Source organism: Aureimonas sp. AU22 (assembly GCF_001463745.1).
Classification (GTDB): domain Bacteria; phylum Pseudomonadota; class Alphaproteobacteria; order Rhizobiales; family Rhizobiaceae; genus Aureimonas.
Genome location: NZ_BBWJ01000044.1, coordinates 1 through 189,514 on the forward strand (window position 1 = coordinate 1; position 189,514 = coordinate 189,514).

Below are 189,514 nucleotides of genomic sequence, written 5' to 3' on the forward strand. Positions count from 1 at the left end.
GGGGGCGACCGGGCGGGTGGTCAACAGGGAAAATGCGGAAAAGTTCAAAAAAACCGAGAAAGGCGCTCGGCGACCCCCGGCGGGGCTGCGGAGCGGTGTTCAGCCGCGGTGAGAGCCCCTCTCCGCTTCCCCGTTGGTCCAGCCTTCCATCGTCTCCGCTACGAAGTCCCCAAAACGCCCATGTTCGATCGTTTCGCGGGCCCCTGCCATCAGGTGCTGGTAGTAGGCGAGGTTGTTCCAGGTGAGCAGCATGGCGCCCAGAGCCTCCTGCGTTCGCACGAGATGGTGGAGGTAGGCTCGCGAATAGTCCCGAGACGCCGGGCAGTCCGAACGGTCGTCCAGCGGGGACGCATCCTCGGCATGACGGGCGTTCTTGAGGTTGATCCGCCCGTGCCGGGTAAAGGCCAGGCCGTGGCGCCCTGCCCGCGTGGGCATGACACAGTCGAACATGTCGACCCCGCGCATGACGGACTGGAGGATGTCGTCCGGTGTTCCGACGCCCATCAGATAGCGCGGCTTGTCCCGCGGAAGAACGGGAACTGTCTCGCCCAGCATTGCCAGCATGACATCCTGCGGCTCGCCGACCGCAAGCCCTCCGATGGCATAGCCCTTCAGGTTCATTTCGCGCAGGCGTTCTGCCGACCGGACACGTAGATCCGCATCGTCGCCTCCCTGGACGATGCCGAACATCGCCTTTCCCGGCTGATCGCCAAAGGCCACCGCGCAGCGCTCTGCCCAGCGAAGCGAGAGCTCCATCGCTCTCTCGATTTCGGGCCGTTCCGCTGGAAGGCGGATGCACTCGTCGAGCTGCATCTGGATGTCGCTGTCGAGGAGACCCTGGATCTCGATCGAACGCTCGGGCGTGAGTTCATGCACCGAGCCGTCGATATGCGATCGGAACGTGACGCCCTTTTCCGACATCTTTCGCAAGCTCGCCAGGGACATGACCTGAAAGCCGCCGGAGTCGGTGAGGATCGGGTAGGGCCAACGTGCGAACTCGTGCAGACCACCGAGACGTCCGACGCGTTCGGCGCCGGGACGCAGCATCAGATGGTAGGTGTTGCCGAGGATGATATCGGATCCGAGGTCTCGCACCTGATCGAGATACATGGCCTTCACCGTCGCGGCGGTGCCCACGGGCATGAAGGCCGGAGTGCGAACCGTCCCACGCGGCATCGTGATCGTGCCGCGACGGGCCTTGCCGTCGGTCGCGGACACTTCGAAGGAAAAGTCGGTCAAGCGGTTCGCTCCAGAAGACACGCGTCCCCGTAGGAATAGAAACGGTAGCCGTCGCGGATGGCATGGTCGTACGCGGCCCGCATTCGGTCGAGGCCGCTGAACGCAGACACAAGCATGAACAGCGTCGAGCGCGGCAGGTGGAAATTGGTCATCAGCCCGTCGACCGCGCGAAACGCGTAACCCGGGGTGATGAAGATGTCCGTTGCATCCGCAAAGGGTTCGATACGACCCGTCTTCCGGGCCGCGCTCTCGAGAAGCCGCAGCGACGTCGTTCCGACGGCCACGATGCGGCGCCCTTCGTCCCGAGCCGTTTGCAGCCGCATCGCGGTGTCCGGGGTGACGACCCCGATCTCGCTGTGCATCCGATGCTCGGACGTATCCTCGGCCTTCACGGGCAGGAAGGTTCCCGCCCCGACATGCAAGGTTACGTACTCCTGTGCGATCCCGCGCGCAGAGAGCCCGGCGAGGAGATCCGGCGTGAAGTGGAGACCGGCCGTCGGTGCGGCGACCGCGCCGTCTTCGCGAGCGAACACGGTCTGGTAGTCCCGCAGATCCGCCTCGTCGACGGCACGCTTCGAGGCGATATAAGGCGGCAGGGGGAGGCGGCCGACGGCGGCGATCGCCGCGTCGAGCGCGGGCCCGCTCGCGGAGAACACGAGTTCGATCTCACCACCCTCCCCCTTCGCGACGACATCCGCACGGAGCGGCGCGGTGGCGTCGGACGAGAAAGCGAACTCGATCGCATCTCCGACCTTGATGCGCTTGCCGGGGCGCATGAAAGCCATCCAGCGGTCGATCGCAACGCGCATGTGCAGCGTTGCGTCCACGTCGATGCGCGAGGCGCCTTGCGACGTCTGGCGGACGCGCTGGCCCGAAAGTTGGGCGGGAATGACCCTGGTGTCGTTGAAGACCAGGACGTCGCCCTCGCGCAGGAGGCCCGGAAGGTCTCCAACACGGTGGTCCTCGAAAGGGCCGGCGGCGCCGACACGCAAAAGCTTGGCCGATTCGCGCGGAAGAGCGGGCCGCAGCGCGATCCGCTCTTCCGGAAGTTCGAAGTCGAAGAGATCGACCTGCACGGTGCTGCGATCAGACGTCCGCGGCGACGCGCATGGTGGTGATCGAGTCGGGGTCGCGGACAGGCTCGCCGCGCTTGATCTTGTCGACGGCATCCATGCCCTCGATGACCTCGCCCCAGACCGAGTACTGCCGGTCCAGCCAGGGGGCGCGCTCGAAGCAGATGAAGAACTGCGAGTTCGCGCTGTTCGGGTTGGCAGTGCGCGCGGCCGAAACCGTTCCGCGCTTGTGGGACTCGGCGGAGAACTCGGCCTTGAGGTCCGGCTTGTCCGAACCACCCGTGCCAGTCCCCGTCGGGTCGCCGGTCTGTGCCATGAAGCCGTCGATCACGCGATGGAACACGACGCCGTCGTAGAACCCTTCGCGGGCCAGTTCCTTCACCCGAGCTACGTGACCGGGCGCCAGATCAGGGCGCAGCTTGATCACGACCTGTCCCTTCGTCGTTTCCAGAACCAGCGTGTTTTCGGGATCCTCGAAGGCCATGAGCCGTCTCCTTGTGAATGAATAGGGGCGATCCGACTGGATCGGCCCGCCCGTCTGCTTCGCTGAATGAATGAAGCGTCTTGCAGTTGCAAGACGAATGTCAGCGGGTCTCGACCTTCACCATCTTGTCGGGGTTCTCGACGGTGCCGTTGTTGGCCTCGTCACCCTTCTTGATCTTGTCGACCACATCCATGCCCTTGGTCACTTCGCCGACCACTGTGTACTGGCCATTCAGGAAGTCGCCGTCGGCGAGCATGATGAAGAATTGCGAGTTGGCGGAGTTGGGGTCCTGCGACCGCGCCATGCCGACTGTACCGCGCTTGAAGGGCGTGTCGGTGAACTCCGCCTTCAGGTCCGGCTTGTCCGAGCCACCCATGCCCGTGCCGGTCGGATCACCGGTCTGCGCCATGAATCCGTCGATGACGCGGTGGAAGACGACGCCGTTGTAGAACCCTTCCTTCGCCAGCGCCTCGATCTGCTCGACATGCTTGGGCGCGAGGTCGGGTCGGAGCTTGATGTCGATCTCGCCCTTGTTGGTTTCGACCACCAGCGTGTCGCCGGCCCCGGCGGTCTGCGCGTGCGCGGGTGACAGCGCCGAGATTGCGACGGCGGCAAGGAGGCCGAGGGTCGGAAGAACTTTCATCGTCGAACTCCGGACAGCTTTCATGAAGCGGAAAGCCTGCGTTTCAGGGCGGCGGCGACGTGCTCCGGAACGAAGGAGGATACGTCCCCACCCATCTTGGCGATCTGGCGGACCAATGTGGCCGTAATGGGCCTCGTGCTGGGCGAAGCAGGCAGGAACACCGTGGTCAGGTCGGGCATGAGGACGCCGTTCATCCCGGCCATCTGCATCTCGTAGTCGAAATCCGTGGCGTCGCGAAGTCCGCGCACCAGCGCCACAGCGCCCTGCCGCTTCGCCTCCTCCACCACGAGGTCCGAGAAGAACGAAACCCGAACCGTGTTGCCGGACCCGGCGGCTGTGGGGAGTGACATTCGAACGAGTTCCGCGCGCTCTTCGGCTTCGAAGAGCGGCGTCTTGCCCAGATGCACACCGATCGCCACCACCACCTCGTCGAAGAGATTGCACGCCGATCGGATAATATCCACATGTCCAAGCGTCGGCGGATCGAAGCTGCCGGGATAGAGAGCAGTCCTCGCCATCATCGTTTCCTAACCATGCGGACCGATCGATCGGCCGACGCTTCCAGCGCGCCCCGCCGATATGATTTTGCAAAGCATTCGAGACGCAAACTCGATTTCGGCCGAGCGCTGCGCAACGACGAGAATCAGCGACACCCATCCGCGGAACGTTTCGTCAAGCATATCGTTATGGTGCTGTTATCAGGAGAGAAATCCATGCTGTTCCTCGCCTTGTCGCTCGCAATGGTCGCTTCCCTTTCGACCGCGACGGTCATCGCCATGCATAACGAAGCGAGCAAGCAGCGGGCACGAGCCTTTGCGCGCAAGCCGAAGATCCTGGGCTGAGGATAAGCGCGGCATGAGCCTCCAACGAGTTGTCATGCCGCTTCTCCTCCCAGACGTTACTCCTGAGACGTTTCCTCCGGACCCGCTGAAACGTCGCCCACTTCGCTTTCTTCGCTTCCCTGATCTGGAATGCGCTCGACGGAAACGACGCGTTCGTTGTCGGCCGTATTGAAGATGGTCACGCCCTTGGTCGCTCGTCCGGCGATGCGGATGCCTTCGACCGGCACCCGAATCATCTGACCGCGATCCGAGATCATCAGGACCTGATCGCCTGGTTCGACCGGAAAGCCTGCCACCAGCTGTCCGATATCTCCGACCCGGCCGATATCGGTCGCGCGTATCCCTTTGCCGCCGCGACCGCTCGTCCGGAAATCGTAGGACGATGACCGCTTGCCGTAGCCGAACTCGCTGAGCGTGAGGACGAATTCTTCCCGCGCGCCGAGGTCGGCGTAGCGCTCCGGCGAGATCGACACGTTCTCCGCGGCTTCCTCGTCGAGCGGTTCCTCGGCGACCTCCCCTTCAACGGCCCGGCGCTTGCGCAGGTAGTCCGCGCGCTCCGCCGGCGTCGCGTCGACGTGGCGCAGGATGGCCATGGAAATAAGGCGATCGTTCTTGCCAAGCGCCATGCCGCGCACGCCGATGGAGTTGCGTCCCGTGAAGACCCGGACATCGGTCGTCGGGAAGCGGATGCAGAGCCCGGAGGACGAGACGAGCAGGACGTCGTCGTCCTCGCCGCAAACGGCCACGGCGAGGATTTCGTCCTCCGCCTCCTCCAACTTCATGGCGATCTTGCCGTTGCGGTTCACCTGGGTGAAGTCCGACAGCTTGTTGCGACGAACCGTGCCCTTGGTGGTCGCAAACATCACGTTCAGCCGCTCGGCCGCGGCCTCTTCGTTCGGAAGCGGCAGGATGGATGTGATGCGTTCGCCCTTCTCGAGCGGCAGCATGTTCACGAGCGCCTTGCCGCGCGACTGCGGCGTGGCGAGCGGCAACCGCCAGACCTTCTCCTTGTAGACGATACCGCGCGAGGAGAAGAACAGCACCGGCGTATGCGTGTTGGCGACGAAGAGCCGGGTGACCGAGTCCTCCTCGTCCTTCAGCGACATGCCCGAGCGGCCCTTGCCGCCGCGACGCTGCGCCCGATAGACGCTGAGCGGCACGCGCTTGATGTAGCCCCCGTGGCTCACGGTGACGACCATGTCTTCGCGCGGGATCAGGTCCTCGTCGTCGAGGTCGGCGGCGCCTTCCAGAAGTTGCGTCCGACGGGGCGTCGCGAACTCGTCGCGAACCGCCGTGAGTTCCTCCTTGATGATGTCGCGTACGCGAACCCGCGAGGACAGGATCTCGAGGTAATCACGGATCTCGGCGCCGATCGCGTTGAGCTCGTCGCCAATCTCGTCGCGTCCGAGCGCCGTCAGGCGCTGAAGGCGCAGGTCCAGGATGGCGCGCGCTTGCGTCTCCGACAAGCGGTAGGTGCCCGCGTCGCTGATGCGATGACGCGGATCATCGATGAGCCGAATGAGCGGCGCGACGTCCTTCGCCTCCCATTCGCGCTCCATCAGCTGCTCACGCGCAGAACTCGGGTCCGGCGCATGACGGATCAGCTTGATGATCTCGTCGATGTTGGCGACCGCGATCGCGAGGCCAACGAGGACATGCGCCCGCTCGCGCGCCTTGCGAAGCAGAAACTTCGTGCGGCGCTGAACCACTTCCTCTCGGAACGCCACGAAGGCCGAGAGCATGTCGAGCAGCGTCATCTGCTCGGGCTTGCCCCCGTTCAGCGCCACCATGTTGGCGCCGAACGTCGTCTGCAGCGGGGTGAAGCGGTAGAGCTGGTTCAGGATGACATCGGACGAGGCGTCGCGCTTGCACTCGATCACGACGCGGTAACCCTCGCGGTCGCTTTCGTCGCGGATGTCGGAGATGCCCTCGATGCGCTTCTCGCGCACCAGATCGGCCATCTTCTCGATCATGGTCGCCTTGTTCACCTGGTAGGGAACTTCGGTGATGACGATCGCTTCCCGGTCGCCGCGCATCTCCTCGACATGCACCTTGCCGCGCATCAGGATGGAGCCGCGGCCGGTCGAATAAGCGCTCTGGATTCCGGCTCGACCGATGACGATCGCTCCCGTCGGGAAGTCCGGTCCCGGAATGATCTCCATGAGGTCCGGCAACTGCAGCGCCGGATTGTCGATCAAAGCGATACAGCCGTCGATCAGCTCGCCGAGGTTGTGCGGCGGAATGTTGGTCGCCATGCCGACGGCAATGCCGCCGGAGCCGTTCAGAAGGAGGTTCGGCACCCGGGCCGGCAGCACGACGGGCTCGAGCTCGCGGCCGTCGTAGTTCTCCTGGAAATCGACCGTTTCCTTGTCGATGTCGGTGAGGATCGCGTCCGACACCTTCTCCAGCCGACATTCGGTGTAGCGCATGGCCGCCGGCGGATCGCCGTCGATCGAGCCGAAATTGCCCTGCCCGTCGATCAGCGGTGCGCGCAGGGAGAAGTCCTGCGCCATGCGCACCAGCGCGTCGTAGATCGAGGCATCGCCGTGCGGATGGTACTTGCCCATCACCTCACCGACCACGCCGGCCGACTTGCGATAGGACTTGTTGTAGACCAGCCCCATCTCGCTCATCGCGTACAGGACACGGCGGTGGACGGGCTTCAGTCCGTCGCGCACGTCGGGCAGCGCCCGGCTGACGATCACGCTCATCGCGTAATCGAGATACGAGCGCTGCATTTCCTCGACGATCGAGACCGGCTCGATTCCGGTCGGACGTTCGGGCTGGATAGAATCGGGAGGAAGGTCGGACAATATGAAACCCTGGGCAGAATGTACTGCCCTTATATAAGGAGTCAGGCATCGGACGCAAATTGACGCGTCAAGATTATTCTAGTCAAAACAACGGCTTGGCGCACCCTTCGTATTTTTCGCATGCGTTCTGCGCTCGTCCGAGCGCAAACCGGCATCGCCTGCCGCTTCCCGCGACGCTAAGAAGGCTCCTTCGCCCGTGATCTCGAAGGCCTGCGCATGCTTGAAACCCTGCTGAACGGCTTCGCGACGCTCTTCGTGATCATCGACCCGATCGGGCTCGCCCCGATCTTTCTCGGGCTGACGGCCGGCCTGTCAAAGGCCGAGCGGCGGCGGATCGCACGCAACGGCTGTCTGATTGCCTTCGCGATCCTGGCCGTGTTCGGCCTCGCGGGTCTCAGCGTCCTTACGGCGCTCGGCATCTCGCTCGGCGCCTTCCGCATCGCGGGCGGACTCTTCCTGTTCTGGATCGCGTTCGAACTGGTGTTCGAGAAGCGTAAGACGCGCAAGGAGAAGGATGCCCAGACGGCGATGACCGAGCACGAGGTCGGCGAGATCGCGGCGGTGCCGCTCGCCATCCCGTTGATGGCAGGCCCCGGGGCGATATCCGCCGTCATTCTCTTGTCGGGCGAGCTGCCGAGCGCCGCGGGTCAGGGCAGCGTCCTGGCGGTCGTGGCCATCACGATCTTTGTCGCCTACCTGTTCCTGTCGCTCGCCGACAGGCTCGAGCGGCTTATGGGCCAGACCGGGCGCGCCGTCGTCACGCGCCTTCTCGGCGTCCTCCTGGCGGCACTGGCCGTTCAGTTCGTCAGCGACGGGATCAAGGCCTTATTCCTCGCCCCCGCCGGCTGACGTCTCAGCGAGCGGTCAGAACGGGATTTCGTCGTCCATATCGTCGGACGGGCGGCCACCACCGCCGCCGCCGCCGTACCCGCCACCACCGGAACCGCGTCCGCCGCCGCCGCCCGAGCCTCCGCGACCATAGTCGCCGCCGCCACCGCCGCGGGAACCGCCCCCGGAGCGTTCGCCGCCACCGCCCTCGTACGGCGAGCCGCCGCCGCCTTCGCCGCGTCCGCCGAGCATCTGAAGCTCGCCGCGGAAGCGCTGAAGCACGACCTCGGTCGTGTAGCGCTTCTGACCGGACTGCTGGTCGTCCCAGGAGCGGGTCTGGAGCTGGCCCTCGATGTAGACCGTCGAGCCCTTCTTCAGGTACTGCTCGGCGACCTTCACCAAGTTCTCGTTGAAGATCACGACGCTATGCCATTCGGTGCGCTCCTTGCGCTCTCCGGAGGCCTTGTCGCGCCAGGTTTCGGATGTCGCGATACGAAGGTTCGCGATCGCGTCGCCGGAATTGAGCCGCTTGATCTCGGGATCGGCACCCAGATTTCCGACGAGGATGACCTTGTTGACGCTACCCGCCATTCTTCTTCTCCGTATGAACGCTCGTCGCGCGGACCCTAATGCCAAGGCGGCAACTTCGATACCGCCCGCCGCGCGCGATCCCCAACTCTTCGCGCCCGGGCCCATTCGATCCCCCGGTCGCGCGGATTGCCCGACTGATGATTCTTGTCTAGAACAAAGTAAGAACAATATCGAGTGTGCCAATCGGATCCGCCACGGTTTGATTCTTCGGGCGCTTCCTCCGATATGGGCGGGGGTGTCCCGAAAAAATCTGGACCCCAGCGGCCGAACCGATCCCGGCGCCATTTCATTCAAGCCTTCGAACTCGACACAGCGCGGCGAACTCCATGAAGAACGTCATCTCGATCCGTGGTGCTCGCGAGCACAATCTGAAGAACGTCGATCTCGACCTTCCTCGCGACAAGCTGATCGTGATGACCGGGCTGTCCGGTTCGGGAAAATCGTCGCTCGCCTTCGACACGATCTATGCAGAGGGGCAGCGCCGATACGTCGAGTCGCTGTCGGCCTACGCCCGCCAGTTCCTAGAGATGATGCAGAAGCCGGACGTCGACCAGATCGACGGCCTGTCGCCGGCCATCTCGATCGAGCAGAAGACGACGTCGAAGAACCCGCGTTCCACGGTCGGTACGGTCACGGAAATCTACGACTATCTCCGTCTGCTGTTCGCGCGTGTCGGCGTGCCCTATTCGCCGGCGACGGGCCTGCCGATCGAAAGCCAGACTGTGAGCCAGATGGTGGATCGCGTCCTGGCGTTGGAGGAAGGCACGCGCCTCTACCTCCTGGCGCCGATGATCCGAGGCCGCAAGGGCGAGTACAAGAAGGAGCTGGCTGAGCTCCAGAAGAAAGGCTTCCAGCGCGTCCGCATCGATGGCGAGTTCCACGACATCGCCGACGCGCCGGCGCTCGACAAGAAGTACAAGCACGACATCGATGTCGTGGTGGACCGTCTGGTGGTGCGCGGCGACATCAAGGCGCGGCTGGCCGACTCGCTGGAGACCGCGCTGAGGCTCGCCGAGGGTCTTGCTGTCGCCGAATTTGCCGATGGCGTCGACGACAATGGCAAGCCACGCCAGATCCTGTTCTCCGAGAAGTTCGCCTGTCCGGTGTCCGGATTCACGATCCCGGAGATCGAACCGCGCCTCTTCTCCTTCAACAATCCGTTCGGTGCGTGCCCGCGCTGCGACGGCCTCGGGTCGCAGCAGCAGATCGATCCGAAACTGATCGTGCCCGACGAGAACCGCACGCTGAAGGGCGGCGCCATCGCGCCCTGGGCGAAGTCGACATCGCCCTACTACGGCCAGACGCTCGAGGCCCTCGGCCGCGAGTACGGCTTCAAACAGACGGAACGCTGGTCGGCCTTGTCCGAGGCGGCGCGCAACGCGATCCTCAACGGCACCGGCAAGACCAAGATCGAGTTCCGCTACAACGACGGGCTGCGGTCCTACTCCACGACCAAGACGTTCGAGGGCATCGTGCCCAATCTCGAACGCCGCTGGAAGGAGACTGACTCGGCATGGTCGCGCGAGGAAATCGAGCGCTACATGTCGGCCACACCCTGCCCCGCCTGCAAGGGCTTCCGGCTGAAGCCGGAGGCGCTCGCGGTCAAGATCGGCGGACTGCATATCGGCGAGGTCAGCGAGCAGTCGATCCGCCATGCCGGCGCCTGGTTCGAAGCGCTGCCGGAGAAGCTGACGCAGAAGCAGAACGAGATCGCGGTCCGCATCCTCAAGGAAATCCGCGAGCGCCTCCGGTTCCTCAACGACGTCGGCCTCGAGTACCTCACCCTTTCGCGGGCATCCGGAACCCTCTCAGGGGGCGAGAGCCAGCGCATTCGTCTCGCGTCCCAGATCGGATCCGGGCTTACCGGCGTACTCTACGTCCTCGACGAGCCGTCGATCGGCCTGCATCAGCGCGATAACGAGCGGCTTCTGGCAACTTTGAAGCACCTCCGGGACATCGGAAACACCGTGATCGTCGTCGAGCACGACGAGGATGCCATCATGATGGCGGACCATGTCGTGGACATCGGGCCCGCTGCGGGCGTCCACGGAGGCCAAGTGATTGCGTCCGGCACGCCGGCCGAAATCATGGCCCATCCGGAATCCCTGACCGGCGCCTACCTTTCCGGCACCCGAGGCGTGCCTCTCCCGGCCAAGCGCCGAAAGCTGCAGAAGGGCAAGGCCATCAAGGTCGTCGGGGCGCGTGGCAACAACCTGAAGAACGTTTCGGCCGAAGTGCCGATGGGCGTCTTCACGTGCGTCACGGGCGTTTCGGGCGGCGGCAAATCCACGTTCCTGATCGAGACCCTGTTCAAGGCGGCGGCCCGCCGGATATCCGGCGCGCGGGACGTGCCGGCCGATCACGACCGCGTGGATGGGCTCGAGCTTCTGGACAAGGTCATCGATATCGACCAGTCGCCGATCGGACGCACGCCGCGCTCCAATCCGGCAACCTACACGGGCGCCTTCACGCCGATCCGCGACTGGTTCGCTGGCCTGCCTGAAGCGAAGGCGCGCGGTTACCAGCCGGGCCGCTTCTCCTTCAACGTGAAGGGCGGCCGGTGCGAGGCGTGCCAGGGCGACGGCGTCATCAAGATCGAGATGCACTTCCTGCCAGACGTCTACGTCACCTGCGATGTCTGTCACGGCAAGCGCTACAACCGCGAGACGCTCGAGGTGACGTTCAAGGAGAAGTCGATCGCCGACGTCCTCGACATGACGGTCGAGGAAGGCGTCGAGTTCTTCGCGGCTGTTCCGGCCGTGCGCGACAAGCTGGTGACGCTCAACGAGGTCGGTCTCGGCTACATCAAGGTCGGCCAGCAGGCGAACACTTTGTCCGGCGGCGAAGCCCAACGCGTGAAGCTCGCGAAGGAACTGTCACGCCGTGCGACCGGCCGCACTCTTTACATTCTCGACGAGCCGACGACGGGCCTTCATTTCCATGACGTCGCCAAGCTGCTCGAAGTGCTCCACGAGCTCGTCGAGCAGGGCAACACCGTGGTCGTCATCGAGCACAATCTGGAGGTCATCAAGACGGCCGATTGGGTCATCGATATCGGCCCGGAGGGCGGTGACGGCGGCGGCGAGATCGTAGCGGCGGGAACGCCGGAAGATCTGGTCAAGGTGCCGCGCTCCTACACAGGCCGTTTCCTGAAGGATCTTCTACAGCGTCGACCGATGGCGAAGGCCGAAGCCGCCGAATAGGTTCAGGCGTCGCGAAGTGCCGCGAGTTCCGCGTGAACACGCGGAAGCATTTCGGGCAGGTCTTCGGAAATGAGACCCGGTCCGAAGTTCTCCGCGGCGCGACCATGCATCCAGACGCCGGCACAGGCCGCCTCGAATGCGGGTGTGCCTTGCGCAAGCTGCGCGGCGACGATGCCGGCCAGCACATCTCCGGTGCCGGCTGTCGCCAGCCAAGGGGTGCCCGTCGCATTGATCGCCGCCCGTCCGTCGGGAGACGCGATCACTGTGTCGGCGCCCTTGGAAACGACGACCGCGCCGGCGCGCTCGGCCGCCGATTGCGTGGCCTGCAGCTTCGACAGCGAGGCATCCTCGGCCAGATCGGGGAACAATCGTCGAAACTCGCCGCCATGGGGCGTCAGCACCGCCCTGCCCGGCCTGCCCCTGCAAAGGCGGAACAGGTTTTCCGGCGCACCCGCGGAGGCGGTGATGGCATCCGCGTCGAGAACGATCGCACGATCTCGTTCGAGGACCAGCTCCGCGAAGGCCCGCGCCCTATCGGCGTCGCCGAAGCCGGGTCCGAGTACGAAGGCGTTGAAGCGTTCGTCCTCCAAAAGCGTGCGAAGATCGTCGCTGCTTCCACATCCCCGTAGCATCAGGGCAGTGACCTGCACGGACAGGCCGGCGAGCGCATCGTGGGGTGCGGCGAGTGTGACGAGACCTGCGCCGCCGCGAAGGGCGGAGATCGCCGAAAGCCGCGCGCCACCGCCTTTTTCGATCGGACCGGCGAAGACGACCGCGTGCCCGCGATCGTATTTGTGTCCGGCCATGGACGGATGCGCGAGACTGCGCATCCAGGATGCCGGCTCGTTGGCGACGGCAACCGCCGGCACCCTGGCCCATACGTCTTGCGGAATGCCGATGTCCGCAACGATCACCTGCCCGCAGTACTCTCGTCCCGGCATCAGCAGATGCGCGGCGCGACGTCGCTCGAAGGTCACGGTTCGCTGGGCCTTGACCGCCTCCCCAAGCACATTGCCCGTACCGGCATCGATGCCGCTCGGCACGTCGACCGACAGGACAGGTGAGCCTCCCGCTGCGAGCCGCCGCACGGCGCCCGCGCATTCGTCATCGAGCGCACGCTTCAGCCCGGTTCCGAACAGTCCATCGATGACGAGGTCGTATCGACGGTCATCGAAGGTGCCAAGCGGCCGCGACCCGTCATCGCATTCCCCCTGTCCGAACGTGAATACGGTCACCCGGTGTCTCTCGCTGAGGCGCTTGGCAGCGACCCTGGCGTCGGCTCCATTCGAACCGGGGCCAGCCCAGACCGCGATCCTCGATCCCTCGCTCAACCCCTCCTCCGCACGGGCCGCAACGGCTTCGCCAGCCCGATCGATCAGATCGCCCAGAGGGATGCCGGACGCAATCGCGAGCGCGTCCGCTGCTTTAACTCCCGCCCCATCGAGAAGAGCAGTTGGCGACGCCGCGTGATGCATTCCGATGAAACCTTCATCATTTGCCTTAAAAGAAGGCAGAATTTGCCAATTGGGTGGTCAGACGCTCCCCGCAGTTCGCTGGTTTTCGCGTCACTCATCCGATACACATTGCGCAGGCATTCGCCGCATCGACTCGGCCGGTTCAAGCGGCTACACGCTGCAGGGCCGGGAGCAGACGATTATCCGCCCGAGCGCGGGTACGTAGGGGGAGACGGACTTCGGTGAAGAAGGTCGAAGCGATCATTAAGCCCTTCAAGCTCGACGAAGTGAAGGAAGCCCTTCAGGACGTTGGTCTCCAGGGCATCACCGTCATCGAAGCCAAAGGCTTCGGTCGCCAGAAGGGTCACACGGAGCTGTATCGCGGCGCCGAGTACGTGGTCGATTTCCTGCCGAAGGTGAAGATCGAGATCGTTCTCGCCGACGAAGCGGTGGAAGCAGCGGTCGAGGCGATCCGCAAAGCGGCGCAGACCGGGCGCATCGGCGATGGCAAGATCTTCGTCTCGCATGTCGAGGAAGCCGTGCGCATCCGCACCGGCGAAAGCGGCGTCGACGCGATCTGATTTCCGGCAGCATTCCGGTCAGCCAAACGAGTTCAGTCGTCCAGACAGAAAGGACACTCATGACTTCGGGCAACGATATTCTGAAGCAGATCAAGGACAACGACGTCAAGTTCGTCGACCTGCGCTTCACGGATCCCAAGGGCAAGCTTCAGCACGTCACGATGGACCAGACCATCGTCGACGAGGACATGTTCTCGGAAGGCACGATGTTCGACGGTTCGTCGATCGCCGGCTGGAAGGCGATCAACGAGTCCGACATGACGCTCATGCCGGATCCCGAAACCGCCCACATGGACCCGTTCTTCGCGCAGTCGACGATGGTCCTGTACTGCGACATTCTCGATCCGGTCTCGGGTGAGAGCTACAACCGCGACCCGCGCGGCACCGCCAAGAAGGCCGAAGCCTACCTGAACCAGTCGGGCATCGGCGACACGGCCTATTTTGGCCCTGAGGCCGAGTTCTTCATCTTCGACGACGTCCGCTACAAGGCCGATCCGTACAACACCGGCTTCAAGCTGGATTCGACCGAGCTGCCGTCCAACGACGACTCCGAGTACGAGACCGGCAACCTTGGCCACCGTCCCCGCGTGAAGGGCGGCTACTTCCCGGTTCCCCCGGTCGACAGCTGCCAGGACATGCGGTCCGAGATGCTGACGGTCATGGCCGAGATGGGCGTGTCGGTCGAGAAGCACCACCACGAGGTGGCCGCGGCGCAGCATGAGCTCGGCATCAAGTTCGACACGCTCGTCCGCAACGCGGACAAGATGCAGATCTACAAGTACGTCATCCATCAGGTCGCCAATGCCTATGGCAAGACGGCGACCTTCATGCCGAAGCCGATCTTCGGCGACAACGGCTCGGGCATGCACGTGCACCAGTCAATCTGGAAGGGCGGCAAGCCGACCTTCGCCGGCAACGAATACGCGGGCCTTTCCGAGAACGCGCTGTTCTACATCGGCGGCATCATCAAGCATGCCAAGTCGCTGAACGCCTTCACCAATCCGTCCACCAACGCGTTCAAGCGCCTGGTGCCGGGCTACGAGGCGCCGGTGCTGCTGGCCTACTCGGCTCGCAACCGCTCGGCCTCCTGCCGCATTCCGTTCGGCCAGTCGCCGAAGGCAAAGCGCGTCGAAGTCCGCTTCCCGGATCCGACCGCGAACCCCTACCTCGCCTTCGCCGCCATGCTGATGGCGGGCCTCGACGGCATCAAGAACAAGATCCATCCGGGCGCCGCCATGGACAAGGATCTCTACGACCTGCCGCCCGAGGAGCTGAAGGAAATCCCGACCGTCTGCCGTTCGCTCCGCGAGGCGATGGAGAGCCTGGATTCCGACCGCGACTACCTGAAGGCCGGCGGCGTGTTCGACGACGACCAGATCGACGCCTTCATCGACCTCAAGATGGCCGAGGTTCTGCGCTTCGAGATGACCCCGCACCCGGTCGAGTTCGACATGTACTACTCGGTCTGATCGGTTTCGAACTCATCCGCATGACAGGCCTCGGCGCTTCGGCGCCGGGGCCTTTTTCGTTGACGGAGTCTCGCGACGGACGCGGCGTCGCCGAAACTCTGAAATGTCCTCGCCCGCGACGGGATCGGCGCACCTGCCCATCCCGCCCAACAATCCGAGGCCAAGGGGCGCGCGGCGATACGCAGCCGCTCCCATCCGGCGAAATTCGGCACCTGACGCAAAAAGGCCCGGCGGATCGCTCGGCCGGGCTTTCGTTGTTGGTTTCGACCTAGCCTTAGCTCAGGCGGCTGCGGAGACCTCTGCGGAAACCGGCACTTCGGAGATCGTCTTCAGGACTTGGCTCGCGATCTGGTAGGGGCAGCCCTGGGAGTTCGGGCGGCGATCCTCGAGATAGCCCTTGTAGCCGTTGTTGACGAATGAGTGCGGCACGCGGATCGACGCGCCGCGATCGGCCACGCCGTAGGAGAACTTGTTCCAGGGCGCCGTCTCATGCTTGCCGGTCAGGCGCAGGTGGTTGTCCGGGCCGTAGACGGCGATATGGTCATCGAGATTGCGCTCGAACGCTGCCATCAGCGCCTCGAAGTAGGCTTTGCCGCCCACTTCGCGCATGTGCGCGGTCGAGAAGTTGCAGTGCATGCCCGAGCCGTTCCAGTCGGTGTCACCGAGCGGCTTGCAGTGCCATTCGATGTCGATCTCGTACGTCTCGCACAGGCGCTGCAGGAGATAGCGCGCCATCCAAATCTGGTCCGCGGCCTTCTTGGAGCCCTTGCCGAAGATCTGGAACTCCCACTGACCCTTCGCCACCTCGGCGTTGATGCCCTCGTGGTTGATGCCGGCGGACAGGCACAGGTCGAGGTGTTCCTCGACGATCTTGCGGGCGACCGAACCGACGTTCGAATAGCCGACGCCCGTGTAGTACGGGCCCTGCGGCGCCGGGTAACCGCTTTCGGGGAAGCCGAGCGGACGGCCGTTCTTGTAGAAGAAGTACTCCTGTTCGAAGCCGAACCAGGCGTTCTCGTCGTCGAGGATCGTCGCGCGGGCGTTCGAGGCATGCGGGGTGACACCGTCGGGCATCATGACCTCGCACATGACGAGGACGCCGTTGGTGCGTGCGGGATCGGGATAGACGGCCACCGGCTTCAGCACGCAGTCGGAGCTGCGGCCTTCGGCCTGCATCGTGGAGGAACCGTCGAAGCCCCAGAGGGGCAGCTCTTCCAGCTTCGGGAACTCGGCGAAGTCCTTGATCTGCGTCTTGCCACGAAGATTCGGCACCGGGGTGTAGCCGTCGAGCCAAATGTATTCGAGCTTGTATTTCGTCATCCCACTTCTCCAAAGCGTCGGCCGGTTCTCACGCACCTCTCATGGCGCGCGTCCACAACCTGCCTGACCTTTGACATGCATTTCTCATGCCACTTTTCGCACGAGTGACGAACAGCGGCAGCGAACTAGCTCGGGCGCTTCCAACACCGTGCAGCTCGTCGCCCTCGAATCCCGACGCGATAGCGGTTTCAGCGCCTCGCCTGTGGCGAACAATCCAAGGATTTACCTTTTCTGACACCATAGGCCGCGCAGGACCCTACAAGGCTCCAACGGTCGAGGCCTTCCACCTGCTGAAATAAGGTGCATATTGAGTATGGAATGAGCACGAGACGCGTGCGAAACGCTCTGCAATTCCTCGAAGAGGATGCGACGATGGATCAGACCGCCACGATCAAAAGCGCCACCATTTTGGCTTTCCCCCATGCCGGTCGACGCGACACGCGGGCCTGGGGTGTGGAACCTCCCCAAAGCCTCTTGCCCCAGGCGACGATCGTCGACTGCGACGCCTGGTACCATCAGGCCGCGGTCGAAGAGGACAAACCGCACGGCAACGCCTGACGGTCGTCAGGTGCCGAAGATCGATACGCCGGAACGTTTGGCGAAGGCCTCGAGCGCAATGCGACCGAGGTGCGAATTGCCGGCCGCATCGAGCCCGGGCGACCAGACCGCGATCGACGCTTGTCCAGGCACGATCGCCAGGATGCCGCCTCCCACCCCGCTCTTGCCGGGCAATCCGACCCGATAGGCGAACTCGCCGGAGCCGTCATAGTGGCCGCAGGTGAGCATGATCGCGTTGATGCGACGCGCTCGTTCGGGCTGGATGACCGAAAGCCCGGTGGCCGGGTGGCGCCCGGAATGGGCGAGGAAGCGTCCCGCAAGAGCGAGCTGGCGACAGGACATAGCGATGGCACAGTGGTGGAAGTAGACGCCGAGCGTATATTCGACTGGATTTTCGATTACGCCGAACGATTTCATGTAGTTAGCGAGCGCCATGTTTCGGAAGCCGGTACGCTGCTCGGACTCGGCGACCGCCTTGTCGATCGTGATCCCCTGGTCGTCCGACAGGAAGCGCATGAAGCGCAGGATTTCGCCGAGCGCCTCGCGTGGCTTGTGACCGGAAAGGATCACATCCGTGACCGCAATGGCGCCGGCATTGATGAAGGGGTTCCGGGGCACCCCCTTCTCGCTTTCCAGCTGCACGATCGAATTGAAGGCCGTGCCCGAGGGCTCCCGCCCCACCCGCTTCCACAGTCGATCACCCGCAATCCCGAGCGCGAGGGTCAGCGTGAAGACCTTCGAGATGCTCTGGATGGAGAACGGCATGTCGGCGTCGCCAGCCGCAGCGACCGTGCCGTCCGGCAGCGCCACCGCCATTCCGAAGAAGGCGGGATCCACACGCGCGAGTTCGGGAATGTAGTCCGCGACCCGGCCGCGCTCGGGACGCGCGCGCATCTCTTCCGCAATGTCCGTGACGAGGGACTGAAGTTCCGAACCAGTGATCATCAAAGACTCCGCTGCAAGCGTCGGGCGATGTGGACCACCACGTTTACCGCGGCGAAGAAGGGCCGACCTTGGTATCGATCCAGTTCAGAGCGTCGCGCCAATCGATCATCCGGATCGGCGTGCCGTGGTTGCCGTCCTCGAAGCCGACGAACCGGATGGGATAGGTCGGATCGCCCTTTCGCACGGAGCTGTAGAAGGCCACCTGACGGTCGAACGCATACACCTTGTCGCGCGTACCATGAGCCAGGAACAGAGGCATCCTCGCCTTGTGCGCGCGGCGCATCGCGGCGAAGCGGTCGGAGCTCGAATCCGATCCAAGCAGCATCATGGCGTCCACTGCGGGCGCGTCGGAGCCGGACGCGATGCTCCAGCAGATCTGTCCGCCCATCGAGGCGCAAGCCAGAATAAGCCGCGACGATGCATGCTCACGCTTCAATTGCTGGAGCAGCGTGCCGATCCTGGCGGCGTCCGCGTCGCCCAACCGTCCGCCGTCCACGGTGACATAGATGCCGTCGTTGCGGACCAGCAGGTTCTTCAGGCGATTGAAGTTACCGCCGAAGGACCAGTCGTTGAGCCCGAGCCGACGATCCCCGTTTCGGCCGTGCACGAAGACGAGTATCGGTCCGGTCCGTGAAATTGAGCCAACCGTCGCATAGCGAAGCGGACCGCCGGGCGTCGCGATTTCCCGGTCCTCCGGCCGACCGATCGCCTTCAGATCGACATAGCGACGCTTCACGCGTCGTTCAGGAATGTCGTCCCGGTCGTCGATGTCCCGCGCTTCGCTGTACGGCACGTCCAGGCGCTGCCCGCCGTCGAGACTGGCGACCGGCTCGGGGTAGGAAAAGAGACCGTCCTTGAAGGGTGCGAACGGCTCGGCCGACGCCGTGGCGATGCAAGCGAGGGCGACCACAGCGCCCAAGAACCCACTCGCCGTTCGCATCATGAAACCCCATTCGCATTCGTTGTTCATCGTCACCATACGCGGAGCGAAGCGTCCTGAGGCGTTGCGGCGATGCGTCATGTGCGGGATAAACGCCCTCGAACACCCGCTGCGCGGCGCGCCTCGAGTGAGAACACTTGTAGAACATTGGCGGAAAGGCTACCTCGAAAGCATGCCGCAGCACGCTCGCGAGTGGCCTGTCCGAGGCCGGATGAACATATGAGTCAGGATCTTTTCGCCCGCGCTCCGGCCCGAGGCCCGTCCCGTTCCACCGCCGAGCGCCTGCCGCGGCAGGCGACGCAGCCCGTCGCCGCACCGGCACCGGCTGCCGATTACACTGCGGCCGACATCGAGGTGCTGGAGGGGCTGGAGCCCGTCCGGCGTCGGCCCGGCATGTATATCGGCGGGACAGACGAGAAGGCGCTGCACCACCTCTTCGCCGAGGTGATCGACAACTCGATGGACGAAGCGGTCGCGGGCCACGCCAACTTCATCGAGGTCTCTCTGGATGAGGACGGCTTCCTCGCGGTCACCGATAACGGTCGCGGCATCCCGGTCGACCCGCATCCGAAGTACCGCGACAAGTCGGCCCTCGAAGTGATCATGACGACGCTGCACGCGGGCGGCAAGTTCGACTCGAAGGTCTACGAGACCTCCGGCGGCCTGCACGGCGTCGGCATTTCGGTCGTCAACGCGCTGTCGGACGCGTTGGAGGTCGAGGTCGCGCGCAACCGCAAGCTCTATCGCCAGACCTATTCGCGCGGTATCCCAACCTCGGGTCTTGCGGAAGTCGGCGAGGTCCAGAACCGGCGCGGCACGCGCATCCGTTTCCGGCCGGATACGACGATCTTCGGCGAGAGCGCGAAGTTCCTTCCGGCTCGCCTGTTCGCCATGGCCCGTTCCAAGGCCTACCTGTTCGGTGGCGTCGAGATTCGCTGGGCCTGTGCGCCGTCGCTGCTCCCAGTGGACGGCAAGGTCCCTGCCCGCGCGAGCTTCCACTTCCCCGGCGGGTTGAAGGACTATCTGGAAGCGTCGCTGGACGGACAGACGCGTGTCACCTCGCAGATCTTCGCAGGCCGTTCCGAGAAAGTCTCGGGCCATGGCGCTGTCGAATGGGCCGTGTCGTGGACGCAGGACGACGGCGCAGTGCGTTCCTATGTGAACACGATCCCGACGCCCGAAGGTGGCTCCCACGAAGCAGGCCTGCGCGCCGTCCTCCTGCGCGGGCTGAAGGCATTCGCGGAGCTTCAGGGCAACCGGAAGGCCGCCAGCATCACGGCCGACGATGTGATGATCACGGCGTCCGCAATGCTTTCGGTCTTCATCCGGGAGCCTGAGTTCGTCGGCCAGACGAAGGATCGGCTCGCCACCGCCGAGGCGCAGCGCATCGTCGAGAATTCGATCCGCGACTCCTTCGACATCTGGCTCGCCTCTTCGCCGCAGGACGCCTCCCGCCTCATCGACTGGGTGGTGGAGCGCGCGGACGAACGGCTCCGGCGCAAGCAGGAAAAGGAAGTGAGCCGCAAGACGGCGACGCGAAAGCTGCGCCTTCCCGGCAAGCTCGCCGATTGCTCGCAGACCGGTGCGGGGGGCGCAGAACTCTTCATCGTCGAGGGTGACTCGGCCGGCGGCTCCGCCAAGCAGGCCCGGGATCGCGCGCGGCAGGCGATCCTGCCGCTGCGGGGCAAGATCCTCAACGTCGCCTCGGCGGGTCGGGAGAAGCTCGGCGCCAACCAGCAGCTTGCCGACCTGACTTTGGCGCTCGGCTGCGGCACGCGGGGTAAGTATCGCGACGACGACCTGCGTTACGAGCGGGTGATCATCATGACCGACGCCGATGTCGACGGAGCCCATATCGCGTCGCTGCTGATTACCTTCTTCTATCAGGAGATGCCCGAACTGATCCGCGGCGGTCATTTATTCCTCGCGGTCCCTCCGCTCTACAAGCTGACGCAGGGTGGCAAGACGATCTACGCCCGGGACGATGCGGACCGCGAGCGCATCGTCGCGCGGGACTTCAAGGGCAAGGGGAAGGTCGAGGTCAGCCGCTTCAAAGGTCTCGGGGAAATGCTGCCGTCGCAGCTGAAGGAAACCACGATGGATCCGCGAAAGCGCACCTTGCTTCGCGTCGAAATCGATGCTTCTCCGGAAGCCGGCACGGCTGGTGCGGTGGATGCCCTTATGGGCAACAAGCCCGAAGCGCGATTCCGGTTCATTCAGGACCGAGCGGCCTTCGTTCGGGATCTCGACGTCTAGACACGCAGTGCCGACAGTTGGAGGGACGACCATGAACCGCATGATCCGCACCGCTATCGCGATGACCTATATCGCATCGCTCCCGGCGTTGGCGCAGGAACCCGCCCCGGCAGCTCCTGCCCCTCAGGATAGCGCCCCGGCGCCCGCGCCCCCTGCCCCGGCGTCCCCGGACGTCACCCAGCCCGGTGCTGCTGCCAAGCCTGCACCGACGCCCGAGCAGAACGCCGAAGTGATGAGCGCGATCTCCAATCTGTCGCCCATCATCGGCGACGTTCAGATCGTCGGTCCCTGGGTCGAGGGCGAGCGTAACGGCGTCTGGCGTACGATCATGACGCAGGCACTCGGCGAGACGAAGGGAAGCCGGTTCTTCTTCCAGCAGGTGGAAGAACGCGAGGGCAAACCGGTCGTCGTCGCCAGCACGGAAGTGACTGAGATCGCGGAGGTCGACGGGGCGATCGTCGGATATCGTGCGGATGCGCCGGCGGAAGGTCAGGAAAGCAACCTGACGCTGTTCTTCGACATCGTGCCGCTCGATGGCGAAATCTCGGAGACCTACGAGCTCTTCGTGGCACCCGGCCAACCATACCGGTTCGGGCCTGCTTCGAACTGATTGGTCGATCGGTGGCGCGGCACAGCAAACCGAGCCGTACGTCGCTTCCTCTCGTTCAGTAGTTCGGGGCCGAACGTCCCAGAAACATTCCCCTCCGCCGGATTACTCTTCGGCGGAGGATAACAGGCGTGCGGCGTTGTTCTGCGGTTGACAGATAGCACCTGGAAGCCTATCGCCCATTTCGGGATACGACGCTCCTTCGGACTTGCTCCCAAGTCCGGCAGCAAGAGACATCCGATTTCATGCCCTTTTCCGATCTTGGTCTGAGTGCGAAGGTTCTAGCCGCTGTCGAGGCGGCCGGTTACACGGAACCGACGCCGATCCAGGAACAAGCGATCCCTCATGCTCTTCAGCGGCGGGACGTTTTGGGCATCGCGCAGACGGGAACGGGCAAAACGGCGTCGTTCGTGCTGCCGATGATGACGTTGCTGGAGCAGGGTCGCGCTCGCGCGCGCATGCCCCGCACGCTGATCATCGAGCCGACGCGCGAGCTCGCGGCGCAGGTCGAGGAATCCTTCGTCAAATACGGCGTCAATCAGCGGCTGAATGTTGCGCTGCTTATTGGTGGCGTGTCGTTCGAGGAGCAGAACAAGAAGCTCGAGCGCGGCGTCGACGTGCTGATCGCGACGCCGGGACGCCTGCTGGACCATTTCGAGCGTGGCCGTCTTCTGATGACGGGCGTCGAGATCCTCGTCATCGACGAGGCCGATCGCATGCTCGACATGGGTTTCATCCCGGACATCGAGCGCATCTGCAAGATGATCCCGTTCACGCGGCAGACGCTGTTCTTCTCGGCCACCATGCCGCCCGAGATCACCCGTCTTGCCGACCAGTTCCTTCAGAATCCCGTTCGCGTCGAAGTGGCCAAGGCCTCGTCGACGGCCCTGACGGTCGAACAGCGCCTGGTTGCGACCCGCAAGGAGGACTACGAGAAGCGCGAGACGCTTCGCCGGGTCATCCGCGACCAGGGCGACGAACTGACCAACGCCATCATCTTCTGCAACCGCAAGCGCGACGTGTCGTTGCTCTTCCGCTCGCTGGAGAAGCACGGCTTTTCCGTGGGCGCCCTACACGGCGACATGGACCAGCGCGCGCGCACGATGACGCTGCAGGCCTTTCGCGACAACAAGATCACGCTTCTCGTCGCCTCAGACGTAGCGGCGCGCGGTCTCGATATCCCGATGGTCAGCCACGTCTTCAACTTCGACGTGCCGATCCATGCCGAGGACTACGTCCACCGGATTGGACGCACGGGCCGTGCCGGTCGTTCGGGCAAGGCATTCACGCTCGTCGCCAAGGCCGACAAGAAGTATCTGGACGCCATCGAGACGATGATCGGCAAACAGATCGAGTGGCTCGACGGCGACGTATCGAGCCTCCCGGCCGTCGAGGAGACGGAAGAGAAGCCCACTCGCCGCCGCGGTAGCAGCAAGCGCGAAGAGACCGACGGCAAGCGCTCGTCGTCGCGCTCGGGCCGCACGTCGCGTCGCAGCAAGGAGCCCGCCGTGGAAGCCATCGTCGATGACGAGAGCGGCAACGACGTGGAAGCGGTTGCGACCGAGTTGCTTGCCTCGATCCCTGCCGAGCCGGCGAAGCGCGCCGAGCCGCGCGAGGACCGTTCACAGCGCCGCAACGAACGGCCTCAGCCCAGCAGCGGACGTCGTTTTTCCGATCGCGGAGGTTCCGGCCGCGACGAAGCGTCACCTGTCGGCTTCGGCGACGACATTCCGGCCTTCATGCTGATCCAGACGGGCGCCTGACCCCTCGCTTCGCATCGGCCTTCCCACGAGCCGCCGGAGGACGCCTGCTGCGTCCCGGCGGCTTTTCCATGCCGTGACGGATCGCGGCCTCAAGAGCGAGCCGCGCCCAAACCGCCATGACGTCGGGATCATCCCAGGCCTCGTCGGGCAGCGAATGGTAGGGCATCTCCACGGGCCTCCGTCCCTCGCGTTGGTATGTCCAGCGCCGGGAACCCGCTTCCTCGAAACGGGGGGCGGTCTCGGCATCGGTCTTCAACAAGAGTTCGCCTTGGAGAACGATGGCGACGATGCGACTCTCGGCATAGATGCCCTTTCCACCGAACATACGGCGGATCGAGATCGGATGCAGGGACGCGAAGAGTTCGTGGAGCGTCTCGTCGTCCTAGGAACGGCTTAGGCCTCGGACCGGGCGGCGGCCATGGCAGCGCTGTCTGCCGGTTTCAGTTCGATGGACTCGCCGCAACCGCAGGCCGACGTCTGGTTCGGGTTGGTGAACGTGAAACCGGAACGAAGGGTGGTTTCCTCGTAGTCCATCCGCGTGCCGAGCAGGAACAGCACGGCCTCCGGAGCCACGAAGACGCGCGCACCGTCGTGCTCGACCACGTCCTCGCCGAGCTTCGGTTCGGTGACGAGGTCGATCGTGTACTCCATACCCGCGCAGCCGCCCTTCTTCACCCCGACGCGGATGCCCAGCGCATCGTCACCCCGCGACTGCACGATCGCACGGACGCGATCGGCTGCGGCATCGGACATGGAGAGAACGGAAAAGCGGCCCATTGCAGGATCCTTCGAAGCAGTCTCGACAAGAAAGGTGGGACGGCTCGCGCGTTCGCGCAAGCCTTTTCCGTTCGATCAGAACCAGCCGACGGCGACCTGAGCTTCCTCGCTCATGCGCTCCGGTGTCCAGGGCGGATCGAAGACGAGTTCCACCTTCACGACTTGAATGCCTTCCACGGTGCCCACGGCATTCTCGACCCAACCCGGCATCTCGCCCGCAACGGGGCAACCGGGCGCCGTCAGCGTCATGTCGATGTCGACGTTTCGATCGTCATCGATGTCGATCTTGTAGATCAAACCGAGCTCGTAGATGTCGGCGGGAATTTCGGGGTCGTAGACCGTCTTCAGTGCGGCAACGATGTCGTCCGTCAGGCGCGCGAGCTCGTCCGCTGGAATGGCCGATGCCTTCGCGGCGCCCGCCGTTTCGATGTTCGCGCCGACGCGTTCCGCCTCGGTTGTCCCGGACGGCTGTGCCGCCGTCGTGTCGTAGATATCGGCCATCAGATGGCTCCTCAGGCGAAGAAGCGGTGCGCTTTTTCCAGCGCTTCGGCGAGGCGATCGACCTCGGCCAGGGTGTTGTACATGCCGAACGAGGCGCGGCAAGTGGATGTGGCGCCAAATCGCTTAAGCAACGGTTGGGCACAATGCGTGCCCGCTCGCACCGCGACGCCCTCGCGATCGATCACCATCGACACGTCATGGGCGTGAATACCCTCGAGGTCGAACGCGACGATCGCTCCCTTGCCCGGCGCTTCGCCGTAGATGCGCAGCGTCGGAACGGCCTTCAGCCGCTCATGGGCGTAGGCGCGCAGGCTCTCCTCATGCGCAGCGATCCGATCGCGGCCGATGGAACGCATGTAATCGAGCGCGGCGCCCAGGCCGATCGCCTGGACGATCGGCGGCGTACCGGCTTCGAAGCGATGTGGCGGCGCATTGTAGGTCACGCCCTCCTCCGTCACCTCAACGATCATCTCGCCGCCGCCGTTGAACGGCTGCATGCGATCGAGCATGTCGTACCGACCGTAGAGGACACCGATCCCGGTCGGGCCGTAGACCTTATGGCCCGTGAAGACATAGAAGTCGCAGCCGATGTCCTGCACGTCCACCGGCAGATGGACCGCCCCTTGGCTGCCGTCGATCAGCACCGGGATGCCGCGCGCGTGGGCGAGCTCCGTCACCGCCTTCGCGGGCGTGACCGTGCCGAGGACGTTCGACATATGCGTGAACGCCACGAGCTTGGTGCGCGGCGTGATCGCCTGCTCGAAGTCCGCGAGCGCGATCGACCCGTCGTCCGCCACCGGCACGAACACCAGCCTGGCGCCCTTGCGTTCGCGCAGGAGGTGCCAGGGCACGATGTTGGAATGGTGTTCCATCACCGTGAGCACGATCTCGTCGCCCTCTCCGATCTCCTTCATCCCGTAGCCGTAGGCCACGAGGTTGATGGATTCGGTGGCGGAGCGTGTGAACACGATCTCGTCGTGGCTGGCGGCGTTGAGGAAGCTGCGCACGGTCTCCCGGGCCGCCTCGAAATCTTCCGTCGCCTTGTTCGACAGGAAGTGCAGTCCGCGGTGCACGTTGGAATAGGTGTTCGCGTAGGCGGACTGGATCACGTCCAGCACCTGCCGCGGCTTCTGTGCCGAAGCGCCGTTGTCGAGGTAGACCAGCGGCTTGCCGTGCACCTCGCGCGAGAGGATCGGAAAGTCGCGCCGGATCGCCTCGATGTCGTATCGCTCTGTGGCGACGGTCTGAATGTTCATCGGTCCGCTCTCCGGGTTGCCGGCGGCAAGCCGGCTCGGATGATTCGCGGGACTATCGGTCCCGCGCCAGCCAGTCGTCGATCCGCGCTTCCAGGGCCTCGACCAGCGCCTCGTCTTCGAGATCCTCCACGACCTCGTCCACGAACGCCTTCACGAGAAGCGCGCGGGCGGGCGCCTCGGGAATACCGCGGCTCATGAGGTAGAAGAGGTGATCGGCGTTGATTTCTCCCGCCGTCGCGCCGTGACCGCACTGTACGTCGTCGGCGAAGATTTCCAGTTCGGGCTTGGCCGAGAAGTCGCCCTCGTCCGACAGGAGCAGCGTGTTGCAGGCAAGGCGCGCGTCGGTCTTCTGAGCGCCCTTGGCAACCCGGATCATGCCCTGGAACACGCCGTGCCCGCCGAACACCACGTTGCGGAAGATCTCGGTCGAGGTCGTATGGGCGACGTTGTGATTCAGCGTCGTCGTGACGTCGATGTGCTGTCCGGCTTCCAGAAGGTTCACGCCGCGGATCTGAATGTCGGCGCCCTCGCCGACCGTCACCGCATGGACTTCCTGCCGCACGACGGCGCCGCCGGCGTTGAGAACGAAGAGCCGCAGCTTCGCGTCCGCGCCGAGGCGCACGTTGAGCTGGCCGAGATGGGTCTCGGCCGAGCCCTTTTCCTGCACGACGATCCACAACGCATCGGCACCGTCGCCGATGTCGAGATGGTGGACTGCAGACGAGAGATCGCCCGAGGCGCCCGACGGCGCACGCTCCACCAGCGTCGCCCGCGCCCCCGGACCGACCTCGACGATCGAGAACGAGTGGCTGCCGCCCGCGCCGGGCTGGGCCCGCAATTCGGTGACGCTCTGCGCGCCTTCGGACTTCGACACGCGGATACGCGAACCCTTCGCGCCCATCGCCGTGTTGACGAGACGCACCGTATCGACAGAGCGATCGAGATGATTCACCACCTCGTCGAAGGCTGCGGGCTGCGCTCCGGTCTCGACCGAGACGACGGGGGCCGGGTCGTTGCCCGCACCCGCCGTGCCGAGTTCCACCACCACGCTATGTGGCAGGAAAGGCGTCAGGAACGTCGGCTCGGCGCCATCGCGGACCGCCTCGGCCTGACGGCCGAGCAGCACACGCAGATCGGTGTAGTGCCACGCCTCGACACGCCGGCTCGGCAGGCCCTCGCTCGCCAGAACGTCGAGCGCGCGGCGCTGCGCGTCAGTTGCGACCGCGGTCTGGCCACGCTCGATCAGCGCCAGTTCCGCCTTGGTACGGGGCTGGGTCGTCGCCGACATCAGGCCGCCTCACCGATGATCTGGGCGTAGCCCTCGTTCTCCAGCTGCAGCGCCAGCGACTTGTCGCCCGACTTGATGATCCGGCCCTTGTAGAGGACATGGACCTTGTCCGGCACGATGTAGTCGAGCAGGCGCTGGTAGTGCGTGATGACGAGGAACGAGCGGTCGGGTCCGCGCAGCGCGTTGACGCCGTCCGCCACGATCTTCAGCGCGTCGATGTCGAGGCCGGAGTCCGTCTCGTCCATGACGCAGAGCTTCGGCTCCAGAAGCGCCATCTGGAGGATCTCCGCACGCTTCTTCTCGCCGCCAGAGAACCCGACGTTGAGCGGGCGCTTCAGCATGTCGGCGTCGATCTTGAGATCGGCGGCCGATGCCTTGACGCGGCGCAGGAAGTCGGGGGTCGTCAGCTCGCTCTCGCCCCGGGCCTTGCGCTGCGAGTTGAGCGCCGTCTTCAGGAAGGTCATCGTGGCGACGCCGGGGATCTCCAGCGGATACTGGAAGGCCAGGAACACGCCGGACGCCGCGCGCTCGGCCGCGTCCATCTCCAGGATCGACTCGCCGTTGTAGAGTATGTCGCCCTCGGTGACCTCGTAGTCCTCGCGGCCGGCGATGATGTAGGACAGGGTCGACTTGCCCGACCCGTTCGGCCCCATGATCGCCGCCACCTCGCCGTCCGCGACCGTCAGGTCGAGGCCGCGCAGGATTTCGGTGTCGGTGTCCGCCACGCGGGCGTGCAGGTTTCTGATTTCCAGCATCTCGGTTCTTCTAAAGCGTTGGTCGGCGCCGCGGTCGCGGGCGCGGTCGGATAGGGCGATGGGTTGGCGTGTCGGCGATCAACCGACACTGCCTTCGAGCGAAATCCCGATCAGCTTCTGCGCTTCCACGGCGAACTCCATGGGCAGTTGCTGGATCACGTCCTTGACGAAGCCGTTGACGATCAGCGCCACGGCCTCCTCCTCGGGGATGCCGCGCTGCATGCAGTAGAAGAGCTGATCTTCGGAGATCTTCGAGGTGGTCGCCTCGTGCTCGAACTGCGCCGTCGCGTTCTTCGCCTCGATGTAGGGCACGGTGTGCGCGCCGCATTCCTCGCCGATCAGGAGCGAGTCGCACTGCGTGAAGTTGCGCGCGTTGGCGGCCTTGCGCATCGCGGTGACCTGGCCGCGATAGGTGTTGTTGGAGTTGCCCGCCGAGATGCCCTTCGAGATGATCCGGCTCGACGTGTTCTTGCCGATGTGAATCATCTTGGTGCCGCTATCGATCTGCTGGCGCCCGTTGGACACCGCGATCGAATAGAACTCGCCGCGCGAGCCGTCGCCGCGCAGGATGCAGGACGGGTACTTCCACGTGATCGCCGAGCCGGTCTCGACCTGTGTCCAGGAGATACGCGAGTTCGCGCCGCGACAGTCGCCGCGCTTGGTCACGAAGTTGTAGATGCCGCCCTTGCCTTCCTTGTCGCCCGGATACCAGTTCTGGACGGTGGAGTACTTGATCTCGGCATCGTCGAGCGCGACGAGTTCGACGACGGCGGCGTGCAGCTGGTTCTCGTCACGCTGGGGCGCCGTGCAGCCCTCGAGGTACGAGACATAGGAGCCCTTGTCGGCGATGATCAGCGTGCGCTCGAACTGGCCGGTGTTGCGCTCGTTGATGCGGAAGTAGGTCGAGAGCTCCATCGGGCAGCGCACGCCCGGCGGAATGTAGACGAACGACCCGTCGGTGAAGACGGCCGAGTTCATCGTGGCGAAGAAGTTGTCAGACACCGGGACCACCGAGCCGAGGTACTTCCGCACCAGTTCGGGATGCTCGCGGATGGCTTCCGAGATCGGCATGAAGATCACGCCAGCCTTCGACAACTCCTTCTTGAACGTGGTGGCGACCGAGACCGAATCGAACACGGCGTCGACCGCCACGCGCCCGCCATAGCTACCCTCGGAAGGCGGCACGCCGGAATCGTCCTCGCTTTCGAACTGCGACGGCTCGTCCGGGCGGCGAACGCCGGCCAGGATCTCCTGCTCCTTCAGCGGGATGCCCAGCTTCTCGTAGGTACGCAGGATCTCGGGGTCCACCTCGTCCAGCGAAGCCGGGCCCGACATGGATTTCGGCGCGGCGTAGTAGTGGATGTCCTGGAAATCGATCGGCGGATAATCGAGACGCGCCCAGGACGGGCTTTCCATCGACTTCCAGCGCTCGAACGCGTCAAGACGCCACTGCAGCATCCATTCCGGCTCGTTCTTCTTGCCCGAGATCAGACGGATGGTATCCTCGTTCAGCCCCTTCGGGGCGACATCCATCTCGATGACGGTCTCGAAGCCGTACTTGTATTGGTCCACGTCGATCTGGCGAACCTGATCGATCGTTTCCTGGACTGCTGGCATCGTATCTCTCCACACTCGCCGGATTCAAAGTCCGGTGGTTGGCCTGTGGACTGCCCTATAGCGGCAGTTCACAACGGTTCAAATGGGGGTCCGGCCCTAAAAGTTGAAGGCGCCGGACCAGATTAGCTGCGGCCGCTCATGCGACATGTCGCTCCCGGGCATTCGGCACCGTCCGAGCCCAGTGCACGCTGAAGGCGGCAAGGAAACGATTGATTGCGGCCGCGTCGGTCTCCGCCCCGAAACTGACGCGCAGGCCTCCCATGCTCGGCTCCACATCGGCGCCGCCACGAGCCATCGCCTCCAGCACGAAGGATCCGCCGATCTTTCCCGACGAGCAGGCCGAGCCGGCCGACACGGCGATGCCTGCAAGATCCATGGCGATCTGAACGGTCTCGGCGCGCCGGTCGGGATGGTGAAACATGACCGTCTGCGGCAGCCGCTCGGCGCCCTTTCCCAGGATGGAAAACTCCGGGGATAGTGCCGTTATCCCGCGCTCCAAGTGATCGCGCAGCATCAACATCGCTTCGCGCTGGCCCGTCTTCGCCAGGGCTTCGCGCGCCGCGGCGCCGAAAGCAGCCACTAAGGCCGTTGCCTCCGTGCCGGCACGCTGCCGCGTTTCCTGCGCACCGCCGGTGAGCAGAGGTGCGGGTCGGAGCGCGGTCGTACGCAGTGCGAAGGCACCGATGCCCTTGGGTCCGCCGATCTTGTGCGCGGAGACGATCACGGCGTCCGCGCCAAGCGCCAGCGCATCGACCGGCAGGCGGCCGGCCACCTGTACGCTGTCGCAGACCACGATCGCACAGGCGGCATGCGCTCGCTCGACGATCTCCCGCACCGGCTGCAACACACCGGTTTCGCTGTTGGCCGCACAGAAGGCGACGATGCCCGGGCGTTGCTCGGCCAGCCACAGCTCCAGCGCATCCAGGCGAACGACGCCGGTGGCATCGACTGGCAGTCGTGTCACGTCGGCCGACGGGAACCGCCCCCCTTCGCGGATGCAGGGATGATCGGTGTCGATCACTGCAAGGCGTGGATGGACGACGTCCCGGCCGCTCTCGGTCCAATGCGGCGTGAGGCAGGTGACCGCGGCCTCCGTGGCGCCGCTCGTGAAGACCACCGCATCGGCCTCGGCGCCGACAAGCGTCGCGACGTCCGCGCGGGCCCTTGCGAGCAGCGCACGGGCGGCGCGGCCTTCGGAATGAACCGACGACGGGTTGCCCGAAATGGCCAACGCAGAGATCAGCGCGTCCCGCGCCTCGTCCAGAAGCGGTGCGCTCGCATTGTGATCTAGATAGAGCCGCGTCTCGCGCACTGCCGACCTTCGCGATTTTCCGGTTGGCCCGTCGATGGTTCGCTCTGGGGCCGACACTCGAAAATGTTTGTGTTTGGAGCGCTCGGCGGACTACATAGCGCCCCTATAGGACCCGTGTAGTTTTGAATCGTTCTAAGCAAGAACTTTAAGAGGCTGCCGATCCTTCGTCAAGGTGCGTGGGTCTGCCCAGGCACGTTAGCCCCTGAGGTTTTGCAATGCCCGAAGTCATCTTCAACGGACCCGCCGGCCGGCTGGAAGGTCGCTATCAGGCGGCGAAGGAGAAGAACGCGCCGATCGCGATCGTTCTGCACCCGCACCCCCGCTTCGGCGGCACGATGAACAACCAGATCGTCTACAAGCTGTTCTACATGTTCGTGGAGCGCGGCTTTACGACGCTGCGTTTCAATTTTCGGGGCATCGGGCGCAGCCAGGGCGAATTCGATCACGGCGCGGGCGAGTTGTCCGACGCGGCTGCCGCGCTTGACTGGATCCAGGCGCTGCACCCCGATTCCAAACACTGCTGGGTGGCAGGCTACTCGTTCGGCTCGTGGATCGGAATGCAGCTCCTGATGCGCCGCCCGGAGATCGAGGGCTTCATGTCGATTTCGCCGCAGCCCAACTCCTACGACTTCTCCTTCCTCGCCCCCTGCCCGTCCTCCGGCCTGATCATCCATGGCGACAAGGACAAGGTTGCGCCGCCGAAGGACGTCCAGGGACTGGTGGACAAGCTGAAGACCCAGAAGGGCATCATGATCACCCAGAAGACGATGGCCGGGGCGAACCACTTTTATGGCGAGCACACGGACGAGCTGCTGGCCGAATGCGCCGAGTATCTCGACCGTCGCCTCGCGGGTGAGCTGTCCGACGCCCGGCCCAAACGCCTGAAGTAATCCAGATCGCCGGCGGCCGCGTGATACGCGCGCCGCCCGCTCTCCCGACGGAACAGTGTGAACATGAGCCGCTTCAAATCCGACTTCCTGCGCGTTCTCGACGAGCGTGGATTCATCCACCAGGTTTCCGACCCCGAGGGACTGGACGCGCTCGCGCACAAGGGGCGGATCACCGGCTACGTCGGCTACGACGCGACCGCGACGTCGATCCACATCGGCAACCTGATCTCCGTCACGATGCTTCACTGGCTTCAGGAAACGGGCCACCAGGCCATCAGCCTCATGGGCGGCGGCACGTCGATGGTGGGCGACCCGTCCTTCCGCGATTCGCAGCGCGGCATGCTGACGGCCGAGCAGATCCAGACCAACATCGACGGCATACAGCGCGTCTTCGGCAACATCCTGCGCTACGACGGCCCGAACGCGGCCATCATGGTCAACAATGCCGACTGGCTCCTGAAGCTGAACTACGTCGAATTCCTGCGGGACGTCGGGCGCCACTTTTCGGTCAACCGCATGCTGAGCTTCGATTCGGTCAAGCTGCGGCTCGACCGGGAGCAGTCGCTGAGCTTCCTCGAATTCAACTACATGATCATGCAGGGCTACGACTTCACCGAGCTCAACCGGCGCTACGGCACGGTGCTGCAGATGGGAGGCTCCGACCAGTGGGGCAACATCATCAACGGCGTCGACCTCAGTCATCGCATGGGGGGGCCGCAGCTCTACGCCCTGACGACGCCTCTTCTCACGAAGTCGTCCGGCGAGAAGATGGGCAAGTCGGCGTCCGGCGCTGTCTGGCTCAATGGCGACCTCTTCAGCCCCTACGACTTCTGGCAGTATTGGCGGAACACCGAAGATGCCGACGTCGGTCGCTTCCTGAAGATCTTCACGCGTCTCCCGCTCGACGAGATCGCCCGGCTCGCCGCGCTCGGTGGCGCCGAGATCAACGAGGCCAAGAAGGTTCTCGCTACGGAAGCGACCGCGATCGTCCACGGACGGGCTGCGGCGACGCAGGCCGAAGAGACCGCCCGCACCACCTTCGAGCAGGGGGCGCTGGCCGATACCCTGCCGACCATCCTCTTACCGAAGGCCGAGCTACAGGCGGGCGTCGGGATTCTGTCGCTGGTGGTGAAGGCCGGCCTTGCCGCGTCCAACGGCGAAGCACGGCGGCACATCGCGGGGGGCGCGGTGCGGCTCAACGATCAACCGATCTCCGACGAACGCCTGACCGTGGACGCTTCCGCGCTCACCGACGGCGTCGCGAAGCTCTCGCTCGGCAAGAAGCGGCACGTCCTCGTGAAGACGGACGCCTGACCGCTCAGTCGAAGGCGAAGATCTGGCGGAAGATGCCGGGCGCGATGGCCGAGATCGGATTGACGACGAGCGTGGGCGAAGCCATCGCCCCGCTCAGACGGTAGGTGATGCCGATCAAACCGCCTTCCTGACCGTTTCCGAGGATCTGTCCCAGGATCGGGATCGCTCCGAAGACGCGATTGATGCCGTAGGCCGGCATGAACGAGCCGGACACGTCGATCTGCCCGCTCGGATCGTAGACGACGCCCGCGAAGCTGGACCCGAAGATGGGTCCCCGGACGATCCCCTCCGCCACGCGCAACATGCCCTTGTCGTAGGCGAGTTTGGCCGACGCGTGGTCGAAGTAGGCGCGCTCCGTGCGCAACTCCTGCCCGATCGCTTGCGACAGGCTCGCGGTTCCAGGCTTGGGCGACGAGCCGACGATCCGTGACAGACGCGGCTCGTCCACGAGGTTGAAGTTCGTCAGCTTCACGTCCCCGGTGTAACCGGCGTCGCTCGATCCGATGAGGGCCAAGGCGCCCTGCCCGCCCTCCATATGCCCATAGAGACCCGCGAAACCGAGGAGGCCGCCGACATTGTCGGAGGCAATACGGATCCGGCGCTGGTCGTTGCGCGGCGCAAGGTCCCCGATGAGGTTCGCACCGCCGATCGACCCACCGAGCGCGAGCGCCGCCATGCGCCCGTTTGCCGATGCGTAGTTCAGCGAGAACCCGTCGACCGCACGACCGTTGAAACCATCCAGACGACCGACATCCATCGTGACGTCGAACGTGCCGCCGCCGACGCGACCTTTCTTGTCGCGTCCCACGCCTGCCTTGAGTTCGGCAAGGATCGGACGCGCGTCGAACCGGTCTCCCTTGACCTGGATGCCGAACCCGTCGCCGTGCCGCTCGACGTCGACCGCTACCGAGTCGCCGGGGTTGAGCGCGACGCGTTTGAGGCTCGCGCGGCGAAGGCCGCCCTTGTCCACCGCGATCGTGCCGCTCGCCCGGAATCCCTCTCCCTTGAGGTCGAGATCCCTGAGTTCGGTTGTATCCCCGTCGCGTCGGACATCGAAGGTGAGTTCCGCGGCGACCCCTGCGCCCTTCTTCCAGGCGACGGCCGGCAGATCCAGCTCGGTCTGTCCGAGGTCGAGGCTGGCCCGCATGCCGTCGGTGTCGTCCGTGATACGCGCCGCGATCGGGCCCTTGAGGACGCCATCGAGTGCAGGAACGAGATCCACGACCTTCGCCGCGGGCACCTTCAGGTCCGCCTCGAGGCTTCGCGTCCCGACCGGGGTCGCCCCGAACGGCAAGGCGAAGGCGAGCTTGGCCGGCATGCCGTCCATGGAGCCGTCGAGCGAGCCGCTCGCCTGTCCAGGGATGGCATGGAACACACCTCGCAGATTGGCGAACTGGCGCCCTTCTATTGGTTGTCCGGGATCGACGTCGTCGAGATCGGCTTCGACATTCCAGGCGGTCACCTGGCGATCGCGCGGAACGTCATCGCCGAACAGGAGGCTGGCTCCGACCTTGGCTTTCGCCTTTCCCTTCACCGGATCGATCTTCAAGGGAAGGTTTCGGAACGCGCGGATGGGCTCGCGATCCGCCACCGCCAGCAACTGAGGCGCTTCGCCCGATGCGGCGAGGTCAAGTTCGATCCCGAGGTTGCGAGGATTTCCTTCGGGTGGCCGCTGGAGGACAAGCGTCGACGGGCCGATGGCTACGTTGTCGACGCCGACCACATCGGCCTTCTCGACGGCGATATCGGTACGGATGCCCCGAACCGTGATGGTTCCGTCGACCCGATGGAGATCCGGCAGGTCGCCGACCGTCGCCAGGGCGACGCCGCGCACGGGAACGTCCAGCCGCAGCTCCGTGTCGCCCGGCGTACCGCCGATCTTGAACGCGTCGTGGATCCGGTCGCGCTCGATATCGATCGCGATCGTCCCGGTCGGTACGACGCCCTCGTCGTCGAGATGCGCGAGCACCCATCGCCGCGCCTTCCCGGAGATGTTGAACGGCCAGAACGCCTTCACCGATGCCGCCGACAGCGAGTTCGCCGTCAGATCGAGAAAGGTGCGCGCGTCCGGCGCGGAAGCATCGAAGGCGGCCGTCCCCGCCAGCGAGCCGGTGTCGGTGCGCAGAGACGCCAGCGTGAGCTCGGCCCGGCGACCCGACGGCGAGAGACGTCCGGCTAGCTCCAGATCGGCGGACAGGGGCTTCGCGTCGGCGACTTCCTCAAGGCCGACCAGGGAGCGGATGTCCGGTACCGAAACCTTGAAACCATAGACGGGCGGTTCGCCGGACGATCCCAGGTTCGTCTGCTCGACGGAACCGGACATGTCGAACGCCACGTCGCGGAAGCGGAAGGGGCTCGGCTCGATCACGAGGCGCTCTTCGCCCTGCCTGTAGACGAGATCGAGGCGGCCGCTTTCGACACGTGTCCGGTTGAGGCCAAGCTGCAGATGACCGGCGCCGATATGCGCGCTTGCCCGAACGACCGCTGGTTGGTCGGCCCGCTCCCGATCGAGCGACATGTCGAACCAGACGTCCGAATCGCTTCCGAACGGACGCTCGTCCTTTTCGTCGGCCTCGTCCGCCGGAGGCGCGATAGCGCCGAGACCGACGCGACCCGAATGCGCTTCCAGCCGCGTCAGGTGGTTCGACTGCGGATCGAACTCGGCGGTTCCCGACAGGAGGAGCGGCAGGTCTCCGGCCTGCACATTCGTGACGAGCCGCAGCGTCCCATCGAGCGCGCGGTGCAGTTCCACGCGCTTCAGCGCCAGATCCGCCACGGGCCCTACCGCCGCCGGCAAGCCAACGATCCGGATATCCTGGAGGCTCAGCGTGTCGAAGTGAAACGCTTGAAGCGCCTGGAGCTGACGCTCCAGAGCGGCGACGCCGTCGTCGATCGTGCGGGCGAGAGCGGAACGCCCGTCGCCCTGCACGTCCGCAGGAGCGGGAGACCGCGAGCCGCCGCCCGCGAATGCCGCGAGATCGAGCTCGGCGCCGGCGATCTCCAGTCGGCCGAACTCGAGCGAGCCGCCGACAAGAGGCATCAAGCGCAGCGCAACGGACACGCGCTCGACACGCGACTCGCGGTCCGGTCGATCCTTCCGGTGAAGCGCTGCGTCGTACCAGTTCAGCGCCAGGGTGCCGTCGCCGCGCAGCTCGAGCTGCTGACGGCCGAGCGTGGCCTCGTAGCGAGGCCCGAGGAGTCGCGAGAGCGCCGCCGTGGTCTGAGACTGTACGAAGCGCTCGCCCGTCTCGGTGCCGAGAAGGAACACCGCCGCTCCAGCGCCGAGCGCAACGAGAAGCAGGAACAGGCCGAGGATCGCTCCGACGAGACGTCGAATTCTTCTCATCAGGTTCGATCGTCTCCCGAGGGTGGGCGAAGCGCCCTCATGGCACTGCCACCCTTAAGGTCCCAACAATACGGCGATAGCTTGCCTTCGACTTGCCGGCGCTATGATAGAAGGCCAACGGGGTGCGCGCATCTCTCTCGCGCGCCGGTATGTCGCGCCAAGGCGCGAATCTGGTGTCAGTGCAATTGGCCGAAAGGAGGGCCGGATGGCGACCTTGACGACGGGACAGGCTTTTCCGAACTTCGATCTCCCGTCCGACGACGGACATCGCGTGACGAACGCACAGCTCGAAGGCAAGCCGTTCGTCGCCTTCTTCTACCCGAAGGACGACACGTCGGGCTGCACCCTCGAGGCCCTCGACTTCACCGCCCTTTCCAAGGACTTCGCCGCCGCAGGCGTGCCGGTCTACGGCGTATCGCCGGACCCGATCGAGAAACACTGTCGTTTCCGGGACAAGCATGGGCTTCAGGTTCCGCTGCTCGCGGATACGGAGCATGCGCTTCTGCAAGCGGCCGGTGTCTGGGTCGAGAAGAGCATGTACGGCAAGACCTACATGGGCGTCGAACGCACAACCGTCCTCGTCGATGCGAAGGGGCAGGTCCACCGCGTGTGGCCGAAGGTGAAGGTGGACGGTCACGCCCAGATCGTTCTCGACGAGGCGCGCAAGCTCGCCGGCGTGGCCGCGTGAGTCGTTTGGCGACGCCGACCCTGCGCGGGCTTGCGATCGAGGCTCTTCGCGAGCCCGATCTCGACGAGAAGCGACGGCTGACGCGTCTGGCGGGAGAGCGGTGGGCCGCGAGAACCCTCGGTCTCTCTGCACCATCGGACCCGCCGTTGCCGTCACGCCCGGGTCGTCCGGCGGAGCCACCTCTCGTTTCCCCGCGCCACGTGCCGCGCCGGTCCGTCCATACGGTCGAGGGCCGCGTGGCGATGATCCACGCCCTCGCCCATATCGAACTCAACGCCATCGATCTCGCGCTCGACATCGTCGCACGCTTCTGCGGACAGCCCGTGCCGCGGTCCTTCTTCGACGGCTGGATGATGGTCGCGACGGACGAGGCCCGCCATTTCGGTCTCCTGTCCGACAGGCTGTCAGCGCTTGGCTCTCGCTACGGCGCGATGCCGGCGCATGACGGCTTGTGGCAGGCCGTGGATGCGACCGCGCATGATCTCGCCGCACGGCTTGCGATCGTGCCGCTGATCCTCGAGGCGCGAGGACTGGATGTCACCCCTTCGCTCTTGTCCAAGCTTCACGAGGTCGGCGATCTGGAAACGGCCGAAATTCTCGACGTCATCTACAACGACGAGAAGCGCCACGTGGCGGTGGGCGCAAAATGGTTTCGGTTCCTGTGCGCACGCCAGAGAATTGATCCGGCCCGACGGTTCGGGGAGCTTGTGCGCGAATGCTTCCGCGGCGAAGTCAAACCGCCTTTCAACGATCGAGCACGGGCGGAAGCAGGCCTCACACCGACCTTCTACCGAAGCCTCTCTTCGCTTTCCCAGTAGCGGCAACCCGGCGTCAACGCCCCTTTAACCTTAACGGTTTCTAATTCCTCCATGGGGCCGACCGTCCGGCCCGCGTGGAGCGAGTGCATGAGTTCGCAGCTTCGCGGTTCCGTTTTCGGAAACCGAGCGAGATCCCATACGATCGTCCTGGCCCGTGGCGACCGCGTGCGTCACTGGACCGTCCCATCCTGGCTTCTCGGCACGGCAGCGCTCGGTACCATCGTCGGGGTGATCGGCGGGATCGGCGCGATCGCCCTGTCGCTGTCCGGCGACAGCGTCGTTCGTCTGATGCTCGATCGCGAAGTGCAAACCACGACCGTCTACGAGAAGCGGATCAGCGGTCTGCGGCAGGAACTCGATAAGCTCACGACCCGCCAGCACATCGATCGGGACCAGATCGCCAAGGAGCTCGAGGCTCTTCTGTCGCAGCAAGCCCAACTCGTGGGCCGGTTCGAGAAGATGGAGCCCCTCCTCGATCTGGCCGCCAACGAGGGCCTGATCGATCCGGTGCCGACCGCTTCGACCAAGCCGGTTTCCGCTCACTGGGACGTGGTCGGTCGCATCGGTCACGCGTTCACGGCGTCCAAAGCGACGCAGGTCGATCCCGTCGATCACATCCGCGACGTGGTCCTGCCTTCGATCCGAGAGAGCGTCGGCCTCGTCGAGGGACAGCAGGCCGCTGGGGTCGCCAAACTCTCGGAGGACGCCGCAGCCAAGGTCGATCGCATGAGCGACCTCTTGCGTCCCCTCGGCCTTGAAGCCGGCGAAGGGGGCATCTTCGTCGATCCTCCGGCGGATGCGTCGTTCGAAATCCAGTTGCAGCGCCTGGAGGATATGCTGGAGCGCATGGACGATCTTCGCGGCACCGCCGAGCGTCTGCCGCTCGCCGATCCGAAGCCGCCCGGTACGGTGCGCACCTCGACCTTCGGTGTGCGTTCGGACCCGTTTCTCGGACGCGCGGCGATGCATACCGGGATCGACTTCGCCGGCGCGCAAGGCACGCCCGTGCGGGCAACCGGTGAGGGTCGCGTCATATCCGCCGGTGACCAGGGCGGCTACGGTCTTGCGGTGGAAGTGGACCACGGCAACGGCGTGACCACCCGTTTCGGCCACCTGTCGCGCATCGACGTCGGCGTCGGCCAGTCCGTCACGCCAGGGACTCGGCTTGGATTGATCGGCTCGACGGGTCGCAGCACCGGCCCGCATCTGCACTACGAGGTCCGCATCAACGGCGAGCCAGTTAATCCGCAGCGCTACATCGATGCCGGCCATCGCTGGGCGGCGCTCTGATCGTCACGAAGCACAAGAGGCCGCCCTTTGCGGGGCGGCCTCGTGCGTTCGGGAAGTCATGCCGGGTCAGTCGACGTCGGCAACGTCCACGTCGCCACCGAAGACGCGCTGGGCCAGCGCCGCCTCGATGAACGGGTCGATCTTTCCGTCGAGCACATCGTCGGGCGCGGTGCTTTCCATGCCCGTCCGAAGATCCTTGACCATCTGATAGGGCTGCAGGACGTAGGAGCGGATCTGGTGACCCCAGCCTATGTCCGTCTTGGACGCGGCTTCGGCGTTCGCCTTATCCTCGCGGCGCTTCAACTCTTCCTCGTAAAGGCGCGCGCGCAGCATGTTCCACGCGGTAGCGCGGTTCTTGTGCTGCGAACGCTCGGCCTGGCACTGCACCACGATGCCCGTCGCCAGATGGGTGATGCGCACCGCCGAATCCGTCGTGTTGACGTGCTGGCCGCCGGCGCCGGATGCGCGATACGTGTCGATGCGAACATCGCCCTCGTTGACGTCCACCTCGATCGAGTCGTCCACCACCGGATAGACCCAGACGGACGCGAAGGAGGTGTGACGACGCGCCTGGCTGTCGTAGGGCGAGATGCGGACCAATCGGTGCACGCCCGATTCGACCTTCATCTTGCCGTAGGCGTTGTGGCCCTTCAGCAGGATCGTGGCCGACTTGATGCCGGCTTCGTCGCCGGAATTGTGCTCCAGCACGTCGACCTTCATCTTGGCGCGCTCGCCCCACCGCATGTACATGCGCAGGAGCATCGAGGCCCAGTCCTGGCTTTCCGTGCCGCCCGCGCCCGAATGGATCTCGACATAGGTGTCGTTGCCGTCCGCCTCGCCCGAGAGCAACGTCTCGATCTGGCGCTCGGCCACGTCCTTTTCCAGCGCCCGGATGGCGTTCTCGGCCTCCGCAACGACCTCGGCATCACCCTCCTCCTCGCCCATGGCGATGAGTTCGATGTTGTCCTGAAGTCCCTGCTCCAGCGCACGGATGCCGGTGATCGCCGTCTCCAGGCGCTGACGCTCCTTCATCAGGCGCTGCGCCTCGGCGGGATCGTTCCAGAGAGACGGATCCTCGGCGGCCGCGTTCAGGCGATCGAGTTCTCGGACCGATTGATCCCAGTCAAAGATGCCTCCTCAGCAGGCTTACGGCCTGCTTGATGTCGGAGACAATGGATTCGATTTCGGCACGCATGCCGGCATACCCCGCGTGATGATCCTGAGAGAATGGGGCGGACCATAGGGACGGCACGCCAGGCTGTAAAGCGGACGGGCCCCGAACGGTACGAACCGCCGGGGCCGGACGATGGGGCGTGGAAGAAAGGCTTGGAACTAGAACAGGCCGCCTGCGCCGCTCGCGATCGCCTGAGCCGCTTCCGGGGAAATCGACTGCTGCGCCGGAGCGCTGGCATAGGTGCCGCCGATCACCTGATACTGGTCCGAAGGACCGGTGCCCGGCTTGAACGCCTCGATGATCGAACCGTCGGCGCCGGGCGACGCAGCCATGCCGGTCGCACGGTTCACCGCCACCTGCGTCATCCCGTCGGGAATGCGGAAGTCGACGACGGGCTTTCCCGCGAGAGCCTGCTTCATGAACTCGTTGAACACCGGTGCGGCGAAACCGCCGCCGGTGCCGCCATGTCCCAGCGGCTGCGGGTTGTCGTAGCCGAGGTACACTCCGGCCACGAGGTTCGGCGTGAAGCCGACGAACCACGCGTCCTTCTCGTCGTTGGTCGTGCCGGTCTTGCCTGCAACCGGCACACCGAGCTGCTTGACGACCGTCGCGGTACCCCGCTGCACGACGCCTTCCATCATCGACGTGATCTGGTAGGCGGTCATCGGATCGAGCACCTGCTGGCGTTCGTCCACCAGCTCTGGCTCCGCCTGCCCGTCCCAGCCGGAGGCGTTGCAGGTGTCGCACTTGCGGTTGTCGTGGCGATACACCGTGCGCCCGTAGCGGTCCTGAACGCGGTCGATCACCGAAGGCTCGATCGAGCGTCCGCCGTTCGCCATCACCGAATAGGCGGAGACCATACGCATCACGGTGGTTTCGCCGGAGCCCAGCGCCATCGGCAGATACGGAGCCATCTTGTCGTAGACGCCGAAGCGTTCGGCATATTCGGCGACGAGCTTCATGCCCATGTCGTCCGCGAGGCGGACCGTCATCAGGTTTCGGCTCTTCTCGATGCCGAGGCGAAGGGTCGAGGGACCCGCCGACTCTCCGCCGTAGTTCTTGGGCTCCCAGAAGCCCCCGCGGCCATCGGGAATCGAGACCGGCGCGTCGAGGATCACGGATGCCGGCGTATAGCCGTTGTCGAGCGCCGCCGCGTAGACGAACGGCTTGAAGGACGAGCCCGGCTGACGCATCGCCTGCGTCGCGCGGTTGAATTCGGACTGGGCATAGGAGAACCCGCCGACCATCGCGAGCACGCGGCCGGTGTGCGGATCCATCGCCACGAGAGCGCCCTGAACCTTCGGCGGCTGACGCAGGACGTAGCCTTCGCCGTTCGCCTTCGGCTCGACATAGACGACGTCGCCACGAGCCAACACATCGTCGACCGAGCGCGCCGTCGCGCGCTTGCCGTCGCGATCCTGCCGCATCGCCCACTTCATGTCCGCCTGGGTCAGCGTCGCGATATCCCGCTCGGCGCCGCGACGGCCGGAAACCTCACGTGCCGGCTGAAGGCCGATGCTCGCGGAGTTCGCATCTGCGGACAGGACGACGGCGAGACGCCACTCGGGAACGTCGGCATAGGGCTCGATCTTGTTCAGCGCCGGGCCCCAGTCGCCCGCAAGTTCCACCGTCGCCACTGGACCGCGGTAGCCGCGCGTCTGATCGTACTGTACGAGCGCGTGCTGCAGCGACGTGCGCGCCTCGACCTGCAACTGCGGGTCCAGCGTCGAGCGCACGGAAAGACCACCCTCGTAGAGCGCTTTCATGCCGTAGCGGGAGATGACCTGACGACGGACCTCCTCCGTGAAGTATTCCGCCGATGCGAGATACGTGCCGCTCGGGCGCGGGTTGACGCCAAGCGGCTTGGCGATCGCGGCCAGGGCTTCGTCCTGCGAGATCAGGCCGTTCTCGGCCATGCGCTGGATGACCCAGTTGCGGCGACCGATCGCCTCGTCCGGGTCGCGGAACGGATTGTAGTTCTCCGGTGCCTTCGGAAGCGCGGCGAGATAGGCCGCCTCCTGGATCTCCAACTCGTTCACCGACTTGTCGAAATAGGCAAGCGATGCGGCGGCGACGCCATAGGAGCCCATGCCGAGATAGATCTCGTTCAGGTAGAGCTCGAGGATGCGATCCTTCGAATAGGCCTGCTCGATGCGGAGGGAAAGGATCGCCTCCTTTACCTTGCGCTCCATCGAGCGTTCGTTGGTGAGGAGGAAGTTCTTGGCGACCTGTTGCGTGATGGTCGAGCCGCCCTGCATAGGTCCGCCACGCACGTAGAGAAGCGCAGCGCGTCCGATGCCTTCGAGATCGACACCCGGGTGGTTGTAGAAGTTCTTGTCTTCGGCCGAGAGGAACGCGTCCTTCAGCCGCTGCGGGATCGCCTGGATCGGGAGGTAGAGCCGGCGCTCTTTGGCATACTCCGCCATGAGCGAACCGTCGGCCGCGTGGAGACGCGTGGTCACCGGAGGCTCGTACTTCTCGAGCACCTGATAGTCCGGCAGGTCCTGGCTCATATCCGCCACGTACCAGGCGACGCCGCCGGCCAGGATCAGCGCAAGGACGGTGCCGATACCGAACAGGTAGCCGAGAAGTCTGAACATCGTGTCTCCATGGACTACCGCTCTCGCGGCGCACCGAGTGCCGCGCGGCCTGGCCAGCCGGGCAAGACGGGTCCGCCCCGCATTGTACGAATTCCTAACGCATCGTTCATGCGCGGAGAATGCGGCGGGCGAATGATGCTGGGGTCTTGTCGGCCTAACTGTTGCGAAATCGCAACGGTTCGGCGTTCACGGATTGGCGGCTGCCGGCGTGCGGCCCGCGAACTCCGCGATCGAGCGAGCCAGAATGGCCGCCAGACGACGCTGCCACTCGGCCGATTTCAGGTCCTGCTCGTCGTCGGGATTGGACAGATATCCCATTTCCAAGAGGATCGACGGAACGTCCGGCGCCCGCAGGACTCGGAAGCCCGCGGAGCGCTTGGGGTTGTTGATGAGCCTGATCTCGCCGCTGCGCATGTCGGCGACCAGTTGCAGAGCGAAATGCTCGGACAGCGCTTCCGTCTCGCGTCGGACCAGATCGACCAGAATGTCGTGAATTTCGGGCGCGTCCTGGTCCCATTCGGGACCAGCAAAACGGTCGGCGGAGTTTTCGACGTCGGCGAGCTCTCGCGACAGGCTGTCGGATGCCTTCTCCGACAAGGTGTAGACCGTCGCGCCGCGCAAGTCCTTGTAGCGAATCGAGTCGGCATGCAGCGATACCATCAGGTTTGCGCCCGCCCGCCGCGCGATGGCCGCGCGCTCGTTGAGGGGAATGAAGGTGTCGTCCTCTCGCGTCATGACGACTTTCACGCCGGAGAATTTCGCCAGCGCGTCGCGCAGCGCCTTGCCGAAGGCGAGATTGACGGCTTTTTCCTCGGTGCCCTTCTCGCCGGTCGCGCCATTGTCGATCCCGCCGTGGCCGGGGTCGAGGACGACCACGAACGGCCTTGTCGCTTCGTTCGTCTTCGTCGCCACGGAAGCGGTCACAGTTGCCTGCGGGAGCGCAAAGGCGTCGTCGTCCCCCGGCTTGAGGCGCAAGGCGACACGCGAGGCGCGCCCGTCCGGCGTCACAGTCATCTCCGGGCGAACGGCGCGTGTAAGCGTGAGAATCAACCGGTAGCGATCGGCTCCGACAAGCCCATGCCGCAGATCCTTGACCAGTTTATCGCCCGCGATGTCTGGAAGCTTGGCGGCCGCTAGCGTCTCGTCGAAATCGAGGGCGACGCGGTAAGGGTTGCGCAGAAGCACCAGCCGCGGTTTCGCCGGTCCCTCTACGTCGATATCGAGGCCGAATCCCTCTTTGCCGGGCGACTGCGTAATCGCGGTCACGATCGACGGATCGCCAGCGGCGTGCGCAGAATGGGCGGCTGCCGCGAGGAACAACGGGACGAGCGCGAAAAGCACGAAGCGGATGATGGTCACGATTGGCGGCCGTCGAATGCTGGGGTTCGCAATTGGTTGCTGGGTCGAACAGGATAACGGCAATCGTCGCAACTGCCGCTTTGACAGGCTCTCCCCTTGTTTGCACGACTATACAGCCTTACAAGCATAATTGAGGCTCTCGCGTCATCGGCACGGGTGCGTCGTCAAGGTCATCGGCTTTATCGAGCCGACCACCTCGACGTCGGCACAATCCGTCCGACGCTGGAAACTCGCACAGATTTGCGCCGGCAGGGTCTCACACGCCCACCGGTCTCTTCGCGAACGAGGCATGGATTGAAAGTCCGCCGAACTCGCGTTCTCGTCGGTCGCGAAAGCGGCCATCCTATGTTGCAGGTCGTTCACGCGTGTCATTGGCATACCAGCTCCCATCGACGCCTGCGCCCCGCCCCTTCGGGCCGGACGCTCCTGCGTCGCGGATGCTTGCCTCGCCGCGGTTTGAACGCACCATTGCGGACCCCATCATGCCAGCCCCACGGCGGACCTTCGAGGTCGCGCGATCCGGGCGGCCGCGGGTCCCGGAGTTGAGATCACATGGCAGACAAGATGCTGATCGACGCGGCCCACCCGGAGGAAACCCGGGTCGTCGTCGTCAAGGGTAACAGGGTCGAAGAGTTCGACTTCGAGTCCGAACACAAGAAGCAGATCAAGGGAAACATCTATCTGGCGAAGGTGACGCGCGTCGAGCCGTCGCTCCAGGCCGCCTTCGTCGAGTATGGCGGCAATCGCCACGGCTTCCTCGCCTTCAACGAGATCCATCCCGACTACTACCAAATTCCGCACGCCGATCGTCAGGCGCTGATCGAGCACGACCTCGCGCAGGCCGAAGAGGACGAGGAAGCGGAGGAGCGCAAGCCGGCCAAGGCCGGGCGCTCGCGCAGCCGCCGCCCCCGCTCCGGTGAGGCGAAGGCCGCCGACTCGGCGGACGACAGCGTTTCGGAGATCGTCGAGGTCGAGGCCGCCGAGGACACCGCTCCCGGCGACACGGCGGACGAAAGCGTCGTGGCTGGCGCTGGCGACACGCAGGAGGAGCCGGCTGCACTGGAAGGCGCAGAAGCGGCATCCGACGATGAGGGTTCCGAACCGGCCGAAGCGAAGGCCGACGAGGACGAGAAGCCGCGGCGGGGTCGCCGTTCGCGTCGTTCGCGCGACACCGAGGAAGAGCCCGCGGCCGACGAGGCCGACGAGGTGGACGATCTCGGCAGCGAAGACGCGATGGAGGAGGTGCCGGTTCGCAGCAACCGCGCGCCCCGCAAGCAGTACAAGATCCAGGAAGTCATCAAGCGCCGCCAGATTCTTCTGGTTCAGGTCGTGAAGGAAGAGCGCGGCAACAAGGGCGCCGCGCTCACCACCTATCTGTCGCTGGCCGGCCGTTACTCGGTTCTGATGCCCAACACCGCACGCGGCGGCGGCATTTCCCGCAAGATCACCAACGCCGCCGACCGCAAGCGTTTGAAGGACCTCGTTCGCGATCTGGAAGTGCCGCGCGGCATGGGCATAATCCTACGCACGGCCGGCGCCAACCGCACCAAGCCCGAGATCAAGCGCGACTACGAATATCTGATGCGCCTGTGGGAGACGGTGCGCACGCTGACGCTGCAGTCCACCGCCCCCGCCCTCGTCTACGAGGAGGGCAGCTTGATCAAGCGGTCGATCCGCGACCTCTACAACAAGGATATCGACCAGATCCTCGTGGCCGGCGAAGCCGGATACCGCGAGGCGAAGGACTTCATGCGCATGCTGATGCCGAGCCAGGCAAAGGTCGTGCAGCCCTATCGCGAGCAGAGCCCCATCTTCGCGCGCCAGGGCATCGAGGCGCAGCTCGACAAGATGATGCAGCCGCACGTGACGCTGAAGTCCGGCGGCTACATCATCATCAACCAGACCGAGGCGCTCGTCGCCATCGACGTGAACTCCGGCCGCTCGACGCGTGAGCATTCGGTCGAGGACACGGCCTACCAGACCAACCTGGAGGCGGCCGAAGAGGTCGCCCGCCAGCTCCGCCTGCGCGATCTCGCGGGTCTCATCGTGGTCGATTTCATCGACATGGAGGAGAAGCGCAACAACCGGAACGTCGAGAAGCGCCTCAAGGATTCGCTGAAGGACGACCGGGCGCGCATCCAGGTCGGCCGGATCTCGCATTTCGGCCTTCTGGAAATGAGCCGCCAGCGCATCCGCGCCAGCGTGCTGGAGTCCACGACGCAGACCTGCCCGATCTGCAGCGGCAACGGCTTCATCCGTTCGTCGTCGTCGCTGGCGCTTCACGTACTTCGCTCGATCGAGGAGCACCTGCAGAAGCATGGCACGCACGACCTGATCGTGAAGGTGCCGACGGCGACCGCGCTCTACGTGCTCAACGAGAAGCGCGGGACGTTGGACGAACTCGAACGGCACTACGGGCTGCGCATCCTGCTCGAGGCGGTCGAGGGCTTCGGTCACCAGCACGTCGCGATCGAAAACGGCGCCGAGGCGACACGTCGCGTGAAGCCGGAGGCGATCACGACGCTCTCATCCGTGACGCCGGACGCGGTCGAGATCGAGGAAGTCGTGGTCGAGGCCGATGTTGAGACCGACGTCGCGGAAGAGGGCGATGCGGTTCCGGCCCGCGCCAACGGATCGGACAGCGACGATCAGCGCGACGGTTCGCGCCGCCGCCGCCGCCGTCGCCGCGGCGGTCGCAAGAGTGACGACAACGGCAACGAATCGTCTGCTGTTGCGTCGGAAGATCATGCCGAGGGCCAGGTCGGTGCCGAAGCCGAGGCGGACGCCTCTGCCGAACCGGTCGCCGAGGCAGATGCAGCAGACGACGATGGCAATGGGGGCGACCGGAAGCGTCGCCGCCGTGGCCGTCGCGGCGGTCGTCGCAACCGCGACGAGGAGACGCGAAGCGAAGCGTCCACGGATGGCGAGAGCGAAGATGTCGTCGCGGAAGAGGTCGGCGAGGAAACGGCGGTTGAACTTCCCATGTTGGCCGAAGCCGACATCGACAACTCGTTCGAGCCGGAAATGACCGACGGCGTAAACGCGGTGGAAGGCGACCTTTCGGAGACCGAAGGGGCGCAGACCATCGCCGATGTCGCCGTACCGGACGAAAACGAAGTCATGTCCGAGACAGCTGAAGCCGGCGCCGCGTTGGACGGCAATCCCCCGCTGGACGCCGTCTTCCCTTCTGAAGACGACACGTCCCTTTCCGAGGACGCATCCGTCGAGGAGGAGACGGTCACCGTGCGTCGGGGCCTTCGTCTGATCGCCAATGGCGAAGAAGCGTCGGACGAGGGCGCCGAGGAGAAGCCGAAGCGTCGCGGCTGGTGGTCGCGCAAGACCGCGGAATAAGAGAGCTGAGAGCGGCCGAAAGGCCGCTCTTTTTGTATGCGGCCGGCGATGGTCCTTATCCGCCGAGGCCGGGTACCGCGCGAAGCCGGTTGACCGCCTCGGCGATCTCCGCGGGGTCCCCGGCGTAGGACAGGCGCATCGTCCGGTGTCCGCGTTGCAGGTCGAAGTCGAGCCCCGGCGTCGCGGCCACGAGCGCGGTTTCCAGGAGATGCCGGGCGAACTCGCTGGCATCGCCGAACCCGTCCGGAATCGTTGCATAGGCGTAGAAGGCGCCGTCGATCGGGGCGATGTCGCGGAAACCGAGCGTCGGCAGCGCCTCGCTCAGGAGGGCGCGATTGCGCTCGTAGCCGAGCTTGATGCCCTCGAGCTCTTCGGTTGCGCCGAACACCGCCTCCGCGCCGACTTGGCTTAGTTCGGGTGCCGAAATATAGAGGCTCTGCCCGACGCGCTCGGCGGGACGCACGAGATGCGGCGGAAGCACCAGCCAGCCGATCCTCCATCCGGTCATGCAGTAGTATTTGGAGAACGAGTTCACCACGATCGCCCGGTTGGTGAACTGTAGGGCCGAGCTCGTTTCAGGGCCGAAGGCCAGCCCGTGATAGATTTCGTCGGAGACGAAGACGATCCCGCCCTCGTCCGCGAACTCGACGAGTCGCTTCAACTCTTCGGGCGGCGTCACCGTTCCCGTTGGATTGGCCGGGCTGGCGATGAGGACGCCCTGAATGGGCGTCTCGCGATGGACGCGGGCCAGAGCTCCGGCCGAGAGGATATAGTCGTCTTCGGGTCCCACGGGGATTTCGACGGGCTCGATCCCCAGCGCCTTCAGGATGTTGCGATACGCGGGATAGCCGGGTGTCGCGATCGCGACACGATCGCCGACATCGAACGCGGTCAGGAAGGCCAGGTTGAACCCCGCCGAGGAACCCGTGGTCACCATCACGCGGTCTGGGGAAACGTCGACGCCGTAGGTCTCCGCGTAGTGGCGCGCAATGCGCGTGCGCAGGCCGACCCGTCCGAGGGCGTCGGTGTAGCCCACCCGTCCCTTGCCGAGAAAGTCACTCACGGTGTCGGCTACGACGCGTGGCACGTGCGCGGACGGTTGGCCGACCGCCAGCGAGATGACGTCCCGGCCGGCGGCGATCATTCGATTCGCTGCGGCCATCACATCCATCGCCCGGAAGGGATCGACGTCGGAACGCCGGGATGCTTTGCTCGGCGGGGTGTCGTACATGGAAGCCTCATAAACGCCGGAAAAGAGTGACCTTCCAGCTATGATGGATGGCCGACCGGAAACCCGCGTTCTAAGAGTGCGCGGACAAGCCTGGAAAGACTTGGGGTGGATTTTTTGTTCAAGGGCATGATCGCCAGGGGTGTTGCCACCGCTCTTGCCTTCGTCGTCGCGCTGCCGCCGGCCCATGCGCAGACCGCGCGTCGATCCTCGCTGCCGGTCGTACGCGACGCCGAGATCGAAGGCCTGATCAAGGACTATTCGCAACCGATCCTTCGCGCGGCTGGATTGTCTCCGTCCCGCGTGGAGATCGTGCTCGTCAACGACCTTGGTTTCAACGCCTTCGTCGCGGGTCGCCGCATCTTCATCAACACCGGGACGATCCTGGAATCCGAGACGCCGAACGAGACGATCGGCGTTCTCGCGCACGAGGTCGGCCATCTGGCCGGCGGCCATCAGGAACGACTGCGAGACCAGATCGAACGGGCCAAGACGATCGCCGTAGTGGCGGGTCTTCTCGGCGCCGGCGTCGCCGCAGCGGGCGCTGCTACAGGATCGGGCTCCGTGGCGGGCCTCGGCGGCGGGCTTCTGGGTAGCAGCGGCGGCATCGCCCAACGCAGCCTTTTCGCCTACCAGCGGACGGAGGAGACGACGGCGGATCGCTCCGCCCTCACCTACCTCCTGAAGACGCAGCAGTCGCCCAAGGGGCTGCTCGACAGCTTTGCCGGACTGATGCGCAAGAACATGCTGTCCGGCATCTCGGCAGACCGCTACGTCACCTCCCACCCGGCTCCGCAGGACCGCATCGGATTCCTTCAGACAGCCGCCAAGGAGAGCCCCTATTTCGACAAGAAGGACCCGCCGGACCTGCAACTGCGGCACGATCTCGCGCGTGCCAAGATCGCCGCCTACAACGGCGGCGCCTCGCAGGTCCGTCGCACCTTCGGCCGCAACCTGACCAGCCTGCCTGCCCGCTACGGCGATGCGATCGCGACGCATCTCGCCGGCTCGCCGCGCCTGGCCCTGTCCAAGATCGACGCCCTGATCGCCGAATCGCCGTCCACGCCGTGGTTCCACGAAGTACGTGGCGAGATTCTTATGGCGGCTGGGCGGTCCGACGAAGCGGCTGCAGCGTTCTCGAAGGCCGCCAAGCTCGATCCGTCCAAGTCCGGCATTCTCCAGGCCGCCGTCGGGCAGGCGCTCGTCACCGGCGGAAAGCCGGAACGGATGAAGGATGCGATCGCGCAGATCCGCAAGGGCCTGGAGAGCGATCCCGGCAACTCCACCGCCTACCAGTTCCTGGCGATGGCCTATGGCAAGACGGGCGACATCGGCGCAGCCGAGCTCGCCACGGCCGAGGGCTACTGGGAAGGCGGCAACTTCCGCCAGGCAAAGGTTTTCGCGGCGCGCGCCCAGCAGAAATTCCGTCCGAACTCGCCCCAGTGGCGGCAGGCCCAGGACATCATCACCACGAAAGTGAACCGCAAATGAGCTTCGAACGGCAACGGTCCGGTTCCTTCCAGAAGCGTCTTCGTCAGCTGGCCGCTCCGCTCCTCGTCGCAACGACGCTGTTCGCACCGCAGGCTCAAGCCTTCGACGACAAGCAGACAGGCGAGATCGAGACGATCGTGCGCAACTACCTGATCGAGCATCCCGAGGTGCTTCTCGAATCGCTGCAGGCGCTGGAGACGAAGCGCGCCGCCGAGGCGAAAGCCGGGCAGAGCGAGACGATCGCACGCCTGCAAGATCGCCTCCTGTCGTCGCCGGTCGGCACGGTCGCCGGCAATCCGGACGGCGACGTCACGCTGGTCGAGTTCTTCGACTATAACTGCGGCTACTGTCGCCGGGCTGCCAGCGACCTGAAGGTGCTCCTCGAGAGCGATCCGAAGCTGCGGGTCGTCTACAAGGAAATCCCCGTCCTCGGTCCCCCTTCCGAGGCGGCCGCCCGTGTGAGCTTGGCGTTTCGCGAAGCCAAGCCGCAGAGCTATCCGGCCTTCCAAAAGGAACTGCTGGCTTCGCGGGCTCAGGTCGATGAGGCGCGGGCCCTTGCGGTAGCGTCCGAGATGGGCGTCGACGAAGCAACACTGCGTCCGCTGATGGGCGGCAGCACCGTCGCGGCGGCGCTCGGCGAAAGCGCGGAACTCGCAAGCGCGCTCGGCATCACCGGCACGCCAAGCTACGTCGTCGGCGACGAGCTCGTGCCCGGCGCGGTGGGTGCGGACGCGTTGGCGGAGAAGATCGCAAGCGTTCGCGCCTGCGGTTCGGCCACCTGCCCGCCGACCCCCAACTGAACTTCGCAGCCGCTGCCCGTCATCCCTGCTTTGCGCGTGGCTCGCCAAGTGTTTATAGGGCACGGATCGAACGGATGCGCCGCTTCGGCGTTCGATCCGTCAAATAGCTGCCCGGCAGGCTGACGCCTGCCCATTCCCGGGCTGGGATCCATGTGGTCCGGGCTCTCCGTTGCATGACTGACCGACAGCGACCGGTACATTCCGTTTCGCACGCTCGGCGAGTTCGAAGGACCATTATGGAAAAGGATTCGACTGTGGACCGTTCGCTGGTGCGCGAGTTGGCCGATATCCTGAACGATACGGATCTCACCGAGATCGAGGTCGAGCAGGGCGAGCTGCGCATTCGTGTTTCGCGGCAGAAGGAATACATGCCGGCTCCCAGCTACGCTCACGCCATGCCTGCTCCGATGCAGATGCCGTCGGCGGCTCCGCAGGCGCCTGCAGCCTCCCCGGCTCCGGCGGTTTCCAGCGGCCCCGAAGTCGGTTCGGTGCCCTCGCCCATGGTCGGAACGGTCTATCTGGCCTCCGCGCCCGGCGCCAAGCAGTTCGTCGAGGTCGGTCAGACGGTGAGCGAGGGCGAGACCCTCCTGATCATCGAGGCGATGAAGACGATGAACCAGATCCCTGCACCGCGCTCGGGCACCATCAAGCGCATCTGCGTCGATAACGGCCAGCCGGTCGAGTACGGCGAGGCGCTGGTCGTCATCGGTTGATCGCCGACGGTTCGGCACGAAGCGGTTTGACGGGCGGACGAGCATCGGAAGGGCATTCATGTTCAACAAGGTACTGATCGCCAATCGCGGCGAGATCGCGCTTCGCGTCCTGCGGGCCTGCAAGGAACTCGGCATCGCGACTGTCGCCGTGCACTCCACGGCGGACAACGCGGCAATGCACGTCCGCCTGGCGGACGAGAGCGTGTGCATCGGCCCGCCGCCCGCGCGCGACAGCTATCTCAACATCCCGCAGATCCTTGCGGCGTGCGAGATCTCCGGTGCCGACGCCGTCCATCCCGGCTACGGCTTCCTGTCCGAGAACGCGCGCTTCGCCGACATCCTCGAGGCGCACAACATCGCCTTCATCGGTCCGACCGCCGAGCATATCCGCGTGATGGGCGACAAGATCGAGGCCAAGCGCACCGCCAAGGCGCTCGGCATTCCGGTCGTGCCCGGCTCCGCCGGCGCGGTGACCGACGATGGCGAGGCGTTGCGCGTCGCGAACGAGATCGGCTTTCCGGTCCTCGTGAAGGCGTCGGCGGGCGGTGGCGGACGCGGCATGAAGGTCGCCCATACCGCGGCGGACCTGTCGATGGCGCTTTCCACCGCCCGGGCGGAAGCTGGCGCCGCCTTCGGCGACGATGCGGTCTATCTCGAGAAGTATCTCGGCAAGCCGCGCCACATCGAGGTTCAGGTCTTCGGCGACGGGATGGGCAAGGCCGTGCACCTCGGCGAGCGCGACTGCTCGCTGCAGCGCCGCCACCAGAAGGTCTGGGAGGAAGCTCGTTCTCCCGCGCTCGACGATGCCCAGCGCCAGCGGATCGGCGAAATCTGCGCAAACGCCATGGCCAAGATGAAGTACCGCGGCGCCGGCACGATCGAGTTCCTTTACGAGAACGGCGAGTTCTATTTTATCGAGATGAACACGCGACTTCAGGTTGAACATCCCGTGACGGAGGCGATCACGGGCCTCGACCTCGTGCACGAGCAGATCCGTGTCGCGGCCGGACTGGGTCTCTCGGTGACGCAGGATGATGTCAAGTTCAACGGCCATGCCATCGAGTGCCGCATCAACGCCGAGGATCCCCGCACCTTCGCGCCGTCGCCCGGCCAGATCAGCTATTACCACGCCCCCGGCGGGCTCGGCGTGCGCGTCGACTCGGGCGTCTACCAAGGCTACACGATCCCGCCCTTCTACGATTCGCTGATCGGAAAGCTCATCGTTCATGGACGCACCCGCAATGAGTGCCTGATGCGTCTTCGCCGGGCGCTGGACGAGATCGTCGTGGACGGCGTGAAGACGACGCTGCCGCTGTTCCAAGACCTGGTGGAGAACCCGGACATCCAGGCCGGCAACTACGACATCCATTGGCTGGAGCAGTATCTCGCCGCTGCCGCGAAGGCGGCCTGAGACCCCATTGGCACGCGGCAGTCGGGACGGCAACGAGCCGCTGATCACGCCCGAACTCCTGCTGCGCGCCTACGCTGCCGGCATCTTTCCCATGGCGGAGGATGCCGACGACCCGTCCATCCACTGGGTGGACCCGACCTTTCGAGGGATCCTGCCGCTCGACGGATTTCACGTCCCGCGCTCGCTGCGCAAGACGATCCGGCAGGCGCCGTTCGACATCCGCTTCGACACGGCCTTCGCCGCCGTCGTGGACGCCTGTGCCGAGCCTGCGCCGGGCCGCGACCAGACCTGGATCAACGCGCAGATACGCGAGCTCTATCTCGGCCTGTTCCGGATGGGTCACGCGCATTCGGTCGAGGCGTGGGCAGACGGCGAGTTGGTGGGCGGCCTGTACGGGGTGAGTCTGGGGGCGGCCTTCTTCGGCGAGAGCATGTTCTCGCGGCGGACCGACGCCTCGAAGGTGCCGCTGGTCTACCTATGGGACCGGCTGCGCCGCAGCGGCTTCACGCTGCTCGACACCCAGTTCCTCACCGGTCATCTCCAGCGCTTCGGCGCGGTCGAGATCCGTCGGGTGCGATACAAGGAACTCCTCGCCGACGCGATCGTCCGCGATGCGGACTTTCACTGCGCCGGCGGCACGACGGAGTCGGTTTTGCAGTCCTTGAGCCAGACGTCGTAGACGGGGTGCTCGACGGCGTTGAGGCCGGGCGAATCCGCGAACATCCACCCTGTGAAGATACGGCGGATCTCACGCTCCAGCGTGATCTCGTCCACTTCGATGAAACCGTCCGTCTTGGGCGCCTCGTCCTGCGTGCGCGTGAAGCAGGCGCGCGGCGTCACCTGCAGCGCGCCGAACTGCACGGTCTCGTTGATCCGCACGTCGAACGTGGTGATCCGGCCGGTGATCTTGTCGAGACCGGAGAAAACGGCTGTCTCGTTCTCGACCCGCGCGGCTGAGGCGATCGACGGCAGGGCGAAGGCCAAGGCCAGCACCGCAGCGACGCGCGCAGCGAACAATCCGACGCTCATGTAGCGATCCCGCCCGATCAGGGCGTCCAGGCGTCGTAGTCGCCCGTCACGCGCGGCCGTTCCGCCGTGTTGAGAAGCGAACCCTTGGGCCGGTAGGCGAAACGCGTGCCGGTCTGGTTCGGCAAGTGCGGCTTCTGCCACTCACGCGGCTTGTAGTTCTCGTCCACCGGCGGCGTATCCACCCTGTGGTGCATCCAGCCGTGCCAGCCATCACCGATCTGCGTGGCTTCCGCCTCGCCGGCATAGATCACCCAGCGGCGCTTGCCGTCGGCCGACTGGTAGTAGACGTTGCCGCGCTCGTCCTCGCCCACACGCTTTCCGAAGCGCCAGGTATGGAACCGCGTCCCGATCGTCTGGCCGTTCCACCAGGTGAAGATCTGCAGCAGCCAGGGTTTCATCGCATCATGTCCGTTGGGCCTTGGCGGCGGTTATGCTGCCGCGGCCGGGAAAAGTCTAGGCGTCGAAGGCGCCGAGGGGTCGCTCGAGAACCACGGCGGCAAGGCCCAGGCCGCCATCCGAGGCGCCGACGCGCGCGAAGCCGAGCGCGATGTAGAAGTCGAGGGCCCTGGCGTTGGCTTCCTCGACCTCGACGCGAATGCGCGTCGCCTGGGGGAAGCTCCCGGCAATCTCGGAAAACAGGTCGGTGCCGATGCCCTGCCCCTGCACGTCGGGCCGAACGTAGAGCTGATGCAGAACGAGGAGCGTCCGATCGTCGCTGGCCGCGCGGGCGAACGCCATGCCGCCGAGCCGCGTCCCGTCGTCAGCCACCAGGAACTCCGAGTCCGGCAAAGCCAGACGCGCGCGCAGTGCCTCCTCGCTGTAGGACGAGCCCGTGATCGCGGACACGCGCTCCGGGTCATGGATGGCACCGTAGGTCGCCTGCCACGTCTCGGCGAGGAGCCTGCTCACCGCCGCCATGTCGCGCGCCGTCGCGGTGCGGACGAAGTAGACGCTCATTCCAGCCCGAGCTTTGCCTTGACGAGGTCGTTGACGGCCTGCGGGTTGGCCTTGCCGCCGGTCGCCCGCATGACCTGTCCGACGAACCATCCGGCAAGCGTCGGCTTGGCGATCGCCTGCGCTACCTTGTCGGGGTTCGCGGCGATCACCTCGTCCACGGCCTTCTCGATGGCGCCGGTGTCGGTCACTTGGCGTAGGCCGCGGCTTTCCACCAGCTCGCGCGGGTCGCCGCCTTCGGTCCAGACGATCTCGAAAAGATCCTTGGCGATCTTGCCGGAGATCGTGCCCTCGCGGATCAGGTCGAGCACGGTGCCCAGCTGTTCGGCCGAGACCGGTGTGTCCTCGATCGCCTTGCCGCTCTTGTTCAAGGCGCCGAGGAGGTCGTTGATTACCCAGTTCGCCGCCTGCTTGGCGTCGCGGCCTTTGGCGACCTTCTCGAAGAAGTCGGCGATCGACTTTTCCGAGACGAGGATCGACGCGTCGTAGGCGGAAAGGCCCGCCTCGTTCATCAGTCGCAGGCGCTTGTCGTCCGGAAGTTCAGGCAGATCGGCGCGCAGGTCCTCCACGAAGGCGTCGTCGAACTCCAGCGGCAGGAGGTCGGGGTCGGGGAAGTAGCGATAGTCGTGCGCGTCCTCCTTGGAGCGCATGGCGCGGGTCTCGCCCTTCGCGGGATCGAACAGGCGCGTTTCCTGATCGATCGATCCGCCGTCCTCCAGGATCGCGATCTGACGCCGCGCCTCCGATTCGATCGCCTGGCCGACGAAGCGGATCGAGTTGACGTTCTTGATCTCGCAGCGCGTGCCGAACGGGCCACCGGGACGGCGCACCGACACGTTCACGTCGGCGCGCATGGAGCCCTCGTCCATGTTGCCGTCGCATGTGCCGAGATAACGCAGGATGGTGCGCAGCTTGGTGAGGTAGGCGCGCGCCTCGTCGGCCGAACGCATGTCCGGCTTCGAGACGATCTCCATCAGCGCCACGCCCGACCGGTTGAGATCTACGAAGGACATGGTCGCATGCTGGTCGTGCATCGACTTGCCGGCGTCCTGCTCGAGATGCAGGCGCTCGACGCCGACCTCGATCTCCTCGAACTGCCCCTTCGAGTCCGGTCCGACCGCGACGATCACGGTGCCCTCGCCGACGATCGGCTGGAGGAACTGCGAGATCTGATAGCCCTGCGGCAGGTCCGGATAAAAGTAGTTCTTCCTGTCGAACACCGAGCGGTTGTTGATCTCGGCCTTGAGGCCAAGGCCCGTGCGCACCGCCTGGCGGACGCACTCGATGTTGATCACCGGCAGCATTCCCGGCATGGCCGCATCGACCAGCGACACGTTGTCGTTGGGCTCGGCGCCGAACTGCGTCGACGCGCCGGAGAAGAGCTTCGATTCCGACAGAACCTGCGCGTGGACTTCCATGCCGATCACGATCTCCCAATCCCCGGTCGCGCCGGGGATCAGCTTCTTCGGATCGGGGGTGCGGGTATCGACGAGGGTCATCGGGCGAACTCGTAAATCTCGGGGCGCAAACGGATTGCGGTCATTCGGTCGAAGCGTCGCGACGCGTCGGAAGTCGGGAGCTTACCACCAGCGTTTCGGCGAGAAGCGGCCCGCGCTCTTTTCGATCACGGCGGCGGTGGCGAACAGCGTTTCCTCATCGAACGGTCGGCCGATGAGTTGCAGCCCAAGCGGCGTTCCCTCGCTGGACAGGCCTGCCGGCACCGCGATGCCGGGCAGACCGGCGAGGTTGACCGTGATCGTGAACACGTCCTGCAGATACATCGCGACCGGATCGGCTGCGAGCGCGGCATCGCCGATGGCGAAGGCCGCGGACGGCGTCGTCGGCGTCAGAAGCGCGTCCACCCCTTCGGCGAACACCGTCTCGAAGTCGCGCTTGATGAGCGTGCGGACCTTCTGCGCCTTCAGGTAGTAGGCGTCGTAGTAGCCCGCGGAGAGCACGTAGGTGCCGATCATGATGCGGCGCTTCACCTCGCGACCGAAACCGGCAGCGCGGGTGTTCTCGTACATTTCCGCGATGTCCTTGCCTGGGACGCGCAACCCGTAGCGCACACCGTCGTAGCGCGCGAGATTGGACGAGGCTTCGGCGGGAGCGACGATGTAGTAGGCCGGCAAGGCGTATTTCGTATGGGGAAGCGAGACGTCGACGATCTCGGCGCCGGCTTCCCGCAGGGTCGCGATGCCCTTCTGCCAAAGCGCCTCGATCTCGGCCGGCATGCCTTCGACGCGGTATTCGCGCGGGATGCCGATGCGCAAACCTTTGACGGATCGACCCACCGACGCCTCGTAGTCCGGAACCGGACGGTCCACCGAGGTCGTGTCCTTCGGATCGACCGAGGCCATCGACTTCAGGAGAATCGCCGCGTCGCGCACGTCGCGAGCCACCGGTCCGGCCTGATCGAGAGACGACGCATAGGCAACGATACCCCAGCGTGAACAGCGGCCATAGGTCGGCTTGATGCCGACGGTGCCGGTGAAGGCCGCCGGCTGCCGGATCGATCCGCCGGTATCGGTCGCCGTCGCCCCGGCGCACAGACGCGCGGCCACGGCGGCGGACGAGCCGCCCGACGAGCCGCCGGGCACGAGCGCGACGTCGGAGCCTTCCCTCCGCCACGGGTTCACCACCGGACCGTCGTAGCTCGATTCGTTCGACGAGCCCATGGCGAACTCGTCCATGTTCAGCTTGCCGAGCATGACCGCGCCATCGGACCAGAGATTGGCCGTCACGGTCGACTCGTAGCGTGGCTTGAAACCGTCGAGGATGCGGGAGGAAGCCTGCGTACGGACGCCCTCCACCGCGAAGAGGTCCTTCACGCCGAGCGGAATGCCCTCCAGCGCACCGCCCTGTCCGGCGGCAAGCCTCGCGTCCGACGCAGCGGCCATCGCACGCGCCTTCTCGGGCGTCACGGCCACATAGGCGTTGAGCGCGCCGTTCGCCGTGTCGATCGCACCGAGATACGCGTCGGTCAGTTCGGTGGCCTTGAAGGACTTCGCCTTCAGGGCGTCGCGGGCTTCGGCGATGGTCAGTTCGGTGAGGTCGGTCATGGTCTCGCTACGTCGAGGGGTCGGGACGCGGCCGTTTCGGCGTCGCGTCGCGCGAGCGTCTTTCGATAGAAGGCGGCGTAGCCGCTCTCGGGGTAGTCCGCAAAGGCACCGCAAGCTTCGAAACCCGCGCGCTCGTAGGAACGACGGGCAGCCGCAAAGCCGATGCCTGTCTCCAGCGCGAGTTCGCCGAGGTTCTGCGACTGCGCCTCGGCTTCGATCCGTGCGAGAAGGCGGGCGGCCAGCCCTCGTCCGCGAAAGGCGGGGCGAAGGTACATCCGCTTCACTTCGCCGAGGCGATCGTCGTGGCGCTTCAGCGCTCCGCAGCCGACGGCCTCGCCGTCGATCCGGACCAGAAACGTCGTCGTGTCCGGGCGCGCCATCTCGTCCGCCGTCATGCGGAACTTGAATTCGTCCGGCGTATCCGGATCCTGCTCGTCGATTGCGTCGTTCAGCTCGGCGATCAGCGCCCGGAGGTCATCCTGGAGCGGCGTCTCGATCCGGATCTCGACGTCGCCGTCCGTCATTCCACGACCTTCGGCACGAGGAAGAAATGCGCCTCCGTCACCGGGGCGTTGGCGACGATGTCGTCTGCCTTGTGTCCGTCGGTCACGGCGTCCTCGCGCTTCTTCATCTCGGTCGGCGTCACCGACGTCATGGGTTCGACACCCGCGACGTCGACTTCGCCGAGCTGCTCGACGAAGCCGAGGATGGCGTTCAGTTCGCCCTGCATGGTCGCGACGTCGTCCTCGGACACCGCGATGCGGGCGAGACGGGCGACGCGACGAACGGTGGCGGTATCGACGGACATGCGCTTTCCCGGACTGTTGGATGAGACGGTGCTATATCGACGGGGTTGCCCGGAAGCAACGCCGTCGAACATCTCGGGAGCGTCGCGTCAGATGTCGAAAGGCTGGCCGATCTCAGGCATAAGCACCCGTGACGCCTCGTCTTCCATCGCCTCCAGGAAGCGGTGGGGATCCGCGTCGAGGATCGGCATGGTGCCCCAATGCAGCGGCACGATGGTCTTGAAATTGAAATAGCGCCGGCAGGCGAGCGCCGCCACCGCGCCGCCCATCGTCAGGCGATCGCCGATCGGCACGAGACCGATCTTCGGCTGGTGCAGCTCTTCGATGAGCGCCATGTCGCCGAAAATGTCGGTATCACCCATGTGATAGACGCTGTTGCCGTCGTCGAAGTGGATGACGAGCCCGTTCGGCATCCCGAGATACGTGACGGTTCCGTTCTCCTCGACGCTCGCCGAGGAGTGGAACGCCTGCGTCAGCGTGACCGAGAAGTCGGTGAACTTGACTGTTCCGCCGGTGTTGGCGGGCTCGATGCTCCCGACGCCCTTGGACTTCAGCCAACTCACCAGCTCGTAGGTGCCGACGACCTTCGCGCCCGTTCGCTTCGCGATCTCGACCGTATCGCCCACGTGGTCCGAATGGCCGTGCGACAGGAGGATATGCGTCGCCCCTTCCGACGCCTTGGCCACGTCCCCATGGAAATGCGGGTTTCCGCTTAGGAACGGGTCGATCAGGATCACGGATCGGCCGGTGTCGATGCGAAACGCCGAATGTCCGAAATAGGTCATCTTCATGCTAGGGGTCTCCTCGTTCACCGATCGACGATGATGCCGCTCGGTCGAAGAAGCTAGCGCCGAAGGCGACACATCAAGGACGTGACATGGTGATCGCCGATCTCTCCGAGCTGCTGCCGCTGCGAGCGGCTGGCGGTACGGCCGTGGGGCTCGATCTCGGAACCAAGACGATCGGCGTCGCGGTGTCGGATCTGGGCTGGCGCTTCGCGACCCCTCGCCAGGTCATCCGCCGAGCGAAGTTCCAGGCCGATGCCGTTGCGTTGACAGCATTTCTCGGTGCGATGGACGCACGTATCGTGGTGATGGGGCTCCCGCTCAACATGGACGGGAGCGAAGGTCCGCGCGTGCAGTCGACCCGTGCCTTCGTGCGCAACTACCAGCGGATCGATCCGCGTCCCGTGGTCTTCTGGGACGAGCGGCTCTCGACCGTGGCAGCCGAGCGCGGCCTTCTGGAAATGGACGTCTCGCGACGCCAACGGGCCGAACGCATCGATTCGGCCGCGGCGTCCTTCATCCTTCAAGGCGCCTTGGACAGGCTTTCCAGGCTGGCCGAACCGCGCGAATAGCGCTCCCGCAGAAAGGCGAGGATCGGCTTTCTCCGGCGAAAGGCGTAGAGCGCCAGAACGATCAGGCTGTCCAGGATCAGAGCCCGCACCACCAGTGGCGGCAGGGACTCGGCCGGCACTCCCAGCACCGCCGCATAGACACCGAAGACGGTGTCGTACATGTCGCGCGAGAAGAAGTGCATCCCGAAGCCCCAGTCGTTCGACGCGAGCGTCAGCCAGAGAACCAGGAAGCCGATCGGCAGGAACCAGAGTGAGAGAAGCCAACGCATCAGCGGTCGCCTTCCCGACGCTCGTCGCGCTGGCGCGGAATGGAAGCGTTGATGGCGGCGACGGTGCGGCGGAAGGCCATCTCGTCCAACTCGTCCTCCTCGTCGGGCGCGAAGATACAGCCGTCGAAAGCGAGAGCAAGCAGGCTGAGGCCGAGGGACCAGAACGCGAGATCCAGTCGATCGAACACGGCGGCAAAGGGCACGCCGAACAATGTTGCCGCGATCACCATGGCGGAGCACACGCCGATACCGGCAAAGCTCAGGAGTTCGCCCTGGCGCACTTCGGCAGTCGTGCCGCCGTGGATACGGATCAACGCGACGGCGAGCAGCGCGGCCGTGCCGATGCACAGAAGCGAGACACCGAGACCGACGAGGCCGATACCGACCGGCGACTCGAGAAGCACCCCGCCGACCGCCAAATGTCCGTTGAGATGCAGGATCTCGTTGGCGCCGGTCACCGCGAGAAAGCCGGCCCAGGTCGAGAGTGCGAAGGTCGTGGGTATGCGCTTCACGGGCCAGCCCTCCGGACGGTTAATGAAAACTTAACGCCAACATCCCCGCTTCGCTCCCTGCCCGCAACGTGAACCCGTCGGGATGGTTAACCCGGCGCCCGATACAGTGGTCGTCGCGCTTGTGGCCCCTGCCCGTTTCTCCTATAGGCCATGCTCGCCATGACAGCGATTTCGCCCCCCACCGCCGCTCCGCGTCGCCACCTACTGGGCATCGCGGGCCTGTCGCTTCCCGACATCCACACACTGATGGAACTTGCCGAGCGCGAGGTCGCCGTCAGCCTGGGTCGGGACAAGAAGAAGGCGGCGCTCAAGGGGCGCACGCAGATCAACCTCTTCTTCGAGGCGTCCACCCGCACGCAGGCGTCGTTCGAACTTGCGGGCAAACGCTTGGGTGCCGACGTCATGAACATGTCGGTGGCCAACTCCTCCGTGAAGAAGGGCGAGACGCTCATCGACACGGCGATGACGCTGAACGCCATGCGGCCCGACATCCTCGTGGTTCGCCACCATGCGGCGGGCGCGGTCGCGCTTCTCTCCCAGAAGGTTGGCTGCTCGGTGGTGAATGCCGGCGACGGCGCGCACGAGCATCCCACGCAGGCACTCCTCGACGCGCTGACGATCCACCGGCGCAAGGGACGCGTGGCACGCCTGACCGTCGCCATCTGCGGTGACGTCCTCCACAGCCGGGTCGCCCGATCCAACATTCTGCTTCTGAACGCGTTGGGCGCCGACGTCAGGGTCGTCGCGCCCTCGACGCTCCTGCCCAACGGCATCGAGCAGATGGGCGTGCGCGTCTTCCACGACATGGATCGTGGCCTGGAGGGGGCGGATGTCGTGATGATGCTGCGCCTGCAGCGTGAGCGGATGGAAGGCTCGTTCGTGCCCTCGGTCCGTGAATATTTCCGTTTGTTCGGCCTCGACGCGCAACGACTGTCGCGCGCAAAGCCGGACGCCCTCGTCATGCATCCCGGCCCGATGAACCGGGGCGTCGAGATCGCCTCCGAGGTGGCCGACGGTCCCCAGAGCGTGATCGAGGAACAGGTCGAGATGGGTGTCGCCGTCCGGATGGCGGTGATGGAATGGATGATGGGCAACGAGGAGACCGCATCGTGACCGGCCTCGACGCTCCCCCGCTTCTCGTCCGCAACGCCCGGATTCTCGACCCTTCGCAGGGGCTCGACGAGCGCGGCGACCTCCTCGTGGAGAACGGGGCGATTTCAGCCGTCGGCGCCTCGGCGGCTGGCCAGGGCGCGCCGGACGGTGCGCAGGTCCTGGACGCTAGGGGTCTTCTTCTCATTCCCGGGCTGGTCGACGTGTGCGTCCACATGGGCGAACCGGGCACCGAGCATCGCGAGACCATCCGCTCGGTCAGCCGCGCGGCCGCGGCAGGAGGCGTCACCTCCATCCTGACCATGCCCGACACCGATCCGGTGATCGACGACGTCGCGCTCGTGCAATTCGTGATGCGAACGGCCCGTGAGACTGCATCCGTCAACGTGTTTCCGGCGGCGGCCCTGACGAAGGGGCTCAAAGGCAAGGAGATGACCGAGATCGGCCTTCTTGCCCATGCCGGCGTGCGGGCCTTCACCGACGGCCGGCGGACGCTTCGCGACAGCGGCCTGATCCGCCGCATCATGACCTATCTCAGCGACTTCGACGCCCTGTTCGCGCACGAGACGCAGGACGCCGATCTCGTCGGTTCCGGTGTCATGAACGAGGGTCTGCTGGCTTCGTGGCTCGGTCTCCCCGGCATCCCGCGCGAGGCGGAACTGATCCCGCTCGAGCGCGACCTCCGCCTCGCAGCGCTGACCCGCGTGCGCTATCACGCGGCGCAGATCTCGACCGGCGCTTCGGTCGAGGCGATCCGGGCCGCCAAGGATCGCGGCGTGAACGCCACCGCCGGCGTGTCGGTCAACCACCTGTCGCTGAACGAAAATGACATCGGCGAATATCGCACCTTCTTCCGCCTCTCGCCGCCGCTGCGGCACGAGGACGACCGGCAGGCGATGATCGCGGGCCTCGCCGATGGCACCGTGGACATCATCTGCTCCGCCCACGACCCGCAGGATGCCGACGGCAAGCGGCGCCCCTTCGCGGAAGCGGAGGTTGGCGCGATCGGTCTGGAAACCCTGCTTCCCGCATCCCTGCGGCTGCACCACGCCGGACAGGTCGACCTTGCCCGCATCGTCGAGGCCCTGACGATCGCTCCTGCACGGTTGCTGAAACTCGATCGCGGAACGCTGCAGGTGGGTCGCCCGGCGGACTTCGCGCTGGTCGATCTCGATGCTCCCTATCTGTTCGACAAGAGCCGTATCCAGTCACGCTCCAAGAACACGGCCTTCGAGAATGCACGCTTCCAGGGCGAGGTCGTGAAGACCTTCGTTTCCGGTCGCGAGGTTTTCTCCCTGCAACGCGAAGGGCACTGAGAGCATGAGCGTGGAGATCGAACCGACCATCCTTCTGTTCGCATTGCTGGTCGGCTACCTCTGCGGCACGATCGCCTTCGGCCTCATCCTGACCAGGCTCTTCGGCCTCGGCGACCTGCGCTCGATCGGCTCGGGCAACATCGGTGCCACCAACGTGCTGCGCACCGGCAACAAGAAGGTCGCAGCGCTCACGCTGCTCGGCGATCTGCTCAAGGGCACGGTGCCGGTCCTGATCTTCTGGCGTTGGGGCGCCGAGGCTGCGGCAGTTGCCGGGTTCGGCGCGTTCATCGGCCACCTCTTTCCCGTCTGGCTCGGCTTCAAGGGCGGCAAGGGGGTCGCCACCTATATCGGCGTCCTTCTCGGGTTCGCCCCGATCGGCGTCCTTGTCTTCGCCGCCGTCTGGCTCGGCGCGGCGAAGATCTGGAAGTTTTCCTCGCTTGCCGCGCTCCTCGCCACTCTCATCGTGCCGATCGCCTATCTTCTTCTCGGCAACACGATGGCGGCCGGGCTCGCTGCGATCCTCTCCCTTCTCGTCTACATCAAGCACGTACCCAACATCCGCCGCCTCGCGGCAGGGACGGAAAGCAAGATCGGATCGAAGGGGTGAATCCGGCGCCGGCGATCCCCGCTCCGATCCTCGACGAAGCGGAACGTCTGGCCGCGCTCCGATTGATCCGCAGCGAGAACGTCGGCCCCGTCACCTATGGAAAGCTGGTAGGCCTCTACGGCTCAGCCCTAGCCGCGCTGGAGGCCCTGCCGGATCTTGCCGCGCGGGGCGGCGCGAGAAAGCGAGCGACCATCACTTCCGATGCGTCGATCGATGCCGAACTCTCCGCCGCGACCCGCATGGGAGCGCGCTTCGTCATCCGCGGCGAAGCGGACTATCCCGAGATGCTGACGCGGACCGACGCTGCGCCGCCTGTGCTGGCTGTGATGGGAAAACCCTCCCTTTTCGACCGGCCGGCCGTCGCAATCGTCGGCGCGCGGTCCGCGACGGCAGCCGGAGCGAAACTCGCACGGCTTTTTGCGGAAGGCCTTGGATCGGCGGGCTATTGTGTGGCCTCGGGGCTTGCCCGCGGCATCGACACGGCGGCGCATGAGGCCAGTCTTGCCACCGGCACGATCGGGGTCTTCGCCGGCGGCCTGGACAAGCCCTACCCGCCTGAGAACCGTCCCTTGATGCGACGCATCGTCGACGGCGGCGGCTGCCTCGTCACCGAAATGCCTTTCGGCTGGGAGCCGCGTGCCGTCGACTTCCCGCGGCGCAATCGGGTCGTGGTCGCCCTTTCGCTCGGCGTCCTCGTCGTCGAAGCGGCGATGCGCTCCGGTACGTTGATCAGCGCCCGCCTCGCCGGTGAACTGGGTCGGCTGCTCTTTGCGGTTCCCGGGTCGCCGCTTGATGCCAAGTCTGCCGGCTGCAACGCCCTCATCAAGGACGGCGCGACGCTGGTGACGGAACCGGGCGACATACTGTCCGCACTCGCTCCGCTCGATGCGCGCGCCCTGCGTCCGACCGGCCTGTTCGAAGAGACTCTGGAGGCGGAACGATTCGAGGAGCCGCGCGACGAAGACCGCGCCCGCCTCCTGCGATCGATGAGCACCACGCCGATTTCGCTGGACGATCTCGTGGCGCATGCGGAGGTCGAATGGAGCGCCGCGCAGGTGGTTCTGCTCGAACTCGATCTGGCCGGGCGACTGGAGCGCCACAGCGGCGGACGCTTGAGTCTGCTCCCTTAGCAGGGGAGTGCCGCGATGCGACGCGGGGTTGACCGGCGCGTCCGGGCTGTCCATGTGAGCGAAGCCTAGATGTTTCGGCGGTCCCCGTTCGCGCCCGCCCCGTTCCCCAGGACCGTTCGCTCATGGAAGTCGTTATCGTCGAATCGCCGGCCAAAGCGAAGACGATCAACAAGTATCTCGGCAGCAACTACAAGGTGCTTGCCTCCTTCGGCCATGTGCGCGATCTGCCGCCCAAGGACGGTTCGGTGCGCCCGGACGACGACTTCGCGATGGACTGGGAGGTCGACAAGCCTTCGCAAAAGCGCCTGACCGAGATCGCGCAGGCGGTGAAGAGCGCCGACGGCCTGATTCTGGCGACCGACCCGGATCGAGAGGGCGAGGCGATCTCCTGGCACGTGCTGGAGGTGCTCCAGCAGAAGAAGGTCATCAAAGACAAGCCGGTCAGCCGTGTGGTCTTCAACGCGATCACCAAGAAGGCGGTGCTGGACGCGATGGCCAACCCGCGCGAGATCGACGTCCCGCTGGTGGACGCCTATCTCGCCCGACGCGCCCTCGACTACCTCGTCGGCTTCACCCTGTCGCCCGTCCTATGGCGCAAGCTGCCGGGCGCGCGCTCGGCTGGCCGCGTCCAGTCGGTGGCGCTGCGCCTTGTCTGCGACCGCGAAGCCGAGATCGAGCGCTTCAAGACCGACGAATACTGGCAGATCGCCGCTCGCCTTTCGACGCCGCGCGGAGAAGACTTCACCGCGCGTCTGACGGCGTTCGACGGCGAGAAGTTGCAACGCCTGTCGGTCGGCAATGAGGCGCGCGCCTTCGAGATGCGCGACATGCTGAACGGCGCCACTTTCAAGGCCGTGTCGGTCGAGGCGAAGCCCACGAGGCGCAACCCCTCGCCGCCCTTCACCACGTCGAGCCTCCAGCAGGCGGCCTCCGCCAAGCTCGGCTTCGGTGCTTCCCGCACCATGCAAATCGCGCAGCGGCTCTACGAGGGCATGGACATCGGCGGCGAGACAGTGGGTCTCATCACCTACATGCGAACCGACGGCGTGCAGATGGCGCCGGAGGCGATCGACGACGCCCGGAGTGCGATCGGCAAGACGTTCGGTGGCCGCTACGTGCCTGAAAAGCCGCGCGTCTACTCGACCAAGGCGAAGAACGCCCAGGAGGCGCACGAAGCCATCCGTCCGACGAGCTTCGACCGCCATCCGAAGGAAATGGAGAAGTTCCTCGATCGCGACCAGGCGCGCCTCTACGATTTGATCTGGAAACGAGCGATCGCCAGCCAGATGGCCTCGGCCGAGATCGAACGTACGACCGCGGACATCGAGGCGACGGGCGGCGGTCGGCGGGCGATGCTGCGCGCGACCGGATCCGTCATCCGCTTCGACGGCTTCATCGGCGCCTATCAGGACCACCGCGACGACTCCAAAGCGCCGACCGAGGGGCCGGAGGAGGAGGACGAAAGCGCCCGCCTGCCCGAAATCGCGGCCAACGATCCCTTGAAGCGCCTCTCGGTCGATCCGACCCAGCATTTCACCGAGCCCCCGCCGCGCTATTCCGAAGCCTCCCTCATCAAGCGGATGGAAGAGCTCGGGATCGGGCGTCCGTCCACCTATGCCGCGACGCTGCAGACGCTGCAGGACCGCGAATACATCGTCCAGGACAAGCGCAAGCTCTTCCCCGACTCCAAGGGGCGGCTCGTCACGGCCTTCCTGCACAACTTCTTCGAGCGCTACGTCGAGTACGACTTCACCGCCGACCTCGAAGGCAAGCTCGACGGCATCTCGGCTGGCGAGCTGTCGTGGAAGGACGTGCTGCGCGAGTTCTGGCGCGACTTCTCCGCCCAGGTCGACGGGACCAAGGAGCTTCGCGTTACCGACGTCCTCGACGCTCTCAACGAGGAACTCGCACCGCTCGTTTTCCCCGACAAGGGCGACGGAACGGACCCGCGCGTCTGCCCTCGCTGCGGCAACGGCAAGCTCAGCCTGAAGCTCGGCAAGTTCGGCGCCTTCGTGGGCTGCTCCAACTACCCCGAATGCGGCTTCACGCGGCAGCTCGGCTCCAACCTGCAGGCCGAAGGCGTCGAAGGCGACGGTGGCCTGAACGAACCCAAGGACCTCGGCACCGATCCGGAGACGGGCGAGCCCGTCACCCTGCGTTCGGGCCGGTTCGGGCCCTACGTTCAGCGCGGCGACGGCAAGGAGGCCAAGCGCTCGTCGCTGCCCAAGGGATGGCAGGTCGCCGAGATCGACTTCGAAAAGGCACGCCAGCTCCTGTCGCTGCCGCGCGAGGTCGGCATGCACCCGGAAACGAACAAGCCTATCCTTGCAGGTCTCGGTCGCTACGGGCCGTTCCTCCAGCATGACGGCGCCTACGCCAATCTCGAGACGATCGAGGATGTGCTGACGATCGGTCTCAACCGCGCCGTCACGGTGATCGCCGAGAAGAAGGAGCGTGGACCGCGCGGACGAAGCACGCCGGCGGCACTCGCGACGCTCGGCGAGCATCCCACGATCGGCGGTCCGATCACGGTGCGCGAAGGCCGTTTCGGACCCTACGTCAATGCCGGCAAGGTCAATGCCACCCTTCCCCGTGGCAAGGACCCCGCGAGCGTGACGCTGGAGGAGGCGATCCAGATCCTCAACGAGCGGGCCGAGAAGACCGGGACGAAGGTCAAGAAGGCGCCCGCCAAGAAGGCGGCCAAGGCCGTGAAGGCGGACGGCGAAGAGAAGGCTGCCAAGCCCGCCACACGGAGGACGACAGCCAAGGCGGGCGCGGCGAAGAAGCCCGCCGCCCCCAAGAAGCCGGCTGCCAAGGCAAAGTTGAAGATGGACTGAGCGACATGGCAAGGCGAGCGAAACCCGATGGAGACACACGCTCGCTGAGCCGGGAGGCGGTCCTGCGCTTCCTCGCCGAGAACCCGGGCCGCGCCACCAAGCGCGACCTTGCCAAGGCCTTCGGCGTCAAGGGCGACGAGCGATACGTTCTGACGGACATCCTTGCCGACCTTCAGTCCGAAGGTGTCTTGGAAGGCAGCCGCAAGAGCTATCGCCGCCCCGGCGAGTTGCCGACCGTGGGCGTGCTCGAGATCCGTGCCCGCGACGAGGATGGTGGTCTCCTGGCCGATCCCGTCGGCTGGGACGAGGAGGAGCGTGGCCTCCGCCCACGCTTCGCCGTTCGTGGCAACGCCTCGGGCCCTGCGGTCGGGATCGGGGACCGGGTCCTTGCGCAACTTACCTACGATGGCGACGAATCGCCCAGCGCCAAGGTGATCCGCAAGCTGGAGCGGCGTACCGCGCGCGCCATCGGTATCTTCCGCGAGACGCCTGGCGGTGGCGGGCGCGTCGAGCCGGTCGAGCGCCGCCAACTCGAATACACGATCCCGCCGGGGTCGACCCGCGACGCTCAGGACGGCGATCTCGTCGAAGTGGAGCCGTCCGAGCACCAGCGTCGAAGCCTGCCGACCGGCGCCATCGCCGAAGTCATCGGCGCGATGGCCACGGAGCGTGCGATCTCCACGATCGCGCTACATGCCCATTCGATTCCTCACGTCTTTCCGGCGGGTGTGATCGCGGAAGCGGACAAGGCCGGGCCGGCGACGATGGAGAGCCGCGAGGACTGGCGCGATCTCCCACTGGTGACCATCGACCCGCGCGACGCGAAGGATCACGACGACGCCGTGCATTCGAGACCGGACGAGGATCCGTCGAACCCCGGTGGCTTCGTCGTCACCGTCGCGATCGCGGACGTGTCCTGGTACGTGCGGCCGGGAACCAAGCTCGACGCGGAGGCGCGGCTGCGCGGCAACTCGGTCTATTTCCCCGACCGCGTCGTGCCGATGTTGCCGGAGCGCATTTCCAACGATCTGTGCTCGCTCCGCGAGGGCGTCGATCGCCCCGCCCTCGCCGTGCGGATGGTGTTCGACGCGACTGGCGAGAAGCGCAAGCACGACTTCTTCCGCATCATGATGCGCAGTCACGCCAAGCTTGCCTACGAGGACGCGCAGGCGGCGATCGACGGGCGACCCAACACCGTAGCGCCCGACATCGTCGAAACCGTTCTGCGTCCGCTCTGGGCCGCTTACCGTGCGCTGGTTGCCGCGCGACAGGGGCGCCAGCCGCTCGATCTCGATCTGCCCGAGCGCAAGATCCTGCTGAACGAGGACGGCCGCGTCGACCGCGTGATCGTGCCCGATCGCCTCGACGCCCATCGCCTCATCGAGGAGATGATGATCCAGGCCAACGTTGCGGCGGCCGAGACCCTCGAGCGGCGCAAGCAGGCGTTGATCTACCGCGCTCACGACGCACCCTCGATGGCCAAGATGGAGTCGCTGCGCGACTTCCTTCGTACGCTGGAGTTGCCGCTCGCCAAGAGCGGGAACCTGAGGCCGGCGCATTTCAACGGCATCCTGAAGGCGGTGCGAGGTACCGAGCACGAGAGCCTCGTGAACGAGGTCGTGCTGCGCTCGCAGAGCCAGGCCAACTACTCGCCGGAGAACATCGGCCACTTCGGGCTGAACCTCATGCGATACGCGCACTTCACCTCGCCGATCCGGCGCTATGCCGATCTCGTCGTCCACCGGGCGCTTGTGAGCGCGCTGGGCCTGGGTCCCGGCGGCATCACGCGGGAGGAAGAGGTCGATCTCGAAAGGACCGCCGAGGAGATCAGCCAGGCCGAACGCCGCGCCATGGCCGCCGAGCGCGATACGGTGGACCGCCTGATCGCTCAACATCTGGCCAGTCGTCTGAATGAAGAGTTCGACGGACGCATCACCGGCGTCACGCGCGCCGGCCTCTTCGTCCAGCTGCCGGCCTACGGCGCCGACGGCTTTGTGCCGATCTCGACGTTGGGGCGCGACTACTTCCACTACGACGAAGCCGCCCATACGCTCGTGGGCGAGCGGACGCGGCTTGGCTACCGGCTGGGCGACACGGTGGAAGTGAAGCTCGTCGAGGCAGCCCCGCTTCAGGGATCGATGCGTTTCGAGATGCTGACCGAGCCCCGCGAACTGCCCGGCACGACCGGATCGTTCCACAAAGTCCGCCCGCGCAGCAGCCGACCGGGGCGCCCGCCCCGCGCGAAGAACGTGGCCGGCAAGGTGAGGAAGAAGCGATGAGCGAAAAGCCCATCAGCGCCGGGCCGGAACGCCGCGACGTGCTCCAATCCATGTGGCGTGGTTTCCGGATGCGCTGTCCGCATTGCGGCGAGGGCAAGCTGTTCCGGGGGTTCCTGAAAAGCGTCGACCATTGCGAGCGCTGCGGCGAGACCTACCACCACCATCGCGCTGACGACCTGCCCCCTTACCTGACCGTCTTCATCGTCGGTCACATCGTCGTGGCCCTGTTCATGGGCGCGGAGGAATGGGCCGATCTTTCGCTCGCCGCGCATCTCGCGATCTGGATTCCCGTAACGTTGATCCTTTCGCTCGTTCTTCTCCAACCGCTCAAGGGCGCGACGATCGGCCTTCAGTGGGCGGTCCGCATGCACGGCTTCGGCGGAGAGCCGGCCGAAGCCGACCATTGACCACCGCGGCTCCGCGCCTTCGCCCCCGGGACGCGGCGTCGCTCGTCCTGTTCGATCGGAGCGGCAGCGAGACGCGCTTCCTGATGGGCGTCAGAGCGGCGACCCACCTGTTCATGCCCGGCCACCTCGTCTTTCCCGGCGGGCGTCTGGAGCCCTCGGACGTCGCGCTGGCGCGTCGGTTGCCGGTGGAAGATGCCGTGGCGCAGCGCCTGATGTGCGGCAGCCCGAGGCTCTCCTCATCCCGGCGCGCATCGGCGCTGGCGCTGGCGGCGATACGGGAGACGCAGGAGGAAACCGGCCTTCTCGTTGCCGAACGCGGAAGCCTGCCTGCAATGCCGGATGCCTGGGCGGCGTTTGTCACCGCGGGAGCCGTGCCCTCCCCGCGCCGGCTCGTTCCCTTCGCCCGTGCGGTCACGCCGCCAGGCCTTCCCCGCCGTTTCGACGCACGGTTCTTCCTGGCCCCCGCGGAAAGCGTCCTCGAGCACACCAAGCCGATCGTCCCGCCGACCGACGAGTTCGAAACCGTCATATGGGTGGGATCGACGGAGCTTAGGAACTACCGCGTCGCTCCGGTCACCGAACTCGTTCTCGAGGCCGCCTTTGCGCGAATCGACAACGGAACGGATCGGGATGCCGACGCCCCGATCGCCTATTTCCGCCGACGTAGGGAAGGCCACGCCACCGAGTACCTATGACGGCACCTTTCCATGATGACCGGTCCGCCATCGACGCAACCGAGCGCGTCGACTGGCGAGGTGCGTTCGCGGCCATAGCCTCGATAGCTGCGGTCGGGCTGGCGCTGGGGCTCGGCCTGCCGCTGCTCAGCGTCGTGCTCGAGAATCGCGGCGTTTCCACCACCCTCATCGGCCTCAACACCGCGGTCGCGGGCGTCGCCTCCCTGTTGGCCGCGCCGGCTGTCAGTCCGCTCGCGCGCCGGTTCGGCGTTCGCGGTACGCTCTTTCTGGCAATAGCCGCCGCGGCGGCGGCGAATGTCGGCTTCCATGTGTTTCAGCCGTTCTGGACATGGTTCCCACTGCGTCTCATGTTCCATTTTTCGGTGACGCTGATGTTCATCCTGTCCGAGTTCTGGATCGGCTCCGTTTCGCCGCCGGGCCGTCGAGGCCTGATCCTCGGCATCTATGCGACGGTTCTCGCGCTCGGCTTCGCGTTGGGGCCCTTCCTATTCTCCCTCGTCGGAAGCGAAGGATTCTTGCCGTTTGGGCTCGGCGCCGGGATGATCCTGCTTGCGGCGATCCCACTGGTCTCAGCGGGGCGATCGCAGCCTCGTTTCGATGTAGGCCAGAGCGCGCCCTTCCATGGCTACCTCCTGGCGGTACCGAGCGCGACCTGCGCCGTTCTCGTCTTCGGCGCGGTTGAGTCCGGAGGTCTGGCCCTTTTCCCGATCTACGGCCTCTCCATCGGCTTCACCGAGGGCGGTGCGGCCCGACTTCTGACGGCGGTCGGTCTTGGCAGCGTGGCCCTTTCAAATCCCGCTCGGCCTTCTCAGCGACCGCGTCCGAGATCGGCGACACCTCCTTCTGGCGTTCGCCGCCATCGGTCTGGCTGGTTCCCTGTTTCTGCCTCTTCTGCAAGGGAACTGGATCCTTCTGGCGGCGGTCCTCTTCCTGTGGGGCGGCGTGGTGGCAGGGCTCTATACGGTCGGCCTCGCACACCTCGGCTCGAGGCTGCGGGGAACCGACCTCGCGGCTGCCAACGCGGCCTTTATCTTCTGCTACTCACTCGGCATGCTGATCGGCCCGCAAAGCCTCGGTCTCTCCATCGATCTGTTCGGGCCGGAAGGTTTCGCCTACACGTTGGCCGCGTTCTTCGCCGCTTATCTCGTGACGATCGGAACGCGCACGCTGCGGCGTCCCTCTTGACTTGAGCGCCGCCATGCGTAGTGTCCGCCGCGATAGTCGAGGCGGCTCGTCCGCCCCGTCGAGCATCGAGCCTGAACCCGGTCCGGTACTCGAATCCTCTCGAACCTGAAGTCCTGCAAGCCTCGTGCGACGGTCGCCCATCGCTCCGCCCCGCGCAGGACACGACAATTGATAGACGGACGGACCGAAGACCATGGCCAAGGCAACGACCATCAAGATCAAGCTGCTGAGCACGGCGGACACCGGCTTCTTCTACGTGACGAAGAAGAACAGCCGCACGATGACCGACAAGCTCACCAAGACCAAGTACGACCCGGTCGCGCGCAAGCACGTCGAATTCCGCGAGACCAAGATCAAGTAAACCTTTCCGGGTTGACCGATCGATGCAGCGCCGCCCCCTGGGGCGGCGTTTTGCGTTTGGGGATGGTTTGCTGCAGTCGGGCGATGCGCGCGTCGTGAGGGCGGGATCTGTGGTCGGCCGGCGATCCGGAAGCGGTACGAGGAAACCGCTGGAAACCGGATGCCGGCCGACCGCCCCACGGGACCCAGGAGATGCGGCGGACCTGAGCATTCCATGGGGAAACTCGAAGGGAGCGGCTTGCCTGCGCCCTTTTTCCCACGCTCAGAGACTTGCCGAGAATCGTCCGGGAATCAATCCGGTGGACTGATTCCGTCCGTGATCTTTTCATGAATGGTTAACCTTGCGGCGCGCGGTCGGCTCCCAAGGGAACGACGTCAGGGTTCGGCTACGCGTCGCCCAGAAACGACTTGATCGTCTCGATGAACTTCGTGACCGAGATCGGCTTCGAGATATAGGCCTCGCACCCGCCCTGGCGGATGCGCTCCTCGTCGCCCTTCATCGCGAAGGCGGTGACGGCGATGACCGGGATGCGGCGCAGGTCGGGATCGGCCTTCAAGAGCTGCGTGACCTCCAGTCCCGAGATCTCGGGAAGCTGGATATCCATGAGAATCAGGTCGGGTTGGCTCTCTCGTGCCAGGTCCATGGCCGTCAGGCCGCTACGGGTCTGGACAGTGCGGTAGCCATGCGCCTCGATGAGATCGCGGAAGAGCTTCATGTTGAGCTCGTTGTCCTCGACAATCATGACGGTCTTGGTCATTGACGCAACCTTCCCCGCGGAATCCAATAGCTTCCGTTCCTGTGTCGGTTCGCAAAAGTACCCGCAATTTGATTTAACAAAGGTAGAAATGCATCAACCGCCCGTGAGAGACGCGATCATGGTTAAAAAAGGCTTCGAAACCGACGCCACTATCGACGACCAAGCGACGTCCCTTGCCATCGAAGGGCTGTCGTTCGTGGCGTCCGACACGGTACTCTTCAATCGCTTCCTTCGCCTCACCGGACTGGAACTTGAGAACCTTCGCGACGCGGCGGGCGAGCCCGCGTTCCTTGCGGGTGTCCTGGACTTCATCATAGGCGACGAAACGACCCTGGAGGAGTTCGCGGCGCATGCCGGGGTGCGTCCTCAGGATGTCGCGGCGGCACGCCGGGCCTTCGGCACCGATTACGCCGAATCGTTCTCGTGACGGGATCGAAGGCGACGACGCGCGGCCCCCGGGTCGCGGATTTGCCATGCCGCCACGGTGCGCTTCTCGTGCTCGACGTGGACGAAGTGGTGCTGCACTTCATCGCCCCGTTCTGTGAACTCCTCGAGGAATACGGAGCGAGGCTGCATTTCGACAGCTTCCGGCTGACCGGCAACGTCCGCTCCATCGCGACGGGTTCGGCGCTGACCGGGCACGAGCTGGATGGCGTGACGGAACGCCTCTATGCCGAGCAGGAGCAGCGACAGAAACCGGTGGAGGGCGTCGGCGAGGCCTTGGCACGGTTGTCGGCGGAAGCCGACATCGTGTTCCTGACGGCGATGACACCCGCGTTCTTCGACGAACGCAGGCGCCTTCTGGACGCTGCAGGCCTGCCCTACCCGATGATCGCCACGGAGCGCTCGAAAGGCGGGGTCGTCGCAGAGCTTGCCGAGCGCTGGCAAGGACCGATCGCGTTCGCCGACGACCTGCCGCCCAATCTCGAGGGCGTTCGCCGCAGCGTGCCGGCGGTCCACCTCGTGCACCTCATGGCCAACGCGGACTTCCGACCGCATCTTCCCGCGATGCCCAAGCGCACGCTTCAGGCTTCCGACTGGGGGGAAGCGGAAGGCGCGCTTCGACGGATCGTTCGCGGTGACGCGGGCCCGAACGCGCAGGTCCCTTAGCGCTGTCGCCCCACGGCTCGGGCGCGAGGTGCCTGCGCGTCAGACCAGCTCCACATCGACCACGCCGGGCGCCGCCTTGATGGCGCTCGCGATCTGCGGCGAGACGCGGAATCGGCCGGGAAGATCGATCTCCACCTCGCGTTCCCCGTCGTTACGGACAAGGATCAGAGACACTTCGCTGTCGCCACCGGGCCGAAGCTGGCTGCGGACATGCGACAGCGGGCCCGCATCGCGGAGGAAGACGCGCAGCGCCTTCTGCATCTTTTCCGCCTCCCCCTCCAGCGACTGCACCGCCGAGGCGCGCAGCGAGATGCCCTCCGGCCGATCCTCGGCCGAGACGGTCACGATGACCGAAGCGCCGGGCTCCAGCATGTCGCGGAAGTGGATCAGCGTCTCGGTGAAGAGGACGACCTCGTACTGACCCGTCGCGTCCGAAAGCTGGACGATGCCGATCTTGCCGCCGGACTTGGTCTTGCGCTCTTGGCGCGAGGTCACCGTGCCGGCAAGCCGCCCCGCGGTCTGGCCGCGTCGGACCCCGGCGACGACCTCGGCGTAGGACTGGACCTTCAGTCGCTTCAGCGCCGCCTTGTACTCGTCCAGTGGGTGCGCCGAGAGATAGAAGCCGATCGCCTGGAACTCCTTCAGGAGCCGTTCGGCGCTCGTCCAGCCCTGGACCTCGGCAAGGCGCAGCGGTTCGGGCCCGGCATTGGCACCGCCGAACATGTCGTGCTGTCCCGATGTGCGACCGGTTTGCGCCAGCGCGGCATAAGCCGCCAGGCGTTCGAGGTTGCCGCACAGGCGCGCCCGGTCGTGACCGAAGCAGTCGAGCGCACCGGCGCAGATCAGGTGCTCCAACGTGCGCTTGTTGACGATCTTCGGATCGATCCGGGCGAAGAAGTCCTCGAGGCTCGCGAACCGCCCGCCTTCGGTGCGGCGCTCCACGATATGCTCGACCGCTTGCTCGCCGACGCCCTTGATGGCGGCCATGGCGTAGATGATCTTGCCGTCCTCGACCTCGAAGGCGCGGAACGACGTCTGCACCGACGGCGGCACCACCTCGATGCCGAGGCGCTTGGCGTCGAGGCGGAAGTCGTTGAGCTTGTCCGTGTTGCCCATGTCGAGCGTCATCGACCCGGCCAGGAACTCCACCGGGTGGTTCGCCTTGAGATAGGCCGTCTGATACGAGACCAGCGCATAGGCGGCGGCGTGGCTCTTGTTGAAGCCGTAGTCGGCGAACTTGGCCAGGAGATCGAAGATCGTGTTGGCCTGCGCCTTCTTGATGCCGCCCTTCTCGCAGCCCTCGACGAAGCGCACGCGCTGGACGTCCATCTCGGCGCGGATCTTCTTGCCCATCGCGCGGCGCAGAAGGTCGGCTTCGCCCAGCGTATAGCCCGACAGGACCTGGGCGATCTGCATTACCTGTTCCTGGTAGACGATGACGCCTTGCGTCTCGCGCAGGATGGGCTCGATCTTCTCGTGGATGATCTCGACCTGTTCCTCGCCGTGCTTGCGCGCGTTGTAGACGGGTATGTTCTCCATCGGGCCGGGACGATAGAGCGCGACGAGGGCGATGATGTCCTCGAAGCAGTCGGGCCGCATGCCGATCAGCGCCTTGCGCATGCCGATCGATTCCACCTGGAAGACGCCGACCGTCTCGCCGCGGGTAAGGAGCTGATAGGTCGGTTCGTCGTCGAGCGGCAGGGCACCGAGGTCGATCTCGATGCCCCGCCGGGCGATCAGGTCGAGGGCGGTCTTCAGCGTCGTCAGCGTCTTGAGGCCGAGAAAGTCGAACTTGACCAGCCCCGCCTGCTCGACCCACTTCATGTTGAACTGGGTGACGGGCATATCCGAGCGCGGATCCCGGTACATCGGAACCAGCTTCGACAGCGGCCGGTCGCCGATGACGATGCCGGCGGCATGGGTCGAGGCGTGGCGATAAAGGCCCTCGAGCTTCAGCGAGATCGTCAGGAGGCGGTCGACGACGTCCTCGGCCTTGCGGGCTTCCTGCAGCCGCGGCTCGTCCTCGAGCGCCTGCGCGAGCGTCACGGGGTTCGCTGGGTTCTGCGGCACCAGCTTGCAGAGCTTGTCGACATGGCCGTAGCTCATCTCGAGAACGCGGCCGACGTCGCGCAGCACGGCGCGCGCCTGCATCGAACCGAAGGTGATGATCTGCGCGACCTGCTCGCGGCCGTACTTCTCTTGGACGTAGCGGATCACCTCCTCGCGACGGTCCTGGCAGAAGTCGATGTCGAAGTCGGGCATCGACACGCGGTCCGGGTTGAGGAAGCGCTCGAAGAGCAGCGCGAACCGCAGGGGGTCGAGGTCGGTGATGGTGAGCGAGTAGGCGACGAGCGAACCCGCGCCAGAGCCGCGCCCCGGCCCCACGGGGATCCCGTTGGCTTTCGCCCACTTGATGAAGTCCGACACGATCAGAAAGTAGCCGGGGAACTTCATGCGCTCGATGACGGAGAGCTCGAACTCCAGCCGCTCGCGGTAGATCTCGACCGTCTGACCCGGCGCGGGACCATGTGCCGCAAGGCGTGCCTCCAGCCCCTCTTCCGCCTGCCGGCGCAACTCGCCGGCCTCGGCCCGCTCCGCCTCCAGCGCGTCGGCATCGGCGCCGGCGAAGCGCGGCAGGATCGGCTTGCGGGTGCGCACGCGATAGGAGCAGCGCCGCGCGATCTCGATCGTGTTCTCCAGGGCCTCCGGCAGATCGGCGAAGAGCTCCGCCATCTTGTTCTGGCTCTTGAGGCAATGGTCGCTGGTGAGGCGGCGCCGGTCCTCGTGGCTGACGAGGCGGTTGGATGCGACGGCGATCAACGCGTCGTGCGCATCGAAATCCTCGTCGCAGAAGAAGAAGGGCTCGTTGGTCGCAACGAGCGGCAGGCCGAGTTCGTAGGCCAGCGCGACGGTATCCGGCTCGGTACGACGCTCGCGACCGCCATGTCGCTGAAGTTCGACATAGAGCCGGTCGCCGTAGAGCGCCGCCAGCGTCTGGAGCCGGGCGCGCGCAAGGCCCGCCTGCCCGGCTGCGATGGCCGTCCCGATGGGGCCGAGCGGACCGCCGGAGAGGACGATGAGACCGTCGGTGCGCCCTTCCAGCCACGCCACGGGCACATGCGGGCGCACATTGCCGTCATGGGCGAGATAGGAGAGGGAAACGATCTCGACGAGGTTCTCGTAGCCGCGTTCGTTCGCTGCGATGAAGGCCATCGGTGCGGCCGGACCGAAGCCGGATCGATCGCGCGGATTGACCTCGGCATCCGCGAAATCGACCTCGAGCTGGCAGCCGATGATCGGCTGGATACCGGCCTTAGCCGCCTTCTCCGAGAATTCCAGGGCGCCGAAGAGATTGTTCGTGTCGGCGATTCCGATGGCCGGAGCGCCGTCGCCCTTTGCAAATTTCACAATCTGGTCCGTGCGCAGTGCCCCTTCCAAAAGGGAGAAGGCGCTGTGCACGCGCAGATGGATGAAACGCGGCGGGGCAATCGGCTCGACGGACTCGGACACGGCGATCTCCTCGATCGTCGGCGCGTCGTCCTCGGACAGCTCGCCGACTGGCCGGAGATAGCCGATGTCGTCGTAGAACGACTCAAGGCTGATCTCGGCATCAGAAGATTCGTCAGTGTTCCAATCCACGGGGCAGAGTCCAGCCTTGGATCTTGGGATCGGCCCGCCCCCGCAGGGCCATCCCCAGATATGATCAGAGAATGTGGACGATCAGCGCGAAGCTCATGAAGAAGAGCGAAAGCGCGGTCAGCGAAGCGAGTTCCTTCAGGATCAGCATGTCGTTCCCCTTTCGTTCTGGTGTTCCTTTTTTGTTCCATTTCGTTGTGGGGCGCAAGGGGCAGAGATCGGGATGGTGAAAGATTTCCTAAAATCGAACGGGACGCGCCGAAGCGCCCGCACCGCTTCGCGGCCGGGTCGATAGGGAGGCGGATGCCGCCTCGCCTCGGTTCGGAGATGGGCGACGGGACGCCGGAGGCGAACCTCCGTTGGTTGTTGTTGGTGTGGTCCGCCTCCAGCGTCCCGCGCGGTGTTGTCCAGTTCCGGACCGGCGTGCGAAGCCGGCCCATGCGCCTTCGATGGGGGTTACGGAGGGCGCCTCGGCCCGATCGGTCCAACCGCTCTCACCGGTGGACGGGGGCTTTCTCCAGCGCCGAGTTTTCCAAGGAGCCACCTCGTTTTGGGCAGCCAACCCCCTATGCCAGGAACCGTCCGGGCCACGCTTCCTCCGGCAGGAAACGCATCGCGGACACCGCTCGCCAGCCCCTCCGAACGATCCCGGTGATCATTCGCGCCCATCCAGAATGGGCCGGCGATGGAGGAAGGTTAGTGTACGCCCCGCGGTATGGGGACATTCGGCTGAAAGATCGGCTGCGGATCTTGGAGCAAGGCACGCGCACGGCCGAGGGGCGTCAGCCGTCGAGTTGCGCCTCGATCGCCGGCTTGTCGACGACGGACCAGACGGTCGCGATCCTTCCGTCGCGAAACTCGTAGATGACGTTCTCGGCGAAGCCGACAGTGCGGCCGTCGATCCGCAGACCGAGGAACTCACTCTTCGGCGAACAGCGAAATCAGAGACGGGCGGCGATGCGCGGCGGCTCGCAAACGAGGAGGTCGATTTGAAAGCCGAGGTCGGGGATGGCGGCGAAGTCATCCTCGAGCATCCGGCGGTAACCCGACAGGCCGAACGCACGCCCGTTGTGCTCGACGTTTTCGGCGACGTATCGCCCGAGGTTCGCCCAGTCCTGCCGGTTGAGGCACGCGATGCAGGCACGGTAGACGTCGGGCAGCGACATCTCGGACAATGGTGTGACCTTTCCTCGCCGATGACAGCTCACTTCACGCCGAGACGTCGGTCCATGCCCATCCCCCGCGTCATGCCGCCCTACCCCAGGACGTGATCCACGATCTTTCCGCCCTTCAGCGTCACCGCGCGATCCATGCGCCTGGCGAGGTCGTGGTTGTGGGTGGCGATGAGGGCAGCGACGCCGGACTGGCGGACGAGCGCCGTCATCGCCTCGAAGACGTAGGACGAGGTCGTCGGGTCGAGATTACCGGTGGGTTCGTCGGCCAGCAGCACATAGGGGTTGTTGGCGACCGCGCGGGCGATGGCGACGCGCTGTTGCTCGCCGCCGGAGAGCTCCGCCGGACGATGCGAGACGCGCTGGCCGAGCCGCATGTACTCGAGCAGCATCTTCGCCCGGTCGGCGGCCACCTTGTGCGACAAGCCGCGGATCATCTGCGGCAGCATCACGTTCTCCAGCGCCGAGAACTCCGGCAGGAGATGGTGGAACTGGTAGACGAAGCCGATCGAGGAACGGCGCATATCGGTGCGACCGGCGTCGTCGAGGCCCGCGCAGGACGTGCCGTTGACGAAGACGTCGCCGCCGTCCGGTTTCTCCAGGAGCCCGGCGATGTGAAGGAGCGTCGACTTGCCGGCGCCGGACGGCGCGACGAGCGCGACCATCTCGCCGGCGGCGATCTCCATGTCGGCGTGGTCGAGAATCGTGAGGCGGGATTCGCCCTGCAGGTAGTGGCGCTCGACTTGCGCGAGGCGAAGGGAGGACGTGATGCTCATTCGTAGCGCAGCGCCTCGACCGGATCGAGCTTAGAGGCCTGCCAGGACGGAAGGATCGTGGCGAGGAACGACAGGCCGATGGCCATGGCGACCACGGTCGCGACCTCGCTCGGGTCGATCTCGGCCGGCAGCCGGGAGAGGAAGTAGAATTCCGGATTGAACAGCGTGGTGCCGGACACCCACGAGAAGAACTGCCGGAGGTTCTCGATGTTGAGGCAGAACAGCGTGCCCAACACGAAGCCTGCCAGCGTTCCCGCGATGCCGATCGAGGCGCCTGTGATCAGGAAGACGCGCATGATCGAGCCACGCGTCGCGCCCATCGTGCGCATGATCGCGATGTCGCGGCCCTTGTCCTTCACCAGCATGAAGAGACCGGAGATGATGTTGAGCGCGGCAACGAGCACGATCAGCGTGAGGATGATGAACATGACGTTCCGCTCGACCTCGAGCGCCGAGAAGAAGCTCTCGTTCATGCGCTGCCAGGTGACCGTGTAGTTCGGGCGTCCGGCGGCCTGCTCGATCGGCCCCTGGAGCGAGACGACCTGATCGGGGTTGTCGAGAAAGATCTCGATCGACTGCGCCTTGTCCTCCGAGTTGAAGAAGAGCTGCGCTTCCGTCAGCGGCATGTAGACATAGGACGCGTCGTATTCGGACAGGCCGATCTCGAAGATGGCGACCACGGGATAGGCCTTGACGCGCGGTGTCACCCCGAGCGGCGTGACGTCGCCTTCGGGCGAGACGAGGGTGATGGAATCGCCGAGCCCCAGCCCAAGCGACTGGGCCAGCCGAGACCCGATGGCGACGCCCTGGCTCGTGTCGAAATGCTCGATCGAGCCGAGCTGGATGTTGCTGGAAACCGGCGTCAGCTTCTGCAGGTCGGCTCCGCGCACGCCCTTCACCAGCGCGCCGGTGGAGGTCGAGCCGGCGCCCGTGGCCAGCACCTGCCCCTGAACCAGCGGCATCGTGTAGGCGACGCCGGCGACACCCGCGACGCGTTTGGCGACCTCGTCGTAGTCGGTCAGCGGCGTGTCGATCGGCTGCATGATCACATGGCCGTTGACGCCGAGGATCCGCGTGAGAAGTTCGCCGCGAAAGCCGTTCATCACCGACATGACGATGATCAGGGCGGCGACGCCCAGCATGATGCCGATGAAGGAGAACCCGGCGATTACCGAGACGCCCGCATCACGGCGGCGCGAACGCAGGTAGCGGCCGGCGATCATCCACTCGAAGCGCGAGAACGGACGGGTTCCGCCCACTGCCGCATCCGCGCCGTGGACCGCAGCTTCCAGGGTCTCGGCCTTCGTCACGCGGACAGTCGCGCCAGAACGTCACCGACGGGCAGCGTCTGGCGCTCGCCGGTGGCCCGGTCCTTGATCTCGACTTCGCCGGCCTTGGCGCCGCGCGGGCCGACGATCACCTGGATCGGCAGGCCGATCAGGTCCATCGTCGCGAATTTCGCGCCGGCGCGCGTGTCCTCGTCGTCGTAGAGGACGTCGTGGCCGGCGGCTTCGAGTTCGGCGTAGAGACGTTCGCACACGGCGTCGCAGTCGGCGTCGCCTGGCTTCATGTTGACGAGGCCGACGTCGAAGGGCGCGACGCCCTTCGGCCAGATGATGCCGTTCTCGTCATGACTCGCCTCGATGATCGCAGCAATCAGGCGGCTCGGTCCGATGCCGTAGGAGCCCATCTGCACCGGGACGTCCTTGCCGTCGGGGCCCGTGACGGTCGCTCCCATGGGCTCGGAATACTTGGTGCCGAAGTGGAAGATGTGGCCGACCTCGATGCCGCGCGCGGCGAGGCGATCGCCCTCGGACACCTCGTTCCAGGCGGCCTCGTCGTGCATCTCCTCCGTCGCCGCATAAGGGGTGGTCCATTTCTGGACGGTGGACGCCAGGGCACCGGCATCCGAGAAGTCGACCTCCTCGCCAGGCACCGCCATTTCCAGATAGTCCTTGTGGCAGAAGACTTCCGACTCGCCCGTCGAGGCGAGGATGATGAATTCGTGGCTGAGTTCGCCGCCGATCGGGCCGGTGTCGGCACGCATCGGAATCGCCTTCAGCCCCATGCGCGCGAAGGTGCGCAGGTAGGCCACAAACATGCGGTCGTAGGCGGTCTTGGACGATTCGTAGTCGATGTCGAAGGAATAGGCGTCCTTCATCAGGAACTCGCGCGAGCGCATCACGCCGAAGCGCGGGCGCACCTCGTCGCGGAACTTCCACTGGATGTGGTAGAGGTTCAGCGGCAGGTCCTTGTAGGACCGCACGTAGGACCGGAAGATATCGGTGACCATCTCCTCGTTGGTCGGACCGAACAGGAGATCGCGTTCGTGGCGATCCTGGATCCGCAGCATCTCCTTGCCGTAGTCGTCGTAGCGCCCGCTCTCGCGCCAGAGATCGGCCGACTGGATGGTCGGCATCAGGAGCTCGATCGCGCCGGACCGGTTCTGCTCCTCGCGGATGATCTTCGTCACCTTGTCGAGGACGCGCTTGCCGAGCGGCAGGAACGAATAGAGCCCCGCGGCCTGCTGGCGGATCATCCCCGCGCGCAGCATCAGGCGATGCGACACGATCTCGGCTTCCTTGGGCGTCTCTTTGAGGATCGGAAGGAAGTAACGTGACAGGCGCATGGGAACTCTGGGGTTCGCGTTCGGACAATGGGACGGGACGTCGTGTTGCTCTTAACCACTCGTTCAGGGCTTGGGAAGCGAACCCCTCGCCTCGCCGCTCACGCCGCAGGCCTCATGCAAGGCGAAGCTAAAAAACGATGCTGCCAAAAAAGCGGGCAGTCTGACGAAAAAATGTCACAGAAGTGACGATTCGAGTCGACAAGCGCCCTTGCACGGGCCTAGATACAAACCGCTAAGACAAGCGCCCCAACGGCGTGAACCGCTTGGTCCAGTCATGGGAGGACGTGGTTTTCGGCGCGCTCATCGCGCAGCCCCGGTCTAGAAATCGGAGCAAAACCCGGACCAGGTAACTAAAAATGCGAAGCGCGAGCTTCGCATTTTTTTTGTGCATCGTTCGGCGTCACGTGCCGGGAACGATGTGGGGGAACGAGTTCGGGCCGATGCCCCAGACTTCCGTCACCACATAGAAGAGCGCGAAGACAGCGGTCGCGAGCAACGTGTTGTAGAAGGCGACTCGCGCCAGGCTGAAACGAGCCGGCGCGCTATGCGCCGAGCCGAGGACGATCTCGCCCTCGTCCACCTGCGAGCGCATGCGGATCGGCAGCACGACGAAGAGAACCGTCCACCAGATCACGAAGTAGATCGCGACGGCTGTCAGGATGCCCATGCGTTTCCTCCTGTCCTGCCCTGCCGGCCTAGCGTCCGGGCCATCTCGCCCGAACGCTTAGGACGACCATGCGGCCGCAGCGAGGCGGCTTGATCAACCGCGCGTGACGAACACCGTCACGGCCGGCTTCTTGCCCCAGACATCGTAGGCCTCGCCACGCACCGCGCGGCGGACCGCTTCGCGCACGAGTTCGAGATCCTTGCGGCGTCCGCGCGGAATGCTCTCGACAGCGCCTGCAGCCGCTTCCATCAGGACGTCAACGAACTCCTCGCCCTCCTCGTCCTTTTCCGGAAGTCCCATCGCCACGACCTCGGGGTCGATGTCGAGCTCGAGCTTCTCGTCGAGTTCCACGAGCACCGAGACGTGGCCGGCGAACGACAGGCGACGACGCTCACCAATCCCCATCTGGTCGGCGGTGCCGACGAGATGCCCGTCCTTGTAGATGCGGCCAACCGGCACCTCGTCGATCACGGTCGCCGCGCCCGGCGCCAGACGCAGCAGCTTGCCGTTGCGAATGGTGACGACCTCCGGCACGCCAAGTTCGCGCGCGAGCTGGGCGTGCGCCATGAGGTGCGCCGCCTCGCCATGCGCGGGAACCGCGACCTTCGGACGGATCCATTCGTACATCTGGCGCAGCTCGCTACGCCGCGGATGGCCGGACACATGAACCAGCTGGTCATGATCCTCGATCACGCGGACGCCCCGCTCGATCAGCGCGTTCTTGATGTCGAGGATCGCCTTCTCGTTGCCCGGAATGCTGCGCGACGAGAAGATGACCGTATCGCCCTTCGAAAGCGCCACGGTGGGATGGTCGTCGCGGGCGAGCTTGGCCAACGCGGCGCGGGGTTCGCCCTGGCTGCCGGTCAGCACGATCACAGCCTTGTCGCTCGGCAGATAGCCGAAGTCCTGCTCGCTGACGAAGGGCGGAATGCCTTCCAGGTATCCGAGTTCCTCCGCGACATCGGCCACCCGCTTCATCGAACGGCCGAGGAGCAGCACCTGGCGCTCGGCCTCCGCCGCCGCCGTGGCGATCGAGCGCACGCGGCCGACGTTGGACGAGAACGTCGCGATCGCGACCCGTCCCTTGGACTCCCGAATGATCTGCGTCAGCGACTGCGTCACATCCTGCTCGCTCGGCGACACACCCTCACGCATGGCGTTGGTGGAATCGCACACGAGGGCGAGCACACCCTCGTCGCCGATCTCCCGCAGGCGCTTCTCGTCCGTCGGATCGCCGAGCGCCGGCGTCGCGTCAATCTTCCAGTCGCCCGTATGGAGTACGGTTCCGGCCGGGGTGCGGATCGCCAGGGCCACCGGCTCCGGGATCGAGTGCGTGACGTTGATCGCCTCGATCGAGAACGGCCCGATGTCGAAGCGATCGCCCGCGTTGAAGATCTGGACCGGAACCTTGGGCGCCCCGGGCTCGCCCTCACGCTTGGCATGCAGCAGGGCTGCGGTGAAGGGCGTGGCGTAGACCGGCGCCTTAAGGCGCGGCCAGAGCGTCAGCACCGCGCCGTAATGGTCCTCGTGGGCGTGCGTGATGATGATCGCCTTCAGGCGGTCGAGGCGCGCTTCGATGAAGGACAGGTCGGGCATCACGAGATCGATGCCGGGAAACTCCGGCCCGGCGAAGGACACGCCACAATCGATCGCGATCCACTCCCGCTGGCCGGGAGGGCCATAGCCATAGAGGCCAAAATTCATACCGATTTCGCCGATGCCGCCCAGCGGCACGAAAACTAGTTCGTTCAAAGTCGTCGTTCTTTCATTTTGGCATGCGGAAGCATGCGGTCTTCTCGTCATTCACAGCCGGGGATCACCCGGAATTCGGTTGTGCGCGAGCCGTGCTCAAGCGCCGGGTGAGGCTCGCAGGAAGAACAGGTCGCCAGCGGAGAAATGGCGCCGACCGTTCGGTCCCAGATCCAGAACGAGCCGTCCCCCCGCATCGAGGTCGGCGAAGACGCCTTCCACGGCGGTGCCGTCCGGCAGGTTAACGCGGCAGGTTTCGCCGCGTCCCACGGAATGCCGGAGCCAGGCGGCGCGGACCTCGTCAAACTGGCGACCCGCGTCCCACAATTCCAGTGCCGCCTCGACACCCGCGGCGACTTTGTCGAACACGGCGTCGAGCGTACCCGTGTAGCCGCTGGAACGCAGGCTCGTCACGGCGTAGGGCGTTTGTGTCGCACCGCTCTCCACGTTGACCCCGCAGCCGATCGCCACCGCACGGCGACCGTCCAGGCCTCGTTCGCTCTCGAGGAGGATGCCGACCGTCTTCGCGCCGGCGATCAGGATGTCGTTCGGCCACTTGATACGCACGAGGTCGGGATCGAGCCCCGGCAGTTCCGCCAGACCGTTGCGCACGCCGAGCGCGACCACCAGCGGCAGATCCACGACGTGCTGATCGGAGGATGGGTCGATCAGAAGCAGCGTCGCGTAGAGATTGCCGCGTTCCGACAACCAGGAGCGACCACGACGGCCACGGCCCGCCGTCTGGCGAGCCGCAGTGATCCAGAGCCGACCGGGGTCGCCGGCCCGGGCGGCTTCCAGCGCAACGGCGTTGGTGGAGCCGACCTCATCGAGCGCCAGATGCCGACGTGCGCCTTGGGGACGTCGCATCACTCTCCGGTCAGAAGAAGGTGTGGGCGGCTGCAGCTGCGGCGGCGAAAAGCGGACCGGCCAGCACGATATAGGCCGGGAAGATGAACAGCGTCGCGGCACCTGCCACGAGCTTCAGCTCCGTGCTCATCGGCTCGAAGCCTGCCAACGGCTCGTCGAACCACATGACCTTCACGATGCGAAGGTAGTAGAACAGGCCGATCGTCGAGGCGATCACACCGATCACCGCCAGCGGCACGAGACCGGCGCCGACCGCCGCGATGAAGACGTAGTACTTGCCCCAGAAGCCGAGCAACGGCGGCAGACCGGCAAGCGACAGCATCAGCACCGTCATGGCGAGCGCCATCAGCGGATTGGTCCGCGACAGGCCGGCGAGTTCGTAGACGTCCTCCACCATACCGTCACGACGGCGCATCGCGAGGATCAAAGCGAAGGTGCCGAGGGTCATGGTGATGTAGGTCGCCATGTAGATCAGGACGCCCTGGACGCCGGCTTCCGTTCCCGCGGCGAGACCGACCAGGACGTAGCCCATGTGGCCGATCGACGAGTAGGCCATCAGGCGCTTGATGTTTCGCTGGCCGATCGCGGCAAAGGAACCGAACAGCATCGAGGCGATCGACAGGAAGACGACGACCTGCTGCCAGTCCGGCGTCATCGGGCCGAAACTCTGGACAGTGAAGCGCGTGAGCAGCGCGACCGCGGCGACCTTCGGCGCGCCGGCGAGGAGCGCAGTGACCGGCGTCGGAGCCCCTTCGTAGACGTCCGGCGTCCACATGTGGAACGGCACCGCGGAAATCTTGAACGCGAGGCCGGCCAGCACGAACACGAGCCCGACGATCAGGCCGAGCGAGCGCGCTCCGTCCACCGCCACCGCTTCGGCGATCGCGCGGAACTCGATCTGACCGGTGAAGCCGTAGACGAGCGAGGCGCCGTAGAGGAGCATGCCCGAGGACAGGGCGCCGAGCACGAAGTACTTCAGGCCCGCCTCGGTGGACTTCACATGGTCGCGATGGATCGCGGCGATGACGTAGATCGCGAGCGACTGGAGCTCGAGGCCCATATAGAGCGCGATCAGGTCGCCCGCAGAGACCATGACCAGCATGCCGGTCGTGCAGAGCACGATCAGCACGGGAAGCTCGAAACTGGCGAAGCGCTCGCGCTGGGCGTAGCCCGTGGACATCAGCACCGCCGCAGCAGCCCCGATGAGCACCAGCGCCTTCATGAAGCGGGCGAACGGGTCGAGGATGATCGATCCGCCGAACGCCACGCCGAGCGGGGTTGCGAAGAGCAACCAGACGAGGGCGAACAGCAGCGTTCCGACCGTCAGGGACGTGACGAGACCCGCGCTCTTCTCGCCGAGGAAGGTTCCGATCATCAGGAGACCCATGGCGCCGATCGAGAGGATCAGCTCCGGTCCGACGATGGGAAGGCTTTGCGCCACGAATTGCGAAAACATCGGTTCGCCCTGCCCGTTCTCTAGTTCTGGATCGAAGCGACGCTGGACGCCGCCTCGATGGCCGCCGTGTAGCTCGACAGGAGCTGTTCCACGGACGCCGTCGTCACATTGAAGACCGGCATCGGATAGACGCCGAAGAAGACCGTCAGCACCGCCAGCGGATAGAGCAGCGTCTTTTCGCGCGGCGTCAGATCCAGGATCGACTTGAGGTTCTCCTTGACCAGCGCGCCGAGGATCACGCGCCGATAAAGCCACAGTGCATAGGCGGCGGAGAGGATGACCCCGGTCGCGGCGAAGATGGCGACCCAGGAATTGACCCGGAAGACACCCATCAGCGTCATGAACTCACCGACGAAGCCCGACGTGCCGGGAAGGCCGACATTGCCCATCGTGAACAGCAGCATCATCGCGGCATAGGCGGGCATGCGGTTCACGAGGCCGCCATAGGCCGCGATATCGCGCGTGTGCATCCGGTCGTAGACGACGCCGACGCACAGGAACAGCGCGCCCGAGATGAGGCCGTGGCTGAGCATCTGGAAGATCGCGCCCTGCACGCCCTGCTCGTTAGCCGCGAAGATGCCCATGGTCACGAAGCCCATGTGGGCGACCGACGAATAGGCGATCAGCTTCTTGATGTCCTCCTGCATCAGCGCCACCAGCGAAGTGTAGATGATCGCGACGACGGAGAGCACGAAGACAAAGGGCGCAAAGTCCGCCGAAGCCAGCGGGAACATCGGCAGCGAGAAGCGCAGGAAGCCGTAGCCGCCGAGCTTCAGGAGGATGCCCGCCAGGATCACCGAGCCCGCCGTCGGCGCCTCGACGTGCGCGTCCGGCAGCCAGGTGTGGACCGGCCACATCGGCATCTTCACAGCGAACGAGGCAAAGAACGCGATCCAGAGCCAGGTCTGCATCTGCGCCGGGAACTGGTAGGCGAGAAGCTCGGGGATCGAGGTCGTGCCGGCGGTCCAGTACATCGCCATGATGGCGACGAGCATCAGGACGGAGCCGAGGAACGTGTAGAGAAAGAACTTGTAGGACGCGTAGACACGCCGCTTGCCACCCCAGACGCCGATGATCAGGAACATCGGAATCAGAGAGCCCTCGAAGAAGAGGTAGAAGAGCACGATGTCGAGCGCGCAGAAGACGCCGACCACCAGCGTTTCCAGCACCAGGAACGCGATCATGTACTCCTTCACCCGAACCGTGATGGCATCGCGGCTGGCGAGGATGCAGATCGGCATCAGGAAGGTGGTCAGGATCACGAACAGCATCGAGATGCCGTCGACGCCCATGCGGTAGGCGATGCCGCCCGTCAGCCACTCCGCCTCCTCCACGAACTGGAAGCCGGCGACGGACTTGTCGAAGCCGATCCAGATGAAGAGCGAGAGGACGAAGGTGAAGATCGAGACGAGGAGCGCGACGTTGCGGATGTTACGGCGCGCGAGTTCGGAATCGTCGCGTGTGAACAGGATGATCAGCACGCCGACGAGCGGTGCGAAAGTGATGGTCGATAGGATCGGCCAGCCGGACATCAGCGGATGCTCCCGAACATCATGAACGTGACGAGCGCGGCGACGCCGATCAGCATGACGAAGGCATAGTGGTAGAGGTAGCCGGTCTGCAGGCGCACGACCCAGCCGGTGACATCGAGCGCACGCGCCGAGATGCCGTCGGGACCGAGGCGGTCGATGACCGCGACGTCGCCCTTCTTCCAGAGGAAGCGGCCGAGCCACTTGGCCGAGCGCACGAACAGAACGTCGTAGAGTTCGTCGAAGTACCACTTGTTCAAGAGGAACTGGTAGAGCCCGGGGTTGCGCGCGGCCATCTGCGCCGGGCGCTGCGGCTGCCGGACGTAGAAGATGTAGGCGATGACGAAGCCGAGGATCATGGCGATCGTCGGCGAGTAGACGACGAGCGCCGGGACCTCGTGGGCCTCGTGCAGGATGTGGTTCTCCGGCCCGGCGAAGAGCGCCGTGTGCCAGAAGGTCTCGTAGCTGTCGCCGAGGAAGAACGGATAGAACACGATACCCGCGAGCAACGCACCCGCCGACAGGATGAAGAGCGGCGTCGTCATCACGGGCGGAGACTCGTGCACGTGGTGCATGACCTCGTGGCTCGCGCGCGGCTTGCCATGGAAGGTCAGGAAGACGAGGCGCCAAGAGTAGAAGCTCGTGAGCGCGGCCGCGATCACCGTCATGATGTAGCCGTACATCGCGAAGGCGTTCTCGCCCGCGAAGGCGCTCTCGATGATCGCGTCCTTGGAATAGTAGCCGGCGGTGAACGGGAACCCGGTCAGGGCCAGCGTGCCGATCATCATGGTCCAGTAGGTAATCGGGATGTGCTTCCGGAGACCACCCATGTTGCGCATGTCCTGCTCGCCATCGACGGCATGGATGACCGAGCCGGCGCCGAGGAACAGGAGCGCCTTGAAGAAGGCGTGCGTGAAGAGGTGGAAGATCGCGGCGCCGTAGGCACCGACGCCGAGCGCCACGAACATGTATCCGAGCTGCGAGCAGGTCGAATAGGCGATGACCCGCTTGATGTCGTTCTGAACGAGGCCGATCGTGGCCGCGAAGAACGCCGTCGTTGCGCCGATGAAGGTGACGAAGGTCAGTGCCGAATGGCTGAGTTCGAACAACGGCGACAGGCGGGCCAGCATGAAGACGCCGGCGGTGACCATCGTCGCCGCATGGATCAGCGCCGACACCGGGGTCGGGCCTTCCATCGCGTCCGGCAGCCAAGTGTGGAGACCGATCTGCGCCGACTTGCCCATGGCGCCCATGAAGAGCAGCAGGCAGATGGCGGTCATCGCGCCCCCGGCCGACAGCGAGTAGCCCGCGAAATTCAGGATCGGTGCGGCCGCCGTCGCGGCCGCCTCCCCGCCTTCCGGATAGATCGTGCCGACCATCTGCGCGGCGCCGGCGAAGATCGTGTCGAGGTTGGCCGAGCCGAACACGACGAACAGGCCGAAGATGCCGAGAAGGAAGCCGAAATCTCCGACGCGGTTGACCACGAAGGCCTTCATCGCCGCGGCGTTCGCCGAGGGCTTCTGGTACCAGAAGCCGATCAGGAGATAGGACGCGAGGCCGACGCCCTCCCAGCCGAAGAACATCTGCACCAGGTTGTCGGCCGTCACCAGCGTCAGCATCGCGAAGGTGAAGAGCGACAGGTAGGCGAAGAAGCGCGGGCGCGAGTCGTCGTGGTGCATGTACCCGATCGAGTACACGTGGACGAGCGCCGAGACGGTGTTGACGACGACCAGCATGACGAGGGTCAGGCGGTCGATGCGCAGCTGCCAGGAGATGTCGAGGTTTCCGGCCTGCATCCACTGCAGGACCGGAATGTGGAGCGTCTCGCCGCCGAAGGACAGGAATCCGATCCACGACAGGAGCGCCGCCGCGATCAGAAGACCGCTGGTGACGTATTCGGACGCCTTGGCGCCGATCTGGTTGCCGAAGAGACCGGCAACAACGAAGCCGACCAGCGGCAGTAGGACGATCAGAGTGTACATCGCCGCGCGCTCAGCCCTTCATCGTGTTGACGTCATCGACGGCGATGGAGCCGCGATTCCGGAAGAAGACGACCAGGATCGCCAGACCGATGGCGGCCTCCGCGGCCGCCACGGTGAGGATGAACAGCGCGAAGACCTGTCCCGCCAGATCGTTCAGGAAGGCCGAGAACGCGACGAGGTTCAGGTTCACCGACAAGAGGATCAGCTCGACCGACATGAGGATCGTGATGATGTTCTTGCGGTTCATGAAGATGCCGAAGACCCCCGTAACGAAAAGGATCGCGGCGACCGTGAGGTAGTGTCCGAGGCCGACAGCCATGGTTCGTATTTCCTATCTGCCTCAGATGCCCTTGCCGCTCTCGACCTTGCGGATCTCGATCGCGGTGGCCGGGTTGCGGGCGACCTGGGTCGGTATCGACTGTCGCTTGAGGCCCGGCTTGTGGCGAAGCGTGAGGACGATCGCGCCGATCATGGCGACGAAGAGCACAAGGCCCGCCATCTGGAAGAAGAACACGTAGCGCGTGTAGATCACCTGACCGAGCGCTTCGATGTTGGACAGCTGTCCGAGCGGCGGCGTCGGCAGGACGGTCTGCGCGCTCAGCTGCGGATCGTAGTAGTTGCCGGTGACGGCGATGATCAGCTGCGCGAGGAGGATCAGTCCAATCACCGCGCCGATCGGAGCATACTGCAGGGCGCCCTGCTTGATCCGCCCAAAGTCGAGATCGAGCATCATGACCACGAACAGGAACAGGATCGCCACGGCGCCGACGTAGACCACGATCAGGATCAGCGCGAGGAATTCGGCGCCGGTCAGCAGGAACAGCCCGGCCGCCGCGACGAAGGTGAGGATGAGGAACAAGACCGAGTGAACGGGATTGCGGGAGAGCACCACCATCATCGCCGAGCCGACGGAAATGATGGCGAAGACGTAGAAGAAGAAGGCTTGCAGCCCCAACATGTCGGGCTCCCCCTGAAATCGCGGTAGCATCAAGCAGCGGACGAAGGGTGGAGCCCTTCGCCGCCGGCAGATTCGGTTCGGAGCGTGACGACGGACCCCGCCGTCACGATGTGCGGATTAGCGGTACGGTGCGTCGAGCGCAATGTTGCGAGCGATTTCTCGCTCCCAACGGTCGCCGTTCGCCAACAGCTTTTCCTTGTCGTAGTAGAGTTCCTCGCGCGTCTCCGTCGAGAACTCGAAGTTCGGGCCTTCGACGATCGCGTCGACCGGGCAGGCTTCCTGACAGAAGCCGCAGTAGATGCATTTCACCATGTCGATGTCGTAGCGCACCGTGCGGCGCGTGCCGTCGTTGCGGCGCGGGCCGGCCTCGATCGTGATCGCCTGCGCCGGGCAGATCGCCTCGCAGAGCTTGCAAGCGATGCACCGCTCCTCGCCGTTCGGATAGCGGCGCAGCGCATGTTCGCCGCGGAAGCGCGGGGACACGGGTCCCTTCTCGAACGGGTAGTTCACGGTCGATTTCGGCGCGAAGAAGTAGCGCATCGAGAGGCGAAACGCCTTCAGGAACTCGACCAGGAACAGCGATTTGACGGACTGCGTCAGAGCACTCATCGAAGGATCCGATCTCCGCTAACGGAGGGTTCGGGCGGCGCGGCGGCCGCCCTCGTTATGTTGACACGGCCTACCAGGCAGCGAGCGCATTGTGAGCGGCCTGGACGTTGGGGGCATCGCCCCAACCCGTCAGCTGCAGCACGAGCGCCACCAGCACCACCATGCCGAGCGACAGCGGCAGGAACACCTTCCAGCCCAGGCGCATCAGCTGATCGTAGCGGTAGCGCGGCACGAAGGCCTTCACCATCGCGAACATGAAGAAGCAGAGAGCGACCTTGGCCAGGAACCAGATGACGCCTGGCACCCAAGTGAAGGGCGCGAACCCGAACGGCGGAAGCCAGCCCCCCATGAACAGGATCGTCATCAGCGAGCACATCAGGGTGATGGCCGCGTACTCGCCGAGCATGAACATCATGTACGGGGTGGAGCCGTACTCGACCATGAAGCCGGCCACGAGTTCGGACTCCGCTTCCGGAAGATCGAACGGCGGGCGGTTGGTCTCCGCGAGCGCGGAGATGAAGAAGATCACGAACATCGGGAACAGCGACAGCCAGTGCCAGTCGAGGAAGCTTGACGGCAGACCGACCATGGTGCCGACACCGGTGTTCTGCGAAAGCACGATATCGGTGAGATTCAGCGACCCGGCGCAGAGCAGCACAGTGACGATCACGAAGCCGATCGAGACCTCGTAGGACACCATCTGCGCGGCGGAACGGAGCGCACCGAGGAAGGCGTATTTCGAGTTCGACGCCCAGCCGCCCATGATGACGCCGTACACCTCCAGCGACGAGATCGCGAAGATGTAGAGGATGCCGATGTTGATGTCGGCGATCACCCAGCCGTTGGCCACCGGCACCACCGCGAAGGTGGCGAGCGCCAGCGTCACCGCGACGAGCGGCGCGAGAAGGAAGACGACCTTGTCGGACGAGGCCGGAATGACCGGCTCCTTCAGCACGAACTTCAGAAGGTCGGCGAAGGACTGGAACAGGCCGAACGGCCCGACGACGTTGGGGCCGCGGCGCATCTGCACGGCTGCCCAGATCTTGCGGTCGGCCAGAAGGATGTAGGCGATCAGGACCAGCAGGACCACCAGGAACAGGAGGCTCTGCCCGATGATCACGAGCGCTGGCCAGATATAGGCGGAGAACAGCTCCATGGGTTCGTACCGTCCTTACTCGGCCGCTTCGAGATGCTCGGCGTGTGCGAGGCGCGAGCACTCTGCCATGACCTTGGAGGCCCGGGCGATGGGGTTGGTCAGATAGAAGTCGCCGATGCCGGAGCGGAACGCAGCGCCGGACGGGGTGCCCGCACGGTCAGCGAGATGCGTGATCGCCGCGGCATCCGAAGTCTGGAGAGCGTCGCCCGCAAAGATCGGATGCGCCCCCACGAGGTCGCGCCGCAGGGTGCCGAGCGAATCGAAGGGAAGCGCCTGCCCGAGCACGGCGGAAAGCGCACGGAAGATCGCCCATTCCTCACGCGCGTCGCCCGGCGGGAAGCCGGCGCGCGATCCGGTCTGGACCCGGCCTTCGGTGTTGACCCAGGTTCCCGACTTCTCGGTGTAGGCAGCGCCCGGCAGGATCACGTCGGCGCGATGCGCGCCCTTGTCGCCGTGCGTGCCGACATAGACCACGAAGGCGCCCGGCGCGATCTCGATCTCGTCCGCGCCGAGGTTGAAGAGGACGTCGACGCCCCCGGCCGCCATTTCGGCCGCCGTCTTCGCGCCCTCGCCTGGCACGAAGCCGATGTCGAGGCCGCCGACGCGGCTCGCCGCGGTGTGGAGGACGTTGAAACCGTTCCATCCTTCGGTGACGGCGCCGATCTCGCGCGCCAGTGCAGCGACGCTCGCCAGAACGTCCGCGCCGTTCTCGCCCGAGATGGCGCCCTGCCCGACGATGATCATCGGCTTGGCGGCATTCTTCAGCGCGTCGAAGAATTCGCCGTTGGCGTTCTCGATGTCCGACAGCGTCTGCGGACCGGCCCCGAGGTAGCTGACAGCATAGCGAAGGTCGACCTTCTCGCCGATGAAGCCGACGGGGAAGTCACCCCGACGCCAGCGCTTGCGGATGCGCGCGTTGAGGACGGGCGCCTCGAAACGCGGGTTGGCGCCGATGATGAGAAGCGCATCGGCCTCTTCGATGCCGACGATCGTCGTGTTGAAGAGATACGAGGCGCGACCATCGGCAGGGTCGAGCCTAGCGCCGTCCTGGCGGCAGTCGAGGTTCGTCGAACCGAGGTTGCCCATGAGGCGCTTCAGCGCCCACATGTCCTCGACCGCGGCGAGATCGCCGGCGATGGCGCCGATGCGGTCGGCGCCGACGCCGGACGTCTTCTGGCGGATCGCCTCGAACGCTTCCGGCCAGGAAACCGGCTGCAGACGGCCGTCACGGCGCACGTAGGGACGGTCGAGACGCTGCGTGCGCAGGCCGTCCCAGACGAAGCGGGTCTTGTCCGAGATCCACTCCTCGTTGACGAGGTCGTTGACGCGCGGGAGGATGCGCATCACTTCGCGGCCGCGCGTGTCGACGCGGATGGCCGAGCCGACCGCATCCATCACGTCGACGGATTCGGTCTTCGACAGTTCCCACGGACGGGCCTGGAAGGCGTAGGGGCGCGAGGTCAGGGCGCCGACCGGGCAGAGGTCGATCACGTTGCCCTGGAGCTCCGACGTCATCGCCTGCTCGAGATAGGTGGTGATCTCCGCATCCTCGCCACGACCGACGAGACCGAGTTCAGAGATGCCGGCGACTTCGGTGGTAAAGCGGACGCAGCGCGTGCAGTGAATGCAGCGCGTCATGATCGTCTTGACGAGCGGGCCGATATACTTGTCCTCGACGGCGCGCTTGTTCTCCTTGTAGCGAGAACTATCCACGCCGAAGGCCATCGCCTGGTCCTGCAGGTCGCACTCGCCGCCCTGATCGCAGATCGGGCAATCCAGCGGGTGGTTGATGAGCAGGAATTCCATGACCCCCTCGCGGGCCTTCTTCACCATCGGCGTGTTGGTGAAGATCTCGGGCGCCTCTCCGTTCGGGCCGGGACGCAGGTCGCGCACCCCCATGGCGCACGACGCCGCAGGCTTGGGCGGGCCGCCCTTCACCTCGATCAGGCACATGCGGCAGTTGCCGGCGACCGACAGGCGCTCGTGGAAACAGAAGCGCGGAATTTCGGCACCCCCCTCCTCCGCCGCCTGCAGCAGCGTGTAGTGGTCGGGAACCTCGATCTCGTTGCCGTCGACTTTGATCTTTGCCATTGGCTTCTCTCAGTGCCCGGTCGGGCGCAGCGAGCCTTCCAGCGCCTCACTGCGGCGCTTCAGGGCTTCGAGTTCGGCCGCGATGGCCGTATTGCGGAGGTTGGCGAGGATCGGGCGGCCGAATCCGGTGGCCGTCGTTTCCTGCCAGTCGTCGAATTTTATGTTGAGCGTGGAAGGCGCAGCTGCGTGCCCGTCCTGCGTCCCGCGGATGTCGCGAGGCATAGAAAGGATCAAGCTGGTTCCGTCCTCGCTCACGGGCGTTATTCCGCCGCCTGCAGGACCGGCTTGCGATCCATGTCGGCATTGCGGGAGAACTCGTCGATGCGGCGCTCGATCTCGGGGCGGAAGTGACGCACGAGACCCTGGATCGGCCAGGCGGCGGCGTCGCCGAGCGCACAGATCGTGTGGCCTTCGACCTGCTTCGTCACGTCGAGCAGCATGTCGATCTCGCGCTTCTGCGCGTTGCCGACCACCATGCGCTCCATGACGCGCCACATCCAGCCGGTGCCCTCGCGGCACGGCGTGCACTGGCCGCAGCTCTCGTGCTTGTAGAAGTAGGCGAGCCGAGCGATCGCGCGGACGATGTCCGTGGACTTGTCCATGACGATCACGGCCGCCGTACCGAACGAGGACTTCACCTCGCGCATGCCGTCGAAGTCCATCGGCGCGTCGAGGATCTGCTCGCCGGGCACCAGCGGACAGGACGAACCGCCGGGGATCACCGCCAGAAGGTTCTCGTAGCCGCCGCGGACGCCGCCGCAATGGCGGTCGATCAGCTCGCGGAACGGGATGCCCATCGACTCTTCGACCGTGCACGGCTGATTGACGTGACCCGAGATCGAAAAGAGCTTGGTGCCGGTGTTGTTCGGCCGTCCGATGCCGGCGAACCAACCACCGCCGCGCCGCAGAATGGTCGGGGCGACAGCGATCGACTCGACGTTGTTGACGGTCGTCGGGCAGCCGTAGAGGCCCATGTTCGCCGGGAAGGGCGGCTTGAGGCGCGGTTGCCCCTTCTTGCCCTCGAGGCTTTCCAAAAGGGCGGTCTCTTCGCCGCAAATGTAGGCGCCCGCGCCGTGATGGACGAAGATGTCCATATCCCAGCCGCACTTGTTGTCGCGGCCGAGAAGCCCTGCCTCATAGCATTCATCGATGGCGAGCTGGAGCGCCTCGCGCTCGCGGACATACTCGCCGCGGACGTAGATATAGGCGGTGTGCGCCCCCATCGCGAAAGCCGCGATCACGCAGCCTTCGACCAGCGTGAACGGGTCGTTGCGCATGATCTCCCGGTCCTTGCAGGTACCGGGTTCCGACTCGTCGGCGTTGACCACGAGGTAATGGGGACGTTCGCCGATTTCCTTCGGCATGAACGACCATTTGAGGCCAGTGGGGAAGCCCGCACCACCGCGTCCGCGCAGGCCGCTAGCCTTCATCTCGTTGATGATCCAGTCGCGACCCTTGCCGATGATGTCGGCCGTGCCGTCGAAATGGCCGCGTTTCATCGCGCCTTTCAGGCTCTTGTCCCGAAGGCCGTAGATGTTGGTGAAGATCCGGTCCTTGTCCTGAAGCATGTTCCGATCCTCGCCTATTCCGACGCCTTGGGCTTCGTGCCCCGACGCCCCTTGGCCGGCTCGCCCTTGCCCACATCAGGGCCAGGGGTGACGTCGTCCGTGTCCGTCCGCTGGCCTTCCAGCGTGCCGGTCGCGGTTTGATCCTTGCCCGACAGGTCCTCGGTGCCGGATGCCGGGGACAGACGACCCTGATCGTCCACCCGCTTGTGCGCCTGCACCACCGCGTCCTCGGCCGCCGCGCCCTTGGCTTTGAGCGGACCGTCGGTGCGGGCTTGGCCGCCCGTGGTCTCGGCCTTCTTCTGCTCGGCGGCTGCATCCGTCGACGCCGCGTCGGTCGGGCCCTGGCGCGTACCACCGGTGCTGCCGGCCGTACGGCCTTCGGTCAGGTCGACGCTGGTGGCCTCTTCGGAGGCCGGATGGGTCTTCGGTGCCCCCTCGGGTCCCTTGATGGTCGGGTCCGTTTCAGCGGCATGCGTATCGACGCGCCCCGCCTGCGACGGCGCGACGCCCGCGCCACCGGAACTCGCGGCTGATGTCCCGCCGGTCTGCGGCGCCTTGCGGGCCTCGTCCGGACCCGCGTCGTCCTCGTCGTCGAACGTGTTCAGCGTCGTCAGTCCGCCGGTCGGCACCGACAGGTGCCTGTCGATCTGCGGCCCTTTCTTCACGGCCGCACCCTCGCCGCGATCGAACGCGTCGATGATCTCGCCGAGGCGCTCGCCCGTCAGATCCTCGTAGGTGTCCTTGAAGATCATGACCATCGGCGCGTTGACGCAGGCGCCGAGGCACTCGACCTCTTCCCACGACAGCGTCCCGCTCTCGTTGAGATGGAACGGATGTTCGTGGATCTTCTCGCGGCAGACGCGCTTCAGGTCGTCCGACCCGCGCAGCATGCAGGGCGTCGTGCCGCACACCTGAATGTGGGCGCGCGTACCGACCGGAGCGAGCTGGAACTGCGTATAGAAGGTCGCGACCTCGAGGACGCGGATCATCGGCATGCGAAGGCGCTGCGCCACATGCTCGATCGCCGCCTTCGTCACCCATCCATCCTGCTCCTGCGCACGCATGAGAAGGGGGATCACGGCGGACTGCTGGCGTCCTTCGGGATATTTGCGGATCGTCGCCTCGACCCACTCGGCATTCTGTGCCGAGAAGGCAAAACCTTGAGGCTGAACGGCATCTTCCGCAAGACGTCTGACGGACATCGGACCTCGACTTCAGAACGGTTCCAACACACCCGTGTTGCGGCGCGTTCTAGCACATTAAGCATGAAAGACCAGCGCCCGACCCCTTGCCGGACACCGTGTGGTCTCGATTTTTGCGCGCGTCGAAACCGCGCGCGGCGACGGACGCGGATGGCCGCTCGCGGTTAGCGATCGACCTCGCCGAACACGATGTCGCAGGACCCGAGGATCGCCGAGACGTCGGCCAGCATGTGGTTGCGGCACAGGAAATCCATCGCCTGCAGATGGGCGAACCCCGGGGCGCGGATCTTGCAGCGATACGGCTTGTTCGTGCCGTCCGCCACGAGGTAGACGCCGAACTCGCCCTTCGGCGCCTCGACGGCCGCGTAGATCTCGCCTTCGGGCACGTGGAAGCCCTCGGTGTAGAGCTTGAAGTGGTGAATCAGGGCTTCCATCGACCGGCGCATGTCGCTGCGCTTCGGCGGCACGACCTTGCCTTCGGTGGAAGCGAACGGCCCTGCCCTGTCTCGTCCCGCAAGACGCTCGACGCACTGCTTCATGATGGCGACGGACTGGCGCATCTCTTCCATCCGGATGAGATAGCGGTCGTAGCAGTCGCCGTTCTTGCCGATCGGAATGTCGAATTCCATCTCGTCGTAGCACTCGTAAGGCTGCGACTTGCGCAGATCCCACGCCGCGCCCGATCCGCGAACCATGACGCCGGAGAAGCCCCAGGCCCATGCGTCTTCCAGACTGACGACGCCGATGTCGACGTTGCGCTGCTTGAAGATGCGGTTGCCGGTGAGGAGTTCGTCGATGTCGGCGAGGCGCGGCAGGAATTCGTCGCACCAGACGCCGATGTCGTCGACGAGCTGCGGCGCGAGATCCTGATGGACGCCACCGGGGCGGAAGTAGGCGGCATGGAGGCGAGCGCCGGATGCGCGCTCGTAGAAGACCATGAGCTTCTCGCGCTCCTCGAAGCCCCAGAGCGGCGGGGTAAGCGCGCCGACGTCCATCGCCTGCGTGGTCACGTTGAGAAGGTGAGAGAGGATGCGGCCGATCTCGCTGTAGAGGACACGGATCAGCTGGCCCCGGATCGGCACCTCGACGCCGGCGAGCCGCTCCACCGCGAGGCAGAAGGCATGTTCCTGGTTCATCGGCGCGACGTAGTCGAGCCGATCGAAATAGGGCATCGCCTGAAGGTAGGTCTTCTGCTCGATCAGCTTCTCGGTGCCGCGGTGCAGCAGGCCAATGTGCGGGTCGACACGCTCGACGTTCTCGCCGTCGAGTTCGAGCACCAGTCGCAACACGCCGTGCGCGGCCGGGTGCTGCGGGCCGAAATTGATGTTGAAGTTGCGGACGTCGATCTCGGCCACGGTCAGGCACCCTGCTCGTTTGCGAACTGCGCCATCACCTGCGCCCCCGTCAGTTTACGGGTTTCGTTCGCGAAGGAATAATGCGGCGGCTTGTCGTCGATGAAGATTTCCTCGGCGAAGACCAAACCGCTCTGGTCGTCGAAGGCCTGGAATGCGACGGCGGACATCGAGCCGTCCTGCATCCGCCATGCGATGCTGGAGCCGCACGTCCGGCAGAACAGGCGCTCGCCGTAGTCGGACATGCGGTGGACGCCGAGAGCATCGCCGCCCCGCACATCGAGGCTCGTGCCGCACGGCACCGACAGGAAGACGCCGCCGCTCCACCGCCGGCATCGGCTGCAATGGCACGCGTCGATCTCGGGCTTCTCCGGCACCGCATCGAAACGCACGGCGCCGCAGAGGCAGCCTCCGGTTCGTGCCGCGCCCTCGCCCGTCATATCAGTTCGCCTTGGCCTTCTCGTCGCCCGGAAGGACATAGTCGGTCCCCTCCCACGGCGACAGGAAGTCGAACTGACGGAACTCCTGCCGCAACTCGACGGGATCGTAGACGACCTGCTTCAGCTGCTCGTCGTAGTGAACCTCGACGAAGCCGGTCAGCGGGAAGTCCTTGCGCAGCGGGTGCCCCTCGAACCCGTAGTCCGTCAGGATGCGACGCAGGTCCGGATGGCCCGTGAACAGAATGCCGTAGAGATCGTAGGCTTCGCGCTCGAACCAGTCCGCGCCCGGAAAGACGCCGGTGATCGAGGGAACGGGATCGTCCTCGCCGGTCGAGACCTTCACCCGAACGCGATGGTTCAGGTACGGCGACAGGAGATGGATGACGACCTCGAACCGATCGACGCGGGCCGGATAGTCCACGCCGCACAGGTCGACGAACGACTTGAACTGGCACTGCGGATCGTCCCGCAGCAGCGTCACGACCTCGACGAGGTCCTTCGCCGCGACGGTCAGCGTCAGTTCGCCGAGCCGTATGTCCGACCGAACGATCTTCTCGCCAAGCAACGGCCCGAGATATTCCGCAAGCTCGTTCATTGCGTCCTCAACGCTCGATCGTTCCGAGGCGCCGGATCTTCTTCTGCAGAAGCAGAACGCCATAGAGAAGGGCCTCGGCGGTCGGGGGACAGCCCGGCACGTAGATGTCGACGGGCACGACGCGATCGCAGCCACGGACCACCGAGTAGGAATAATGGTAGTAGCCGCCGCCGTTGGCGCAGGACCCCATCGAGATGACGTAGCGCGGCTCCGGCATCTGGTCGTAGACCTTGCGGAGCGCGGGAGCCATCTTGTTGGTCAGTGTACCGGCGACGATCATCACGTCCGACTGGCGCGGGGAGGCGCGCGGCGCGAAGCCGAACCGCTCGCCGTCATAGCGCGGCATGGACATCTGCATCATCTCGACCGCGCAGCAGGCGAGGCCGAAGGTCATCCACATGAGCGAGCCGGTGCGCGCCCACTGGATCAGATCCTCCGTGGAGGTGACGATGAAGCCCTTGTCGGCCAGCTCGTTGTTGACCTCGGCCACGAACGGATCGGCCGCAGGCGCAACCTGCAAGTCGGACCGCTCGGCGAAGGGTGCGGTACCGGGGTTCAATCCCATTCGAGGGCACCTTTCTTCCATTCATAGACAAACCCGACGGTCAGAACGCCGAGGAACACCATCATCGACCAGAAACCCGCCCACCCGAGCGTGCCGAACGAGGCGGCCCAGGGAAAGAGGAATGCCACTTCGAGATCGAAGATGATGAAGAGAATCGACACCAGGTAGAACCGGACGTCGAATTTCATGCGCGAATCGTCGAACGCGTCGAAGCCGCATTCGTAGGCGGACAGCTTCTCGTCGTCCGGAGCCTTGAAGGCCAGGAGAAACGGAGACACGAGAAGCGCGACTCCGATGAGGAGCGCGACGCCGACGAAGATGACGATCGGCAGGTAGGATCCGAGAAGCTCGTTCACAAGCGGGTCTTCCTCTGAGCCGGGTGCGCCAACGCGGCGCACCGGCCGCGGCGGTGCGGCTTTGAGACCTGACGGGGACGTAAGTGGTTCATGGACGGCTTCAATGCGTCCAACAGCCACGGCAAACGCCCTTCGCATTGCGGCGAGGATTAGACCCTTCCTAATGTGGACGCAAGAAGCTTCCCCAGCGCTTTGGACAGGTCCGAACAAACTTCGGAATGCCCGTCCGGAAGCGGCCAAGGCGGGGGTCGAGCGGACTTCGGGAATGCCAGTCTAAGAGATGGGGAAGCCTGCTCCGAAGGGAGAAGATGGCGCGAGTGACGGGGCTCGAACCCGCGACCTCCGGCGTGACAGGCCGGCACTCTAACCGACTGAGCTACACCCGCGCTTGTCGTCGCCGTTGGAAGCCAACTGGCAACGTAGTCCAAGAAATGCGCTGGCGCGAGTGACGGGGCTCGAACCCGCGACCTCCGGCGTGACAGGCCGGCACTCTAACCAACTGAGCTACACCCGCGCATTGTGTCGCTGGCGTGTCCGTCAGCGGCATGAGCGGTCGTTTACGGGCTCCCTCCCCGTCTGTCAACGCGCTTTCGCACTGGTTTTGAAAACGACTTGGGAACAGTGGCTTGGGGTGGCAGGCCTGAGGGATCGCCGCCCGAAAATCGGACGGCTGCACCTCTTCGGATAGCTCCCCTCGCGAATCCTCGGGTTCTTCAAGGCAAGCCCCGGTGGAAACTGCTCGGCCCTTGACCGGAGATATACGAACCGCGTAAGCCGCAGGCCTGAAGGGCGATTAGCTCAGTTGGTAGAGCGCCTCGTTTACACCGAGGATGTCGGCAGTTCGAGCCTGTCATCGCCCACCAAATCATCTCGTGCGAGAACCAGGGGCTTGGGAGCCGATTCCAAGCCCCTTTTGCGTGGCACGGTTGGAAACCGAGGCAGCGTCGATCCCAACGTCTCTACCGCGCTTGGCGGAATAGGTTCTCGGTTCGCTGGAAGCGCTGCCGTCGAGGCGGGACCGAACGTCATGTCCCTAACAAGACCCAATCGCTTCGATGCAATGGGTGCTCCGCCTTTGAAAACGGGGACGCCGCAAGTGCCAGTGCGATCGGCGCCGGCGCTAGCATGGACGTGGACGCCTCGCGTCGCTCTCCTCGGACCGGGAAAACTAAGCCTCGATCGTTTCAGATGCGCCGATTTGAGGAGGCAAGGCGCTGGGCCAGCCGGATAGCGGCCTGAAGCGCGCCGGGATCGGCCAAGCCCTGTCCCGCGATGTCGAACGCTGTCCCGTGCGCAGGGGTCGTGAACACGGTGTCGAGTCCGGCCGTGACTGTGACGCCGCGATTGAACCCTTTCAGCTTTGTCGCGATCTGGCCTTGGTCGTGATACATGGCCACGACCCCGTCGTAAGATCCGCCGAACGCCTTCACGTAGACCGTGTCTGCGGGAAACGGGCCCTCGCAGTCGATCCCGTCTTCGCGCGCCGCGGCTTCGACGGCCGGACGAATGACGTCGATCTCCTCCATTCCGAAAAGACCATTTTCGCCGCCGTGGGGGTTGAGCGCCGCCACTGCGATGCGTGGGCGCTCGTAGCCGGCCTGCCGCATTATCCGGTCGCACAGTCGGATCGCGTCCCGGATCGCAGGCCCGGTCACCCCGTCCAGCGCCTCGCGCAGCGAGACGTGCGAGGTGACGCGCGACATCCACCAGCCTTCGAGGACGTTCATCTCGCTGAAATACGTCGTGTGGCGGAGAAGATGCGCGAACATCTTGTGCTCATCGGGAAACCGCCATCCGCCGTCGAACATCGCCCGCTTGTTCAGGGGAGCGAACGAGACGGCGTCGACCTCGCCACGCTGGGAGAACGCCACAGCGCGCGCCAACGTATCACCGGTCAAACGTCCCGATTCGGCCGAGGCTACCCCTTGCGGAAAGAGAGCGGGGTCGGTGTTGCCGAGGTCCACGATCGGCACGACGTCCGGGTCGTCCCAAGCCGCCTCCGACGGCGAGGAAACGCTATGGAAGCGAAGGGACGCGCCGGTCTGTTCGCAGGCGCGGTCCATGACCCGACGGTCGCCGACGACCACGAGGCGCGGATCGCCTGCCTCGCGCGGGTTCATCAGGACCTTGGCGAGAATTTCGGGGCCGATGCCGGTGCAGTCGCCCGGGGTCACCGCGATGACGGGGTCGTTCATATCGGTGTCTCCTTCAGGCATCGGCCAGAGCGTCGACGACCGCTCGTCCGCAGGCTGCCGTATCGGCGGTGCCCTTCAGGTCGGCTGTGCGGGTGGCGGGGTCGGCAAGCGTCCGCTCCACGGCGCGCACGATCGCATCGGCGGCTTCGACGTACCCGAAGTGTTCCAGCATCATCGCGCCGGTCCAGATCTGGCCGATCGGATTGGCGATGCCGCGGCCCGCGATGTCGGGGGCCGATCCGTGAACCGGCTCGAAGAGCGACGGGAAGCGGCGCTCGGGATTGATGTTGGCGGAAGGCGCGATGCCGATCGTGCCCGTGCAGGCGGGACCAAGGTCCGAAAGGATATCGCCGAAGAGGTTCGAGGCGACCACGACGTCGAATCGGTCGGGCTGAAGCACGAAGCGCGCGCAGAGGATGTCGATATGGTCCTTGTCCCAGCGCACGTCCGGATAGGCGGCGGCCATCGCCTCCACGCGCTCGTCCCAGTAGGGCATGGTGATCGAGATGCCGTTGGACTTGGTGGCCGATGTCAGGTGTCGCTTCGGCCGTGCCCGAGCGAGTTCGAAGGCGAAGCGCAGGATGCGATCGACGCCGATCCGGCTCATCACCGTTTCCTGGAGCACGATCTCGCGCTCGGTGCCGGGAAACATGCGTCCGCCAACCGAGGAATACTCGCCTTCCGTGTTCTCGCGAACCACCATGAAGTCGATATCGCCGGGCTCGCGTCCCGCCAGCGGCGACGGCACGCCGGGCATGAGACGCACGGGGCGCAGGTTCACGTACTGGTCGAACTCGCGCCGGAACTGGAGGAGCGAACCCCAGAGGGAGATATGGTCGGGCACCTTCTGCGGCCATCCGACCGCGCCGAAGAAGAGTGCGTCGTGCGAACCGATCTGCTGCTTCCAGTCCTCGGGGAGCATGCGCCCATGTTCGAGATAGTAGTCGCAGGAAGCGAAGTCGAAGAAGTCGAAGTCGAGGTCCAGCCGGAAGCGCCTGCCCGCGGCTTCCAGCACGCGGATGCCTTCCGGCATGACCTCGGTCCCGATTCCGTCCCCCGGTATGACCGCAATGCGCATCACCATCTCCCCTATGCGTTGTCGCCGAGGATGGCAGCGACAGCCGCCTCCGTCACGTCGGTCGTCGTCGCCGTGCCGCCGAGATCGGGCGTATGAAGCGCGGGGTCGGCGGTGATGCGCTCCACCGCGCGCATGACCCGTGCGGCAGCGTCGGTTTCGCCCATGTGATCCAGCATCATGGCAGTCGACCAGAAGGTACCGACGGGGTTCGCGATCCCTTTCCCGGTGATGTCGAAGGCAGAGCCATGAATCGGCTCGAACATGGACGGGCTGCGCCGCTCGGGATCGAGATTGGCTGTGGGCGCGATTCCGATCGACCCCGCGAGCGCTGCCGCCAGATCCGACAGGATGTCGGCATGCAGGTTCGTCGCGACGATCGTGTCGAGGCTCTGCGGCTTCATCACCATGCGCACCGTCATGGCGTCCACCAGCATCTTGTCGTGCGTGACGTCGGGAAAGTCCCGCGCCACCTCGGCGGCGATCTCGTCCCACAGCACCATGCCGTGGCGTTGGGCGTTGGACTTGGTGACGATGGTCAGACGCTTGCGCGGGCGTGCGCGCGCCGTCTCGAAGGCGAAGCGCATGATGCGCTGGACCCCGGCCCGCGTGAAGATCGAGACGTCGGTCGCCACCTCCTCCGGCAAGCCCTTGTGCGAGCGTCCACCCTGCCCGGCATACTCGCCTTCCGAGTTCTCCCGCACGATCACCCAGTCGAGGTCGCCGGGTTCGATGTCCCCGAGCGGTGAACGGATGCCCGGCAGGATACGCGTCGGCCGGACGTTGGCGTACTGGTCGAGCGGCTGGCAGATGGCGAGCCGCAAGCCCCATAGCGTGAGGTGGTCGGCAATGTCGGGAGCGCCGACGGCGCCGAAGAGGATGCCGTCGAAGGCACGAAGCTGGTCGGCCCCGTCGGCGGGCATGAAGGCGCCGGTCCGACGGTAGCGCTCCGAACCCCAGTCGAATGGTTGGAGATCGAGCGCAAACCCGCCGTCGCGTTGCGCCGAGGCTTCCAGAACGCGGCAACCGGCAGCCACCACTTCGATGCCGATGCCATCGCCCGGTATGACGGCGATCCGGTACTGGCGCATGCAATCCTCCCCTCGTGCTTCGGCGGAGGCTGCGGCAGCGCGGCCATCGATGTCAACCATTATTGTTGACAATTTACAGATACCGACCCATGACTGCGGTCGGGAGGACCATGCGATGTCGACGACTGAAAGCGTATCGAGCGCGACGGAGGCCTTGATGCCGGGCTTCCGCGTCCAGCGGATCGAAACCAAGGGCGCATCGATCCATACCGCGATAGGCGGCTCCGGCCCGCCGCTCCTCCTGATCCATGGCAATCCGCTGACCCACATCAGCTGGCACCGTGTCGCACCGCAGCTTGCCGAGCGATTCACGGTCGTCGCGCCCGATCTTCGCGGCTACGGCGACAGCTCCAAGCCGGACGGCGGCGAAGACCATGCCGCCTACTCGTTCCGTGCCATGGGTGAGGATATGGTCGACGTGATGAGGCAGCTCGGCTTCGAACGCTTTGCGGTGGCCGGCCACGACCGAGGTGCGCGCGTCGCCTTCCGCATGGCCCTGGACCATCCGGACCGCATCGAGCGAATGGCGGCTCTCGACATCGTGCCGACTTACGAGCTCCTGTCCAACGTCACGATGGGCTGGGGGCTGGAGAGCTACCATTGGTTCTTCATGGCGCAGAAAGCGCCCTTCCCCGAGAAGCTGATCGGGGCCGATCTCGACTATTACATCCACTACAAGCTCAACAAGCGGGGCGTCGGGCTCGGAATCTTCGATCCGCGTGCCTTCGCCGAATACGCCCGCTGCACCACGGCCGAACAGATCCATGCGGTCTGCGAGGACTACCGCGCGACCGTCACCCTGGACTTCGCGATGGACAAGGCGGACCACGAGGCGGGACGACGCATCGCCTGTCCGGTTCTGGCGCTGTGGGGGTCCAACAGCCACGTGGGCCGGCATCTCAAGCCCGACGAGGCATGGGGGCGCTGGACGACGGACTATCGGGGATACGCGATCCCAACGGGCCACTACCCGGCCGAGGAGCGGCCCGATCTGGTCGCGCCCGCGCTCCTCGACTTCTTCTCGGGCATCGAGCCCCGCACGCCCTAGGCGGTAGCGAGCGCTGCGGCCTCCATGCCGCTCAGGATGCCGCGCGTCATGTCGGCGGTGCCGCCGGTTCCTTTGATATCGCGGGTCCGGGTCGCGGGGTCGGCAAGGGCTGCTCCGATGCCCTCGCTCATCAGTCGCGCCGCGTCCACGGCCTCAGGTACGCCCCGGTCGTGGCCGAGCCATTCCACCATCATGCGGGCGGACTCGATCATCGCATAGGGGTTCGCGACGCCGGCCCCGGCGATGTCCGGCGCCGAACCGTGGGTCGCCTGCGCCATGGCGATCTTGCCCTCGCCGATGCACAGACCCGGCGCCATGCCGAGACCACCCACGAGGCCCGCCGCTTCGTCGGTGAGGATGTCGCCGAACATGTTGGTGGTGACGATGACGTCGAAACTCTGGGGATCGCGGACGAGGCGCATGGCCATCGTGTCGACGATCACCTCGTCGCAGCGAACGTCCGGGAACTCCTGCGCCACGCGTCGGCACTCCTCCGCGAACATCCCGCAGCCGAGCTTGAAAACCGTGTCCTTGTGTACGAAGGTCAGATGCTTCTTCGGCCGTTGGCGGGCAATCTCGAAGGCCGCTCGGGCGACGCGCGAGGAGCCGCGCCGGGTGATCACCCGGACGGAGATCGTCACGTCCTCCGTCGGGCGAAACTCGCCGGAGCCCGCAACGACATTGCGATCCGGCTGGAAGCCCTCGTTGTTCTCGCGAACGATCACGAGGTCGACGTCGTCGTAGATCGCCCCGAGGCCCGGAAAGCTCCGGGTCGGCCGCACATTGGCGAAGAGGTCGAAATGCTTGCGCAGGATCGGGTGCGGATTGATCGCGCCCGGTCCCTTCGGATAGGCCTGATGGCCGATCGGACCGAGGATGAAGCCGTCGAGCTTCGACAGGGCCTCCAGCGTTCCGTCCGGCATGGTGGAGCCATGCATGTCGAGGGAGCGCCGGCCGATCGGCATGGGACGCCAGTCGATACGAAGGCCGGTGCGCGCGGCAGCCGCGCGCACGACTTCGACCGCCGCCGGCACGATCTCGTGGCCGATGTCGTCGCCGTCGAGGATGCCGATCGTCAGGTGTTGGTCCGCCATGTCCTCCTCCCGGCTCAGGCGGCGCAGAGGCGCGAGATCGCGCCCGCGTCCGACGCTTCGGCGAGACCCCATCCGGCCTCGATCGCTCGCGCGGTCGTGTCGGCCCCCACCACCGGCTCGGCCTGGCGGCGGAACTTCTCCGTGATCGCCTCGTCCGACAAGGGCCTCTCAAGGCTGCCCAGCGCATGCTCGACGTGGAGCTCGACCCGCTCGCCGTCCTCGAGCGTGACGACGATCCTGACCGCGTCCTCCTCGATGCCGGGCTCGACCTTGGCCGACACACGGTCGCGCAGGGCGATGATCTCGGGATCGCGAACCATCTCGTCGGTGAAGGCGGTGGGCGTACCGTCGCCATGAAGAAGCGCGGCGGCTGCCGCGTGATACACGCTGAACTTGCCTTCGAGCCCCGTCTGCGGCGTGCGCTTGCCGGTGAGTTCCAGGACGAGGTAGTGGGTGCCGAGCTCCACCGAACGGATGCGCTTCACCCGGTCGCCCAGGCGCTCGCGCAGCTGCGTGCAGCCGTCGATCGTGGGGTGGATCACGATCCCGCAGGCATAGGGCTTGTAGCTGTTGAGCCCCGCTTCCCAGTGCGTCCCCAGACCGTCCACGATCTCACCGTAGTCCTGCTTGGTGGACAGGACGTTCGCCCAGCCGCGGGGCGCCTCGATGCCGCGCAGCGAGGAATCGAAGTTCGCCTTGGCCAGGAAGGCCGCCGCCGCCCCGTTCTGCGCGGCGCGTCCGGGATGGAAGCTCTTGGTCATGGTGCCGAACATCTCGCGCAGGCCCGAAGATTGCGTTGCCGCGATGCCGAAGGCCCAGCTCATCTGCCGCTCGTCGAGGCGCAGGAGCCGCCCCACCGCGGCAGCCGCACCGAAGACACCCGCGGTTCCGGTGATGTGCCAGCCCCTGTCGTAATGCTCGGGGTAGACGGAATTGCCGATCCGGCACTCGACCTCGACGCCCACCACAAGCGCCGCCAGGAACTCCTCGCCCGTGACGGGCCGCGCCTCCGCCACCGCCAGGATCGCCGAGGCGACGGGACCGGCGGGATGGATGATGGTCTTCAGATGCGTGTCGTCGTAGTCGAGCACATGGGACGAGATGCCGTTCATGAGCGCGGCGTGGAGTTCGTCGAGGCGTTCCGCGCGGCCCAGAACCTGCGCCCGCGCGGGGCCCGAGAACGGGGCGAGCGCTTCGATGGCGCGATCCACCGTTTCGTGTCGCGCGCCGCCGAGCGCGCAACCCAGCCAGTTGACGAAGGTGCGCACGCCCTCCCGCCGCACAGCGGCGGGAATGTCGCCGGGACGAAGGCCCACGGTCCAGTCGGCGAGGCGCTTGGTGATGTCGGTATCGGTCATGGATCGGCTTTCGGAGCGCGCGTTCAACGGACGGTGACGAGCCGCCGGGCCAGCGCGGAGAGGTCCGGCAGGTCCTCGAGGCGGTGCACGAGATCGACGATCTCGTCGGCGCGAGCCGTGCTCATTCCGGCGAACTCGGCATTCTCGCGGAACTTGCCCGCCACCTCGTCGTAGCTCATGGGGAACGCAGGCGAGCCCTTGCCGAAGTCGGCGCGACCCGAGATGCGACGGCCGTCCGCAAGGTCGATGTCGATGATCGTGGTCATGAGGTGGTAGCCGGCGGCCTCGGCCTCGTCGTCCACCACGAAGTCGATCTGCTCGATCATGCGCTTGACGTCCTCGCGCGCGACCGCCTCGTCGGTGAACTCGTTCAGCCCAGCCCGCCCATCGAGGAGCAGGATCGCCATGCAGAACTCCATGGAGAACTTGGCCTGGAGCTCGTCGCTCGGACGATGGTGGATCAGCGCGTTCGGCATGTTGGAGTTGGTGCCGACGCGAACGTGGCGAACGTCCTCGGCCTTGATGCCGTTCTCTGCGATGAGGCGCAGCATCTCGGTCATACCGGGATGGGTCAGCGAGCCGGACGGGTGCGGCTTGATGGAGACGCCCGGATCGAGGAAGGTCCAGGGGCTGCCGAGCTTGCCGTGGATGGCGCCGAGGTCGTAGCCCCCGCCCGCCGCCGAGAAGAAGCCGCGCGGCGCTTCCAGGATGCGACCGGTCGCGGTCCAGCCGAGTTCGGCGAACTGGGCGGCCGCCACCCCGTTCTCGGCCGCCTTACCAGCGTGGAACGGCTTTGTCATCGTACCGAAGTTCTCGCGTAGGCCCGCTGACTGGGAACCCGCGATGGAAAGCGCCCGTCGCGTCGTCTCGACGTCGAAGCGCGAGAGGCTTGAAGCCGCCGATGCCGCCGCGAATGGTCCGCAGGTGGCCGTGGCATGGAAGCCGGTCTGGTAGTGGCGCGGCGCGATCGCCTCGGCGATCTTGCACTCGACCTCGACGCCGAGGTGGTAGGCCAGCATGAAGTCGCGGCCCGAGGCACTCGTCACCTCGGCCATCGCGAAGGCGGCCGGCAGGGCCGGAGCGGTCGGGTGGGTCAGCAGCCCGTAGACGCGATCCTTGGCGACGGCGAGCTGGGTATCGTCGTAGTCGTCGGCATGGATGCCGACGCCGTTGGCGAAGGCGGCGAAGCGCGGCGCGACGCGGCGCCCGCCACCGATCACCGTGGCGACGCCGTCCGCCAGACCGAGGCTGTCGAGATGCTGGCGCACCAGCTCGCCGCTCTTGGCGACGGAGCCGGACAGGGCAAGGCCGAAGCCGTCCAGGATCGACTTCTTGCCGACTGCCAGAAGCTCCGCCGAAAGGTCTTCGTAGCGAGCCCCCACGACGAATTCGGCAACATACTTCGTCAGTTCGACGTCGACCGGCATGGTCTGGTTCATGGCCTTCCCTCCCAATGGTGACGGGAAAGCCTTGCGAGTTTATCTGTCGATTGTCAACAGTTTGTAATTTCAATCGTCAGAGGGACGTCCGCGCTGACGAGCCTTCGGCTTCTCGGCGGCCTCGTCGCCCGGCTGTCCAGCCTGCCGGGTGCGCAGAATGCCGTTCATGATATGGCTGCGGGCGGCCTGAAGGGCGGCCAACGGATCACGCTGCTCGAGGGCGGCCACGATCGCGCGATGCTCCTCGTTCGAGATATGCAGAACGTCGGGGCTCGCGAGCGCGCGGTAGCGCTGTATGTGCAACTCCCGCACGAAGCTCTGGTAGAGAAGCTCCAGCCGCTTGTTGCCGGCCATCTGCGCGATACGCCGATGGAATTCGAGGTTGACGGGATAGTAGACGTGGACGTCGCCGAGCTCGACGATGGCGTCCATGCGGTCGGTCAGCGCTCGCAACTCGGCGAGATCGGCATCGGTGATGCGCTCGGCCAGCATCATGGCGATGCAGCCGAAGACGCTGGCGCGTGCTTCCGAAAGGTCCAGCGCCTCGTCGTTGGTAAGCGCACGGATGAAGAAGCCGCGATTGGGGATGATCTCGATGAGGCCGATGGCGGCGAGTGCCGAGCACGCCTCGCGGATCGGCCCGCGGCTGACGCCCAAGCGCTGGGACAGTGCGTTCTCGTTGACGCGCTCGTTGGGTTTAAGCTCGCCATCGATGATCATGCGCTCGATCTCGGCCTGAACCACGTTGGCGAGTGAGCGCGTGCGCAGGAAGTCGATCGCGGCGAGATGGGGCTGCTGGTTCGAGCTGTCCGACATCGTGCTGGGGCCTGAACTGGAAGACGGATGGCCGGATGGCCGACCGCTCCGCATAGCAATATTCCGCGTCCGGCGCACCTCGTCTGGCACGCGATCCCGGCGGTCGCCCCCGCCTCGCCCGGTCAGGCGCGCGGCCCCACGCGCTCGCCACCCAGAACCGGCACGCGGTTCGCCACGAACACCACCGCGAAGGAGGCGAGCAGGAGGATGATGCCGAGGACGCAGATCGCACCGAGATCTCCGCTCTCGTTGAGATCGTAGATGATCACCGACACGAGCTTGGTGTTGGCCGTGGTCAGGAGGATCGTCGCCGAAAGCTCGCGGATCGTGCCCACGAAGACGAAGCACCAGGCTGCCACGACGCTGGTTCGCAGGAGCGGCGCGGTGATGTCCCAGAGCGTCTTCAAGCGTGAGGCGCCCAGGATCCGGCCCGCCTCCTCCAGCTCGGGGTGGACGCCCTGGAAGGCCGAGGACATCTGCTGGTAGCCGGCGGGCAGCTCGATCGTCATGAAGGCGATGAGCAGGATCCAGATCGTGCCGTAGAGCTGGAACGTCGGGTTGGCGTAGGCAAGAAAGAGCGCGACGCCGAGCACGATGCCCGGAATGGCGACCGGCGCGGTCGCCAGGACCCCGAGATACTGGGCGCCCGGCAGCGAGCGCCGCGTCACGAGATAGGACACGACCAGCGCGATGGCGGTGACGATCGTGGCCGTCATCAGACCAAGCAGGAACGTGTTGCGCAGTGCCAGCTGCGTGGCGGAAAACTCGAACAGCACGAAGTTCCAGTGGCGCAGCGTCAGCGTGTCGAAGTTGAGCGCGTCGCCCACCGTGCCCGTGAAGGCCGTCTTCAGGATCGCCGCGTAGGGCAGGAAGATCGTCAGCGACAGGATCGCGACCACGAACAGGACGGCCACAGGCTTCCACCGGCCGAGTTCGGTGACGCGCGGCGTGCCGCTCTTGCCCCCGAGAACCGTGTAGCCGCGCCGCCCGAGAATCGCCTTCTGCGCCCTCAGAAGTAGGATAGTGAGAAGCAGCAAGGGGATGGCCGCGGCGGCCGCGAGACCGGGTTTGGGCGGAAACTGGAACAGGCTCCAGATTTTGGTGGTGATGACGTGGAAGCCTGCCGGCAGCGCCAGGATCGCGGGCGAACCGAACATGGTCAGCGCCTGCAGGATCGCGATCAGCGTTCCCGCCAGCATGGCGGGCAGCACCATGGGGATTGTGACGCGTCGCAGCGTCGTCATCGCGCGTCCGCCGAGGATCGAGGAGGCGTCCTCGAGATCGGAGGGCACGCGGTCGAGCGCGTTGGCGACCAGCGTGAAGACGAAGGGGAAGGTGAAGCAGGCGATCGCGAAGACGAGGCCGGAGAACGAGTAGATGTTGACGAGATAGGCCGAAGCCTCCAGCCCGAACAGCCAGCGGTAGACGATGTTGACGATGCCGCTGTTGGGCGCGGCGATGATCTCGTAGGCGATCGCACCGAGGAACGGGGGCGTCACGAAGGAGGCGGTCACCAGCGGCCGGATCCAGCGCCGCCCCGGCAGGTCGGTGCGTGCGACCAGCCAGGCCATCGGCGTCGCGATCAGGCACGCGAGAATGCCGACGGCCAGCGCCATGCCGATCGCGATGGCATAGGAGCGCAGCATGGTCGGATCGGTGACGAGCTGCGTGTAGTTGTCGAGCGTGAACGTCGCGCGCCGCCCGCTGGTCCGGAACGAGTACCAGACCAGCCAGAAGAGCGGCAGGATGACGAGGACGCCGAGCAGCGCGGCGAGAAAGCCGAATGTCGGCCAGGACCAGTCGAAGCCCTTGCGGCGACGCTCTACGGTCTGCGTGTCGGCGATAACAGCCATCGTGCCCCTCGGGTCCGTTCGGGATTGGGGTAACCTGGGCCGCCGATCGTCGGCCCAGGAAGGTCTCGCCGGGTTCGGCGAGACCGGGCGTCAGGCAGGATCAGGTGCCGAAGTAGCGCTCGTAGTTCGACTTGATCGTATCGATCTCGGGCTCCAGCGCCTCGGGGTCGCTCTCCAGGACCTTGATGTCCTTCAGCGGCGTGCGGCCGGCCTTCTCGACCACTTCCGGGTGGAAGGAGCGAAGACCGCCGAAGTCGCTGTTCAACTGCTGCGCCTCCTTGGAGAACAGGAAGCTGTAGAAGAGCTTGGCGGCGTTGGGATGAGGCGCTTCGGCGAGCACCGCCGCGTTGCCGACGGCCAGGGGCGTGCCCTCGGCCGGATAGACGATCTTGATCGGAACGCCCTCTTCCTGGAGCCGGAAGACGTTGTATTCGTTGCCGTCGATCTCGAGCGCGCGCTCGCCCTGGGCAAGCTTCTTGGGCGGCTCGGTCGAGGACTGGACCTGCATGACGTTCTGGCCGCCCAGCTTCTCGAACCATTCCCAGCCGAGCGCCTGGGACAGGGCGAAGGTCGCGGTCATCACCGTGCCGCTGTAGCCGGGATGGGCCTTGACCATCTTGTCCTTGTACTTCGGGTCCAGAAGATCGGTCCACGTCTTGGGTGCATCGGCCTCCGGCATGAGGTCGGTGCGGTAGGCGAGAACCGAGAGATGCGCGCGGTAGGCGGCGAAGTTGCCGTCCGGGTCCTTTTCCGTCTCTGGCCAGAGGGAGGCAACGACCTCGGGGACCATGGGCTCGAGCCAGCCCTCGCGCTTGAAATACTCGAAGTGCACGGCGTCCGAGGTCTCGATCACGTCGGCATTATAGATGCCGCTCGTGTATTCCTGGCCGATGCGCTGGAAAACGCGCTCGGAGCCCGCCCGCTCCACCTGGACCTGGATCTCGGGATACTTCTCACGGAAGAGGCCGGCGAGGCGCTCGGCGACCGCGACGTCGGTGGCGGTGTAGAAGACCACCCGCCCCTCGCCTTTCGCGGCCGTCTCGAGTTCTGGTGTGATCTGGTAGGGCTCGGGCGCCTGGGCCAGCGCCGCCGGCGCGCACCCGACGGCTGCGACGAGCCCCGCGGCCAAAAGCTTCCAATGGTTCGACATGCTCTTCCTCCCTGGATATCCGGATGGATGGGCCGATGCGGCTCTTCTCGCCCGCTTCCCGGCAGTGACTGCACGTTCGGAACGTCGCCCTCAGCGGGCCAGCGCGCGGCAGCGCTCGGGCGGAAAGCGCACCCAGACCTGCCCGCCCGCCGGCACGGCGAAGTCGACGGGAGCGAAGGCGCGCACAGTCTCGCCGTCGGCGAGCGAGACGAGGTAGTCGCGATGCGAGCCGAGATAGATCTGACGGACCACGGTGGCGGGCGCCGTGTTGGTGTCGATGCCGTTCGGCTTGGTCTCGGACAGATGAATATCATGCTGGCGGATCGAGACGGCGGTCTCGCCATCGCCCGCCACCGTCCCGCTGCGGCACTCGATGGCGAGGCCGTCGGGCCGGACCACGGTGGCCCCGTCGCCGCGGCGACCCTTGAGGATGTTCGTGCCGCCGATGAAGCGGGCGACGAACTCGGTCTCGGGCCGCTCGTAGATGTCCTCCGGCGAGCCGGCCTGCTCGATCCGGCCGTCGTTCATCACCACGATGAGATCGGCCGTGGTCATGGCCTCCGACTGATCGTGGGTGACGTAGACGGTGGTGTAGCGGAACTCGTCGTGGAGGCGCCGGATCTCGAAGCGCATCTCCTCGCGAAGATTGGCGTCGAGGTTCGACAGCGGCTCGTCGAGGAGCAGGATCTCCGGCTTCACCACCAGGGCCCGCGCCAGCGAGACGCGCTGCTGCTGTCCGCCGGACAGCTCGCCCGGATAGCGGTCGGCGAGCGGCGACAGCCGGGTGGCGGCCAGGATTTCCTCGACGCGCCGGCGGATTTCGTCGGCCGGCAGCTTGCGCAGCTTGAGGCCATAGGCGACGTTCCCGAACACCGTCATGTGCGGCCAGAGCGCGTAGGACTGGAAGATCATCGACATGTTGCGGTCTTCGGGCGGCACCGTCGATCCAGCCGCCGACACGACCTTGCCGCCCACGCGGATCTGCCCGCCATTGGCGGGAACGAACCCGGCGACGAGCCGGAGCGTCGTGGTCTTGCCGCAGCCCGACGGCCCCAGCAGGCAGACGAGGTGGCCGCGCTCGACCGCGAGATCGATGCCCTTCACGGCTTTAAACGCGCCGTAGTTCTTGGTCAGGCCGTCCAGTTCCAGAAACGCCATCGTTCCTCCCAATGGCATCCCGCGCTTCGGCGGGTACGAACCAAAAGCTAGAAGCCAATCTGAAGATTGTCAACAAAAGGCAATTATTCTGTTCGTTGACGATCTCGTGTTGCGTGCCAGCGGACGAGCGGCGCCACGAAGAGGTTGGTGACCAAGGTGCGCCATAGCTGGAAGCAGGCGATCGGCGCCGCCAGAATGCCCAGCGCGCCGGCCGACGCGACCATCTCGCCTAGGCCGCCCGGCGCCGCGCTCAGGACCGACGACAAAGGATCCAGCCCCGTGGCCCAACGCACGAGCGGGGCGAAAAGCAGGAACGACACCAGGAAAAGGACCGTGCCGGATGCGAGGCCGGCGAGCGCGACCCGTGGAAGCCGGCTGAGACGCTCGAGCCGCAGCCGCAGGCCGAGCGTCGCGCCGATGGCGACCTCGGCTGGCGCGAGGACGACGTCGGGGACGGGCGGGATCGCGATGCCGGCCGCGGCGACCGCGAGCGCAAGAAGCATCGGCGTCAGGACGAAGGCATTGATGAGCCCGAGCCGGGTCGCTCCCCAGGCGATCAGCAGCGAGGCGGCCAGCATGGGAAGGAGGACCGTGAAGTCGTCGGCGATGAACCCGTGCGCCGGCATGGCGCCATGAGGCGGGTGGCCCGTCAGGCCCAGCCAGAGCGGGATCAGCGTGATCACGATCGCGACCCGAAGCGTGTGGACGAGCGTCACCGCCTGTTCGTCGGCGGCGATCTCGCGGGCCAGCGTCGCCATCTCGGCCAGTCCCGCCGGAAGGCAGCAGAGGAGCGCGCTCGTGCGGTCGATGCCTGCCATTCTGGCCGCGGGCACGGCGATGAGCGCCCCCGCGAGATTGGCCAGGAGGGCGACCAGAAGCATGACCGGCGCCATCCGGAGAAGGACGTCGAGGACCGAGGTGTCGAGCAGCGCGCCGATCGAAAGGCCGGCCGCCATCTGTCCGGCTCGCCGGACCAGCCGGCCGCCCGGCATCGCCGCCCATATGTTGGCGACCAGCGCCCCGCCCGCCATGCCACCGAGGATCAGGGCGAGCGGCAGGCCGAGGGCGCGAAACGCAAGCGCCCCGAGCGTTGCGGCCAGCGCTGTCGCTGCGACGAGTGCGAGCGTGCGAAGCGCGCTCATCTCCGTCAGACCATCAGTGCACCGCCGTTCACGTGCAGCGTCTGACCGGTGACGTAACGCATGTCGGGGCGCGTGAGGCTGGCGACGGCGGCCGCGACCTCCTCGGGCGTGCCGCGCCGGCCGAGCGGGTTCGTACGGGCGGCGTGGTGGGCAGGCTCGGAGCCGGCGCGCCGCGTCTCGATCAGGCCCGGCGCGACGGTGTTGACGGCGATGCCTGCGGGTCCGAGTTCATGCGCCAACGCCTTCGCGAAACCCACGAGGCCTGCCTTGGCGGCAATCACGTGCGCCCGGTGCGCGGCGCCCGAATGTCCCGTCAGGCCCCCGATCATGACGATCGAGGCGGCCGGGCTTCGCTTGAGGGCGGGCAAGGCCGCCTTCACCAGCAGGAACACGCTGTCGAGACCGAGCGAGAGCACGCGCCGCCAGTCCTCGAAGCTCATCTCCTCGATCGTTGATTCCGGCCGGATCGCGGCGTTGGCGACGACGATGTCGAGGCGACCGAAACGCTCGAGCGCCGCGTCCACCATCCGTTCGGCCATGGCGGGATCGGTGAGATCTCCGAGGGCAACCTCGGCCCGGCGACCCGTCGCCCGAACGAGACCGGCCGTCTCCTCGACGCTGGCGCGGTCGCTCGCGGCGTGAACGAGGACGTCGGCTCCGTCCTGCGCAAGGCGCTCGGAGATCGCGCGCCCGATGTTGCGGGAGGCACCCGTCACGAGGGCGACGCGTTCGGCGGCGGCGGGTTCGGTCATACGGCTTGTCCTTCGTCTTCACGGAGAGCGGCGATGGCGGGTGCCCCGTCGGCCAGGACGCGGCGCACGAGGCCGAGCATCCGCTCGGGGTCGCGGACGCCACCATAGGCGGCGTTGCGCAGGAACTTGCGTTCGACGTCGGCTCGCGACAGCGGCGCATCCACCCCGCCGCGCATGTGATCCTGCCGCATCTCGCGCCGCGAGCCGTCGGCGAGTTGCACCTCGATGTGCCCGGTGAAGCGCGCGGGATAAGGATCGGCCGGATCGATCTCGTAGCCGACGAGCCCGGCGACGCGAAGGAGGTCGGGATCCGCGATCGTCTCGGGCGTGAAATCCGGAAGGTCGGCATGCCCGCGCACCAACCCGAGCGCGACCCCGAAGGGAACGCTGAACTTGGCGGCGTAGTCGGTGGGCGGGCGACGCTTGAGCGCGAGCGGCTCCCACAGACGATGGACGTAGCCGTCAGACGTCAGGCAGCGGATCGCGCGCACCTCGCGCCAGTCCAGGCCCTCGGCGCGCAGCATGGCGGCGCAGTCGATATAGGGCTGGACCATCGTGCCGCAGGGAAACGGCTTGAAGGTGATGCGCTCCGAGACCCAGCGCGCGCCGAGATCCCCTACGAGTTCGCCGACGAGCGGCTCGATCGAGGGCGCGAAGGCGCGGAAGAATCCGTGCTCGCCTTCGAGGACGCGGCGCGCCCCGATGAAGCCAGCCCCGCCCATGCGCGCGGCGCGAAGGCCCGACTGCGCGGCCCAGCCGGCATGCATGCGTTTCGTCCAGCTGCCGTCACCGAGGTACTCGATGATGCCGGATGCCGTGGAGCCGGCGATACCGAGCCCCTGGCGCAGGGCCGCAGCGTCCTGGCCGAGGGCGACCCCGACGGCGAAGGCGCTGGCGAGCGCCCCGAGCACGGCGGTCGGGTGAAAACCGGCTCGGTGTATGGCCTTCGGCGCCGTCAGCCCGAGCCGGCAGAGAAGCTCGGTGCCGGCCGCGATCCCGAGGAGGATGCGTTCGGGCGGAAGTCCGTCGCGCTCGGCCGCAGCCAGGACTGCGGGCACGATCACCGCGCCCGAATGGACCGGTCCGCCTTCGAACGTGTCGTCGAAGTCCTCGCCATGCGCGGCCGTGCCGTTGAGGAGCGCGGCATCGGCCGCCGTCAGGCGCGCGGCATGGCCGAACGCGGTCGAGTGCCCGGGCTCGGCTGAACGCAGAACCGCGCCGACATAGTCGCTTCGGCGCGCTGCGAGGCATAGGCCGATCACGTCGACAAGGAGAAGGTCGGCCTTTTCGATCACCGGCTCGGGCAGGTCGCGGACGGCGAGACGGGAGCCCCACTCGGCGATCGTCTGCGAGAGGCTGGGCGCCGTGTCGGCGGAAGCGGCATGGGCTGTGGCGGTCATCAGCGTGAGGTCTCCACCGAGGCTGGGGCGCGCCGTGCGCGCCAGCCGTCCCGCAGGTCGCGGCCGAGCGAGAAGGCGACGAAGCCGAACGCGACCAGAAGCAATCCGATCGCGATCGGATCTTCCAGGAAGATGCCGAGGTCGCCGTCCGACAGGAGAAGCGAACGTCGATAGGAGGATTCCACCATGTGCCCCAGGACGGCGCCGAGAATCAGCGGCAGAAAGGGGAAGCCGGCGATCCGCATGAGATAGCCGACGGCACCCATGGCGAGCGCGAAGCCGATGTAGAACAGCGAGTGATCGAGCGTGTAGACGCCCGAGAGGATCAGGGCGAGGATGAAAGCCGCGAGATACGGGCGCGGCCGGTTCACGAGCCAGACGCAGGCCGGCAGCAGCAGAATGCCGAAGGCGAGCTGTGCGACGATCGCAACGAAGGAGCCGATGTAGAGACCGGTGACGACCTCGCCGTTCTGCTCGAACAGGCGCGGCCCCGGCAGGAGGCCATGGATCAGGAATCCGCCGAGCAGGACCGCGGTGGAGTTCGAACTCGGAATGCCGAAGGAGAGAAGCGGGATCAGCGTGGTGGAGGCCACCGTGTTGTTCGCGGTCTCGGGTGCCGCGACGCCCTCCTCCGAGCCCTTGCCGAAGAGCGCCGGGTTCTTCGACCAGCGCTTGGCCTCGTTGTAGGACATGAAGGCGGCGATCGAGCCGCCACCGCCCGGCGTCAGCCCCTCGAACAGACCCATCACGCAGCCGATGAACTGAGAGCGCTTCAGCCGGCTCATCATGGCACGCGTCGGCAGCCGGACGCGCACCTTCTCCTTCAACTCGCCGAGATCCGGCGCGCCGGACTGCACCATGAGCTCGGACAGGGCGAAGACGCCGACCATCACCAGGACCGGCTCGATCCCGTTCAGGAGATCCGGGATCCCGAATGTGAAGCGGTTGACGCCGGCAATCGGGTCGGCACCGACGGTGGCGATCATCAATCCTACCACGGCCGCTGCCAGCCCCTTCACCAGCGAGCCGCCGGACATCGAGGCGATGACGCTGAGCCCGAGAACGCCGAGGCCGAAATAGCTCGTCGGCTTGAAGGCGAGCGCCAGCCACGACAGGGGCTCGGTCATGGTGACCAGCATCACGAGACCGAACATCGAGCCGAGGAAGCCCGACCAGAGCGAGATGCCGAGCGCCTCGCCCGCCCGGCCCTGCCGCTTCATCTCGTAGCCGTCGATCACGGTCGCGGCGGCGGAGTTGGTGCCGGGCGTGCGGATCAGGATGGCGGGAATCGAGCCGCCGTACTCCGCGCCGATATAGACTGAGGCGAGGAGCACGATCGCCGTCATCGGCTCCATCGTGTAGGTGAAGGGCAGGAGAAGGGCCATCGTGATCGAGGCCGAGATGCCCGGCAGCGCGCCTCCCAGGATGCCCCAGACGAGCCCGGCGATCGCTGCCGGGATCACCATGGTGGTGGTGGAAAGCGTGAAGATCTCAGTGAGGGTTTCCATCATCGCCGCCTAGAACAGGACGCCCATCGGCTGCGCGACGCCGAGGAGCCCGTTGAACAGGAGCCAGAAGCCGAGGCCCCCGACGATCGCGACGACCGGGATGCGCCAGTCGCGGGCCGCGCCCTCGTAGAGCGCGATGGCGGCGATCGCGACCGCGATCGCGACGGGATAGCCGAGGATGGGAAGAAGAACGAGATATCCCGCCCCGATCAGAAGGAAGCCGAAGGCACGGCCGAGGGAGGCCGTGTAGTCGTCGCCCGCCTCCTCCTCGTCGTTGGCCGCGGCGCCGGTGTTCAGCCGCGCCTGGGCACACTGCGCCCGAAGGCCGGCCAGCGCCCTGACGATCAGCACCAGGGCCAGCACACCTAGAAGAGTGGCGAGATAGACCGGCAGTCCGCGCGGACCGAAGTCGTCGTCGAGCATGCTGGAGGGAATGGTTTCGGTCGCCGCGAAGTAGGCGGCCGCCAGCGCAAGCAGCACGAGGCCGCCGATCAGATCCGTCTTCATGTCGCAATCCTCGGACCTGGACAGGCTACTGGATCACGCCCGAGGCCCGCAGGAAGCCCGCGGTCTTGTCGGCGAAATCGGTGACGAACTGCGGATAGCTCTCATGACCGATGAAGTTCGCGATCAGGCTCTCCTCTTCATAGGCCTTGCGGTACTCGGGATCGTCGAGCGTCGTCTTGGCCGCGCGGTCCCAGATTGCGGCAATGTCGTCCGGCAGGCCCTTGGGCGCGGCCAGCCCCCGGAACTTCTGGAGAACGACGTCGTAGCCGCTCTCCTTCACGGTGGGCACGTCCGGGAAGGCGGCGAGGCGCCCTGGATTGAAGGTCGCCAGCAGCCGGATCTGGCCGCTTTCGATCTGCGATCGCAGTTCGGGAACCTCGCCGACGCCGATATCGAGCGTGCCGTTCAGGACGTTGATCATCATGTCGCCGCCGCCTTCGTGGCTGACGACCGCAGCCTTGACGCCTGCGGCGGCTTTGAGCTGCTCGGCGGCCTGGCGCTCCAGCGAAGCCGGATTGGCCGCGCCCCAGCGCCCGCGCTCGTTGCGCGCATGCTCGATCACATCGGCGAGCGTTTGATAAGGGCTGCTCGCGGCCGTGTAGACCACTTCCGAGTCGGTGAAGAAGTTCACGACCGGCTGGAGATCCTTATAGCTCGTCGCCGAGGACGACAGGAGCGAGGTGTAGATGTAGGTCGGCGTCGTCGCGTAGAAGATGCTGCCGTCGGGGGGCGAATTCGCAAGCCGCGCCATGGCCTTGGCGCCGCTCCCGCCCTGCACGTTCTCGACCACGAAGGTCGCGTCGATCTGCCTCGACAGATACTTCACGAGCTGGCGCAGGAAGACGTCGCTGCCCCCGCCCGGGCTGGAATGGGTCACCAGCGTGACCGTGCGATGCGGGTAGGGTTCGGCCCAAGCGGCGCCGATCCCGGTTGCGATTTGAACGGCGACCAACGCGCCGACGATTAGTTTGCGCATGCGACCCTCCCCTATCGCGGTCTTCCACCGCGTTGGAGACAGAGTTGCTCGCACGGAAAGTTTATTGTCAAGTGTCGACTATTTACAAAATTGCTGTAGGGACGTCCTTCCGTGTTGCCGCAAGGGTTGAACCGGCGGCTGCGAAGAATCGGTGGGAAACGTTTAGCTGGGTTGCCAGAAGCCGACTTGAATAGCGCCGCGAGTTGCAGGCGCCAGAGCGGTTGGCCCTGTTCCGAATGGTGGCCCCGCCGAAACGTGTCCGCCGTAATTCGGACACGGTGAAACCGTGGGGTTCATTTGCGACACAGTCATGCAACCGGCTCGTAGCGCGAGCATCTAGCCGCACCCGCGCACGCGCCCCCACCCGCGTTACGTAGGCGGCATGGGCTACCCGTGGGCACCCAACGCAGTTGGCGCTTTTGATGGTGAGCCGATCCGCTACATGCCGTAGTCAGCGCGACTGCCGCCAACCTTCAGCGGTCGTTGCGTCGGTGCGCGCAAAGACGAACGATGGCGGCGATTGCAAAACGCCACGGAAGCCGAATTGGCCCCGTGGCGGTTGCTACCATCATCCATTCGCCGGTCCATCCGCTCCGGCCAGGACGGAAGCGCTGGAATCAGCTGCGCGGCTTGACGTTCTGCGGATCGTAAAGCGGCTTGTAGCCCACGCTCGCGACCTCGGCGGGGAACGTGTCTCCGAAGTACTCGAGATCGACCGCGCGTCCCACTTCGCAGTGGCTCCGCGGCAGATACGCGAGCGCGATGTTCTTGCCGATCGTCGGGCCGTAGGCCACCGAGGTCGTGTAGGAGCGCCGGCCGAGTTCGTCGACGAGCGTCTCGCCCGTCTCGGGGCAGAGAACTGGCATGGTCCCCACGGGGTAGCGGGCGATGCCCTTCGAATCCGTGTTGTCGGTCATGATCAACGTACAGAGCATCGCGGGCTGGTGATCGCGCGCCTTGTACTCGAGGTGCTTGGCCCTGCCCCGGAAGTCGGCGTCCTTGACCTTCGGGCGCGCTAGGTCGGCCTCCATGAGATTGTACTCGGTCAGCAGGTCGGCGTTCTGAAGACGCAGGCTCTTTTCCATGCGGCGTGTGTTGGCGTAGGTCTCGACGCCCACCGCGATGACGCCGGTGGAGCGCAGCGCGTCCCAGACGGCCAGCCCGTCCTCGTAGGCCATGTGCAGCTCCCATCCCTGCTCGCCAACATAGGAAATGCGGAAGGCGGTGACCGACCTGCCGGCGATGGTGAGCGGCTTGATCGCAGCGAAGGGGAAGTTCTCGGGAGATAGCACGGACGCATCGTCCAGAAGGCTGCCGAGGTTCTCTCGCGCGTTCGGCCCCCAGATGCCGATCGTGATGTACTTTTCCGATACGTCCGTGATCGTGACGTCCAAACCGCGGTCCTGCGCCGTGCGGCGCATGTACTGAAAGTCGCGCGGACCGGCATCGGCGCCGTTGATCATGCGGATGCGGTCGGCCATGCGGATCACCGTGAAGTCGGCGCGCACCATGCCCTCGTCATCGAGGAAGTGGGTGTAGATGCCCTTCCCGATATTGGCGTCGCCCCCGATCTTGGCCGCGCAAAGCCATTCCATCAGCTCGACGTGGTCCGGTCCCTCGATGTCGATGATGGAGAAGTGCGACAGGTTGATGATGCCGCAGTTCTCGCTCATCTCGAGATGCTCGGCGTTGGACACGCGCCAGAAATGGCGGTTGTCCCACTCGTTCTCGCGTACGGGAATGCGGTTGCCGTATTTCTCCAGGAGGTGTTCGTTGGCCGCGTAGCCGTGCGCGCGTTCCCAGCCGCCGAGCTCCATGAAGTAGCCGCCGAGTTCCTTCTCCCGTTCGTGGAACGGCGAGCGGCGGATGCCGCGCCCGCCGGCGAAGGGCTCGCGCGGGTGGACCGGCGGGTTGTAGATCTTCCGCGCCGTCTCGGTGCAGCGTTCCTCGATGAACTTCTCGTCCAGCTGAAAGCCGCTGAAGCGTGCGTAGTCGATCCGGTTGTGATCGATCGGAGTGCGGCCGTCGGTCATCCAGTCGGCGATGAGCTTGCCCATGCCCGGGCCGTCCTTCACCCAGATGCCGACGCAGTACCAGAGACCGCGTACCTTCTGGCTTTCGCCCATCGAAGGGCCGCCGTCGGTGGTGGTCTGCAGGAGGCCGTTGAAGGAATGGCCTTCGTTGTAGCCGATTTCGCCGAGGATCGGCGTCAGCTCGATCGCCCGCTCGAGAGGCTCGATCACCTGCTCCATGTCGAGGTCGCGCTGCGAGGGCGACAGGCGCGCCTCGTGCTTCTCGAGAAGCTCGCGCGGATGGACGAGGCGCACGTTGTGCTCCTCGTAGTAGCCCCACTCGATCTGGCCACCTTCGGCGGTCTTCGGATCGCCGGTATCGCGGAGGTAGGCCGAATTGCCCTGGTCGCGCAGCAGCGGGTAGCCGATCTCCTTGCCGGTGCCGGCGAACTCGTTGTAGGGGCCGAAGAAGGTGAGCGGATGATCCACCGGCATGACCGGCAGGTCCTCGCCGGCCATTTCTGCGATGAGGCGACCCCATAGCCCGGCGCAGACCACCACATGGTCGGCCATGATCGTGCCGCGGTTGGTGACCACGCCCTGGATGCGACCGTTCTCGATGACGAGCGACTTGGCGGACGTGTTGGCGAAGGCCTGCAGCTTCCCGGCGTTCACCGCCTGGTCGACGAGCTTGCCGGCGACCGTCTGGGAGCGTGGGATGACGAGCCCGGCATCGGGATCCCAGAGACCACCCTGAACGAGGCTTTCCTCGATCAGCGGCATCCGTTCCTTGATCTCGGTGGGTTCGATCAGCCGGGCGCGGGTGCCGAAGGCCTTGGCCGAGGCGACCTTGCGCCGGATCTCGTCCATGCGCTCGTCGTCGCCGACGCGGGCGACCTCGAGGCCGCCGACGCGCGCGTAGTGGCCCATCTTGTCGAAGAAATCGATCGAGTAGAGCGTCGTCCAGCAGCTCAGGAAGTCATGGCTCGTCGCATAGCAGAAGTCGGAGGCGTGGGCGGTGGAACCGATGTCCGTCGGGATGCCCGACTTGTCGATGCCGACGATGTCGCTCCAACCCCGCTCGACGAGATGATGGGCGATCGAGGCACCCACGATCCCGCCGAGACCGATGATGACGACCCGCGCCTTCTCGGGAAATGCTGCCATGTTGGTTCTCCAGATTGCGCGAGACGTCGAGGACGGCGTGCACTCGGCTTGAGGATCAGGGCGTGAAGACGACCGTGCGGTGATGGTTGAGCATGACGCGACCTTCGAGGTGATACTTCACCGCGCGCGCCAGAACGCGGGACTCGATGTCGCGCCCGGCGGCCACGAAGTCGTCGCCCGTCATGGCGTGGCTCACGCGCTCGGTCTCCTGCTCGATGATCGGACCCTCGTCGAGATCGGCCGTAACGTAATGGGCGGTCGCACCGATGAGCTTTACGCCGCGCTCGTGCGCCTGGTGGTAAGGCTTCGCGCCCTTGAAGCTCGGCAGGAAGGAATGGTGGATGTTGATGATCATCCCGAACAGGCGGTTCGACAGGTCGTTCGACAGGACCTGCATGTAGCGGGCGAGGATCACGAGCTCCGAGCCGGTTTCCTTCACGAGCTCGATCAGCTGCTCCTCACGCTCCGCCTTGTTCTCCTTGTTCACCGGCCAGTGGTGATACGGGATCCCCTCCTGTTCGGCGGTTCTGCGGGAGTCCTCGTGGTTGGAGACGATGGCTGCGACCTCGGCGTTCAGCCATCCGACCTTGATCTGGTAGAGAAGGTGCAGGAGCGCGTGGTCGAACTTCGAGACCATGATGATGATCCTGGGGCGGCGCGACAGGTCCTCGACCTTCAGCCGCATGTCGAAGCGATCGACCGCAGGTTTGAGCGCGAGATCCAGCACCGGCTGGCCGGTCGCCTCCGGGGCAGCAACGGCGATGCGGACGAAGAGCTGGTTCGTCTTCCGGTCGCAGAACTGGTTGGCTTCCAGGATGTTGGCGCCCCGTGACGCCAGCGCCGTGGCGAGCGCTGCGGTGATGCCCGGTTGGTCGAGGCAGCTGAGCTTGAGGATGAACTTGTTCTCGGCCATCGCGCGTCTCGATTCAGGGGGCAAGTCGAAGCATTGCGACACCGCCTGCCCTGCGCACAGGACGTTTGCGTCAATTTCGGATTAGCAGTACGACAGCGGAAAGAGAGGTTCACGCCCGGGAATTGCGATGGACGTCAGAAGCGAGAGCCGCGCGAGCGCGACGTCGTCGGGTGCCTACCGGCCGCGACGGAACGGCGTACGGCTATCGGTCGGCTTCATCCTCGACAAGCGGTTCACCCTCTGCGCCTTCGCGAACTTCGTCGACGTCCTGCGTCTGGCGGCCGACGAGGGCGACCGCAGTCGCCCGATCATGTGCAACTGGAACGTCCTCTCGGACACGATGAGCGCAATCCCGTCGAGCAGCGGCGTTTCGGTTCAGCCGAACGAGCGGCTCGGAGACCCAGCGAAGTTCGACTACATCGTCGTCGTCGGCGGCGTGATGGACGATCTGACGGGTCTCGGGGCGAACTATACAGCCTATCTCCGAAAGGCCGCCGCTGCCGGCATTCCACTGATCGGCCTCTGCACCGGCGGCTTCCTGCTGCACAAGGCGGGGTTGATGAAGGGCTACCGCTGCTGCGTCAGCTGGTTCCACCATGCCGACTTCCTGGAACAGTTCGACGGGCTCGACCCGGTGTCCGATCAGATCTTCATCGACGACGGCGACAGGCTTACGTGTTCCGGGGGCGCGAGTTCCGCCCATCTCGCCGCCTATCTCGTCGAGCGCCACGTGGGGCGGGCACAGGCGAGCAAGAGCCTGCACATCATGATCATCGACGACGCCATGCGGCCCGAGAAGCCGCAGCCGGGCGTCTCGATGGATATCTCGACACGCGATCCGATGGTGATGCGGGCGCTTCTCCTCATGCAGCAGAACATCGACGCGCCCTTGTCGGTGGGCGAATTGGCCAAGCGTATGGGGCACAGCAAGCGGCAGCTGGAGCGCCACTTCCGGTCGGCTCTCGGCGCTTCGCCGCAGGCCGCCTTCCTGCAGATCCGCCTCACCTTCGCGCGGCACCTGATCGAGACGACGGACAAGCTGGTGGCTGCGGTCGCCGTGGAATGCGGCTTCTGCGACTCCTCGCATCTCAGCCGCATGTTCCGTCAGCGCTTCGACAGCACGCCGCAGGAAGTCCGCCGTCAGGCGCTCCTGGCGGCCGCGGCCGCAAGCACGGTGCCCGAGTTCGACGCCGCCTGAGACCGCCGTCGGTCGGTCGCCGCAGAGCGTGCTGGGTCGACCTTCGCATCGCACAAGCCTCCGCCGCGAGCGTGCTCTTAAAGTGCGATCCGATTGACGCAAATGTCCTGTCCCCTGCGGCGCCCTTGTCGCAATGGTACCTCCGCAATGGTCGTTTGAGGTTTGCAATGACCCGTTTCTCCTTTCCGTCCCTGCTGGCGAACGCGCTGACGGGCCACAAGAAATGGGAGCCGCAGTGGCCGGACGCCGAGCCGAAGGCGGAATACGATGTGATCATCGTCGGCGCCGGCGGACATGGGCTCGGGGCCGCCTACTACCTCGCCAAGGAGCACGGCATCACCAACGTCGCGGTGATCGAAAAGGGCTGGCTCGGCGGCGGTAACACGGGCCGCAACACCACCATCATCCGCTCGAACTACCTCTACGACGAAAGCGCGATGCTCTACGAGCATTCGATGAAGCTCTGGGAGAACCTGACCCAGGAGCTGAACTACAACGTCATGTTCTCGCAGCGCGGCGTGATGATGCTCGCGCACAACGTCCATGACGTTCAGAGCTTCAAGCGCCACGTTCACTCGAACCGCCTCAACGGCATCGACAACGAGTGGCTGACGAAGGAAGAAGCCAAGGAATTCTGTCCGCCGCTCGATATCTCGCCGAACGCCCGCTACCCCGTCATGGGCGCGGCCCTCCAGCGTCGCGGCGGTGTCGCGCGTCATGATGCCGTCGCCTGGGGCTATGCCCGCGGCGCGGCGGCGATGGGCGTCGACATCATCCAGAACTGCCCGGTCACCTCCATCCGCCGCGACGCCGCCGGCAACGTGACGGGGGTCGAAACGGCGCGCGGCTTCATCAAGGCCAAGAAGGTCGGCGTCTCGGCCGCCGGCAACACGTCGGTCGTGATGGAGTCCGCGGGCGTCCGCCTGCCGCTCGAAAGCTATCCGTTGCAGGCGCTGGTGTCGGAGCCGGTGAAGCCGATCTTCCCCTGCGTCGTCATGTCGAACACGGTGCACGCCTACATCTCGCAGTCCGACAAGGGCGAGCTGGTGATCGGCTCGGGCACCGACCAGTACGTGTCCTACAGCCAGCGCGGCGGACTGCCGCTGATCGAGCACACGGTGGCGGCGATCTGCGAGATCTTCCCGATCTTCACGCGCATGCGGATGCTGCGCAAATGGGGTGGCATCGTCGACGTCACCCCGGATCGCTCGCCGATCATCGGCAAGACGCCGGTTCCGGGCCTCTACGTCAACTGCGGCTGGGGTACCGGCGGCTTCAAGGCGACGCCGGGCTCCGCCAATGTCTTCGCGCACACGATCGCGGGGGACGAGCCCCACAAGATCAACGCACCCTTCACGCTGGAACGGTTCAAGACCGGCCGGCTCATCGACGAGGCGGCCGCCGCCGCCGTTGCGCATTAAGGGGACGGCCCATGCTTCTCATCCGCTGCCCCTACTGCCAATGCGAGCGCCCCGAGGTCGAATTCAACTATGGCGGTCAGGCGCATATCGAACGCCCCGGCGACCCCTCGACGCTGTCGGACGACGACTGGCGTGACCATCTCTACATCCGCACCAACCCGCGCGGAGCGCATTACGAGCGCTGGCGGCACACGCATGGCTGCGGCCGCTTCTTCAACGCCATCCGCGACACCGTCACCGACAAGTTCGTGACGACCTACGAGGCCGGCAAGCCGCGGCCCGTACAGGCTGACTCCGAGGACGTTCGGTCATGAGCGATTTCCGCATTGCCAACCGGGGCCGAGTGAATCACGGCAAGCGCGTCGCCTTCTCGTTCAACGGCGCGACCTATCAGGGCTTCGAGGGCGACACGGTCGCCTCGGCTCTGCTCGCCAACGGCGTCCATCTCGTCGGCCGTTCGTTCAAATATCACCGGCCGCGCGGCATCCTGTCGGCCGGTTCCGAAGAGCCCAACGCGCTGCTCGGCATCGACCACGGCCCGGCCCGCGTGGAGCCCAACACACGCGCGACCGTGATCGAGATCTCGGAAGGGCTGAAGACCACGAGCCAGAACCACTGGCCGTCGCTGAAGCGCGACGTCGGCGCGATCAACGACGCGCTCTACATGCTGTTCTCGGCCGGGTTCTACTACAAGACGTTCATGTGGCCGAAGTCCTTCTGGAACAAGGTCTACGAGCCGATCATCCGGGGCGCGGCAGGTCTCGGCAAGTCGCCGACCCTGCCGGATCCCGACGTGTATTCGAGCCGCTTCGCCCATTGCGACGTCCTCGTCGTCGGCTCAGGCCCCGCCGGTCTGGCGGCCGCGCTGGAAGCGGGACGTTCGGGGGCCAAGGTGATGCTGGTGGACGAGCAGGCCGAGCTCGGCGGCTCGCTTCTGTCGGAGACGGACGCCGGCATCGGCGGCGGAACGGGCTGGGCGTGGCTCAAGGCGAGCGTCGACGAACTCGCCGCGATGCCGAATGTGCAGCTCCTGCCGCGCACCACGGCGATCGGCTACTACCATCAGAACCTCGTTGCGCTCTGCCAGCGCCTGACCGACCACCGGTCGTCGGCGCCCGAGGGTGCGCCGCGCGAGCGCATGTGGAAGGTGCGCGCCAAGCAGGTCGTGCTGGCGCAGGGGTCGATCGAGCGGCCGCTCGTGTTCGACGGCAACGATCGTCCCGGCGTGATGCTGGCCGGCGCCGCGCGCACCTACCTCAATCGCTACGGAGCGAAGGTCGGCAACAACGTCGTGGTGGTCACCGGCCACGACAGCGCATGGCTCGCCGCCTTCGATCTCGCCCGGGCCGGGGTGAAGGTCGAGGCGATCGCGGATCTGCGGTCGGACGTCGATCCCTCGCTCGTCTCCGAAGCCGGGTCGCTCGGCATCGAGGTCTTGGCCGGCTGGACGGTCACCGGCACCAAGGGGCGGCTGCGCGTCTCGTCGGTCCGCGTCCTGCCCGTCGGCGGCGATGGCTCGCGAGCCCGCACGATCGCCTGCGACGCGCTCCTGATGAGCGGCGGCTGGACGCCGAGCCTCCACCTCTTCTCGCACACGCAGGGCAAGCTCGACTGGCGCCATGGCGAACAGATGTTCGTGCCGGCCACCTACAAGGAAGCCTGCCGCTGCGTCGGCGCCGGGAATGGCGACTTCGGTCTTTCCAAGGCGTTGGCGGAGGGCGCCGAGGCAGGCGCGGCGGCCGCCAAGGACGCCGGCTTCGATGCGGCGCCGACGACCTACGCCGTCGATGGCGAGCGCCACCTGACCGGCGTCACCAGCCGCGAGCTGCCGACGGACCAGAACGCCGGCAAGGCCAAGGCCTTCGTCGACTTCCAGAACGACGTCACGGCCAAGGACATCCGGCTGGCCGTGCGCGAGGGCTTCAAGTCCATCGAGCACATCAAGCGCTACACCACCAACGGCATGGCGACGGATCAGGGCAAGCTCTCCAACATCAACGGCCTCGCCATCGCGGCGGATGCCGTGCAGCGCCCTGCCCCGGCCGTCGGTCTGACGACGTTCCGCCCGCCCTACACACCGACCACGTTCGGCGCCTTCTGCGGCTACAGCCGTGGCCGGCTGTTCGACGTCACACGAAAGACCGCGATCGACGGCTGGGCCGAGGAGCACGGCGCCGTCTTCGAGCCCGTCTCGCTCTGGCGCCGCGCCTGGTACTTCCCGAAGGCGGGCGAGGACATGCACGCGGCGGTCGCGCGCGAATGCAAGGCGACGCGGGAGTCCGTCGGCATCTTCGATGCATCGACGCTCGGCAAGATCGAGATCGTCGGCCCCGACGCCGCCGAGTTCCTCAACCGGATGTACACCAACCCGTGGAGCAAGCTGCAGCCGGGCCGTACGCGCTACGGCGTCCTCCTTGGTGAGGACGGCTTCATTCGCGACGACGGCGTCATCGGGCGCCTGTCGAGCGACCGGTTTCACGTGACCACGACGACGGGCGGCGCCGCCCGCGTGCTCAACCTGATGGAGGACTACCTCCAGACCGAGTTTCCCGATCTCAAGGTCTGGCTGACCTCCACCACCGAGCAGTGGTCGGTGATCGCGCTGAACGGGCCCAACGCGCGCAATCTTCTGGAGCCGCTGATCGAGGGCATCGACCTTTCGGAAGAGGCGTTTCCACACATGTCGATCGCGGAAGGCAAGATCTGCGGCGTGCCGACCCGCCTCTTCCGCATGAGCTTCACGGGCGAGCGGGGCTACGAGGTGAACGTGCCCTCGCGCTACGGTCGGGCCATCTGGGAGAAGCTGATCGAGGCGGGCAAGCCCTTCGGCATCACGCCCTACGGCACCGAGACGATGCACGTCCTGCGTGCCGAGAAGGGCTACATCATCGTCGGACAGGACACCGACGGCACCTTGACCCCCGACGACGCCGGTCTCGGCTGGGCCATCGGCAAGCAGAAGCCGGACTTCGTGGGCAAGCGCTCGCTGACGCGCCCGGACATGCTGAAGGCCGACCGGAAGCAGCTCGTCGGTCTCCTCACCGAGGACCCGAAGACGATCCTGGAAGAAGGCGCACAGATCGTGCTCGACCCCGACCAGCCCATCCCGATGAAGATGGTCGGCCACGTCACCTCCTCCTACTGGAGCGTGGCGCTCAACCGGTCGATCGCGCTCGCCGTCGTCGAGGGTGGCAAGGGTCGGATGGGAGAAACCGTCCACGTTCCGATGCCCGGCGAGACGCTGCGCGCGACGGTGACCGGAACGGTCTTCTTCGATCCCGAAAACAAGCGCTTGAGCGCCTGAGGAGAACTCGTCGATGTTTCAGGAACGGCATCCCCTCATCGGCCGCAAGCTGGCGTCCGCCAACCCCGCTCCCGTCTCGATCCACTCGATCGACAACTCGGCGCGATTCAGCCTCCGCATCGCTCCTGCGGACCTCGCCGCCGCCTCCGGTGTCTGGGGCGCGCCGCTGCCCCCCACGATCGGGGAGTTCACGGCGTCGGCCGGACGCATCGCCGCCTGCATCGGGCCGGACGAATGGTATCTCATCGCACCATTGGGCGACCAGGATGCGATCGAGGCGTCCTTCGCGGACTTATACAAGACCACCGTCCACAGCCTCGTGGACGTCGGGCACCGCGAAGTCGGCATCGCTGTCGAAGGACCCGAGGCCGCGAACGCCCTGCAGTCGTGCATCGCAGCCGACATCAATTCCATGCCGGTGGGCTCCGCGCGCCGTACCATCATCGACCGGGTTCAGATCATCCTGATCCGCGAGGCTGACGACCGCTTCCGCATCGAGGTCTGGCACTCGTTCGCCGATCATGTCTGGCATCTTCTCGCCGGGATCTGCCGCGAGTTCGAACTGGGACTCTAGAGGTACCGGGAGGACACGATGCCGAGTACGGCGAACTCGACCGCTCCTGAGCTTGGTCACTGCCGAACCGGATCGACCTCGTCTCCCCGGAAAACATCGTCTCGGAGAACCTGCCGCTGCCTCGGGCCTTGCATCGGATCGGCACACCAACTCTCCGGGTCATTGAGGCGCTGGACGCGGCCCACTCGGAGCGCAACGGCGCGGTGGGTAATACGGCGGCCGCAGAGGGGCGGGAGATCTGCGCCCGCCCTCCGATCCGCCGCTGACTGACACGAGGGGCCGCCTCGATTCCGGACGGCCCCCCGGAACACCCTCCTCCAGGTCGAGGCTGTCGCCCGTGTTCCTGAGCGTTTTCGACGTCTTCAAGATCGGCATCGGACCGTCGTCCTCGCACACGATGGGGCCGATGACGGCGGCCGTGCGTTTCCTCGATCTTCTCCGCCAGTCCCCTGCCATTGGGAACGCGGTCGGCGTGCGCGTGACGCTCCATGGTTCGCTCGCCTTCACGGGACGGGGTCATGCCACCGATCGTGCCGTTTCTCTCGGACTTCTCGGCTGGCTCCCCGCCGATATCGACATGGACGAAGCCGAGCAGCAGCTGCGGAGTTTGAGCGAGGGCCGTTCGCTTCGGCTCGAAGGCCTGCCACCCCTCGCCTTCGATCCGGCAGCCGATATCGTCTTCGATTTCGGTCCGCCACTTGCCGGGCACGCCAACGGCCTCGTCTTCGCTATCCGCGATGCGGATGGACGGGAAATCCTCTCGGAAACCTACTTCTCCATCGGCGGCGGCTTCGTGGTGACGGCGGCCGAGCGAGAACGGCCGGAACTTGTCCACGCTAATCCGAAGGTGCACTGGCCCTTCCCGTTCAGGAACGCAGCCGACATGCTTCGCATGGCCAACGCGAGCGGCCTGTCGATCGCGCAGATGAAGCGCGCGAACGAGGCGCAAATGCGCAGCCACGAGGAGGTCGAGGCGGGCGTGAACCATATCTGGTCGGTGATGACACGATGCATCGACCGGGGCGTCGCTCAGGGCGGCGAGTTGCCCGGCGGGCTTCGCGTCAAGCGGCGCGCGCGACGCATCCACGAGCAGCTGCAGGCCGAGCGTCAGCGCAACTTCAGCCAGCCCCACGCCGCCTCGGACTGGCTCAGCGTCTATGCGATGGCCGTCAACGAGGAGAACGCGGCCGGCGGACAGGTGGTCACCGCACCGACCAACGGTGCAGCCGGCGTCGTGCCCGCCGTCCTGCGCTACTACCTCGACAACTGCCACGGAGCCGACCCGGCGAAGGTCTCGGATTTTCTGTTGACCGCCGCCGCGATCGGCGGTCTCATCAAGCACAATGCCTCGATCTCGGGAGCCGAGGCTGGCTGCCAGGGCGAGGTCGGCTCGGCGGCCGCGATGGCCGCCGCGGGTCTGTGCGCGGTCCTCGGCGGAACGCCGGAACAGGTCGAGAATGCCGCCGAGATCGCGCTGGAGCATCATCTCGGCATGACCTGCGACCCGGTAGCGGGATTAGTGCAGGTACCGTGCATCGAACGCAACGGGATTGGCGCCACGAAGGCCGTCGCAGCTGCGTCTCTCGCGTTGCGCGGCGACGGTTCTCACTTCATGCCGCTCGACAACTGTATCGAGGCGATGCGCCAGACGGGCGAGGAGATGAACCTGAAATTCAAGGAAACCAGTCTGGGAGGACTGGCTGTCAATCTGCCGGAGTGCTGAGCGCCAGGCGGATGAAAACCGGGAGGAAATCGAAATGAGCAGCAACCGTGGCGTGGTCTATCTGGAGCCCGGCAAGGTCGAGGTCCGCAATATCGACGACGCCAAGCTCGCGGCGCCCGATGGCCGCCGCATCGAACACGGCGTCATCCTGAAGGTCATCTCGACCAATATCTGCGGCTCCGACCAGCACATGGTGCGCGGCCGCACGACGGCCGAGCCGGGCCTCGTGCTCGGGCACGAGATCACCGGCCAGGTGATCGAGAAGGGCGTCGACGTCGAGATGCTCGAGATCGGCGACATCGTCTCGGTTCCCTTCAACGTCGCCTGCGGTCGGTGTCGTTGCTGCAAGTCGCAGGACACGGGCGTCTGCCTCACGGTCAATCCGTCTCGCGCCGGCGGCGCCTACGGCTATGTCGACATGGGCGGCTGGATCGGCGGGCAGGCTCGCTACGTCACGGTCCCCTACGCCGACTTCAACCTCCTGAAGTTCCCGGATCGCGACCGCGCCATGAGCAAGATCCGCGACCTGACCATGCTGTCTGACATCCTGCCCACCGGCTTCCACGGCGCGGTGAAGGCCGGCGTCGGTGTCGGCTCCACCGTCTATGTCGCGGGCGCCGGTCCCGTCGGCATGGCCGCAGCCGCCTCCGCTCGCATTCTCGGTGCCGCGGTGGTGATGATCGGCGACTTCAACAAGGACCGTCTGGCGCACGCTGCGAAGATGGGCTTCGAGCCGATCGATCTTTCCAAGCACGACGACCTAGGCGAGATGATCGCCGAGGTGACAGGGACGAACGAGGTCGACAGCGCCATCGACGCCGTGGGCTTCGAAGCGCGCGGCCACTCCGGCGGCGAGCAGCCGGCGATCGTCCTGAACCAGATGATGCAGATCACCCGCGCGGCCGGTTCGATCGGCATCCCCGGCCTCTACGTGACGGAGGACCCCGGCGCGGTGGACAGCGCCGCAAAGCAGGGAAGCCTGTCGCTGCGATTCGGCCTCGGCTGGGCGAAGGCACAGTCCTTCCATACGGGCCAGACACCGGTCCTGAAGTACAATCGGCAACTCATGCAGGCCATCCTGCACGACCGCCTGCCGATTGCGGACATCGTGAATGCCCGGATCATCCCGCTCGACCAAGCGGCTCAAGGCTACGAGACGTTCGACCAAGGAGCGGCGGTTAAGTTCGTTCTGGATCCACACGGCGAACTGGCGGCCTGAGGCGCGGCGCGGGAGCGCCTGGACGGTACAGGCTCGCCTGTGGCCGAAAGGCTCAGCACAAGGTTCGGGGGATGCGTTCCTCCGAACCGGGGAGTGCCATGCCGCTGACCGGTTCGTCCGTTTCGCTTCCAAGAGCCGCCTGCGCCTGAGACGACAGGTGTTGGGCTGGCGGACACAGGGACGTTGGCGAGTTTCATCCTTCGGGCTGGGTGGTCAACGTCCCGAGGGAATCTGCCTCTGATCGGTTCTTATGAGTTGCTTACGGTTTGATCACAAGCAGATGGGTGATCACGTCTTGGCCGAAGGCGTCGCCAAACGACAAGCCTTCTGTCGCAAATCTCCTATTTGGCGGACTTCACACCGCTAAGCTTTCCAGTGCTGCGCATGCCTGTAACGCTGCGCACGAAACTTGACGTCGCGACCGAGAGTTTCGGTTTTCGCGAAGCGCCGGAGGTATTCTTCAAGCATAAGAGTCGATGGTAGATGAAACCATCTGCCACTTCCCGTTCGTTTCATACAACGATCGATAGCATGCAGTGGAACAGCACAGAAAAATGCTTGCATCGAGAGATCTATAGGGGCTCAATCGGGTGCGGAAACCGAACGGCCCACACGAATACCGGACACCGTCCGGCGAACTGAACGACTGACAAGCAGAGCGCGACCACGATCGTGCGCGACTAGGACCACAGCTTACAGAAGTGGATATTTCGGCCGAAGGCGCCGCCGGATCGTCCATGTTTCAGCGCCGCGGAGATGCAGATGATCCATCGTTTCGTGAAATCGACGTGCCTGGCGATCGCCATGACCTCCGTCGCATCCATCGCGGCCTACGCCGCGGACGACTGCAGCGACGTGACGATCGCGGCGATGAATTGGCAGAGCGCGGAAGTGCTCGCCAGCCTCGACAAGTTCATCCTCGAGAACGGCTACGGCTGCACGGTCTCGGTGATTTCCGGCGATACCGTGCCCACCCTGACATCGATGGCGGAACGCGGCCAGCCGGACATCGCACCCGAGGGCTGGGTGGACCTCGTGCCGGAAGTCATCAACCGTGGCCTGTCCGAGAAGAAGCTGGTGGCGCCGGGCGTCGCCCTGTCGGACGGCGCGCAGCAGGGCTGGTGGATTCCGAAATACGTCGCCGATGCCCACCCCGACATCAAGACGATTGCCGACGCCCTTAAGCATCCCGAGCTCTTCCCCAATCCGGAAGACTCCAGCAAGGGCGCCGTGTTCAATGGTCCGCAGGGCTGGGGCGGCACGGTCGTCACCACGCAGTTCTTCAAGGCATACGACGCCGCCAACAAGAACTTCGACCTCATCGATACCGGTTCGGCCGCAGGTCTCGACGGATCGATCGCCCGTGCCTACGAGAACAAACAAGGCTGGCTCGGCTATTACTGGGCTCCAACGGCGATCCTCGGCCGCTATCCGATGGTGAAGCTCAACATCGATGCCCCGCACGACGCGGACGAATGGAAGCGCTGCAATTCGAACGCCGATTGCCCTGATCCCAAGATCAACGACTGGATCGCCGACAAGGTCGAGACGGTTGTCACCACCAAGTTCTCCGAGCGCGCCGGTGAACCGGTGATGACCTATCTCGGCAATCGGTCCTGGTCCAACGCGACCGTCAATGAACTTCTGTCCTGGATGACCGACAACCAGGCCAACGGCGACGACGGCGCCAAGCACTTCCTGGAGAACAAGAAGGACGTCTGGAGCAAGTGGGTCTCGCCGGAAGCGGCGGAGAAGATCGAAGCGGCCCTCTAGGCTTCCATCGAAGTCCCTGGTCTCTCGCGCATCCGTCGGTTCCGTCGTACCGTCGGCGACCAAGGGAAGCGCGAGAGCCACGGGGCGCCGACGAGATCAATCGACAGGGGGACGCGATGGATTGGCTGTGGACGTTTCCACACATGGACGACAGCCGTCTGCGGCTGCTTCGCACGACAATCGACGACGCGTTCCGCTCTTTCACGCGGGCCTGGGGAGACCCGATCCAGACGCTGTTCGAACCACTTCGGCAACTGCTGATCTGGTCTGAATGGGTGATGATGAGCACGCCCTGGCCCGTCATCGTCCTTGCGATCGCCGCCCTCGCGTGGGCGGCGAGCCGCCGTTGGCCCATCGTCATCGGCTCGATCGTCACGTTGCTGCTGATCGGCTATTTCGACATGTGGGAAGACACGATGCGGACGATCTCCATGATCTTCGTCTGCACGCTCATCTCGCTCGTACTCGGCATCCCGATCGGCATCGCGATGGCGCGCTCAAACCGCGTCCGCCGCGTGATCAGCCCGATCCTCGACGTGATGCAGACACTGCCGAGCTTCGTCTATCTCATCCCCGTGGTGATGCTGATGGGCATCGGCCGCGTCCCCGGCCTCATCGCCGTCGTCATCTACGCCATTCCGCCGATCATCCGATTGACCGATCTCGGTATCCGACTGGTCAACAAAGAGGTGCTGGAGGCTTCCGACGCATTCGGGTCGTCGTCCTGGCAGAAGCTCGTGAACGTTCAGCTGCCGCTGGCGATGCCGACGATCATGACGGGCATCAACCAGACCATCATGATGGCCCTCGCCATGGTCGTCATCGCCTCGATGATCGGTGTTCAGGGCCTGGGTCAGCCTGTGCTGCGCGCCATCAACAATCAGTACTTCACGATGGGCATCTTCAACGGCTTGGCGATCGTGGGCATCGCGATCATCTTCGATCGCATCAGCCAGGCGTTCGGGCAGCGGCTGCAGCGGCACAAGGAGCACGGGCATGCTTGATGTGACGACGCCGCTCCAGCGTCCCTCTGCCGCCATCGGCCAGTCGACACCCCTGGGACATGGGATCGAGATCCGTAAGCTTTCGAAGGTCTTCGGCCGAAACCCGGAAAAGATCGTGCCGCTCCTCGGCAAGGGCATCGGCAAGCAGGAGATCATGGAGGTGCACAAGCACGTCCTCGGTCTCAACGACATCAACATCTCGATGCCGGCCGGCTGTATCCAGGTCATCATGGGCCTGTCGGGTTCGGGCAAGTCGACCCTGATCCGCCACATCAACCGCCTCATCGACCCGAGCGTCGGCGAGGTGCTGGTGGAAGGAGTCGACGTCTGCAAGATGACGCCGAAGGAACTGCGCGAGTTCCGCCGCCACAAGACCGCAATGGTGTTCCAGCAGTTCGGGCTGCTCCCCCATCGCACCGTGCTGGACAACGCGGTCTACGGCTTGCAGCTGCAGGGCGTTCCTCGCGGTCGGCAGGTCGATACGGCGATGCATTGGCTCGGACGCGTCGGCCTGACAGGCTTCGAGAACCATTACCCGCACCAGCTGTCCGGCGGCATGCAGCAGCGCGTCGGCCTGGCGCGGGCGCTCGTCAACGACGCGCCGATCCTCCTGATGGACGAGGCGTTCTCCGCACTCGATCCGCTGATCCGCGTCGACATGCAGTCGATCCTCCTCGACCTCCAGAAGGAGATCAAGAAGACCATCGTCTTCATCACCCACGATCTCGACGAGGCGCTGCGGCTTGGCGATCGAATCGCGATCCTGCGCGACGGCGAAGTTGTCCAGCAGGGCACGGGGCAGGAAATCGTCCTGTCACCCGCGGACGACTACATCATGGAGTTCGTGCGACACGTGAACCGCGGCAAGGTCATCCAGCTCGCCGCGGTGATGGACGGCGAGCCCGTTCCAAACGGGGCTGACGGGATCGAGCTGCCAGCGAACACCCTCCTCGAAACGGCGGTCTCCGCCCTCCTCGCCTCCGGCAAGAACCTGATCCTCGTCACCGATGGTCGCGGCACGACGCTGGGTTGCCTCACCCTGCCGAAGGTCGTCTCGGCCATGGTCACGCCCTGAAGGCCGCGCATCCCGGCGGTATCCGCGGTCCAGCATCGGAAGAGACTTCACGCGGCGGGGGATCGGATGTAGCTCCGCGGTGGCTTCGTCGATTGCACTGCCGCTGCGGAGCCGACCCCACTGGGCAGAGCGCAGCGGCACAACGATCGCCGCCTTTCAACTGCAACGGTCGTAGGTCGACCGCTATTCGACGGTACCCATGGCAGATCCACGCGCCGAACTCGACGCCCTCTTCACGCAACTCGGCATTACCCCGGTCGCGATCGACCATCCGCCGGTGCACACGGTGGAGGAAGCGCTGCCCTATTGGACCCGTCTCGAAGGGGTGCACACGAAGAACCTGCTGCTCAAGGGCTCCAAGGGAGGGCTCTGGCTTGTCTGCGTCCCCACCGACCGCCGCCTCGACCTGAAGGCCCTCGCAGCACATGTCGGGGCTAAGAAGTTCTCGTTCGCGAGCGGCGAGACGTTGCTCGAAGCGCTCGGCGTCCAGCAGGGCTCGGTGAGCCCGCTCGCCCTCGTCAACGACAAGCGCGGCGCGGTTCAGCTCGTGCTGGCCAAGGACATGCTCGCCAAGCCGCGCATCACCGTGCATCCGCTCGCGAACACGGCCACCGTATCGCTCACGAGCGACGAGCTGCTGAAGGTGGTCGAGGCCACCGGCCACAAACCGGAGATCGTCGACTTCGATACGCTGGGTCCGGCTTGAGCCCCTAGAGGCCAACCACCTTTCGCTCGACCCTCGGGCTATGGCCGAACCGCTCGTGGTAGCTCTGCGAGAAATACGACGCCGAGTTGAAGCCGCTGGCCATCGCCACGTCGAGGATCGTCATCCGGGTCTGGCGCAGCAGTTGGCGCGCGTGTTCCAGGCGGATGTTGACGTAGTGCCGATGCGGAGACACGCCGAGGTGCTCGGTGAACAGGCGCTCCAGCTGGCGCGGGGACAGGGCGACGGCATCTGCGAAGTCCTCGATGCTGCGCGGCTTGTCGATCGACGCTTCCATCATGCCGAGGACGCGTTGCAGCCTCGGATGCGCGACGCCCGGTTTGTTGCCGGGATCGGGCCGTTGGCGCTCTCCCGCATCCCGGATGCGCTTGTGAATAAGCTGCTCGGTCACCGCTCGCGAGAGCGCATCGCCATGATCCCGCTTGATCAGCGACAGCATCATGTCTGCGGCCGCGACACCACCGGCGCAGGTGAAGCGGTCGCGATCGATCTCGAAAAGATCGTCGCCGACGTCGAGGTCGGGAAATTCCGCCCTGAGACCAGGACGGTTCTCCCAGTGGATCGTGCAGCGATAGCCGTCTAGCAGTCCGGCTTTCGCGAGCACGTAGGCCCCGGTGCACACCGCGCCCGCCGTCGCTCCCGATTTCGTCAACCGCCGCAGGACGGGCAGAAGATCGTGGTGGTCGACGGCTTGCACGTCCACGCCGGCGCAAACGACAGCGGCTTCCAGCTCCCCCGCCTCACGGAACGTCGCGTCGACGCCGACCCGAACGCCGTTGGAGGCCTCGGCCGCCACACCGTTCGCTGAGTACAGGCGCCATTCGTAGAGCGGGCGACCGGCGGCCCGGTTGGCCAGACGAAGCGGCTCGACGGCTGCCGTGAACGCGATCATCGAGAAGCGCTCGACCAGCATGAAGCCGAAACGCCGGGACTCCGAACTGCGCGTCACGACGACACCTGTTTGCGACAATGTCGTGAAATCTAAAATAGCTGTCGTACGCCTTCAAGACAGCGCCTTCAAAAACGAGAATTCTTCCAGCCTGAAGTGGCATGTTGCCCCTCGCGGTAGGAGTCGCGATCCATCATGTTGAACACGGTGAACTCGCTGGAAGCGCTGGTTCATGGCCGCAAGCCCGGCCATAGCCTCGAAGCGCCCTTCTACACGTCGCCCGACGTCTTTCAGGCCGATATGGAGGCGATCTTCTATCGCCACTGGATCTACGTCGGCGTGGAACCGGATGTGCCCGAGCCCGGCGACGTCGCAACCGTCGACATCGGCAAGGCGTCGATCCTCATCATCCGCGACGACGACAACGAGGTCCGCGCCTTCTTCAACGTGTGCCGTCACCGCGGCGCCCGGCTGATCGACGAGGAAAAGACCACCGTCGGCAACCTCGTCTGCCGGTATCACTCCTGGACCTATGGTCTCGACGGCCGGCTGGTCCACGCTCCCCACATGGGGTCGGACTTCGATCCGTCCTGCAAGGGGCTGAAGCCGGTGCATCTACGCTCGGTCGAAGGGCTGCTCTTCGTATGTCTTGCCGACAACCCGCCGGCGGACTTCGACCAGCTCGCCGCTCGCATGGGGCCCTACATCGCGCCCCATAACGTCCGTGGAACCAAGATCGCCTATCAGAGCGATCTGATCGAGATGGGCAACTGGAAGCTCACGCTCGAGAACAATCGCGAGTGCTATCACTGCGAGGCGAACCATCCCGAGCTGACGGTCCCGCTGTTCGCTTACGGCTTCGGCTTCTCGCCGGAGGAGATGGACCCCATCGACCTCGAGAATGCCCAGCGTTACGACGCGCTGCGCCAGACGAGCCATGCCGAATGGGAGGACATGGGGCTGCCGTCGCGGGAGATCGAGGAACTCGATACGCTCGTCAGCGGCTTCCGCACGGAGCGCCTGCCGCTGGACGGCGACGGTGAAAGCCACACGATGGATACGCGGGCGGCCTGCAGCATTCCGCTCGGCCGCTTCTCGACGACCAAGCTCGGCGGCCTGTCCTTCTGGACGCAACCCAATTCCTGGCACCACTTCCTCGGTGACCACATCGTCACCTTCTCGGTGCTGCCGCTCGACGAGGGGCGCACGCTCGTTCGCACCAAGTGGCTCGTGAACAAGGATGCGGTGGAAGGCGTCGACTACGAGATCGACCGCCTCATCGAGGTCTGGACCGCCACCAACGCCCAGGATGCAAGCCTCGTCGAGATGTGCCAGCAGGGCGCGCTCAGCCCGGCCTACGAGCCGGGTCCCTACTCGCCGAACACGGAAATGCTCGTCGAGAAGTTCATCCGCTGGTATGTGGCGCGCATGTCGGACTACCTCTCCAAATGACGATCGGAGACGTCGGACAGAACCCAAGCGTCGCTCCCGCCGCCATCGACCTGGCCGACGGCATCTGGGACAGCGAGGCGGACGACGCACTCGTCTGCCAGGCCGTCTGGCAGGAGACGCACGACGTGAAGACGTTCGTGCTGAAGCCGGCGGTCCCCGGGCGTTTCCGCTTCCGGCCCGGTCAGTTCATGACCTACGCCTTCGAGATCGACGGCGAGGTGATCTACCGCTGCTACACGATCTCCTCCGCGCCGACGCGTCCTGACCGGCTGTCCCTGACCGTGAAGCGCGTGCCCGGCGGCCCCGTCTCCAACTGGCTGCACGACAATCTGAAGCCCGGCATGACCATCCGTGCCGTTGGACCGATGGGCGAGTTCACCTGCAGCGCGCACCCTGCCCGGAAGTACCTGTTCCTGTCGGGCGGCAGCGGCATCACACCGCTGATGTCGATGGCCCGGACCTTCCAGGATCTCGGCCAGCAGGAAGACGTCGTCTTCGTGCACGCGGCACGCTCCCCCGCCGACATCATCTTCCGCGACGAACTGGAAGGGATGGCGCGCGTGAACGCCTCCTTCCGCTTCGTGCCGATCGTGCAGGACGTGACGCCGCTGTCGCCGTCGAGCGGACTGCGAGGCTTCCTGAACCGCGGGATCCTCGATCTCGTCGCGCCGGATTTCCTCGACCGCGAGGTCTTCGTCTGCGGACCCGCACCCTTCATGACGGCGGTTCGGGAGATGCTCGTCGCAGCCGGCTTCGACCTTGGCCATTACCATGACGAGAGCTTCAACTTCGAAGCGCTGTCCGCTGGAGAACAGGCCGAGGCGATGGTCGCGGAAACGCAGCTCGAAAGCGAGGCGCAGGCCGAGCCGGAGATCCAGACCTATACCGTGGAGTTCACCAAGACCCGTCGCAGCATCGAGGTGGCCGAGACCATGACGGTGCTCGAAGCGGCGAAGCGGGCCGGCATGCGCCTTCCATCCTCGTGTTCGCAGGGCCTGTGCGGCACATGCAAGTCCAAGAAGGTGTCGGGCACCGTCGAGATGACCCACCAGGGCGGCATCCGCCAGCGCGAGATCGACGCCGGCATGGTGCTCCTCTGCTGTTCCAAACCGACGAGCAACCTTGTGATCGAACGCTGAACGCGGCCGCGTCTGGCGCCTGAGGTAGAGGCTCGACTCCAAGCGCGCTCCGGTCCGGGCGCGTCAGTGATTCTGGAAGCTGCAGTTTCCCAAACCCGTCCCCAGAGTCACGGCTGCCCACCGTTCCACATCGCGCATCTCGGTCAGTTCGCTCAGCGCCTGTACCACTGCGTCGTTGTGAAGCACGACTGCGGGTCGCCGACCGGCTATCGCGCCGACTTCAGCCGCGATGGCCTTCGGCAGCTCGAACTCGCCGTCGCTCCAGTCGCCGGGAAGGTTTTGTCCCCCGCGCGCGAGCCGTCCGTCGGAGCACACGATGCCTGGGCACGAAAGGCCTACCAACGGTGCAAGCCGGATGCCGTTGGATTGCGCGTGACGCACCATTCCACGAATTCCCTTGGCGATCCGCTCCACCACCGCTTCGCGGCTTACGTCCTCTTCCGCGTGACACCACTTGTCGTGCCGAATGACGCTCGCCGATCGCGGACCGTCTTTCCAGTGCGCGGACCGAACGATGCCCCAGCGAACGTTCGTGCCACCGATATCGACAGCGACGAATGCCTCGCCCGCCTCCAGCGCTCCAGCGGGCGCGGCAACGGTCCAGCCGATCATTCCCGCTTCGTCGGGAGCATGATGCAGGCGCCGTAACTCCAGATCGGGGCGGTCCACGCGCAGTCGCGACTGGGTTCGTCGTACCAGCTCGGCGCCGACATCGCCTTCCATCAGCCCACCGCCGCAGACGACGCGTTGCGTGCCGCGCCATTCCGCCGTTTCCAGGAACTCCGCAAGCACGGCCGCGAACCGCTGGGAAAAGGCGCCGATGGCGTTTTCGATCACACGCCCTTCCGCGGTCGAGTTCCTTTCGCGCAGCGCGGCATCAAGATCGTCACCAGTCAGCTCGTGCGTACGGTCGCTTCCAAAGGGTGGGTGCCCCGTAGCGTCGATACGATGACGCTCGCGGCGAAGCACCTTCCGGAACTCCGATCCGCTGGCAAGGTCGCCGAGGAACGTGTCGCCGTCTTTCAAGGGAAGGCTGTAGCTACGCACTTCCACGTCGGAGAACCGCGTCTCGCCGTGGCGAACAGGGAGCGCGCTCGCAAGTGGGTCCATTCGTCTCATCCCGTCCTGGGCTGTTCGAAAGCCAAAGACGGAATGGACCGCCGAGTTCCGGCAACTTTTCGCGAGCATCACCCGGAGCCGCGGAACCGGCGAGGCAGGCAAATGGCGACCCCGGCAGGATTCGAACCTGCGACCATCGGCTTAGAAGGCCGGTGCTCTATCCACTGAGCTACGGGGCCGCGGGCGCTGAGCCGCGGTCAGTGCGTCCAGGGCTGGGCGCGATCGTAGCGGAAGTTGTCGGTGTAGGACACCTTCGGTCGACCGGCGATATGCTGCTCTTCCACGCGATACGGAATGCCGTTGCGCTCGGCATATTCGATCGCCAGTTCCTTGGTCTCGAACGAGAGGCGGATCTGCGAGCGCATGTCCCGCGAGGACGTGTAGCCCATCAGCGGCTCTACGGTCTTGGGATCTTCCGGCTCATACAGAAACAGCCATTCGCGGGTGTTCCCCTTGCCCGACTGCATAGCCGTGCGGGCCGGACGATAGATGCGGGCCACCATGTTCGTGCCGTCTCCGAATTCGTTGTCCAACGGTGTGTCCGAAATGGTCGGAGCGGCAGGATTCGAACCTGCGACCCTCTGGTCCCAAACCAGATGCGCTACCAGACTGCGCTACGCTCCGACGAACCGGAACCATCCGAAACACTGGGCTTCTAGACCAAGGCTGGAAGCGGCGCAATGCGATGCCGGCCTTATGCCCAACACTTGGTTTCACGGTTTGATCAGCGGGTGCTCCAGCCGGTCGCCCGCCTTCGCTCCATAGCCCGCCGCCGCCCCGCCATTGATTTCCAGGACATAGCGAACCGGCTTGCCCGATGGAATGGTTTCGAGCGAGTGCGGCTTGGCGTTCCGTGCGATTCGCACGATCGTCCCTGTCTTGTCGATGAACAGCATGTCCAAGGGAATCAGCGTGTTCTTCATCCACATGCTGACGGGACGGCTTTCCCTAAAGTCGAAGAGCATCCCCGTATCGTCCGCGAGGCTTTCGCGGTTCATCAGGCCGATCTCGCGCTCTTTCGGCGTGGCGGCAACCTCGACCTCGATCGCATGCGAGCCGGAGGCCGTGACGAGGGTCGCCGTGTCCGCCTGGGCTGCGGTCCCAAGGGTCAGGACTACCGGAAGCGTCAAGGCGACGGCACGCAGGAACGGCGTGACACCGGACACCATCAGTGCGTCCCCACGCGGATCGGCCCGGACACGGGGTGAATTTCCGCTGCCATCAAGCCTTTTTCGCCCTGCCCGAACCGCACGAGCACATCCTGCCCGGGGCGCAGTTCCGCCATGCCGCAACGACGCAGCGTCTCCATGTGCACGAAGATGTCCTCCGTGTCCTCGCCCCGGGAGATGAAGCCGTAGCCTTTGCTGCGGTTGAACCACTTCACGGACGCGCGTTCCAATTCGCTCGTCGGAACGACCTGGACGTGCGTGCGGCCGGGGGATGCCGGGCTCGGCGCGACGGCGGTCGACGTGTCCATGCTGAGGACATGGAACGCCTGCAGACCCCGCTCGCCCCGCTGAACTTCGCAGACCACGGTGGCCCCTTCCAGCGCGGTCGAGAATCCGTCACGACGCAGGCACGTGACATGGAGGAGGATGTCATCCCCTCCTTCGTCCGGCACGATGAAGCCGAAGCCCTTCGCGACGTCGAACCACTTAATCCGGCCCGACACCGTCTCGAGATCGAGCGCCTGTGGAACGCTGTCTTCCTCGTGAGCAGATATGGTGGGTGCACGCACTGTCATCGAACGTATTGCCTCGTCGGCCGCCGCGGCCCGCCACGGGAACGGCTTTGCACCGGCCGTCCACTTCTCCATGCAGGACACGTCAGCATTCGCGATCCGATGCCATTCGTCAAACGATCACCTGAGGTTTCAGAATAGTTTGAATGGTGAGTTTGGGAATCCTTCGACCCGTCGTTTTTCGCGTTCCACCGAAAAAAACTGCCACCCGGCGCGCCCGCGCAAGGTTCGCAAAAAGGCGCGCGCTTAAGGCGTGGTCGAGTGGGCGCCGTATTGGCAGATCGGGCGTCGCCACTATGTCGCAACGGAACGACGTTCGGAGCAAAGACCTATGCGATATCTGCACACGATGGTTCGGATCACCGACATCGATCGGTCCCTCGACTTCTACTGCGGCAAGATGGGCATGGTCGAGGTGCGCCGGACCGAGAGCCAAGGCGGGCGCTTCACCTTGATCTTCCTGGCGGCGCGCGACGACGAATCCGCTGGACGCTCGCAAGCGGCGCCGCTGCTGGAGCTGACCTACAACTGGGACGCCGAGGACTATTCCGGCGGACGCAACTTCGGTCACCTCGCCTACGAGGTGGACGACATCTACGAGACCTGCCAGCGGCTGATGGACCAGGGGGTGACGATCAATCGCCCGCCCCGCGATGGTCGCATGGCCTTCGTCAAATCGCCGGACGAGATCTCGATCGAGATCCTCCAGCGCGGCGAAGCGAAGCCGCAGGCGGAGCCGTGGTCGTCGATGCCGAACACCGGCACCTGGTAGAATTCATGGTGAACCGAGGCAACACTAGCCTCGGAAACGACACAGTGATAACCAATTGATCACTTTTTCGCGGTCGGGCCTTCGCGGGTCCGCGCTTTGGGGAAGCGAACGCGAGTGAGGCGGCAGTCTGCCGAACGTCCATTGTGGGCGTCGGTCATGGCTTGGACGAGGGCATTGCGACGCCATCGTCGAGAGGGTGGACGACCGATTGACCAAACGATTCTTCTCCGTTCGCCGCGCGGTGTCGCGCAAGGCCATCCTGACGGCGACCGTCGTGTCGCTCGCCCCTCTCCTCGGGGGGTGCGTATCGGCGGTGGACGAAACCAACGCCTTCGGGTTCGCTCAGGCACCGGAACCCAAGTCCGTCGAGGACGCAATCGAGCAGGACGCCTCGGCCTCGAAGACGTCCGAGGACGGATCGGAAACGGAGACCGCGGAGGGCGCCGCCCCACCGACATCTCCCGCAAAGCGGGTCGCTGAACAGATCAGCCCATCGACTGCTGCGAAGATCGCCGAGACGGATGCGCCGGCCAGAACCGACGAGCAGGCTGTGGCGGTCGCGGAAGCTGGAGGGATCAAGCCCGGCAACTTCCTGACGCGCACGTCCAGCCCACCCGTCGCGGCCTTCGCGGCGCCCCGGAAGGCGGAAGCCGACCGCTCTCTCTATGCATCCCTCTACAACCAGTCCGAGGCCAAGACGCCGCTTCGCAACGCGGAAGCCGGCAAGAGCAACCGCGTCGTGGTGCATCAGCGATCCGATGCCGACGTCGACAACGGCACCAACGCGCTGCCGGGCGTCGACCCGAAGTCGCTGTTCGAGATCGGGCAACGTGCATCCGTCGATTCGGAGCTGATGGACGACATCGGCAGCAGCTATCAGCTCGCATCGTTGTCGGGCATCGCGCGCCTCGCACCAAGCGGTCTTCTGATCCAGCGCGAAGACGTCGTGACGAACTGCTTCGATTCCAACCTCATGGCGCTGATCAGTCAGGTCGAGACCCGTTTCAAGCAGAAGGTGGTCATCACCTCCGGGTTCCGCTCGCCATCGCACAACCGTCGTGTCAACGGCGCCAAGGCGTCGATGCACATGGCCTGCAAGGCGGCCGATCTGCACGTGCCGGGAGTGAACGGCCAGGAGGTCGCCCGGTTCGTGCGCGCGCTGCCGGGCCGCGGCGGCGTCGGCACCTACTGCCATACGGCTGCGATCCACATCGACGTCGGCAAGATGCGCGACTGGAACTGGCCTTGCCGTCGTCGCCAGACGACCTGACGAACCCGCTTCGATACGCCGGCTCGACCCTTCTGGCGGCGATGCCGGCGCATCCCTGAAAAGCTGCTCGCCGACATCGTTTCCGGGTTGCGCCGTCCAGCGACTCGCCGTATAGACCCACTCGTCCGCGCCCGTCGTCTATCGGTTAGGACGCCACCCTTTCACGGTGGAGAGAGGGGTTCGATTCCCCTCGGGCGTACCACTCCTTTTCCTTCGATCTACAGCCTTCCGCCGAGAGCATTCTCCGCTCCACCAAGTCCGGCTGCCGACCTCAAAGCGTCGGCAATGCGAGATCGATGATGCGGAACGTCACCTTCTCGTTGCCTTGATAGCGGTCGATCGACACGCTTCCCGCCACATGGACGTCCTCACCCCTGCGCCCGAGAAGTGCATCACCCAGCGGCGTTCCAGCCGCCCGGAAGGCGATCGCGGAGGTCGTCGCGCCATCAGCGCCGCGCAGCGTCGCGCGGATGTGGCCGCCGGTGCCGACCGGAGCCGACGATAGAAGGCGGTGCCGCGGCAGGGCGAAGATCGGGGCGGGGTGACCGGCGCCGTAAGGCCCTGCCCGCTCGATCGTGCGGACCATTTCGATCGTCAGCCCACGCGCGCCGATCGCGCCGTCGAGCGAGAGCGTGTCCTCGGCGCGCAGCGCGTCCACGGTGGCGCGCGCCCGCGTTTCGGCGCGAAGGCGGAAGTCGGCCAGCTTTTCGCGCTCGATCGTGAGCCCGGCGGCCATGGCGTGTCCACCGCCGCGAAGGAGCGTACCGTCCGCGACGGCCTCGCGCACGAACCGGCCGATGTCGAAGCCGGCGATCGATCGGCCGGAGCCGGTCCCCTTTCCGTTCGCGTCGAAGGCGATCGCGAAAGCCGGACGGCCGAACCGCTCCTTCAGCCTTGCCGCGATCAATCCGACGATGCCGGGATGCCAGGCCGACCGTCCGGCCACGAGAATCGGCGGGCCATCGCCGTCACCGATCTCGGCACGGATCTCCTGCTCGGCTTCGGCGAGCATTTCGCGCTCCATCGCCTGCCTTTCGGCGTTGAGAAGTTCCAGTTCGTCGGCGATCTCCTTGGCCCTGGCCTCGTCCTTCAGCGTAAGAAGGCGGCTTCCCAGCGCGGCGTCGCCGATGCGGCCGCCTGCGTTGATCCGCGGCCCGAGGAGAAATCCGAGATGGAATGCTTCGACAGGCCCCTGCAGCCGCGCGGTTTCGGCAAGCGCCCGCAGCCCCGGATTGCGCCGGGCGCGCAGAACCTCGAGCCCCCGGACGACCAGCGCACGGTTGAAGCCGACGAGCGGGACCACATCGCAGACGGTTGCGAGCGCGACGAGATCGAGATCGTTCAGCAGATCGGGAAGAGCGGACTGTGCCGTCCCACGTCGCCGCAACTCGCGTGATACCGCGACGAGCGTGAGGAAGACCACGCCGGCGGCGCACAGATGCCCCTGCCCGGAAACATCGTCCTGCCGATTGGGATTGACGATCGCGACCGCCGGCGGAAGATCGACGCCGACCTGATGGTGGTCGAGGACGACCACGTCGGTGCCCCGCGCCGCCGCGTCGGCCAGGGCCTCGACGCTGGTCGAGCCGCAGTCGACGGTGACGATCAACGTGGCGCCGCGTTCCGCCAGTTCGCGCAACGCGGCCGGGTTCGGCCCGTAACCCTCGGTGATGCGATCGGGAATGCGGATGTCGCAGCGCAGCCCGAAATGCGCGAGGTAGCGGTGAACGAGAGCGGCGGACGACGCCCCGTCCACGTCGTAGTCGCCGAACACGGCCACTGTCTCGCGTCGCTCGATGGCGTCGGCAAGGCGCGCAGCCGCCGCATCCATCGCCGTCAGCGAGGAGGGATCGGGCATCAGGTCGCGGATCGTCGGCGCGAGAAAGGCTTCGGCTGCCTCGGGCGCCACGCCCCGGGCAGCCATGACGCGGCCGACGATGTCCGGCAGGCCGGAAAGCTGCGCCATGCGCGACGCTGCGGCTTCCGCTCGCGGGTCGAGCGCATGGACCCAGCGCCGACCGCTGATCGAGCGATCGACGCCAAGGAAGGTCCGTTTCAGGTCGGTCATCAGGAGGTGATGCGCGTCGTTCAGCGCTCGAAGAAGGTCGAGCCGAGGTGCCTCGTGCGCATGTCGCGCAGCGTCCCGGTTCGCGAATCCATGACGAGGGAATGGGTCTCGACGCGGTTCGAATAGAACCGAACCCCGTCGAGCAGATTCCCGTCCGTCACGCCGGAGGCTGCGAAGATCACCTCGCCGCGAACCATGTCCGACAGGCTGTAGACGCGCTCCGGGTCGCGCAGGCCGAGCTTGTCCGCCCGGTTGCGCTTCTCGCCGCTGTTGAGCTGCAGGCGCCCCTGGATCTGGCCGCCCGTGCACCGCAAGGCCGCCGCGGCGAGAACCCCTTCCGGCGCGCCGCCGATGCCCATGTAGATATCGATGCCGGTGCCTTCCGGATCGGTGGTGTGGATCACGCCCGCGACGTCCCCGTCGCCGATCAGGCGCACGGCCGCCCCGGTGGCCCGGATGTCCTCGATCAGCTTGGCGTGGCGCGGACGATCGAGAATGCAGGCAGTGATCCGGTCCACCGGCACACCCTTGGCATTGGCCAGGGCCTCCAGGTTCTCGCGCGGGGTGCGATCGAGACCAACGACGCCCTCGGCATAGCCAGGACCGATCGCGATCTTCTCCATGTAGACGTCCGGCACCACCAGAAGCGTGCCCTTAGCTGCTACGGCGATCACCGAGAGGGCATTCGGCAGGCTCTTGGCGCAGATGGTCGTGCCCTCGAGCGGGTCGAGCGCGAGGTCCACGGCGACCCCGCCGCGCCCGAGGCGCTCGCCGACGAAGAGCATCGGGGCGTCGTCGGGCTCCCCCTCGCCGACGACCACCGTTCCCTCGATTGCCATGGCATGGAGTTCATCGCGCATCGCGTCGACGGCTGCCTGATCGGCTGCCCGTTCGTCTCCCCGACCGCGCAGCATGGCCGCGGCAACCGCCGCCCGCTCCGTGACGCGGGCAATCTCGACCGGCAGGATGCGGTCGAGCGGATCGGCTTCCTTGAACACGTCGCTGCCCATCATGTCGTCGCCCCGTCCGCCGCGCGACGTCGCGCGCAGCCGCCTGCGCGCGCTCTGCGGCCCCTTGCGTATTTAATCCAACGTCTCGATGCGAATCATGCGCGGCGCTTCCTTGAGGTGCCCGTCCTTCGATACCGCATCCAGCGCCTTCTTCACGGCTGCTTCGGTGGTCTCATGTGTGATGAGGATCACCGGCGCCGTATCGCTGGCGTCGTCGCCTTCGCGCTTGCGCTGGACGATGGACTCCAGAGAGATGTCGTTCTCGGCCATGCGTCGCGCGATGGAGGCGAACGCGCCGACGCGGTCGAGCACGCTGAGACGGATATAGTACCCACCCTCGTGCGCTCGCATGCGCGCACGCCGGTACGGGGTCAGTTGCTTGGCGTCGACCGCAAAGGTCGGCAGGCGCACGCCCTGCGCCATGTCGATCACGTCGGAAAGCACCGCGGAAGCGGTGGCGTTGCCGCCCGCGCCAGGTCCGACGAGGAGGATCGACCCGAGGAGATCGCTGTCGACAGCCACCGCGTTGGTCACACCATTCACCTGCGCCAGCGCCGAATGGGCGGGGATCATGGTCGGATGGACGCGCTGCTCGATCCCGCTTTCCGTGCGCTGCGCGACGGCCAGGAGCTTGATTCGGTAGCCGAGTTCGGCCGCTGCCTCGATGTCCGCATTGGTGACCGACGAAATACCTTCGATGAAGATCGATTCGAGATCGATCTCGCAGCCGAACGCGAGCGAGGTGAGGAGCGCCAGCTTGTGGGCCGCGTCGAACCCGCCGATGTCGAAGGTCGGGTCGGCTTCGGCATAACCGAGGCGCTGCGCGTCCGCGAGGCAGTCGTCGAAGGCGATCCCTTCCGCTTCCATGCGCGTCAGCATGTAGTTGCAGGTGCCATTGAGGATCCCGTAGACGCGATGCACCGCGTTGCCCCGCAGGGCCTCGCGCATGGTCTTGATGATCGGGATACCGCCTGCCGCTGCCGCCTCGAAGAAGATCGTCGCGTTGCGCTTCTGCGCCAGCTTGGCAAGCTCGACGCCATGGTGAGCCAGCAAGGCCTTGTTGGCGGTGACGACCGGGATCCCCCGATTCAACGCTGCCTTGACGCTGGCGAGAGCCGCGCCTTCCGATCCGCCGACGAGCTCGACGAAGAGGTCGATCTCGGCCTTCGCCGCCAGCTCGACGGGATCGTCGAACCAGGCCATGGCCGAGATGTCGATCCCACGATCGCGCGAGCGATCGCGGGCCGATACGGCGACGACCTCGATCGGACGCCCGGCCCGCAGGGCATAGGTCTGCGCACGGGTCGAAAGAAGGCGAGCGAGCGAAGCGCCGACCGTTCCCAATCCGGCCAAGCCGATCCGCAGCGGGCTATCCATGGCTGTCCTTGAACCTTGATCGTCGTTGGAGAGACGCAACGCCCGAAGGCTCAAGCGTCCGCAGAAGCCGCCTTTTGAACGGGATCGTTGCCCGACGCAAGGAAGCGGCGAATGTTGCGCGCGGCCTGCCGGATGCGGTGCTCGTTCTCCACCAGGGCGATGCGCACGTAGTCGTCGCCGTATTCGCCGAAGCCGATGCCGGGCGCGACCGCGACGTCCGCCTTCTCGATCAGGAGCTTGGAGAACTCGAGCGACCCCATATAGCGGAAGCGCTCCGGGATCGGCGCCCAAGCGAACATCGTGGACGACGGAGGCGGTACGTCGAAATGGGCGCGCCCGAACGATTCGACGAGCACGTCGCGGCGGTGGCGGTAGACGGCGCGGACTTCCTCGATCGCGGCGTCTCCGGCGTTGAGCGCGGCGGTGGCGGCCACCTGGATCGGCGTGAAGGCGCCGTAGTCGAGGTAAGACTTGACGCGGGCGAGAGCCGAGATGAGGCGCTCGTTGCCGACCGCGAACCCGACGCGCCATCCGGGCATGGAGAAGGTCTTCGACATGGAGGTGAACTCGACGGCGACATCCATCGCGCCGGGCACTTCCAGCACCGACGGAGGCGGCGAGCCGTCGAAGAAGATTTCGGAATAGGCGAGATCGGACAGGATCACGATCTCGTTCTCCTTGGCGAACTTCACCACCTCGGCATAGAAGTCCAGATCGGCCTCGTAGGCCGTCGGGTTCGACGGATAGTTGAGGATAATCGCGATCGGCTTCGGAATCGAATGCCGCACCGCGCGGTCGATCGCCCGCAGGAAGTCCTCGTCGGGCTTGGCCGGTATCGATCGGATCGTGCCGCCGGTCATCAGGAAGCCGAAAGCGTGGATCGGGTAGGTCGGGTTCGGGCAGAGCACGACGTCACCCGGGGCCGTGATGGCCTGCGCCATGTTGGCGAAGCCTTCCTTCGAGCCGAGCGTCGCGACGACCTGCGTATCGGGGTCGAGCTTCACATTGAAGCGGCGCTCGTAATAGGCCGCCTGGGCGCGGCGGAGCCCGGCGATGCCCTTCGACGCGGAGTAGCGGTGCGTGCGCGGATCGCGGATCGCCTCGCACAGCTTGTCGACCACGAATTTCGGCGTCGGCAAGTCCGGATTACCCATGCCGAGATCGATGATGTCGACGCCGCGGGCACGCGCCGCAGCCTTCTTCTTGTTCACCTCCTCGAACACGTACGGGGGCAAACGGCGGATCTTGTGATATTCTTCGCTCATGGTGGCTAGCCTTCGGCTGGACGCATCGGATGGGCTGGCGGCACGAGCCGACAGCCGAACGGGCTCAGGCGCTGAGCGTCCGCTGGAGCCGGGCACATCGACCGATGGACGGTCGGCGGCGCTCTACTGCGCCCGGCTGCTGGCTGCGTCGGCCGGCGCGGCCGCGGGTGCAAGCACCCTGTCCGCTTCCGCCTGCTGGCGAGCCGCCAAGGCTTCGAGCTCGGCCACGTCGCGCCGGTATGCGGGCTCGGGGTTGACCCGGCCGCGAGTCTCGACGCGCGAATAACGCTCTTCGGTCTGCTGAACGACTTCGTCGCTGGCCTGGGGGCGCGCCGCGCGCGGCATGCGCCCAATCACCGGATAGCCCTGGTCGTCGAGCTTCTGGCCGGAGGACGAAACGCCCGGAGCGGCAGCCAGGGGAGCAAGTGTCACAGGCGTTTCATCACGGGGAAGGAAAGACTGGCACGCGGACAGCGGCAGCGCGAGCAGAACGCTCATCGCCGTCAGTCGAACCGCTCGTATCGCCATGGTCATGAAGGCCTTCCCCCCGAACCGGCTCTTCTTAACCGAAGGATCGAGGCTTGGGAATGGCGCGACGCGGCGCGGCAGGATGCTGCGACGCCGCGACGAAAGTCCTGCGCAAGACGCTTTCCGCTGCTGCCGCAGACACGACATTATGCTTAAGACGGAAGCGAAGAGGACCGGCCATGGCGGAATCACGACCCACGACCGACACCCCCGCCGGGGAGGTCCCCCCGTTTTCCGAATATGCCGTCCGGGATCCGGAAGCTTTCGCCAGAAACATGGCGCGTATGCTCGAGCATGTCGGCAAGGCCGCGTCCGCGTGGGTCGAGCCTCGCGAACGTGGCGAGGTCAAGGACGGACCGCTCAGCTATCCCGACATGGTCGCCACCCTCTCGCGCGTCGGCGAATACTGGCTGACCGATCCTGCCCGTTCGCTGGAAGCCCAGAGCGCGTTGATGATGCGGTTCATGGGGCTGTGGGCGGACTCGATTCGAAAGGCGTCCGGCGCACCCGTTCAGCCGACCTCGCCCGTGCGTGCCGACAAGCGCTTCAGCCATGAGGACTGGAGCCGCAACCTGTTCTTTGGCTTCCTGAAGGAAGCCTACGTCATCACGTCCGACTGGGCCAACATGCTGGTCGAGCGCTCCGACGGGCTCGACCCGCACACGCGGCGCAAGGCGGCGTTCTACGTCAAGCAGATCGCCAACGCCGTTTCCCCGTCGAACTTCGTTCTGACGAACCCGGAACTCTACCGCGAGACCGTGGAGCAGAACGGCGAGAACCTCGTGCGTGGCATGCGCATGTTCGCCGAGGACATGATGAAGGGAAAGGGCCAGCTCAAGCTGCGCCAGTCGGACCCAACCAAGTTCGCGGTCGGCGAGAACCTGGCCCTCACGCCCGGCAAGGTCGTCGCCGAGAACGACGTCTGTCAGATCGTGCAGTACGCGCCGGCAACGGAAACGGTGTTTCGACGCCCGATCCTCATCTCGCCGCCCTGGATCAACCGCTTCTATATCCTCGACCTCAACCCGGAGAAATCCTTCATCCGCTGGATGGTCGAGCAGGGTCACACGGTCTTCGTCATCTCCTGGGTCAACCCGGACGAACGTCACGCCGACAAGGACTGGAAGGACTACATCGACGAAGGCCTCGCGTTCGGCCTCGACATCGTGGAACAGGCGACGGGCGAGCGCGAGGTCAATGCCGTCGGCTACTGCGTCGGTGGAACGCTGCTCGCGGCCTCCCTGCCCTACCTGAAGGCGAAGGGAGACGAGCGCATCGCATCGGTCACGTTCCTGACCACGCAGATCGATTTCCGGCACTCCGGCGACCTGCGGGTGTTCGTCGACGAGGGCCAGCTCGCCGAGATCGAGCGAACCATGGAAAAGGGCTACCTCGATGGCTCGCAGATGGCGACCGCCTTCAACCTCCTGCGGTCGAGCGATCTCATTTGGCCCTACTTCGTCAACAACTACCTCAAGGGCAAGGAGCCGCTTCCCTTCGACCTCCTGTTCTGGAACGCCGACGCGACGCGCATGGCCAAGGCCAACCACCTTTTCTATCTGCGCAACTGCTATCTCGAGAACCGTCTGTCGCGCGGCATGATGGAGATCGGCGGGGTCCGGCTCGATCTCTCGACGATCACCCTGCCCGTCTACAACCTCGCCACCAAGGAAGATCACATCGCGCCGGCGCTCAGCGTCTATGAGGGGAGCCGCGCGCTCGGGGCGCCGGTGACCTACGTGGTGTCCGGCTCCGGTCATATCGCCGGCGTCGTCAATCCGCCGGCCCGGGGCAAGTACCAGTTCTGGGTCGGCCCGCCTCCGGCGGAAGGGCTGTCGTTCGACGACTGGTGGATGCAGGCGCAGGAAACCAAGGGATCTTGGTGGCCGCACTGGCAGGCTTGGCTGGAGGCGCTCGCAAACGACCGCGTACCGGCACGCGAGCCCGGCAGCGGCGGACTGCCGATCATCGAGGATGCGCCGGGCCGCTACGTCAGGCAGTAGAGAGCGGGGTTGAAGCCTTGCGCTTTCGATGCGACATCACGTGCAGATCTGATTTCTCCCGTCCCGGGCGCGTGCACCTGCCATCATGACAATCTACCTCGAAGCCGAAGCCAACCCCCTTCGCAATACCGGATCGATCCGCCTCTACGACGCGGAAGCGTTCGAGGGCATGCGGCGTGTCAGTCGCCTGTCGGCCACGGTCCTGGACCAGCTCGCGGACATCGTGAAGCCGGGGGTCACGACCAACGAGATCGACCGTTTCGTCTTCGAGTTCACGCGCGATCACGGCGCGCTGCCGGCACAGCTCAACTATCGCGGCTACACGAAGAACGTGTGCACCTCGATCAACCACGTCGTCTGCCACGGCATTCCGAACGACAAGCCGCTGCGCGAAGGCGATATCGTCAACATCGACGTGACGCTGATCCTCGATGGCTACTACGGCGACACGTCGCGCATGTACCCCGTCGGCCCGATCAAGCGCGCCGCCGAACGCCTGTGCGAGATCACCTACCGTTCGCTGCAGATCGGCATCGACGCCGTGAAGCCGGGCGGCCACGTCGGCGATATCGGGGCGGCGATCCAGGCCTATGCCGAAGGCGAGCGCTGTTCCGTTGTGCGAGACTTCTGCGGGCACGGCATCGGCCGCCTGTTTCATGACGCGCCCAACATCCTGCACTACGGTCGGCGCGGCGAAGGCGTGGAGATGCGCCCGGGCATGATCTTCACCATCGAGCCGATGATCAATCTCGGTCGCCCGCACGTGAAGGTGCTGGCCGATGGCTGGACGGCCGTGACGCGGGATCGCTCGCTTTCGGCCCAGTACGAGCACACGGTCGGGGTGACGGAAACCGGCTGCGAGGTCTTCACGCTTTCCCTGAACGAGCGGGATATGCCGGGCTTCCCGCCGTCGGCGTGGTCGCGGACCGGGATCTGACAAACCATGGCGGAGGGCAAGGACGGCCTGGACGAAGCTCCGCAGCGATTGTGGGCCCTTGGCCTCGACACGCCGTCCGCCCCACCCCCGCGACCTGCGAAGGATCATGACGGCCACCGGGATCGGCTGCGCGAGCGATTCGCAACGGCCGGTGCCGATGCCCTGGCCGACTACGAACTCCTGGAACTGCTCCTCTTCCGGTTGATCCCGCGTCGCGACACCAAGCCGATCGCCAAGGCGCTGCTCAAGCGCTTCGGGACGCTGGCGGACGTCCTCAACGCACCTGCCGACCTCCTGAAGGAGGTGGACGGCATCGGCACTGCCACGGCACTGGAACTTCGCATCGTCACGGCGGTCAATCAGCGCGCGTTTCGCTCGACGATCCGCTCTCGCGAGGTTCTGTCGTCTTGGAGCGCGGTGGTCGACTATTGCCACGCCGCCATGGCGCACGAAACGCGCGAGCAGTTCCGCATTCTCTTTCTCGATCGGAAGAACGCCCTGATCGCCGATGAAGTCCAACAGGTCGGCACCGTGAACCATACGCCGGTCTATCCCCGCGAGGTGATGGGCCGCGCCATGGCGCTGTCGGCCAGCGCTCTCGTACTCGTGCACAACCACCCGTCCGGCGACCCGAGCCCCTCGCGCGCCGATATCGACATGACGAAGACGCTGGTGGACGTCGCCCAGGCGCTCGGCATCCAGATCCACGACCATCTCATCATCGGTCGCAACGGTCACTTCAGCTTCCGTGCCGAGAAGCTTATCTGAAGCGTCAGTTGAGGTAGCCGATCTCACGAACCATTCGGACCTCGCGCGGCTGAATCAGTCCCTGGTGCATCACCCGCACGGAGTGGATGCGGGCCTCCACGTCGCGCTCCCAGTGCTGCAGGAACCGCCTCAGCCGCGGATAGTCCGGCGCGATGTCCTCGAACTGCCACGAGAAGGTCTGGAGGAAGGCCGGATGGTCCGGCATCCGGTAGAGGACTTCGGCGAAGGTCAGGCCGTAGCCGGAGATCATCTTCAGGAACTGCGGATCGGGCGTACGTGCGGCAGGCATGTCGGCTCCTTCTGCATCGGGGCCGAGGTAGCGGCCCTCGCATCAAGGCTGCGCCCGCATCCTTAATGAACCGTTACGCACCACGGATGCGGCGAGGCGTGCAATGCCCACGCCAGCATCCGCATAAATATGCCGAACGCGGGGTCATTCGAAGACCCCGCCGGCTTCACGCATCAGCGCGGGCGTATCGACGTCGAGGGATGCGGCTCGCCCGATCTCGACTTCGCGGATGACGTCCGCGTTCGATTGCACGATGGCACGAGCGCCGACATCGCCTTCAAGACTTGCGATGGCCGGCGCGAAGGCAGTGGAGAGGATCACCGGGTTGCCTCGCCTGCCCCCATCCGTCGCCAACACGATGGATCCAGGGCCTGTGGGATCGAATGCCCCGATCATGCGATCGAGGTCGGCGACGGTCAGGAGAGGCTGATCGGCGAGAAGCACAAGGATACCGCTGCACTCACCGGCAACCGCCGCGAAACCCGCTGAGAGCGACGTCGACAACCCATCGGCGTGCCGCGGATTGTGCACGAGCCGAACATCCGCCCCGTCGAGCGCGGCGGCGATCGCATCGCGCATATATCCGGTCACGACCGTGACACCGGACGCCCGGCTCGCGAGCGCGGTGTCGACCGTACGGCGGATCAGCGGCTTCCCCTCGAAGCGCGCCAGGAGCTTGTTCGGACCGCCCATTCGACTGGAACGTCCGGCCGCGAGGACCAGGATATGCACCCGTCCATCCGCCGCTGCGTCGCGCCGCACCGCCTCGCGCAACTGGGGCCTCGAAGCGATCTCCATCAGCAACCCTCCGACGCCGAGCCCGACGATGTCCTCCGGGCCGACTTCAAGATCGGCGAGGATGCGGTTGAGAATCCAGTCGAAACCGTTCTCGACGGAGCTGCGTGCGCAACCCGGAGCACCGAGGATCGTGCGCTTTCCGATGCGGCCGAGGAGCAGGAGATTGCCGGGGTCCACCGGCATTCCGAGATGGATCACTTCGCCTCCCGCCCGACGGATAGCGGCCGGAACCACATCGTCGGCGTCGATCACCGCGGATGCACCGAACACGATCGTCAGGTCTTCGCCCGGCCCCGCATCCAACAGCGTATCGGCTATCTCGCCCTCGTCGTGGGCGCATCGAGCCTCCCGTTCGAGGCGTGAGCCGGACACGGACAGACGACGCTCGAGAACGCGCCGGGTCTTGTCGAGCGTGGCGGTTTTGACCACGGGAAGCTGTGTCTGGACCAGCCCGACGCCGCGCCCCCGGAACGGCGCGAGACGCAGCGCCTCCCCGGAGGATACGGCGCGAACGGCGTCGTCGACCGCGCGGCCGGGAACGGCGAGCGGGATGATCTTGACCGTCGCCACCATCCGATGCTCGGCGACGGGAGCGAACTCCGCGAGGGTCGCCGCAGTGATCCCCGGATCGATGCGATTCAGGGCGTCGATCAGCGTGCGGTTGGCGAGCAGGAGACCCGGCTTCGTTGCGTGGAGATTGGCCCGACCGGTGCCGGGTGGAGCCATCTCGATGCCTTCCGACGTCAGCGCACGGGCGATCCGCTCGGCCGCTTCATCTTCGGTCACGTCGCCCTCTTCGAGGCGCGCCACCACGACGTCCTCCAGGCCTTCGATGGCCAGGTCGCGAACGTCCTCCCTCGTCAACCGATGGCCTTTCGGCAGACGCCGGCCTGCCGCATGCGTGGCGTGCGCAAGCAAGGCGCCTTCGGCATCGCCCACTCGCACCGCGCCGAATATCATGCGCCCGGCACCTCGCCCCGACGCTCGGCGTGCATCTTGCGGCCCCTGAACGCGGCAATCACTGAGGCCAGGATCGCCACGGCGATCTCGGCCGGCGTTGACGCGCCGATGTCGACCCCGATCGGAGCCTCGATGCGGTCGATCCGATACTGCGGCACCCCGGCGGCCAGCAGCCGCTCGACGCGCTTCGCGTGGGTCTTCCGACTGCCGAGCGCGCCCACATAGAAACATCCGACGCGCAAGGCTTCGATCAGCGGATGGTCGTCGATCTTCGGATCGTGGGTGATGGCGACGAGCGCGGTGTAGGGGTCGAGCGGGCGGTTGCGAAGCACGTCTTCCGGCCATTCGGCCGCGAGGTCCACATCCCTGAACCTATCCGGGGTGGCGAAGGCGGTTCGCGGATCGATGATCGCGATGTCGAAACCGGCGAGACGTGCCATCGGTGCCAGGCTCTGGCTGATATGGACCGCGCCGATCACCACGATGCGCGGCGGCGGCAGGTAGACGTTGAGAAAGGTCTTCGCATCGTCGGTCAGTCCCGACCGTCCGGTCCGCAGCGCGCGCAAAACGACGTCGCCTTCGGCGTCGGCGTCCGCCTCGCGCACCAAGCGCTGGTCGCCGCTTACGATGTCGGTCAGCACCGCGCAGCCGCGTCGGCCTACGCGTTCGGCGTTCAGCGCGCGCAGTAGCTCCGCGCGCATCAGGCCACCCGCTCGAGGTAGACGCGGATGCGGCCGCCGCAGGACAGCCCTACGCGCCAAGCGGTCTCGTCCGCCACGCCGAACTCGAGGATTTTCGGAGCGCCATGTTCGATGACGTCGTGCGCCTCGGCGATCACGGCGCCTTCGACGCAGCCGCCCGACACCGAGCCCTCGAAAGCACCGGCCTCGTCGATCACGAGATGACTTCCGACCGGGCGCGGCGCCGAGCCCCAGGTCTCGATCACCGTCGCCAGGGCCAGCTTCCGTCCTTCGGCCGCCCAGCGTTCGGTGACAACCAGAATATCCGTCGCTTCAGTCATCGTACGCTCCTCGCTCCCGCCCCGCCCGGGCCAGACAGGGGAAATCGCATCACCGCAGGGTGGTTTAAGCGCGCCCCCCTTGGCGTCACTCCGGCTCGTGGTGCCGGAGGGCATGGTAGCGACGCGCCCGGTAGAGGAGGCTATGCCCGGCGCGCGGGATGGAAAGTCCGACGACTTCTCCGATCGTCACTTGATGCGTGGCGATCGTGCGGCTTTCGAGGATACGGCAGTCGAAGGCGACGATCGCGTCCTCGAGGATCGGCGCGCCGGTCTCCAGCGTCGTCCATCGACCGGCGGCGAAACGCTGGTCGAGGTCTAGTTTGCCCTCGCCGGCAAACGCCCGAGCCACCGCCTCGCTGCGGTCTGCCAGGACGTTGACGGCGAAGACCCCGTTCTGTTCGAACCGGGCGTTGGCCGCGCTCGACCGGTTGAGGCAGACGAGGAGCGTCGCGGGATCGTCGGACACGGAGCAGACCGAGGTGACGGTCACTCCTCGGCGGCCCGCCGCGCCGTCCGTGGTTACGAGGCAGACGGCCGCAGCGAAATGGCTCATGGCCTCGCGGAAGGCCGCCTGGTCGATCTCGGCATGGGTCAGAAGCAAAGTCCGTCCTTCGGGCTGACGCGTCGTTCCGGAACGCCCTCACAAGATGGGGCGCACGTCGGCATGGCGCACCATGCTTTGCAAATCTTTTCAAGATCGTGTCCGACGTAAAGGTCAATGCGTTTGACATCGACGCCGGGAGGCTTCAGGACGTGCCGGCTCCCCCGCCGCTGCTCGAACGACGCCGCTCAGGGAAAAATTTCAATACGATAGGAAGCCAGCATGGCGCCGATCCTAGAGATCAGGGATGTATCGCGTCGGTTCGGCGGCTTCACGGCCGTGAACCGCTGCTCCCTGTCCGTCGAGAAGGGCGGCATCACGGGCCTGATCGGCCCCAATGGCGCTGGCAAGTCGACCTTGTTCAACATGGTGGCGGGCAATCTGGCGCCGTCCTCGGGCAAGATCCTGTTCGAGGGTCGCGAAATCCAGGGCCTGCGTCCGCACCAGCTGTTCGGTCGCGGTCTCCTTCGCACCTTCCAGATCGCCCACGAGTTCTCGCGCCTCAGCGTCATCGAGAACCTGATGACGGTGCCGGGCGGGCAGCCGGGCGAAAACCTCGTCGAGACCTGGTTCCGGGGTCGCAAGGTGCGCGAGTTCGAAGCAAAGGTGCGCGAGCGGGCCGAGGACGTCATCGACTTCCTCAAGATCGGCCACGTGGCGCACGAGCTCGCCGGCAACCTGTCGGGCGGCCAGAAGAAGCTGGTGGAACTCGGCCGCACGATGATGGTGGACGCCAAGATCGTGCTGCTCGACGAGATCGCGGCCGGCGTGAACCGGACGCTGCTCAACGACATCGCCGCCAACATCGAGCGCCTCAACCGCGAGCGCGGATACACTTTCTTCGTCATCGAGCACGACATGGACCTCATCGGCCGCCTCTGCGATCCGGTCATCGTCATGGCTGCAGGCGAGGTCATGCGTACCGGTACGCTGGCGGAGATCCAGGCCGACGAAGCGGTGGTGGAGGCCTATTTCGGCGGTTCGCCGACCGGCCATGCGACCGCCAAGGCGGGAGCCGCGGCATGAGCCTTCTGAAGGTCGAGAACGTCGTCGCCGGCTATGGCGAGGCGACCATCCTCAACGGCGTCAACCTCGAGCTCGATGCAGGCGACATCGGGGTCATCGTCGGACCGAACGGGGCCGGCAAATCGACGACGCTGAAGGCGATCTTCGGCCTTCTGCGCGTCTCGTCCGGACGTGTGCTCTTCGACGGACAGGACATCACCAACCGCGCGACGGACTCCTTGAGCGCCCTGCGGATGGCCTTCGTCCCCCAGGAACACAACGTCTTCAAGACGTTGAGCGTCCACGAGAACCTCGAGATGGGAGCCTTCGTCCGGCGCGACGACGTCTCGGGACTGCTCGATCGGGTCTACGACATCTTTCCGCCCCTGAAGGACAAGCGCCGCCAGCCTGCCGGCGAGCTATCCGGCGGCCAGCGACAGATGGTGGCCGTCGGCCGCGCGCTGATGATCGATCCGAAGCTGATCCTCCTGGACGAGCCGACGGCCGGTCTTTCGCCCCGCTACATGAGCGAGATCTTCGATCGCATCCTCGCCATCAACGCGGCAGGCGTCACGGTGGCGATGGTCGAGCAGAATGCCAAGCAGGCGCTCGGCATCGCCCACAAGGGGTTTGTCCTCGCCGGCGGTCGCAACCGCTTCACCGACACCGGCGCGGCGCTTCTTGCCGATCCCGATGTCGCCAAATCCTTTCTCGGCGGCTGACCCCAGCCCTCACGCCGCGAACGAACTCTTCGGGACAATCCGTTGGACGAGCTAGTCTTCTTCATCAACCGCGGCCTGATGGGCGGTTTGATCATCGGGTCGATCTACGCGCTTGGCGCGGTCGGCGTCACATTGATCTTCGGCATCCTGCGCTTTGCGCATTTCGCCCACGGCGACATGATGACGGCGGCCGCCTTCTTCGCCTTCCTCCTGGCGAGCCTTTGCGCCGCGCTCGGCGTTTCGCTGCCGATCCCGCTTGCGTTGGCCCTTCTGCCGGTCGTAATGCTGCTGACATCGGTGTTCGCGATCGGGCTCGACAAGGCGTTCTACAAGCCGCTGCGCGATCGCGGCGCGCGTCCCGTCGTGATGGTGATGGCGTCCATCGGGGTGACCCTGATGCTGCAGGGGCTGATCCGGCTCTTCGCCGGGACGGGCTCTCGCGAGATGTATTTCGACGCCCCCAAGCAGATCTTCCGAATTCCGACCGGCGGCCGGCCGATCGTCGTCACCGAGCCGCAGGTGGCGCTGATCGTGTTGACGCTCGTGTCGGTGGTGGCGCTGCACCTGTTCCTGACGCGGTCCCGGCTCGGCAAGGCGATGCGGGCCGTCTCCGACAACCCGGATCTCGCCCGAGTCACGGGCATCCCGCTGGATACGGTGGTGAAAGCGACCTGGATCATCGGCGGATCGCTGGCGGCGATTGCCGGCACGATGCTGGCGATGGACGTTCAGCTGAAGCCCGACCTCGCCTACAACATCCTGCTGCCGATCTTCGCCGCCGCCATTCTCGGCGGCATCGGCCAGCCCTACGGGGCCATCGCGGGCGGCTATCTCATCGGCTTCGCCGAGACCCTTTCGGTATTCAATCTTTCCGTCATCCTGCGGCCGTTCCAGACCCTCATGCCGGCCGGCGTGGAGATTCCGGCCAACCTGGCCTTCGTGCCAACCGAGTATCGGCTCGTAGTGCCGTTCTTCATTCTGGTCGTGGTCCTGATCTATCGCCCGACGGGCATCTTCAAGGGACGGGTGTTCTGATGAGCGCGACGTCCTCTTTCCCCATCCGCTCCCGGGAACTCGCCCTCGGCGCAGCGCTGCTGGCCCTGATCGCGCTGATTTTCTGGCTCCAGGGTTCCGCCTACGCCACGCGCATGCTCGTCGAGGCTGCGGCCTATGCGATCATCGCGATCGGCTTGAACATTCAATGGGGTTACGCCGGTCTGTTCAACGTCGGCATCATGGGCTTCATCGTCGCCGGAGCCTTCGCGTCGGTGCTGATGACCTTCCCTGTCAACGAAGCCTTCTGGGCGGGCACCGGTGCGCCACTTCTGGGAACGGCGATCCTTTGGCTGATCGGTGCCGTCATCGTCGTCGGGCTGATCTCGCAGCTGCGGCGCATCGGCTTGCCGCAGGGCCTTGTGACGGCGCTGACGGTGATCTCCGGCGCGGTGGCCTTCATGGTGGTCACGGCAAAGTTCGATCCGGCAACCGTCGCGATCGAGGCGGAAGCCGGCTTCATCGGCGGCTTCGGCTTGCCCGTCGGCGTCGGCTGGGTCGCGGCGGGCGTCGTCGCGGGCGCCATCGCCTACGTGATCGGCAAGATCTGCCTCGGCCTGCGTGCGGACTATCTCGCCATCGCGACGCTTGGTATCGCGCAGATCATCAAGACCTTCCTGCGGAACGCCGACTGGCTCACGCGCGGCACGCTCACCGTCTCCCCGCTGCCCTGGCCCGTTCCGACCCCAAGCGAGATCGGCTTCCTGTGGAGCCGCAGCCTCTATCTCGCGGTGACGGCGGCGATCCTGCTCGTGATCTATCTCCTGATGGAGCGCGCCTACCGCGCGCCCTGGGGGCGCATGATGCGCGCCATCCGCGACAACGAGCCGGCAGCCGCCTCCATGGGCAAGAACGTCGATGGCCGGCGGCTGGAGATCTTCGTGCTCGGCGCGATGCTGATGGGCCTCGGCGGTGCGATCCTCGTCCACTTCACCTCGATCTTCGATCCGTCCGGTTTCGTGGACCTCAACCACACGTTCCTAATCTGGGTGATGGTGATTCTCGGCGGCGCCGGCAACAATCGGGGCGCGATCTTCGGTGCGGTGTTCGTCTACATCGTCTGGACCATGTCGGAGCCGGTGGCGCTCACGGTCTTCTCGCTGGCGCGCGACTGGGGTCAGAGCGTGTTCGGATGGGTGGCGCCCGCCGATCTCGATTCGCGAGCGCTTCAGATGCGCGTCTTCGTGATCGGGCTGACCATCACGCTCGTTCTGCGCTTCGCGCCGCAAGGGGTCCTGCCCGAACGTCGCCGCGTCGACTGAGCCCGGGGCCGCAGGAACTGACGGCAGCGGCTGGTCGTTGGGCGCGCAACCGAAGCGGGAGCGCACCCATGGACGACGACAAGCGAGCCGAGGTCTATGACGAGTTCAAGGACCTCGTGAACATGACGCCGAAGCAGCTCGAGGATTGGCTGAAGACGGACGAATCGAAGGAGGTCGGCTTCAAATCGGACGACGGCGGCGAATCCGTAGGCCACAAGTCCGGCCGCACAATCATCGAGATCAAGTCTGCGAAGAAATCCGATCTCACCGAGGCGCAATACGAGCACATGCAGAAGGTGGTCGGCTACATCAAGCGCCACATGAAGCAGAAGCCGAAGGGCGACATCGAGGATACGCCCTGGCGCTACTCGCTCATGAACTGGGGCCACGATCCCATGAAGAAGCACTGACCAGCAAAAAGCCCCGGAGCGAACTCCGGGGCTTTCGATTTTCGAGCGGCGCCCGTTACATCGCGGGACCGACGACCTCGATCTTCCCGTCCCGGACGGTCACCTCGTCGTAGGAACCGGGAACGTCGCCCTTGGCGTCGAACTCCAGCGCGCCGGATGCGCCCTCGTAGTTGATGTCGGTGCCGGCCGCGATGAGTTCCTTGGCTTTCGACCATTCACCCGGGAGGATCACCTCGCCCGGCGCGGACGCCACGTCCCGCAGCGCCTGGCTGACGCCCTCGCGCGAACCGCCGGTCTTTTCCAGCGCGAGCATGAGCGCGAACGCGGCATCGTAGGAGGTGGCCGCGTAGGTGGCGGCGGGGTCGAGATCGGCAGCCTTCGCAGCCTTGGCGAAGGCCTCGGCGCCAACGGCCGCCGCGCCACCGGGACGGGTGAGGATCAGCTTCTCGTCGCCGCCCGCCACGTTGGTGAGGTTGCCGCCCACCATTCCATCGCCGCCGATGAAGGTCGCGAAGTCACCGGTCTCGCGCGCCTGGGACACGATGCGGCCGCCGGATCCATCGACATAGGCCAGCACCACGAGCGCATCGGCGCCGGACGAGGCGAGCGAGCCGATCTCGGCCCGGTAGTCGGCCTTGCCATCCTCATGGGCCTGCGAGACGGTCACCGTTCCGCCGTCGGCTTCGAAGGCCTTCTGGAAGGCCTGGGAGAAGCCGGTGCCGTAGTCGTTGTTGACGTAGGTGATGGCGACGTTGCCGATGCCATTCTTCTTCACGACACGCGCCAGCACTTCGCCCTGGTAGGCGTCGGACGGCGCGGTACGAAACACGAGGTCCTTGTCGTTGAGGTCCGTCACGGCCGGCGAGGTCGAGGCCGGCGAGACCATCACGACGCCCCCCGGAATGGCGGCCGCGTTGGCGGCGGCGATCGTGGCACCCGAGCACATGGCGCCGACGATGCCGACCACCTTCTCCGAGTTCACCTGGCGATCGCCGGCGTCCGAAGCGCGGGCCGCGTCGACGCAACCGTCGTCGCCGATCACCATCTCGACCTTGGCCCCGTCCTTGCCGATGCCGCCACCCTCGTTGACTTGCGCGACGGCGAGCTTGGCGGCGTTGGTGATCGGCGGCATCAGGCTTTCGATCGGCCCCGTGATCCCCCCGATGAAGCCGAGCTTCAGCGAGGCGTCCTGCGCCGACGCGGCGGAAACGCCGAGCGCGAGAAGTGAAGCCGTGAGGCCGAGAATGGCTTTGCGTCCGCCGATCATGCAGGAACTCCCGAATTGGTTGGGGATCGAGGACCCAAACCTCGACCAAATGCGATGCGCGCCGTCGCGGCGGCCCGGGGCGACTTAAGCGGCGGTGGACGGGAGGGTCAAGCGAAGGCACCTCGCGCCGGCGGCTGGTTGGCGGTAGAACAAGGGATGACGCACGCCCTGCCCCGTTTCGCTCTCACGATCGTGCTCGCCATCGCTCCGGTTGCCGGTGCGTTCGCGCAGTCGCCCGGCGAGCTCGTGCTTGGCGTCGCCGCGCCGCTTGCGGGCGCGAACGAGATTCTCGGGCGGCAGATCGTGGCGGGAGCGGAGCGTGCGGCAGGGGATGCGGGGGCGCGGGTCATCGAGGTGGATAGCGGATGCAATGCGGACGGTGGCCGCGAAGCCGCTGATGCATTGATCGCGGCGCGGGTCACGGTGGCGACCGGCTTTCTCTGCGCCGCATCGCTGGAAGCCGCCCTGCCGAAGCTCACGGCCGCCGCGATCCCGGTCATCGATGTCGGGGTTCGCGCCGCGCGTATCCAGCGACTGCGCGACAAGGACGGCGCGCTCGTCTGGCGCCTGGCACCGGCTGCGGACGCAGTGGCGCAGGCGCTCGGCGCCTTCGTGCGCGAGCGCTGGTCGGATACGCCCTTCGCGCTGGTGGACGATGGCACGCCGCAAGCCCGGGATCTTGCCGACAAGGTGCGGCGGGCATTGGAAGACAGCGGCTTGCGGGCAGCCGTGAACGAGACCTATCGGCCGGCGGAAGAGAAGCAATTTCCCATCGCCCGACGGCTTCAGCAAAGCGGCATCGCGCGCGTCCTGTTCCTCGGTGCCCGCAGCGACACGGCGATAATCTTACGAGATGCCGCCGAGATCGGGTTGCGGATCGAAGCGGCGGGAGGGGAATCGCTGGTCGATGCCGCCGATGGCCCGCCTCTTCCATCCGGCGTGATCGCGGTCGCATCCGGATTCGACGTCGACTGGGTACCGTCCGAGACTGCGCCGGAGGATGAGGGCTATGCGCGAACCGCACGAACCGGCGCGGAGATCGCGATCGAGGCCGCGCGCCGGGCCGCCGCGGAAGGTCGAAGCATCGCGGACGTTCTGAACGCCGAAACCTTCGTGACGTCGGCTGGCCTCGTTCGCTTCCAGGGTGACGGCAGCGCCGGTGTCGTGACCTTCCGCACCTACCGATGGGACGGGACGCGCTTCGTCGCCGACGCCGAGGGCTGAAGCGATGTCGCTAGGCTGGAGAGCGGGGCCACGCAACCTGCTGACCGACGTCGCAGGCCTTCGGGTCGGCAACGCGCAGGACGATCGCCTCAAGAGCGGCGCCACGGCGGTTCTCTTTGACCAGCCGTGTACGGCGGCCGTCGAGATCCTCGGCGGCGCGCCCGGCACGCGCGAGACCGACCTTCTGGCACCTGACAAGCTGGTACCCGGCATCGACGCCCTGGTCCTTTCCGGCGGCTCGGCCTTCGGGCTGGATGCGGCCTCCGGCGTTCAGGCGTTCCTGCGCTCGGTCGGCCGGGGCTTCGAGGTGGCGGGTCATCGCGTTCCCCTCGTGCCGGCTGCGATCCTGTTCGACCTCGCCAATGGGGGCAACAAGGATTGGGGGCTCCATTCGCCCTACCGCGACCTGGGGCTCCGTGCGGCAGAGGCCGCGGGTCTCGAATTCGCACTCGGCAGCGTTGGAGCCGGGACCGGGGCCACCACGGCCGGCGCCAAGGGTGGGCTCGGTTCTGCGTCCACGGTTCTCTCGTCCGGAGCGACGGTCGCCGCCCTCGTCGCGGTGAACGCGGTCGGCTCGGCGCTGATCGGTTCGACCCGGCATTTTCATGCCGCCGCCTTCGAGATCGACGCGGAGTTCGGGGGCCTCGGCCTCCCCGCCCCTCATCCCACCATGGCAGCGCCACCGACGACGAAGATCGCACCCCATCCCGGGACCGCTACTACGATCGCGGTGATCGCGACCGACGCGGTGCTCGACAAGGGCGCGGCGCGTCGTCTTGCGGTGGCCGCGCATGATGGGTTCGCCCGCGCGCTCTGGCCGGCCCATACAGACTTCGACGGCGATCTCGTCTTTGCCGCCGCAACCGGCGCCGGCGGATGGCGGCCGGAAGGCGCCGAGCGTATCGAACTGGCATCCGCCGCCGCCGCGACCATGGCGCGGGCGATCGCGCGCGGCGTTCACGCTGCCGTGCCGGCACCCGGCGATCTGCGCCCCGCGTGGCGGCAACTGGGATAGGCGGTCCCGGCGTTGCGATTGAGACGCGGGCGGGGGTCTGTTACAGCGCGGCGAACCGTCCGCATGCCGCTCGTGAAAGGCTTCGCCCATGATCCCCCGCTATTCCCGCCCCGAAATGGTGTCGGTCTGGTCGCAGGAGACCAAGTTCCGCATCTGGTTCGAGATCGAGGCGCACGCCTGCGATGCCTTGGCGGAGATCGGGGTCATTCCGAAGGACGCGGCCAGGACGATCTGGGAAAAGGGCGGCGCCGCGACCTTCGACGTCGACCGCATCGACGAGATCGAGCGCGTCACCAAGCACGACGTCATCGCCTTCCTGACGCATCTGGCCGAGTTCGTCGGACCGGACTCGCGCTTCATCCACCAGGGCATGACCTCGTCGGACGTGCTCGACACCTGTTTCAACGTCCAGCTCGTGCGCGCGACAGACATCCTGCTCGCCGACATGGACGCGCTTCTCGAGGCGCTCAAGCGGCGCGCCTACGAGCACAAGGATACGGTCACGATCGGCCGTAGCCACGGCATCCATGCGGAACCGACGACCTTCGGCGTGAAGCTCGCACTCGCCTATGCCGAGTTCGATCGTTGCCGCGACCGTCTGCGCGCGGCGCGGGAGGAAGTCGCGACCTGTGCGATCTCGGGAGCCGTCGGCACCTTTGCGAACATCGACCCGCGCGTCGAGGAGCACGTCGCCAAGGCGCTCGGCCTGAAGCCGGAGCCGGTTTCGACGCAGGTCATTCCGCGAGACCGGCACGCGATGTACTTCGCGACGCTCGGCGTCGTCGCCTCGTCGATCGAGCGCCTCGCCACCGAGATCCGCCACCTGCAGCGGACCGAGGTCCTGGAGGCCGAGGAGTATTTCTCGCCAGGCCAGAAGGGCTCGTCGGCCATGCCGCACAAGCGCAACCCCGTGCTGACCGAGAACCTGACGGGCCTCGCTCGCATGGTGCGCTCCTTCGCCATGCCGGCGATGGAGAACGTCGCGCTCTGGCACGAGCGCGACATCTCGCACTCATCCGTCGAGCGCTATATCGGACCGGACGCCACCGTCACGCTGGACTTCGCTCTCGCGCGCCTCACCGGCGTGATCGACAAGCTCTTGGTCTACCCCGATCGGATGGACCGCAACCTCAACCAGTTCAAGGGCCTCGTTCATTCGCAGCGCGTGCTGCTGGCACTCACCCAGGCCGGCGTCAGCCGCGAGGATGCCTACCGCCTCGTCCAGCGCAACGCGATGAAGGTGTGGGAACACGGGGCGGACTTCCTGACCGAACTCCTGGCCGACGCCGAGGTCACGGCGGCGCTGTCGGAAGCGGAGATCCGCGAGAAGTTCGACATCGGCTATCACACCAAGCATGTCGACACGATCTTCGGGCGCGTGTTCGGCGCGGCCTGACGCGCGGCGCTGCCGGGCGGTTCGATCCGCCCGGTTTCAGGCGGCGTGCGCTTCGGCGGCCACCAGCACCGGCGTCTCCAGAGGTGGTGTCTCCCGCTCCACCACGCCCGAGATGTCGAGCTGGATCATCTGGTGGTCCGAATAGGGTTGATCGAGGATCGCGACCTTGCAGCGGTCACGCAGATCGCGCGACAGGAGGCAGATGTCCAAAGCGGCACGGTAGGGCCCGAGCCGGAAGGTCGGTCCCGAATGGGCGTTGGCATGCACGAGGCGTCCATCGGCGAGCAGTGGGCGCAGCTCGCCGGCGCCCCGGAACAGGTTGAAGTCGCCGATCACGACGGTCGGCGCGTCGCTCTCCGCCACCCAACGCGCCAGCTCACCCATCTGCAGGCACCGAACGTGATAGCGCAGCGATAGGTGCGCCATCAAAATGCGGATGCCGGAGATCTGGATGTCGTAGACGAGGCGCTTCTTTCCGGCCGAGAGATAGCGCGCGACGTAGGTCAGCGGGCGTGACGCCAGGAAGGCGTTGGACTTGCCGCGTGAGACCGACAGCCGGCGAAAGCGCCTGTCGGCACTGTACTTGTTGTCGATCCTCACGGTCGTATGGTGCGCCTCTGCCAGCGCCCCGACCTGGTCGAAGAAGCCGTTGGTGAGCGAGCCCTTGTCGATCTCGGCGAAGCAGGAAAGGTCCGGCTTCAGCTCGGCGAGGCGCTGTCGCACCAGCCCAAGGCTGCGCAACTGCACACGCTGTGTCGTGAAGACGTGATGGTGCGCGCGGCGCACGTGATGGCCGATGGAGCCGTTGATGTCGCGGCTGTAACCGAGATTGGCGTAGACGATCCGCAACATGCCCTCACAGCTCCGTCCCGACTGCGACCCTTGGACGGTCGAACCGACTAACGCGGCGCCCGAGCCGCTCGTTCCGTTCAGGATCTTGCCGGTCGATCCCTCGTCCCCTGGGCGCCGTCGCCCATATCGTCCGTCGAGGGCCCGCGCAAGGCAGGCCTGACGACGGGACGCTCGAGGTCGAGACACGAATGGTCGAATACTTCGACGGCACGATCCTGCCCATGGTGCTGGCGTTCCTGAGCTGGGCCATCCTGATCGGTGCGGTGATCTACATACCGTTCCGACGCAGCCCCGTCGCCGCCCAGGCCTGGCTGCTCCTGTTCTTCTTCCTGCCGTGGGCGGCGCTCGTGGTGTATCTCGCCGTCGGCAACGCACGCCATCCGAAATGGCGGCGGGACCGCATCGAGAAAGTGCCCGACATCATCCGCCATGCCATCGCGCATATGACGCTGGAGGGCACGGGCGGCATGCGGACACTGCGTCCCCATCACCGGATGACGGCGCACCTCGTGCATCGGATCGGCCGCTTTCCCTGCCTTGCCGACAACCGGATCGTGCTGGACGCGGACTACAACCGGGTGGTCGACCGCATCGCCGCCGATATCGACGCCGCGCGGCACCACGCGCACGTCATGGTCTACATCCTTCAGAACGACCAGGCCGGAAACAAGGTGCTGAGCGCTCTCCAGAGGGCGGCGAAGCGCGGGGTCAAATGCCGCCTGCTCATCGATGCCGTCGGCTCGTCGCGCGACCGCAAGGCCATCGCCAAGAGGCTCAAGAACACCGGCGTGGAGCTCCGGCTGATCCTGCCCCTGCGCTTCTGGAACCAGGCGACGCGCATGGACCTGCGCAATCACCGCAAGATCGTGGTGGTGGACGGCAAGGTCGGATGGGTCGGCTCGCAGAACATGCACCGCATCGAGTACGAGCCGAAGACCTTCTATCGCGAGCTGATGGCGCGTGTCGAAGGTCCCGTCGTGCTCGAACTCCAGGCGGTCTTCATCGGCGACTGGTATCTCGAGACGGCCGAGGACATCGGTTCGCCCGAACTCATGCCGGCGCCCGAACGCCAACCGGTCGAGCGCAACGCCACGGCGCAGGTTCTGCCCTCGGGGCCGGACTACCCGGAGGCGGGGGTCGATATCCTCTTCACCGACCTCATCTACAGCGCGCGCCAGCGCGTCGTGCTGGCGACGCCGTACTTCATCCCGAACGAGCCGTTGCTCCTCGCCATGCGAACGGCGGTGTCGAAGGGCGTGCGCGTGACGCTTTTCGTCACCTCCACGACCAACAGCTTCCTGATCGATCGCGCGCAGCAATCCTATTACGACGAACTGCTCGAGGCGGGCGTGGAGGTGATGCTCTACCGGGAGCGGTTCCTGCACGCCAAGCACCTGTCGATCGACGACGACATCGCCATCATCGGCTCGGCCAACATGGACCGCCGCTCATTCGAGCTGAACTCGGAGGTGACGTTGATCACCTACAGCGAGGATACCGTGCGGGACCTGCGGGCGATCGAGGACGACTACCGGACGAAGAGCCACCGGTTGAACCTCGATGACTGGAACAAGCGCGGCTTCATGATCCAGCTCGGCGAGAACGTTACCCGGCTCATCAGCCCGCTCCTCTGATCCAGGCGACTTGACAAGGCGGACAGCCCTTCGCATCTGCGTGCGATGCGAGTTTCCGACGTCGATATCCTGATCGTTCCCGGCTTGGCGGGAGCCTCCGAGCAGCACTGGCAGTCCCGTTGGGAGGCGAAGCTCTCGACGGCCAGCCGCGTCATCCACACCGCCCCGGATCCGCACGACGCGGCGGCCTGGATCGCCGCCGTGGCGGATGCCGTGGCGCGGGCCACGCGGCCGCCTGTCATCGTCGCCCATGCGCTGGGCGTTGCTGCCGCCGTCGCAGCGGCTCCGCAGTTCGAGCGGCCCGTGGCAGGCGCGTTCTTCGTCGCGCCGGTGGATCTCGGGCACGGCGCTTCGGGCTTCGACGCCTATTCGCGCGATCCGCTGCCGTTCCCGTCCATCGTGGTCGCAAGTCGAGGTGAACCGGACCATTCGTTCGATGCCATCGAGGACGTCGCCGCCGCATGGGGCTCTCTCTTCGTGGATGCGGGGGAATCGGGACGGCTCGACGAGACCAGCGGACACGGCCCCTGGCCGGAGGGGCTCCTGACCTTCGGCAAGTTCCTCTCCCGCCTGCCCGCGCCCTGAAGAGCGCAGGCCTTCAGCCGCGGAAACCCTCGACGAGCCTCGCACATCCGGCTTTCAGAATGCCCACATCCGAGGCGATGCCGATCAGCTGGCATCCCATGGATGCGTAACGACGCGCATCGTCCGCATCGAGGGCATAGATCGCCACGGCTTTGCCTGCGGCGCGCGCGCGGGCGGCGATGTCCGCGATCGCCTTGCTCGTCGCCTCACCTTTCGGGTCGAGACCGCCCTGCCCGAGCGCCATCGAGAGATCGGACGGGCCGATGAAGATGCCGCCGAGTTCGGGAACAGCGAGGATCGCGTCGAGATCGGCATAGGCGCCGGCGGTCTCGATCATGGCGAAGGACACAACAGCCTCATCGGCTGCCGCGAGATAATCGCGCGGCGCCATCCCGAAGAGATCGGCGGCGCGCGTCGGGCCGAAGGAGCGCGTTCCGCCGGGCATGTAACGCAAGGCCCTGGCGAACGCTGCCGCATCATCGGCGCTCTCCACCATCGGGAGAATGACGCCGGTCGCGCCAAGATCGACCACCCGGCCCGCGAGCGCGAGATCGCCGGGGGCGACGCGCACGATCGCGGGCTTGCCGAGAAGGGCCGCGCGCGCGCAGCCCTCCCGGAGATCCGCAACGCCCTGAAGGCCGTGCTGACCGTCGAGCACCAGCGCATCGAAAGCGTGCAGGAGGATTTCGTGCACCACGGGGTCGGCAAGGCTAGACCAACCGCACAGGACGGGGTCCGGCCGGGACAGAAGGTCCCGCAGTCCGTTCAAGGCCATCAGGACGCCGCGATCTGCTTCTCGGCCTCTTCCATGTATTCCATGCGGTGGCGCTCGATCTGGTGATCGGACTGGTTGACCCCAGCGGCATCGAAATCGGCGCGGACCTTGGCGAAGACGTCCTGCGGCCCCTTGGCGCCAAGATCGAGATTGGCGAGGGCGATCGCATAAGCCTCTGCCTCGGCGGCGTTCTTGCCGAGCTTACCCGCTGCCCAGAGGCCCAGGAGCTTGGTCGCCCTCACCTCGATGCGGAACTTCCGGTCCTCCTCGTGGGCGTAGCGTGCTTCCTGGTCATGGCCCCGATCGTTCAGCGACATTCCCTTGTCCTTTCGTCAACTCTGCAACTTTGCCGACATCATGCTAGCGGCTCGGCCCGCCTTGTCCAGCAAGCCTCGCGCGCCCGGCCCCGAAGCGCCGTGTCCCGATTGCGATTGTTTAGGCTCGGCGTTTGGTCTATTCACCCGCGGGAGACATATGGTTTTCGCGGGTCGACCTTCGACTCGCCTTTTACGCGATCAGGCAACCTCCATGACACGTCGCCGCCGTATCTACGAAGGCAAGGGCAAGATCCTTTACGAAGGTCCGGAGCCCGGCACGCTGGTTCAGTTCTTCAAGGACGACGCGACCGCCTTCAACAAGAAGAAGCACGAGGTCGTCGACGGCAAGGGTGTCCTGAACAACCGCATCTCCGAATACATCTTCAGCCATCTCAACCGGATCGGCATCCCGACCCACTTCATCCGGCGGCTCAACATGCGTGAGCAGCTGATCAAGGAAGTCGAGATCATCCCGCTCGAGGTCGTGGTGCGCAACGTGGCGGCCGGTTCGCTCGCCAAGCGCCTCGGCATCGAGGAGGGCACCGTGCTGCCCCGCTCGATCATCGAGTTCTACTACAAGGCCGATCAGCTCGACGACCCGATGGTCTCGGAAGAGCACATCACGGCCTTCGGCTGGGCGACGCCGCAGGAGATCGACGACATCATGGCGCTCGCCATTCGTGTCAACGACTTCCTGACCGGGCTTTTCCTTGGTGTCGGCATCCAGCTCGTCGACTTCAAGATCGAGACGGGGCGTCTCTTCGAAGGCGACATGATGCGCATCATCGTGGCCGACGAGATCTCCCCGGACTCCTGCCGCCTCTGGGACGTCCAGACGCAGGACAAGCTCGACAAGGATCGTTTCCGCCGTGACATGGGCGGCCTCGTCGAAGCCTATCAGGAAGTGGCTCGCCGTCTCGGCATCATGAACGAGAACGAGCCGCCCCGCCCTTCCGGGCCGGTGTTGGTCAAGTAGCACGGCGTCCCGTGTCGCAGCCGGCTCCGGCTCTTCGATTGGTTCATTCGCAAGGCAGGCAGATACCGTGATCAAGGCGCGCATCGTCGTAACCCTCAAGAACGGCGTCCTGGATCCTCAGGGCAAGGCGATCGAAGGGGCTCTCGGTACGCTGGGCTTCGCCGGCGTCTCCGGCGTTCGCCAGGGCAAGGTCTTCGACGTCGAGGTGGACGGCACCGACCGCGCCAAGGCGGAGGGCGACCTCAAGGCCATGTGCGAGAAGCTTCTCGCCAATACGGTGATCGAGAACTACGCGATCGAGCTCGCCTGAGGAATTAGCCTATGAAGTCCGCCGTCGTCCTCCTGCCGGGTCTCAACCGCGACCGCGACATGATCGCGGCGCTGACAGCCATTTCCGGCCAGGCCCCGATCACGGTCTGGCAGACCGAGACGCAGATCCCCGACGTCGACCTGATCGTCGTCCCGGGCGGCTTTTCCTACGGCGACTACCTGCGCTGCGGCGCGATCGCCGCCCGTTCGCCCGTGATGCGCGCGGTGGCGGAAAAGGCCGCGGCCGGCGTGCCGGTCCTCGGTGTCTGCAACGGCTTCCAGATCCTCTGCGAGGCCGGCCTCCTGCCCGGCGCGCTGATGCGGAACACCAGCCTAAAGTTCGTGTGCCGCGAGGTGAAGCTCAAGGTGACGAACGCCCAGACGCTCTTCACCTCGGGCTACGCGCAGGACCAGATCATCCGCTGCCCCGTCGCTCACCATGACGGCAACTATTTCGCGGAAGCCGAAAGCCTCGAGCGGATCGAGGGCGAAGGCCGTGTCGTGTTCCGCTATGCCGAGGGCACCAATCCGAACGGCGCGATTAACGACATCGCCGGCATCGTCAACGATCGCGGCAACGTTTTGGGCATGATGCCGCACCCGGAGAACCTCGTCGAGGCCGAGCACGGCGGCACCGACGGACGCCCGCTCTTCGAAGGCGCGCTCGGAATGCTCGGTCGAGGCCTCGCCGCTTGAGCACCGCCGGCTTGCCGAGAGTCGCGCTCGCGCTGGCAACCCTCTTGGTCGTTGCCGGCTGCGCGTCGCGTGCCCCCTCTCCGGAGAAGGCAGCGCCGAGGCGAGCCGATACCGGTCTCGATCGCATGGAGCGACTGACGCTCACGGCCAACCGTTGCTGGTTCAAGTCCCGCGATCCCGCCTTTGCGAGCTACAGCATCGCGCCCGAGCTCTCGTCCTTCTCCGGCCGTCCTCGTTTTCTTCTGGTGCCGAAGGGCCGGCCCGAAGCCCGTCCGCTGCTGGTGGTGGAAGGCGCGGCCGGATCGGCGGACGTCGCCACATACGGCCCGCTTCTCGGCACCCCGCTCCGCGCTCGGTTGGAGGGCGATCTCGTGCGCTGGCGTATGGGTTCCACGAGCTGCGATGCCTGAGGCCTCGAACGGCGGCCGGAGGGCATTCGGCCTCATGGTTCTTGCGACCGTCGCCCTCGCCGGCTGCCGCACGGATGCGGCGCCGCTCGCCGTGCCTGTCGGACCGGCGCCAAACGCGGCGGAGGTCCGTTACATTCGCGATACGGGCGCGGCGATCTATCGACGCCAGGGCTTCGAGCGCACGCGCGGTTTCGTCTTCGCGGAGCCTGGGCGCGGCTTCGCCGTGTGCTTGCGTGCCCCCCTGCGCGACGGACGCCTCGACCATACGCTCCTGATCCTCCAGCGCCGAATCGAAGGCGCGGTGAGCCAGGTCGAGGACGACGCGACGATCCTGCGCGCGGCGGCCGATGTCGGCCCTTGCCGCAACCGGTCGGATTGGGTACCGGCCTGATAGCATTCCTCCCTCTCCTGCCGCACGGGCGGGCGAGGCTTTCGTCAGTTTCGCCAAACCGTTCGGAGGCTCCATGGCCGACATCCAGATCACCCCGGAGCTCATCGCCAGCCACGGCGTCAAGCCGGACGAGTACCAGCGGATCCTCGATCTCATCGGGCGCGAGCCGACGATCACCGAGCTCGGCATCTTCTCGGCGATGTGGAACGAGCACTGCTCCTACAAGTCCTCGAAGCGCTGGCTACGAACCCTGCCGACCAAGGGCGCACGGGTCATCCAGGGACCGGGCGAGAACGCAGGCGTGGTCGACATCGGCGACGGCGACTGCGTGGTCTTCAAGATGGAGAGCCACAACCACCCGTCCTATATCGAGCCCTACCAGGGCGCGGCGACGGGCGTCGGCGGCATCCTGCGCGACGTCTTCACCATGGGCGCGCGGCCGATCGCGGCGATGAACGCGCTGCGCTTCGGCGCACCCGATCACCCGAAGACGCGGCACCTCGTGTCCGGCGTCGTCGCCGGCGTCGGCGGCTATGGCAACGCCTTCGGCGTGCCGACAGTCGGCGGCGAGGTGAACTTCCACCCGCGCTACAACGGCAATTGCCTCGTCAACGCCTTCGCCGCCGGCCTCGCGAAGACGAATGCGATCTTCCTGTCCAAGGCCGAAGGCGTCGGCTTGCCGGTGGTCTATCTCGGTGCCAAGACGGGGCGCGACGGCGTCGGCGGCGCGACCATGGCGTCGGCCGAGTTCGACGACACGATCGAGGAGAAGCGCCCGACCGTGCAGGTCGGTGACCCGTTCACCGAGAAGTGCCTGCTGGAAGCCTGTCTCGAACTGATGCAGACCGGCGCCGTCATCGCGATCCAGGACATGGGCGCGGCTGGCCTCACCTGCTCGGCGGTCGAGATGGGCGCGAAGGGCGATCTCGGCATCGAGCTCGACCTCAACAAGGTGCCGGTGCGCGAGGCGCGCATGACGCCTTACGAGATGATGCTGTCGGAAAGCCAGGAGCGCATGCTCATGGTGCTGCGGCCCGAGAAGCACGAGGAGGCCGAGGCCATCTTCGTGAAGTGGGGCCTCGACTTCGCCGTGGTCGGCAAGACGACGGACGACCTGCGATTCCGCATCCTCTTCGACGGCACGGAAGTCGCGAACCTGCCGATCAAGGAACTCGGAGACGAGGCACCGGAATACGACCGCCCATGGGTCGAGCCAAAGGCAGCCGCCCCGGTCGCGGCCGCCGACGTCGCGGAGCCGAAGGACTACGATGCCGCACTCCTCCAGATCATGGGCTCGCCCGACATCGCCTCGCGCCGCTGGGTCTTCGAGCAGTACGACACGCTGATCCAGGGGAACTCGCTTCAGCGCCCCGGCGGCGACGCCGGCGTCGTGCGCGTCGACGGGCACCCGACAAAGGCGCTGGCGTTCTCGTCGGACGTGACGCCGCGCTACTGCGAGGCCGATCCCTACCAGGGCGGTGCTCAGGCCGTGGCCGAGTGCTGGCGCAACCTGACCGCCGTCGGCGCCGAGCCGCTTGCCGCGACCGACAACCTCAACTTCGGCAATCCCGAGAAGCCCGAGATCATGGGCCAGCTCGTGAAGGCGATCCAGGGCATCGGCGCGGCGTGCGAGGCGCTGGGCTTCCCGATCGTCTCCGGCAACGTCTCGCTCTACAACGAGACGCTCGGCCAGGCGATCCTGCCGACGCCGACGATCGGCGGCGTCGGTCTGATCGACGACCGCTCGAAGACGGCGACGATCGGCGGCTGGAAGGACGGCGACGTGCTCTTCCTGGTGGGCGCAGATGGCTCGCATCTCGGCTCCTCCATCTTCCTGCGCGAGATCGCGGGTCGCGAGGACGGCGGCGCGCCGCTTGTCGACCTCGCTGCCGAGCGTCGTCACGGCGACGTCGTGCGCGACCTGATCCGGTCGGGCCGGGTCACCGCCTGCCACGACCTTTCGGATGGTGGCCTCGCCGTTGCGCTCGCCGAGATGTGCATCGCCGCCGATCTCGGCGCGACCGTCTCTGTCGGCGAGGGTGCGCGCCATGCACGGCTCTTCGGCGAGGATCAGGCGCGCTACGTGATCGCCGTTGCGGCGGAAGTGGCCGAAGCGGTCGCGAACGAGTTGTCCGCCCTGCCCCATCGCCGTCTCGGCACGGTCGGGGGGGCGTCGCTGGACGTCGATGGCGTCCTGTCGGTCGCGGTCTCCGACCTTACGGTCGCGCACGAGAGCTGGTTCCCCGCCTTCATGTCCGGCACGCTGCCGGTCGAGGCGGCTGCCGCCTGAACGGCGGGTGCCCGGCTCGATTGCTCAGGCTCCGTATTGGCCCTATCCTTGCACCGACGGCGGCCTGAGTCTTCCTTCGCGCCGCCGGCAGGAGATCTACGCATGCCCATGAACGCCCACGACATCGAGAAGATGATCAAGGACGCGATCCCCGACGCTACCGTGACCATCCGTGATCTCGCGGGCGACGGCGACCACTACGCCGCCGAGGTCGTGGCGGAGAGCTTCCGCGGCAAGTCGCGCGTCCAGCAGCACCAGATGGTCTATCAGGCGCTGCAGGGGAACATGGGCGGCATCCTCCACGCCCTCGCACTTCAGACCAGTGCGCCGAAGTAGGCGCGGCGCACGGACGATCTTTAAAGCGACGGCCCGGCATCGTATCTGAACCGGGACGCACTCCGCCCGGGAACCGAAACGGGCATGACAGGACGGGATTAGGCCATGTCTGGCATCATCGACTGGATCGACAACGAGGTGAAGACGAACGACGTGGTCGTCTTCATGAAGGGCACCCCGGATTTCCCGCAATGCGGCTTCTCGGGTCAGGTCGTGCAGATCATGAACTACCTCGGCGTGCCCTATAAGGGGGTCAACGTCCTCAGTTCGGACGAACTGCGCACCGGCATCAAGGAGTACGGCTCCTGGCCGACGATCCCGCAGGTCTACGTGAAGGGTGAGTTCGTCGGCGGCTGCGACATCGTGCGCGAGATGTTCCAGGCCGGTGAATTGCAGGACTTCCTCGGCGACAAGGGCATCGCGCTCAACGCCCCGTCCCCGGCGGCCTGAAACGCCGAACCACCATCCAGCGGCCCGCTCTCGAAGCGGGCCGTTTTCGTTTGGGCCTGTAGACGGTCCGTTCGTCAGTGCTCCTTGCTTTTTGGCCGATCCCGCTTAGAAACCAGTTCGACCAACGAAAGACCGGACCCATGCCGAGCGCGCCCAACACCGTGCGCGGGATTCCCTATTGGGAACTCGTGACCCTGATCGCATGCATCATGGCGCTGAACGCGGCGGCGATCGACATCTTCATTCCGGCTCTCACCAACATCACGCAGACGCTGCAGCTGGCCGATCCGAACCACGCGCAGTTCGTCATCACGTCCTACGTGATGGGCTTCGGCATCTCGCAGATCTTCTACGGCACCCTTTCGGATCGGTTCGGCCGCCGTCCGGTCCTGTTGTTCGGTCTGGGCATCTACGTCCTGGCATCGGTCGTGGCGGTCTTCTCGACGACGTTCGGCATGCTCCTCGCCCTGCGGGCGATCCAGGGGGTTGGCGCCGCCGCAACGCGCGTCATTGCGGTGTCGGTCGTGCGCGACTGCTTCGGGGGAGCGCGCATGGCGAGCGTCATGTCGCTCGTCATGATGATCTTCATGGCCATCCCGGTGATCGCACCGAACCTCGGCCAGATCGTTCTCCTGTTCGGCGACTGGCACGAGATCTTCATCGCCGTCGCGGTCTTCGGCGCGTTCGTCATGGTCTGGACCTATGTCCGCCTGCCGGAGACGCAGCATCCCGAGGACCGGCTTCCGCTGACCGTCAGTCGCGTCGCCCAGGCCTTCCGCGTCGTCGTCACCAACCGGACCGCCTTCGCCTATACGCTATCCACCGCGCTGACGTTCGGGGTCCTGTTCGCCTTCATCAACCAAGCGGAACAGATCTACGTCTCGGTCTACGGTCTCGGCCCCGCGTTCACGCTCTACTTCTCGGCGGGCGCCATCTTCATGGCCGTGGCATCGTTCTCGAACTCGCGGCTGGTCGAGCGGTTCGGCATGCGGCATCTGTCGCACGGAGCGCTGTGCATCTTCCTGGCGCTCAACGTCCTCCATCTCGTCATCGCCCTCCTGAACGGCGGCGTGCCGCCCTTCTCGGTCTATCTGCCGATGACGATCCTTTCGCTCTGCATGTTCGGCTTCATCGGCACCAACTTCAACGCGCTGGCGATGGATCCGCTCGGCCACGTCGCGGGCACGGCGTCCTCCGTCCTCGGCTTCATGCAGACCTTCGGCGGCGGCGTTCTCGGGGGCATCGTCGGCTACATGTACGACGGCACGCTGATCCCGCTCCTGACAGGTTATGTCATCCTGTCGATCGGAGCCTTCGGATGCGCGCTGATCGCGGAAAGGGGAAAGCTCTTCAACGAGCGCCCGAGCCCGCGCGACGGCGGCCCCCGCGTGGTGGAACCGGCGGCAGCCGAGTAGGCCGCCGCCTTCGAGGCCCCGTCAGGCGGTGACCTCGGGTCCGATCAGCGTGCGGATCGCCTGCCAGGTGGCGGCATCCGGCGCCGTCAGAAGGCCGCCATCGACATCCGTCGGCAAGTAGGGCGAGCCATCCAGCTTCGCGACATAGCCACCGGCCTCCTCGATCAGCAAGGAGCCGGCGAGGTGATCCCACGGCATGAGCTTCAGGTAGAACTGGAAATGCACGTGGCCCGAGGCCACGAGACGATACTCGTGCGCCGCCGTACGGTAGTTGGCGAGGACGCGGATTTCCGCGAGGCGCTGGAGCAGCAGGCGGCGCTCCTCGCGCGGCAGGAAGCTCGAGGACGCCACCCCGAAGAGCTCGTCGATCGGCGCCGGTGGCGCGACCTGGAGGCGCTGGCGCTCGCCATCGGGGCGCACCAGAAACGAACCCGCGCCTCGTTCGGCGATCATGAAATCGTCGCCGAGCGGATCGTAGATGATGCCGCCGATCGTCTGGCCTTTCGAGACGACCGCCGCCATCACGCCGAACAGCGGCACGCCCATGGCGAAGTTCGCGGTGCCGTCGATCGGATCGACGATGATCGAGAGGTCCGCCTCGCCGATCCGTCGCAGCAGGGCAGGATCGGCCGCAACACCCTCCTCGCCGACGAAAAGCGCGTCCGGGAACGCGCCGCTGCAGGCCGCCTTGATGAAACGCTCGGCGCTTTCGTCCGCCTCGGTCACGAGGTCGATCGCGGAGGTCTTTTCGCGGATGTCCCCGGCATCCAGCCGGCGGAAGCGCGGCATCACTTCCGCCTTGGCGGCGTCGCGCAAAATGGTCGCAAGCGTATCGATATCGAAGGTCACGGTTCCGGGTCCGATCGAGGCTGGAGGCTGGTGAAATCGAAGAGCGACGGGTCGAGGAGATGGCTCGGGCGCACATTGGCGAGCGCGCGGCCGATCGTCTCGCGCCGACCGGGAAAGCGCACCTCCATCTCGGACAGGAACGCCTTCATGGCGTTGCGCTGAAGTCCGTCCTGGCTGCCGCAGAGATCGCAGGGGATGATGGGAAAGCGCATCGCGGCGGCAAAGCGCGCGAGGTCGTCCTCGGCCGAGCGGATCAGCGGCCGCAGGACTAGCAGGTCACCCTCGTCGTTGAGGAGCTTGCCCGGCATCGCCGACAGCTTGCCGCCGTGGAACATATTGAGAAAGAAGGTTTCGAGGCTGTCGTCGCGGTGGTGGCCGAGCACCAGGGCCTCGCAGCCCTCCTCTCGCGCGATGCGATAGAGATTGCCCCGGCGCAGGCGCGAGCAGAGCGAGCAGTAGGTCCCGCCCGTCGGCACCTTCTCCTTCACGACGGAGTAGGTATCGCGATACTCGATGCGATGCGCGATGCCGTGCGCGCTCAACCATTCCGGCAGCACGTGTTTGGGAAAGTTCGGCTGGCCCTGATCGAGGTTGCAGGCGAGGAGATCGACCGGCAGGACACCGCGCCACTGAAGGTCGAGAAGCAGCGCGAGCAGCGAGTAGGAATCCTTGCCGCCCGAGATCGCGACGAGCCAACGTGCGCCGGGACGGACCATGGCGTGGACGTCGATCGTCTCGCGCACCTGGCGCAGTAGGCGCTTGCGAAGCTTCTTGAACGACACGCTGTCGGGCGCATCGCGGAACAGCGGATGCGCGCCGCCTGGATCGAGCGTCTCGGACGCCTCGGCGGCGGGCGGGTTCGGCGCGTCGTCCAGCATGGGCTCCCGTCCTCAACTTGCGACCCGATTATCAAGCCAGGCTGAAAAACAAAAGGCCGCCCGGAGGCGGCCTTCCCTTCGGTTTCGCCGTAGCGAACCGAAACGTTGGTTTCGCGCAAAGCGAACCGATCAGCGCGAGTAGAACTCGACGACCAGGTTCGGCTCCATCACGACCGGGTACGGCACGTCGCCGAGGCCCGGAATGCGCTGGAAGGTCGCGACCATCTTGGTGTGATCCGCCTCGATGTAGTCGGGCACGTCGCGCTCGGCGAGCTGGGTCGCCTCGATCAGCACGGTCAGCTGCTTCGACTTCGTGCGAACCTCGACGACGTCGCCGGCCTTGCAGCGGTACGAGCCGATATTGGTGCGCACGCCGTTGACGTTGACATGGCCGTGGTTGACGAACTGGCGCGCCGCCCAGATCGTCGCCACGAACTTCGCGCGATACACGATGGCGTCGAGACGCGACTCGAGCAGGCCGACCAGGTTCTCCGAGGTATCGCCACGACGACGGGCGGCCTCCTCGTAGGTCTTGCGGAACTGCTTCTCGGAGATGTCGCCGTAGTAGCCCTTGAGCTTCTGCTTGGCGCGCAGCTGCGTGCCGAAGTCCGACATCTTGCCCTTGCGGCGCTGGCCGTGCTGGCCCGGGCCGTACTGGCGGCGGTTCACCGGGGACTTCGGACGGCCCCAGATGTTCTCGCCCATGCGGCGATCGATTTTGTACTTGGAAGACTCGCGCTTTGACATCGCATTTCCCGATATGTGAGGCGCGCGGACCATCCGCAGCGCCAGGAAACGCGCCCTCCTTTGTCCCACCATCCGGCGGGACCGACAGGATCGCCGAACGAAGCGCACGGCAATCCACGGGACACGTAAAAATGAAACCGGCGGACCTTTCGATCCGCCGATGCGCAGTCCCTATTGGCCGAGGCTCGATAAGTCAAGCCAAGCGGGTCACTTGCGGGCGATGACCCACACCGCGTGGATGATGCCGGGAATATAGCCAAGAAGCGTCAGGATGATGTTGATCCAGAAGTGCTTGCCGAGCCCGACCTCCAGAAACACGCCGAGCGGCGGAAGCAGGATGGCGAAGATGATCTTGATGAGGTCGCGCATGAAAAGGCCCGTTGGTGTCTCGTCGCCTAACGAACGAGATGCACCCTCATCCGTTCCGTCTTCGCCTCGCACGCGTTGACCCTCACCAGCTTCCGCCGGAACGACTGAAAACACCGGAGCCTGCCATGACGATGCCCGCCCGCCTCCTTCTTCTCGCCGCCCTTCTGACGCCCGCCGCCGCCCGCGCGGACGCACAGTTCCTGACGCGCTTCGATGGGTCCTTTCGCGGCAGCGGAACGGTTCAGCGAGAGCAGGATACGTCGCCGCGGCGGGTGTCCTGCTCGGTCGAGGGAACGCAACCGTCGCAGTCACGCCTGCGCATAGCCGGCAGCTGCCGCGCGGCCGTCATCGTGCGACGCGAGATCGGCGCGGACATCCGCTTCGATCCCGCCAGCGGACGCTTCTCCGGTTCCTATACCGGATCGACCAAGGGCGTGTCGCAGCTGTCCAACGGACGGCTTCGTGGCGATACGCTGACCTTCACTCTTACCTACCCCGTCACCGTGCACGGGGATCGGACGGCCGTGATGACGATCCGCAACAACGGCGGCGGCGGCTTCTCGCTGTCCGTGACCGACCAGGTGGACGGCCAGCCGCGCAAGACGTCCGACATCACGCTCCGGCGCGGCTGACGCCGCTCAGGCCGAGAGGCCGAAGCCCCGGATGAGCGATCGCGTCGCCGCATCCGGCTCACCCTTGGTGAAGATCGCCCGGTCCGGTCCGGACGGCATATCGTCGGAAGGCGGCGGCAGCAGCGACAGGGCGCGGCGAGCGATGGCTTCCGCCGGGTCGAGCCAGTCGACCGGCCAGGGCGCGGTCTTGCGCATGCGGTTGGCCAGGAACGGATAGTGCGTGCAGGCGAGGACGACGATGTCGGTACGCTGCCCGTGGCGTTCGATGAAGCAGGGCGCGATCTCGGCGGCCACCGCCTCCTCCTCGACGAAACCGCGGCGCATGTAGCGTTCCGCCAGCGCGGCGAGCCGCACGCTGCCAACGAGGTTCACCTCACATTTCGTGGCCCATTGCGTGATGAGATCGCGCGTATACTGCCGCTTGACGGTTCCAGGCGTCGCGAGCACCGACACGAGCCCGGAGCGCGTGCGCTCGGCCGCCGGCTTGATCGCGGGCACAGTGCCGACGAACTGCATGGCGGGAAACGCCGCCCGCAGATCGGCCAGCACCAGCGTCGAGGCCGTGTTGCAAGGGACCATGCAGAGCGCGGGATCGTGCTCGGCCAGAAGCTGGCCGAACAGGCCGACGATGCGCGTGCGCAGGGCCTCCTCCTCCCAGTCGCCATACGGGAAGGCCTCGTCGTCGGCCACATAGACGAACCGGCGTTCGGGCATGAGGACCCGTGCCTCGCGCAGGACCGTCAGACCGCCGATGCCGGAATCGAAGAGAAGGACTGGACGCGCGCTCACTGCGGTCCTTTCTCGATGCGATATTCGAAGGCGCGCAGGACGCCGCGCAGCATGCGGACCTCGGAGTCCGAGAAGCCGGCACGCGTCAGCATGATCCGCAGGTTGTGGACCATCGATTCCCGCTTCTCCGGCGGAAAGAAGAAGTTGGTCGTGTCGAGCGATCCTTCGAGGTGCTCGAACAGGCGGTAGAGATCCTCCTTGGCCGCGGGCACGACCTCGGGCGCCGTGAAACGCGGCGCGGCGTCCGCGCCGAGGCCCGACTTCATCCACTCGTAGCTCATGAGGAGAACCGCCTGCGCGATGTTGAGCGAGGCGAAGGCAGGATTGACCGGGAAGGTCACGATTTCGTCGGCGAGATCGACCTCCTCGTTGGAAAGGCCGAAGCGCTCGCGCCCGAAGAGGATTCCGGCGCCCTGTCCGGCCGAAATGCGCGCGCGCAACTCGCCCCCCGCCTCCTCCGGGCCCCGCACCGGTTTCACCGAGTATCGCGGGCGCGCCGTCGTCGCCAGCAGGTAGGTGAGGTCGGCCGCCGCCTCCTGCACGGTGTCGAACAGGCGGACGGCGTCGATGACGTGGTCGGCGCGCGAGGCGCTGGCCCGGGCCTTCTCGTTCGGCCAGCCATCGCGCGGATTGACGAGCCGCAGGTCGTCGAGTCCGAAATTGGCCATGGCGCGCGCCACCATGCCGATGTTCTCGCCTAGCTGGGGCTCGACGAGAATGATGGCGGGGCCGCCGGTCCGGTTCTCGTCGCTTCGATTGGTGCCGGCCAAGTCCGCCGTCCTCGCTGCTGCAGAAATTCGGCGCAGGATTATCCGAACGAGGCGGGCCGCGCAAAGGCCGGCGCGGCTTTGCGCGGCAAGGGGGCGATGCTATAGGCGCGACATCGTGCCGGGGGCGACAGCCTCCATCATTCGAAAGCACCCGTCCCATCCGGCCGGGTGCGTCCCAGGGGGAAGACAGCGATGGCGAAGATCAAGGTCCAGAATCCGGTCGTGGAGCTCGACGGGGACGAGATGACGCGGATCATCTGGCAGTCCATCAAGGACAAGCTGATCCAT

Annotated in this window: 171 protein-coding genes, 6 tRNA genes and 4 pseudogenes; 74 read left to right on the plus strand and 107 right to left on the minus strand. The window is 65.8% G+C overall.

All coding sequences use genetic code 11. The annotated features are described in order from the left end of the window. Nucleotides 1-99: 99 nt before the first annotated feature. From tgt to coaD, 5 genes are all read right to left on the minus strand, one after another. Nucleotides 100-1,239, minus strand: coding sequence for a tRNA guanosine(34) transglycosylase Tgt (tgt, locus tag AUL34_RS15470; RefSeq protein ID WP_061935440.1), 1,140 nt, complete (start codon nt 1,237-1,239; stop codon nt 100-102). Further along, entirely contained in the window at nt 1,236-2,315 is a 1,080-nt protein-coding gene (queA, locus tag AUL34_RS15475) for a tRNA preQ1(34) S-adenosylmethionine ribosyltransferase-isomerase QueA (RefSeq protein WP_061935445.1), read from the minus strand. Before queA ends, tgt begins: the two co-directional genes overlap by 4 nt. A 10-nt stretch (nt 2,316-2,325) precedes the next feature. Beyond that, nucleotides 2,326-2,796, minus strand: a complete 471-nt coding sequence (locus tag AUL34_RS15480) for a peptidylprolyl isomerase (protein WP_061935448.1) — start codon at nt 2,794-2,796, stop codon at nt 2,326-2,328. A 100-nt stretch (nt 2,797-2,896) separates the two neighbouring features. Then, complete coding sequence (locus AUL34_RS15485; RefSeq protein WP_061935451.1) at nt 2,897-3,439, minus strand: peptidylprolyl isomerase; 543 nt, start codon at nt 3,437-3,439, stop codon at nt 2,897-2,899. A gap of 20 nt (nt 3,440-3,459) precedes the next feature. Then, nucleotides 3,460-3,957 carry a pantetheine-phosphate adenylyltransferase gene (coaD, locus tag AUL34_RS15490; protein WP_061935453.1) on the minus strand — a complete coding sequence of 166 codons (498 nt, stop codon included), beginning with the start codon at nt 3,955-3,957 and terminating at the stop codon, nt 3,460-3,462. On the opposite strand from coaD, the gene AUL34_RS22755 reads away from it, so the two are divergent. Further along, on the plus strand, nt 3,904-4,281 hold the full coding sequence (locus AUL34_RS22755) for a hypothetical protein (RefSeq protein WP_210168814.1): 378 nt from the start codon (nt 3,904-3,906) through the stop codon (nt 4,279-4,281). The two genes, coaD and AUL34_RS22755, sit on opposite strands and share 54 nt — an antisense overlap. Nucleotides 4,282-4,337: 56 nt before the next feature. Here AUL34_RS22755 and gyrA read toward each other — a convergent pair whose 3' ends face one another. Further along, a complete protein-coding gene (gene gyrA / locus AUL34_RS15495) occupies nt 4,338-7,019 on the minus strand; it encodes a DNA gyrase subunit A (protein WP_061935878.1) in 2,682 nt (893 codons plus the stop codon). Between the two features lie 285 nt (nt 7,020-7,304). Here gyrA and AUL34_RS15500 point away from each other — a divergent pair, with 285 nt between their 5' ends. Next, nucleotides 7,305-7,943 (plus strand): MarC family protein, encoded by a 639-nt coding sequence (locus tag AUL34_RS15500; protein WP_156420953.1) that lies wholly within the window; start codon nt 7,305-7,307, stop codon nt 7,941-7,943. Between the two features lie 15 nt (nt 7,944-7,958). Here the strand turns inward: AUL34_RS15500 and ssb are convergent, their stop codons facing one another. Then, complete coding sequence (gene ssb, locus AUL34_RS15505) at nt 7,959-8,513, minus strand: single-stranded DNA-binding protein (RefSeq protein WP_061935458.1); 555 nt, start codon at nt 8,511-8,513, stop codon at nt 7,959-7,961. A gap of 326 nt (nt 8,514-8,839) precedes the next feature. Here ssb and uvrA point away from each other — a divergent pair, with 326 nt between their 5' ends. Then, nucleotides 8,840-11,716, plus strand: a complete 2,877-nt coding sequence (gene uvrA / locus AUL34_RS15510; protein ID WP_061935460.1) for an excinuclease ABC subunit UvrA — start codon at nt 8,840-8,842, stop codon at nt 11,714-11,716. Nucleotides 11,717-11,718: 2 nt separating this feature from the next. On the opposite strand, the gene AUL34_RS15515 is transcribed toward uvrA, so the two are convergent. Further along, nucleotides 11,719-13,191 (minus strand): NAD(P)H-hydrate dehydratase, encoded by a 1,473-nt coding sequence (locus tag AUL34_RS15515; protein ID WP_061935462.1) that lies wholly within the window; start codon nt 13,189-13,191, stop codon nt 11,719-11,721. Nucleotides 13,192-13,412: 221 nt separating this feature from the next. Between AUL34_RS15515 and AUL34_RS15520 the strand changes: the two genes are divergently transcribed. Both AUL34_RS15520 and glnA read left to right on the plus strand, forming a co-directional pair. Continuing rightward, nucleotides 13,413-13,751: a P-II family nitrogen regulator gene (locus AUL34_RS15520; RefSeq protein WP_061935464.1), complete on the plus strand. Its 339-nt coding sequence runs from the start codon at nt 13,413-13,415 to the stop codon at nt 13,749-13,751. 59 nt (nt 13,752-13,810) lie between these two features. Beyond that, nucleotides 13,811-15,220 carry a type I glutamate--ammonia ligase gene (gene glnA, locus AUL34_RS15525; protein ID WP_061935466.1) on the plus strand — a complete coding sequence of 470 codons (1,410 nt, stop codon included), beginning with the start codon at nt 13,811-13,813 and terminating at the stop codon, nt 15,218-15,220. Between the two features lie 279 nt (nt 15,221-15,499). Here the strand turns inward: glnA and AUL34_RS15530 are convergent, their stop codons facing one another. Beyond that, nucleotides 15,500-16,540, minus strand: coding sequence for a glutamine synthetase beta-grasp domain-containing protein (locus AUL34_RS15530; protein WP_061935468.1), 1,041 nt, complete (start codon nt 16,538-16,540; stop codon nt 15,500-15,502). A gap of 372 nt (nt 16,541-16,912) precedes the next feature. Between AUL34_RS15530 and AUL34_RS15535 the strand changes: the two genes are divergently transcribed. Next, nucleotides 16,913-17,098 (plus strand): DUF2735 domain-containing protein, encoded by a 186-nt coding sequence (locus AUL34_RS15535; protein ID WP_192845772.1) that lies wholly within the window; start codon nt 16,913-16,915, stop codon nt 17,096-17,098. Between the two features lie 6 nt (nt 17,099-17,104). On the opposite strand, the gene AUL34_RS15540 is transcribed toward AUL34_RS15535, so the two are convergent. Together AUL34_RS15540 and AUL34_RS15545 are read right to left on the minus strand one after the other, a co-directional pair. After that, complete coding sequence (locus AUL34_RS15540; protein WP_061935473.1) at nt 17,105-18,043, minus strand: glutaminase; 939 nt, start codon at nt 18,041-18,043, stop codon at nt 17,105-17,107. 43 nt (nt 18,044-18,086) lie between these two features. Then, on the minus strand, nt 18,087-19,013 hold the full coding sequence (locus AUL34_RS15545; RefSeq protein ID WP_210168813.1) for an alpha/beta hydrolase: 927 nt from the start codon (nt 19,011-19,013) through the stop codon (nt 18,087-18,089). Nucleotides 19,014-19,202: 189 nt separating this feature from the next. Between AUL34_RS15545 and parE the strand changes: the two genes are divergently transcribed. The 3 genes from parE (at nt 19,203) to AUL34_RS15560 (ending at nt 23,609) form a co-directional block, all read left to right on the plus strand. After that, nucleotides 19,203-21,239 (plus strand): DNA topoisomerase IV subunit B, encoded by a 2,037-nt coding sequence (gene parE / locus AUL34_RS15550; RefSeq protein ID WP_061935481.1) that lies wholly within the window; start codon nt 19,203-19,205, stop codon nt 21,237-21,239. Between the two features lie 31 nt (nt 21,240-21,270). After that, nucleotides 21,271-21,849, plus strand: a complete 579-nt coding sequence (locus AUL34_RS15555; protein WP_156420955.1) for a hypothetical protein — start codon at nt 21,271-21,273, stop codon at nt 21,847-21,849. Between the two features lie 242 nt (nt 21,850-22,091). Then, the gene (locus tag AUL34_RS15560) at nt 22,092-23,609 is read left to right on the plus strand and encodes a DEAD/DEAH box helicase (RefSeq protein WP_061935487.1); all 1,518 of its coding nucleotides are present in this window, start codon (nt 22,092-22,094) and stop codon (nt 23,607-23,609) included. Here the strand turns inward: AUL34_RS15560 and AUL34_RS15565 are convergent. The 8 genes and pseudogenes from AUL34_RS15565 to AUL34_RS15600 all read right to left on the minus strand — a co-directional run. After that, nucleotides 23,584-23,991: pseudogene (locus AUL34_RS15565) on the minus strand (TfoX/Sxy family protein); the annotation flags it as partial. The gene AUL34_RS15560 and the pseudogene AUL34_RS15565 sit on opposite strands and share 26 nt — an antisense overlap. A gap of 11 nt (nt 23,992-24,002) precedes the next feature. Further along, nucleotides 24,003-24,386: a Fe-S cluster assembly scaffold SufA gene (gene sufA / locus AUL34_RS15570; RefSeq protein ID WP_061935493.1), complete on the minus strand. Its 384-nt coding sequence runs from the start codon at nt 24,384-24,386 to the stop codon at nt 24,003-24,005. Between the two features lie 75 nt (nt 24,387-24,461). After that, nucleotides 24,462-24,887, minus strand: a complete 426-nt coding sequence (locus AUL34_RS15575) for an SUF system Fe-S cluster assembly protein (protein ID WP_082653426.1) — start codon at nt 24,885-24,887, stop codon at nt 24,462-24,464. Nucleotides 24,888-24,898: 11 nt separating this feature from the next. Beyond that, nucleotides 24,899-26,143 carry a cysteine desulfurase gene (locus AUL34_RS15580; RefSeq protein ID WP_061935496.1) on the minus strand — a complete coding sequence of 415 codons (1,245 nt, stop codon included), beginning with the start codon at nt 26,141-26,143 and terminating at the stop codon, nt 24,899-24,901. Between the two features lie 52 nt (nt 26,144-26,195). Then, nucleotides 26,196-27,431, minus strand: a complete 1,236-nt coding sequence (sufD, locus tag AUL34_RS15585) for a Fe-S cluster assembly protein SufD (RefSeq protein WP_061935499.1) — start codon at nt 27,429-27,431, stop codon at nt 26,196-26,198. Beyond that, nucleotides 27,431-28,186 (minus strand): Fe-S cluster assembly ATPase SufC, encoded by a 756-nt coding sequence (gene sufC, locus AUL34_RS15590; protein ID WP_061935516.1) that lies wholly within the window; start codon nt 28,184-28,186, stop codon nt 27,431-27,433. Before sufC ends, sufD begins: the two co-directional genes overlap by 1 nt. 78 nt (nt 28,187-28,264) lie before the next feature. Then, the gene (gene sufB / locus AUL34_RS15595) at nt 28,265-29,803 is read right to left on the minus strand and encodes a Fe-S cluster assembly protein SufB (protein ID WP_061935519.1); all 1,539 of its coding nucleotides are present in this window, start codon (nt 29,801-29,803) and stop codon (nt 28,265-28,267) included. Between the two features lie 136 nt (nt 29,804-29,939). Beyond that, nucleotides 29,940-31,115 (minus strand): cysteine desulfurase family protein, encoded by a 1,176-nt coding sequence (locus AUL34_RS15600; protein WP_061935522.1) that lies wholly within the window; start codon nt 31,113-31,115, stop codon nt 29,940-29,942. Nucleotides 31,116-31,330: 215 nt separating this feature from the next. Between AUL34_RS15600 and AUL34_RS15605 the strand changes: the two genes are divergently transcribed. After that, the gene (locus AUL34_RS15605; RefSeq protein WP_061935525.1) at nt 31,331-32,005 is read left to right on the plus strand and encodes an alpha/beta hydrolase; all 675 of its coding nucleotides are present in this window, start codon (nt 31,331-31,333) and stop codon (nt 32,003-32,005) included. A gap of 63 nt (nt 32,006-32,068) precedes the next feature. Then, a complete protein-coding gene (tyrS, locus tag AUL34_RS15610; RefSeq protein ID WP_061935528.1) occupies nt 32,069-33,319 on the plus strand; it encodes a tyrosine--tRNA ligase in 1,251 nt (416 codons plus the stop codon). Between the two features lie 4 nt (nt 33,320-33,323). Here tyrS and AUL34_RS15615 read toward each other — a convergent pair whose 3' ends face one another. Then, entirely contained in the window at nt 33,324-36,665 is a 3,342-nt protein-coding gene (locus tag AUL34_RS15615) for a hypothetical protein (RefSeq protein ID WP_061935529.1), read from the minus strand. A gap of 205 nt (nt 36,666-36,870) precedes the next feature. Here AUL34_RS15615 and AUL34_RS15620 point away from each other — a divergent pair, with 205 nt between their 5' ends. The 3 genes from AUL34_RS15620 (at nt 36,871) to AUL34_RS15630 (ending at nt 39,461) form a co-directional block, all read left to right on the plus strand. After that, a complete protein-coding gene (locus AUL34_RS15620) occupies nt 36,871-37,353 on the plus strand; it encodes a peroxiredoxin (protein ID WP_061935532.1) in 483 nt (160 codons plus the stop codon). Next, the gene (locus AUL34_RS15625) at nt 37,350-38,171 is read left to right on the plus strand and encodes a ferritin-like domain-containing protein (protein WP_061935535.1); all 822 of its coding nucleotides are present in this window, start codon (nt 37,350-37,352) and stop codon (nt 38,169-38,171) included. Before AUL34_RS15620 ends, AUL34_RS15625 begins: the two co-directional genes overlap by 4 nt. Nucleotides 38,172-38,258: 87 nt before the next feature. Beyond that, nucleotides 38,259-39,461 carry a M23 family metallopeptidase gene (locus tag AUL34_RS15630; RefSeq protein WP_061935538.1) on the plus strand — a complete coding sequence of 401 codons (1,203 nt, stop codon included), beginning with the start codon at nt 38,259-38,261 and terminating at the stop codon, nt 39,459-39,461. Between the two features lie 66 nt (nt 39,462-39,527). Here AUL34_RS15630 and prfB read toward each other — a convergent pair. The 3 genes from prfB to AUL34_RS15645 form a co-directional block, all read right to left on the minus strand. Further along, a protein-coding gene (gene prfB, locus AUL34_RS15635) for a peptide chain release factor 2 (RefSeq protein WP_156420957.1) occupies nt 39,528-40,656 on the minus strand; the annotation gives its coding sequence in 2 pieces (ribosomal slippage) (nt 39,528-40,586 and nt 40,588-40,656; 1,128 coding nt in all). A gap of 137 nt (nt 40,657-40,793) precedes the next feature. Beyond that, nucleotides 40,794-43,235 carry a penicillin-binding protein 1A gene (locus AUL34_RS15640; RefSeq protein ID WP_061935544.1) on the minus strand — a complete coding sequence of 814 codons (2,442 nt, stop codon included), beginning with the start codon at nt 43,233-43,235 and terminating at the stop codon, nt 40,794-40,796. Nucleotides 43,236-43,421: 186 nt separating this feature from the next. After that, a complete protein-coding gene (locus tag AUL34_RS15645) occupies nt 43,422-44,594 on the minus strand; it encodes an N-acetylmuramoyl-L-alanine amidase (RefSeq protein WP_061935547.1) in 1,173 nt (390 codons plus the stop codon). 552 nt (nt 44,595-45,146) lie between these two features. Between AUL34_RS15645 and AUL34_RS15650 the strand changes: the two genes are divergently transcribed. After that, nucleotides 45,147-47,945, plus strand: a complete 2,799-nt coding sequence (locus tag AUL34_RS15650; protein WP_061935550.1) for a ribonuclease E/G — start codon at nt 45,147-45,149, stop codon at nt 47,943-47,945. A gap of 55 nt (nt 47,946-48,000) precedes the next feature. Here AUL34_RS15650 and AUL34_RS15655 read toward each other — a convergent pair whose 3' ends face one another. Continuing rightward, nucleotides 48,001-49,176, minus strand: coding sequence for a pyridoxal phosphate-dependent aminotransferase (locus tag AUL34_RS15655; protein ID WP_061935553.1), 1,176 nt, complete (start codon nt 49,174-49,176; stop codon nt 48,001-48,003). 105 nt (nt 49,177-49,281) lie between these two features. Between AUL34_RS15655 and AUL34_RS15660 the strand changes: the two genes are divergently transcribed. From AUL34_RS15660 to aat, 5 genes are all read left to right on the plus strand, one after another. Next, the gene (locus tag AUL34_RS15660) at nt 49,282-50,664 is read left to right on the plus strand and encodes a M48 family metalloprotease (protein WP_244492603.1); all 1,383 of its coding nucleotides are present in this window, start codon (nt 49,282-49,284) and stop codon (nt 50,662-50,664) included. After that, entirely contained in the window at nt 50,661-51,464 is an 804-nt protein-coding gene (locus AUL34_RS15665; protein WP_082653428.1) for a DsbA family protein, read from the plus strand. The genes AUL34_RS15660 and AUL34_RS15665 overlap by 4 nt, the downstream gene beginning before the upstream one ends. Nucleotides 51,465-51,697: 233 nt before the next feature. Then, nucleotides 51,698-52,177 carry an acetyl-CoA carboxylase biotin carboxyl carrier protein gene (gene accB, locus AUL34_RS15670; RefSeq protein WP_061935890.1) on the plus strand — a complete coding sequence of 160 codons (480 nt, stop codon included), beginning with the start codon at nt 51,698-51,700 and terminating at the stop codon, nt 52,175-52,177. 58 nt (nt 52,178-52,235) lie between these two features. Beyond that, a complete protein-coding gene (gene accC / locus AUL34_RS15675; protein ID WP_061935556.1) occupies nt 52,236-53,588 on the plus strand; it encodes an acetyl-CoA carboxylase biotin carboxylase subunit in 1,353 nt (450 codons plus the stop codon). A 7-nt stretch (nt 53,589-53,595) separates the two neighbouring features. Then, a complete protein-coding gene (gene aat, locus AUL34_RS15680) occupies nt 53,596-54,267 on the plus strand; it encodes a leucyl/phenylalanyl-tRNA--protein transferase (protein ID WP_061935559.1) in 672 nt (223 codons plus the stop codon). On the opposite strand, the gene AUL34_RS15685 is transcribed toward aat, so the two are convergent. The 8 genes from AUL34_RS15685 to AUL34_RS15720 form a co-directional block, all read right to left on the minus strand. Then, nucleotides 54,210-54,617, minus strand: a complete 408-nt coding sequence (locus AUL34_RS15685; protein WP_061935562.1) for a DUF2155 domain-containing protein — start codon at nt 54,615-54,617, stop codon at nt 54,210-54,212. The two genes, aat and AUL34_RS15685, sit on opposite strands and share 58 nt — an antisense overlap. Nucleotides 54,618-54,634: 17 nt before the next feature. Next, complete coding sequence (locus AUL34_RS15690; RefSeq protein ID WP_061935565.1) at nt 54,635-55,015, minus strand: NADH:ubiquinone oxidoreductase subunit NDUFA12; 381 nt, start codon at nt 55,013-55,015, stop codon at nt 54,635-54,637. 55 nt (nt 55,016-55,070) lie between these two features. Continuing rightward, nucleotides 55,071-55,574 (minus strand): GNAT family N-acetyltransferase, encoded by a 504-nt coding sequence (locus AUL34_RS15695; protein ID WP_061935567.1) that lies wholly within the window; start codon nt 55,572-55,574, stop codon nt 55,071-55,073. After that, entirely contained in the window at nt 55,571-57,070 is a 1,500-nt protein-coding gene (gatB, locus tag AUL34_RS15700; RefSeq protein ID WP_061935571.1) for an Asp-tRNA(Asn)/Glu-tRNA(Gln) amidotransferase subunit GatB, read from the minus strand. Before gatB ends, AUL34_RS15695 begins: the two co-directional genes overlap by 4 nt. 81 nt (nt 57,071-57,151) lie before the next feature. Beyond that, a complete protein-coding gene (gene gatA / locus AUL34_RS15705) occupies nt 57,152-58,633 on the minus strand; it encodes an Asp-tRNA(Asn)/Glu-tRNA(Gln) amidotransferase subunit GatA (protein ID WP_061935574.1) in 1,482 nt (493 codons plus the stop codon). Continuing rightward, nucleotides 58,630-59,157, minus strand: a complete 528-nt coding sequence (locus AUL34_RS15710) for a GNAT family N-acetyltransferase (RefSeq protein WP_061935577.1) — start codon at nt 59,155-59,157, stop codon at nt 58,630-58,632. The genes gatA and AUL34_RS15710 overlap by 4 nt, the downstream gene beginning before the upstream one ends. Next, nucleotides 59,154-59,441 (minus strand): Asp-tRNA(Asn)/Glu-tRNA(Gln) amidotransferase subunit GatC, encoded by a 288-nt coding sequence (gene gatC / locus AUL34_RS15715; RefSeq protein ID WP_061935579.1) that lies wholly within the window; start codon nt 59,439-59,441, stop codon nt 59,154-59,156. The genes AUL34_RS15710 and gatC overlap by 4 nt, the downstream gene beginning before the upstream one ends. Before the next feature lie 87 nt (nt 59,442-59,528). Then, entirely contained in the window at nt 59,529-60,230 is a 702-nt protein-coding gene (locus tag AUL34_RS15720) for a metal-dependent hydrolase (RefSeq protein WP_061935582.1), read from the minus strand. Between the two features lie 86 nt (nt 60,231-60,316). Here AUL34_RS15720 and ruvX point away from each other — a divergent pair, with 86 nt between their 5' ends. After that, complete coding sequence (gene ruvX, locus AUL34_RS15725) at nt 60,317-60,796, plus strand: Holliday junction resolvase RuvX (protein WP_061935585.1); 480 nt, start codon at nt 60,317-60,319, stop codon at nt 60,794-60,796. On the opposite strand, the gene AUL34_RS15730 is transcribed toward ruvX, so the two are convergent. Together AUL34_RS15730 and AUL34_RS15735 are read right to left on the minus strand one after the other, a co-directional pair. Next, on the minus strand, nt 60,748-61,065 hold the full coding sequence (locus AUL34_RS15730; protein ID WP_061935588.1) for a DUF6105 family protein: 318 nt from the start codon (nt 61,063-61,065) through the stop codon (nt 60,748-60,750). The genes ruvX and AUL34_RS15730 overlap by 49 nt on opposite strands. Next, a complete protein-coding gene (locus tag AUL34_RS15735; RefSeq protein ID WP_061935591.1) occupies nt 61,065-61,577 on the minus strand; it encodes a hypothetical protein in 513 nt (170 codons plus the stop codon). The genes AUL34_RS15730 and AUL34_RS15735 overlap by 1 nt, the downstream gene beginning before the upstream one ends. A gap of 159 nt (nt 61,578-61,736) precedes the next feature. Between AUL34_RS15735 and AUL34_RS15740 the strand changes: the two genes are divergently transcribed. From AUL34_RS15740 to rpmG, 10 genes and pseudogenes are all read left to right on the plus strand, one after another. Then, on the plus strand, nt 61,737-62,690 hold the full coding sequence (locus tag AUL34_RS15740) for an aspartate carbamoyltransferase catalytic subunit (protein ID WP_061935893.1): 954 nt from the start codon (nt 61,737-61,739) through the stop codon (nt 62,688-62,690). Continuing rightward, nucleotides 62,687-64,003 carry a dihydroorotase gene (locus AUL34_RS15745; protein WP_244492604.1) on the plus strand — a complete coding sequence of 439 codons (1,317 nt, stop codon included), beginning with the start codon at nt 62,687-62,689 and terminating at the stop codon, nt 64,001-64,003. The genes AUL34_RS15740 and AUL34_RS15745 overlap by 4 nt, the downstream gene beginning before the upstream one ends. 4 nt (nt 64,004-64,007) lie before the next feature. Beyond that, the gene (gene plsY / locus AUL34_RS15750) at nt 64,008-64,610 is read left to right on the plus strand and encodes a glycerol-3-phosphate 1-O-acyltransferase PlsY (RefSeq protein ID WP_061935597.1); all 603 of its coding nucleotides are present in this window, start codon (nt 64,008-64,010) and stop codon (nt 64,608-64,610) included. Beyond that, nucleotides 64,607-65,740, plus strand: coding sequence for a DNA-processing protein DprA (gene dprA, locus AUL34_RS15755; RefSeq protein ID WP_061935600.1), 1,134 nt, complete (start codon nt 64,607-64,609; stop codon nt 65,738-65,740). Before plsY ends, dprA begins: the two co-directional genes overlap by 4 nt. A 122-nt stretch (nt 65,741-65,862) precedes the next feature. Continuing rightward, nucleotides 65,863-68,577 (plus strand): type I DNA topoisomerase, encoded by a 2,715-nt coding sequence (gene topA / locus AUL34_RS15760; RefSeq protein ID WP_061935603.1) that lies wholly within the window; start codon nt 65,863-65,865, stop codon nt 68,575-68,577. Between the two features lie 5 nt (nt 68,578-68,582). After that, nucleotides 68,583-70,856 (plus strand): ribonuclease R, encoded by a 2,274-nt coding sequence (rnr, locus tag AUL34_RS15765; RefSeq protein ID WP_061935606.1) that lies wholly within the window; start codon nt 68,583-68,585, stop codon nt 70,854-70,856. Next, the gene (locus AUL34_RS15770; protein ID WP_061935609.1) at nt 70,853-71,263 is read left to right on the plus strand and encodes a DUF983 domain-containing protein; all 411 of its coding nucleotides are present in this window, start codon (nt 70,853-70,855) and stop codon (nt 71,261-71,263) included. The genes rnr and AUL34_RS15770 overlap by 4 nt, the downstream gene beginning before the upstream one ends. Continuing rightward, nucleotides 71,260-71,958, plus strand: coding sequence for an NUDIX domain-containing protein (locus AUL34_RS15775; protein WP_061935611.1), 699 nt, complete (start codon nt 71,260-71,262; stop codon nt 71,956-71,958). The genes AUL34_RS15770 and AUL34_RS15775 overlap by 4 nt, the downstream gene beginning before the upstream one ends. Beyond that, a pseudogene (locus AUL34_RS15780) lies at nt 71,955-73,143 on the plus strand (MFS transporter). The gene AUL34_RS15775 and the pseudogene AUL34_RS15780 overlap by 4 nt, the downstream one beginning before the upstream one ends. Before the next feature lie 193 nt (nt 73,144-73,336). Next, complete coding sequence (gene rpmG, locus AUL34_RS15785) at nt 73,337-73,504, plus strand: 50S ribosomal protein L33 (RefSeq protein ID WP_061935614.1); 168 nt, start codon at nt 73,337-73,339, stop codon at nt 73,502-73,504. A 385-nt stretch (nt 73,505-73,889) separates the two neighbouring features. On the opposite strand, the gene AUL34_RS15790 is transcribed toward rpmG, so the two are convergent. Next, nucleotides 73,890-74,261 (minus strand): response regulator, encoded by a 372-nt coding sequence (locus AUL34_RS15790; RefSeq protein ID WP_061935617.1) that lies wholly within the window; start codon nt 74,259-74,261, stop codon nt 73,890-73,892. Here AUL34_RS15790 and AUL34_RS15795 point away from each other — a divergent pair. Both AUL34_RS15795 and AUL34_RS15800 read left to right on the plus strand, forming a co-directional pair. Then, nucleotides 74,245-74,688: a DUF3572 domain-containing protein gene (locus tag AUL34_RS15795; RefSeq protein WP_244492605.1), complete on the plus strand. Its 444-nt coding sequence runs from the start codon at nt 74,245-74,247 to the stop codon at nt 74,686-74,688. The genes AUL34_RS15790 and AUL34_RS15795 overlap by 17 nt on opposite strands. Next, nucleotides 74,685-75,371 carry a hypothetical protein gene (locus tag AUL34_RS15800; protein WP_061935623.1) on the plus strand — a complete coding sequence of 229 codons (687 nt, stop codon included), beginning with the start codon at nt 74,685-74,687 and terminating at the stop codon, nt 75,369-75,371. The genes AUL34_RS15795 and AUL34_RS15800 overlap by 4 nt, the downstream gene beginning before the upstream one ends. Nucleotides 75,372-75,410: 39 nt before the next feature. Here the strand turns inward: AUL34_RS15800 and dnaE are convergent, their stop codons facing one another. From dnaE to AUL34_RS15930, 27 genes and pseudogenes are all read right to left on the minus strand, one after another. Then, nucleotides 75,411-78,896, minus strand: a complete 3,486-nt coding sequence (dnaE, locus tag AUL34_RS15805) for a DNA polymerase III subunit alpha (RefSeq protein ID WP_061935896.1) — start codon at nt 78,894-78,896, stop codon at nt 75,411-75,413. A 178-nt stretch (nt 78,897-79,074) separates the two neighbouring features. Further along, the gene (locus AUL34_RS22360) at nt 79,075-79,215 is read right to left on the minus strand and encodes a hypothetical protein (RefSeq protein WP_156420958.1); all 141 of its coding nucleotides are present in this window, start codon (nt 79,213-79,215) and stop codon (nt 79,075-79,077) included. 574 nt (nt 79,216-79,789) lie between these two features. Then, nucleotides 79,790-80,173, minus strand: a pseudogene (locus AUL34_RS15810) (ester cyclase). Nucleotides 80,174-80,262: 89 nt separating this feature from the next. Further along, nucleotides 80,263-80,955 (minus strand): ABC transporter ATP-binding protein, encoded by a 693-nt coding sequence (locus tag AUL34_RS15815; protein ID WP_061935625.1) that lies wholly within the window; start codon nt 80,953-80,955, stop codon nt 80,263-80,265. Next, complete coding sequence (locus tag AUL34_RS15820; RefSeq protein ID WP_156420962.1) at nt 80,952-82,178, minus strand: lipoprotein-releasing ABC transporter permease subunit; 1,227 nt, start codon at nt 82,176-82,178, stop codon at nt 80,952-80,954. Before AUL34_RS15820 ends, AUL34_RS15815 begins: the two co-directional genes overlap by 4 nt. An 83-nt stretch (nt 82,179-82,261) precedes the next feature. Further along, nucleotides 82,262-83,584, minus strand: a complete 1,323-nt coding sequence (gene proS, locus AUL34_RS15825; protein WP_061935628.1) for a proline--tRNA ligase — start codon at nt 83,582-83,584, stop codon at nt 82,262-82,264. A 400-nt stretch (nt 83,585-83,984) separates the two neighbouring features. After that, nucleotides 83,985-84,251, minus strand: coding sequence for a DUF1467 family protein (locus AUL34_RS15830; protein ID WP_061935631.1), 267 nt, complete (start codon nt 84,249-84,251; stop codon nt 83,985-83,987). 93 nt (nt 84,252-84,344) lie between these two features. Beyond that, nucleotides 84,345-86,054 carry a ribonuclease J gene (locus AUL34_RS15835; protein ID WP_061935634.1) on the minus strand — a complete coding sequence of 570 codons (1,710 nt, stop codon included), beginning with the start codon at nt 86,052-86,054 and terminating at the stop codon, nt 84,345-84,347. A 45-nt stretch (nt 86,055-86,099) separates the two neighbouring features. Next, a complete protein-coding gene (locus tag AUL34_RS15840; protein WP_061935638.1) occupies nt 86,100-86,867 on the minus strand; it encodes a biotin--[acetyl-CoA-carboxylase] ligase in 768 nt (255 codons plus the stop codon). 10 nt (nt 86,868-86,877) lie between these two features. After that, on the minus strand, nt 86,878-88,323 hold the full coding sequence (nuoN, locus tag AUL34_RS15845; RefSeq protein WP_061935641.1) for an NADH-quinone oxidoreductase subunit NuoN: 1,446 nt from the start codon (nt 88,321-88,323) through the stop codon (nt 86,878-86,880). A 20-nt stretch (nt 88,324-88,343) separates the two neighbouring features. Continuing rightward, a complete protein-coding gene (locus tag AUL34_RS15850) occupies nt 88,344-89,855 on the minus strand; it encodes an NADH-quinone oxidoreductase subunit M (protein WP_061935644.1) in 1,512 nt (503 codons plus the stop codon). Then, entirely contained in the window at nt 89,855-91,834 is a 1,980-nt protein-coding gene (gene nuoL / locus AUL34_RS15855) for an NADH-quinone oxidoreductase subunit L (protein ID WP_061935647.1), read from the minus strand. The genes AUL34_RS15850 and nuoL overlap by 1 nt, the downstream gene beginning before the upstream one ends. A gap of 10 nt (nt 91,835-91,844) precedes the next feature. Further along, the gene (gene nuoK, locus AUL34_RS15860; protein ID WP_055884692.1) at nt 91,845-92,153 is read right to left on the minus strand and encodes an NADH-quinone oxidoreductase subunit NuoK; all 309 of its coding nucleotides are present in this window, start codon (nt 92,151-92,153) and stop codon (nt 91,845-91,847) included. 21 nt (nt 92,154-92,174) lie between these two features. Beyond that, nucleotides 92,175-92,792, minus strand: coding sequence for an NADH-quinone oxidoreductase subunit J (locus AUL34_RS15865; RefSeq protein WP_061935650.1), 618 nt, complete (start codon nt 92,790-92,792; stop codon nt 92,175-92,177). A gap of 117 nt (nt 92,793-92,909) precedes the next feature. After that, nucleotides 92,910-93,401 (minus strand): NADH-quinone oxidoreductase subunit NuoI, encoded by a 492-nt coding sequence (gene nuoI, locus AUL34_RS15870; protein WP_061935653.1) that lies wholly within the window; start codon nt 93,399-93,401, stop codon nt 92,910-92,912. A 70-nt stretch (nt 93,402-93,471) separates the two neighbouring features. Continuing rightward, nucleotides 93,472-94,557: an NADH-quinone oxidoreductase subunit NuoH gene (gene nuoH / locus AUL34_RS15875; RefSeq protein ID WP_061935656.1), complete on the minus strand. Its 1,086-nt coding sequence runs from the start codon at nt 94,555-94,557 to the stop codon at nt 93,472-93,474. A gap of 15 nt (nt 94,558-94,572) precedes the next feature. Further along, nucleotides 94,573-96,648 (minus strand): NADH-quinone oxidoreductase subunit NuoG, encoded by a 2,076-nt coding sequence (nuoG, locus tag AUL34_RS15880; RefSeq protein ID WP_061935659.1) that lies wholly within the window; start codon nt 96,646-96,648, stop codon nt 94,573-94,575. A gap of 9 nt (nt 96,649-96,657) precedes the next feature. Beyond that, nucleotides 96,658-96,882, minus strand: coding sequence for a hypothetical protein (locus AUL34_RS15885; protein WP_192845773.1), 225 nt, complete (start codon nt 96,880-96,882; stop codon nt 96,658-96,660). Nucleotides 96,883-96,908: 26 nt separating this feature from the next. Next, nucleotides 96,909-98,216, minus strand: a complete 1,308-nt coding sequence (gene nuoF / locus AUL34_RS15890; protein ID WP_061935665.1) for an NADH-quinone oxidoreductase subunit NuoF — start codon at nt 98,214-98,216, stop codon at nt 96,909-96,911. A gap of 14 nt (nt 98,217-98,230) precedes the next feature. After that, nucleotides 98,231-99,418, minus strand: a complete 1,188-nt coding sequence (gene nuoE / locus AUL34_RS21970) for an NADH-quinone oxidoreductase subunit NuoE (RefSeq protein ID WP_082653430.1) — start codon at nt 99,416-99,418, stop codon at nt 98,231-98,233. Between the two features lie 164 nt (nt 99,419-99,582). Beyond that, complete coding sequence (locus tag AUL34_RS15900; protein WP_061935668.1) at nt 99,583-100,773, minus strand: NADH-quinone oxidoreductase subunit D; 1,191 nt, start codon at nt 100,771-100,773, stop codon at nt 99,583-99,585. A gap of 2 nt (nt 100,774-100,775) precedes the next feature. Then, a complete protein-coding gene (locus tag AUL34_RS15905) occupies nt 100,776-101,210 on the minus strand; it encodes a GFA family protein (protein WP_061935671.1) in 435 nt (144 codons plus the stop codon). Nucleotide 101,211: 1 nt separating this feature from the next. Then, on the minus strand, nt 101,212-101,805 hold the full coding sequence (locus AUL34_RS15910; protein ID WP_244492607.1) for an NADH-quinone oxidoreductase subunit C: 594 nt from the start codon (nt 101,803-101,805) through the stop codon (nt 101,212-101,214). A 7-nt stretch (nt 101,806-101,812) separates the two neighbouring features. Next, a pseudogene (locus AUL34_RS15915) lies at nt 101,813-102,304 on the minus strand (NADH-quinone oxidoreductase subunit B family protein); the annotation flags it as partial. A gap of 56 nt (nt 102,305-102,360) precedes the next feature. After that, nucleotides 102,361-102,726, minus strand: coding sequence for an NADH-quinone oxidoreductase subunit A (locus tag AUL34_RS15920; protein ID WP_061935680.1), 366 nt, complete (start codon nt 102,724-102,726; stop codon nt 102,361-102,363). A 309-nt stretch (nt 102,727-103,035) separates the two neighbouring features. Further along, nucleotides 103,036-103,112 (minus strand) — tRNA-Asp (locus tag AUL34_RS15925). Between the two features lie 51 nt (nt 103,113-103,163). Further along, a tRNA-Asp gene (locus AUL34_RS15930) sits at nt 103,164-103,240 on the minus strand. Nucleotides 103,241-103,513: 273 nt separating this feature from the next. Between AUL34_RS15930 and AUL34_RS15935 the strand changes: the two genes are divergently transcribed. Next, nucleotides 103,514-103,589, plus strand: a tRNA-Val gene (locus tag AUL34_RS15935). 321 nt (nt 103,590-103,910) lie between these two features. On the opposite strand, the gene AUL34_RS15940 is transcribed toward AUL34_RS15935, so the two are convergent. Genes AUL34_RS15940 through AUL34_RS15950 form a run of 3 tightly spaced genes read right to left on the minus strand, consistent with a single transcriptional unit; the run spans nt 103,911 to nt 107,087 of the window. Beyond that, nucleotides 103,911-104,921: a PdxA family protein gene (locus AUL34_RS15940; protein WP_061935683.1), complete on the minus strand. Its 1,011-nt coding sequence runs from the start codon at nt 104,919-104,921 to the stop codon at nt 103,911-103,913. A gap of 13 nt (nt 104,922-104,934) precedes the next feature. Then, complete coding sequence (locus AUL34_RS15945) at nt 104,935-106,005, minus strand: tartrate dehydrogenase (protein ID WP_061935686.1); 1,071 nt, start codon at nt 106,003-106,005, stop codon at nt 104,935-104,937. Between the two features lie 5 nt (nt 106,006-106,010). Next, nucleotides 106,011-107,087, minus strand: a complete 1,077-nt coding sequence (locus AUL34_RS15950; protein ID WP_061935689.1) for a tartrate dehydrogenase — start codon at nt 107,085-107,087, stop codon at nt 106,011-106,013. 115 nt (nt 107,088-107,202) lie between these two features. On the opposite strand from AUL34_RS15950, the gene AUL34_RS15955 reads away from it, so the two are divergent. Then, nucleotides 107,203-108,135 carry an alpha/beta fold hydrolase gene (locus AUL34_RS15955; protein WP_061935691.1) on the plus strand — a complete coding sequence of 311 codons (933 nt, stop codon included), beginning with the start codon at nt 107,203-107,205 and terminating at the stop codon, nt 108,133-108,135. Here AUL34_RS15955 and AUL34_RS15960 read toward each other — a convergent pair. The 15 genes from AUL34_RS15960 to purU form a co-directional block, all read right to left on the minus strand. Then, a complete protein-coding gene (locus tag AUL34_RS15960; protein WP_061935902.1) occupies nt 108,132-109,229 on the minus strand; it encodes an isocitrate/isopropylmalate dehydrogenase family protein in 1,098 nt (365 codons plus the stop codon). The genes AUL34_RS15955 and AUL34_RS15960 overlap by 4 nt on opposite strands. Before the next feature lie 14 nt (nt 109,230-109,243). Further along, nucleotides 109,244-110,587 carry an MmgE/PrpD family protein gene (locus AUL34_RS15965; protein WP_061935693.1) on the minus strand — a complete coding sequence of 448 codons (1,344 nt, stop codon included), beginning with the start codon at nt 110,585-110,587 and terminating at the stop codon, nt 109,244-109,246. Nucleotides 110,588-110,610: 23 nt separating this feature from the next. Continuing rightward, a complete protein-coding gene (locus AUL34_RS15970; RefSeq protein ID WP_061935696.1) occupies nt 110,611-112,026 on the minus strand; it encodes an MmgE/PrpD family protein in 1,416 nt (471 codons plus the stop codon). Between the two features lie 69 nt (nt 112,027-112,095). Beyond that, complete coding sequence (locus AUL34_RS15975) at nt 112,096-112,842, minus strand: GntR family transcriptional regulator (RefSeq protein WP_061935699.1); 747 nt, start codon at nt 112,840-112,842, stop codon at nt 112,096-112,098. 122 nt (nt 112,843-112,964) lie between these two features. Further along, entirely contained in the window at nt 112,965-114,695 is a 1,731-nt protein-coding gene (locus AUL34_RS15980; protein ID WP_061935702.1) for an iron ABC transporter permease, read from the minus strand. Between the two features lie 100 nt (nt 114,696-114,795). Then, the gene (locus tag AUL34_RS15985; protein ID WP_061935704.1) at nt 114,796-115,845 is read right to left on the minus strand and encodes an extracellular solute-binding protein; all 1,050 of its coding nucleotides are present in this window, start codon (nt 115,843-115,845) and stop codon (nt 114,796-114,798) included. Between the two features lie 90 nt (nt 115,846-115,935). Beyond that, a complete protein-coding gene (locus AUL34_RS15990; protein ID WP_061935707.1) occupies nt 115,936-117,003 on the minus strand; it encodes an ABC transporter ATP-binding protein in 1,068 nt (355 codons plus the stop codon). Between the two features lie 83 nt (nt 117,004-117,086). Then, nucleotides 117,087-118,145: an AbrB family transcriptional regulator gene (locus tag AUL34_RS15995; protein ID WP_061935711.1), complete on the minus strand. Its 1,059-nt coding sequence runs from the start codon at nt 118,143-118,145 to the stop codon at nt 117,087-117,089. A gap of 5 nt (nt 118,146-118,150) precedes the next feature. Continuing rightward, nucleotides 118,151-118,897 carry a 3-oxoacyl-ACP reductase FabG gene (fabG, locus tag AUL34_RS16000; RefSeq protein ID WP_061935713.1) on the minus strand — a complete coding sequence of 249 codons (747 nt, stop codon included), beginning with the start codon at nt 118,895-118,897 and terminating at the stop codon, nt 118,151-118,153. After that, nucleotides 118,894-120,297, minus strand: coding sequence for an MmgE/PrpD family protein (locus AUL34_RS16005; protein WP_061935716.1), 1,404 nt, complete (start codon nt 120,295-120,297; stop codon nt 118,894-118,896). The genes fabG and AUL34_RS16005 overlap by 4 nt, the downstream gene beginning before the upstream one ends. Beyond that, complete coding sequence (locus tag AUL34_RS16010) at nt 120,297-121,808, minus strand: tripartite tricarboxylate transporter permease (RefSeq protein WP_244492608.1); 1,512 nt, start codon at nt 121,806-121,808, stop codon at nt 120,297-120,299. The genes AUL34_RS16005 and AUL34_RS16010 overlap by 1 nt, the downstream gene beginning before the upstream one ends. A 6-nt stretch (nt 121,809-121,814) precedes the next feature. After that, nucleotides 121,815-122,312: a tripartite tricarboxylate transporter TctB family protein gene (locus AUL34_RS16015; RefSeq protein ID WP_061935719.1), complete on the minus strand. Its 498-nt coding sequence runs from the start codon at nt 122,310-122,312 to the stop codon at nt 121,815-121,817. Nucleotides 122,313-122,337: 25 nt separating this feature from the next. Beyond that, nucleotides 122,338-123,288, minus strand: a complete 951-nt coding sequence (locus AUL34_RS16020) for a tripartite tricarboxylate transporter substrate binding protein (RefSeq protein WP_061935722.1) — start codon at nt 123,286-123,288, stop codon at nt 122,338-122,340. A 617-nt stretch (nt 123,289-123,905) separates the two neighbouring features. Beyond that, the gene (locus AUL34_RS16025) at nt 123,906-126,467 is read right to left on the minus strand and encodes an FAD-dependent oxidoreductase (protein WP_061935725.1); all 2,562 of its coding nucleotides are present in this window, start codon (nt 126,465-126,467) and stop codon (nt 123,906-123,908) included. Between the two features lie 55 nt (nt 126,468-126,522). Next, nucleotides 126,523-127,380, minus strand: coding sequence for a formyltetrahydrofolate deformylase (gene purU, locus AUL34_RS16030; RefSeq protein WP_061935728.1), 858 nt, complete (start codon nt 127,378-127,380; stop codon nt 126,523-126,525). A gap of 127 nt (nt 127,381-127,507) precedes the next feature. Between purU and AUL34_RS16035 the strand changes: the two genes are divergently transcribed. The 11 genes from AUL34_RS16035 (at nt 127,508) to AUL34_RS16085 (ending at nt 141,377) form a co-directional block, all read left to right on the plus strand. Beyond that, on the plus strand, nt 127,508-128,578 hold the full coding sequence (locus tag AUL34_RS16035; RefSeq protein WP_061935731.1) for a GlxA family transcriptional regulator: 1,071 nt from the start codon (nt 127,508-127,510) through the stop codon (nt 128,576-128,578). Between the two features lie 167 nt (nt 128,579-128,745). Beyond that, complete coding sequence (locus tag AUL34_RS16040; RefSeq protein WP_061935734.1) at nt 128,746-129,999, plus strand: sarcosine oxidase subunit beta family protein; 1,254 nt, start codon at nt 128,746-128,748, stop codon at nt 129,997-129,999. Between the two features lie 11 nt (nt 130,000-130,010). Next, nucleotides 130,011-130,313 carry a sarcosine oxidase subunit delta gene (locus AUL34_RS16045; protein WP_061935736.1) on the plus strand — a complete coding sequence of 101 codons (303 nt, stop codon included), beginning with the start codon at nt 130,011-130,013 and terminating at the stop codon, nt 130,311-130,313. Continuing rightward, nucleotides 130,310-133,303: a sarcosine oxidase subunit alpha gene (locus tag AUL34_RS16050; protein WP_061935739.1), complete on the plus strand. Its 2,994-nt coding sequence runs from the start codon at nt 130,310-130,312 to the stop codon at nt 133,301-133,303. The genes AUL34_RS16045 and AUL34_RS16050 overlap by 4 nt, the downstream gene beginning before the upstream one ends. 13 nt (nt 133,304-133,316) lie before the next feature. Then, a complete protein-coding gene (locus AUL34_RS16055) occupies nt 133,317-133,877 on the plus strand; it encodes a sarcosine oxidase subunit gamma (protein ID WP_061935742.1) in 561 nt (186 codons plus the stop codon). Nucleotides 133,878-134,214: 337 nt separating this feature from the next. Further along, entirely contained in the window at nt 134,215-135,600 is a 1,386-nt protein-coding gene (locus AUL34_RS16060) for an L-serine ammonia-lyase (protein ID WP_061935744.1), read from the plus strand. Between the two features lie 34 nt (nt 135,601-135,634). Then, entirely contained in the window at nt 135,635-136,819 is a 1,185-nt protein-coding gene (fdhA, locus tag AUL34_RS16065; RefSeq protein ID WP_061935746.1) for a formaldehyde dehydrogenase, glutathione-independent, read from the plus strand. 765 nt (nt 136,820-137,584) lie between these two features. Then, nucleotides 137,585-138,592: an ABC transporter substrate-binding protein gene (locus AUL34_RS16070; RefSeq protein ID WP_156420964.1), complete on the plus strand. Its 1,008-nt coding sequence runs from the start codon at nt 137,585-137,587 to the stop codon at nt 138,590-138,592. A gap of 116 nt (nt 138,593-138,708) precedes the next feature. Continuing rightward, nucleotides 138,709-139,596 carry a proline/glycine betaine ABC transporter permease gene (locus tag AUL34_RS16075; RefSeq protein ID WP_061935750.1) on the plus strand — a complete coding sequence of 296 codons (888 nt, stop codon included), beginning with the start codon at nt 138,709-138,711 and terminating at the stop codon, nt 139,594-139,596. Then, nucleotides 139,589-140,671, plus strand: coding sequence for a glycine betaine/L-proline ABC transporter ATP-binding protein (locus tag AUL34_RS16080; protein ID WP_082653432.1), 1,083 nt, complete (start codon nt 139,589-139,591; stop codon nt 140,669-140,671). The genes AUL34_RS16075 and AUL34_RS16080 overlap by 8 nt, the downstream gene beginning before the upstream one ends. 199 nt (nt 140,672-140,870) lie before the next feature. Beyond that, nucleotides 140,871-141,377 carry a prolyl-tRNA synthetase associated domain-containing protein gene (locus tag AUL34_RS16085; RefSeq protein ID WP_061935753.1) on the plus strand — a complete coding sequence of 169 codons (507 nt, stop codon included), beginning with the start codon at nt 140,871-140,873 and terminating at the stop codon, nt 141,375-141,377. 4 nt (nt 141,378-141,381) lie between these two features. Here the strand turns inward: AUL34_RS16085 and AUL34_RS16090 are convergent, their stop codons facing one another. Continuing rightward, nucleotides 141,382-142,344 (minus strand): GlxA family transcriptional regulator, encoded by a 963-nt coding sequence (locus AUL34_RS16090; protein WP_370539051.1) that lies wholly within the window; start codon nt 142,342-142,344, stop codon nt 141,382-141,384. 135 nt (nt 142,345-142,479) lie between these two features. On the opposite strand from AUL34_RS16090, the gene AUL34_RS16095 reads away from it, so the two are divergent. Together AUL34_RS16095 and AUL34_RS16100 are read left to right on the plus strand one after the other, a co-directional pair. After that, on the plus strand, nt 142,480-143,736 hold the full coding sequence (locus AUL34_RS16095) for an aromatic ring-hydroxylating dioxygenase subunit alpha (protein WP_061935756.1): 1,257 nt from the start codon (nt 142,480-142,482) through the stop codon (nt 143,734-143,736). Continuing rightward, entirely contained in the window at nt 143,733-144,875 is a 1,143-nt protein-coding gene (locus tag AUL34_RS16100; protein WP_061935758.1) for a hybrid-cluster NAD(P)-dependent oxidoreductase, read from the plus strand. Before AUL34_RS16095 ends, AUL34_RS16100 begins: the two co-directional genes overlap by 4 nt. A gap of 63 nt (nt 144,876-144,938) precedes the next feature. Here AUL34_RS16100 and AUL34_RS16105 read toward each other — a convergent pair whose 3' ends face one another. From AUL34_RS16105 to AUL34_RS16130, 6 genes are all read right to left on the minus strand, one after another. Further along, nucleotides 144,939-145,985 carry an ROK family protein gene (locus AUL34_RS16105; RefSeq protein ID WP_082653433.1) on the minus strand — a complete coding sequence of 349 codons (1,047 nt, stop codon included), beginning with the start codon at nt 145,983-145,985 and terminating at the stop codon, nt 144,939-144,941. A gap of 112 nt (nt 145,986-146,097) precedes the next feature. Further along, nucleotides 146,098-146,173, minus strand: a tRNA-Arg gene (locus AUL34_RS16110). 18 nt (nt 146,174-146,191) lie between these two features. Beyond that, nucleotides 146,192-146,527 (minus strand): ETC complex I subunit, encoded by a 336-nt coding sequence (locus tag AUL34_RS16115; RefSeq protein ID WP_082653434.1) that lies wholly within the window; start codon nt 146,525-146,527, stop codon nt 146,192-146,194. Between the two features lie 14 nt (nt 146,528-146,541). Then, nucleotides 146,542-146,618 (minus strand) — tRNA-Pro (locus tag AUL34_RS16120). A gap of 89 nt (nt 146,619-146,707) precedes the next feature. Then, nucleotides 146,708-147,163, minus strand: a complete 456-nt coding sequence (locus AUL34_RS16125) for a DUF192 domain-containing protein (protein WP_061935762.1) — start codon at nt 147,161-147,163, stop codon at nt 146,708-146,710. Beyond that, complete coding sequence (locus AUL34_RS16130) at nt 147,163-147,738, minus strand: cold-shock protein (RefSeq protein WP_061935921.1); 576 nt, start codon at nt 147,736-147,738, stop codon at nt 147,163-147,165. Before AUL34_RS16130 ends, AUL34_RS16125 begins: the two co-directional genes overlap by 1 nt. A 328-nt stretch (nt 147,739-148,066) precedes the next feature. Between AUL34_RS16130 and AUL34_RS16135 the strand changes: the two genes are divergently transcribed. The 3 genes from AUL34_RS16135 (at nt 148,067) to AUL34_RS16145 (ending at nt 149,979) form a co-directional block, all read left to right on the plus strand. Then, nucleotides 148,067-148,507 (plus strand): VOC family protein, encoded by a 441-nt coding sequence (locus AUL34_RS16135; protein ID WP_061935764.1) that lies wholly within the window; start codon nt 148,067-148,069, stop codon nt 148,505-148,507. Nucleotides 148,508-148,715: 208 nt separating this feature from the next. Further along, on the plus strand, nt 148,716-149,777 hold the full coding sequence (locus AUL34_RS16140; RefSeq protein ID WP_061935766.1) for a D-Ala-D-Ala carboxypeptidase family metallohydrolase: 1,062 nt from the start codon (nt 148,716-148,718) through the stop codon (nt 149,775-149,777). A 127-nt stretch (nt 149,778-149,904) separates the two neighbouring features. Further along, nucleotides 149,905-149,979 (plus strand) — tRNA-Glu (locus tag AUL34_RS16145). A 69-nt stretch (nt 149,980-150,048) separates the two neighbouring features. Here AUL34_RS16145 and recJ read toward each other — a convergent pair. From recJ to AUL34_RS16170, 5 genes are all read right to left on the minus strand, one after another. Continuing rightward, nucleotides 150,049-151,845 (minus strand): single-stranded-DNA-specific exonuclease RecJ, encoded by a 1,797-nt coding sequence (recJ, locus tag AUL34_RS16150; protein WP_061935768.1) that lies wholly within the window; start codon nt 151,843-151,845, stop codon nt 150,049-150,051. A 20-nt stretch (nt 151,846-151,865) separates the two neighbouring features. Further along, on the minus strand, nt 151,866-152,855 hold the full coding sequence (gene glpX, locus AUL34_RS16155) for a class II fructose-bisphosphatase (protein WP_061935770.1): 990 nt from the start codon (nt 152,853-152,855) through the stop codon (nt 151,866-151,868). 72 nt (nt 152,856-152,927) lie between these two features. Beyond that, on the minus strand, nt 152,928-154,232 hold the full coding sequence (locus tag AUL34_RS16160; RefSeq protein WP_061935772.1) for a homoserine dehydrogenase: 1,305 nt from the start codon (nt 154,230-154,232) through the stop codon (nt 152,928-152,930). A gap of 50 nt (nt 154,233-154,282) precedes the next feature. Next, a complete protein-coding gene (locus AUL34_RS16165; RefSeq protein WP_061935774.1) occupies nt 154,283-155,497 on the minus strand; it encodes an LL-diaminopimelate aminotransferase in 1,215 nt (404 codons plus the stop codon). Between the two features lie 123 nt (nt 155,498-155,620). Next, a complete protein-coding gene (locus AUL34_RS16170; RefSeq protein WP_061935777.1) occupies nt 155,621-156,031 on the minus strand; it encodes a hypothetical protein in 411 nt (136 codons plus the stop codon). A 173-nt stretch (nt 156,032-156,204) separates the two neighbouring features. Between AUL34_RS16170 and phaC the strand changes: the two genes are divergently transcribed. From phaC to radC, 3 genes are all read left to right on the plus strand, one after another. Further along, complete coding sequence (gene phaC / locus AUL34_RS16175; RefSeq protein ID WP_061935779.1) at nt 156,205-158,028, plus strand: class I poly(R)-hydroxyalkanoic acid synthase; 1,824 nt, start codon at nt 156,205-156,207, stop codon at nt 158,026-158,028. An 85-nt stretch (nt 158,029-158,113) separates the two neighbouring features. Beyond that, nucleotides 158,114-158,965: a type I methionyl aminopeptidase gene (gene map / locus AUL34_RS16180; protein ID WP_061935782.1), complete on the plus strand. Its 852-nt coding sequence runs from the start codon at nt 158,114-158,116 to the stop codon at nt 158,963-158,965. Nucleotides 158,966-158,971: 6 nt separating this feature from the next. Continuing rightward, nucleotides 158,972-159,733, plus strand: coding sequence for a DNA repair protein RadC (gene radC / locus AUL34_RS16185; protein ID WP_061935785.1), 762 nt, complete (start codon nt 158,972-158,974; stop codon nt 159,731-159,733). A 4-nt stretch (nt 159,734-159,737) separates the two neighbouring features. Here radC and AUL34_RS16190 read toward each other — a convergent pair whose 3' ends face one another. The 5 genes from AUL34_RS16190 to AUL34_RS16210 form a co-directional block, all read right to left on the minus strand. After that, nucleotides 159,738-160,022, minus strand: a complete 285-nt coding sequence (locus tag AUL34_RS16190) for an usg protein (RefSeq protein ID WP_061935788.1) — start codon at nt 160,020-160,022, stop codon at nt 159,738-159,740. Nucleotides 160,023-160,166: 144 nt separating this feature from the next. Next, nucleotides 160,167-161,780, minus strand: coding sequence for an NTP transferase domain-containing protein (locus AUL34_RS16195; RefSeq protein ID WP_061935791.1), 1,614 nt, complete (start codon nt 161,778-161,780; stop codon nt 160,167-160,169). Beyond that, on the minus strand, nt 161,777-162,481 hold the full coding sequence (locus AUL34_RS16200; protein ID WP_061935794.1) for an XdhC family protein: 705 nt from the start codon (nt 162,479-162,481) through the stop codon (nt 161,777-161,779). Before AUL34_RS16200 ends, AUL34_RS16195 begins: the two co-directional genes overlap by 4 nt. Beyond that, nucleotides 162,481-162,801, minus strand: a complete 321-nt coding sequence (locus AUL34_RS16205) for an XdhC family protein (RefSeq protein WP_061935798.1) — start codon at nt 162,799-162,801, stop codon at nt 162,481-162,483. The genes AUL34_RS16200 and AUL34_RS16205 overlap by 1 nt, the downstream gene beginning before the upstream one ends. A gap of 85 nt (nt 162,802-162,886) precedes the next feature. Next, entirely contained in the window at nt 162,887-163,402 is a 516-nt protein-coding gene (locus tag AUL34_RS16210) for a flavin reductase (RefSeq protein ID WP_370539052.1), read from the minus strand. 222 nt (nt 163,403-163,624) lie between these two features. Here AUL34_RS16210 and AUL34_RS16215 point away from each other — a divergent pair, with 222 nt between their 5' ends. From AUL34_RS16215 to AUL34_RS16235, 5 genes are all read left to right on the plus strand, one after another. Beyond that, nucleotides 163,625-164,428: an ABC transporter ATP-binding protein gene (locus tag AUL34_RS16215; protein ID WP_061935800.1), complete on the plus strand. Its 804-nt coding sequence runs from the start codon at nt 163,625-163,627 to the stop codon at nt 164,426-164,428. Next, on the plus strand, nt 164,425-165,129 hold the full coding sequence (locus tag AUL34_RS16220) for an ABC transporter ATP-binding protein (protein WP_061935803.1): 705 nt from the start codon (nt 164,425-164,427) through the stop codon (nt 165,127-165,129). Before AUL34_RS16215 ends, AUL34_RS16220 begins: the two co-directional genes overlap by 4 nt. Before the next feature lie 42 nt (nt 165,130-165,171). Further along, nucleotides 165,172-166,164 (plus strand): branched-chain amino acid ABC transporter permease, encoded by a 993-nt coding sequence (locus tag AUL34_RS16225; protein WP_061935806.1) that lies wholly within the window; start codon nt 165,172-165,174, stop codon nt 166,162-166,164. Next, nucleotides 166,164-167,444: a branched-chain amino acid ABC transporter permease gene (locus tag AUL34_RS16230; RefSeq protein ID WP_061935809.1), complete on the plus strand. Its 1,281-nt coding sequence runs from the start codon at nt 166,164-166,166 to the stop codon at nt 167,442-167,444. Before AUL34_RS16225 ends, AUL34_RS16230 begins: the two co-directional genes overlap by 1 nt. A gap of 68 nt (nt 167,445-167,512) precedes the next feature. Further along, nucleotides 167,513-167,854, plus strand: a complete 342-nt coding sequence (locus tag AUL34_RS16235; RefSeq protein WP_061935812.1) for a DUF3140 domain-containing protein — start codon at nt 167,513-167,515, stop codon at nt 167,852-167,854. A gap of 55 nt (nt 167,855-167,909) precedes the next feature. Here AUL34_RS16235 and AUL34_RS16240 read toward each other — a convergent pair whose 3' ends face one another. Beyond that, a complete protein-coding gene (locus tag AUL34_RS16240) occupies nt 167,910-169,121 on the minus strand; it encodes an ABC transporter substrate-binding protein (RefSeq protein WP_061935815.1) in 1,212 nt (403 codons plus the stop codon). A 156-nt stretch (nt 169,122-169,277) separates the two neighbouring features. Between AUL34_RS16240 and AUL34_RS16245 the strand changes: the two genes are divergently transcribed. The 3 genes from AUL34_RS16245 to purB all read left to right on the plus strand — a co-directional run bounded on the left by AUL34_RS16245 (nt 169,278) and on the right by purB (nt 172,756). Beyond that, nucleotides 169,278-170,345, plus strand: coding sequence for an ABC transporter substrate-binding protein (locus AUL34_RS16245; RefSeq protein WP_061935816.1), 1,068 nt, complete (start codon nt 169,278-169,280; stop codon nt 170,343-170,345). Between the two features lie 4 nt (nt 170,346-170,349). Next, on the plus strand, nt 170,350-171,360 hold the full coding sequence (locus AUL34_RS16250; RefSeq protein WP_061935819.1) for a P1 family peptidase: 1,011 nt from the start codon (nt 170,350-170,352) through the stop codon (nt 171,358-171,360). Nucleotides 171,361-171,448: 88 nt separating this feature from the next. Next, on the plus strand, nt 171,449-172,756 hold the full coding sequence (gene purB, locus AUL34_RS16255) for an adenylosuccinate lyase (RefSeq protein ID WP_061935822.1): 1,308 nt from the start codon (nt 171,449-171,451) through the stop codon (nt 172,754-172,756). A 36-nt stretch (nt 172,757-172,792) separates the two neighbouring features. Here purB and AUL34_RS16260 read toward each other — a convergent pair whose 3' ends face one another. Next, complete coding sequence (locus AUL34_RS16260; protein WP_061935825.1) at nt 172,793-173,608, minus strand: endonuclease/exonuclease/phosphatase family protein; 816 nt, start codon at nt 173,606-173,608, stop codon at nt 172,793-172,795. A 188-nt stretch (nt 173,609-173,796) separates the two neighbouring features. On the opposite strand from AUL34_RS16260, the gene cls reads away from it, so the two are divergent. Both cls and AUL34_RS16270 read left to right on the plus strand, forming a co-directional pair. Then, complete coding sequence (gene cls, locus AUL34_RS16265) at nt 173,797-175,242, plus strand: cardiolipin synthase (protein WP_061935828.1); 1,446 nt, start codon at nt 173,797-173,799, stop codon at nt 175,240-175,242. A gap of 45 nt (nt 175,243-175,287) precedes the next feature. Continuing rightward, nucleotides 175,288-175,827, plus strand: coding sequence for an alpha/beta hydrolase (locus AUL34_RS16270; RefSeq protein WP_061935830.1), 540 nt, complete (start codon nt 175,288-175,290; stop codon nt 175,825-175,827). Between the two features lie 13 nt (nt 175,828-175,840). On the opposite strand, the gene AUL34_RS16275 is transcribed toward AUL34_RS16270, so the two are convergent. Together AUL34_RS16275 and AUL34_RS16280 are read right to left on the minus strand one after the other, a co-directional pair. Continuing rightward, nucleotides 175,841-176,602: an HpcH/HpaI aldolase/citrate lyase family protein gene (locus AUL34_RS16275; protein ID WP_061935833.1), complete on the minus strand. Its 762-nt coding sequence runs from the start codon at nt 176,600-176,602 to the stop codon at nt 175,841-175,843. Beyond that, nucleotides 176,602-176,919 (minus strand): DUF1476 domain-containing protein, encoded by a 318-nt coding sequence (locus AUL34_RS16280; RefSeq protein WP_061935836.1) that lies wholly within the window; start codon nt 176,917-176,919, stop codon nt 176,602-176,604. The genes AUL34_RS16275 and AUL34_RS16280 overlap by 1 nt, the downstream gene beginning before the upstream one ends. A gap of 211 nt (nt 176,920-177,130) precedes the next feature. Between AUL34_RS16280 and purC the strand changes: the two genes are divergently transcribed. From purC to AUL34_RS16325, 9 genes are all read left to right on the plus strand, one after another. Next, nucleotides 177,131-177,895 carry a phosphoribosylaminoimidazolesuccinocarboxamide synthase gene (gene purC, locus AUL34_RS16285; RefSeq protein ID WP_061935839.1) on the plus strand — a complete coding sequence of 255 codons (765 nt, stop codon included), beginning with the start codon at nt 177,131-177,133 and terminating at the stop codon, nt 177,893-177,895. A gap of 67 nt (nt 177,896-177,962) precedes the next feature. Then, nucleotides 177,963-178,205 (plus strand): phosphoribosylformylglycinamidine synthase subunit PurS, encoded by a 243-nt coding sequence (gene purS, locus AUL34_RS16290; RefSeq protein WP_061935842.1) that lies wholly within the window; start codon nt 177,963-177,965, stop codon nt 178,203-178,205. A gap of 11 nt (nt 178,206-178,216) precedes the next feature. Further along, nucleotides 178,217-178,900: a phosphoribosylformylglycinamidine synthase subunit PurQ gene (gene purQ, locus AUL34_RS16295; protein ID WP_061935845.1), complete on the plus strand. Its 684-nt coding sequence runs from the start codon at nt 178,217-178,219 to the stop codon at nt 178,898-178,900. A gap of 125 nt (nt 178,901-179,025) precedes the next feature. Further along, on the plus strand, nt 179,026-179,310 hold the full coding sequence (locus tag AUL34_RS16300) for a hypothetical protein (protein WP_244492610.1): 285 nt from the start codon (nt 179,026-179,028) through the stop codon (nt 179,308-179,310). Between the two features lie 34 nt (nt 179,311-179,344). Further along, the gene (locus AUL34_RS16305) at nt 179,345-179,701 is read left to right on the plus strand and encodes a hypothetical protein (protein WP_061935851.1); all 357 of its coding nucleotides are present in this window, start codon (nt 179,345-179,347) and stop codon (nt 179,699-179,701) included. Between the two features lie 73 nt (nt 179,702-179,774). Continuing rightward, nucleotides 179,775-181,991, plus strand: coding sequence for a phosphoribosylformylglycinamidine synthase subunit PurL (gene purL / locus AUL34_RS16310; protein WP_061935854.1), 2,217 nt, complete (start codon nt 179,775-179,777; stop codon nt 181,989-181,991). A gap of 102 nt (nt 181,992-182,093) precedes the next feature. After that, nucleotides 182,094-182,327, plus strand: coding sequence for a BolA/IbaG family iron-sulfur metabolism protein (locus AUL34_RS16315; RefSeq protein ID WP_061935856.1), 234 nt, complete (start codon nt 182,094-182,096; stop codon nt 182,325-182,327). A 105-nt stretch (nt 182,328-182,432) separates the two neighbouring features. Continuing rightward, nucleotides 182,433-182,777 carry a Grx4 family monothiol glutaredoxin gene (gene grxD / locus AUL34_RS16320; protein WP_061935859.1) on the plus strand — a complete coding sequence of 115 codons (345 nt, stop codon included), beginning with the start codon at nt 182,433-182,435 and terminating at the stop codon, nt 182,775-182,777. A gap of 140 nt (nt 182,778-182,917) precedes the next feature. Next, on the plus strand, nt 182,918-184,192 hold the full coding sequence (locus AUL34_RS16325; RefSeq protein WP_061935860.1) for a multidrug effflux MFS transporter: 1,275 nt from the start codon (nt 182,918-182,920) through the stop codon (nt 184,190-184,192). Nucleotides 184,193-184,213: 21 nt separating this feature from the next. Here the strand turns inward: AUL34_RS16325 and AUL34_RS16330 are convergent, their stop codons facing one another. The 4 genes from AUL34_RS16330 to AUL34_RS21975 all read right to left on the minus strand — a co-directional run bounded on the left by AUL34_RS16330 (nt 184,214) and on the right by AUL34_RS21975 (nt 187,035). Beyond that, nucleotides 184,214-185,041, minus strand: a complete 828-nt coding sequence (locus AUL34_RS16330; protein WP_061935863.1) for an inositol monophosphatase family protein — start codon at nt 185,039-185,041, stop codon at nt 184,214-184,216. Beyond that, on the minus strand, nt 185,038-185,919 hold the full coding sequence (gene ttcA / locus AUL34_RS16335; protein ID WP_061935865.1) for a tRNA 2-thiocytidine(32) synthetase TtcA: 882 nt from the start codon (nt 185,917-185,919) through the stop codon (nt 185,038-185,040). The genes AUL34_RS16330 and ttcA overlap by 4 nt, the downstream gene beginning before the upstream one ends. 129 nt (nt 185,920-186,048) lie before the next feature. Then, a complete protein-coding gene (rpsD, locus tag AUL34_RS16340) occupies nt 186,049-186,666 on the minus strand; it encodes a 30S ribosomal protein S4 (protein WP_061935867.1) in 618 nt (205 codons plus the stop codon). 207 nt (nt 186,667-186,873) lie between these two features. Continuing rightward, nucleotides 186,874-187,035, minus strand: a complete 162-nt coding sequence (locus tag AUL34_RS21975; RefSeq protein ID WP_082653436.1) for a YqaE/Pmp3 family membrane protein — start codon at nt 187,033-187,035, stop codon at nt 186,874-186,876. Nucleotides 187,036-187,160: 125 nt separating this feature from the next. Between AUL34_RS21975 and AUL34_RS16345 the strand changes: the two genes are divergently transcribed. Continuing rightward, nucleotides 187,161-187,667: a hypothetical protein gene (locus AUL34_RS16345; protein ID WP_061935869.1), complete on the plus strand. Its 507-nt coding sequence runs from the start codon at nt 187,161-187,163 to the stop codon at nt 187,665-187,667. A gap of 6 nt (nt 187,668-187,673) precedes the next feature. Here AUL34_RS16345 and murI read toward each other — a convergent pair whose 3' ends face one another. Together murI and AUL34_RS16355 are read right to left on the minus strand one after the other, a co-directional pair. Next, nucleotides 187,674-188,456: a glutamate racemase gene (gene murI, locus AUL34_RS16350; protein WP_061935872.1), complete on the minus strand. Its 783-nt coding sequence runs from the start codon at nt 188,454-188,456 to the stop codon at nt 187,674-187,676. Then, nucleotides 188,453-189,226 (minus strand): RNA methyltransferase, encoded by a 774-nt coding sequence (locus AUL34_RS16355; RefSeq protein WP_061935875.1) that lies wholly within the window; start codon nt 189,224-189,226, stop codon nt 188,453-188,455. The genes murI and AUL34_RS16355 overlap by 4 nt, the downstream gene beginning before the upstream one ends. Nucleotides 189,227-189,514 lie beyond the last annotated feature (288 nt).

Coding starts and splice junctions, on each gene's coding strand:
- AUL34_RS15480 (WP_061935448.1), bottom strand. CDS start 2,796: ATGGCCTTCGAGGATCCCGAAAACACGCTGGTTCTGGAAACGACGAAG.
- AUL34_RS15485 (WP_061935451.1), bottom strand. CDS start 3,439: ATGAAAGTTCTTCCGACCCTCGGCCTCCTTGCCGCCGTCGCAATCTCG.
- AUL34_RS22755 (WP_210168814.1), top strand. CDS start 3,904: ATGTCCAAGCGTCGGCGGATCGAAGCTGCCGGGATAGAGAGCAGTCCT.
- coaD (WP_061935453.1), bottom strand. CDS start 3,957: ATGGCGAGGACTGCTCTCTATCCCGGCAGCTTCGATCCGCCGACGCTT.
- gyrA (WP_061935878.1), bottom strand. CDS start 7,019: ATGCAGCGCTCGTATCTCGATTACGCGATGAGCGTGATCGTCAGCCGG.
- ssb (WP_061935458.1), bottom strand. CDS start 8,513: ATGGCGGGTAGCGTCAACAAGGTCATCCTCGTCGGAAATCTGGGTGCC.
- uvrA (WP_061935460.1), top strand. CDS start 8,840: ATGAAGAACGTCATCTCGATCCGTGGTGCTCGCGAGCACAATCTGAAG.
- AUL34_RS15515 (WP_061935462.1), bottom strand. CDS start 13,191: ATGCATCACGCGGCGTCGCCAACTGCTCTTCTCGATGGGGCGGGAGTT.
- glnA (WP_061935466.1), top strand. CDS start 13,811: ATGACTTCGGGCAACGATATTCTGAAGCAGATCAAGGACAACGACGTC.
- AUL34_RS15530 (WP_061935468.1), bottom strand. CDS start 16,540: ATGACGAAATACAAGCTCGAATACATTTGGCTCGACGGCTACACCCCG.
- AUL34_RS15535 (WP_192845772.1), top strand. CDS start 16,913: ATGGATCAGACCGCCACGATCAAAAGCGCCACCATTTTGGCTTTCCCC.
- AUL34_RS15540 (WP_061935473.1), bottom strand. CDS start 18,043: ATGATCACTGGTTCGGAACTTCAGTCCCTCGTCACGGACATTGCGGAA.
- AUL34_RS15545 (WP_210168813.1), bottom strand. CDS start 19,013: ATGAACAACGAATGCGAATGGGGTTTCATGATGCGAACGGCGAGTGGG.
- parE (WP_061935481.1), top strand. CDS start 19,203: ATGAGTCAGGATCTTTTCGCCCGCGCTCCGGCCCGAGGCCCGTCCCGT.
- AUL34_RS15555 (WP_156420955.1), top strand. CDS start 21,271: ATGAACCGCATGATCCGCACCGCTATCGCGATGACCTATATCGCATCG.
- AUL34_RS15560 (WP_061935487.1), top strand. CDS start 22,092: ATGCCCTTTTCCGATCTTGGTCTGAGTGCGAAGGTTCTAGCCGCTGTC.
- sufA (WP_061935493.1), bottom strand. CDS start 24,386: ATGGGCCGCTTTTCCGTTCTCTCCATGTCCGATGCCGCAGCCGATCGC.
- AUL34_RS15575 (WP_082653426.1), bottom strand. CDS start 24,887: ATGGCCGATATCTACGACACGACGGCGGCACAGCCGTCCGGGACAACC.
- AUL34_RS15580 (WP_061935496.1), bottom strand. CDS start 26,143: ATGAACATTCAGACCGTCGCCACAGAGCGATACGACATCGAGGCGATC.
- sufD (WP_061935499.1), bottom strand. CDS start 27,431: ATGTCGGCGACGACCCAGCCCCGTACCAAGGCGGAACTGGCGCTGATC.
- sufC (WP_061935516.1), bottom strand. CDS start 28,186: ATGCTGGAAATCAGAAACCTGCACGCCCGCGTGGCGGACACCGACACC.
- sufB (WP_061935519.1), bottom strand. CDS start 29,803: ATGCCAGCAGTCCAGGAAACGATCGATCAGGTTCGCCAGATCGACGTG.
- AUL34_RS15605 (WP_061935525.1), top strand. CDS start 31,331: ATGCCCGAAGTCATCTTCAACGGACCCGCCGGCCGGCTGGAAGGTCGC.
- tyrS (WP_061935528.1), top strand. CDS start 32,069: ATGAGCCGCTTCAAATCCGACTTCCTGCGCGTTCTCGACGAGCGTGGA.
- AUL34_RS15615 (WP_061935529.1), bottom strand. CDS start 36,665: ATGAGAAGAATTCGACGTCTCGTCGGAGCGATCCTCGGCCTGTTCCTG.
- AUL34_RS15620 (WP_061935532.1), top strand. CDS start 36,871: ATGGCGACCTTGACGACGGGACAGGCTTTTCCGAACTTCGATCTCCCG.
- AUL34_RS15630 (WP_061935538.1), top strand. CDS start 38,259: ATGAGTTCGCAGCTTCGCGGTTCCGTTTTCGGAAACCGAGCGAGATCC.
- AUL34_RS15640 (WP_061935544.1), bottom strand. CDS start 43,235: ATGTTCAGACTTCTCGGCTACCTGTTCGGTATCGGCACCGTCCTTGCG.
- AUL34_RS15650 (WP_061935550.1), top strand. CDS start 45,147: ATGGCAGACAAGATGCTGATCGACGCGGCCCACCCGGAGGAAACCCGG.
- AUL34_RS15655 (WP_061935553.1), bottom strand. CDS start 49,176: ATGTACGACACCCCGCCGAGCAAAGCATCCCGGCGTTCCGACGTCGAT.
- AUL34_RS15665 (WP_082653428.1), top strand. CDS start 50,661: ATGAGCTTCGAACGGCAACGGTCCGGTTCCTTCCAGAAGCGTCTTCGT.
- accC (WP_061935556.1), top strand. CDS start 52,236: ATGTTCAACAAGGTACTGATCGCCAATCGCGGCGAGATCGCGCTTCGC.
- AUL34_RS15685 (WP_061935562.1), bottom strand. CDS start 54,617: ATGAGCGTCGGATTGTTCGCTGCGCGCGTCGCTGCGGTGCTGGCCTTG.
- AUL34_RS15690 (WP_061935565.1), bottom strand. CDS start 55,015: ATGAAACCCTGGCTGCTGCAGATCTTCACCTGGTGGAACGGCCAGACG.
- AUL34_RS15695 (WP_061935567.1), bottom strand. CDS start 55,574: ATGAGCGTCTACTTCGTCCGCACCGCGACGGCGCGCGACATGGCGGCG.
- gatB (WP_061935571.1), bottom strand. CDS start 57,070: ATGACCCTCGTCGATACCCGCACCCCCGATCCGAAGAAGCTGATCCCC.
- gatA (WP_061935574.1), bottom strand. CDS start 58,633: ATGACCGACCTCACCGAACTGACCATCGCCGAAGCCCGCGACGCCCTG.
- AUL34_RS15710 (WP_061935577.1), bottom strand. CDS start 59,157: ATGACGGACGGCGACGTCGAGATCCGGATCGAGACGCCGCTCCAGGAT.
- gatC (WP_061935579.1), bottom strand. CDS start 59,441: ATGTCCGTCGATACCGCCACCGTTCGTCGCGTCGCCCGTCTCGCCCGC.
- AUL34_RS15720 (WP_061935582.1), bottom strand. CDS start 60,230: ATGAAGATGACCTATTTCGGACATTCGGCGTTTCGCATCGACACCGGC.
- ruvX (WP_061935585.1), top strand. CDS start 60,317: ATGGTGATCGCCGATCTCTCCGAGCTGCTGCCGCTGCGAGCGGCTGGC.
- AUL34_RS15730 (WP_061935588.1), bottom strand. CDS start 61,065: ATGCGTTGGCTTCTCTCACTCTGGTTCCTGCCGATCGGCTTCCTGGTT.
- AUL34_RS15740 (WP_061935893.1), top strand. CDS start 61,737: ATGACAGCGATTTCGCCCCCCACCGCCGCTCCGCGTCGCCACCTACTG.
- plsY (WP_061935597.1), top strand. CDS start 64,008: ATGAGCGTGGAGATCGAACCGACCATCCTTCTGTTCGCATTGCTGGTC.
- topA (WP_061935603.1), top strand. CDS start 65,863: ATGGAAGTCGTTATCGTCGAATCGCCGGCCAAAGCGAAGACGATCAAC.
- rnr (WP_061935606.1), top strand. CDS start 68,583: ATGGCAAGGCGAGCGAAACCCGATGGAGACACACGCTCGCTGAGCCGG.
- AUL34_RS15770 (WP_061935609.1), top strand. CDS start 70,853: ATGAGCGAAAAGCCCATCAGCGCCGGGCCGGAACGCCGCGACGTGCTC.
- rpmG (WP_061935614.1), top strand. CDS start 73,337: ATGGCCAAGGCAACGACCATCAAGATCAAGCTGCTGAGCACGGCGGAC.
- AUL34_RS15795 (WP_244492605.1), top strand. CDS start 74,245: ATGACGGTCTTGGTCATTGACGCAACCTTCCCCGCGGAATCCAATAGC.
- AUL34_RS15790 (WP_061935617.1), bottom strand. CDS start 74,261: ATGACCAAGACCGTCATGATTGTCGAGGACAACGAGCTCAACATGAAG.
- AUL34_RS15815 (WP_061935625.1), bottom strand. CDS start 80,955: ATGAGCATCACGTCCTCCCTTCGCCTCGCGCAAGTCGAGCGCCACTAC.
- AUL34_RS15820 (WP_156420962.1), bottom strand. CDS start 82,178: ATGATCGCCGGCCGCTACCTGCGTTCGCGCCGCCGTGATGCGGGCGTC.
- proS (WP_061935628.1), bottom strand. CDS start 83,584: ATGCGCCTGTCACGTTACTTCCTTCCGATCCTCAAAGAGACGCCCAAG.
- AUL34_RS15830 (WP_061935631.1), bottom strand. CDS start 84,251: ATGGGCATCCTGACAGCCGTCGCGATCTACTTCGTGATCTGGTGGACG.
- AUL34_RS15835 (WP_061935634.1), bottom strand. CDS start 86,054: ATGACGAGAAGACCGCATGCTTCCGCATGCCAAAATGAAAGAACGACG.
- AUL34_RS15840 (WP_061935638.1), bottom strand. CDS start 86,867: ATGCGACGTCCCCAAGGCGCACGTCGGCATCTGGCGCTCGATGAGGTC.
- nuoN (WP_061935641.1), bottom strand. CDS start 88,323: ATGTTTTCGCAATTCGTGGCGCAAAGCCTTCCCATCGTCGGACCGGAG.
- AUL34_RS15850 (WP_061935644.1), bottom strand. CDS start 89,855: ATGTCCGGCTGGCCGATCCTATCGACCATCACTTTCGCACCGCTCGTC.
- nuoL (WP_061935647.1), bottom strand. CDS start 91,834: ATGTACACTCTGATCGTCCTACTGCCGCTGGTCGGCTTCGTTGTTGCC.
- nuoK (WP_055884692.1), bottom strand. CDS start 92,153: ATGGCTGTCGGCCTCGGACACTACCTCACGGTCGCCGCGATCCTTTTC.
- AUL34_RS15865 (WP_061935650.1), bottom strand. CDS start 92,792: ATGTTGGGGCTGCAAGCCTTCTTCTTCTACGTCTTCGCCATCATTTCC.
- nuoI (WP_061935653.1), bottom strand. CDS start 93,401: ATGAGTGCTCTGACGCAGTCCGTCAAATCGCTGTTCCTGGTCGAGTTC.
- nuoH (WP_061935656.1), bottom strand. CDS start 94,557: ATGGAGCTGTTCTCCGCCTATATCTGGCCAGCGCTCGTGATCATCGGG.
- nuoG (WP_061935659.1), bottom strand. CDS start 96,648: ATGGCAAAGATCAAAGTCGACGGCAACGAGATCGAGGTTCCCGACCAC.
- nuoF (WP_061935665.1), bottom strand. CDS start 98,216: ATGCTTCAGGACAAGGACCGGATCTTCACCAACATCTACGGCCTTCGG.
- nuoE (WP_082653430.1), bottom strand. CDS start 99,418: ATGTCCGTCAGACGTCTTGCGGAAGATGCCGTTCAGCCTCAAGGTTTT.
- AUL34_RS15905 (WP_061935671.1), bottom strand. CDS start 101,210: ATGACGGGCGAGGGCGCGGCACGAACCGGAGGCTGCCTCTGCGGCGCC.
- AUL34_RS15910 (WP_244492607.1), bottom strand. CDS start 101,805: ATGAACGAGCTTGCGGAATATCTCGGGCCGTTGCTTGGCGAGAAGATC.
- AUL34_RS15940 (WP_061935683.1), bottom strand. CDS start 104,921: ATGAACGACCCCGTCATCGCGGTGACCCCGGGCGACTGCACCGGCATC.
- AUL34_RS15945 (WP_061935686.1), bottom strand. CDS start 106,005: ATGGTGATGCGCATTGCGGTCATACCGGGGGACGGAATCGGGACCGAG.
- AUL34_RS15950 (WP_061935689.1), bottom strand. CDS start 107,087: ATGCGCCAGTACCGGATCGCCGTCATACCGGGCGATGGCATCGGCATC.
- AUL34_RS15955 (WP_061935691.1), top strand. CDS start 107,203: ATGTCGACGACTGAAAGCGTATCGAGCGCGACGGAGGCCTTGATGCCG.
- AUL34_RS15960 (WP_061935902.1), bottom strand. CDS start 109,229: ATGGCGGACCAACACCTGACGATCGGCATCCTCGACGGCGACGACATC.
- AUL34_RS15965 (WP_061935693.1), bottom strand. CDS start 110,587: ATGACCGATACCGACATCACCAAGCGCCTCGCCGACTGGACCGTGGGC.
- AUL34_RS15970 (WP_061935696.1), bottom strand. CDS start 112,026: ATGAACCAGACCATGCCGGTCGACGTCGAACTGACGAAGTATGTTGCC.
- AUL34_RS15975 (WP_061935699.1), bottom strand. CDS start 112,842: ATGTCGGACAGCTCGAACCAGCAGCCCCATCTCGCCGCGATCGACTTC.
- AUL34_RS15980 (WP_061935702.1), bottom strand. CDS start 114,695: ATGGCTGTTATCGCCGACACGCAGACCGTAGAGCGTCGCCGCAAGGGC.
- AUL34_RS15985 (WP_061935704.1), bottom strand. CDS start 115,845: ATGTCGAACCATTGGAAGCTTTTGGCCGCGGGGCTCGTCGCAGCCGTC.
- AUL34_RS15990 (WP_061935707.1), bottom strand. CDS start 117,003: ATGGCGTTTCTGGAACTGGACGGCCTGACCAAGAACTACGGCGCGTTT.
- AUL34_RS15995 (WP_061935711.1), bottom strand. CDS start 118,145: ATGAGCGCGCTTCGCACGCTCGCACTCGTCGCAGCGACAGCGCTGGCC.
- fabG (WP_061935713.1), bottom strand. CDS start 118,897: ATGACCGAACCCGCCGCCGCCGAACGCGTCGCCCTCGTGACGGGTGCC.
- AUL34_RS16005 (WP_061935716.1), bottom strand. CDS start 120,297: ATGACCGCCACAGCCCATGCCGCTTCCGCCGACACGGCGCCCAGCCTC.
- AUL34_RS16010 (WP_244492608.1), bottom strand. CDS start 121,808: ATGATGGAAACCCTCACTGAGATCTTCACGCTTTCCACCACCACCATG.
- AUL34_RS16015 (WP_061935719.1), bottom strand. CDS start 122,312: ATGAAGACGGATCTGATCGGCGGCCTCGTGCTGCTTGCGCTGGCGGCC.
- AUL34_RS16020 (WP_061935722.1), bottom strand. CDS start 123,288: ATGCGCAAACTAATCGTCGGCGCGTTGGTCGCCGTTCAAATCGCAACC.
- AUL34_RS16025 (WP_061935725.1), bottom strand. CDS start 126,467: ATGGCAGCATTTCCCGAGAAGGCGCGGGTCGTCATCATCGGTCTCGGC.
- purU (WP_061935728.1), bottom strand. CDS start 127,380: ATGGCCGAGAACAAGTTCATCCTCAAGCTCAGCTGCCTCGACCAACCG.
- AUL34_RS16035 (WP_061935731.1), top strand. CDS start 127,508: ATGGACGTCAGAAGCGAGAGCCGCGCGAGCGCGACGTCGTCGGGTGCC.
- AUL34_RS16040 (WP_061935734.1), top strand. CDS start 128,746: ATGACCCGTTTCTCCTTTCCGTCCCTGCTGGCGAACGCGCTGACGGGC.
- AUL34_RS16045 (WP_061935736.1), top strand. CDS start 130,011: ATGCTTCTCATCCGCTGCCCCTACTGCCAATGCGAGCGCCCCGAGGTC.
- AUL34_RS16050 (WP_061935739.1), top strand. CDS start 130,310: ATGAGCGATTTCCGCATTGCCAACCGGGGCCGAGTGAATCACGGCAAG.
- AUL34_RS16055 (WP_061935742.1), top strand. CDS start 133,317: ATGTTTCAGGAACGGCATCCCCTCATCGGCCGCAAGCTGGCGTCCGCC.
- fdhA (WP_061935746.1), top strand. CDS start 135,635: ATGAGCAGCAACCGTGGCGTGGTCTATCTGGAGCCCGGCAAGGTCGAG.
- AUL34_RS16075 (WP_061935750.1), top strand. CDS start 138,709: ATGGATTGGCTGTGGACGTTTCCACACATGGACGACAGCCGTCTGCGG.
- AUL34_RS16080 (WP_082653432.1), top strand. CDS start 139,589: ATGCTTGATGTGACGACGCCGCTCCAGCGTCCCTCTGCCGCCATCGGC.
- AUL34_RS16085 (WP_061935753.1), top strand. CDS start 140,871: ATGGCAGATCCACGCGCCGAACTCGACGCCCTCTTCACGCAACTCGGC.
- AUL34_RS16095 (WP_061935756.1), top strand. CDS start 142,480: ATGTTGAACACGGTGAACTCGCTGGAAGCGCTGGTTCATGGCCGCAAG.
- AUL34_RS16100 (WP_061935758.1), top strand. CDS start 143,733: ATGACGATCGGAGACGTCGGACAGAACCCAAGCGTCGCTCCCGCCGCC.
- AUL34_RS16105 (WP_082653433.1), bottom strand. CDS start 145,985: ATGGACCCACTTGCGAGCGCGCTCCCTGTTCGCCACGGCGAGACGCGG.
- AUL34_RS16125 (WP_061935762.1), bottom strand. CDS start 147,163: ATGGTGTCCGGTGTCACGCCGTTCCTGCGTGCCGTCGCCTTGACGCTT.
- AUL34_RS16130 (WP_061935921.1), bottom strand. CDS start 147,738: ATGACAGTGCGTGCACCCACCATATCTGCTCACGAGGAAGACAGCGTT.
- AUL34_RS16135 (WP_061935764.1), top strand. CDS start 148,067: ATGCGATATCTGCACACGATGGTTCGGATCACCGACATCGATCGGTCC.
- recJ (WP_061935768.1), bottom strand. CDS start 151,845: ATGACCGACCTGAAACGGACCTTCCTTGGCGTCGATCGCTCGATCAGC.
- glpX (WP_061935770.1), bottom strand. CDS start 152,855: ATGGGCAGCGACGTGTTCAAGGAAGCCGATCCGCTCGACCGCATCCTG.
- AUL34_RS16160 (WP_061935772.1), bottom strand. CDS start 154,232: ATGGATAGCCCGCTGCGGATCGGCTTGGCCGGATTGGGAACGGTCGGC.
- AUL34_RS16165 (WP_061935774.1), bottom strand. CDS start 155,497: ATGAGCGAAGAATATCACAAGATCCGCCGTTTGCCCCCGTACGTGTTC.
- AUL34_RS16170 (WP_061935777.1), bottom strand. CDS start 156,031: ATGACCATGGCGATACGAGCGGTTCGACTGACGGCGATGAGCGTTCTG.
- phaC (WP_061935779.1), top strand. CDS start 156,205: ATGGCGGAATCACGACCCACGACCGACACCCCCGCCGGGGAGGTCCCC.
- map (WP_061935782.1), top strand. CDS start 158,114: ATGACAATCTACCTCGAAGCCGAAGCCAACCCCCTTCGCAATACCGGA.
- radC (WP_061935785.1), top strand. CDS start 158,972: ATGGCGGAGGGCAAGGACGGCCTGGACGAAGCTCCGCAGCGATTGTGG.
- AUL34_RS16190 (WP_061935788.1), bottom strand. CDS start 160,022: ATGCCTGCCGCACGTACGCCCGATCCGCAGTTCCTGAAGATGATCTCC.
- AUL34_RS16195 (WP_061935791.1), bottom strand. CDS start 161,780: ATGATATTCGGCGCGGTGCGAGTGGGCGATGCCGAAGGCGCCTTGCTT.
- AUL34_RS16200 (WP_061935794.1), bottom strand. CDS start 162,481: ATGCGCGCGGAGCTACTGCGCGCGCTGAACGCCGAACGCGTAGGCCGA.
- AUL34_RS16205 (WP_061935798.1), bottom strand. CDS start 162,801: ATGACTGAAGCGACGGATATTCTGGTTGTCACCGAACGCTGGGCGGCC.
- AUL34_RS16215 (WP_061935800.1), top strand. CDS start 163,625: ATGGCGCCGATCCTAGAGATCAGGGATGTATCGCGTCGGTTCGGCGGC.
- AUL34_RS16220 (WP_061935803.1), top strand. CDS start 164,425: ATGAGCCTTCTGAAGGTCGAGAACGTCGTCGCCGGCTATGGCGAGGCG.
- AUL34_RS16230 (WP_061935809.1), top strand. CDS start 166,164: ATGAGCGCGACGTCCTCTTTCCCCATCCGCTCCCGGGAACTCGCCCTC.
- AUL34_RS16235 (WP_061935812.1), top strand. CDS start 167,513: ATGGACGACGACAAGCGAGCCGAGGTCTATGACGAGTTCAAGGACCTC.
- AUL34_RS16240 (WP_061935815.1), bottom strand. CDS start 169,121: ATGATCGGCGGACGCAAAGCCATTCTCGGCCTCACGGCTTCACTTCTC.
- AUL34_RS16245 (WP_061935816.1), top strand. CDS start 169,278: ATGACGCACGCCCTGCCCCGTTTCGCTCTCACGATCGTGCTCGCCATC.
- AUL34_RS16250 (WP_061935819.1), top strand. CDS start 170,350: ATGTCGCTAGGCTGGAGAGCGGGGCCACGCAACCTGCTGACCGACGTC.
- purB (WP_061935822.1), top strand. CDS start 171,449: ATGATCCCCCGCTATTCCCGCCCCGAAATGGTGTCGGTCTGGTCGCAG.
- AUL34_RS16260 (WP_061935825.1), bottom strand. CDS start 173,608: ATGTTGCGGATCGTCTACGCCAATCTCGGTTACAGCCGCGACATCAAC.
- cls (WP_061935828.1), top strand. CDS start 173,797: ATGGTCGAATACTTCGACGGCACGATCCTGCCCATGGTGCTGGCGTTC.
- AUL34_RS16270 (WP_061935830.1), top strand. CDS start 175,288: ATGCGAGTTTCCGACGTCGATATCCTGATCGTTCCCGGCTTGGCGGGA.
- AUL34_RS16275 (WP_061935833.1), bottom strand. CDS start 176,602: ATGGCCTTGAACGGACTGCGGGACCTTCTGTCCCGGCCGGACCCCGTC.
- AUL34_RS16280 (WP_061935836.1), bottom strand. CDS start 176,919: ATGTCGCTGAACGATCGGGGCCATGACCAGGAAGCACGCTACGCCCAC.
- purC (WP_061935839.1), top strand. CDS start 177,131: ATGACACGTCGCCGCCGTATCTACGAAGGCAAGGGCAAGATCCTTTAC.
- purQ (WP_061935845.1), top strand. CDS start 178,217: ATGAAGTCCGCCGTCGTCCTCCTGCCGGGTCTCAACCGCGACCGCGAC.
- AUL34_RS16300 (WP_244492610.1), top strand. CDS start 179,026: ATGGAGCGACTGACGCTCACGGCCAACCGTTGCTGGTTCAAGTCCCGC.
- AUL34_RS16305 (WP_061935851.1), top strand. CDS start 179,345: ATGGTTCTTGCGACCGTCGCCCTCGCCGGCTGCCGCACGGATGCGGCG.
- purL (WP_061935854.1), top strand. CDS start 179,775: ATGGCCGACATCCAGATCACCCCGGAGCTCATCGCCAGCCACGGCGTC.
- AUL34_RS16315 (WP_061935856.1), top strand. CDS start 182,094: ATGCCCATGAACGCCCACGACATCGAGAAGATGATCAAGGACGCGATC.
- grxD (WP_061935859.1), top strand. CDS start 182,433: ATGTCTGGCATCATCGACTGGATCGACAACGAGGTGAAGACGAACGAC.
- AUL34_RS16325 (WP_061935860.1), top strand. CDS start 182,918: ATGCCGAGCGCGCCCAACACCGTGCGCGGGATTCCCTATTGGGAACTC.
- ttcA (WP_061935865.1), bottom strand. CDS start 185,919: ATGCTGGACGACGCGCCGAACCCGCCCGCCGCCGAGGCGTCCGAGACG.
- rpsD (WP_061935867.1), bottom strand. CDS start 186,666: ATGTCAAAGCGCGAGTCTTCCAAGTACAAAATCGATCGCCGCATGGGC.
- AUL34_RS21975 (WP_082653436.1), bottom strand. CDS start 187,035: ATGCGCGACCTCATCAAGATCATCTTCGCCATCCTGCTTCCGCCGCTC.
- AUL34_RS16345 (WP_061935869.1), top strand. CDS start 187,161: ATGACGATGCCCGCCCGCCTCCTTCTTCTCGCCGCCCTTCTGACGCCC.